The organism is Streptomyces sp. NPDC001220, assembly GCF_053597895.1.
Genome location: NZ_JBSFJE010000007.1, coordinates 173681 through 404366, shown reverse-complemented (window position 1 = coordinate 404366; position 230686 = coordinate 173681). Strand labels below are relative to the sequence as shown.

The 230686-nt window shown below is 70.3% G+C and carries 197 protein-coding genes, 8 tRNA genes and 1 pseudogene (1 of these 206 only partly in view); 112 read left to right on the top strand and 94 right to left on the bottom strand.

Annotated elements, in window-relative coordinates:
- Positions 1–122: 122 nt before the first annotated feature.
- The 5 genes from ACWDGI_RS19755 to ACWDGI_RS19735 form a co-directional block, all read right to left on the bottom strand.
- The gene (locus ACWDGI_RS19755; protein WP_450760645.1) at positions 123–2009 is read right to left on the bottom strand and encodes a copper resistance CopC/CopD family protein; all 1887 of its coding nucleotides are present in this window, start codon (positions 2007–2009) and stop codon (positions 123–125) included.
- 217 nt (positions 2010–2226) lie between these two features.
- Entirely contained in the window at positions 2227–2985 is a 759-nt protein-coding gene (locus tag ACWDGI_RS19750; RefSeq protein ID WP_450760643.1) for an SDR family NAD(P)-dependent oxidoreductase, read from the bottom strand.
- Positions 2982–3455 carry a cupin domain-containing protein gene (locus tag ACWDGI_RS19745; RefSeq protein ID WP_450760745.1) on the bottom strand — a complete coding sequence of 158 codons (474 nt, stop codon included), beginning with the start codon at positions 3453–3455 and terminating at the stop codon, positions 2982–2984. Before ACWDGI_RS19745 ends, ACWDGI_RS19750 begins: the two co-directional genes overlap by 4 nt.
- Complete coding sequence (locus ACWDGI_RS19740; protein WP_450760641.1) at positions 3442–4173, bottom strand: GNAT family N-acetyltransferase; 732 nt, start codon at positions 4171–4173, stop codon at positions 3442–3444. Before ACWDGI_RS19740 ends, ACWDGI_RS19745 begins: the two co-directional genes overlap by 14 nt.
- A complete protein-coding gene (locus tag ACWDGI_RS19735; protein WP_450760639.1) occupies positions 4166–6508 on the bottom strand; it encodes a penicillin acylase family protein in 2343 nt (780 codons plus the stop codon). The genes ACWDGI_RS19740 and ACWDGI_RS19735 overlap by 8 nt, the downstream gene beginning before the upstream one ends.
- Positions 6509–6672: 164 nt before the next feature.
- Here ACWDGI_RS19735 and ACWDGI_RS19730 point away from each other — a divergent pair, with 164 nt between their 5' ends.
- The 4 genes from ACWDGI_RS19730 (at position 6673) to ACWDGI_RS19715 (ending at position 8852) form a co-directional block, all read left to right on the top strand.
- On the top strand, positions 6673–7305 hold the full coding sequence (locus ACWDGI_RS19730; protein ID WP_450760637.1) for an HhH-GPD-type base excision DNA repair protein: 633 nt from the start codon (positions 6673–6675) through the stop codon (positions 7303–7305).
- Positions 7306–7509: 204 nt separating this feature from the next.
- Positions 7510–8229 (top strand): HdeD family acid-resistance protein, encoded by a 720-nt coding sequence (locus ACWDGI_RS19725; RefSeq protein ID WP_450760635.1) that lies wholly within the window; start codon positions 7510–7512, stop codon positions 8227–8229.
- Between the two features lie 94 nt (positions 8230–8323).
- Entirely contained in the window at positions 8324–8665 is a 342-nt protein-coding gene (locus ACWDGI_RS19720; RefSeq protein ID WP_450760633.1) for a hypothetical protein, read from the top strand.
- 58 nt (positions 8666–8723) lie between these two features.
- Positions 8724–8852, top strand: a complete 129-nt coding sequence (locus ACWDGI_RS19715; protein WP_450760631.1) for a hypothetical protein — start codon at positions 8724–8726, stop codon at positions 8850–8852.
- Between the two features lie 251 nt (positions 8853–9103).
- Here the strand turns inward: ACWDGI_RS19715 and ACWDGI_RS19710 are convergent, their stop codons facing one another.
- Positions 9104–10663 carry a helicase HerA-like domain-containing protein gene (locus ACWDGI_RS19710; RefSeq protein ID WP_450760743.1) on the bottom strand — a complete coding sequence of 520 codons (1560 nt, stop codon included), beginning with the start codon at positions 10661–10663 and terminating at the stop codon, positions 9104–9106.
- A gap of 115 nt (positions 10664–10778) precedes the next feature.
- On the opposite strand from ACWDGI_RS19710, the gene ACWDGI_RS19705 reads away from it, so the two are divergent.
- Entirely contained in the window at positions 10779–11075 is a 297-nt protein-coding gene (locus tag ACWDGI_RS19705) for a type II toxin-antitoxin system VapB family antitoxin (protein ID WP_003955420.1), read from the top strand.
- 143 nt (positions 11076–11218) lie between these two features.
- On the top strand, positions 11219–11884 hold the full coding sequence (locus ACWDGI_RS19700) for a LytR C-terminal domain-containing protein (RefSeq protein ID WP_450760628.1): 666 nt from the start codon (positions 11219–11221) through the stop codon (positions 11882–11884).
- Positions 11885–12066: 182 nt separating this feature from the next.
- On the opposite strand, the gene upp is transcribed toward ACWDGI_RS19700, so the two are convergent.
- On the bottom strand, positions 12067–12702 hold the full coding sequence (gene upp / locus ACWDGI_RS19695) for a uracil phosphoribosyltransferase (RefSeq protein WP_360481103.1): 636 nt from the start codon (positions 12700–12702) through the stop codon (positions 12067–12069).
- A gap of 116 nt (positions 12703–12818) precedes the next feature.
- Between upp and ACWDGI_RS19690 the strand changes: the two genes are divergently transcribed.
- From ACWDGI_RS19690 to ACWDGI_RS19650, 9 genes are all read left to right on the top strand, one after another.
- Positions 12819–13016, top strand: coding sequence for a hypothetical protein (locus ACWDGI_RS19690; protein WP_450760741.1), 198 nt, complete (start codon positions 12819–12821; stop codon positions 13014–13016).
- A gap of 361 nt (positions 13017–13377) precedes the next feature.
- Entirely contained in the window at positions 13378–13917 is a 540-nt protein-coding gene (locus tag ACWDGI_RS19685; RefSeq protein ID WP_450760626.1) for a tRNA adenosine deaminase-associated protein, read from the top strand.
- A gap of 56 nt (positions 13918–13973) precedes the next feature.
- Positions 13974–14405 (top strand): tRNA adenosine(34) deaminase TadA, encoded by a 432-nt coding sequence (tadA, locus tag ACWDGI_RS19680; RefSeq protein WP_450760624.1) that lies wholly within the window; start codon positions 13974–13976, stop codon positions 14403–14405.
- A 77-nt stretch (positions 14406–14482) separates the two neighbouring features.
- Positions 14483–14567, top strand: a tRNA-Ser gene (locus ACWDGI_RS19675).
- Positions 14568–14785: 218 nt separating this feature from the next.
- Positions 14786–14962, top strand: a complete 177-nt coding sequence (locus ACWDGI_RS19670; RefSeq protein ID WP_450760622.1) for a hypothetical protein — start codon at positions 14786–14788, stop codon at positions 14960–14962.
- A 22-nt stretch (positions 14963–14984) separates the two neighbouring features.
- On the top strand, positions 14985–15278 hold the full coding sequence (locus ACWDGI_RS19665) for a Dabb family protein (RefSeq protein WP_450760620.1): 294 nt from the start codon (positions 14985–14987) through the stop codon (positions 15276–15278).
- Positions 15279–15512: 234 nt separating this feature from the next.
- Positions 15513–16400 (top strand): RNA polymerase sigma factor SigF, encoded by an 888-nt coding sequence (locus ACWDGI_RS19660; RefSeq protein WP_450760618.1) that lies wholly within the window; start codon positions 15513–15515, stop codon positions 16398–16400.
- 442 nt (positions 16401–16842) lie between these two features.
- Positions 16843–17757: an RNA polymerase sigma factor SigF gene (locus tag ACWDGI_RS19655; RefSeq protein WP_450760616.1), complete on the top strand. Its 915-nt coding sequence runs from the start codon at positions 16843–16845 to the stop codon at positions 17755–17757.
- 224 nt (positions 17758–17981) lie between these two features.
- On the top strand, positions 17982–18530 hold the full coding sequence (locus ACWDGI_RS19650) for a hypothetical protein (protein WP_450760614.1): 549 nt from the start codon (positions 17982–17984) through the stop codon (positions 18528–18530).
- A gap of 116 nt (positions 18531–18646) precedes the next feature.
- Here ACWDGI_RS19650 and ACWDGI_RS19645 read toward each other — a convergent pair whose 3' ends face one another.
- Positions 18647–18850 (bottom strand): hypothetical protein, encoded by a 204-nt coding sequence (locus ACWDGI_RS19645; protein WP_351695652.1) that lies wholly within the window; start codon positions 18848–18850, stop codon positions 18647–18649.
- Positions 18851–19044: 194 nt separating this feature from the next.
- Between ACWDGI_RS19645 and ACWDGI_RS19640 the strand changes: the two genes are divergently transcribed.
- The 4 genes from ACWDGI_RS19640 (at position 19045) to ACWDGI_RS19625 (ending at position 23646) form a co-directional block, all read left to right on the top strand.
- Positions 19045–19617, top strand: a complete 573-nt coding sequence (locus ACWDGI_RS19640; protein WP_450760611.1) for a MarR family winged helix-turn-helix transcriptional regulator — start codon at positions 19045–19047, stop codon at positions 19615–19617.
- A 20-nt stretch (positions 19618–19637) separates the two neighbouring features.
- Positions 19638–22181, top strand: coding sequence for an MFS transporter (locus ACWDGI_RS19635; RefSeq protein WP_450760609.1), 2544 nt, complete (start codon positions 19638–19640; stop codon positions 22179–22181).
- Positions 22182–22292: 111 nt separating this feature from the next.
- Positions 22293–23114, top strand: coding sequence for a YceI family protein (locus ACWDGI_RS19630; protein WP_450760607.1), 822 nt, complete (start codon positions 22293–22295; stop codon positions 23112–23114).
- A gap of 58 nt (positions 23115–23172) precedes the next feature.
- Positions 23173–23646 (top strand): PPOX class F420-dependent oxidoreductase, encoded by a 474-nt coding sequence (locus ACWDGI_RS19625; RefSeq protein ID WP_450760605.1) that lies wholly within the window; start codon positions 23173–23175, stop codon positions 23644–23646.
- 103 nt (positions 23647–23749) lie between these two features.
- On the opposite strand, the gene ACWDGI_RS19620 is transcribed toward ACWDGI_RS19625, so the two are convergent.
- The 8 genes from ACWDGI_RS19620 to ACWDGI_RS19585 all read right to left on the bottom strand — a co-directional run bounded on the left by ACWDGI_RS19620 (position 23750) and on the right by ACWDGI_RS19585 (position 33928).
- Positions 23750–24484 (bottom strand): TetR/AcrR family transcriptional regulator, encoded by a 735-nt coding sequence (locus ACWDGI_RS19620; RefSeq protein ID WP_450760739.1) that lies wholly within the window; start codon positions 24482–24484, stop codon positions 23750–23752.
- Between the two features lie 127 nt (positions 24485–24611).
- Complete coding sequence (locus ACWDGI_RS19615; protein ID WP_450760603.1) at positions 24612–25994, bottom strand: MFS transporter; 1383 nt, start codon at positions 25992–25994, stop codon at positions 24612–24614.
- A gap of 107 nt (positions 25995–26101) precedes the next feature.
- A complete protein-coding gene (locus ACWDGI_RS19610; protein ID WP_450760601.1) occupies positions 26102–28360 on the bottom strand; it encodes a glycosyltransferase family 39 protein in 2259 nt (752 codons plus the stop codon).
- The gene (locus tag ACWDGI_RS19605) at positions 28357–29847 is read right to left on the bottom strand and encodes a glycosyltransferase (RefSeq protein WP_450760599.1); all 1491 of its coding nucleotides are present in this window, start codon (positions 29845–29847) and stop codon (positions 28357–28359) included. The genes ACWDGI_RS19610 and ACWDGI_RS19605 overlap by 4 nt, the downstream gene beginning before the upstream one ends.
- A 14-nt stretch (positions 29848–29861) precedes the next feature.
- Positions 29862–31571, bottom strand: coding sequence for a HAMP domain-containing sensor histidine kinase (locus ACWDGI_RS19600; protein WP_450760597.1), 1710 nt, complete (start codon positions 31569–31571; stop codon positions 29862–29864).
- On the bottom strand, positions 31568–32308 hold the full coding sequence (locus ACWDGI_RS19595) for a response regulator transcription factor (protein WP_194078854.1): 741 nt from the start codon (positions 32306–32308) through the stop codon (positions 31568–31570). The genes ACWDGI_RS19600 and ACWDGI_RS19595 overlap by 4 nt, the downstream gene beginning before the upstream one ends.
- A gap of 305 nt (positions 32309–32613) precedes the next feature.
- Positions 32614–33486, bottom strand: coding sequence for a DUF2797 domain-containing protein (locus ACWDGI_RS19590; protein ID WP_450760595.1), 873 nt, complete (start codon positions 33484–33486; stop codon positions 32614–32616).
- A 73-nt stretch (positions 33487–33559) separates the two neighbouring features.
- On the bottom strand, positions 33560–33928 hold the full coding sequence (locus ACWDGI_RS19585; RefSeq protein ID WP_450760593.1) for an HGxxPAAW family protein: 369 nt from the start codon (positions 33926–33928) through the stop codon (positions 33560–33562).
- Between the two features lie 161 nt (positions 33929–34089).
- On the opposite strand from ACWDGI_RS19585, the gene ACWDGI_RS19580 reads away from it, so the two are divergent.
- From ACWDGI_RS19580 to ACWDGI_RS19570, 3 genes are all read left to right on the top strand, one after another.
- Complete coding sequence (locus ACWDGI_RS19580) at positions 34090–34599, top strand: MarR family winged helix-turn-helix transcriptional regulator (protein WP_450760591.1); 510 nt, start codon at positions 34090–34092, stop codon at positions 34597–34599.
- A gap of 99 nt (positions 34600–34698) precedes the next feature.
- Entirely contained in the window at positions 34699–35220 is a 522-nt protein-coding gene (locus ACWDGI_RS19575; protein WP_450760589.1) for a hypothetical protein, read from the top strand.
- 111 nt (positions 35221–35331) lie between these two features.
- Positions 35332–37641 (top strand): hypothetical protein, encoded by a 2310-nt coding sequence (locus ACWDGI_RS19570; RefSeq protein ID WP_450760588.1) that lies wholly within the window; start codon positions 35332–35334, stop codon positions 37639–37641.
- Between the two features lie 348 nt (positions 37642–37989).
- Here the strand turns inward: ACWDGI_RS19570 and ACWDGI_RS19565 are convergent, their stop codons facing one another.
- Both ACWDGI_RS19565 and ACWDGI_RS19560 read right to left on the bottom strand, forming a co-directional pair.
- Positions 37990–38211, bottom strand: a complete 222-nt coding sequence (locus ACWDGI_RS19565; protein WP_360481039.1) for a hypothetical protein — start codon at positions 38209–38211, stop codon at positions 37990–37992.
- Positions 38212–38397: 186 nt separating this feature from the next.
- Positions 38398–39288, bottom strand: coding sequence for a bifunctional helix-turn-helix transcriptional regulator/GNAT family N-acetyltransferase (locus tag ACWDGI_RS19560; protein WP_450760586.1), 891 nt, complete (start codon positions 39286–39288; stop codon positions 38398–38400).
- 216 nt (positions 39289–39504) lie between these two features.
- Between ACWDGI_RS19560 and ACWDGI_RS19555 the strand changes: the two genes are divergently transcribed.
- Positions 39505–42702: an FG-GAP repeat domain-containing protein gene (locus ACWDGI_RS19555; protein ID WP_450760584.1), complete on the top strand. Its 3198-nt coding sequence runs from the start codon at positions 39505–39507 to the stop codon at positions 42700–42702.
- A gap of 325 nt (positions 42703–43027) precedes the next feature.
- Here ACWDGI_RS19555 and ACWDGI_RS19550 read toward each other — a convergent pair whose 3' ends face one another.
- The 3 genes from ACWDGI_RS19550 to ACWDGI_RS19540 form a co-directional block, all read right to left on the bottom strand.
- Complete coding sequence (locus tag ACWDGI_RS19550; protein ID WP_450760583.1) at positions 43028–44287, bottom strand: calcium-binding protein; 1260 nt, start codon at positions 44285–44287, stop codon at positions 43028–43030.
- Between the two features lie 477 nt (positions 44288–44764).
- Positions 44765–44837, bottom strand: a tRNA-Arg gene (locus ACWDGI_RS19545).
- A gap of 281 nt (positions 44838–45118) precedes the next feature.
- A tRNA-Ser gene (locus tag ACWDGI_RS19540) sits at positions 45119–45209 on the bottom strand.
- A gap of 172 nt (positions 45210–45381) precedes the next feature.
- Between ACWDGI_RS19540 and ACWDGI_RS19535 the strand changes: the two genes are divergently transcribed.
- A complete protein-coding gene (locus tag ACWDGI_RS19535; RefSeq protein ID WP_450760581.1) occupies positions 45382–45801 on the top strand; it encodes an SSI family serine proteinase inhibitor in 420 nt (139 codons plus the stop codon).
- A gap of 308 nt (positions 45802–46109) precedes the next feature.
- A complete protein-coding gene (locus ACWDGI_RS19530) occupies positions 46110–50222 on the top strand; it encodes a PAS domain-containing protein (RefSeq protein WP_450760579.1) in 4113 nt (1370 codons plus the stop codon).
- 144 nt (positions 50223–50366) lie between these two features.
- Here the strand turns inward: ACWDGI_RS19530 and ACWDGI_RS19525 are convergent, their stop codons facing one another.
- From ACWDGI_RS19525 to ACWDGI_RS19490, 8 genes are all read right to left on the bottom strand, one after another.
- The gene (locus ACWDGI_RS19525) at positions 50367–52022 is read right to left on the bottom strand and encodes a long-chain fatty acid--CoA ligase (RefSeq protein ID WP_450760577.1); all 1656 of its coding nucleotides are present in this window, start codon (positions 52020–52022) and stop codon (positions 50367–50369) included.
- Between the two features lie 123 nt (positions 52023–52145).
- Positions 52146–52703 carry a SigE family RNA polymerase sigma factor gene (locus ACWDGI_RS19520; RefSeq protein ID WP_450760575.1) on the bottom strand — a complete coding sequence of 186 codons (558 nt, stop codon included), beginning with the start codon at positions 52701–52703 and terminating at the stop codon, positions 52146–52148.
- Positions 52704–52894: 191 nt separating this feature from the next.
- Entirely contained in the window at positions 52895–54061 is a 1167-nt protein-coding gene (locus tag ACWDGI_RS19515; RefSeq protein WP_450760573.1) for a lipid-transfer protein, read from the bottom strand.
- Positions 54058–54507, bottom strand: a complete 450-nt coding sequence (locus ACWDGI_RS19510) for a MaoC/PaaZ C-terminal domain-containing protein (protein WP_450760571.1) — start codon at positions 54505–54507, stop codon at positions 54058–54060. The genes ACWDGI_RS19515 and ACWDGI_RS19510 overlap by 4 nt, the downstream gene beginning before the upstream one ends.
- Entirely contained in the window at positions 54497–55768 is a 1272-nt protein-coding gene (locus tag ACWDGI_RS19505; RefSeq protein ID WP_450760569.1) for an acyl-CoA dehydrogenase family protein, read from the bottom strand. Before ACWDGI_RS19505 ends, ACWDGI_RS19510 begins: the two co-directional genes overlap by 11 nt.
- Before the next feature lies 1 nt (position 55769).
- Positions 55770–56750, bottom strand: a complete 981-nt coding sequence (locus ACWDGI_RS19500; protein ID WP_450760737.1) for a bifunctional MaoC family dehydratase N-terminal/OB-fold nucleic acid binding domain-containing protein — start codon at positions 56748–56750, stop codon at positions 55770–55772.
- 10 nt (positions 56751–56760) lie between these two features.
- Complete coding sequence (locus ACWDGI_RS19495; RefSeq protein WP_450760567.1) at positions 56761–57930, bottom strand: acyl-CoA dehydrogenase family protein; 1170 nt, start codon at positions 57928–57930, stop codon at positions 56761–56763.
- A gap of 185 nt (positions 57931–58115) precedes the next feature.
- The gene (locus ACWDGI_RS19490; RefSeq protein ID WP_450760566.1) at positions 58116–58433 is read right to left on the bottom strand and encodes a hypothetical protein; all 318 of its coding nucleotides are present in this window, start codon (positions 58431–58433) and stop codon (positions 58116–58118) included.
- A gap of 359 nt (positions 58434–58792) precedes the next feature.
- Here ACWDGI_RS19490 and ACWDGI_RS19485 point away from each other — a divergent pair, with 359 nt between their 5' ends.
- Positions 58793–59812, top strand: a complete 1020-nt coding sequence (locus tag ACWDGI_RS19485) for a bifunctional DNA primase/polymerase (protein ID WP_450760564.1) — start codon at positions 58793–58795, stop codon at positions 59810–59812.
- Between the two features lie 214 nt (positions 59813–60026).
- Here the strand turns inward: ACWDGI_RS19485 and ACWDGI_RS19480 are convergent, their stop codons facing one another.
- Positions 60027–60905 (bottom strand): GNAT family N-acetyltransferase, encoded by an 879-nt coding sequence (locus tag ACWDGI_RS19480; protein ID WP_450760562.1) that lies wholly within the window; start codon positions 60903–60905, stop codon positions 60027–60029.
- A gap of 438 nt (positions 60906–61343) precedes the next feature.
- On the opposite strand from ACWDGI_RS19480, the gene ACWDGI_RS19475 reads away from it, so the two are divergent.
- Positions 61344–61514: a hypothetical protein gene (locus ACWDGI_RS19475; RefSeq protein ID WP_450760560.1), complete on the top strand. Its 171-nt coding sequence runs from the start codon at positions 61344–61346 to the stop codon at positions 61512–61514.
- Between the two features lie 256 nt (positions 61515–61770).
- Here ACWDGI_RS19475 and ACWDGI_RS19470 read toward each other — a convergent pair.
- Together ACWDGI_RS19470 and ACWDGI_RS19465 are read right to left on the bottom strand one after the other, a co-directional pair.
- Positions 61771–61857 (bottom strand) — tRNA-Ser (locus ACWDGI_RS19470).
- Positions 61858–61917: 60 nt separating this feature from the next.
- Positions 61918–63402 (bottom strand): S1C family serine protease, encoded by a 1485-nt coding sequence (locus tag ACWDGI_RS19465; protein ID WP_450760558.1) that lies wholly within the window; start codon positions 63400–63402, stop codon positions 61918–61920.
- A 257-nt stretch (positions 63403–63659) separates the two neighbouring features.
- Between ACWDGI_RS19465 and ACWDGI_RS19460 the strand changes: the two genes are divergently transcribed.
- The 3 genes from ACWDGI_RS19460 to ACWDGI_RS19450 all read left to right on the top strand — a co-directional run bounded on the left by ACWDGI_RS19460 (position 63660) and on the right by ACWDGI_RS19450 (position 66458).
- The gene (locus ACWDGI_RS19460; protein WP_450760556.1) at positions 63660–64487 is read left to right on the top strand and encodes a glycerophosphodiester phosphodiesterase; all 828 of its coding nucleotides are present in this window, start codon (positions 63660–63662) and stop codon (positions 64485–64487) included.
- Between the two features lie 217 nt (positions 64488–64704).
- Positions 64705–65343, top strand: a complete 639-nt coding sequence (locus ACWDGI_RS19455; RefSeq protein WP_450760554.1) for an ATP-binding protein — start codon at positions 64705–64707, stop codon at positions 65341–65343.
- A 125-nt stretch (positions 65344–65468) separates the two neighbouring features.
- Positions 65469–66458, top strand: a complete 990-nt coding sequence (locus tag ACWDGI_RS19450) for a DUF5926 family protein (protein ID WP_450760552.1) — start codon at positions 65469–65471, stop codon at positions 66456–66458.
- A 383-nt stretch (positions 66459–66841) separates the two neighbouring features.
- On the opposite strand, the pseudogene ACWDGI_RS19445 reads toward ACWDGI_RS19450, so the two are convergent.
- Both ACWDGI_RS19445 and ACWDGI_RS19440 read right to left on the bottom strand, forming a co-directional pair.
- Positions 66842–67399, bottom strand: a pseudogene (locus tag ACWDGI_RS19445) (hypothetical protein); the annotation flags it as partial.
- A 54-nt stretch (positions 67400–67453) separates the two neighbouring features.
- Entirely contained in the window at positions 67454–68128 is a 675-nt protein-coding gene (locus tag ACWDGI_RS19440) for a bifunctional DNA primase/polymerase (protein WP_450760550.1), read from the bottom strand.
- 613 nt (positions 68129–68741) lie between these two features.
- On the opposite strand from ACWDGI_RS19440, the gene ACWDGI_RS19435 reads away from it, so the two are divergent.
- The 3 genes from ACWDGI_RS19435 (at position 68742) to pdxR (ending at position 73243) form a co-directional block, all read left to right on the top strand.
- Complete coding sequence (locus ACWDGI_RS19435) at positions 68742–70145, top strand: PP2C family protein-serine/threonine phosphatase (RefSeq protein WP_450760548.1); 1404 nt, start codon at positions 68742–68744, stop codon at positions 70143–70145.
- Positions 70146–70256: 111 nt separating this feature from the next.
- Positions 70257–71726, top strand: a complete 1470-nt coding sequence (locus tag ACWDGI_RS19430; protein ID WP_450760546.1) for an aminopeptidase P family protein — start codon at positions 70257–70259, stop codon at positions 71724–71726.
- A gap of 149 nt (positions 71727–71875) precedes the next feature.
- Positions 71876–73243, top strand: coding sequence for a MocR-like pyridoxine biosynthesis transcription factor PdxR (pdxR, locus tag ACWDGI_RS19425; protein ID WP_450760544.1), 1368 nt, complete (start codon positions 71876–71878; stop codon positions 73241–73243).
- A 1-nt stretch (position 73244) separates the two neighbouring features.
- Here pdxR and ACWDGI_RS19420 read toward each other — a convergent pair whose 3' ends face one another.
- The 4 genes from ACWDGI_RS19420 to ACWDGI_RS19405 all read right to left on the bottom strand — a co-directional run bounded on the left by ACWDGI_RS19420 (position 73245) and on the right by ACWDGI_RS19405 (position 76183).
- Positions 73245–74060, bottom strand: coding sequence for a triphosphoribosyl-dephospho-CoA synthase (locus ACWDGI_RS19420; RefSeq protein WP_450760542.1), 816 nt, complete (start codon positions 74058–74060; stop codon positions 73245–73247).
- 10 nt (positions 74061–74070) lie between these two features.
- Positions 74071–74997 carry an intradiol ring-cleavage dioxygenase gene (locus ACWDGI_RS19415; protein WP_450760540.1) on the bottom strand — a complete coding sequence of 309 codons (927 nt, stop codon included), beginning with the start codon at positions 74995–74997 and terminating at the stop codon, positions 74071–74073.
- Positions 74998–75119: 122 nt separating this feature from the next.
- Positions 75120–75695, bottom strand: coding sequence for a GNAT family N-acetyltransferase (locus ACWDGI_RS19410; RefSeq protein ID WP_450760538.1), 576 nt, complete (start codon positions 75693–75695; stop codon positions 75120–75122).
- A 38-nt stretch (positions 75696–75733) separates the two neighbouring features.
- Positions 75734–76183: an ATP-binding protein gene (locus ACWDGI_RS19405; protein ID WP_450760536.1), complete on the bottom strand. Its 450-nt coding sequence runs from the start codon at positions 76181–76183 to the stop codon at positions 75734–75736.
- Between the two features lie 240 nt (positions 76184–76423).
- On the opposite strand from ACWDGI_RS19405, the gene ACWDGI_RS19400 reads away from it, so the two are divergent.
- The 9 genes from ACWDGI_RS19400 to ACWDGI_RS19360 all read left to right on the top strand — a co-directional run bounded on the left by ACWDGI_RS19400 (position 76424) and on the right by ACWDGI_RS19360 (position 86541).
- Complete coding sequence (locus ACWDGI_RS19400) at positions 76424–77299, top strand: hypothetical protein (RefSeq protein ID WP_450760534.1); 876 nt, start codon at positions 76424–76426, stop codon at positions 77297–77299.
- Between the two features lie 162 nt (positions 77300–77461).
- Positions 77462–78196 carry a YcnI family copper-binding membrane protein gene (locus ACWDGI_RS19395; RefSeq protein WP_450760532.1) on the top strand — a complete coding sequence of 245 codons (735 nt, stop codon included), beginning with the start codon at positions 77462–77464 and terminating at the stop codon, positions 78194–78196.
- 128 nt (positions 78197–78324) lie between these two features.
- Positions 78325–78978: an SCO family protein gene (locus ACWDGI_RS19390; RefSeq protein ID WP_450760530.1), complete on the top strand. Its 654-nt coding sequence runs from the start codon at positions 78325–78327 to the stop codon at positions 78976–78978.
- 62 nt (positions 78979–79040) lie between these two features.
- Positions 79041–79502 carry a copper chaperone PCu(A)C gene (locus ACWDGI_RS19385; RefSeq protein ID WP_450760735.1) on the top strand — a complete coding sequence of 154 codons (462 nt, stop codon included), beginning with the start codon at positions 79041–79043 and terminating at the stop codon, positions 79500–79502.
- 14 nt (positions 79503–79516) lie between these two features.
- Entirely contained in the window at positions 79517–81613 is a 2097-nt protein-coding gene (locus ACWDGI_RS19380; protein WP_450760528.1) for a copper resistance CopC/CopD family protein, read from the top strand.
- A gap of 8 nt (positions 81614–81621) precedes the next feature.
- Positions 81622–82905, top strand: a complete 1284-nt coding sequence (gene efeB, locus ACWDGI_RS19375; protein WP_450760526.1) for an iron uptake transporter deferrochelatase/peroxidase subunit — start codon at positions 81622–81624, stop codon at positions 82903–82905.
- Between the two features lie 98 nt (positions 82906–83003).
- Positions 83004–83939: a prephenate dehydratase gene (gene pheA / locus ACWDGI_RS19370; protein ID WP_450760524.1), complete on the top strand. Its 936-nt coding sequence runs from the start codon at positions 83004–83006 to the stop codon at positions 83937–83939.
- 530 nt (positions 83940–84469) lie between these two features.
- Entirely contained in the window at positions 84470–85747 is a 1278-nt protein-coding gene (gene serS / locus ACWDGI_RS19365; protein ID WP_450760522.1) for a serine--tRNA ligase, read from the top strand.
- Positions 85744–86541, top strand: a complete 798-nt coding sequence (locus tag ACWDGI_RS19360; RefSeq protein WP_450760521.1) for an HAD family hydrolase — start codon at positions 85744–85746, stop codon at positions 86539–86541. Before serS ends, ACWDGI_RS19360 begins: the two co-directional genes overlap by 4 nt.
- A gap of 18 nt (positions 86542–86559) precedes the next feature.
- On the opposite strand, the gene ACWDGI_RS19355 is transcribed toward ACWDGI_RS19360, so the two are convergent.
- The 6 genes from ACWDGI_RS19355 to ACWDGI_RS19330 form a co-directional block, all read right to left on the bottom strand.
- Positions 86560–86666: transfer RNA gene (locus ACWDGI_RS19355), tRNA-OTHER, on the bottom strand.
- A gap of 223 nt (positions 86667–86889) precedes the next feature.
- Positions 86890–87102, bottom strand: a complete 213-nt coding sequence (locus ACWDGI_RS19350; RefSeq protein WP_450760519.1) for an SGM_3592 family protein — start codon at positions 87100–87102, stop codon at positions 86890–86892.
- 79 nt (positions 87103–87181) lie between these two features.
- Positions 87182–87901 carry an ABC transporter permease gene (locus ACWDGI_RS19345; RefSeq protein WP_360480941.1) on the bottom strand — a complete coding sequence of 240 codons (720 nt, stop codon included), beginning with the start codon at positions 87899–87901 and terminating at the stop codon, positions 87182–87184.
- Positions 87902–87912: 11 nt separating this feature from the next.
- Positions 87913–88824: an ABC transporter ATP-binding protein gene (locus tag ACWDGI_RS19340; RefSeq protein ID WP_450760516.1), complete on the bottom strand. Its 912-nt coding sequence runs from the start codon at positions 88822–88824 to the stop codon at positions 87913–87915.
- Positions 88821–89729 (bottom strand): ABC transporter permease, encoded by a 909-nt coding sequence (locus ACWDGI_RS19335; RefSeq protein ID WP_450760515.1) that lies wholly within the window; start codon positions 89727–89729, stop codon positions 88821–88823. The genes ACWDGI_RS19340 and ACWDGI_RS19335 overlap by 4 nt, the downstream gene beginning before the upstream one ends.
- On the bottom strand, positions 89719–90684 hold the full coding sequence (locus ACWDGI_RS19330; protein WP_362559838.1) for an ABC transporter ATP-binding protein: 966 nt from the start codon (positions 90682–90684) through the stop codon (positions 89719–89721). The genes ACWDGI_RS19335 and ACWDGI_RS19330 overlap by 11 nt, the downstream gene beginning before the upstream one ends.
- Positions 90685–90909: 225 nt before the next feature.
- On the opposite strand from ACWDGI_RS19330, the gene ACWDGI_RS19325 reads away from it, so the two are divergent.
- The 7 genes from ACWDGI_RS19325 (at position 90910) to ACWDGI_RS19295 (ending at position 97643) form a co-directional block, all read left to right on the top strand.
- A complete protein-coding gene (locus tag ACWDGI_RS19325; protein ID WP_450760513.1) occupies positions 90910–91761 on the top strand; it encodes a M24 family metallopeptidase in 852 nt (283 codons plus the stop codon).
- Positions 91758–93518, top strand: coding sequence for an SDR family oxidoreductase (locus ACWDGI_RS19320; RefSeq protein ID WP_450760511.1), 1761 nt, complete (start codon positions 91758–91760; stop codon positions 93516–93518). Before ACWDGI_RS19325 ends, ACWDGI_RS19320 begins: the two co-directional genes overlap by 4 nt.
- Positions 93515–94465: a MerR family transcriptional regulator gene (locus ACWDGI_RS19315; protein WP_450760509.1), complete on the top strand. Its 951-nt coding sequence runs from the start codon at positions 93515–93517 to the stop codon at positions 94463–94465. The genes ACWDGI_RS19320 and ACWDGI_RS19315 overlap by 4 nt, the downstream gene beginning before the upstream one ends.
- Before the next feature lie 175 nt (positions 94466–94640).
- Positions 94641–95210, top strand: a complete 570-nt coding sequence (locus tag ACWDGI_RS19310; protein ID WP_450760733.1) for an RNA 2'-phosphotransferase — start codon at positions 94641–94643, stop codon at positions 95208–95210.
- A 19-nt stretch (positions 95211–95229) separates the two neighbouring features.
- Complete coding sequence (locus ACWDGI_RS19305) at positions 95230–95694, top strand: hypothetical protein (RefSeq protein ID WP_450760507.1); 465 nt, start codon at positions 95230–95232, stop codon at positions 95692–95694.
- 42 nt (positions 95695–95736) lie between these two features.
- Positions 95737–96639 carry an LLM class flavin-dependent oxidoreductase gene (locus ACWDGI_RS19300; RefSeq protein WP_450760505.1) on the top strand — a complete coding sequence of 301 codons (903 nt, stop codon included), beginning with the start codon at positions 95737–95739 and terminating at the stop codon, positions 96637–96639.
- Between the two features lie 116 nt (positions 96640–96755).
- On the top strand, positions 96756–97643 hold the full coding sequence (locus tag ACWDGI_RS19295) for a Cof-type HAD-IIB family hydrolase (RefSeq protein ID WP_450760503.1): 888 nt from the start codon (positions 96756–96758) through the stop codon (positions 97641–97643).
- 1 nt (position 97644) lies between these two features.
- On the opposite strand, the gene cydD is transcribed toward ACWDGI_RS19295, so the two are convergent.
- The 4 genes from cydD to hisC all read right to left on the bottom strand — a co-directional run bounded on the left by cydD (position 97645) and on the right by hisC (position 105260).
- Positions 97645–101253: a thiol reductant ABC exporter subunit CydD gene (gene cydD / locus ACWDGI_RS19290; protein WP_450760502.1), complete on the bottom strand. Its 3609-nt coding sequence runs from the start codon at positions 101251–101253 to the stop codon at positions 97645–97647.
- A 124-nt stretch (positions 101254–101377) separates the two neighbouring features.
- Positions 101378–102385: a cytochrome d ubiquinol oxidase subunit II gene (gene cydB / locus ACWDGI_RS19285; protein ID WP_450760500.1), complete on the bottom strand. Its 1008-nt coding sequence runs from the start codon at positions 102383–102385 to the stop codon at positions 101378–101380.
- Between the two features lie 18 nt (positions 102386–102403).
- Complete coding sequence (locus ACWDGI_RS19280) at positions 102404–103912, bottom strand: cytochrome ubiquinol oxidase subunit I (protein ID WP_450760498.1); 1509 nt, start codon at positions 103910–103912, stop codon at positions 102404–102406.
- A gap of 268 nt (positions 103913–104180) precedes the next feature.
- Complete coding sequence (gene hisC, locus ACWDGI_RS19275) at positions 104181–105260, bottom strand: histidinol-phosphate transaminase (protein ID WP_450760496.1); 1080 nt, start codon at positions 105258–105260, stop codon at positions 104181–104183.
- A gap of 437 nt (positions 105261–105697) precedes the next feature.
- On the opposite strand from hisC, the gene ACWDGI_RS19270 reads away from it, so the two are divergent.
- The 4 genes from ACWDGI_RS19270 (at position 105698) to ACWDGI_RS19255 (ending at position 110721) form a co-directional block, all read left to right on the top strand.
- Positions 105698–106810, top strand: a complete 1113-nt coding sequence (locus ACWDGI_RS19270) for a LacI family DNA-binding transcriptional regulator (protein ID WP_450760494.1) — start codon at positions 105698–105700, stop codon at positions 106808–106810.
- A 327-nt stretch (positions 106811–107137) separates the two neighbouring features.
- On the top strand, positions 107138–108226 hold the full coding sequence (locus tag ACWDGI_RS19265) for a metallophosphoesterase (protein WP_450760492.1): 1089 nt from the start codon (positions 107138–107140) through the stop codon (positions 108224–108226).
- 180 nt (positions 108227–108406) lie between these two features.
- A complete protein-coding gene (locus tag ACWDGI_RS19260) occupies positions 108407–109273 on the top strand; it encodes a hypothetical protein (protein ID WP_450760490.1) in 867 nt (288 codons plus the stop codon).
- A gap of 218 nt (positions 109274–109491) precedes the next feature.
- Positions 109492–110721, top strand: a complete 1230-nt coding sequence (locus tag ACWDGI_RS19255; RefSeq protein ID WP_450760488.1) for a serine hydrolase domain-containing protein — start codon at positions 109492–109494, stop codon at positions 110719–110721.
- A 109-nt stretch (positions 110722–110830) separates the two neighbouring features.
- On the opposite strand, the gene thiC is transcribed toward ACWDGI_RS19255, so the two are convergent.
- Positions 110831–112651: a phosphomethylpyrimidine synthase ThiC gene (gene thiC, locus ACWDGI_RS19250; protein ID WP_450760486.1), complete on the bottom strand. Its 1821-nt coding sequence runs from the start codon at positions 112649–112651 to the stop codon at positions 110831–110833.
- A gap of 241 nt (positions 112652–112892) precedes the next feature.
- On the opposite strand from thiC, the gene ACWDGI_RS19245 reads away from it, so the two are divergent.
- Positions 112893–114410 (top strand): YibE/F family protein, encoded by a 1518-nt coding sequence (locus tag ACWDGI_RS19245; protein ID WP_450760484.1) that lies wholly within the window; start codon positions 112893–112895, stop codon positions 114408–114410.
- A 132-nt stretch (positions 114411–114542) separates the two neighbouring features.
- On the opposite strand, the gene ACWDGI_RS19240 is transcribed toward ACWDGI_RS19245, so the two are convergent.
- The 4 genes from ACWDGI_RS19240 to ACWDGI_RS19225 all read right to left on the bottom strand — a co-directional run bounded on the left by ACWDGI_RS19240 (position 114543) and on the right by ACWDGI_RS19225 (position 116778).
- Complete coding sequence (locus ACWDGI_RS19240) at positions 114543–114980, bottom strand: SsgA family sporulation/cell division regulator (RefSeq protein ID WP_351748159.1); 438 nt, start codon at positions 114978–114980, stop codon at positions 114543–114545.
- A gap of 99 nt (positions 114981–115079) precedes the next feature.
- Positions 115080–115868 (bottom strand): IclR family transcriptional regulator, encoded by a 789-nt coding sequence (locus ACWDGI_RS19235; RefSeq protein WP_450760731.1) that lies wholly within the window; start codon positions 115866–115868, stop codon positions 115080–115082.
- Positions 115869–116079: 211 nt separating this feature from the next.
- Positions 116080–116292 carry a DUF5326 family protein gene (locus ACWDGI_RS19230; protein WP_351695787.1) on the bottom strand — a complete coding sequence of 71 codons (213 nt, stop codon included), beginning with the start codon at positions 116290–116292 and terminating at the stop codon, positions 116080–116082.
- 168 nt (positions 116293–116460) lie between these two features.
- Positions 116461–116778 carry a cupin domain-containing protein gene (locus ACWDGI_RS19225; protein WP_450760482.1) on the bottom strand — a complete coding sequence of 106 codons (318 nt, stop codon included), beginning with the start codon at positions 116776–116778 and terminating at the stop codon, positions 116461–116463.
- Positions 116779–116838: 60 nt separating this feature from the next.
- On the opposite strand from ACWDGI_RS19225, the gene ACWDGI_RS19220 reads away from it, so the two are divergent.
- The 5 genes from ACWDGI_RS19220 (at position 116839) to ACWDGI_RS19200 (ending at position 120565) form a co-directional block, all read left to right on the top strand.
- Positions 116839–117216 (top strand): phage holin family protein, encoded by a 378-nt coding sequence (locus tag ACWDGI_RS19220; RefSeq protein WP_450760480.1) that lies wholly within the window; start codon positions 116839–116841, stop codon positions 117214–117216.
- Positions 117217–117223: 7 nt separating this feature from the next.
- Positions 117224–117715: a low molecular weight protein-tyrosine-phosphatase gene (locus tag ACWDGI_RS19215; protein ID WP_450760478.1), complete on the top strand. Its 492-nt coding sequence runs from the start codon at positions 117224–117226 to the stop codon at positions 117713–117715.
- A complete protein-coding gene (locus ACWDGI_RS19210) occupies positions 117712–118860 on the top strand; it encodes a cystathionine gamma-lyase (RefSeq protein ID WP_450760476.1) in 1149 nt (382 codons plus the stop codon). The genes ACWDGI_RS19215 and ACWDGI_RS19210 overlap by 4 nt, the downstream gene beginning before the upstream one ends.
- Before the next feature lie 230 nt (positions 118861–119090).
- A complete protein-coding gene (locus ACWDGI_RS19205; protein ID WP_450760474.1) occupies positions 119091–119996 on the top strand; it encodes a LysR family transcriptional regulator in 906 nt (301 codons plus the stop codon).
- Between the two features lie 86 nt (positions 119997–120082).
- Positions 120083–120565 carry an NUDIX domain-containing protein gene (locus ACWDGI_RS19200; protein WP_450760472.1) on the top strand — a complete coding sequence of 161 codons (483 nt, stop codon included), beginning with the start codon at positions 120083–120085 and terminating at the stop codon, positions 120563–120565.
- 4 nt (positions 120566–120569) lie between these two features.
- Here ACWDGI_RS19200 and ACWDGI_RS19195 read toward each other — a convergent pair whose 3' ends face one another.
- Positions 120570–122048, bottom strand: coding sequence for a globin domain-containing protein (locus ACWDGI_RS19195; RefSeq protein ID WP_450760470.1), 1479 nt, complete (start codon positions 122046–122048; stop codon positions 120570–120572).
- A gap of 284 nt (positions 122049–122332) precedes the next feature.
- Complete coding sequence (locus ACWDGI_RS19190; RefSeq protein ID WP_450760468.1) at positions 122333–122965, bottom strand: HAD family hydrolase; 633 nt, start codon at positions 122963–122965, stop codon at positions 122333–122335.
- A gap of 197 nt (positions 122966–123162) precedes the next feature.
- Between ACWDGI_RS19190 and ACWDGI_RS19185 the strand changes: the two genes are divergently transcribed.
- Entirely contained in the window at positions 123163–124029 is an 867-nt protein-coding gene (locus ACWDGI_RS19185; protein WP_450760466.1) for a GNAT family N-acetyltransferase, read from the top strand.
- Between the two features lie 94 nt (positions 124030–124123).
- Here ACWDGI_RS19185 and ACWDGI_RS19180 read toward each other — a convergent pair whose 3' ends face one another.
- Complete coding sequence (locus tag ACWDGI_RS19180; protein WP_450760464.1) at positions 124124–125332, bottom strand: MFS transporter; 1209 nt, start codon at positions 125330–125332, stop codon at positions 124124–124126.
- Between the two features lie 140 nt (positions 125333–125472).
- Between ACWDGI_RS19180 and ACWDGI_RS19175 the strand changes: the two genes are divergently transcribed.
- Together ACWDGI_RS19175 and ACWDGI_RS19170 are read left to right on the top strand one after the other, a co-directional pair.
- Complete coding sequence (locus ACWDGI_RS19175) at positions 125473–125931, top strand: MarR family winged helix-turn-helix transcriptional regulator (RefSeq protein ID WP_450760462.1); 459 nt, start codon at positions 125473–125475, stop codon at positions 125929–125931.
- Positions 125932–125940: 9 nt separating this feature from the next.
- Positions 125941–126393: an N-acetyltransferase family protein gene (locus ACWDGI_RS19170; RefSeq protein ID WP_450760460.1), complete on the top strand. Its 453-nt coding sequence runs from the start codon at positions 125941–125943 to the stop codon at positions 126391–126393.
- Positions 126394–126461: 68 nt separating this feature from the next.
- On the opposite strand, the gene ACWDGI_RS19165 is transcribed toward ACWDGI_RS19170, so the two are convergent.
- Both ACWDGI_RS19165 and dnaB read right to left on the bottom strand, forming a co-directional pair.
- Positions 126462–127847 (bottom strand): serine hydrolase domain-containing protein, encoded by a 1386-nt coding sequence (locus ACWDGI_RS19165; protein ID WP_450760459.1) that lies wholly within the window; start codon positions 127845–127847, stop codon positions 126462–126464.
- A 55-nt stretch (positions 127848–127902) separates the two neighbouring features.
- The gene (dnaB, locus tag ACWDGI_RS19160) at positions 127903–129378 is read right to left on the bottom strand and encodes a replicative DNA helicase (protein WP_450760457.1); all 1476 of its coding nucleotides are present in this window, start codon (positions 129376–129378) and stop codon (positions 127903–127905) included.
- A 460-nt stretch (positions 129379–129838) separates the two neighbouring features.
- Here dnaB and ACWDGI_RS19155 point away from each other — a divergent pair, with 460 nt between their 5' ends.
- Positions 129839–131176, top strand: a complete 1338-nt coding sequence (locus ACWDGI_RS19155) for an MATE family efflux transporter (protein WP_450760455.1) — start codon at positions 129839–129841, stop codon at positions 131174–131176.
- Positions 131177–131336: 160 nt separating this feature from the next.
- Here the strand turns inward: ACWDGI_RS19155 and rplI are convergent, their stop codons facing one another.
- The 4 genes from rplI to rpsF all read right to left on the bottom strand — a co-directional run bounded on the left by rplI (position 131337) and on the right by rpsF (position 133045).
- Positions 131337–131783 carry a 50S ribosomal protein L9 gene (rplI, locus tag ACWDGI_RS19150; protein ID WP_351934107.1) on the bottom strand — a complete coding sequence of 149 codons (447 nt, stop codon included), beginning with the start codon at positions 131781–131783 and terminating at the stop codon, positions 131337–131339.
- 18 nt (positions 131784–131801) lie between these two features.
- Positions 131802–132038 (bottom strand): 30S ribosomal protein S18, encoded by a 237-nt coding sequence (rpsR, locus tag ACWDGI_RS19145; RefSeq protein ID WP_006381652.1) that lies wholly within the window; start codon positions 132036–132038, stop codon positions 131802–131804.
- Between the two features lie 48 nt (positions 132039–132086).
- On the bottom strand, positions 132087–132680 hold the full coding sequence (locus ACWDGI_RS19140; protein ID WP_360480843.1) for a single-stranded DNA-binding protein: 594 nt from the start codon (positions 132678–132680) through the stop codon (positions 132087–132089).
- A gap of 74 nt (positions 132681–132754) precedes the next feature.
- Positions 132755–133045 carry a 30S ribosomal protein S6 gene (gene rpsF / locus ACWDGI_RS19135; protein ID WP_005482942.1) on the bottom strand — a complete coding sequence of 97 codons (291 nt, stop codon included), beginning with the start codon at positions 133043–133045 and terminating at the stop codon, positions 132755–132757.
- A 266-nt stretch (positions 133046–133311) separates the two neighbouring features.
- Between rpsF and ACWDGI_RS19130 the strand changes: the two genes are divergently transcribed.
- From ACWDGI_RS19130 to ACWDGI_RS19120, 3 genes are all read left to right on the top strand, one after another.
- Positions 133312–133614: a hypothetical protein gene (locus ACWDGI_RS19130; RefSeq protein ID WP_450760452.1), complete on the top strand. Its 303-nt coding sequence runs from the start codon at positions 133312–133314 to the stop codon at positions 133612–133614.
- A gap of 165 nt (positions 133615–133779) precedes the next feature.
- On the top strand, positions 133780–134901 hold the full coding sequence (femX, locus tag ACWDGI_RS19125; RefSeq protein WP_450760450.1) for a peptidoglycan bridge formation glycyltransferase FemX: 1122 nt from the start codon (positions 133780–133782) through the stop codon (positions 134899–134901).
- 66 nt (positions 134902–134967) lie between these two features.
- Positions 134968–135999 carry an alanine racemase gene (locus ACWDGI_RS19120; RefSeq protein WP_450760448.1) on the top strand — a complete coding sequence of 344 codons (1032 nt, stop codon included), beginning with the start codon at positions 134968–134970 and terminating at the stop codon, positions 135997–135999.
- A gap of 147 nt (positions 136000–136146) precedes the next feature.
- On the opposite strand, the gene ACWDGI_RS19115 is transcribed toward ACWDGI_RS19120, so the two are convergent.
- Together ACWDGI_RS19115 and ACWDGI_RS19110 are read right to left on the bottom strand one after the other, a co-directional pair.
- Complete coding sequence (locus ACWDGI_RS19115) at positions 136147–137646, bottom strand: glycosyltransferase family 87 protein (protein WP_450760446.1); 1500 nt, start codon at positions 137644–137646, stop codon at positions 136147–136149.
- A gap of 131 nt (positions 137647–137777) precedes the next feature.
- Positions 137778–140426: a transglycosylase domain-containing protein gene (locus ACWDGI_RS19110; RefSeq protein WP_450760444.1), complete on the bottom strand. Its 2649-nt coding sequence runs from the start codon at positions 140424–140426 to the stop codon at positions 137778–137780.
- Positions 140427–140789: 363 nt separating this feature from the next.
- Between ACWDGI_RS19110 and ACWDGI_RS19105 the strand changes: the two genes are divergently transcribed.
- The 3 genes from ACWDGI_RS19105 to ACWDGI_RS19095 all read left to right on the top strand — a co-directional run bounded on the left by ACWDGI_RS19105 (position 140790) and on the right by ACWDGI_RS19095 (position 143957).
- Positions 140790–141473: a PadR family transcriptional regulator gene (locus ACWDGI_RS19105; protein WP_450760442.1), complete on the top strand. Its 684-nt coding sequence runs from the start codon at positions 140790–140792 to the stop codon at positions 141471–141473.
- Between the two features lie 43 nt (positions 141474–141516).
- Positions 141517–142599, top strand: coding sequence for an inositol-3-phosphate synthase (locus ACWDGI_RS19100; protein WP_351695835.1), 1083 nt, complete (start codon positions 141517–141519; stop codon positions 142597–142599).
- Positions 142600–142694: 95 nt separating this feature from the next.
- Entirely contained in the window at positions 142695–143957 is a 1263-nt protein-coding gene (locus tag ACWDGI_RS19095) for an MFS transporter (protein ID WP_450760439.1), read from the top strand.
- Positions 143958–144102: 145 nt separating this feature from the next.
- Here the strand turns inward: ACWDGI_RS19095 and ACWDGI_RS19090 are convergent, their stop codons facing one another.
- Positions 144103–145548: a CCA tRNA nucleotidyltransferase gene (locus tag ACWDGI_RS19090; protein WP_450760437.1), complete on the bottom strand. Its 1446-nt coding sequence runs from the start codon at positions 145546–145548 to the stop codon at positions 144103–144105.
- Between the two features lie 288 nt (positions 145549–145836).
- Between ACWDGI_RS19090 and ACWDGI_RS19085 the strand changes: the two genes are divergently transcribed.
- The 7 genes from ACWDGI_RS19085 to trxA all read left to right on the top strand — a co-directional run bounded on the left by ACWDGI_RS19085 (position 145837) and on the right by trxA (position 155732).
- A complete protein-coding gene (locus ACWDGI_RS19085; RefSeq protein WP_450760435.1) occupies positions 145837–148263 on the top strand; it encodes a DUF6049 family protein in 2427 nt (808 codons plus the stop codon).
- A 46-nt stretch (positions 148264–148309) separates the two neighbouring features.
- A complete protein-coding gene (murJ, locus tag ACWDGI_RS19080) occupies positions 148310–150661 on the top strand; it encodes a murein biosynthesis integral membrane protein MurJ (protein WP_450760434.1) in 2352 nt (783 codons plus the stop codon).
- A gap of 119 nt (positions 150662–150780) precedes the next feature.
- Positions 150781–152502: a serine/threonine protein kinase gene (locus ACWDGI_RS19075; RefSeq protein ID WP_450760432.1), complete on the top strand. Its 1722-nt coding sequence runs from the start codon at positions 150781–150783 to the stop codon at positions 152500–152502.
- A gap of 49 nt (positions 152503–152551) precedes the next feature.
- Complete coding sequence (sigM, locus tag ACWDGI_RS19070; protein WP_450760430.1) at positions 152552–153277, top strand: RNA polymerase sigma factor SigM; 726 nt, start codon at positions 152552–152554, stop codon at positions 153275–153277.
- Positions 153274–154179, top strand: coding sequence for an anti-sigma factor family protein (locus tag ACWDGI_RS19065; protein ID WP_450760428.1), 906 nt, complete (start codon positions 153274–153276; stop codon positions 154177–154179). The genes sigM and ACWDGI_RS19065 overlap by 4 nt, the downstream gene beginning before the upstream one ends.
- A gap of 205 nt (positions 154180–154384) precedes the next feature.
- Entirely contained in the window at positions 154385–155353 is a 969-nt protein-coding gene (gene trxB / locus ACWDGI_RS19060) for a thioredoxin-disulfide reductase (RefSeq protein WP_450760427.1), read from the top strand.
- Between the two features lie 46 nt (positions 155354–155399).
- The gene (trxA, locus tag ACWDGI_RS19055) at positions 155400–155732 is read left to right on the top strand and encodes a thioredoxin (protein WP_351695853.1); all 333 of its coding nucleotides are present in this window, start codon (positions 155400–155402) and stop codon (positions 155730–155732) included.
- Between the two features lie 84 nt (positions 155733–155816).
- Here trxA and ACWDGI_RS19050 read toward each other — a convergent pair whose 3' ends face one another.
- From ACWDGI_RS19050 to rpmH, 9 genes are all read right to left on the bottom strand, one after another.
- The gene (locus ACWDGI_RS19050) at positions 155817–156434 is read right to left on the bottom strand and encodes a GNAT family N-acetyltransferase (protein ID WP_450760425.1); all 618 of its coding nucleotides are present in this window, start codon (positions 156432–156434) and stop codon (positions 155817–155819) included.
- 307 nt (positions 156435–156741) lie between these two features.
- Positions 156742–157857, bottom strand: coding sequence for a ParB/RepB/Spo0J family partition protein (locus ACWDGI_RS19045; RefSeq protein WP_450760423.1), 1116 nt, complete (start codon positions 157855–157857; stop codon positions 156742–156744).
- Positions 157854–158927: a ParA family protein gene (locus tag ACWDGI_RS19040; RefSeq protein WP_450760729.1), complete on the bottom strand. Its 1074-nt coding sequence runs from the start codon at positions 158925–158927 to the stop codon at positions 157854–157856. The genes ACWDGI_RS19045 and ACWDGI_RS19040 overlap by 4 nt, the downstream gene beginning before the upstream one ends.
- A gap of 298 nt (positions 158928–159225) precedes the next feature.
- Positions 159226–159942: a 16S rRNA (guanine(527)-N(7))-methyltransferase RsmG gene (rsmG, locus tag ACWDGI_RS19035; protein ID WP_360480792.1), complete on the bottom strand. Its 717-nt coding sequence runs from the start codon at positions 159940–159942 to the stop codon at positions 159226–159228.
- A gap of 118 nt (positions 159943–160060) precedes the next feature.
- The gene (locus tag ACWDGI_RS19030; protein WP_450760421.1) at positions 160061–160570 is read right to left on the bottom strand and encodes a Jag family protein; all 510 of its coding nucleotides are present in this window, start codon (positions 160568–160570) and stop codon (positions 160061–160063) included.
- A gap of 15 nt (positions 160571–160585) precedes the next feature.
- Positions 160586–161884, bottom strand: a complete 1299-nt coding sequence (gene yidC / locus ACWDGI_RS19025; protein WP_450760419.1) for a membrane protein insertase YidC — start codon at positions 161882–161884, stop codon at positions 160586–160588.
- Positions 161885–161887: 3 nt separating this feature from the next.
- Entirely contained in the window at positions 161888–162253 is a 366-nt protein-coding gene (yidD, locus tag ACWDGI_RS19020) for a membrane protein insertion efficiency factor YidD (protein ID WP_351316546.1), read from the bottom strand.
- Entirely contained in the window at positions 162250–162621 is a 372-nt protein-coding gene (gene rnpA, locus ACWDGI_RS19015) for a ribonuclease P protein component (protein WP_362727684.1), read from the bottom strand. The genes yidD and rnpA overlap by 4 nt, the downstream gene beginning before the upstream one ends.
- A gap of 21 nt (positions 162622–162642) precedes the next feature.
- Positions 162643–162780, bottom strand: coding sequence for a 50S ribosomal protein L34 (rpmH, locus tag ACWDGI_RS19010; RefSeq protein WP_005482975.1), 138 nt, complete (start codon positions 162778–162780; stop codon positions 162643–162645).
- 373 nt (positions 162781–163153) lie between these two features.
- Between rpmH and dnaA the strand changes: the two genes are divergently transcribed.
- The 9 genes from dnaA (at position 163154) to ACWDGI_RS18965 (ending at position 176016) form a co-directional block, all read left to right on the top strand.
- Positions 163154–165115, top strand: coding sequence for a chromosomal replication initiator protein DnaA (gene dnaA / locus ACWDGI_RS19005; protein WP_450760416.1), 1962 nt, complete (start codon positions 163154–163156; stop codon positions 165113–165115).
- A 956-nt stretch (positions 165116–166071) separates the two neighbouring features.
- Positions 166072–167202, top strand: coding sequence for a DNA polymerase III subunit beta (gene dnaN / locus ACWDGI_RS19000; protein WP_123975717.1), 1131 nt, complete (start codon positions 166072–166074; stop codon positions 167200–167202).
- A gap of 176 nt (positions 167203–167378) precedes the next feature.
- Positions 167379–168254, top strand: coding sequence for a phosphogluconate dehydrogenase (NAD(+)-dependent, decarboxylating) (gnd, locus tag ACWDGI_RS18995; protein WP_450760414.1), 876 nt, complete (start codon positions 167379–167381; stop codon positions 168252–168254).
- A 40-nt stretch (positions 168255–168294) separates the two neighbouring features.
- A complete protein-coding gene (gene recF / locus ACWDGI_RS18990) occupies positions 168295–169416 on the top strand; it encodes a DNA replication/repair protein RecF (protein ID WP_450760412.1) in 1122 nt (373 codons plus the stop codon).
- Positions 169413–169940, top strand: coding sequence for a DUF721 domain-containing protein (locus ACWDGI_RS18985; RefSeq protein ID WP_450760410.1), 528 nt, complete (start codon positions 169413–169415; stop codon positions 169938–169940). The genes recF and ACWDGI_RS18985 overlap by 4 nt, the downstream gene beginning before the upstream one ends.
- 374 nt (positions 169941–170314) lie before the next feature.
- Positions 170315–172378: a DNA topoisomerase (ATP-hydrolyzing) subunit B gene (gene gyrB, locus ACWDGI_RS18980; protein ID WP_450760408.1), complete on the top strand. Its 2064-nt coding sequence runs from the start codon at positions 170315–170317 to the stop codon at positions 172376–172378.
- A 42-nt stretch (positions 172379–172420) separates the two neighbouring features.
- Positions 172421–175024 carry a DNA gyrase subunit A gene (gene gyrA, locus ACWDGI_RS18975; protein WP_450760406.1) on the top strand — a complete coding sequence of 868 codons (2604 nt, stop codon included), beginning with the start codon at positions 172421–172423 and terminating at the stop codon, positions 175022–175024.
- Between the two features lie 18 nt (positions 175025–175042).
- Positions 175043–175828, top strand: coding sequence for a DUF3566 domain-containing protein (locus ACWDGI_RS18970; protein WP_450760404.1), 786 nt, complete (start codon positions 175043–175045; stop codon positions 175826–175828).
- A 111-nt stretch (positions 175829–175939) separates the two neighbouring features.
- A tRNA-Ile gene (locus tag ACWDGI_RS18965) sits at positions 175940–176016 on the top strand.
- A 247-nt stretch (positions 176017–176263) separates the two neighbouring features.
- Here ACWDGI_RS18965 and ACWDGI_RS18960 read toward each other — a convergent pair.
- From ACWDGI_RS18960 to ACWDGI_RS18950, 3 genes are all read right to left on the bottom strand, one after another.
- Positions 176264–180301, bottom strand: a complete 4038-nt coding sequence (locus ACWDGI_RS18960; protein ID WP_450760727.1) for an nSTAND1 domain-containing NTPase — start codon at positions 180299–180301, stop codon at positions 176264–176266.
- A gap of 443 nt (positions 180302–180744) precedes the next feature.
- The gene (locus ACWDGI_RS18955) at positions 180745–181221 is read right to left on the bottom strand and encodes a hypothetical protein (RefSeq protein WP_450760402.1); all 477 of its coding nucleotides are present in this window, start codon (positions 181219–181221) and stop codon (positions 180745–180747) included.
- A gap of 173 nt (positions 181222–181394) precedes the next feature.
- Complete coding sequence (locus tag ACWDGI_RS18950; protein WP_450760400.1) at positions 181395–181844, bottom strand: DoxX family protein; 450 nt, start codon at positions 181842–181844, stop codon at positions 181395–181397.
- 183 nt (positions 181845–182027) lie between these two features.
- Here ACWDGI_RS18950 and ACWDGI_RS18945 point away from each other — a divergent pair, with 183 nt between their 5' ends.
- The 3 genes from ACWDGI_RS18945 (at position 182028) to ACWDGI_RS18935 (ending at position 184619) form a co-directional block, all read left to right on the top strand.
- Positions 182028–183239: an amidohydrolase family protein gene (locus tag ACWDGI_RS18945; RefSeq protein WP_450760398.1), complete on the top strand. Its 1212-nt coding sequence runs from the start codon at positions 182028–182030 to the stop codon at positions 183237–183239.
- A gap of 39 nt (positions 183240–183278) precedes the next feature.
- Positions 183279–183482, top strand: coding sequence for a ferredoxin (locus ACWDGI_RS18940; protein ID WP_360480748.1), 204 nt, complete (start codon positions 183279–183281; stop codon positions 183480–183482).
- A gap of 243 nt (positions 183483–183725) precedes the next feature.
- Positions 183726–184619, top strand: coding sequence for an FkbM family methyltransferase (locus ACWDGI_RS18935; protein WP_450760725.1), 894 nt, complete (start codon positions 183726–183728; stop codon positions 184617–184619).
- 98 nt (positions 184620–184717) lie between these two features.
- Here ACWDGI_RS18935 and ACWDGI_RS18930 read toward each other — a convergent pair whose 3' ends face one another.
- The 3 genes from ACWDGI_RS18930 to ACWDGI_RS18920 all read right to left on the bottom strand — a co-directional run bounded on the left by ACWDGI_RS18930 (position 184718) and on the right by ACWDGI_RS18920 (position 187007).
- Positions 184718–185494, bottom strand: a complete 777-nt coding sequence (locus ACWDGI_RS18930; RefSeq protein ID WP_450760395.1) for a glycosyltransferase family 2 protein — start codon at positions 185492–185494, stop codon at positions 184718–184720.
- Entirely contained in the window at positions 185491–186279 is a 789-nt protein-coding gene (locus ACWDGI_RS18925) for a GntR family transcriptional regulator (protein WP_450760394.1), read from the bottom strand. The genes ACWDGI_RS18930 and ACWDGI_RS18925 overlap by 4 nt, the downstream gene beginning before the upstream one ends.
- A 380-nt stretch (positions 186280–186659) precedes the next feature.
- Complete coding sequence (locus ACWDGI_RS18920) at positions 186660–187007, bottom strand: DUF6344 domain-containing protein (RefSeq protein WP_450760392.1); 348 nt, start codon at positions 187005–187007, stop codon at positions 186660–186662.
- A gap of 362 nt (positions 187008–187369) precedes the next feature.
- Between ACWDGI_RS18920 and ACWDGI_RS18915 the strand changes: the two genes are divergently transcribed.
- A complete protein-coding gene (locus tag ACWDGI_RS18915; RefSeq protein WP_003999697.1) occupies positions 187370–187498 on the top strand; it encodes a DLW-39 family protein in 129 nt (42 codons plus the stop codon).
- A 192-nt stretch (positions 187499–187690) separates the two neighbouring features.
- Positions 187691–189013, top strand: a complete 1323-nt coding sequence (locus ACWDGI_RS18910; RefSeq protein WP_450760390.1) for a hypothetical protein — start codon at positions 187691–187693, stop codon at positions 189011–189013.
- On the opposite strand, the gene ACWDGI_RS18905 is transcribed toward ACWDGI_RS18910, so the two are convergent.
- Positions 188977–190848, bottom strand: coding sequence for a protein kinase domain-containing protein (locus tag ACWDGI_RS18905; RefSeq protein ID WP_450760388.1), 1872 nt, complete (start codon positions 190846–190848; stop codon positions 188977–188979). The genes ACWDGI_RS18910 and ACWDGI_RS18905 overlap by 37 nt on opposite strands.
- Before the next feature lie 154 nt (positions 190849–191002).
- Positions 191003–191551 (bottom strand): helix-turn-helix domain-containing protein, encoded by a 549-nt coding sequence (locus ACWDGI_RS18900; RefSeq protein WP_046727633.1) that lies wholly within the window; start codon positions 191549–191551, stop codon positions 191003–191005.
- Positions 191552–191735: 184 nt separating this feature from the next.
- Here ACWDGI_RS18900 and ACWDGI_RS18895 point away from each other — a divergent pair.
- Positions 191736–191808, top strand: a tRNA-Ala gene (locus ACWDGI_RS18895).
- A 237-nt stretch (positions 191809–192045) separates the two neighbouring features.
- Here the strand turns inward: ACWDGI_RS18895 and ACWDGI_RS18890 are convergent.
- Both ACWDGI_RS18890 and ACWDGI_RS18885 read right to left on the bottom strand, forming a co-directional pair.
- Entirely contained in the window at positions 192046–193128 is a 1083-nt protein-coding gene (locus ACWDGI_RS18890; protein WP_450760386.1) for a sensor histidine kinase, read from the bottom strand.
- Complete coding sequence (locus tag ACWDGI_RS18885; RefSeq protein ID WP_450760384.1) at positions 193121–193816, bottom strand: response regulator transcription factor; 696 nt, start codon at positions 193814–193816, stop codon at positions 193121–193123. The genes ACWDGI_RS18890 and ACWDGI_RS18885 overlap by 8 nt, the downstream gene beginning before the upstream one ends.
- 136 nt (positions 193817–193952) lie before the next feature.
- On the opposite strand from ACWDGI_RS18885, the gene ACWDGI_RS18880 reads away from it, so the two are divergent.
- Entirely contained in the window at positions 193953–195179 is a 1227-nt protein-coding gene (locus ACWDGI_RS18880; protein WP_450760382.1) for an endonuclease/exonuclease/phosphatase family protein, read from the top strand.
- A gap of 83 nt (positions 195180–195262) precedes the next feature.
- Here ACWDGI_RS18880 and ACWDGI_RS18875 read toward each other — a convergent pair whose 3' ends face one another.
- Positions 195263–195958: a DUF5324 family protein gene (locus ACWDGI_RS18875; protein WP_450760380.1), complete on the bottom strand. Its 696-nt coding sequence runs from the start codon at positions 195956–195958 to the stop codon at positions 195263–195265.
- Between the two features lie 344 nt (positions 195959–196302).
- On the opposite strand from ACWDGI_RS18875, the gene ACWDGI_RS18870 reads away from it, so the two are divergent.
- On the top strand, positions 196303–196836 hold the full coding sequence (locus ACWDGI_RS18870) for a peptidylprolyl isomerase (RefSeq protein WP_450760378.1): 534 nt from the start codon (positions 196303–196305) through the stop codon (positions 196834–196836).
- Between the two features lie 219 nt (positions 196837–197055).
- Positions 197056–197955, top strand: coding sequence for a rhomboid family intramembrane serine protease (locus ACWDGI_RS18865; RefSeq protein WP_450760376.1), 900 nt, complete (start codon positions 197056–197058; stop codon positions 197953–197955).
- Positions 197956–198257: 302 nt separating this feature from the next.
- On the opposite strand, the gene crgA is transcribed toward ACWDGI_RS18865, so the two are convergent.
- Positions 198258–198512, bottom strand: a complete 255-nt coding sequence (crgA, locus tag ACWDGI_RS18860) for a cell division protein CrgA (protein ID WP_046727637.1) — start codon at positions 198510–198512, stop codon at positions 198258–198260.
- A 152-nt stretch (positions 198513–198664) separates the two neighbouring features.
- Here crgA and ACWDGI_RS18855 point away from each other — a divergent pair, with 152 nt between their 5' ends.
- Genes ACWDGI_RS18855 through ACWDGI_RS18830 form a run of 6 tightly spaced genes read left to right on the top strand, consistent with a single transcriptional unit; the run spans position 198665 to position 202789 of the window.
- Entirely contained in the window at positions 198665–199453 is a 789-nt protein-coding gene (locus tag ACWDGI_RS18855; RefSeq protein WP_450760374.1) for a DUF881 domain-containing protein, read from the top strand.
- A 27-nt stretch (positions 199454–199480) separates the two neighbouring features.
- Positions 199481–200164, top strand: coding sequence for a class E sortase (locus ACWDGI_RS18850; RefSeq protein WP_450760372.1), 684 nt, complete (start codon positions 199481–199483; stop codon positions 200162–200164).
- A 52-nt stretch (positions 200165–200216) separates the two neighbouring features.
- Positions 200217–200378: a hypothetical protein gene (locus ACWDGI_RS18845; RefSeq protein ID WP_360480704.1), complete on the top strand. Its 162-nt coding sequence runs from the start codon at positions 200217–200219 to the stop codon at positions 200376–200378.
- A complete protein-coding gene (locus ACWDGI_RS18840) occupies positions 200375–201013 on the top strand; it encodes an aminodeoxychorismate/anthranilate synthase component II (RefSeq protein WP_450760371.1) in 639 nt (212 codons plus the stop codon). Before ACWDGI_RS18845 ends, ACWDGI_RS18840 begins: the two co-directional genes overlap by 4 nt.
- Complete coding sequence (locus tag ACWDGI_RS18835; protein ID WP_450760369.1) at positions 201010–202020, top strand: class E sortase; 1011 nt, start codon at positions 201010–201012, stop codon at positions 202018–202020. Before ACWDGI_RS18840 ends, ACWDGI_RS18835 begins: the two co-directional genes overlap by 4 nt.
- A gap of 19 nt (positions 202021–202039) precedes the next feature.
- Positions 202040–202789, top strand: coding sequence for a class E sortase (locus ACWDGI_RS18830; RefSeq protein WP_450760367.1), 750 nt, complete (start codon positions 202040–202042; stop codon positions 202787–202789).
- Positions 202790–203094: 305 nt separating this feature from the next.
- Here the strand turns inward: ACWDGI_RS18830 and pknB are convergent, their stop codons facing one another.
- The 6 genes from pknB to ACWDGI_RS18800 form a co-directional block, all read right to left on the bottom strand.
- Positions 203095–205080, bottom strand: a complete 1986-nt coding sequence (pknB, locus tag ACWDGI_RS18825) for a Stk1 family PASTA domain-containing Ser/Thr kinase (RefSeq protein WP_450760365.1) — start codon at positions 205078–205080, stop codon at positions 203095–203097.
- 169 nt (positions 205081–205249) lie between these two features.
- The gene (locus ACWDGI_RS18820) at positions 205250–206734 is read right to left on the bottom strand and encodes a peptidoglycan D,D-transpeptidase FtsI family protein (RefSeq protein ID WP_450760363.1); all 1485 of its coding nucleotides are present in this window, start codon (positions 206732–206734) and stop codon (positions 205250–205252) included.
- Complete coding sequence (locus tag ACWDGI_RS18815) at positions 206731–208173, bottom strand: FtsW/RodA/SpoVE family cell cycle protein (RefSeq protein WP_450760361.1); 1443 nt, start codon at positions 208171–208173, stop codon at positions 206731–206733. The genes ACWDGI_RS18820 and ACWDGI_RS18815 overlap by 4 nt, the downstream gene beginning before the upstream one ends.
- A gap of 27 nt (positions 208174–208200) precedes the next feature.
- The gene (locus ACWDGI_RS18810; protein ID WP_450760723.1) at positions 208201–209766 is read right to left on the bottom strand and encodes a Stp1/IreP family PP2C-type Ser/Thr phosphatase; all 1566 of its coding nucleotides are present in this window, start codon (positions 209764–209766) and stop codon (positions 208201–208203) included.
- 98 nt (positions 209767–209864) lie between these two features.
- Positions 209865–210392, bottom strand: coding sequence for an FHA domain-containing protein FhaB/FipA (locus ACWDGI_RS18805; protein WP_360480687.1), 528 nt, complete (start codon positions 210390–210392; stop codon positions 209865–209867).
- A 10-nt stretch (positions 210393–210402) separates the two neighbouring features.
- The gene (locus ACWDGI_RS18800) at positions 210403–211287 is read right to left on the bottom strand and encodes an FhaA domain-containing protein (RefSeq protein ID WP_450760359.1); all 885 of its coding nucleotides are present in this window, start codon (positions 211285–211287) and stop codon (positions 210403–210405) included.
- A 409-nt stretch (positions 211288–211696) separates the two neighbouring features.
- Between ACWDGI_RS18800 and ACWDGI_RS18795 the strand changes: the two genes are divergently transcribed.
- Both ACWDGI_RS18795 and ACWDGI_RS18790 read left to right on the top strand, forming a co-directional pair.
- Positions 211697–211780 (top strand) — tRNA-Leu (locus ACWDGI_RS18795).
- Between the two features lie 215 nt (positions 211781–211995).
- Entirely contained in the window at positions 211996–212445 is a 450-nt protein-coding gene (locus ACWDGI_RS18790) for a hypothetical protein (protein ID WP_450760357.1), read from the top strand.
- A gap of 48 nt (positions 212446–212493) precedes the next feature.
- Here ACWDGI_RS18790 and ACWDGI_RS18785 read toward each other — a convergent pair whose 3' ends face one another.
- Positions 212494–213567 (bottom strand): TIR domain-containing protein, encoded by a 1074-nt coding sequence (locus ACWDGI_RS18785; RefSeq protein ID WP_450760355.1) that lies wholly within the window; start codon positions 213565–213567, stop codon positions 212494–212496.
- Positions 213568–213901: 334 nt separating this feature from the next.
- Here ACWDGI_RS18785 and ACWDGI_RS18780 point away from each other — a divergent pair, with 334 nt between their 5' ends.
- The 7 genes from ACWDGI_RS18780 (at position 213902) to ACWDGI_RS18750 (ending at position 224570) form a co-directional block, all read left to right on the top strand.
- The gene (locus ACWDGI_RS18780) at positions 213902–215014 is read left to right on the top strand and encodes an FxsB family cyclophane-forming radical SAM/SPASM peptide maturase (RefSeq protein WP_450760353.1); all 1113 of its coding nucleotides are present in this window, start codon (positions 213902–213904) and stop codon (positions 215012–215014) included.
- A 470-nt stretch (positions 215015–215484) separates the two neighbouring features.
- A complete protein-coding gene (fsxC, locus tag ACWDGI_RS18775) occupies positions 215485–216591 on the top strand; it encodes an FxsC protein (protein ID WP_450760351.1) in 1107 nt (368 codons plus the stop codon).
- Between the two features lie 16 nt (positions 216592–216607).
- Positions 216608–220606 carry an FxSxx-COOH system tetratricopeptide repeat protein gene (fxsT, locus tag ACWDGI_RS18770; RefSeq protein WP_450760349.1) on the top strand — a complete coding sequence of 1333 codons (3999 nt, stop codon included), beginning with the start codon at positions 216608–216610 and terminating at the stop codon, positions 220604–220606.
- A gap of 46 nt (positions 220607–220652) precedes the next feature.
- Positions 220653–221621, top strand: coding sequence for a hypothetical protein (locus ACWDGI_RS18765; protein ID WP_450760347.1), 969 nt, complete (start codon positions 220653–220655; stop codon positions 221619–221621).
- Positions 221622–221708: 87 nt separating this feature from the next.
- Positions 221709–223166 carry a DUF2252 domain-containing protein gene (locus tag ACWDGI_RS18760; RefSeq protein ID WP_450760345.1) on the top strand — a complete coding sequence of 486 codons (1458 nt, stop codon included), beginning with the start codon at positions 221709–221711 and terminating at the stop codon, positions 223164–223166.
- A 222-nt stretch (positions 223167–223388) separates the two neighbouring features.
- Positions 223389–224201 carry a hypothetical protein gene (locus ACWDGI_RS18755; RefSeq protein WP_450760343.1) on the top strand — a complete coding sequence of 271 codons (813 nt, stop codon included), beginning with the start codon at positions 223389–223391 and terminating at the stop codon, positions 224199–224201.
- A gap of 39 nt (positions 224202–224240) precedes the next feature.
- On the top strand, positions 224241–224570 hold the full coding sequence (locus ACWDGI_RS18750; RefSeq protein ID WP_450760721.1) for a rhodanese-like domain-containing protein: 330 nt from the start codon (positions 224241–224243) through the stop codon (positions 224568–224570).
- 352 nt (positions 224571–224922) lie between these two features.
- Here the strand turns inward: ACWDGI_RS18750 and ACWDGI_RS18745 are convergent, their stop codons facing one another.
- Positions 224923–226056, bottom strand: a complete 1134-nt coding sequence (locus ACWDGI_RS18745) for an acyl-CoA dehydrogenase family protein (RefSeq protein WP_450760341.1) — start codon at positions 226054–226056, stop codon at positions 224923–224925.
- 157 nt (positions 226057–226213) lie between these two features.
- Here ACWDGI_RS18745 and pepN point away from each other — a divergent pair, with 157 nt between their 5' ends.
- The 3 genes from pepN to ACWDGI_RS18730 form a co-directional block, all read left to right on the top strand.
- Positions 226214–228649 carry an aminopeptidase N gene (gene pepN / locus ACWDGI_RS18740; protein ID WP_450760339.1) on the top strand — a complete coding sequence of 812 codons (2436 nt, stop codon included), beginning with the start codon at positions 226214–226216 and terminating at the stop codon, positions 228647–228649.
- Positions 228650–229020: 371 nt separating this feature from the next.
- Positions 229021–229842 carry a DUF5819 family protein gene (locus ACWDGI_RS18735; RefSeq protein ID WP_450760337.1) on the top strand — a complete coding sequence of 274 codons (822 nt, stop codon included), beginning with the start codon at positions 229021–229023 and terminating at the stop codon, positions 229840–229842.
- Positions 229839–230686: the 5' portion of an HTTM domain-containing protein gene (locus ACWDGI_RS18730; RefSeq protein WP_450760335.1), read on the top strand. It continues 352 nt past the right edge of the window; only the first 848 of its 1200 coding nucleotides appear in the window; the start codon lies at positions 229839–229841; its stop codon lies off the right edge, out of view. Before ACWDGI_RS18735 ends, ACWDGI_RS18730 begins: the two co-directional genes overlap by 4 nt.

Here is a 230686-nt window from a genome sequence, read left to right as displayed (position 1 = left end):
AGGCGAGACCCGAAGCCGTCCCCGCACCGGCGGCCAGCCGTCCATGAACGCAGGTGAACGCCCCCGCACACGGCCCGGCACCCCACCACCACCGTGGGAAAGCGTGTTGGGGGGCAGGGCCGTCACCCGGTGATTCGGATCTTCTTCGCCACCGTCACCTGGTCCAGGTCCGATACCCGGACCGTCAGGTTCATCGTCCACTCGCCCGCGATGGGGAGGTTGACGGAGTTGGTGGCCCAGTAGCCGCCCCGGTCGGTGAGGTCGGCGGGGAGGGGGCCGATCTTCTGGGCGGCGAGGGTGAAGGAGAGTCGGAGTTCGGGGACGGCGGAGATGCCGTCGTCGGGGCCGAAGACGACCGCCTGTACGGAGTTGCCGCCGACCCGGCCGGGGTCCAGGGTGATCTGCACCTTGCCGTGGCCGTTCGGGGTGCCGACGTCGAAGGGGACCATCGCGACGGAGGTCGCCGGGATGCCGCCGGCCGCGGCCGTTTCCGTGCCCGACCCGGCCGCCTCGGCGGCCGCGCGGCCGGGCAGCGTGCCCGTCAGGATCGTGGTGACGACCAGGACGGCGACGCCGATGGCGACTTCGGCGAGGACCGAGCGGCGCAGGGCCCGGTGGTCCGGCCCGGGGACCGGCTCCGCCGCGGCCGGCGGGGTCTCCTGGGGCGGTGCGCCGACCGTCTGCGGGACGCGGTCGCGGGTGGTCGCCGCGGTCGCGGCCGGGACGCCCGCCAGCTTCGCCGTCCAGCGGCGGGACTGGGAGGCCGCCGCCAGCAGCAGGGTGACGGCGGCGAGTTTCACGAGCAGGAGACGGCCGTACGTCGTGTCGGTGAGCGCCTGCCAGGAGCCCAGGCCACGCCAGGACTGGTACACGCCGGTGACCACGAGGACCGTCACCGAGGCGAAGGCCACCCGGGAGAAGCGGGTGAGGACAGCGGCCGGGAGGGGGGTGGCGGTGGCCCGGTAGAGGGTGGTGAGGAGGGCCGTGAGGCCGCCCAGCCAGAGCGACATCGCCAGGAGGTGCAGCACCGAGGACGTCATCGCCAGGGGCACCTGGAGGCCGGCCGAGGCGTGTTCGGCCGTCGCCCAGGTCAGCGCCAGGGCGACGGCGAGGACGGCGGCCGTGACCAGGAAGGGACGGGACGACGGGCGGAGCCGGTCCGCCCGCCCGCGGCGGAAGAAGGCGTACAGGCCTGCCATGACCGCCAGGAGGGCGACCCTGGCCAGCAGGACCAGGCCCGGACGGCCCGTCGCGGTCCTGGCGAGTGCGGAGAGGTCGAAGGCCGCCGCCGGGGAGGTGCCCTCCTCGTACGGGGAGCGGAGGACGAAGAGGAAGAGGGTGGCGGCCAGCAGGGCCCACCAGGCCGTCCGGATCGGTTTGCGCAGCGGGGCCGCGTCCGGCGGGCGGCAGACGGCTATGAAGGCGACGGTGCCTATCAGCAGCGCCACGGCGAGGTACGCGGCGTAGCGGCCGATGTCGTAGAGGCTGCCGGTGGCGGGGTTCTCGACCGGGCCGGTGGGGACGGCCGCCGTGGTCGCCGACGGTTTGCCCACGGAGAAGGTGAGGGCACCGGAGACGGGGTGGCTGTCCGCCGACACGACCCGCCAGGCCACGGTGAACGTGCCGGTGCCGAGTTTCTTCGGGAAGGTGATCCGGGCGGTGTCCGAGCCGGCGGGACCGTGTTCGGGGTCGCCGGTGGTCACCCGGTGGTTGGTGGGGTCGTACACCCGGAACGAGTCGTCGAGCAGGCCGACGGACTCGGTGAAGGTCAGGGTGACCGACCTGGGCGACGACTTCAGTACGGCGCCGTCGGCGGGGTCGCTGCCGCGCAGGGCCGCGTGCGCGGAGGCGGGGGCGGCCGACGCGAGGAAGAGCGCGGTGAGGAGGGTGCCGAGGAGGGCGAGGGTGCGCAACGTTCCGCGTGGGGCTGCCCTGTGGGGGGTGGATATGCACCGCCGGCCGTGTTCTTCGCTCACGTCACCGTCCTGAGTTCGGAAGCAGGCGTTCATGGGTCATACGGATGAGGGGCGGGTAGCGCTCATTGTGCCTGCGGCCGGTTGGGGGCTTGCCGCGGCCTGCTCGGCGGTAGCCGCACGTCGGACACGGCGCCGCGGCCCTCAGAGGCCGTCACGGACACGGCCCCGCGTCCCTCAGAGGCCGTCACGTACACAGCCCCGCGTCCCTCAGAGGCCGTCACGGACACGGCCCCGCGTCCCTCAAGGGCCGTCACCAGGTCGGACGGGCGGACACGCCGCCGTCCACCACCAGGTCGTGGCCGGTGATCCACGACGCCAGCGAGGAGGCCAGGAAGACCACCGCGTCCGCCACGTCCTCCGGGCGGCCCAGGCGACCCGTGGGCACCGCCTCCTGCCATCTCCGCACCCCCTCCGGCCAGGCGTCCGCCAGGCCCTCCCGGTCGATCAGGCCGGGGGAGACCGTGTTGACGCGGATGCCGAGGCGGCCGTACTCGAGGGCCGCCGCTCTCGCGTGCATCACCACCGCCGCCTTGGCCGCGCTGTAGTGGGCGTGACCGACGGCCGGGTGGGACGCCTCGATGGAGGCGATGTGGGTGATCGTGCCGCCGCCGGGCTGGTCGCGCATGATGTCGGCGGCCGCCTGGGTGCAGGCGAAGACGCTGCCGAGGTCGGTGTCGACGACCGCGCGCCAGTCGGCCGCGGTCATGCCGGGCAGGGGCTGTACGGGTTGTACGGCCGCGTTGTTGACCAGCGCGGTCAGCCGGCCGCCGAACCGGTCCGCGGCCTCCCGGACGATGCGGTGGCAGGTCGCCTCGTCGGTCAGGTCGCCCTGCACGACGACCGCTCGGTCGCCGATGGCCGAGGCGACCTCCCGCGCCGCCGTCACCGCCGTGCGGCAGTGCACGGCAACCGCCGCGCCCTCCTCGGCGAGGCGCAGCGCGATGGCCCGGCCGATGCCGCCGCTCGCGCCCGTGACCAGGGCGACCTGTCCGTCCAGTAGGTGGGTCATGGACGGCAGAGTCCCGTGATGCGGTCGGCTTCGGAGGGGTAACGCGCCGTGAGGTCGGCCGCGTTCCCGTGTTCGTACCCCTCGAAGGTGAATCCGGGGGCCATGGTGCAGCCGAACAGGGTCCAGGAGCCGGGCTGTGCCACCCGGCCGCCCATCCAGGTGCCGGCCGGGACGGTGAGCTGGATCTGCTGGCCGGCGCGGAGGTCCGGGCCGAGGACGGGGGTGCGGACGGTGCCGTCGGGGGCGAGGAGCAGGAGGTTCAGGGGGTCGCCCAGGTAGTGGTGCCAGATCTCGTCGGTGGGGAGGCGGTGCAGGGCCGAGAAGTCGTCGGCGATGAGGAGGCCGACGATCGCGGTGCCCTCGGGGCGGCCGTCGGCACGTTCGGGACCGGCCCAGGTCTGCCGGAACAGGCCGCCTTCACGAGGGATCGGCTCCAGGTCGTAATGGGCGATCAGGTCATCGGGGGTCAGCATCGGGGAGGACATCCGGGAAGGCTACCGGCCGGGTGAGGAAAGCCAGTTGAGCGTGCTTCTCGGGCAGGTGGACGTCGGGGAGGTCGATCTCGGGGAGCACGACGGCCGGGCCTGGCGTGAATCCCTGGCGGATGAAGCGGGTGATCGCCTTCGCGTTGCGGACGTCCGGGTCGACGACGATGCGCCGGCGGTCGAGGGTGCGCAGGGCGAACTCCGTGAAGGCGGAGAAGAGGGCGTCCGTCCAGCCGGGGCGGGGGCCTTCCGGTCCGGCCGGGGCGAGGAGGACGTGGATGCCGATGTCTCCGGGGCGGACGTCGTAGCACTCGCTCACGCGGTCGGCCTCCGGCTCGTACGTCTGGAGGAGCGCGACCGGAGTGCCGTCCCTCTCGGCGAGGTAGGCGTGGTGGGTGTCGAGGGTGGCCATATGGGCGTAGATCTCGCTGACCTCGGCGCGGGTGAGGCCGTTCATGCCCCAGAAGACGGCACGTTCCGCGCTGACCCAGGTGTGGACGACGTCCGCGTCCCGCTCGGGTTCGAGGGGGCGGAGACGGACGGTGCCGAAGTCGCCGACGTCGCCGACGATGTGTTCCGAGCCGGAGGAGGAGACGGAGGAGGAGACGGGGACGGGGGTGGTGACGGGCGTGGTGGCGGGCGTGGTGACGGAGGCGTTCGGCTGCTCGGACGTCGGTCGCTGGGAGATCGGCTGCTCAGGCATCGGTTTCCTCTACGAGTTCCAGTCGGTCCCAGTCGGTGCTGACCGGGGCCAGATCGCCCTTGAGCCACAGGGCGAGTTGGTCGGTGTGGTGCGGTGTGCCGGGGACGCCGTCGGCGCCGAGCGGCACCACCCAGAGGCTGTTGTCGCGGTCCGCCAGGTCCCAGACGTACCGGGCGGCCGGGCCGCGCGCGGAGAGGTCGGTGAGACCGGGCACGGACGAGGTGCACAGCACGCAGTCGTGGTCACCGGACAGGGCCGGTCCGTCGTACGACGGCTCGGGCAGCGCCTGCCAGGGGGCGAGGCGGTGGGTGTCGCCCCAGGTGCCGGTGCCGGTGCCGGTGTCGGTGTCGGTACCGGCGGGTCTGCCGGCGGCGACCTCCTCGACCGCCCCACGGACGACGGCGGGACGGTCGATGCCGTACAACTCCTCCGCCCTCAGGAGGTGTTCCAGGGCGAAGGCGATGCGGGGGGTGAGGGCCAGCCAGGGGAGCAGCACCTCGGGGTAGGCGGGGGGTTCGACGAGGTCGGCGAAGGCGGGGTGGGCGGCGAGGTGTCGTACGACCGCGGAACGTACGGCCGCGTAGGCGGCGGCGCCGGTGCTGTCGGCGTCCATCCGGCGGTCCCAGGCCAGGAGCCGGTCGCGGAGTCCGGCTGCCCCGGGGGTGAGGCCGTCGAGGGCGGCCAGGAGGTCGAGGAGCGGGGCGGCGGACGCGAGGTGGGTGTCGGTGTGGATCGCGGGCAGGTCGGCGGCGGACCAGGTGCGGCGCTCGTCGAGGAGGGCGCGGATGCGGTCGGCGCGGTGGGGCGGGGCGAACTCGACGCCGAGGGGGGCGGCCGGGCCGCGCTGGTTCGCCATCACGGCCACGCCGTCGGTGAGACCGCCGTACGGCATCTCGTGCCAGCCCTGCCAGGCGTGGCCGGGGAGCCAGGCGGGTGCGAGGCGGGTGCGGTTGGTGTGGGAGCGGACCGGGACTCGGCCGGCGACACGGTGCAGGAGGCCTCCGTCGGTGTCGGCGGCGTGCACGACGTTGACGGGCTCGGTCCAGGCGTCGAAGGCACGGTCGACGTCGGCGACGCGGCGGGCCCGGAGGAGGGGGAGGAGGGCGCTGAAGCCGAGGTCGGCGGTGACGCGGGGCGGGTAGCGCAACGCCAACGCCTCGGCTTCGCCATCGGCGTGCTTCTTCCCACCCGCGCATCTCGTGCGGCTTTCGTCGTCGGGTGCGAGTGGCCCCTGCGGGGGCCGACCGCCGTCGGCGGCTGCCGGGGCGGGGGTGGAAACCCCGTGCGGGGGCCGACCGGCGTCAGCGGCTGCCGGGGCGGGGGTGGAAACCCCGTGCGGGGGCCGACCGCCGTCGGCGGCTGCCGGGGCGGGGGTGGAACCCCCGTGCGGGGGCCGACCGCCGTCGGCGGCTGTGGGCGTGTGTGAGGTGATCACCGGGCCGCGTTCGGTTTCGAGCACCTCGATGCGCATCGGTGGCTCTCCCGCCACCTCCACCGTCTCCGTGTGCCGTTCGGCCCGGCGCCAGGTGCCGTCCGGACCCAGGGCCTCCACGCCGGTCTCCGTGAAGCGCAGGCGTTCGCGGTAGACGTCCTGGTAGTCGGCCATCGCGTTGGTGATGGACCAGGCGACCGAGCCCGTGTGGGCGAAGTGGGCGATGCCGGGGACGCCCGGCACGGCCAGGCCGATCACGTCGAACTCCGGGCAGGAGAGTCGGATCTGCTGGTAGACGCCGGGCGCCTCGATGAAGCGGTGCGGGTCGCCGGCGAGCAGTGCCCGGCCGGTGGTCGTGCGGGGGCCCGCGAGCAGCCAGCCGTTGCTGCCGGAGGTGCCCGGCCCGTCCGTGGCGAACAAGGGGACCGCGTCCTCCCCCAGATGCCGTATCGCCTCCTCGCGCCACAGCTTGGCCGGGAAGCCGGCGAACAGGATGTGGGTGGCCAGCCAGACGCCCAGGGGGTGCCAGGGCTCCCAGACGCCGGGGGCGAGGCCGGTGCGGGCGAACTCGGGCGTGCGGACGGCTCCGCCCGCCAGGCCCTCGTTCACCCCCGCCACGTACGCGCGCACCCACGCCGCCGTCTCCGGGTCCTGTCCCTCCAGCGCCTCGAAACAGCGTCGCGCGGTGTCCGCCAGGCGGGCCCGGCGGGCGAACACGTCCCACGCGATGGCCGGGGAACCGAGGAAGGACGCCGACGTGCCCTGGGCCCGGTGCCGTTCGACCTCCAGCTGCCAGGCCCGGTCGTGGGCGGTGACCCGGCCCTGCCCACGGGCGAGTTCACAGGCGTCGGCGGCCCGCAGGTGCGGGATGCCCCAGGGGTCTCGGTACGTCTTGATGGTCACCCTGCGACACCTCTCGTCTAAGGCTAGGCTTGCCTAAGTTGAATCGTGGAGGAATCGTACGTGAGGGGTGCGGGAGCGGCGGAGGCCACCCCGCCGCGGGTGCGGGGAGGGCGGGCGCGCGGGGCGGGCGCGCGGGGCGGGTGCGGGCGCGGGATCATCGACCCATGGACGCCAACGCCAAGGCCGGGCCCGACACCGGCGCCGACGCCACGACTCTGCATCTCGCCCAGGACCCCGAGGCCGACGGACTCCTCAGCCGCAGCAGACTCGCCGCGCTCACCGGTATGCTGCTCGACCAGCAGGTCCCGATGGAGTGGGCGTTCAAGGGGCCGGCGACCATCGCCCAGCGGATGGGGACGGACGACCTGGACGCGCACGAGATCGCCGCCCAGGACCCCGAGGCCTTCGCCGCGTTGCTCTCCGAGAAGCCGGCGGTGCACCGCTACCCCGGCTCCATGGCCAAGAGGATCCAGCAGCTGTGTCAGTACCTCGTCGACCACTACGACGGTGACGCCGAAGGAATCTGGCGCGACGTCGACAGCGGCACGGAACTGCTGAAGCGGCTCCAGGAACTGCCCGGGTTCGGCAGGCAGAAGGCGCAGATCTTCCTCGCCCTGCTGGGCAAACAGCTGGGGGTGCGGCCGAAGGGGTGGCGGGAGGCGGCGGGTGCGTACGGGGAGGCGGAGTCGTTCCGGTCGGTGGCCGACATCACGGGACCCGAGTCACTGGCGAAGGTACGGGCGCACAAGCAGGAGATGAAGGCGGCGGCGAAGGCGGCCAAGGCCGGGGAGAAGTAGGCAGCCGGGGGCGGCCGGGAAGGGGCGCGAGACGGGGAGAAGCAGCCCGCGGAAGTGGCCGGCGGACCGCGGCCGAGGCTGCGCGAGACGGGGAGAAGCAGCCCGGAGAAGCACCGGAGAAAGCGGCTGGGACGGTAAGGGCTCTGTCACCCGATCGGCCCCTCCCTGCTGGCAGGGCCGCTCCCGTCGGTTTCAGCTGGAGGCATGAGCGAGCCTCCCAGCACCGGCCCCGCCGACGACGACCGCACGGCTCACAACGCCCCGGCCCCGACCACCCCGGCCTCGGCCTCGGTCCCGGCGTCCGCGTCCGCCTCAGCCTCCACGCCCGCGCCCGCCTACCGGCATGAGCCAGAACCGCCCTTCGAGGGGCCCCTGCACGCCCTCTCGAAGGCGGCCTGGCAGACCGTACTGGTCACCGGGATCGCCTCCCTGATCCTGGGCATCCTGGTCCTCGTCTGGCCGGGCGCCTCGCTGCTCGCCGCCGGTGTGCTCTTCGGCGTCTACCTGCTGATCAGCGGCGTCTTCCAGCTGGTCGCCGCGTTCGGCACGCACAAGACGACCTCGCTGCGCGTGCTGGCCTTCATCAGCGGCGCACTGTCGATCCTGCTGGGCCTGTTCTGCTTCCGCGGCCCGCTGGAGTCGATCCTGCTGCTCGCCCTGTGGATCGGGATCGGCTGGCTGATCCGCGGGATCACCCAGACGATCGCCGCCGTGCACGACCCCGGGATGCCCGCCCGCGGCTGGATGGTCTTCCTCGGGATCGTCACCTTCATCGCCGGCATCGTGCTGATCGTCTCGCCGTTCCGGTCGGTCGCCGTGCTGACCCTGGTCGCCGGTATCTGGCTGGTGGTCGTCGGCATCGTGGAGATCATCTCCTCGTTCGGCATCCGCAGCCGGGCCAAGCACATCCCGCAGGCCCTGTGAGCGGCGTCAACCTCGCGCCCCGCCGGTACGCCGAGCGAGCGGATCTCGCGCCGGGTGCGATGAACACCGTCCGCCGCGTGGGGAGATGACCGCCATGAGCAGCGGTTCCCCCTCCGGGCGCCCGCAGCCAGGACACGCCTGGCTGCGGGCGCTCGTGCTGCTGCTCGCCCTGCTGCTGCCCGGCGCCCCGACGGCGGCCGAGGCCCTTGCCGCGACCGCCCCGGCCGCCTCGGCGGAGACCGCCGAGTACGACGTCCTCGACACCCCGCTGCGGCTCCCCGCCCGCGCCGTGCACCGCGCCGACGTACCCCAGCGCCTCGCGCCGCTCCCCGACGCGGCGCCCGCCGATCCGGCGGACCGCCACCGCCCGTGCGCGACGGCACCGCGTACGCCGTACGCCACGCCCCTGCTGCGCACCGTGGTCCTGCGCTGCTGACCGACCGACAGGTCCCGCGCTCCCCCAGGTCAGTCAGTACTACGCAAGGAACACAGCCATGTCCTCAGACCCGTACGCGGTCCTGCGCGCCCTGCTGCGCGCGGAGGCCGTCCGCAGCGCGCCGAAGCCGCAGGCGAAGTTGGTGGAGCCGCCGAGGCCGCTGCCTCAGGAACAGAAACGCGGTTGATCGATCGGTCGGCAGCCGGGCGGCCCGCACGGGGCGCCCGGCCCACCTGGTCACCCGGCCCACCTGGCCCACGTGGTCACCCGGCCCACCTGGGCACCCGGCCCACCCGTCTCACCCGGCCCATCTGGTCACCCAGCTCACCCGGCTCACCCGGCTCACCCAGCGCACCCGGGCCACTCGCCTCACCCGGAGATCCAGCTCACCCGGGCCACTCGCCTCACCCGAGGATCCAGCTCACCCGGAGACCCGGCTCACCTGCGCCGGCGCGCCGTGCCGAACAGCGATCGGGTGATCTCGCGGCCGAGCTGTGTGCCGACGGAACGGGCGAGGGACCTGAACATCCCACTGCCGACCACTTGTTCGACAAGGGAGGGTTCCTCTTCGGGCGGGGGTTTCTCGTCGCGGGGCGCGGCCTTCGGCGCGGCGGCCGGGGTCCGCCGCAGCTTCTCGTACGCCGACTCCCGGTCCACAGCCTGTGCATAACGTCCGTGAAGGGCGGACGCCCGCACCGCCTCGTCGAGTTCCGCCGCGTCGACCGGGGCCATCAGGGACTCCGGGGCCCGCAGCCGGGTCGCCGCGACCGGCGTCGGGGCGCCCTTCTCGCTGAGCACGGTGACCACGGCCTCGCCGGTGCCGAGGCCGGTGAGCAGCTCTTCGAGGTCGTACGACGACTTGGGGAAGGTCTGCACGGTCGCCCGCAGCGCCTTCTGGTCCTCGGGGGTGAAGGCACGGAGCGCGTGCTGGACGCGGTTGCCGAGCTGGGCCAGGACGTCGGACGGTACGTCCTTCGGGGTCTGCGTGACGAAGAAGACGCCGACCCCTTTCGAGCGAATCAGGCGCACGGTCTGGGTGATCGATTCCAGGAACGCCTTCGAGGCGTCGTCGAACAGCAGGTGCGCCTCGTCGAAGAAGAAGACCAGCTTCGGCTTGTCGGCGTCGCCGATCTCGGGAAGGTCGTGGAAGAGGTCGGCCAGCAGCCACATCAGGAAGGTGGAGAAGAGAAGCGGCTTGTCCTGAACGGCGGGGAGTTCCAGGACCGAGACGATGCCCCGGCCGTCCGGTGCCGTACGGAGGAAGTCGGCCGTGTCGAACTCCGGTTCGCCGAAGAAGTCCGCCATGCCCTGTGCCTCGAACGCGGTCAGCGAACGCAGGATCACCCCGGCCGTGGCCGTCGACAGCCCTCCGATGTCCTTCAGCTCGGGACGGCCCTCGTCGGAGGTGAGGAAGGCGACCACCGCGCGCAGGTCCTTGAGGTCGATCAGCTCGAGGCCCTTGGTGTCGGCGTAGTGGAAGACCAGGCCGAGGGACTGTTCCTGGGTCCGGTTCAGCTGGAGCACCTTCGAGAGCAGCACCGGGCCGAAGCTGGTGATCGTGGCGCGGACCGGGACGCCGTGGCCGAGGCCGCCGAGTGCGAGGAACTCGGCGGGGAAGCCGGTCGCCGTCCACGCCTGACCCACTTCACCCGCCCGCTCCAGGGCCCTCCCGTCGCGCTGCCCGGGGCGGGCGATGCCGGACAGGTCGCCCTTGACGTCCGCCAGGAACACCGGGACGCCCTGCGCCGAGAGCTGTTCGGCGATCAGCTGGAGCGTCTTGGTCTTGCCGGTGCCGGTGGCGCCGGCGACCAGGCCGTGCCGGTTGAGCATGGGAAGCGGGATGCGGATCGGGGCCTCGGCACGGCACCGGCCGTCCCAGAGGAGGGCACCGAGGTCCAGGGCCTGCCCGGTGAAGGCGTACCCGGCGGCGATCGTGGCGGCGGCCGGGGGCTCAGGCGAGGGCGGGTCGCCGGCCGCGGCGGCTTCACCGGCACTCATCATCGGACCCCCTGTTCCTGTTTTACCTTTTTGCTCGCCTTTACGACGTCTTTTCCAGCGTCGCACTCGGTCGCCATGGCTGCGCCCGGAACGTCAGGACCGGTAGGCTTTCCGTGTGATCTTCAAGCGCATCGGAAACGGCCGGCCGTACCCCGACCACGGCCGGGAGAGCACCCGGCAGTGGGCGGACGTCGCACCGCGCCCGGTCCGCCTCGATCAGCTCGTGACGACCAAGGGGCAGCTCGACCTGGAGACCCTCCTCGCCGAGGACTCGACGTTCTACGGCGACCTCTTCGCGCATGTCGTGAAGTGGCAGGGCGACCTCTACCTGGAGGACGGGCTGCACCGTGCGGTCCGCGCCGCCCTCCAGCAGCGTCAGGTGCTGCACGCGCGCGTGCTCGAACTGGGCTGACCCGGCTCGGCCGATTCGACCGACTCGGCCGACACCCGCTCGCCACCCGCCGTTTGACGCCGGTTGCCCCTTTCGGGTTGGACCGAGCGACGTCGGATGATCATCTATTAGTCAACGCACCCGTGGCGCACTACGCTGCGCTCATGAGCATGCTGACTCCCCCCGGCATGGGCGGCCAGTACCGGATCACTGGGGACAAATACCCTCGCATGCGCCCGCGCCGGCGGCGTGCCCGGCTCGTCCTCTCCATGGTCGCCTCCGTCACCGCGCTCGGCCTCGTCGGCTGGGGCACCCTGCAGCTCATCGACGTCTTCACGGGCGGCGACAAAGAGGCGGCGGCGGCCGGTGGCACGGCGTGCGTGAAGCAGGCCGCGGCGAGCACGGGCCCGGCGGCCGGTGCCTCGGCGGCGGCGCTGCCGAAGCCGGCCCAGATCACGGTGAACGTCTACAACGCCACGACCCGTACGGGCCTGGCCAAGGACACCGCGGACGAACTCAAGAAGCGCGGCTTCAGGATCGGCGACGTCGGCAACGCGCCGGCGAAGTACGACGCGAAGGTCAAGGGCACGGCGATACTGCTCGGACCGGCCTCGGCCCTGCACACGTCCCTGCCGGTGCTGGCCACGCAGGTCACGGCACCGGACCAGCGCACGGAGGCGGGCCGCAAGGGCGCCGCCGTGGACCTGATCCTGGGCAACACGTTCAAGACCCTCACCCCCCAGGCGACGGCGGCGAAGGCCATCACAGCCCTCTCGCACCCCGAGCCGAAGTCATCGACGTCGAAGAAGGGCTGCACACCCGCCTCGTGAGGGGCGCGGGGAACCGCGCGACCAGCCCGCCACGAACCCGCGGCCGCCGACGCACCCGCACCCCTACGGCGCCAAGGCGCCTGCGCCCGCACCCCCTACGGCGCCAAGGCGCCTGCGCCCGCACGGCGCCAGGGCACCCGCGCCCGCACCCCCACGGCGCCAGGGCGCCAGGGCGCCTGCCCCTACTCGGCCGCCCCGTACAGGCGGTCGCCCGCGTCGCCCAGCCCCGGGACGATGTAGCCGTGCTCGTTGAGGTGGTCGTCGACGGCCGCCGTCACGACCGTGACCGGCGTCCCCGCCAGCTCCCGCTCCATGACCTCGACGCCCTCCGGCGCGGCCAGCAGGACCACCGCCGTCACGTCGTCCGCGCCCCTCCTGATGAGCTCACGGATCGCCGCGACCAGCGTGCCGCCCGTGGCCAGCATCGGGTCCAGGACGTACACCTGGCGCCCGGAGAGGTCCTCCGGCATCCGCGAGGCGTACGTGGACGCCTGGAGCGTCTCCTCGTTGCGGATCATGCCCAGGAAGCCCACCTCGGCGGTCGGCAGCAGCCGGACCATGCCGTCCAGCATGCCGAGCCCGGCCCGCAGGATCGGCACCACCAGCGGGCGCGGACGGGCGAGCTTGACGCCGGTCGTGGGCGAGACCGGGGTCTGGACGTCGACGGCCTCGGTCCGCACGTCCCGCGTCGCCTCATAGGCGAGCAGGGTGACCAGTTCGTCGGCGAGCCGCCGGAACGTCGCGGAGTCGGTGCGCTGGTCGCGCAGGGTGGTGAGCTTGTGGGCGACCAGAGGGTGGTCGACGACGTGGAGACGCATGCCCATAACAGTAACCGCGTCCGCGTACACCTCGCGCGGGTCCGCGCTGGCATCAAACCCCCCGTCCGGGGGAAGGTGGGAATGACCGGACCTGGGGTGGTGCAACCGTGTCTGATCTGTCTGAGCTGCCTGAACCGTCCGACCGCGCGTACGGCGCGCCGGAGGGCGAGACCGAGGCCGAGCGGCGCCGCCGCCGGGCCCGGTTCCTGCGCGATCTCGCCGAGGCCAGGGCGCTGCGCGACCGGGTCCAGCCCCGCCGCGTCAAGACCGCCCGGCTGCGACACGCCATGCGTATGCGGACGTTCCGCTGGTAGGAGTCGGCAGAACCGTAAGAACGGTAAGGGTCGTAAAGCCGATCCTTCGGCAAAGATCCACTGCCTGTGGCGCGTTGCGGTCCGTCATGGGCAAGGCCGTGCGTGGGCTGCGGGAAAACCCGCGTACGATCCGCAGGTGGCGGCAACGAGTGCGCTGGTGATTCCGTACACGGGCACCTGGATGCCTCTTTGCATACGTGCGATCAAAACTGCCAGACACAGGGAGCCGAAGACGTCCCCTGAACGCCTTGTTTCTGCCACGATTCCGAGTGGGTGGGGCTCGGAGCCCAGCTCTCCCCGCCCAGAACCTCCGCCGGGGGGACCCCCAACCGGCACGCCTAAGACCAGTGGGAGAGTCACGGTGTACTTCGCCGCACTGCTCGCGCGCACCGAAGACGGGTGGGAAGCGAGCGACACAGAGCTCGACGATGTGGAGACCTTGTCGGACCTGGCCGACCTGGCCCGGGAATCGGCGTCGGACGCCGACGACACGGTGCTCGTCTTCATCGAGCAGGAAGACGCGTGGTTCGGCGTCGTGCGCGTGGACGGCGAGGAGGACCCCCGGGTCTTCGTCTCCAACGCTGCCGCCGCCGCCCGTAGCTCGTACGGCGAGCTCCTGCTCACGGACGAACTGCTCGGAAGGGAGCCCAAGGACGAAGACGACGACCTGGACGCCCTCGACCTCGACGGCACCGAGGACGGTGAGCCGGAGGCCGAGGACGACGAGGACACGGATACGGGCACGGACACGTCCGCCGTACCGTCCGGCCCGGTCGGTGACAGCGGAATCCTCGACGACCTGGGCGTGAGCGCGAAGGAACTGCTGTCGCTCAGCGACGACGCGCTCAGCGAGATCGCCGAGGTGCTGGGCGCCGCCGAGGTCCTGGAGACCGTCCGCTGACCTTCCACGAGGCAGCCGGGTCCGCCGACCCGGTACGCGACCGCTGGCGGGCCGCGATGCGGCTCGCCCTGGACGAGGCCGGTCAGGCCGTCCGGGGCGGGGACGTCCCCGTCGGCGCCGTCGTGCTGTCCCCGGACGGCACGACGGTGCTCGCGACCGGCCACAACGAACGCGAGGCCACCGGCGACCCCACCGCGCACGCCGAGGTCCTCGCGCTGCGCCGGGCCGCCGCTGCGCTCGGGGAGTGGCGGCTCACCGGCTGCACCCTCGTGGTCACGCTGGAGCCCTGCACCATGTGCGCCGGTGCCCTGGTCCAGGCCCGTGTGGACCGGGTCGTCTACGGCGCCCGTGACGAGAAGGCCGGGGCCGCCGGCTCGCTCTGGGACGTCGTGCGCGACCGGCGCCTGAACCACCGTCCCGAGGTCGTCGAGGGCGTCCTCGCCGACGAATCCGCCGGGCTGCTCACGGAATTCTTCCGGGACCGCTGAGGCCCGCTCCCAGCGCCGGTCCCACGCCCCGAATAGCGATTTCGGAGCACGGCCCCCCGTGCTGTAAGGTCTCTCTCGGTAGCGTGTCCGAGCGGCCGAAGGAGCTCGCCTCGAAAGCGAGTGTGGCGCAAGTCACCGAGGGTTCAAATCCCTCCGCTACCGCTGGAAAAGGGCCTCGTCGAAAGACGGGGCCCTTTCTGCGTCCATGGCCGCGCGCATCTCCGTCGCACGCCCCCGTTCGCGCCCCCGGGCCCGGCAACGGGCCTCGACCAGCGGGCCGTTGACCCGCGAGGGGGGCGCGAAGGTTACACTCGCGGCCGGCAGCAGGGTCCACAGGCTACGCAGACACGCCGGCAGAGGCAGGCACAGGGGAGGCCGCGGTGGCGGTGAATGCCAAGAAGATCGCCACGTACGTGCTCGTGGTCTTCGCGCTCTACGTGATCATCACAGACCCGGCCAAAGCGGCCGATTACGTCCAGATAGGCTTCGAGGGTATTTCGGACGCGGCCAAGGCCATCGGAACGTTCATGACCTGGGTCGTCAACGGAGCCAAATAGCGCACCACCCTCGGGAGCAACCATGATCCGCCACCTGGTCCTCTTCAAGCTCAACGAGGGCGTCGGGCGCGACGATCCGCGGGCCGTCGCGGGCGCCGCGGCCTTCTCCGCACTCGGCGGCCAGATCGAGGAACTGCGCTTCTGGGAGTGCGGCTGGAACATCACCGAGCGCCCCATCGCCCACGACTTCGCGATCAACTCGGCGGTCGAGGACAGGGACGCGCTGAAGCGGTACCTGGAGCACCCGGCCCACCAGGCGGCCGCGGCGCAGTGGCGGGAGTTCGCCACGTGGGTGATCGCCGACTACGAGTTCTGAGCCGTACGGCGGCCCCCTGGAGGTCCGTACGAGGCTTTCCGGAGACCGTACGGGACCTTCTGGAGACAGGCCCTCCGCCGGGAACAGCGGGGGGCTTTTCTGCGTCTTATGCCCCAACTTGCCGTCTTTCACTCTCAACACGACGTTATGCGGTGCTTGCGCACGGTGCACATGTCTTGTGATGCTATGACCGCTTTTGACGGATGATTGACCGATGAAGAGGTGGCGTTGACCGTGTCGGCCAGTTCTGCGCCGCCCCAGGAAGAGGCGCCCGCCCCCGCTCCCCCCACTGCCCAGCCCCCCGCCCAAGGACCCGCCCAGCCCCCCGCCCAGGCACCCGCGCCGCCCCCGGAGAAACGGCGGGGCGCCGACACCCGGGCGCTGACCCAGGTGCTCTTCGGGCAGCTGAAGGACCTCAAGCCGGGCACGCCGGAGCACAACCGGGTGCGCGCGGCGCTCATCGAGGCCAACCTCCCGCTCGTGCGCTACGCGGCCGCCCGCTTCCGCTCCCGCAACGAGCCGATGGAGGACGTCGTCCAGGTCGGCACCATCGGGCTGATCAACGCCATCGACCGCTTCGACCCGGAACGGGGCGTGCAGTTCCCGACCTTCGCCATGCCGACCGTCGTCGGCGAGATCAAGCGCTACTTCCGGGACAACGTCCGTACCGTGCACGTCCCGCGCCGGCTGCACGAGCTGTGGGTCCAGGTGAACAGCGCGACCGAGGACCTGACCACCGCCTTCGGACGCTCCCCCTCCACCGCCGAGATCGCCGAACGGCTGCGGATCAGCGAGGAGGAGGTGCTGTCCTGCATCGAGGCCGGCCGGTCGTACCACGCGACCTCCCTGGAGGCCGCCCAGGAGGGCGACGGGCTGCCGGGCCTGCTGGACCGCATCGGCTACGAGGACCCGGCCCTGGACGGCGTGGAACACCGCGACCTGGTCCGCCATCTGCTGGTCCAGCTCCCGGAGCGCGAACAGCGCATCCTCCTGCTGCGCTACTACAGCAACCTCACCCAGTCGCAGATCAGCGCGGAGCTGGGCGTCTCCCAGATGCACGTCTCCCGCCTCCTGGCCCGCAGCTTCCAGCGGCTGCGCTCGGCCAACCGCATCGAGGCCTGACCGCACCCGCCGCCGCGGCTCCCGCCCCGGACCCCGCCCGGAGGCCCGCCCGGAGGCCCGCCGCACGCTACGGCGCACGCGCCGTCGCACGGGCCGCCGCACGCACCGGCGCAGCGCCCGCAGCAGGACCCGTTACCGGTCCGAGACACGCTTCAGGCGACTTGGTGCGGCCGTAACCGCAAGCAGGATCGAGCCATCACCGTCACGAGCGAATCGCTCACCAGCGCACTTCCCGACAGTTGGGGGTCGAAATACCGTCAGACCCCCTGCATCCAGGGCGGATTCACATTTCCCATGTCGACATGTCACTACAGCGTGTTGCCGACATGTGACATTCTGCGGGAAGCGCGTTTGCCGGGGCTTCGGCTCCGGTATTCAGGTGAAGGCGCCGTTCCTCGTGAGGGGCGTCGCCGCGACCGTCCCGCGACCCAAAGGGGGTGGCATGTCCGCAGACCAGGGCAGCTCGAAGGTGCTTACGCTCACGAAGAGCGAGGCAGCGCCCAAGGAGCTCGACGCCATCGACGTGCTCGACAGCATCGACGGCGCCCCGGCGCTGGAGACCCCTCCGCCCCCGGATCTCCCGGTGGCCTCGGGAAACCTCGACACCCGCACCCTGTCCCGCTCCCTGTTCCTGCGCCTCGCCGCGCTCGATGAGGACAGCCCCGAGCGTGCCTACGTCCGGGACACCCTGATCGAACTCAACCTCCCCCTCGTGCGCTACGCGGCGGCCCGCTTCCGCAGCCGCAACGAGCCGATGGAGGACATCGTCCAGGTCGGCACCATCGGCCTGATCAAGGCGATCGACCGCTTCGACTGCGAACGGGGCGTGGAGTTCCCGACGTTCGCGATGCCGACGGTCGTCGGGGAGATCAAGCGGTTCTTCCGCGACACCTCCTGGTCGGTCCGTGTCCCGCGCCGCCTCCAGGAGCTGCGCCTGGCCCTCACCAAGGCCAGCGACGAGCTCTCCCAGAAGCTGGACCGCTCCCCGACGGTCACCGAACTGGCCGCCGTGCTGGGCGTGTCCGAGGAGGACGTGGTCGACGGCCTGGCCGTGGGCAACGCCTACACCGCCTCCTCCCTCGACTCCCCGGCCCCCGAGGACGACGGCGGCGAGGGCTCGCTGGCCGACCGCCTCGGCTACGAGGACACGGCCCTGGAGGGCGTCGAGTACCGCGAGTCGCTGAAGCCGCTGCTGGCCAAGCTGCCGCCCCGCGAGCGCCGGATCATCATGCTCCGCTTCTTCGCGAACATGACCCAGTCCCAGATCGGCGACGAGGTCGGCATCTCCCAGATGCACGTCTCCCGCCTGCTGACCCGCACCCTGGCCCAGCTCCGCGAGGGCCTGATCGCGGACTGAACCGGCTCCGACGGGTTCCTTACTGACGGAGTGTCAGCCACACTGGCGCGATGCTTCTCCGTAGGACACCGAGTGGCCGCCGAGGCGCCGTCACGGCAGCGTCGGCGGCCGCCGTCTGCCTGGCCTCGGCACTCACGGCGTGCGGAGGCGGTGACAGCGGCGGCTATACGGCGGTGGGAGCGGCCGGCATTTCGCCGGGGGCGTCGTCGAGACCCACGGGATCGGTGACGCTGGTCCCGCTGGACGGTTCCCCGGCGGGGGCGGCCGGCGGCACACCGTCGACGGAGGACGGCCGGCCGCCGGCAGCGGGCGGGTCGGCCGGAAACCCGGCGGCCCCGGCCACGACGCCGTCACCCGCCGCCTCCCGCCGCGACGGCACCCGGCCCGGACGGTCCGCTCCGCCGGCGCCGAACCCACCACGGCCGACCGCCGCTTCGCCCACCGGCACCACCCCCGCCGGCGCCTCGCCCGCCGCCCTCACCTGGAGCACGCCCACCCGCGAGCCCACGGACAAGCGGTGGTGCGAGAAGGTGACGGTCGAGTTCCGCAACTCGGGCGGCACGGCGGTCCGTTCCGGCAAGGTCAGCCTCGGCACGCACATCATCGACCTGCTCGGCATCGACTGGGCGACGATCGCATCGACGGAGTCCCTGCCGGCCCCGGTCGCGCCCGGCGCCCGTACGAGCGGGACCTGGACGGTCTGCGTGGACGACTGGCGCGTGCCCCTGGGCATGCACGTCGAGACCCGGGTCGTGACGGTCGACTGGAGCTGAGGCGCGGCGCGTCCGTGCGGGCACGACGAAAGCCCGGGGTAGTGGACCCCGGGTTCTTCGTCGGGCCGCCGCCCCGACCCTCGAACCGTCCGAGGGGCCGAGCGGGCGGCGGGTGACTACTTGAGTGCCAGCCAGGCCACCGCCGCGACCACGACCACCACGGCGACGACGCCGAGGATCAGGCCGATGCGGGGGCCGCCGGAGGCGGAGGGGGACGCCGTCTGCTGGGAGGTCTGCGGGGCCTCGTCGACGAACGCCCGGAACATCTGGGTGCTGCCGGCGGGGTCGTAGTTGCCCTGGGGGCCCTGGGTGTTAGCCATGCCCCGAGACACTAGCGAATCCGGTGGTCCGGCCCAAGTGGGGGGCTGCCCACAAGTGCAACCAGCCTCACCTGGGTGTTTACGTTCGCAATACTTGTCTTTGCCAAGTTTTTATCCCCACCCCCTACCCGTTTATTTGCCTGTGGCAACCAAGCATTCTATGGTTGCCCCAAGCAACGAATACGGGAGGTGTGATGGCGGAGCAGGCGCAGTTCGAAGAGCTGGCGCGTCAGCTCAGCGCCGTCGGAGCTGTGAAGCGGGACCTCGCGCGGATCCTGCCGCACGAATGCCCGGCCGGTTCCGCGGCCGTGCTGACGCTGCTCGGCCGCTTCGGATCCATGCGCATGAGCAAGCTCGCCGAGCTGCTCGCCGTGGACATGTCCGTGACCAGCCGGCACGTGGCGCATGTCGCCGAGCGCGGCTGGATCGACCGGTCCCCCGACCCGGCGGACAAGCGTTCCCGCATCCTGCACCTCACCCCCGCGGGCGAGGCCACGCTGCGGGACCTGTCCCGGCGCAGCACCGAGCTGCTCACCGAGCGGCTGGGCGACTGGAGCGACGAGGAGGTCGACCAGCTGATCCGGCTGATGACCCGGCTCCGGGACAGCTTCGACTGCCGGACCGGCCCGGTGCGGCCGACCGCGACGGGCCCGGCCGAGCCGGTCCCGGGATCCCCGAAGGCCGTCGCCACGGCCACGGTCGCCTCCGCCGCCCGCGCCCCCACCATCGCCCCCGTACTCGAACCGACCACCCGTACACCCGCGTAAGACGTAAGAAAAGGAAGCCCATGGCAACGACCACACCAGCCGGTGTGCGGGCCCATGCAAGGCACGGGGGAGGCTCCGTCGAGCAGGCTGCCCCGATGACGCACCGGCAGATCATGGAAGCGATATCCGGGCTGCTGCTCGGCATGTTCGTGGCGATTCTGTCCTCCACGATCGTCACCAACGCCCTGCCGCACATCATCACCGACCTGGGCGGCGGCCAGTCCGCCTACACCTGGGTCGTCACCGCCTCCCTGCTGGCCATGACCGCGACCACCCCGCTGTGGGGCAAGCTGTCCGACCTGTACAGCAAGAAGGCGCTCGTCCAGATCGCCCTGGTCATCTACGTCCTGGGTTCCGCGGCCGCCGGTCTGTCGCAGAACGCCGGCATGCTGATCGCCTGCCGTGTCGTCCAGGGTGTCGGTGTCGGCGGTCTGTCGGCGCTCGCCCAGATCGTCATGGCCGCGATGATCTCGCCGCGTGAGCGCGGCCGTTACTCCGGCTACCTCGGCGCGACCTTCGCCGTCGCCACCGTCGGCGGCCCGCTGCTCGGCGGTGTCATCACCGACACCTCGTGGCTGGGCTGGCGCTGGTGCTTCTACGTCGGCGTCCCCTTCGCCGTCGTCGCGCTGATCGTGCTGCAGAAGACCCTGCACCTGCCGGTCGTGAAGCGGGACGTCAAGGTCGACTGGTCCGGCGCGTTCTTCGTCGCCGCCGCCGTCTCGCTGCTGCTGGTCTGGGTCACCTTCGCCGGTGACAAGTACGACTGGATCTCCTGGCAGACGTACGCCATGATCGGCGGTTCGATCGTGCTCGGCCTGATCTTCGTGCTCATCGAGTCGAAGGCCAAGGAGCCGATCATCCCGCTGCGGCTGTTCCGCAACCGCACCATCACGCTGGCCTCGCTGGCCTCCCTGTTCGTCGGTGTCGCGATGTTCACCGGCACGGTCTTCTTCAGCCAGTACTTCCAGCTGGCCCGCGACAAGTCCCCGACGATGTCCGGCGTGCTGACGATCCCGATGATCGGCGGTCTGTTCGTCTCCTCCACCGTCTCCGGGCAGTTCATCACCCGCACCGGCCGCTGGAAGGCCTGGCTGGTCAGCGGTGGCGTGCTCGTGACGGCCGGCCTCGGCCTGCTCGGGACCATCCGGTACGACACGGCGTACTGGAAGATGGCGATCTTCATGGCTCTGCTGGGTCTCGGCATCGGCATGATGATGCAGAACCTGGTGCTGTGCACGCAGAACCAGGTCGAGCCCGCCGACCTCGGGTCGGCCAGCTCCACGGTCACCTTCTTCCGTTCCCTCGGTGGTGCGGTCGGCGTCTCCGCGCTGGGCGCGGTGATGGCCCACCGGATCACGCACTACGTGACGGAGGGCGCCGCCGCCCTCCCGCACAAGTACCAGGCCGCCCTGGCCGGCTCCAGCTCGTCCAGCGACAGCCTCCCGGACCTCGGCAAGCTGCCGGTCCCGCTGCGCACCCTCTTCCAGAGCGCCTACGGCCACGGCATCGCCGACGTCTTCCTGATCGCCGGGTGCCTCGCGGCCCTCGCGTTCCTGATCACCCTGTTCATCAAGGAGGTCCCGTTGCGGACCAAGGGCGCGCTCGCCCAGGCCGCCGCCGCGGAGCAGGGCATCGAGGCCGCTCCGGTCGCCGCCGCCGCTGCCGTCCCGGCTCCCGCCGAGGAGACGGTCCCCAGCTGGGCCGCCCCGGTCGTGAGCAGCACCACGGACACCGCCACGGAGGCCGCCGGGCAGTTCACCGCCGTGGCAACCCTCGCCACCCCCGAGCAGTCGGCGGGCTCCGGCGGGACCCCGGTGCACGGCTTCGTGCGCGGCGCCGAGAGCGCCCCGGTCGCCCAGGCCGCGGTCACCCTCATCTCGCTCTCCGGCCGCCAGCTGGGCCGCTCGGTCGCGGGCTTCGACGGCTCCTACCGCCTGGACGCCCCCGGCGCGGGTTCGTACGTGCTGATCGCCTCCGCCGACGGCTACCAGCCGCAGGCCGCCACCGTCCTGGTGGGCGAGGAACCGCTGCCGTACGACATCCTGCTCAGCGGCACCAGCGGGCTGAGCGGTGTGGTGCGGGGCGCGGGCAGCGCGCTGCCGGTCAAGGACGCGATGGTGATCGTCACCGACGTGCGCGGCGACCTGCTGGCCACCGCGGCCACCGGTGAGCAGGGCCAGTTCGTCTTCGGCGACCTGGTGCCGGGTGTGGTGACGGTCGCGGTGAACGCGGCCGGGTACCGCCCCCGCGCCCTGCCGGTCCAGATCGGTACCACCGGGGTCACCCGGATCGAGGTCGACCTGGACGCCGGCGCCCAGCTCCAGGGTGTCGTCAGGGCCCCGCACGGGCCGCTGGCCGACGCCCGCGTCACCCTCGTGGACGCGGCAGGCAACGTGGTCGGCACGTCCACCACCGGCCTGGACGGCGCGTACGCCTTCGCCGACCTGGACGGCGGTGACTACACCGTGATCGCGACGGGCTACCCGCCGGTCGCCACGGCCCTGAACGTCACCGGCGCCGGTGTCGACGGGCACGACATCGAACTCTCCCACCCCGGCGAGTAGTTCACCCCGGCCCGGGGCAGCGATGGTTCATCGGCTGCCCCGGGCCGTCGCAATCTGTGCAATTTATAGGGCTTTTCACGCCTCTAGATCGGTTTTCAGGGAGAATTCGGGATGGGACTCACCGCCAGGATCCGCACCCGGGACGGATGGGCCGTGTCGCACGCGGTCGTCACGGTGACGGACATGACCGGCACGCAGGTGCTGCGCGTCGAGGCGGACGACGAGGGCACGGTACGGGACCCGAACCCGCTCGTGCCCGGGGCGTACACCGTCATCGTCACCGCCGTGGGCTACGCGCCCGCCGCCTCCAGCGCGATCGTCACCGCCAGCGGCCGTGCCGAGATCGGCAAGGTCACGCTCGCCCGGCAGGGCGGCACCGAGCTGCCGCCGCCCGGCCCGTGGACCGCCGACCCGGCGCACTCCACGGTCGCCGCGGTCGCCCAGCACCTGGGCATCTCCAGCGTCCGCGGTCGCTTCACCGACTTCACGGCGGCCATCGAGATCGCCCCCGACGACGTCACCAAGTCCCGCGTCCAGGCCGTCATCCGGGCCGCCTCCATCGACACCGGCAACGGCATGCGCGACACGCATCTGCGCTCGGCCGACTTCCTGGACGTCGAGCGGTACCCCGAGCTGACGTACACCTCGACGGGCCTCACGGCGGCCGGCTCCGACCGCTGGACGGTCCACGGCGAGCTGGCCATGCGCGGTGTCGTACGACCCGTCGACCTCCACCTCGCCTACCTGGGCACCGGCGCCGACCCCTGGGGCGGCACGCGGGCCGCGTTCCGCGCGACGGCCGAGCTGCACCGCGAGGACTTCCATATGAACTACAACCAGGTCGTCCAGGCGGGCATCGCGGCCATCGGCACGACCCTCAAGGTCGAGCTGGAGATCCAGGCGGTGCAGGGCGAATCCCTGCCGCAGGCGTAGGCACAGCAGGGACAGGCAGAGGCAGGCGGGGCGGGTCCCGTCGGCCTAGGCTGGCGGCATGGCACCGAACATCGCGACGAACACCGCCGTCTCCCTCGACGAACTGCTGGACTTCGTACGGCCCCGCCACCGCGCGATCCTGCTCACGCGCCGCGCCGACGGCAGCCCCCAGGGGTCGCCGCTGACCTGCGGGGTCGACGACTCCGGGCGGATCGTGGCCTCCACGTACCCCGAGCGGGCCAAGACCCGGAACGCCAAGCGGGACGAGCGGGTGAGCGTGATCGTCCTGAGCGACGACTGGAACGGGCCGTGGGTCCAGATCGACGGCAGCGCGGAGGTGATCGACTCGCCCGAGTCGGTGGAGCCGCTGGTGGAGTACTACCGGAACATCGCCGGGGAGCACCCGGACTGGGACGAGTACCGGGCGGCGATGCTGAAGCAGGGCAAGTCGATCATCCGGGTGACGCCTGAGAAGTGGGGGCCGGTGGCCACGGGCGGGTTCCCGGCGCGGTTGGCTTCGCCGGACGCCTGAGAGAGTGGGGGTGTTGTGAGTGCGCGGCTGCGGGTCGTGTGTGGCTGGTCGCGCCTCGCGGCGGAGCCGCATGTCGGACACGGTCCCGCGCCCCTGGGTGGGACTAGGTGCCCTTCGCCACCATCGCCTCGATGCCGGCGATCAGCAGGTCCAGCGCGAAGGTGAAGTCCCTGTCCAGCATTTCGGCGACCGTGTCGCCGCCCCTCGCGGCCATCAGGTCCTTGGACTCCTCGATGATCTGGGCCGTCGCCGGGGCCTCGGTCACCGCGGTCATCGCGGTGCTGAAGTACTCGTCCGGGGTCAGGCCGGCCGCTGCCACCCGCTCGGCGAAGTGGCCCTCGATCGTGCCGTAGCCGTAGACGAACTGGAAGACGGCCGAAATCGCGCCGGTCACCCCGTGTGCGGGCAGGCCGGCCCGGCGGACGACCTGCTGGACCACCCGGGAGAAGGCCAGGGAGTGGGGGCCGATGTTGAGGTACCGGCCGGCCAGCGGGGAGAGCCAGGGGTGGCGGACCAGCAGCGCGCGGTACTCCGTGGCCAGCGCCCGCAGTTGGTCCCGCCAGTCGCCGTCGGCCGCGTCCGGCAGGCGCAGTTCGCCGAAGGCCGCGTCGAGGGCGAGTTCCAGCAGGTCGTCCTTGGTGTCGACGTACCAGTACACGGACATGGCGGTCACGTTCAGCTCGGCAGCCAGCCGCCGCATGGAGAACTTGTCGAGCCCATCGGAGTCCAGCAGCCGGACACTGACCGAGGTGATGCGCTCGCGGTCGAGCCCGGAGGGCTGACCGCTACGGCCGCCCTTGCGGGCCTTCTCCTCCAGCCACACACTGGCCCGCGCCATCACGACCTCCTCCTCGACGATCACTTCCCAGAATGCTACGGCTGCAACGCGCCTTTGGGGGCGCGGGGAACTGCGCTCCCGGCCACCCACGACCCGCACCCGCAAACCCACCCATACCCCCTCCCCCCTAGGCGACATTCCTCTCCGCCCGACGAAGAAGCCCCGCCGCCACGAACCCGCCGGCCACCACAGCCACCGCCCCCACCAACTGCCCGGCCCCCAGCCCCGCCGACAGCGATTTCCCGGACGCCACCGACGCGCTCAGCACCGCTCCCAGTACGGCCACCCCCAACCCGTTCCCGAACTCCGCGAGCGTGCCGTTGATCCCGGCCCCCACGCCCGCCTTCTCCGGAGGAATCGCGCCCATGATGGCGTGCGCCATGGCCGGGTTGGCGATCGCGCACCCCGCTCCGATCAGCAGCAGACCGAGCAGCGTGCCGCCGTACCCGCTCGAGTCCAGTACGGCGATGGACACCAGCCCGAGCGACATCAGCAGCATCCCCAGGGCTATCGCCACCGGCGTACCCAGCTTGGCGGCCCACCTGGCCGACAGGCCGGTGAAGTTGAGGGCGACGACCGTGAGCGCGAGCGGTGCCGTGCGCAGGCCGGCCTCCAACGGGCCGTAGCCGAGGACGAACTGCAGGTGCTGGGTGAGCAGGAAGAGCGCGCCGCCCATGCCGAAGGTGATGAGCACCGCACCGGCGACGGCACCCGTGAAGCGGCGGTCCCGGAAGAAGTGGGGGTCGAGCATGGGGTGGGGGATCCGGCTCTCCCAGTACGCGAACAGGGCCAGGACCAGCACCGCCACGGCCCCCGTGACCAGCACCCGGGCCGACGTCCAGCCGTGCTCCGGGCCGGAGATGATCGCGAAGACCAGTGCGGCCATGCCGATGGTGGAGAGCAGCGCGCCGAGCAGGTCGGGGCGGTCGCCCTGCGGGTTTTTCGACTCGGGGACCAGGACGACCACCGCGGCCAGGGCCAGCGCCGCGACCGGGAGGTTGATCAGGAAGATCGCGCCCCACCAGAAGTGGTTGAGCACGAACCCGCCGATCAGCGGCCCGCCGGCGAAGCCCAGCGCGTTGACCGCGCTCCAGATGCCGATGGCCTTGGGGTGTTCGTCGGGGGTGAAGATCTGCATCACCACGGCGAGGGTGGTGGTGAGCAGGAGGGCGCCGCCCACGCCCATCCCGGCGCGCGCGGCGATCAGCTGGGCGGTGGAGCCGGCCAGGCCCGCGGCCAGCGAACCCGCGCCGAACAGGACGAGCCCCGTGATCAGCATCTTCTTGCGGCCGTAGCGGTCGGCCGCGCTGCCGGCGGTGAGCAGCAGGCCGGACTGGACGAGCGAGTACGCGTTGATCATCCACTGGATGTCCGCGGTGGCCGCGTGCAGCTCCCGGGTCAGGGAGGGGATGGCCACGTTCAGAACGGTGTTGTCGAGCAGCACGGTGAGCTGCGCGAGGCAGATCACACCGAGGATCAGCCAGCGCTGGGAGTGGCCCTGAGAAGTCATGTTCTACACCGTAAGGGATTCCTTATACGGCGTACAACGAAGTTTTTCCGGGCGCACACCAGAGGGCGGTGGCCGAAGCCACCGCCCTCTCGCCGGTCAGGCGACCGTCAGCTGCCGCTCGCCTTCTGCGTGAGGTCGTAGAAGGTGGACGAACCGACCGTCACCTTCTTGAAGTTCTTCTCGACCCACGAGGTGATCTGCGAGGACGTGCCGCTGCTGCTGCCGCCCATGCCGCCGCCCGTGCCGGAGGAGATGAAGTAGTGGATCTTTCCGTCCGCCACGTACTCCTTGAACTGGGCCAGCGTCGGGGACGGGTCGGTGCCGTTGAAGCCGCCGATCGCCATCACCGAGTCGTCGGTGGCCAGCTGGTAGCTCGCCGCGTTCTGGGCACCGATGGCCGCCGCGACCCAGGTGTACTTCGAGGCGTCCTGCTCCAGCAGCTTCTTGGCCTCGGAGGTGACGGTCGCGCCGTTCAGCAGGCCGCCGACGCCACCGCCGCCGCCCATGCCGCCGCCTTCGCCCATCTGGCCACCGCCGGGGAAGCCGTTGCCGTTCCGCGTGCTTCCGTTCCCGTTCTGACCCTGACCCTGCTGGTTCTGGCCCGGCATGCCGCCGCCGAAGCCGCCGGTGCCGCCCCCGGGGAAGCCGCCCGTGCCGTTCTGGCCCTGCTGGTTCCGGGTGTTGCCGTTGCCGTTCTGGCCCTGCCGGTTCTGGCCGAAGCCACCACCGCCGCCCATGCCGCCCCGTCCACCGCCGAAGCCCATCATGCTCGCGCCCGCCGGGCCCGCCGTCGGGATGGAGCCGGTGTGCGCGGAACTCACCGTGCTGAGGGTGTACGCCGTCGGACCCGCCAGCGCGGCCACCAGGCCCACCGCGGCCGCTGCGAGGGCGAGCTGACGGCTGATCCGGCCCGCGAAGACCAGGCCGAGCGCGGCGGCCAGACCGCCGATCAGGACCAGCCACTTCAGCCAGGGCAGGTACGTGGAGGTGCGGTTGAGAAGGACGTAGCCCCAGACCGCGGCCGAGACCACGGCGGCGGCGAGGGTGATCGACGCCCACAGCTCGGCGCGCTTCTCCCACAGCAGCCCCGCGCCCATGCCGACCACGGCGGCGATGTAGGGGGCGAGGGCGACCGTGTAGTACTGGTGGAAGATGCCGGCCATGTAGCTGAAGACCACCATGGTGATCAGCAGCGAGCCGCCCCACACCAGGAACGAGGCCCGGGTCACCGAGGTCCGCTTCAGCCTGCGCGTCGCCACCAGGCCCGCGGCCAGCAGGATCAGCGCGGCCGGGATCAGCCAGGAGATCTGGCTGCCGATCTCGGAGTTGAACATCCGGTCCCAGCCGGTGGCACCCCACTGCCCGGAGCCGGTGCCGCCGCCCCCGCCGCCGACGCTGCCGGTCTCGTCGCCGCTGAGACGGCCGAGGCCGTTGTAGCCGAAGGTCAGCGACAGGAAGCTGTTGTCCTGCGAACCGCCGATGTAGGGGCGGGAGGAGGCCGGCCACAGCTCGATGATCGCCACCCACCAGCCCGCCGAGACGATCAGCGCGCCGGTCGCGAGGGCCAGCTGGCCGATCCGCTTCCTCAGCGTGTGCGGACCGACGGCCGCGTACACGAACGCCAGCGCCGGCAGGATCAGGAACGCCTGCAGGGTCTTGGCGAGGAAGGCGAAGCCGATCGCCACGCCCGCCCACACCAGCCACTTCGTCTTGCCGTCCTCGACGGCGCGGACGACGAAGTAGCAGGCCAGCGCCATCAGCAGGGCCAGCATCGCGTCCGGGTTGTTGAACCGGAACATCAGCGCCGCGACGGGGGTGAGCGCGAGCACGGCGCCCGCGATCAGGCCGGCCGCCGGGCTGAACCGGCGGCGCACGGAGGCGTGGACGACCGCGACCGTGCCGACCCCCATGAGGACCTCGGGGCCGAGGATCGTCCAGGAGTTCAGACCGAAGATCCGGGCCGCGATCTCCATCGGCCACAGGAACGCCGAGGGCTTGTCGACGGTGATCGCGTTGCCCGCGTCCAGCGAGCCGAAGAACATCGCCTTCCAGCTCTTGGTACCCGCCTGGACGGCGGCCGAGTAGAAGGAGTTCGAGTAGCCGTTGACGCCCAGGTCGTAGAAGTAGAGCAGCGCGGTCACGAGCAGCAGGCCGAGGAAGGCCGGGCGCGCCCAGCGAGGGTCCTCGGGGCGGCCGCGCCAGAGTCTGCGGGCGAAGGGCTGCCTGGGCTCGCCCGAGCCCGCCTGCGGCGCCGGCGCGGCCGCCACGTCCTGGACATCTGGGCCGTCCGGCGCCTGCCGGGGCGCCGGGGGCGCCTCGGGGGGCGGTCCCCACGGGGCCGGACGGTCGGTGTGGGTGCTGCTCATCGGGGATCCCCCGGATCGGTGTCATGAGGGCGCACCGGCTGCAACTGCATGGTGGCGTCCCTCCAGGTGCCGTCCGCGGCTTCGCCGGCGCGGAGTCGGGTGGTCGTGCCGGCGCCCTGGGCGTAGGGCTGGTGCGCCGGGCGCTGCGGGAGCGGGCCCTGCGGCTGGTGTCCGCCGGAGACCGTGGTGTACGTCGGCGACGACGGGTTGTGCGTGGCCACCACCGTGGAGGAGTCCTGCCGGCTGCCGTCGCGGTCCGGGAAGACCCAGGCGCGGAAGAGCAGGAAGCGCAGGACGGTCGCGGCGAGGTTGGCGGCGACCAGCACCGCCAGCTCGGTGGAGTGCGCGGGGTCGTCGCTCGCCGCGTTCAGGGCGGCGAGCGAACCGCTGGTCAGCGCCAGGCCGATGCCGAAGACGACCAGGCCCTGCGCCTGGTGCCGGACCGCCCCGCCCCGGCCGCGCACCCCGAAGGTCAGGCGCCGGTTGGCGGCGGTGTTGGCCACGGCCGACACCAGCAGCGCGAGCGCGTTGGCGATCTGCGAGCCGGAGAACTGCCGGAAGAGGCTGTACAGGACCAGGTAGAAGAGGGTCGACAGGGCGCCGACCACGCAGAAGCCGACGAGCTGACGGGCCAGGCCCTTCGGCACGTCCTGGATGTCGCGGTCGCGCGGGTCGTCGCCGAACGGGCGGGCGATCCGGTCCAGCGGCAGCGAACCGGTGGCCAGCGCCTTGCCGACCCGCCACACACCCTTGAGGTCGTCGGTGGCCGTCTTCACGATGTGCACGGTCGAGTTCGGGTCGTCGACCCAGTCGACGGGCACCTCGTGGATGCGCAGGCCCGCGCGCTCGGCGATCACCAGCATCTCGGTGTCGAAGAACCAGCCGGTGTCCTCGACCATCGGCAGCAGCACCTGCGCGACATCGCGCCTGATCGCCTTGAAGCCGCACTGCGCGTCCGAGAAGCGGGCCTGCAGCGAGCCGCGCAGGATCAGGTTGTACGAGCGGCTGATGAACTCCCGCTTGGCGCCGCGCACCACGCGCGACGAGCGGGCCAGCCGGGAACCGATCGCCAGGTCGGAGTGGCCGGAGATGAGCGGCGCCACCAGCGGCAGCAGCGCGTTCAGGTCGGTCGACAGGTCCACGTCCATGTACGCGAGGATCGGCGCGTCCGAGGCCGACCAGACGGTCCGCAGCGCACGGCCGCGGCCCTTCTGCTCCAGCCGGAACGACTTGACCTCGGCCAGCTCCGCCTCGAGCCGCTTCGCCACCTGGGGGGTGGTGTCCGTGGACGCGTTGTCCGCGATGGTGATGCGGAACGCGTACGGGAAGGTGCGCTTGAGATGGTCATGCAGTCTGACGACGCATGGGCCGAGGTCCTTCTCCTCGTTGTAGACGGGGATCACTACGTCCAGGACAGGCGTACCGGCGTCTCCGGCCGGGAGGTGCTCCCGCGCCGGCAGGGTGCCGGGAGAAGAGTCGGTTCGCATGCGAACGACTCTGGTCAAGCGCCCTGTTGCACCCATGTGGTGGCACTGTGCTGTGCCTGTGAGTGCGATTGCCAATTCGTTTCGGGGGCCGGCTGGGGAGCCGCCGGGGCAAGCGCGGGGAGGTAGAGGGTGAACACCGTGCAGCCGGGAACGCTGTCCACGGTGACGGCACCGCCGTGCGCGGACGCGACGGCCTGCACGATGGCGAGCCCCAGGCCGGTGGACCCGGTGGACCGCGACCGCGCGGAGTCGCCGCGCGCGAACCGCTCGAAGACGTGCGGCAGCAGGTCCGGCGGAATGCCCTGACCGTTGTCCTCGACGTCCACGCACATCCAGGGCCCGCGCCGCTGGATGCGGGCCGTGACGGTGGTACCCGGCGGGGTGTGCTTGCGGGCGTTGCCCAGCAGGTTGACCAGCACCTGCTGGATACGGGCCGCGTCGGCGGCCACCAGGGCCGGCTCGTCGGGCAGGTCGAGCCGCCAGTTGTGGTCCATGCCGGCCGCGCGCGAGTCGCTGATGGTGTCGACGACGAGCGGGATGAGGTCGGTGTGCTCGAACTGCAGCGGACGGCCCGCGTCCAGCCGGGCGAGCAGCAGCAGGTCCTCCACGAGGAGGGTCATCCGCCCCGCCTCGGACTCGATACGGCCGAGGGCGTGCCGGGTGTCGGGCCCGACCTCCTCCCGGCCGCGCCGGGTCAGTTCGGCGTACCCGCGGATGGAGGCGAGCGGGGTGCGCAGCTCATGGCTGGCGTCGGCGACGAACTGCCGTACCCGCATCTCGCTCTGCTGGCGGGCGTGCAGGGCGCCGTGCACGTGGTTGAGCATGCGGTTGAGCGCGGCGCCGACCTGGCCGACCTCGGTGTGCGGGTCGCACTCCGACTCCGGGACCCGCTCGCTGAGGTTGACCTCGCCGGTGTGCAGGGGGAGTTCGGAGACGCGGGTGGCGGTGTTGGCGACCCGGCGCAGCGGGCGGGTGGCCACGCCGACCATGACGGTGCCGGCGAGGGAGGCGGCGATCAGGCCGGCGGCGGTGACGCTGATCTCCACGAGGATCAGCGTGCTGATCGTGCTGTCGGCGTCGGCGGTCGGGATGGCGACGTAGTAGTCGCCCTTGTTCCCCTCCACGTAGACGACCTGATAGCTGCCCAGACCCGGGAGGTCGACCGTGTGTGTCTTCTTGTCCTGGGCGACCGAGCCGAGGGCCTTCGTCTGGGCCGTCGTCAGCGTCTCCGGGTTCATCTGCGGGACGTTCTGGTCGTCGTTCGTCTTGTCGCCGACCTTGGCGTCGGTGATGGAGCCGTTGACGACCCTGGCTCCGATGGTGCCGCTGGGCTGCGGGCCCCTGGTGACGAACTGTGCGAGATCGGTCGGCGTGGTGTCCTTGCCCTTGTCCTTGACCGCCGAGTCCGTGCCGGAGCTGCCCGTGCCCTGCTGACCGGGCGGCAGGCCGCCGTTCTTGATCGAGCCCGGCGGCTCGCCGAACCCGCCGGCGGCACGCGCGGACACCTCACCGAGCTGCTGGTTGAGCTGGTCGTACAGATGGGAGCGCAATGCGAGGGTCGTGACGGTCCCGATCACCGCGCAGACCACGGCGATCAGGGTCACGGACACGACGACGAGCCGGGTCCGCAGGGTGCGCGGCTGTCCATCCCCCACTCTCGACTTCACTCGAGCGAGGGGACCCCCACGTCGCTGCTGCGCACGCGGCCGTCGTCGCCCGCTCATGACGCGGCGGGCTTGATCAGGTAACCGGCCCCACGCCGGGTGTGGATCATCGGCTCCCGGCCGGCGTCTATCTTCCTGCGCAGGTACGAGATGTAGAGCTCGACCACATTGGCCTGCCCGCCGAAGTCATACGACCACACACGGTCCAGGATCTGGGCCTTGCTGAGCACGCGCCGCGGGTTGCGCATCAGGAAGCGCAGCAGCTCGAACTCGGTGGCGGTGAGGTGGATCGACTCCCCGGCCCGCGAGACCTCGTGGCTGTCCTCGTCCAGGGTGAGGTCGCCGACGACGAGCACCGAGTCCGACCGCCGGTCGGCGGCGCCGGATCGGCGGATCAGCCCGCGCAGCCGGGCCACGACCTCTTCGAGGCTGAAGGGTTTGGTGACGTAGTCGTCGCCGCCCGCGGTGAGACCGGCGATCCGGTCCTCGACCGCGTCCTTCGCGGTGAGGAACAGCACCGGCACGTCGGGCAGTTCGCGCCGCAGGCGGCCGAGAACGGTGAGGCCGTCCATGTCGGGCAGCATCATGTCGAGGACGACGGCGTCGGGCCGGAACTCCCGGGCGGTCTGGATGGCACCCGTGCCGTCACCCGCACTCCGGATCTGCCAGCCCTCGTAACGCAGGGCCATGGACAGGAGTTCGGTGATCGACAGCTCGTCGTCCACCACAAGCACTCGGACGGGGCTCCCGTCCGGCCTCAGCAGTTCGGTGCGCCCCTGGGGCGAGGTCGTGGTCATGGTGGACACCTTGTCGGGGTCCTCTGAGAACACGCTTTCACTAATCTGTGATTTCCCTAAGAAACACACAGGCAGCTCTCAGGGAACGCCTGGGAATCCCACCACGTGCGCACCAACTCGTGACCGCGCCCCGCCTGCGGGCTGTGCGGATCATGTACGTCCGGTGTGTGGCCCGGCCCGCTGATGAGAGCCCGATGAACCGCTGATGAGAGCGTACCGGGGCGGGCGGCGGGACGCCTCTCGGGTGGATTCGGGCGGACCTCGGCCGGCCGTCGCCGGGGTCCGCCCCGGGTGTTCGGCGCGGTTCAGAACAGCCCCTCCTGGGGTGCGGTGAACTCCCGTACGGGTACCCCGAGTTCGCCCTCGCCCCCCGCGCCGACGGCGGTCAGTTCCCACCCGGGCAGCAAGCGCGTGTCGAGGACGACGACCCCGCGCCGGGTGGCGAGATGCAGATCCGGCCCGGCGGCCGCGACGAGCTCGCCGCTCACCGCACCGCCCGGAACCAGCTCGACCACCTCGCCGACGGCGGCGGGCGCCCCGTCAAGGTTGAACACCCGCATGTGGTCGACGACTTGGCAGGGCTCGGGCACGAGCGCCTCGGGCCACGCCCCGAGCGCCAGGGCCCGGGCGTGCAGCGCGACGACCTCGGCGGCCCGCTCGGTGGAACTGCCCGGCAGGGCGGCCCGTACGACGCGCTTGTCGCCGTAGGGAATCCGGTCGGGCACCCTGAGCGCGGCCCGCAACAGCTCCTCGGCCCGCCGCGCGGCCATCAGCGGCCCGGCGCCCAGCCAGCTGAAGCACACCGCCCCCTGCTCCAGCAGCCGCGCCGACCCGCGCTCGACGCCGGTGATCCCGACCTTGACCATCCCGGGCCCGAACCACGCCAGATACACGTGGTACGGCCGAGGATCGTCGGCGATGCCGTCGGCGGCCACGGAGTGCGCCCGGTCCAGCCGGCCGCACTCCTCGCAGCGGGCGCCGGTACTCCGCCCGGAGACGGAGGCGCGTACCGCGCAGGGGTGCCCACGCGCCCCCACGCACTCCCGCCCGCCCGCACCGGCCACCTGGAAGGCGACACGCCTGCCCGGCCCGAGCACACTGCGCCGCCCGCCGCTCCACGCCAGCACGGGCCCGTCGTCCGACCATCGCAGCCCCGAGCATTTCCACACCTGTGCCATCACTCGCGAGCGTAGAGGGCGGCACTGACAACGGGGCGGAGCCGGGTACTTGGCTTCGGGTGCCGGCTCCTGGTCAGCCGCCGGTCCGGGCGGTGGCCGGCCCGGCCTCCCCGGTGGCGGTCACCGGCTCCAGCACGGACCCGGTACGTCGTCCCCGGCCCGCGAGCCGGCACCCCACGCATCCGGGGTGGCCGTCGCGTGCGCCGGTGTCCCGTGTTCCCAGGGCCCACTGCGCCCGGGGCCGGGGGCCGGGCGGCTTGCCCCAGCCGGCGAGGTGCAGATACCAGGTGACCAGGATGCTCACGGCACCCACCGCACCCCCTCCGACCAGGGCGGGGACCGAGACGGCACACACCCCCCACCCCAGCAGACCGCTTCCCACGGTCGCGATCGCGGTACCCGTCCACCCGGCGACCGTGTGACCTTCATCGTGCAGACTCACGTACCCGCCTCCCCTTCATCGGCAGCGGAAACTTCAATGGCAGCAGGAACACGACGTCCGACGCGAGGACGACTAGAATCCCTCACTGTCTAAGGAATTTAACCCCTACATCTCTCACGCGCTAAGGGAATCGGCGAATCTCCAAGGAATCGGGGACGACCATGCACGGCAAGCCGCGACCGCCCGCGGACCCGGCCCGCGCCCTGTCCGCGATGGACCACCTCATCGCGGCCCATGTGATCGGCCAGCAGGAGCTGGCCCGGCGGCTCGGGGTCAACGTCACGGACCTCACCTGCTTCGGCTTCGTCCTGGAGGCGGGCGAGGACCTGCTGACGGCGGGCGACCTGGCCGCCCGTGCCCACGTGACGACGGGCGCGGTGACAGGCATCCTCAACCGCCTGGAACGGGCGGGCTACGTGACCCGGCGCCCCGACCCCGACGACCGCCGCCGGGTCCGGGTGGCCGCGGTCCCGGACGCCGTCAGCCGCGTCGAAGCGGTGTACGCCGGCCACTACAGACGCCTCACGGACCTGTTCGCCGACTACGCCCCCGACGAACTGGCCACCCTCACCGACTGGTTCACCCGCGCGACGAATCTGGCCCACGAATACCTGGAACGGCTGAACCACAACGAGTCCGAGGCGTCCGGCGGCTCCCTGGGGCCGTGCTGAGTCCTCCCCCGGGTAGAGCGGCCGCATCCACCCGTTTTCCACCCTGCTTCCACCCATGGGTCCAAGTGCCGGACGGGTCCGGAACCGGATAGTCGGGGCATGACGATTTCCGACTGGATCATCGATGTGGCGCTCATCCTCGTGGTCATCAGGCAGCTGCGGGAGGAGAGGCTGACGGCCTTCAGGCTGCTGCTGCCGCTGGGACTGATCACCTGGGTGGCGACCAGCTACCTGCACGACATCCCGACCGCGGGCAACGACCTCTCCCTCATAGCGGCGTTCGCCGGGATCGGCATCGCCTGCGGCGTGGCCGGCGGCCTGCTCACCCGGGTCCGCTTCGCGGACGGGCACGTCCGGGTCAAGGCGACCCTGGGCGCGGCGGCCCTGTGGGTACTCAGCATGGGCTTCCGCCTCGGCTTCGCGATCTGGACCTCCCACCCCTCCGGCGAGACCCGCACAGCCCACTTCTCCGCCACCCACGACATCACCGGCGGACAGGCGTGGGTCGCCGCCCTGGTCCTCATGGCCGTCAGCGAGGTCGTCATCCGCCTGGGCGTCATCGTCGTACGCGGCCAGGCCCTCCGCGGCCGCGAGCGCACCCGCGTCCTCACCACGGCCTGAGCCGCGCCCACCGGTCCCTCGCGGGCCGTCCGACCCGCCCCGCCCGCTGTCAAATCCCTGTGTTAGGTTGCGCCCCTTGATCGATCGTGAGGGTTATGTGGGGGGCCTTTCATGAAGTCGGCACGACTCTCGGTGCCAACCGCCGCGGCACTGCTCCTGGGACTGACGACCGTCATGGGTCCCGGCGCGGCCGGCTCGTACGCGGCGTCGTCGGACATACCGCTGCCCATCGCGCACTTCGCGCACCTGGTGGTGGACGCTCCGCACGGGCACCTGTTCATCAGCGGCGGCGCCGGCACCGACGGCATTCTCGTCACCGACCTCGACGGCGGGAACCCGACGCTGATCGGCGACGAGCCGGGCGCCACCGGCCTCGCCGTCTCCGCGGACGGGTCCGCGCTGTACGCGGCTCTCCCGGGCCAGGACGCGATATCGGTGATCAGCACGGAGGCGCTGACCGAGTCGGCCCGTTACGCCACGGGCGCGGGCACCCGTCCCGACTCGCTGGCCGTCGCCGGGGGCACCCTCTGGTTCGGATACGGCACGGCGGGCGCCGGCGGCATCGGCTCCGTCGACGGAGCCGGTACGGTCACCCTCCAGCAGGATTCCGGCAGTTGGACGGCGCCGCCGATGCTGGCCACGACACCCACGCCCTCCGGCGTACTCGCGGCCGCCGTGCAGACGGGCGCCACCTCAGCCGTCGTGACCTACCAGGCCGAGGGCGGGACCCTGACCCGGCAGGCCGCGAAGGAACTGCCGATCCCCGACCTGAGCGACCTCGCGCTCACGGCGGACGGGCTGCACGTGGCGGTGCCGTCCTGGCTGGGCGCGACCGCCAACCGGTACCGCACCTCGGACCTGGCGGTGGACGGGCGCTTCCCCGAGGCACTGGCAGGCAAGTCCGTCGCCGTGGCCCCGGACGGCACCGTGGCCGGCTGCGGCTGCAACTACGGGTTTGAGGCCTTCCCGGAAACCGGCACGGGCAGCTACAACCTCTACGAGATCAACGCTCCGCTGCACCTGGCCCCGCACGGCCTGGCCTGGGCCCCGGACGGCAGCCGGCTATACGGCGTGGCCGTGGACGCCTCCGGTGGAACACCGACGCTGCGGACAGCCCGTAACCCGGAGACAGCGTGGGTCAGGCTCGGCGGCAGACCGACCACCACCCCGCTCGCCCCCGGCGAGGCCTACTCGTTCCAGACGTACTTCGATTCGTACCTCTCGCTGAGCGACGGCCAGACCCTGATGCCGGGCACCATACGGATCACCCGCTACGACGATGCCGACCCGGACGGCGTGCTCGTCCCAGACCCGACGACCACCCCGGCGAGCGTCGCCGACTTCTTCGGCTCCTACTACGTCGCCGGCACCGCTCCCCTCACCGGCCCGTTGAGCTTCCACGTCGACTACTCGGGAAGCGGCCACTACGGCCCGGCCGCCCAGACCTTCACCGTCCCGGTCGCCAAGTACGCGCCCGCCATGGCGCTGACCGCCCCCTCCTCCTCCGGCCGGGCCGCGCCGCTGACCGTCACCGGTCACCTCACCTGGCCGCACGCGCATGTGAGGACCGGCGCGGTGCACGTCGTCAAGACCGACCTCGCGCACCCCTCCGGCTACTCGGCGGGCACCGTCTCCGTCGCCGCCGACGGCACCTTCGCCTTCCACGACACCCCACAGGCCGGTGCCACGAACACCTACGCCTTCACCTACGACGGCGGCACGTCCTACCTCCCGGTCACTGCGTCGGCGAAGGTGCAGGTCTCCCGGGCCACTCCCGCCCTGACCGTGAAGACCGACGCGAAGTCGTACCACTCCGGCGCGACCGTCAAGGTCACCGCCCACCTGGGGACCACGTACAACTCCCGCACCGTGACGCTGTACGACCAGCCCGCGGGCAAGCCTCGGGCACAGCTCAAGAGCGGCAAGGTCGACGCGCACGGGAACCTCGTCACGTCGTACAAGGTCACCCGCAACACGGTCTTCAGCGCCGCCTTCGCGGGTGACTACCGCTACGCACCGCGCACGGTGACCACCGGCACGACCCTCACGCCCACGGTCCGCACGGAGCTGCAGTACCCGTGGAAGACCACCCGCGTCGGCTCCACCACCTACCAGGTGTTCTACAAGTCCGAAGTCAACATGGGCTTCAACGTCCAGGTCAGGCCCAGTCAGGCCGGCGGCTGCACCTCGGTGTACATCGAGCACTACTACTCGGGGTCCTGGCACCGGGCGACCTCGAAGAGCTGCGTCCCCCTGTACTCCGACGGCTGGTACGGCTACGTCCGGGGCCTCAAGCTCTTCACGAGCAACGACCACTACCGCGTCCGCGCCCACTACACGCCACCGGCCAAGGGCGCCCAGACCAGCAGTGTCTGGACCGGATGGACCTACCTCACGGTCCGCCCCGGCAGCCCCTCGTAAGCCCGCACCTCGCGGCTGCCCCGCCCCAACGCCAAAGGCCCCGGACGAACCCGGGGCCTTTGCTGTCGGTGGCCGGCGTGGCCGCTCGCGAGGTGGCGGTCGAAGTGGCCGCTAGGCAGCCGCGGGCGTGCCCGGGGCGGACTCCTGCGCATCCTCGGACCAGGAGATCTCGTCTTCTCCGAAGTCCGGGGCCTGGAAGGGCGTGGTCGTCGGAGGCGGCGATACGGCGGTGGAGCGGCGGGGTTGCCCTTCCACGGCGGAGAACAGCGACGTCGAGTCGATGAGAGGTCTGCCTTTCGTTACGGGTCCCTGACGGGACCCGGCGTGCCGTGACCGGGCACGGCGGTCCTACAGCTTGGTCATCTTGGCGTACGGGCTCAGGATCCGCATTTGCGCCGAACCGAAGTCCACAAGCGCCGCGGTTCCTTCTTCGATGCCGATGACCCGGCCGAGTCCGTACACGTCATGGGTGACCTGATCGCCCATGGCGAAGTGCTTGGGAGCCGGTGTGACCGGGGCCTTGAAGGGGCTGGTAGGCAGATGACGCTTCGGCGCCGCAGGCTTAGTCATGGCTCAGTATGAGCCCACGCGGAGCCCGTTTCGCTGTGGCCGTCGGCACAGATCCACACGTGAACAATCGCATCATGCCACTGACCTGGTGTTTCCCGCATTAATCAGGCGTCGGTATCCGGCTGGGCCGGGGCACGAACCTCTGTCCGGGGAAAGGGGGCGCTCCGGTGCGGCCGACGGCTCGTGTCAGCGCGCGAGGTTCCGCTCGAACCAGTGGTGCGCGTACCGCTCCGTGCTGAATGCCTCGACCTCCACGAATCCCGCGGTCTCGTAGAGGCGCCTGGCCTCCGCGAGCGTACGGTTCGTCTCCAGTCGTAGCGTCTCCATCCCACGGATGATCGCTTCGTCCGCGAGACGCTCGAGGATGCGACGGCCCAGGCCGAGGCCGCGGACGTCCGGGGACGCCCACATCCGCTTCACCTCCGCGATCCGCGTCGTGGGGTGAAGCTTGAGCGCCCCGCACCCCAGCGGAGTGCCCTGCGCGCGCGCCACCAGCATCAGTCCGTCCGGCAGGGTCATCTCCTCGTCGCCGGCGGAGAGGCTGTGGGCGGGGTCGAAGCCGGTGTCGAACCGTCGTCCCAGCTCCTCGAAGTAGGAGCGCAGGCAGTACCGAGCGTCGGGGTCGCGCGGGTCCGTGATCTCAATCCGCACCTGTGAGGCCAGCAGCAGCCGCTCGACCTCCGTCATCGCCGCCGCCAAGCGCCCCCGCTGGCTGTCGGTCAGCGGATCGAGGATCGACTCCGCGAGTCCGTCCGACGCGCGGTCCAGCACCGCCCGCTCCGCGATGCCGGTCCGGGTGAGGCGTGCCTTCCGCACCCGTCCGTCGTCCGGGTCCGGGTCCGTGGTGACCAGGCCGTCCGACTCCAGTCGCCGCAGCTGCCGGCTCAGGTACCCGGAGTCCAGGCCCAGCCGCGAGCGGAGAACGCGCACCTCGGATCCGTCGGGCTCGATCTCCCACAGGAGCCGCGACAGGCCGAGTGACCGGTCCCGCGACAGGTACTCGTCGTGCAGGGCACCGACCCGCTGCGTGACCGCACGGTTGAACCTGCGCACCACATCGATCTGCGCTCGCTCCATTCTCTGATGTTAGTCAGAGAAATCCGGAGAGGCGAGAGTACGCAGGACCCCGGATCGTAATCCCCTCAGGCGGACCGGGACTTCGTTGATCGGCTAGCGTCTACCGCACAAGTGGCCGACAGGATCCACCGCGGCCACCGGGGGTGACGCGGCAGCGCGTCCGGCCACGGCGGGGCGCCGCGCGGCGGCAGATCATCACATCAATGAGGGGGAGACGTGAGGGCATTGCCCCGGACGTCGACTGAACCACAGCCCGGAGGTCGCCGCCGCAGAGGTGGCACGGGCCTCGCGGCCGGTGCGGCCGCCACGATTCTGGCGGTCGCGGGAACGGCCGTCCCGCTCGCCGTGGACGCGCCGCCCGCTTGGGCCGCTCAGGCGGCGACCGCGGCCGACTCGTCCCAGGAGGTCGTGATCCCGCCCGCCGAGCGGGCCACACCCCGTGCGGACACCCCGCTGGCGGTGGGCAGCACCGGTTTCCTGCACCAGCAGGAGGGCCGGGACGGCTACACCTGGACCGACTTCACGAGCGGCACCTCGACGCAGGTGCCCGGCCTGGGGACCCTGCCGGCCAACGCGCTCGTACGCCCCGTCGGTGCCGACGGAGACCTGCTCGCCGTCTCACCGAGCCCGGCCCGGGGCACCGCCTGGTACACCCTGCTCGATCCGCACACCGGTGAGCGCCGGGAGGCGCAGCTCCCGGCCGGCTACACGTTCCGGGGGACCGTCGCGGGCAAGGTGCTGGCCCTGGAGTCCGCGACCAGCACTTCCAGCTCCGCCGCCGTGCTCCTCGACACCGGCACCGATCCCGCGCAACCGCTGCAGATCACCGGCCTGCCCGCGGGCGCTCAGCTGAACAGCCTCTCCCTGCAGCAGGGCGCCACGGACGGCCACGGCGCGGTGATCTCCTTCCGGCAGGACGGCACGTACCGCTACGGCCTGCTGGACCCGGCGACCGCCGGGATCACCCCGCTCCCCGAGACGATGAGCGGCCAGGGCCTGCGCATCCTGCTGAGCGCCGACCGCGTCGCCTGGTGGAAGCACGGCTTCACCGGGCTGCGCTGGCTGCCCCGCGGTGACGTCTCCTCCGGGGTGCAGGAGTTCCCGCTCCCCGACGACGCGGCTCCCGTGGCCCTCCTCGGCGGCACCCTCCTGACCTCGGACACCGACACCACCTCGGGCACCACCCTCGGCCGGCGGCTGACGTACCGGCCGCTCGACGGCGGGGAGCCGAGCACCGCACTCGACCACCTCGCGCTCGTGTCGGACGACCCACCGCAGGCGGCGGACGGGAGCGCCCTGCTCGTCGGCGGCTCCGGCACCGGCGACTGGGCGGTGCACCGCTTCACCGCCGGCTCCGGCGGGTCGCCGGCGCACCAGGTGGTCCAGCCGCTGCCCCCGGTGATCGCCAAGGTCCTGGGACTGAACCTGTACCGGGGCAACCTCAGCCGGGTGGACAGCACAGACGGCAAGGTCTCCCTCTACCAGCAGGACGTCGGTACCGGGCCGGTCCCCGTCGCGGGAGCGGCCGAGCCGGTGTCCGCGGGCATGCCCTCTTCCGCCGTGCGCTGCGCGACGGGTGAGGACTGTGTGCGGATCGTGGAGGGCAACTGGTACGGCCTGTCCTTCCTGTCCGAGACGGGAGGGCGGACGTACCTGGAGACCCGCGTGAACGCCTACACGTCGCACATGCACATTCCGTTGCCGGGCAGCGGCGGCACGGTCAGGGACGCGTCCTCCTCGTACGTGGTGGTGGACGGCGGGTCCCCGAGAACCCAGTACCTGGTCTACCCGGGCTACGAAAAGGTGGTACGCAGCCGCCCGGTGCAGGCCGCGGCGCTCTGGTACTCCACCCTGTGGAGCGCGACCCCCGGCAGCCCCGGCACGCTGACCGCGGAGCGGCTGACCGCGGACGCGGCCACTCCCGCCAAGCCCGTCCGCACCGTGCGGACCGGTGCCGCCTGCGTGCCCACCGAACTGCAGGCGACGGCGCGTTGGCTCTACTGGTCCTGCGGCGCCGACAAACAGGCCGGGGTGTACGACCTGACGAACAACCGCGGCTTCGCCGTACCGTCGGGCCCCGCCATGCTCGGTGACGGCTACGTGGTCCGGCACGACCGGGACGCGGGCGAGCTCAAGCTGACGGACTTCCACACCGGCAGCCCGCTCGCGGAGCGCTCCATAGCCGACCTCCCGGCCGGAACGCTCGCGGACGACCGCAGGATCACGTGGACCGTCGACAAGTACGGCGGCCACATCGCCTACGTGGACGCCGATCGCCGCGTGCACGTGAGCGCGGACGGGGTACCGGACTCCGCTCCGGTGACAGGAGAGGCGTACACCTCCGGGAGCGTCGCGCCGAGGACCACTTCGTCCACCTACTCGATCTGGACGGCCTCGGTGCTGCTCAGCCGCCCCGTGGACTCCTGGGAACTGGACATCGTCCAGAAGGCGACCGGGCGCCGGGTGGCCGTGGTGCGCGGTGGGGCCGAACGCGGTCTCAACGGCGTCTCGGCCTCGTGGAACGGCCGGGAGTCGAACGGTGCTCCCGCCCCGAGCGGTCTCTACACCTGGCAGCTGACCGCGAGGTTCAACGGTGGAACCGTGCCGGTGCGGGTGGGAAGCGGCGGCCTGGACGTGATGTGCGGCGCCTTGCCGACCCATGTCTACGACTGCGACGGGTTCCCGGACATGGTGGCCGTCCGCAAGGACGGCCGGACCGACTCATGGGAGGGGCATCCCAAGGGGTACTTCTACAACCGCAGCTACACCGCGGACTGGCCGACCTCCTCCACCCTGGTGCCGGCCGGTGACCTCAACGGCGACGGGTACGCCGACATGCTGGTCCGCAACTCCACCGGCGAACTGCGCGCCTACTGGGGCTTCGGGCAGGTGTACTTCGCCCGGGGAACCAACAGGTCCACCGTCATCGGCAAGGGCTGGAACACGTACAACCTGCTGACGTCGTCCGGGGACCTCAACCGTGACGGCCGCTCCGACCTGCTGGCCCGTGACCGGTCCGGAGTCCTGTGGTTCTACGCCGGCACCGGCAAGGGCACGTTCAAGGCCCGGGTGCGCATCGGCACCGGGATGTCCGGTTATACGGCGCTGGTGGGCGCGGGCGACCTCAACGGCGACGGAACCGGAGACCTTCTCGGCCGGGACAGGGCCGGGAACCTCTATCGCTGGTACGGCACCGGAAAGGGCCGCTTCGGGGGTCGGGTGAAGACCGCCTCGGGCTTCAAGGCCTACAACGTCCTGGTCGGTGTCGGCGACCTGACTCAGGACGGGCGCAACGACCTCGTCGCCCGCGATACCGCGGGCAACCTGTACCGCTGGGCGGGCAACGGCAAGGGCGGCTTCGGCGCACGTGTGAAGATCGGCAGCGGCTGGGGCGGCTACAAGGCGCTGTACTGACGGTCCGGAACAGCAACCTCCGGACGAAAGAGGCCCCGGATCTCTCCGGGGCCTCTTGCTCTCTGTGCACTCGGCAGGATTCGAACCTGCGACCTTCTGATCCGTAGGCGCGTGCAGCCCCATCACGAACCGCTCGCCTGCTGGAATCTCTCGGCTCGTCCACCCATCACGGGCGTGCCACGCTGCCCGCGTGTGAGCAGGCTCAATCCCCTCCGATGGACAAAGTGTTGAAACGGGCCTCGTGCGTTGGTCGCCGCTGCGACGAGGGATGTGCCGGGGCCCGTTTCTGATGTTCGTCGATCAGGTCGGAGGCGTGCGGGGTGGGTCAGAAGCAGCCGGGTCCGGTGGAGGGGTTGAAGCAGGCGTTGGAGCCGGGGCCGCCGTCGTTGGTGTTGGTGCCGGGGCCGCCGAAGAGCGCGTCGTTGCCGGGACCGCCGAAGAGGGCGTCGTTGCCGTTGTTGCCGTTCAGGTTGTCGGTGCCGTTGCCACCTTCGACACGGTCGTTGCCGTCGTCGCCGGACAGCACGTCGTTGCCGTCGCCGCCGCAGATCAGGTCGTTGCCACCGCGGCCGACGACCACATCGTCGCCACCGAGAGCGAAGATCACGTCATTGCCGGGAGTGCCGATCAGGATGTCGTTGCGGTTGGTGCCGGTGATCGTGGGCGTGGCGGTCGCGCAGGTGGGGGGCGCGGGGGGCGCCGGCTCGTAGGTGATGGTCACCTGGGCCGGCCCCGCGGCGGGAGCGGAGGTACCACCCGTGGGGACGCGGTTCGACGCACCGCCGCCGCCACCGGGACCGTCAGCGGGAATGGGGAGAGACGAGATGAGGTCGCAGCCTCCGCCGCCGCCTCCGCCGAACCAGCCGCCCCCGCCTCCGCCGGCCCCGAAGTCGCCTCCGCCGGTGCCGCCCGCACCGCCCGTGCCCGGAGTGCCGGCTGTACCGCCGTCGGGGCATGCGGCTCCGGCCGCGCCGCCGGCTGTCTGGGTTCCGCCGCCGCCGCCCTGGCCGCTGTTCGTTCTGCTGCCGCCGGTACCCCCGGTGTTTCCGGCGTCTCCGCCGGTGGCCTCCGGGACGAGGAATCCGGCGAAGCCGCTTCCGCCGCCGCCTCCGCCGCCCGCGACGATGAGACGCGGGTCGGTGCTGGGGACGCCGGTCAGGGTGCAGCCGGGGTTGGCCGAGCTGCAGGTACGGACATCGCTGGAACCCCCGCCGGCACCGCCCGTACTCGTCGGTCCGCCGCCGGCGCCCCCGCCCGTGCCGACGTTGACATAGAGGGTGGTGGTGCCCGGTGGCACCGTGACGGTGCCGGTGACGGTGGCGCCTTTGCCGCCTGCGCCGCCGCCAGGCCCGTTCTGACCCGCGGCGCCCGTGGCGGTGACGGTCAGTTGGGTGACGCCGGACGGGACGGTGAAGGGCTGGTCGGCGCCCGCGTTGAAGGTGACCGTCACCGGCGCCGCCGCGGCGGGCGTGGCCGTGGGCACCACCAGTGCCGCCGGCAGCGCCACCGTGGCGAGCAGGACGGCAGCACGCCTGGCCGGGCGCCGCCGCTCACCCGCGGCTCCGGCGCCACGTCGATGGAACATGGCATTTTGCAGGGTCGGTCTCACGACGGGGGCTCCTCGACAAAGATCGCGGCACTCAGCACGTGCCACGGACGTCGGTTTGGTGTTCAGGCCCCTGCCGGGACCGCCCGACGATCAAGCCACACGCACCCTGTGCGGCCGTACAGACACACCGCCATACCGCCCGCGATCCACCGACCAGACGCTGCCCGACCCCGAACTCGGTCCTGTGATCAGTTGGCGTGTTCACCTCGAACAAGCACACCGTCCGCGCGGCTGCCCGGGGGCGTTCGCTGGGGTTCGCGGGGCAGGTCGCACGGAGTGCACGTACGTCCATGAACGGTGGTGGCCGGGGGTGCGCTGGACAAAGACCAGGACAACGAGGCGACCGCCACCCGCTTTGGGAGCGAGGCTGGTCGGGAACCGGGCAGCCGCGTTGATGTCAGCCGTTGATGTCAAAGGCCCCCTGGGATAATCCCAGGGGGCCTTTGAGCTGTGTGCACTCGGCAGGATTCGAACCTGCAACCTTCTGATCCGTAGTCAGATGCTCTATCCGTTAAGCTACGAGTGCTTGTTCTCTTGCTTTTTCGTCTTCGCTTCCGGCCCTTGCGGCCCGCTCGCGGCGACAGGAAGAACATTACATGACTGCCGCCGCCATGTGAAATCCGTTAGGTGTACCCATTGCGACCTGCGGAAACGTCAAATATCGGGGGTCCTGCACGCTCCGGCTGACCGGCCGTCGCGGCGGCGCGCCCGGCGCTCCGGGCCACCGAGGGCCGACGGAAGTGGCGGTGATCACGAAACAACTCAGGGAGCCCAGACCGAAAATGGTCGAGCTCCCTGAGTCAGGTGCGGAGGCGGAGGGATTTGAACCCTCGATGGGCTTTAAGGCCCAAACCGCATTAGCAGTGCGGCGCCATAGACCGGACTAGGCGACGCCTCCCGCACAGCCGCCCGCGCGAGCGCGAGTGGTGCGTGCAGATGATGACACAGTCGAGCGTGCTGTCACCAATCGGCTCCCACGGTACTAGGCAGCCGGGCCGCAGGGCAAAGCCCTTCCGGCGGCCGTCCGGAGCGTGGCGCAACGTCCGGGCCGCCGGCGCGTTGGGCAGGGCATGTCTCACTTCGCCGTGCGGGGCGCCCTCGGAGCCGTCGCCGCCGTTCTCGGATCCCTCCCCGCCCTGCCCGCCTCCGCCGCCGCCGGCCAGGGCGACCACCTCACCGTCACCGTCCTGCACGCCGGGGACGGGCGGGACGGGACGTACGAGCTGTCCTGTCATCCCGGCGCCGGCAGTCACCCGGACGTGGGCGGGGCCTGCGAGGCACTCGACCGGAACACCCGCTGGGGACGCGACACCTTCGCGCCGGTCGCCCCCGGCGCCGCCTGCACCATGCTCTACGGCGGCCCGGCCACCGCCCATGTCACCGGTACCTGGGCCGGCCGCCCGGTCGACGCCGCCTACGACCGCAGCAACGGCTGCGAGATCGGCCGCTGGAACCGGATGGTGCCCCTGCTGCCCGACCTGGGTCCATGAGCGCCGGGCTCGTCGGGCCCCCGCAATCCGGTACAGCGCCTGCCCGCCGGTCAGGCGGTTCGGGCCGTCAGGACGGCACAGCCGTTTCAACGGCGGAGGCCCCGCTCGCGTAAAAGTCCCGGGGAGGTACGGCGGAGGTGAGGCATGTCGGGCACATGTTCGCCGTCACTTCGTCGTGCGACCTCCCTCTCATCCGGCGCCGTGAGCGCAACCGGTGCCTTTAGACTCCCTCGCGTGACACGCCGCGGGCCGGTTGGCAAGATGGCCCGAGCGGTCGGCAAGGTGCGGTAACAGGGAGGAAGCGTCTCGTGAGCAGCAGGCCATCCCGAGGCGCTGCTCGCCTCGCAGCCATACTCGATGCGCTGCCGGACGCGTTGGTGCTGGTCAACGCCAACGGGACCGTCGTCAACGCGAACACGATCGCTCTGGAGGCGTTCGAGGCACCGGGTACCGCGCTGGTCGGGCGAGGGCTGCTGGATCTGCTGCCGCAGTTCGACTCCCGGCTCATCCCGGGGTCCATGCGGCGGCCCGATCACATGGATCCGCGCGGGCGGACCAAGCCGACCCGGATGGTGGCGCGGCGGACCGACGGCTCGGAGTTCCCGGTCGAGGTCACCAGCGCCAACCTGGAGAACGGGCAGCAGGCGTACGACGGTTACGGCTACGGCGCCGACGAGCTGCTGATGCTCGTCGTGCGCGACCTGACCGGCACCGTGGACACCGAGGCCGAGCTGGCCCGCTCGCAGCGGCAGACCGAGATGATCCTGCGGGCCGCGAGCGAGGGCGTCGTGGGCACGGACACCGACGGGCGGATCGTGCTCGTCAATCCGGCCGCCGCTCAGATACTGGGATACCGGGCCGGTGAGCTGGGCGGCAAGGAGCTGCACAACCTGGTGCTGCACGCACGCGCGGACGGCTCGCCCTTCCCGTACGCCGAGTCCCCGCTCGCCGACACCCTGCGCTCCGGACGCAAGCACCGGGTGCGCGGCCAGGTGCTGTGGGCCAAGGGCGACAAGAAGGTGCCGGTCGATCTGACGACCGCGCCGGTTCGCGACGGCGACCAGCTCGTCGGCGCCGTGATGACCTTCACCGACCGGCGGCCGTACGACGCCCTGTCCGAGGAGAAGGACACCCAGGAGAAGACGCACGCCGAAGAGCTGGAGCGGCTCTCCGAGGAGCACGCCTCCGACCTGACCGCACTGCGCCAGAAGCACGTCACCGAGGTCGAGGAGCTGCGCGAGCGGCACGCCGAGGAGCTGGCGTCCGGCGAGGAGCGGTACGCGGCCCTCGGCGAGCGCGAGAAGGACCGGTACGAGGCCCTCCACGGTCGCCACGAGCAGCTGCTGACCCTGCTCGCGCAGTCGCTGCGCGGCCCGCTCGACGAGCTGCGCCGGGAACTGGCCGCGCTCGCCGCCGACGACGCCGGGCAGCTGTGGCCCGAGGCCAACCAGGTGCTCCACCACCTCTCGGCCGGTTACTCGCGCATCACCCAGCTCATCGACAACGTGCTCGGCTACCAGGCACTGGACGCCGGGACCGAGAACATCAACCGCACGAAAGTGATGCTGGACGCCGTCGTCGCCGCCGGTGTGGACGGGGCGGTGGAGCTGATCGGGCCCGGCCGGGTGCAGTTCGCGGTGCACGCGCCGCCCATCGAGGCCGAGGTGGACCCGCAGCGGCTCGCCGTCGCCCTCGCCCATCTCGTCGCGGACGTCGCGGGTGTCGACGCGACCGGCAACGCGCCCGTCTCCGCCGGCGGCTACATGGACAACACCGTGGTGGTCGCGGCGGCGCAGCGCGGTGAGGTCGTCCGTATCGAGGTGCGCGGGCCGTACCCCGGGGGCGACCCGGTGCACGAGCCGATCGTGCGCGGGATCGTGCGCGCGCACGGCGGTGTGCTGCAGACGCACGAGGTGCCCGGCATGAGCGGCAGCGCGTTCGTCCTGGAGGTGCCGATCGGAGGCGGCGCCGGGGCCGTGCCCCCGCCGCCCGGTACGGCGGTGGCCATGATCCCGGCCGCCGACGACAACGGTGCCGGTGGCCGGCGGCGGGCCCGGCGGTCCTCCGTGGACGCCTTCCTGGAGAGCGACGGGCCCGGCGGCGAGGCCGCCGACGGCGAGGCCCCGGCCGTGCCGCCCACCGGGCGGCGGCGCCGGCGTGCCGCCGAGGCGGCGGCCCTGGAGAGCGGGCCCGCCGCGATCGAGAGCGCCGCGAGCATCGAGAGCGCGGAGCCGGCGTCCGGCGGTACCGGGCGGCGGCGCGGGCGCCCGGCCGACGCGGGCGCAGGCGATGACGCGGGGGCCGCCGGGATCGCCGGGGTCTCCGAGGGTGCCGTGGTGACGGCGGCCGAGCAGGGCGCCGGTACGGCCGCCGCGGGGACGGGGCTCGGTGGCACCGTTCCGCCGCAGGGCGTGCCCGCGCCGGCGGCGGGGCGACGCGCCCGGCGTGAGCCCGACGAGCGGCAGGCGCTGCCGCCGGCGCTGCCCGCGGTCGCACCCGCACCCGCTGCCGCTGCCGCTGCCGCTGCCGCGCAGGACGACGAGGCACAGCCGAGCGGGCGCCGGCGCCGGGCGCTGGCCGCGGCGGCCGAGCGGGCGGAGCAGGCCGAGCAGCAGCAGGCGGGGCCCCGCCCGGTCTTCGCGCTGCCGCCCGCCGAGGCCGACCGCGCCCCCGAGCCGGCCGCGGTGGCGGGCGAGGACGGGCGGCACGACGCCGTGGCGCACGACCAGGCCGAGGACCACACCCCGCCGCAGCCGCACCCCACCAACGCGCCGACGGGCCGCCGTCGACGGGCCGTGGGCCAGCCCGAGGAGGGTGCGCCGGCCGTGGTGCCGACGGTGCCCGCGCAGGCGAGCGCACCCGGCCAGCCGGTCCCGCCGGGGCAGCTTCCGCCCGGGCAGCCCGGGCAGGGCATCCCGGCCCAGGTCGGGCCCGCGGCCCAGGTCGCCGCGCCGGCCGGCATCCCCGGCGCCCCGGCGGCCGCCGGTCAGCAGCCCGTGCCGGCCGGTCAGCCCGGCCGGCCGGTTCCGCAGGCGCTGCCGGGCGCGGCCGCCGTTCCGGCGCAGGCACAGCAGCCACAGCCGCAGAGCCCCGCTCCGGTGCCCCCGGGTCAGCCGGTGCCCGCGCAGCCCGCCCCGGCCGGCGCCCAGCCGCTGCCGGCGGAGGCCGCGCCCGTGGCCCCCGTGCCGCAGCAGTGGCCGGGCGGCGCCGACGAGGCGCCCGCGGCCACCGGTCAACCCGCCCGTGCCGCGCAGCCGTTGCCCGCCGAGGCGGCGGCGACGCCCGCGCCGCCCGACCCGGACTCCACGCAGGGCCGGGCGTTCAGCGTGCGGACGCTGGGGCAGGGGGTGCCGTTCTCACGGCAGGCCGCACAGGTGCAGCAGCCGACGGCGACCCCGCCCCCGCACCAGCCGGGCGGCAACGGACGGCGCCGCAAGCTGGGCACGCGCAACGAGCAGCAGCAGCCCGAGCAGGCCGCCCGGCCGCATCCGTCGGCCGAGCAGCCGGCGGCCCAGCCGCTGCCCCAGCCGTCGCTGGCCGGGCAGTCCCGGCTCGCGGGTACCACCGAGGGCGCCGGACGGTCGTACGCGATAGGCGCCCCGGACGTGAACGCCGCCGAGGGCCCGGAGCCGCTGGACGGTCCGGGCGGGGCGGTCGAGGTCGCGGATCCGCCGCGCCCGCAGCCGCTGGACGACGAGCTGCCCCCGGAGCCGCTGGACAACCCGCGCCGGCTGCTGGTGTGGCCCGCGCCGGACGTCACCACCCAGCAGGCGCTGAGCGACCGCGGCTACCGGCCGGTGATCGTGCACTCCCGTGAGGAGGTCGACGCGCAGATCGCCGCGTTCCCGGCGGCGCTGTTCGTGGACCCGCTGACCGGGCCGATCACGCGGACCGCGCTGCAGTCGCTGCGGCAGGCGGCGGTGGCGGCCGAGGTGCCGGTGATGGTCACGGCCGGACTGGGACAGGCGACGCGCGAGGCGGCGTACGGCGCCGATCCCGCCGTACTGCTGAAGGCGCTCGCGCCCCGGGACACCGAGCAGCATCCGCCGCGGGTGCTGCTCATCGAGGAGCACGCGGAGATCGCCCTCGCCCTGACCGCGACGCTGGAGCGGCGCGGGATGCAGGTCGCGCGGGCGGCGAGCGACGCGGACGCGGTGACGCTGGCCGGGCAGTTGCGGCCGAACCTGGTGGTGATGGACCTGATGCAGGTGCACCGCGGCCAGGCCGGCATCATCGACTGGCTCCGTACGAACGGGCAGCTCAACCGGACGCCGTTGGTCGTCTACACGGCGGCCGTCGACCAGGCGGACCTGCCTCGGCTGGCGTCCGGTGAGACGGTGCTGTTCCTGGCGGAGCGGTCGACGAGTGCCGAGGTGCAGGGCCGGATCGTTGACTTGCTGGCGCGGATCGGGACGAACTGAGAGCGCGCCGTTCGGGGAACTGCCGTCCGTCGGCCGCGGGTTGGTCGTGGCTGGTCGCGCCCACTCGGCGGTAGGCGCATACCGAACACAGCCCCGCGCCCTTGCGGGGCGCTCCGGTGCGGAGCGCTCCCGCGCAGGGTGTCTTCAGAGGCTGGTGATGTCCAGTTCGCCCTCTGCGTAGCGCCTCCGCAGTACCTTCTTGTCGAACTTGCCGACGCTCGTCTTCGGTACCGCCTCCACCACCGTCCAGCGCTCCGGCAGCTGCCACTTCGCGATCTTGCCCTCCTCGGCGAGGAAGGTGCGCAGGGTCTCGAAGGTCGCGTCGGCGCCCTCCCGCAGCACGACCGTGGCCAGCGGGCGCTCGCCCCACTTCTCGTCGGGTACGGCGACCACGGCGGCCTCGGCGACGTCCGGGTGGGACATCAGCGCGTTCTCGAGTTCGACCGAGGAGATCCACTCGCCGCCGGACTTGATGACGTCCTTCGCACGGTCGGTGAGGGTGAGGAAGCCGTCGGGGGAGATGGTGCCGACGTCACCGGTCTTCAGCCAGCCGTCCTCGCTGAACTTGTCGGCGGGGCGCAGCGGATCGGCGTCGGGACCGTTGTAGTAGGCGCCCGCGATCCAGGGGCCGCGCACCTCCAGCTCGCCGGCCGACTCGCCGTCCCAGGGAAGGCGTTCGCCGCCGGGGCCGCTGAGCCGGGCCTCGACACCCGCCGGGAAACGGCCCTGGGTGAGCCGGTAGGCGAACTCCTGCTCGGTGCCGACGGCATGGGCCGGCGGCCGGGAGACCGTGCCGAGCGGGGAGGTCTCGGTCATGCCCCAGGCGTGGCAGACCCGCATGCCCAGCTTGTCGAACGCGGCCATGAGGGAGGGCGGGCAGGCCGAGCCGCCGATGGTGACCTGGGTGAGCGAGGCGACGTCCCGGGGCCGGGCGGTGAGTTCGCCGAGCAGGCCCTGCCAGATGGTGGGGACCGCGGCCGCGTGCGTGGGCCGCTCCGTTTCGATCATCTCGGCGAGCGGGGCGGGCTGCAGGAAGCGGTCCGGCATGAGCAGGTTGACGCCGGTCATGAAGGTGGCGTGCGGCAGGCCCCAGGCGTTGACGTGGAACTGGGGCACGACGACCAGGGAGGTGTCCTGGTCGGTGAGGCCCATCGACTGGGTCATGTTGACCTGCATGGAGTGCAGGTAGATCGAACGGTGGCTGTACACCACGCCCTTGGGGTCGCCGGTGGTGCCGGAGGTGTAGCACATGGCGGCGGCCTGGCGTTCGTCCAGCTCCGGCCAGTCGTACGCGGTCGGCTTGCCGGCGATCAGGTCCTCGTACTCGTGGACGGCCACGGTCGCGCCGTCCAGCAGCGAACGGTCGCCGGGGCCGGAGACCACGATGTGCCGAAGCGGCTTGAGGTGCGGCAGCAGCGGGGCGAGCAGCGGCAGCAGCGAACCGTTGACGATCACGACCCGGTCGGCCGCGTGGTTCACGATCCAGACCAGTTGTTCGGCGGGCAGCCGCAGGTTGAGCGTGTGCAGGACCGCGCCCATGGAGGGAATCGCGAAGTACGCCTCGGTGTGTTCCGCGTTGTTCCACATGAGGGTGGCCACCCGGTCGTCGTCCTGGACACCCAGGTCGTCACGCAGGGCGTGGGCCAACTGGGCGGCGCGGGCGCCGACATCTGCGAAGCTGCGGCGGTGCGGCTCGGCTTCGCCCGTCCAGGTGGTCACCTGTGACTCGCCGTGAACCCGCGAACCATGCGTCAGGATCGTGGAGATCAGCAGCGGTACGTCCTGCATGGTGCTCAGCACGGCGTCCTCCCGGGGGCGACATTGCCTACTCGGCGGTAAAGGGGCTGCGCTGATTCTGCTCACATACCAGTCGGTATGTCACTAGGGGAGAGACAACAAACACCCGTCGGCGGGGCTCGTCCGTTATCGGGCGACGTCCAGTTCGGGGTCCTCACGCAGCTTGCCGAGCGCTCGCGACACGGCGGACTTCACCGTGCCCACCGACACCCCGAGCACCTCGGCCGTCTGCACCTCGCTGAGGTCCTCGTAGTACCGCAGCACGACCATCGCCCGCTGCCGCGCGGGCAGCTTCATGATCGCCCGCCACATCGCGTCGCGCAGCGCCTGCCGTTCGGCCGGGTCGTCCCCGCCGCCCGCCGGCTCCGGCTCGGGCAGTTCGTCGCAGACGAACTCGTCGACCCGGCGCTTGCGCCACTGCGAGGTCCGGGTGTTCAGCAGGGCCCGGCGCACATAGCCGTCGAGCGCCCGGTGGTCCTCGATCCGCTCCCAGGCCACGTACGTCTTGGCGAGCGCGGTCTGGAGCAGGTCCTCCGCGTCGTTCGGGTTCGCGGTCAACGACCGGGCGGTGCGCAGCAGGACCGGCTGGCGGGCCCTGACGTACGACGCGAAGGACGGGTACGGCCGGGTCTGCCTCGCCGAGACAGCGGCGTCCGAAGCGCTGGTGCAGACGGGTGTGGTCATGGCTCCACGCTATGAGCGAACGGCGTGACGGCGGATCGGCCGCAGGTCCCGAAGGAGACTCCGCCTCAGGTTGTAGGGGTAGGGCTGACTACACCTCCTGAAGGTGGAGTACGGGGGCAGTACTCCTGCGGGTTTACCCCTGAGGGGGTAGTACGGCCGAGGCGGCGGGCCGCGCCCCGGCAGCCGCCGGTTCACCCGTCCGAGGTCAGGACCAGCCCCGACGTCGGCACCCCGGTGCCGGCGGTCACCAGGACCCGGCCCGCGCCCGGTATCTGGTTCACGCCCGTGCCCCGCAGCTGGCGTACCCCTTCCGCGATCCCGTTCATCCCATGGAGGTACGCCTCCCCGAGCTGTCCTCCGTGTGTGTTCAACGGCAGCCGCTCCTCGGCCACGTAGCCCGACGCCTCCCCGCGTCCGCAGAACCCGAACTCCTCCAGCTGCATCAGCACGAACGGGGTGAAGTGGTCGTACAGGATCCCCACGTCGATGTCGGCCGGGGCGAGCCCGGAGGTCCGCCACAGCTGCCGGGCCACCACGCCCATCTCCGGGAGCCCGGTCAGGTCGTCCCGGTAGAAGCTGGTCATCTGCTCCTGGGCCCGGCCGGCGCCTTGCGCGGCCGCCGCGATCACGACCGGCGGACGCGGCAGATCACGCGCCCGCTCCACCGAGGTGACGACGAGCGCCTGGCCGCCGTCCGTCTCCTGGCAGCAGTCGAGGAGCCGGAGCGGTTCGACGATCCAGCGGGATGCCGCGTGGTCGGCGAGGGTGATCGGACGACCGTGGAAGTAGGCGGCGGGATTGGTCGCCGCGTATTTCCGGTCCACCACCGCCACCTGCCCGAACGCCTCCGGGGTGAGCCCGTACGCGTGCAGGTAGCGCTGCGCCGCCATCGCCACCCAGGACGCCGGGGTGAGCAGCCCGAACGGCAGCGCCCAGCCGAGCGCCGCGCCCTCCGCCGACGGCTCCCGGTGCCGCACGCCCGAGCCGAACCGGCGCCCCGATCTCTCGTTGAACGCCCGGTAGCAGACGACGACCTCGGCCACCCCCGTCGCCACCGCCAGCGCCGCCTGCTGGACCGTCGCGCAGGCCGCGCCGCCGCCGTAGTGGACCCGGGAGAAGAAGGACAGCTCGCCGATCCCGCAGGCCTGGGCCACGGTGATCTCCGGGCTGGTGTCCATCGTGAACGTCACCATCCCGTCCACGTCCGCCGGGGTCAGCCCCGCGTCGGCCAGCGCGGCCCGCACCGCCTCCGCCGCCAGCCGCAGCTCGCTGCGGCCCGAGTCCTTGGAGAACTCGGTGGCCCCGATCCCCACGATCGCCGCCCGCCCGCCGAGCGAGTCCCGGCCCCGCACGCTCATGAGTCCCCCTCGTCGGTGAGGGTGACGGTCACCGTGGCCTCGGTCAGGACGACGGTCACCGTGCCGGTCACGTGGTTGCCGATGCCGTTGGCGCCGACCACCCGGATCGTCGCCGTTCCCGTCACCTCGTCCAGCTCCTCGATGCGGCCGGTCAACACCATCGTGTCCCCCGGATAGTTGGGCGCGCCCAGCCGGATGGCGACCTTGCGGAGCTCCGCCGTCGGACCGAAGTAGTCGGTGATGTACCGGCCGACAAGCCCGTTGGTCGTCAGGATGTTCATGAAGATGTCGGGAGAGCCCTTCAGCCGGGCCAGTTCGGCGTCGTGGTGCACGTCCTGGTAGTCCCGGGACGCGACCGCGCCGGCCACGATCAGCGTCCGCGTGATCGGGATCTCCAGCGGCGGCAGCACGGTGCCCACCCCCGGCCGTGTCGTCTCAACTCCCACTCGCGATCAACTCCCCCATTTCCTGGAGCACTTCGCTCCCGCTGCCCAGATACGCGTCCAGCTGGCGCCCCCACAGGAAGTGCCGGTGCACCGGATGCTCGACGTCGGCGCCCGCGCCGCCGTGCAGATGCTGGCCCGTGTGCACGACCCGCTGCCCCGCCTCGGACGCCCACCAGGCGGCGGTCAGCGCGTGCGTGGCGTACGACAGCCCGGCGTCCCGCCGCCAGGCCGCCTCGTACGCCGTCACCCGTATCGCCTCGGTGTCCATATGGGCGTCGGCGGCCCGGAGCTGCACGGCCTGCCGGGTGGCGAGCGGACGCCCGAATTGCTCGCGGGTGTTGGTGTGCGCGACGGCCCGGGCCAGGGAGCCCGCACAGACCCCGGCCTGGAGCCCGGCGAAGGCGGTACGGGCGACGGCCAGGACGTCGGCGTAGGGGGTGAGGGCGGGGGTGCCGGAGTCGAGGGCACGGACGCCGGAGTAGGTGCCTCCGGGGCCGGGGCGGAGGTCGGGGTCGGGCCCGGTGCCGATGTCGGTGCCGGCGTCGGCGTCGGCGTTGGTGCCGGTGCCGGCGTCGGCGTTGGTGCCGGTGCCGGTATCGGTATCGGTATCGGTGTCGGTGCCGGTATCGGTGCCGGTGTCGGTGCCGGTGCCGGTGCCGGTGCCGGTGCCGGTGCCGGTGCCAGTGTCGGTGCCGAGGGGCTCGGCGAGGGCCTCGTGGAGGGTGAGCCGGCCTGCCGACCAGGGCGCGGTGAGCTCGGTCTCCTCGATGCCGGTGCCCTCCCCGAGCGGCACCAGCCAGAGCCGCCGGGCGGCGTCCGCGACCAGTACGTGGGTGGCGTCCCGCAGCCACGGGACGACGGGGACGGTGCCGTTCAACCCGCCCCGTGCGGAGGGTCGTACCCCCCGCTGGGCCGGAAACGCCCCGGCGACGACCACCGACCCGTCCCCGATCCCCGGCAGCAGCCGCTCCCGCTGTTCACTCGTGCCATGGGCCGCGATCGCCAGCTGCCCGTACACGCAGCTCGCCGCGTACGGCACCTGGGCCGTGGTGCGCCCCTGTTCCTCCAGGAGCAGCACCAGCCCCAGCAGACCCAGCTCCTCCACCGCGGCCACCAGTCCGGCCGCGGTGAGGGCCTTCCACAGCTCCGGGTCACTGCCGGTGCCGGCGGCCCGCAGCCGCTCCGGGGTGGCCAGGTCCGCGAAGATCCTGGCGGCAAGGTCACGGGCCCCGGCCTGCGCCTCGGTGGGCGTGAAGTCCATGTCAGGCCTCCCCGCCGAGACCGCCGAGGGCGTCGAGGGCGTCGAGGGCGTCGAGGCCGTCGAGGCCGTCGACGGCGTCGACGCCCCGGAAGACGGGCAGGGTCAGCGCCCCCTCCTCGTCCTCGTACCGGCGGAACTCCACCCGCACCGGCAGCCCGATCCGTACCTTGTCGTACGGCACCCCCACCACGTTGCTCACCATCCGTACGCCCTCGGCGAGTTCGATCAGGCCCACCGCGTACGGACCCGCCGCGTCGGCGGCGTGCTCGGATTCCGTGAAGGCCGGGAAGGGCGGGTGGTGCATCACGACGTACGAATAGACCGTGCCCGCACCGGCCGACTCGACCGTGTCCCAGTCCGAGCAGCCGCAGGCGTTGCAACCCGGCAACCAGGGGTGGCGCAGGGTGCCGCAGCCGGCGCAGCGCTGGATGAGGAGGCGGCCCTCGGCCACGCCCTCCCAGAAGCCGGCGTTGTCCCGGTTGATCACGGGGCGGGGCCGCGGCGGAGCCTTGACCGGCTTCCCCGCGGGCGCGTACTTGAGGACGCGGAGGCGGTGGACGCCCGCCAGTTCCTCGCCGACCCGGATGTCCGTACGCGTGGTGACGAAGTAGCCCGTGCCCAGTTTCGTCTTCTTCCGGCCGGACACCGACTCGATCACCGTGTCGAAGACCAGCTCGTCGCCCGGCCGCAGCGGGCGCAGATACTCCTGCTCGCAGTCGGTGGCGACGATCGAGACACAGCCCGCCTCGTCGAGCAGGGCGGACAGCTCGTCGTACGCGCCGGTGCGTGCGGTGTTCCCGGAGAGGCCGCCCATCGTCCACGCCTGGAGCATGGTGGGCGGGGCGATGGCATCGGCTCCCCGGTACGCCGGATTCGTGTCGCCCATCGCCTCGCACCAGTGCCGGATCATGGGCAGGTTGACCGGGTCCTTGCCGGTGCCCGCCCGGGAGGCCGGCAGCCCCTCGTACGCCTTGAGCCGCATGCCCAGCTCGTCAGTCCCCCCGGCCACGGCCACCCCTCCTCATCCCGAGCCGCATCGTCGCGACGATCTCCCGCTGCACCTCGCTCACCCCGCCCCCGAACGTGTTGATCTGCGCCGCCCTGTTGAGCCGCTCCAGCTCGCCGTCCCCGAACGCCCCCGGCGATCCGGACCGGACCAATGCCGTCTCGCCGACGATCTCCTGACACATGCGATACGTCGCGACTGCCGATTCCGTTCCCGCGAACTTCACGCCGCTGGCCTCCGCGGGGGCCACCCGGCCCGCCCCCGCGTCCCCCACCAGACGCCAGCTGAGCAGGCGGTTCGCCGCCAGCCGGGCATGCGCTTCGGCCAGCCGGAAACGCACCCAGGGCTCGTCAACACGACGTCGACCCGTCACCGGATCGGGGGTACGGGCGGCGGTGAGCGCGGCCTCGTAGAAGTCCTCGGCCTGCATGGCGGTCGCGGCGAGGGCGACCCGCTCGTGGTTGAGCTGGTTGGTGATGAGCGACCAGCCGTCGTGTTCGGCGCCGACCAGGTGGCCGGCCGGGACGCGGACGCCGTCGTAGTAGGTCGCCGTGGTGATCTGGCCGCCCACCGTCTCGATCGGGGTCCAGGAGAACCCGGGGGCGTCGGTGGGGACCAGCAGGATCGAGATGCCGCGGTGCCTGGGCGCCTCGGGGTCGGTTCGGCAGGCCAGCCAGATCCAGTCGGCGTGCTGGGCGCCCGAGGTGAAGATCTTCTGCCCGTCGATCCGCCATCCGTCGCCGTCCCGCACCGCCCGGGTGCGCAGCGAGGCGAGGTCGGTCCCGGCGGCCGGTTCGCTGTAGCCGATGGCGAAGACCAGGTCGCCGCTGAGGATGCCGGGCAGGAAGCGGGCCTTCTGCTGGTCGCTGCCGTACTTCATGAGCGTGGGCCCGACCGTGTTGAGCGTGACCATCGAGACCGGGGCACCGGCCCGGTACGCCTCGTCGAAGAAGACGAACTGCTCGTCGGCGCCGCGCCCTTGGCCGCCGTACTCGACGGGCCAGCCGAGGCCGAGCAGGCCGTCCGCGCCGATGCGGCGCAGCAGCGCACGGCGTTCCTCGGGCGCCTCGGGGGCCGGATCGGGGATCAAGGACCGGAAGTAGGCGCGGAGTTCGGCGCGCAGCCGCTGCTGGCGTTCGGTGGGGGCCAGATGCATGGTTTCTGACTGTCCGTCAGATGACGTTCCCTGTCAAGGTCGAACAGGCCGCGCGCGGAGCCGGAAGGCGGAGCGTCGTCGAACGGCCACAGGCCGGGAAAACGCCTGCGCGGCGGTACCGGAGTACCGCCGCGCAGACGTGCTGCATCCCCACAGAGCACACCCCACCAGGGCTCAGTCGGGGACTACCACAGCTGGGTGAAGTGGACGGCAACGTTGTCGTTGCCCTGCTGGATGGCCGTCCACACGGAGCCGTTGACCTGCGCGGTGTTGCTCTGGTTCGAGGCACCGTTGCCCACCGCGTTCTGCTGCGTGGTGGAGGAGTTGCCGTTGTTGTCGTGGCCGACACCGCTGCCGATAATGCCCGCCACACCGGCGTTGGCGCTCGATCCGTTGCCCGCGAGCGCACCGTTGTCCGCGGCGGCGACACCGGCGAAGAGAGCGGCGGCGAGCGGGAGGGCGGAGACGGCGGCGAGAACGCGGGCGGTACGGATGCTTGCCATGTTGTTTCCTCTCAGAGCCCGGCTTTGCCGGAAACTACGTCAAGTAAGGCTGTTTCCGAGGTAGTTGGCCGACCGCCTCGGTGGTTGTCATCGACGTCGCGAGATCAGAATTGCCCACCGAATCCCCGGCGAACCAGCCCTCACGGGATCATTCGCCCTCAAGCGTGATGACAAGTCGATAAACCCCTTTCGCCATCTTTGGTCGACTCCAGTCCCAGTCATGACCAGTACGGACATCTCCCCTTCAAGCACCCCAAGGGGAGAACCGATCCAGCACCTTTTCCGGCCAAGCCGCCGCCCCCGGCGTGTCACACCGGGCCCCTCTTCCCTTTTTCGAACGTACGTACGAACATAGATGCATGGCCACCACCGACCGGCAGGCCACGACGCTGGCCCTCGCACACGCCCTGTCAGCCGCCGAGCGCGGCCTGGCCGTCATCCCCCTGTCCCGGACCAAACTCCCGGCCCTGCGCTCCCCGCACCGATCCCTGTCCCGGGACCGGTCCTCGGACCGACCTCTGTCTCCGGACCGATCTCTTTCGCCGGACCGGCCTCTGCCGCCGGACCGGCCTCTTACGCCGGACCGATCTCTGTCTCCGGACCGGACACCGGACCGTTCCCTGGATTCCGGCGAGCCGGAACCGCCGCTGCCGCCCTGCCACGGCGAGTGCGGCCGCCCCGGACACGGGGTGTACGACGCCACCACCGACCCGGCCCGCATCCGCGAGCTGTTCGCCGCGGCGCCCTGGGCGACCGGCTACGGCATCGCCTGCGGGCTGCCCCCGTACCGCCTCATAGGCGTCGACCTGGACGTGAAGTCCGGAACGGACGCCACCGGATCCCTGCGCGAACTGGCGCTGCGGCACCTGTTCACCATCCCGCCCACCGTCGTCGTGCTCACGCCCAGCGGCGGCCGCCACCTCTGGCTGACCGGACCACCGGACGCCGTGATCCCCAACTCGGCCGGCCGACTCGCCCCCGGCATCGACATCCGTGGCGCGGGCGGCTACCTGGTCGGCCCCGGCTCCCGCACCGACCACGGCGTCTACGCCACCGCCCCCGGCACCGAACACCTGGTGCCGGCCCCCTGCCCGCCGTCCCTGCTCCGCCTCCTGCTCCCGCCTCCACGGGCACCCCACCCCGCGACCCACCCCTCGGTCGGCAACCGCGGGCAGGGCCTGGTCCAGTTCGTCCTCGCCGCCCACGAGGGCCAGCGCAACACCCGCCTGTTCTGGGCGGCCTGCCGCGCCTACGAGAACGGCATCGGCCGCGCCCTGCGGGCCCCGCTGACCGACGCGGCGGTCCACACCGGCCTGACCGAGAACGAGGCCCGCGCGACGATCGCGTCGGCGGCCCGCATGACCGGTCACCGCCCCTGAAAACCGAACACCGCCCACCGCCAGCCCCTCTGACCCGCCGCGCATGCCCCTGACCCGTGTCGTCCTCGCCTCCGCATCAACCGCCGCGAGATCATGGAGACGACGGACGACGGACGACGGACGACGGACAACGGACGACAGGGAGCGGGAGCGGCGCGTCGACAACCGGCGCACCGGCTGACCCGCGGGCCCTGCCGAGGCCTTGGGGCCTGTCCTAGCCGGCTTCCGGCGCGGCGCCCGAGAAGTCGTACACGGCCCAGTCCGTGAGCGTGCGGTAGCCGAGGCGCTGGTAGAGGGCGTTGCTGGTGGGGTTGGCCGCGTTCGTGTACAGCACGACCTCTCGGGCGCCTGCGGCGAGTGCGGCCCGGCTCACCTCGACGGTCACGGCGCCCGCGTAGCCGCGACCGCGCAGGTGGGCCGGGGTGTAGACGGGGTCCACCCGGACCATGCCGGCGACCATCGGGTTCACCCCCGCCATGGAGACGGGAGTGCCGTCCGGGGTCTCCCACAGGGTGTAGCGCTTCTCGGCGAAGCGGGTGCCGGCCCAGGAGTCCGCGTCGATGACGACGTCCTCCCCGACATCCGCGGCGAACTCTCGGCACCAGCGCATGAGGTGCTCATGGTCCGCCTCGCCCATGAGCCGGCCCCTGCCCGAGGGGAACGGATCCGGCGGAGTGAGCGTACCGAGCCGGTACAGGTGCATCCGGACGCGGACCGTCGGCGTCGCGCCGGTGTGCCGCTGCCAGGCCTCGGCGAAGGCGGTGGCGGTGTCGTGGTCCGCGCTGACAGAGGGCAGGGAGTGCCCGAGGGCGGCCAGGTGGGCGGCGAGGTCGTCGGCCTGCTCGGGTGCCAGGGAGGAGATGGTCAGGCCCCCGGGCAGAAAGCGGTAGAAGAAGGCGCTGACCTCACCCGCTCGCTCCAGCCGGCCGAGCACGGGAACCCGGCCGCCCACCCCAGGCCTCCCGAGGGTGCGTAGCTTTTCCATCACCGACAGCGCGGAGGTGTGCAGGACGGGACGCGAACGCAGGAAGTCCCCGGCCCGGGCCAGGAAGTCGTCGACGTCTTCGGTCGAGTGCCAGTCAGCTGAGCGCATCCCCGAAGCCTTCCCATCCCGGAGGCTCACGTCCAGACCGCACACGTAAGGGGCGCCCCTCCCTAGGAGCACCCCTTACACAGCTGCGGTGGGTGTGGGATTTGAACCTACGGTGACTCGCGCCACGACGGTTTTCAAGATCTCTCGTCGATCATGTCGGCGTGTTGCTCCGACGCAGGTCAGACGGGTGCGGACGCTCCAGCGGAGCCGTCGTCAACGTCGTCGTGGCGGTCATGACGCCGTACCGGTCGGCGCCCCACTGGCTTGCGTCAGCGATTGAGGCTCCACCGACCTTGCTGGATGCAACACAAGCCACATGCCAGGGCGATCAAGGTTCGCCCCATGGTTGTGCAGGTGCGGAGCTTCCCCCTAGGAGATCCCGTGACCTACGATCACGCCCCTAGATCATCAGGAAGTCATCGGAGCCAGGGGGGCATCATGGACTTCTTTATCGGCATCCTTCTGATCATTTTTGTGGCACCGCTGGTCGGGATCATCGGCCGGTGGATCGAGAGCGCTGGTCGCGAAGGCTTGGGCAAAACGGTCTCTATCGGTGGATACCTGCTGGTGCTCGGAATCGCCGGATCGTTGATCATCCGTAGCTTCTGATTCCACGTGACAACCTCCTGGCGCGGATGCACGCGGTACAGCACGGAAGCAACCACAGCCCTCGTACGAGTTCCTGGCCGACGGCCGACCCGTCCAGCTCTCAGGTCATGATCCGAGGCCCTCAGGCTGTGTCCCAGCCGTGCCCCTTCCGTGCCCGACAGAGCGGGAAACCAGGGGGAACAGCGGTCTCCAAGGAGGGCCGCACACACCAACGGCCCCCGACCATCTCACCTGGTCAGGGGCCGTAAACAGCACGCGGTGGGTGTGGGATTTGAACCCACGGTGACATCGCTGCCACGACGGTTTTCAAGACCGTTCCCTTAGGCCGCTCGGGCAACCCACCCCGCGTCGACCGAGATCGGCGCGGGGAACAGAGTAACCGGTCGGCACGCGCGTGTGCGGGTCAGTTGTCGCCCACGCGGGAGCCGAGGGTCATTTCGACCGTGTGTTCCGAGCCGCCCCGCTTGTAGGTGACCTGGACCTTGTCGCCGGGCTTGTGCGTCCAGATCTCGCCGATCAGGGTGGGGCCGCTGTCGATCACCGAGTCGTCGAGCTTGACGATGACGTCGCCGGGCTTGAGGCCGGCCTTGTCGGCGGGGCCGCCCGACTCGACCGCGGCCGAGCCGCCCGAGCCGGAGTCGGTGATCTGTGCGCCGGCGCTGCTGTCCTCCAGGGACACCGACGCGCCGATCTTCGCGTAGACCGGCTTGCCGGTCTTGATCAGCTGCTGGGCCACGTACTTGGCCTGGTTGATCGGGATCGCGAAGCCCAGGCCGATCGAGCCCGACTGCCCGGTGCTGCCCAGGCCGCCGCTGGAGGCGGACTGGATCGCGGAGTTGATGCCGATCACCGCGCCGGAGGCGTCCATCAGCGGGCCGCCGGAGTTGCCCGGGTTGATGGAGGCGTCGGTCTGCAGGGCGCTCATGTAGGACGCCTTGCTGGTGGAGCTGCCGTCGCTGGAGGCCACCGGGCGGTTCTTGGCGCTGATGATGCCCGTGGTGACCGTGTTGGACAGGCCGAAGGGGGCGCCGATCGCGATCGTCTCGTCGCCGACGGCCACGTTGTCGGAGTTGCCGAGGGCCAGCGGCTTGAGGTCCGACGGCGGGTTCTTGAGCTTGATGACCGCGACGTCGTAGCCCTGCGCGTGGCCGACGACCTCGGCGTCGTACTTCTTGCCGTCCGGGAAGGTCGCGGTCAGCTTGCCGCCGTCGAGGGCGTCCGCGACCACGTGGTTGTTGGTGATGATGTGGCCCTGGGTGTCGAAGACGAACCCGGTGCCGGTGCCGCCCTCGCCGCTGGTCGACTCGGCCTCGATGGTGACCGTGCTGGGCAGCGCCTTGCCGGCGACCGCCGCGATGGTGCCGGCCGCGCGCTTGACCTGGGTGGCGCCGCCGTCGGTGGAGGCGGAGACGGTCGTGGAGCCCATGTCGTCGTTGTTCTTGGCCAGCGTGTAGCCGAGGCCGCCGCCGAGGCCGCCCGCGACCAGCGCGGCCACCAGGACGGCGGCGATCAGACCGCCACGCCCGCTGCCCTTCTTCGGCGCGTGCTGCGGCTGCTGGAACGGCTGGTGTTGCTGGTACTGCTGGTGCTGCTGGTCGTACGGAGCGCCCCAGCCGACGCCGGCGGCCGACCCGGTGGCCGCACCCGCGCCCGCGTTCGCGTAGGAAGGGGTCGCGGGGGGCGGGGGCGGCCAGGAGCCCTCGGGGGCCTGCGGAGCGGCGTAAGGGTCACCCGCGGGCGCGCCCTGGGGCGCCGACGGGATCGGGGTGGTCGGCGCCTCCCCGCCGTCGGACGCGGCTGCCTGCGGCGAGGCAGCGGGAGACGTCGGCGGCACGGGAGGTGCGGACGGGGCCGGAGGTACCGGGTTGCCCTCGTTCTCGGTGCTCACAGCTTCTCTCCTCGGTCCACGGCTTTTCTTCTCGGTCGCACTCGGTCACGCTCTTTCACGCTTGCTGTCGGTCCGGCGCGATTCAGCTGTGCACGTGCTTTTGTATGCCGTCAGCTTTTCCCACAGGCCGTCAGAGCACCATAAGCGGTGGCTGTGGGTATACCGACAACCTTTATATAGGGCTTGTCCGACAAAAGTTCCCTTTGCTGGCATCGGGGGTGCCCCCACGTACGCCCGCACGGTGGCACCATGTCGCGGTGACCCACGCACCACAGCATCGCATCCAGGTCGTCGCCCACCGCGGGGCCTCCGAGGACGCCCCCGAGCACACGCTCGCCGCCTACAAGAAGGCCATCGAGGACGGCGCCGACGCCCTGGAGTGCGACGTACGGCTGACCGCGGACGGCCATCTGGTCTGCGTCCACGACCGCCGCGTCAACCGGACGTCCAACGGTCGCGGAGCGGTGTCGGCCCTGGAGCTCGCGGAGCTGGCCGCCCTGGACTTCGGTTCCTGGAAGAAGGGCCCGGCCTGGCGGGGGCGGGACGAGGAGCCCGAATGGGAGTTCCGGCCGGAGGACCGCGCGGACACCGCCGTACTCACCCTTGAACGGTTGCTGGAGCTGGTCGCGGATGCCGGGCGGCGGGTGGAGCTGGCGATCGAGACCAAGCACCCCACGCGGTGGGCGGGGCAGGTCGAGGAGCGGCTGATGCACCTGCTGAAGCGGTTCGGCCTGGACGCCCCGGCCACGGCGGCCGAGTCGCAGGTGCGGGTCATGAGCTTCTCCGCGCGCTCGCTGCACCGGGTGCGGGCGGCCTCGCCGACGCTGCCGACGGTCTATCTGCTGCAGTTCCTCTCGCCCCGGCTGCGCGACGGCCGGCTGCCGGCCGGGGTGCGGATCGCGGGACCCTCGATCCGGATCGTGCGCAACCACCCCACCTACATCGAGCGGCTGAAGCGGAACGGCCACCAGGTGCACGTCTGGACGGTGAACGAGCCGGAGGACGTGGATCTGTGCCTGGAGCTCGGTGTCGACGCGGTCATCACCAACCGGCCGGCGGCGGTGCTGCGACGGCTCGGACGATGAGCCCGACGGGCCGGGTCCCGTCCTGCTGATCGAGGCTCAGATAAAGAGTCACGTAAGTAATCGCCGCACCCCTTGACCCCACAGCCCACCCACACCATCCTCACGTATCGGCCACACCATCGAAATCAAGCCACACGAAGCCATATCCGGGGGGTATGGCGACGAGCCCGTCACAGGGTGTGCTCCGGCGCGTTCGGTCCGTATTCGTTCGTTGCGAGTGCGTCACCGGACATTCATTGGCCGGTTTCCGGTTCAGGCCGATGGGGCATCCACACCGTGGCGTGGGGCAAAGGAGGTCTCGGGGGTGGCGTTGGTGGTGGCACAGGAGGTGCCCACGTCGTCGAGCATGGCCGTACCCCATGGCCCTGCGGGCGTGGGCAAGGCGAGGCACCGCATGCGCGATCAGTTGCGCACCGGTGGCGTATCGGAATCGGTCATCGACGATGCCGTACTTATCCTTTCCGAACTTTTGAGCAATGCGTGCAAGCACGGCCGCCCCTTGGGGGACGCGCTGGCCGGGGACGGCGACGTCCGGGCCGCCTGGCGGGTGGACTCGCGCGGCCGGCTGGTCGTCGAGGTGACGGACGGCGGCGGACCGACCCGCCCGGCTCCCATGACCCCGTCGGTCACGGCGCACGGCGGCCGCGGGCTGAACATCATCACGGCCCTGGCGGACGACTGGGGGGTCCGGGACGACGCCCGGGGCGAGGTGACGGTCTGGGTCGTGGTCCACAAGGGCGTGAGCGATCCGGACGTCAGGACCCGACGGGACACGTTCGCTACGCGCGTCATGGCGCCCGCTGCCCCGGAGATGGCCGGTCTGGACTTCGCCGACGCGTTCGAGGACCTGGACTGACCGGCCGTACCGACCCGTCCGGCGGTGCCCGGCGCCGCGGCTCCGTCCACAGGTACCCGTGGCTCAGGGTGTGAACGGCTAGGCTCCCGCCAGTACGAGACGAGCCGTAACCGGGAGACACCCAGATGGCCAAGAAGCGACCCCAGACAAAGGCCACGCGGCCGCAGCTCAGCGATGCGGCCCGGGCCGGAAGCGCTGATGGAGACTTTCCGGTTGTCGGTGCCCGGGAACCCTGCCCGTGCGGCAGCGGCCGGCGCTACAAGGCGTGCCACGGCCGGGCGGCCGCACACGCGGCGACCGAGCTGGTGCACCGCCCGTTCGAGGGGCTGGCCGGCGAGGGCGACTGGGTGGCACTGCGCGAGCTGGTCCCCGCCGCCACGGTCGAGCTGACCCTGAAGGACGGCCTGCCCGAGGGCGTCCCCTCGGTCACGCTCGCGACGGTGCTGCCGATGGCCTGGCCGGCGCTGCGCCGCGAGGACGGCACCGTCCTCCTCGGCCTGCAGAACGACACGGCGTCCGGCGACATCAGCCGCGACCTCGCGGACACCCTCCAGCGCGCCCTCGCCGCCGAGCCGGGCACCCCGGTGCAGGGCCGCCGCGCCCCCGCCGACAGCCCTCGGCTGCAGGATCTGCTCGACCCCGAGGGCCCGTTCGCGCCGGTCGTGCACGAGGGCTTCGAGTTCTGGGTGCAGGACGCGGAGAACGCCACCGCCGAGGTGACCGCCTCCCTGGAGCGGGCCAACGCGGCCGCCATCCCGACGGTGAAGCTGACCGGTGTCGACTCCGCCTACTGGTGCGAGACGCCGGACAAGAACCATCTGCGGTGGGTCATGCCGTATCCCGAGGAGCAGCTTCTGGACGCTCTCGCGCGGCTGCACGCGGCGGGCGGGTCCAGCCTCGGCGAGGGGACCCGGCTGGTCGGTTCCTTCCGCGCCCACGGTCTCACCGTGCCGGTCTGGGACCTGCCGAGCGGGGTCGGCGCCGAGGACGTGGAGAAGCCCGCCGCCGAGTTCGCGGAGCGGCTCGCGACCGCTCTGGCCTCGGAGGCACCGCTCACGGCGGACGAGCGCCGGGCCCGCGGCGGGCTGACCAACCGGCAGGTCACGCTCAGCTGACGATCAAGGCGGGCGGAGGGACGCGGCTGACCGACCGGTCAGCCGCTCCGGACCCGTTGACTCGGGTGACTCCGGTCACAACTTCCCTACGTGGCAAGCAAATACGTGTCCGAATAGCCGAGATCGAATTTGCGAACCGCCGATCTCTTGTTACCGTCTCAGTAGCCCGGTTGCTGGTGCATCCCCCGTCGCCAGCAACCGGGTCTTTTCATGACCCCGCTCAGGCCGGCGTCCGGTGTACGGACCGTAGCGATACGTCAACTCCGGTTTGACGTACCGGAGTTGCTGCCGGGCGAGCCCGCGGCCTCCCGCCCGGCGTCACCCGCGGCCCGGCTCCCAAAGCCGTCCCCGGCATCGCTCCCGGCCTCATTCCCCGAGCCGTCTCCGGAGTCGCCCGCGGAGTTGCTGGCACTGCGCAGCAGCAGCGGTCCGTCGTCGTCGCGCGCCGCGAACTCCGAGACGGCCGTGTAGGCGTCCAGTGCGCCCCGCGTGTGCTCCCGGGGCGTCTCACAGGTGGCGGGCTCGTCGCCGGCGTCCGCGGCACAGTGCGTCTGCACGGTGCGGCCGTGCGGCCCCATCAGGCTCAGCACGGACTCCAGGTCCGCCCCGGTGGCGTTGCGGTAGTAGGTGCGCGCCCAGGTGTCCGCGCCCTGGGTCATCACGCAGGTCTGCGCCTCCACTCCGCCCGGGGAGGTGAGTTCGGGACCGCAGCGGGCGGCCGTGGCCAGGCCCAGGCCGAGCACCATGGGGGACCGGACGGGGGCCGGCAGCTTCTCGTCGTCGCTCCCGGCGGGGTGTCCGGCGGGGTGTCCGGCGGCGTCGCCCACCTGACCCGCGGACGCCACGGTCAACGGCAGCGCGACCGCGCACACCATGACGCCCGCGAGGGCGAGCAGACGGAGTCGGGGGTCCGGGGGTTGCCCCCCAGAATTACGCAGCATGTGCGGAAGATAACCAGCGAGACACGAGAAGCCGTGTTCTCGCGCCCGACACCCTTACAACTCGGGTGCGCTCACACCCGTACGGGTGAGGGCGTCGACCACGGCGTCCACCACGGCCTCCACATCGGGCACCCAGGGCTTGGCCGAGCCGGGCAGCGGGGCGCGCTCCCAGCGGATCGCGCCCTGGCCGGTCTCGGAGGGGGGCAGGGCGAGATAGCCGCCCTCCCCGTGGAAGCGGAGCGAGCCCGGGACGAAGTCCTTGGCGTACAGCAGCTCGCCCAGCTGCTCCATGGAGTACGGCTTGACGAGCAGCGCCCAGCGGGTGGGCGCCGCGACCACCGGACCGAGGCGCATGCCGCGGCGGTCGAGAAGAGTGAGGGCATGGGAGGCCGCGAGGGCGGGCAGACTGACCGCGCAGGGTGCCGTGCCGCCGGCGGCTCCGGTGGCCAGGATGATCGGCGCGGCCGGCCGGTTGCCCCACCACCAGCGCACCATGCGCTCGTCGGTGGTGGCGGCGAGCAGACCGGGGTCGAAGGGGTGCGCACCCGGCACCGTGCACTCGGGATCGGGACAGGCACAGCGGGCCCGGCCCTGTGGGTCCGGAGCCACGCCCGGGAGTACGGGCCACTGCCATTCCGTCGCGAACGTCAGGGCCGCGCCGAGAAACTCAGGCCCCTTGTCTTTCCGCCTGGACAGGAGCCTGCGTCGCCTTCCGAGGATCTCGCGCATGAGCGCTCGTTCCTTTCCGTTGCACCGCTGGCAACACCGTGGACCACATCACATCATGTGTCGATCACTTCACTGTGCGTACCTGTTGGCGCATCACACCCCTGCACTGGCAAGGGGAACCCCAGGGGGTCGAGCCGGGGGCCGCGCCCGCATCCAATACTGCGTCTATCAAAAGCACGGCCACGGCGTGGGGGTGGCGAAGTCTGGCGTTTTGCCGTTCCGAGTGTTTCTCTCCGCCGCCGCCACGGGAGGATGGGGCACGGTCGTCGGTGGTTAAGACGCCCGGGTCCGTCGCCAGGTTCCGGGTGATCCCCAACCACCCCTGGCCTTCTCCGAGTACGTACCCATCACGACCGCTGTGACGCTCCGTGGAGCAAGGCCAGTCGACCGCAATGAACCGTTACCCGAGTCAGTTTTAAGCCAACTTTGCTTTTGTGCAAGCCGTCCGGGAGAAGTCACCGGAAGACCCATGGACACCAGGAATCCCAGCAGGACAATGCTGGACATCCCCTCACGAGTGCGTGTACATGTGGAGACACTGCTAGCGGCGCAGAAGGACATGGGGGTTTGCGATGCTTTTGAGCAATACGCACAGGTCTGAAAGCCGGACACGATGAGCGCCCCGCACCCTCCGAAAGTGGCTGGAATCGATTCAACGGTCCCCACGCCCGCACACACTGTCGCACCGGTTCCCCCCGCCCCGGGCGCACCTTCCGTCCCGAAGGCCCCCGCCGCACCGGCGCCCGGCACCGTCCTCCAGGACCGGCTGGCCGGCTGGGTCTCCGACCTCACCACCCTCCATGAACTGACCGAACGGCTCGCCCGCACCGGCGGACTGGAGCCCGCCCTCCAGGAACTGCTGCGCGCCGGTGCCGCCCTCGTGGGGGCCCGGCGCGGACTCGTAGCGCTGGAGCCCGCCGACGGTCTCGGCCCGCACACCACGCTCGGCCTCGGACTCGGCCGCGCGGACCTCGGCCACCTGGAGACGATCCCGGCCTACGCGCTGCCCTACGACACCGGCACCGGCACCGGCACCGGCACCGGCACCGAGATCGTCCACCCCGATCTGTTCGCCGAGGACGGCCTGGACCCCCGGCACCGCGAGGTCGCCGCCCGCCTCGGCTACGCCGCCAGCTACGCGCTCCCCCTGACCACCGACGCCGCCGCCCGCCTGGGCGCGGTCCTGTGGCTGTACGACGGGCCGGCCGAGCCGAACGAGCGCCAGCGCCACCTCGTCGGCCTGTACGTCCGGTTCGCCGCCGAGCATCTGGCCCGGCTGCTGGAAGTCGAGCGCACGCGCGCGTGCATGGCGACCATCGCCGAGGAGCTGCTCCCCTCCCGGCTGCCCCGGGTGGCCGGTGTGCAGCTCGCCGCCCGGCACCGCACCGGCCCGCGCGGCGGCGGCGACTGGTACGACGCACTGCCGCTGCCCGACGCCGCCCTCGGCCTCTCGGTCGGCTCGGTCACCGGCTCCGGGCCCAGCGCGGTGGCCGCCATGGGCCGGCTGCGGGCCTCCCTGCGGGCGTACGCCGTGATGGAGGGCGAGGACCCGGTCGCGGTCCTCTCCGACCTCGAACTGCTGCTGCGGCTGACCGAACCGGCCCGCGCCGCCACCGCCCTGTTCGCCTACTGCGAGCCCGCGCTGCGCAAGGTCACCCTGGCCGGGGCCGGACACAGCCCGCCGCTGCTGATCGGGGAGCGCCGCACCGAGTTCGCCGAGACGTCGGTCTCCGCGCCGCTCGGGATGCTGGCCTGCTGGGAGGCGCCCAGCGTGGAGATCGAGGCCGAGGCCGGGGAAACCGTGCTCTTCTACACGGACGGGCTGCTGCACCGCACCGGCGACCCCATGGACCGCGCCTTCGCCCGGCTGCACACGGCCGCCGCGAGCATCCCGCGCGCGCTGCGCCACGACCCCGGGGCGATCGCCGACCATGTGCTGCGCACGGTGCTGCCCGACGGGCTGGACTCGGCCGGCAGTGCAGAGGACGTGGTGCTGCTCGCGGCCCGTTTTGACTGATCGGTCAGTCAAAAAGGCAGGTCACCCGGTCAAGAGTCGTCCGGCCCTGGGGCACCGTTCGGTACGACCGTACGATGGACGGGATCCAGTGCAGTGTCTAGGAGGATGACCGTGGCCGACGAGCTCAACCCGGAAACTCCGGAGACCCCGGAGACCGAGTCGGAAGAGCCGATCAAGCAGCGTAAGAACGGCCTGTACCCGGGCGTGTCCGACGAGCTCGCCGAGAACATGAAGTCCGGCTGGGCCGACACGGAGCTGCGCGACCTGACCCCCGTCGAGCAGGCCGAGCACACCGCCCGCCGCCGCGCCGAGCTGTCCGCCCGTTTCCCGGGCGACCGCCTGGTGATCCCGGCCGGCAACCTGAAGACCCGATCGAACGACACGGACTACCCGTTCCGGGCGTCGGTCGAATACGTCTATCTCACCGGCGACCAGACGGAGGACGGCGTACTCGTCCTGGAGCCGAAGGACGACGGCCACGTGGCCACCGTCTACCTGCTGCCCCGCTCCGACCGCGAGAACGGCGAGTTCTGGCTCTCCGGGCAGGGCGAGCTGTGGGTGGGCCGCCGCCACTCCCTGTCCGAGTCCGAGGCGCTCTACGGCATCCCCGCCGCCGACGTCCGCGAACTCGCCGACACGCTGCGCGAGGCCACCGGCCCGGTGCGGGTCGTGCGCGGGTACGACGCCGGCATCGAGGCCGCGCTGACCGACAAGGTCACCGCCGAGCGTGACGAGGAGCTGCGCGTCTTCCTCTCCGAGGCACGGCTGGTCAAGGACGACTGGGAGGTCGGCGAGCTGCAGAAGGCCGTCGACTCCACGGTCCGCGGCTTCGAGGACGTGGTGAAGGTCCTCGACAAGGCCGAGGCCACGTCCGAGCGCTACATCGAGGGCACGTTCTTCCTTCGCGCGCGCGTGGAGGGCAACGACATCGGCTACGGCTCGATCTGCGCCGCCGGCCCGCACGCCTGCACCCTGCACTGGGTCCGCAACGACGGCCCGGTGCGCTCGGGCGACCTGCTCCTCCTCGACGCCGGCGTGGAGACGCACAGCCTCTACACCGCCGACGTCACGCGCACGCTGCCGGTCAACGGCACGTACAGCGAGCTGCAGAAGAGGGTCTACGACGCGGTGTACGACGCCCAGGAGGCCGGCATCGCGGCGGTGCAGCCGGGCGCCAAGTACCGCGACTTCCACGATGCCGCGCAGCGGGTGCTGGCCGAGCGGCTCGTCGAGTGGGGCCTCGTCGAGGGTCCGGTGGAGCGGGTGCTGGAGCTCGGCCTGCAGCGCCGGTGGACGCTGCACGGGACGGGGCACATGCTCGGCCTCGACGTCCACGACTGCGCCGCCGCGCGGACCGAGACGTACGTGGAGGGCGTCCTGGAGCCGGGGATGGTGCTGACCGTCGAGCCGGGGCTGTACTTCCAGGCCGACGACCTGACCGTTCCCGAGGGGTACCGGGGGATCGGGGTGCGGATCGAGGACGACATCCTCGTGACGGCCGACGGGAACCGGAACCTCTCCGCGGGGCTGCCCCGGCGGTCGGACGAGGTCGAGGCGTGGATGAGTTCGCTCAAGAGCTGACGTGTGATGTGAATGGCCGGGTACCTGGGTGGGTGCCCGGCCATTGTTGTGTTCCGCGGGTTCGTGGGGGCTGGTCGCGCCTGCGCGGCGGTGGCCGCACATCGGGACAGCCCCGCGCCCTGGGCAGGTCCAGTCAACGGGGGTTACAGGTGGACGACTTCTGGAGTGGTATCGAACTGCGTCCGGAAGGCGATACCGGCGACGGACGACGGGCTGGGCTGGAGCGTGCCCTGCGGGACGCCGTTCGCGTCGGGCGGCTGGTGCCAGGGGCCCGGTTGCCCGCCACCCGGCGGCTCGCCGCCGAGTTGGGCATCTCCCGGGGTACCGCCAAGGCCGCCTACGACCAGCTGGTCGCCGAGGGGTATCTGACCGCTCGGCAGGGGTCCGGGACCCGGGTAGCCACCCTTCCCTCCGCCGCCTCCGACGCTCCCGAAGCGGCCGCACGCGCGCGTGCGCCGCTTTTCGATCTGCGGCCCGGCGGGCCGGACGCCGCGGCGTTCCCGGCGGCCGCCTGGTCGCGGGCGCTGCGGCGGGCCATCGCCGGCGCGCCCTCCCTGGCGTACGACTACGGCGATCCGCGCGGGCGGATCGAGCTGCGGACCGCGCTGTCGGGGTATCTCGTGCGGGCCCGTGGGCTGGTGGCGCCGCCGGAGCGGATCGTGGTCACCTCGGGGTACGTGCAGGGGCTCGCACTGCTCACGCGGGTGCTGGGCGGCGGCGCCGCCGTGGCCATGGAGGACCCAGGGATGCCGTTCCACCGGGAGGTGGTGCGGAGGAACGGGGGGACCGTGGTGCCGGTGCGGGTGGACGAACGGGGGGCGCGGGCGGCGGAGCTGGGCGACGCGGCGGCGGTCGTCCTCACCCCGGCCCATCAGTATCCGACCGGGGTCACGCTGCATCCGGAGCGGCGGCGGGCCGTGGTGGACTGGGCACGCGCGCGTGGCGGGGTGATCGTCGAGGACGACTACGACGGGGAGTTCCGCTACGACCGGCAGCCCGTGGGTGCCCTGCAGGGGGTGGCGCCGGGGCAGGTCGTCTATCTGGGGACCGCTTCCAAGACGCTGGGCCCCGCGCTGCGGCTCGGGTGGATGGTGCTGCCGCCGCATCTCGTCGACGCCGTCGCCGACGCCAAACTGCACAGCGACCATCACACCGAGTCCATCGGACAGCTGGCGCTCGCCGAGCTGATCGAGAGCCACGCCTACGACCGGCACGTGCGCGCCTGCCGGTTGCGCTACCGACGGCGCCGGGACCAGTTGCTGGGGCGGCTGGGCGCCGGCCGGAAGAACGTGCGGGGGATCGCCGCCGGGCTGCACGCGCTCGTCTCGGTGGCCGACGAACGGGAGACGCTGGCCCGCGCGGCGGCCGCGGGGCTGGCGGTGGGCGGCCTCGGGGAGCACTGGCACACCGGTGGTGCCGCGGGGCTGCCGCAGGGCCTGGTCGTCGGGTACGGGACGCCCCGGGAGCGGCTCTATCCGGAGGCCCTGGAGGTACTCGCCAAGGTGCTCGAGGGCTGACTCACCGTGTCGGCAGGGCGTCCAGGAACAGGGCACCGGCCAGCAGGCCCGCACTGCCCCGCGGGCTCCAGCCGCGCTCGTACAGGTCGGCGTCCAGGGCCGTCAGCGCCTCGGCGCCGGCCGCCGTCGCCGTACCGCCCGCCTCCAGGACACCGCGGGCGCCCGCCTGGACGTGGCGCAGGCCCAGGGGGCCCGCGGTGTAGAGGAGTTCGGTGTCCTGGAGGGTGGACATCACGGTGAGCAGGGCGTCCAGACGGGCCTGGTTCTCGGTGGCGCCCGCCGTGCGGGCCGTCGTGAGTGCTTCCAACGCCCGTCGTACGTGCGGGAATCCGGCCCTGGCCTCGCCCCGGGCGCCGGCCGCGCCGTACTTGACTGAGATCGACGAACCCCGGGAGGGGCGCCTGGGGGCGCCCTTGTCGTTGAAGGCGGCGATCCTGCGGGCCGTGACGGCGATCTCGCGGGCCCTGGCCCGAGGGTCCAGGGCGGCCGCGGCGACCAGGAGGCCCAGGGCCCACAGGGCGCCCTTGTGGCCGCCGCCGGCCAGCCCGACCGAGTGCTCGGTGGACCGGCCGATCGCGCCCAGCTCCGCCCGCAGCACCGGCGAGGCCTCACCGGTACGGCGGGCGGAGGCGGCCATCGCCGCGAGGCCGGGCGCCAGCGCCCTTGCCGACCAGCGCAGACTGTCGTGCTCCCGGCGCCTGCTGCGGGCGTCCAGGTCACGCGGGTCGGGCAGCCCCGGTTTCGGGGCCAGCGCCAGCTGACCGGTGAGCGCGGCCACGGCGGCCTGCGCCAGCGCGTCGTCCTCGCGGCTTGTCATGTCCCTTACCTTATGAGGAGGCGGAGGCCGAGGGGGAGGCGCTGTCGCTCGGCGGAGTACCGGTCGGAGCGCCGCTGGGCGGGGTGCCTGCGCCGCCGCTGCCGGCGCCCGTGTTCTCGGCGTTCGGGTCGATGCCCAGGGTCAGGGAACCCCGGTAGCCCTTCGAAGGGTCCTTCTTGTGCACGGCCTTCAGGGTCAGCAGACCGCTGGAGGCGCCCCCGCCGTCGTAGACCATGTCGTCGGCGAGGACGGTGTAGCTGCCGGTGTGCTTCGCGTAGGGGTCGAGGGTGAAGATCTCCTCGGCGATGTCGTCGGCGAAGAACAGCTGGCCGGTGTAGTTGACGATGCCGCCCTCGTAGGTGCCGTCCTCCATCTCGCCGCCCGTGTGCACCTTCACGTGGATGTGACAGGTGCGCGGGGTGTACCAGCCGGGGAAGATCGTCTCGAACTTGACGACCCCGTTGGCGTTGGCGATCTGGTAGCCGCGCAGATAGGTGTTGTCGTCGGCGGAGTCGCCCTCCTCGCTCTCCGCGGGGGCGGAGCCGCCCGGGTTGGCGGTGGTGTAACCGGAGTAGTAGCCCCAGGCGTCGCAGTGCCAGATCTCGACCGCGGCACCCTTGACCGGGGTGCAGCCGTCGGTGGCGTCCACGACGGTCAGGCGAAGGGTCAGCGGGACGCCGGCCTTGCCCTCGGTGATGTCCTTGCGCACCAAGGCACCATCGAGGTAGTACGGGCCCTCCGTGACGCTGCTCATCAGCGTCATGCACTCACTGCTGGTGGAACTCGCGGAGGCCGCGGCGTCCGCGTCGGTGTCGGCGGCATCGGCGAAGGCCGACTGGAAGCCGGCGACCGCGAGGCCGCCGGCCGCCACCGTGCCGCCGGACACCACGAGGGCGCGGCGGCGGGTGATCGACGTGTCTTTGTGGTTTCCCGTCATGGCCGACGAAGCTAGGAAGGCCGCTTGTCAGAGGCATGGGCCGGGGCTGGCAACCGGCTGTGAACGCCCAGGAAGCTGAACTCGGCGGAAAAACACTGGTCACAGCGGTGGGGCCGGCGTCGTCACAGGGCCGGGTCGCGATCGTGCAGAACCCGCTGGAACAGCCGGCTGTCCCGCCATTCTCCATTGATGTGGAGATACTGCGGCGCATCTCCGATGGTCTCGAATCCGCATTTCTTCAGTACGCGTTGCGACGTCGTGTTGTCGATCAGGGTGGACGCCTCGATCCGGTGGAGCCCCAGCACCTCCCGGGCGATCTCGCAGACCCGCTCCAGGGCGGCGCTGGCCAGACCGCGGCCCTGTTGATCACCGGCCACCCAATAGCCGACGTACGAACTGCAGAAAGGGCCCAGGGAAATTCCGGAAAGAGTGATCGCGCCGACGATCCGGCGGTCCTCGGCCGCCTCCATGACCCAGGGGACCATGATCCCGTCCGCGGCCTGTCGCAGCAGGCCATCGATGCGCTCGGTCTGACCCTCGACGGTGAAGAAGGACTCGGGTCTGAGCGGTTCCCAGGGTTCGAGATGCTTTCGGTTGCCGACGTACGCGGCGGACAGCGGTTTCGCGTCGCCCACGGCAATGGGACGCAATATCACGCCGGGCCGGATTGCTTTTTCTTTAATCTTTTCGAGAATCATGCGCGCACCCTAGCGCGCGGGTTATGCGGGAGGGAGAGTCATGCCGAAAGCAGGGAAGGATCTTTGGTCCACTTGAGGATCTTGTCGAAGCTGACCACTGTGCCGCCACGACCCGGCTTGTTGCCGATGTGGACGTGATCGGCGAGTTCTCTGATCAGACAGAGCCCTCTGCCGTGCTCGGCGTCGAGGCGAGCGGGTCTGATCTCCTGGGTGCGGGCGAACCCCGGACCCACCCCCGGGCCGGAATCGGCCACTTCGATACGGCACTTCTCGCCGTCCAGGTAGGCGGTGACCCGGTACGCCTCCGAAGGGCGGCCCGCCCCGCCGTGTTCCACGGCGTTCGCGCAGGCCTCACTGAGGGCGACGGAGAGGTCGTAGGAGATCTCGGGGTCGACGCCCGCCGTCTCCATCGTGCCGATCAGCAGTCGCCGGGCGAGCGGGACGCTCGCGGCCTCACGCCGCAGATGGAGTGACCACCAGATGCTCATGCTCCAGCCTCCTGGCCGCGGCTCGACATACCGATACCTATTGCCACCCGTGCCCGGGTGTAAGCACTCCGTCCATGTGAGAACGCCCATCCGGGGGATGCGCCTTGGGAGGTTTCGGTGTATGAGTGGGCGGTTCACGGCAAGGACGATCTTCCGGTTCTTTCACTCCTTTCACCTGTAACCGAATCTGTTGGACCTGCCGTATGGCGGGTGCGGGCCCAGTGCGATGATGAGCGCGCCATGAACGCCCCCCACCCGCGCGCGGCGCGCACCGGAAGCGGACTGCGGCTCCTGCGGGCCGCGGTGTTCGCCGCGCTCTGTGTCGTGCTGGCCGCGGCGGGGCACACCCTGGCATCCTGCGCGACCGTTCCGCTGTGGACGCTCGGCGCGGGCTTCCTGGGCACCCTGGCACTCGTCGCCCCGCTCACCGGGCGGGCCCGCACGCTGCCGGGGATCGTGGCACTGCTCGCGGTCGTGCAGACCACGCTGCACACGCTGTTCGGGCTCGGTCAGCACGGCGGCGCGGCGATGTCGGCCGGCTCGATGTCCATGTCGTCGATGCCGGGCATGTCGTCCACGGCTTCCCTGACCTCCCTGTCGGCGAGTGACGCCTCGCTGGTCGAGCGGGCCGCGCGGCTGGTGTGCGGGGCCGGGGCGGCGCAGCTCACCCCCGCCCACGCGTACAAGATCCTCTCCGACGCGCATCTCACCACCGCCACCTCCGGGTCGGCCGCGGGCCTGAGCGGGACGGCCCATGCGGCGGACGCCACCGGGGCCTCCGGCTCGCTGCTGCCCTCCGTGCCCATGCTCCTCGGACACCTCCTCGCGGCCGTCGTCGCCGGATGGCTGCTGCGCCGCGGCGACCTGGCGTTGCTGCGGCTGATCGAGCTGTCGGCGCACGGGGTCGCCGAGGGGGCGCTCGTCCGTTCGCTGCGCGGGGCGCTCGCGCTGGCGTGCGCTCTGTGCGCCGGGCTCGTGGCCGTACCCGAGGCGCCCGCGCACGGCCGTCGCAACACCTGGGACGAGCCGCCCGCGCCGCACACCGTCGCGCTCCAGCACTCCGTGATCCGGCGTGGGCCGCCCATGGCCGCCGCCGTACTCGTTCTCGCCGCCTGACGCGACGCGACCAGAGCACTTGCCGGGATCTGTCCGGATCCGGAGGGGCCTGCCGCCGTCGCGCGGCACGCGCGCGTGCGCGCTTCCCGCCGCCCGCGCGCCCCCTCAACGACAGAACTCACTCAGAGTGGAGTGCTCCCTGCCATGAAGGCTTTCCGTGCCATGAAGGCTTCCCGTGTCGCCGCCGTCACCGCCGTCGCGGGCGCGGCCGTCCTGGCCGTCTCCTCGCCCGCGTTCGCACACGTCAGCGTGCAGCCCGAGGGCACCGCCGCCAAGGGCGGTTACGCGGTCATCGACTTCAAGGTCCCCAACGAGCGCGACAACGCCTCGACCACCAAGCTCGAGGTCAACTTCCCCGCCGACCACCCGCTGGCCTCCGTGATGCCGCAGCCGATGGCCGGCTGGAAGGTCGAGGTCACCAAGTCCAAGCTGGCCAAGCCGATGGAGATGCACGGCGAGACGATCTCCGAGGCGGTCACCAAGGTCACCTGGACCGCCGAGGACAAGGGGATCGAACCCGGCTACTTCCAGAAGTTCCCGCTCTCCGTGGGCGCCCTGCCCGAGGACACCGACCAACTGGTCTTCAAGGCGATCCAGACGTACTCCGACAACGAGGTCGTCCGCTGGATCGAGGTCCAGCAGAAGGGCCAGGAGGAGCCCGAGAACCCGGCCCCGGCCCTCGCGCTGTCCGCCGCCACCGACGACCACCACGGGACCACCACCGCCGAGGACACCGCGGCCAAGACCGAGACCACGGCCTCCGACGACTCCGGCTCCTCGGGCGGCAGTGACACCACCGCCCGCGTCCTCGGCGTCGTCGGCATCGTGGTCGGCGCGGCCGGCGTCGCCTACGGCGTCCTCGCCGGCCGCCGCCGGTCCACCGGCTCCGAGGCCTGAGCTCCACGTCCGTAGCGCGCACAGGGGGCCGTGCGAGGCTGTCGAGGCTCCGACAGCTCTCGTACGCCCCGGTAGCTCTCGTACGCCCCCGGTGCGCGCCGGATCTCTCACATCTGGGACATTTTCCTATGCGCAAGAAGACGTTCGCCGCGGCCGCGCTGCTCGCCGCCGCCACTCTGACCCTTTCCGCCTGCGGCAGCGGCGACGACAGCAAGTCACCCGTGACCGTGGTCGCCGGAGACACCTCGAACAAGGCCGCGACCGTCCTGGACCAGCCGTTCCAGAAGCCTGATCTGGTGCTCACCGACACCCACGGCAAGAAGTACGACCTGCGCGCCGAGACCAAGGGCAGGCCGACGCTGATCTACTTCGGCTACACCCACTGCCCCGACGTCTGCCCGCTGACCATGAACAACCTCGCGGTCGCCAAGAAGGCGCTGTCCAAGGCCGACCAGGCCAAGCTGCGGGTCGTGTTCGTCACCACCGACCCCGCCCGGGACACCCCGGCCGAGCTCGGCAAGTGGCTCAAGGGCATCGACTCCCAGTTCATCGGCCTGACCGGCGACTTCTCCACCATCCAGGCCGGCGCCCACACCATCGGCATCTCCATCGAGCCGACCCACAAGGACAAGAAGACCGGCAAGACCGTCTCGGTGCACGGCACCCAGGTCATGGCGTTCTCGCCGAAGACCAACGGCGGTTACGTCCTCTACGGCGAGAACGCCACCGTCGACGACTACACCAAGGACCTCCCCAAGCTGATCAAGGGGGAGAACCCGTGAGGCGTCCGGCCCTGCACCTCCCGGCACTGCCCCGACCGGCGCTGACCGGGCGGCGGCTCGCCCTGACCGGCGTGGCCACGACCGGCATAGCCCTGGCCGGCGCGCTGGTCCTGGCGGGCTGCGGCGGCTCGGATTCCTCGGGCTCCTCGGGAACCGGGCTCTCCGTCGGCGCCTCTTACATGCCCCAGCCGGTCTCCGCCGACATGGCCGCCGGCTTCCTGACGATCACCAACAAGGGCGCCACCGACGACGAGCTGACATCCGTCACCAGCGACTCCGCCGGTCAGGTCACCATGCACGAGACCAACGGCGGGGCGATGGAGGAGGTCAGCTCCTTCGAGGTGCCCGCCCACGGTCAACTCGTGTTCAAAAGCGGTGGCAACCATCTGATGTTCGAGAAGCTGAAGCACCGCCCGAAACAGGGCGACACGATCACCCTGAAGCTGAAGTTCGCCGAATCCGGTCCGCTCACCGTCGAGATGCCGGTGAAGTCCGCCACGTACAACCCGTCGACCGGACACTGAGGGAGGGACCGACCTTGACGCGGACCATCACCCCCCGCCTGCGCACGCTGGTGCTGCTGTTCCTCGCCGTCACCGGCGCGCTGCTGGCCGGCGCCGGGCCGGCCTCCGCGCACGCCGCGCTGACCGGCAGCGACCCCGCCCAGGGGGTGGTGGTCCCGAAGGCACCCGACCAGGTCTCGCTCACGTTCTCCGAGAACGTGTCGCTGAACAGCAACTCGATCCGGGTCCTCGACCCCGCGGGCAAACGGGTCGACGTGGCCAAGCCGAACAACCTGACCGGGACGACCTACGGCGTCCAGCTCAAGAGCGGGCTCGGCAAGGGCACGTACACCGTCGCCTGGCAGGTCGTCTCGGCGGACAGCCACCCCGTCGCCGGTGCCTACACCTTCTCCGTCGGCGCGCCCTCCAGGACCGTCGCCTCGGTCGGGGACCAGGACGCGGGCGGCGGGGTCGTCGGCTGGCTCTACGGCTTCGGGCGGTACATGTCGTACGCCGGATACATCGTGCTCGTCGGCGGCGCCGCCTTCGTGCTCGCCTGCTGGCAGCGCGGCGCCGGCGTACAGGCCCTGCAGCGGCTGGTCGTCGGCGGCTGGCTGACGCTCACCGCGGCCACCCTCTGGCTGCTCCTGCTGCGCGGCTCGTACACCACCTCCGGCAGCTTCGGCGACATCTTCGACCTGAACCTGCTCGGCCAGGTCCTCCAGACCAAACCCGGCGCCGCCCTGATCTCCCGGCTGCTGCTGCTCGCGGCCGCCGCGCTGTTCATCGCCGTCCTCTTCGGGGCCTACGACAAGCGTGAGGACGGCGCGGAGAAGCGGGACCTGACCTTCGGGCTCGCCATCGGCGGCACCGTCGTGGCCGCCGGGCTCGCGGCCAGCTGGGCCATGGCCGAGCACGCCTCCACCGGGCTCCAGCCGGGCATCGCGATGCCGGTCGACGTCATCCATCTGCTCGCCGTCGCCACCTGGCTGGGCGGCCTGACCGCCCTGCTGTTCGCCCTCTACCGGGCGCCGGCCGACAACCCCGTCGACTCCACCGCCGTACACCGCTTCTCGCAGGTGGCCTTCGGAAGCGTGGTGGCACTGGTCGCCACCGGCATCTACCAGTCCTGGCGCCAGCTCGGCTCCTGGTCGGCGTTCACCGACACGGCCTACGGGCAGTTGCTGCTGGTCAAGATCGCGCTGGTGGCGCTCCTGGTCGGCATCGCGTCCATCTCACGGCGGTGGACGGGACGGCTCGCGGACACGGCGGTGACGGAGACGGGGACGGAGACGGCGGACTCGGTCGGGGAAGTCACCAATGCGGAGGAAGCGAAGGAGACCGTCAAGGCGTCCGCCGCCACGAAGGAGGCGTCGGTCAAGTCCGGCGCGGCCGGCGCGGCCGCCGTTTCCGGTACCTCCGGCGCGTCCGCCGTTTCCGCCGCTTCCGGCACCCTCGGCGCGTCCAGCGCGTCCGCCGCTTCCGGCACGTCCGGCGCGTCCGGCAGCGGCGGCTCCGCCGGTGACGACTCCGCGGACCCCGGCCGCGCCGCCCAACTGGCCAGGCAGCAGGCCGCCAAGGACGCCGCCCGGCAGAAGCGCGTCCGCGACGCCGACCCCAACCGCTTCGGCCTGCGCCGCTCGGTGCTCGCCGAGGCCGGCGTCGCCGTCGCCCTGCTCGCGGTCACGACCGTGCTGACGCAGACCGAACCGGGCCGCACCGAGCAGGACGCCAAGGCCACCGCCGCGGCGGCGTCCTCCTCCTCGTCCGCCGCCGCGAACTCGTCCTCGGGCGCGCTGACCCTCGACATGTCCTTCGACACCGGCGGCAAGGACGGCAAGGGCGTCGTCCGCGTCGACCTCGACCCCGCGGCCGTGGGCAGCAACGAGATGCACGTCTACGTCCAGCGCCCCAACGGCCGGGCCTTCGACGTCCCCGAGGTGAAGGTCGCCTTCACACTCGCCGCCAAGAAGATCGGGCCGCTTCCCGTCGCCCCCGACCACGTCACCACCGGCCACTGGGCCGCCAACGGAGTACAGATCCCCATGGCCGGCGACTGGCAGATCTCCGTGACCGTGCGGACCTCCGACATCGACCAGGTGACCGTCTCCAAGAACGCGCAGATCGGCTGAACCGCACCATGGCTGAACCCTCCCAGTCCCTTCGTCCGCAGGTCGCCGAGGAGAGCCCGTCCGCTCCCCCGGCCCGAGGCGTCAGCCGGCGCGCGCTGCTCGGCACCGCCGGAGCCACCGGACTCGTACTCGGCGCGGCGGGCGCGGGCGTCGGCTACGCGGCCGCGCCCGCCCCGGCCACCCCGCTCAGCACCGTGGGCACCGACCGGGCGATGTTTCACGGGAAACATCAGCCCGGCATCACCGAGGGCCTCCAGGCGCGCGGCCATCTCATCGCCTTCGACCTCGCGGCGGGCGCGGGACGCAAGGAGGCGGCCGCGCTGCTGCGTCGCTGGTCGACGACGGCCGAGCGGTTGATGGCGGGCGAGGCGACGACCCAGGACGACACGGACGTGGCCCGTGACGCCGGTCCCTCCTCGCTGACCGTCACCTTCGGCTTCGGCAACAGCTTCTTCGCCCGCACCGGCCTGGAGAAGCAGCGCCCCGCCGCCCTGGACCCGCTGCCCGACTTCTCCTCCGACCACCTCGACAGGACGCGCAGCAACGGCGACCTGTGGGTGCAGATCGGCGCCGACGACGCCCTGGTCGCCTTCCACGCGCTGCGTGCCGTCCAGAAGGACGCGGGCAGCGCGGCCAGGGTCCGCTGGCAGATGAACGGCTTCAACCGCACCCCGGGCGCCACCAGCCACCCCATGACGGCCCGCAACCTCATGGGCCAGCTGGACGGCACGCGCAATCCGAAGCCGACGGACTCCGACTTCGACAAACGGATCTTCGTACCGGCCTCCGGTTCGAGCGACCCTGCCTGGATGGCGAACGGCTCCTACGCCGTCGTACGCCGGATCCGCATGCTCCTCGACGACTGGGAGAAGCTGTCGCTCGCGGCCCAGGAGAACGTCATCGGGCGCAAGAAGGCGAACGGAGCACCCCTGTCCGGGGGCTCCGAGACGACGGCGATGGACCTGGAGAAGGCCAGGGCCGACGGCGAGTACGTCGTCCCGATCAACGCCCATGCCCGGATCACCCGGCCCGACCAGAACGGGGGCGCGGCCATCCTGCGGCGCCCGTTCTCGTACCACGACGGCATCGACGCCGACGGAACGCCGGACGCGGGGCTGCTCTTCGTCTGCTGGCAGGCGGATCCGCTGCGCGGGTTCGTGCCGGTGCAGCGGAAGCTGGACCGCGGAGACGCGCTCTCGCAGTACATCCGGCACGAGGCGAGCGGACTGTTCGCCGTGCCGGGCGGGGCGGCCGACGGGGAGTACGTGGGGCAGCGGCTGCTGGAGGGCTGAGGCCGGACAGTTGTGCTTCCGGGTTTCAAACCACCCGGTCGAGTGGTTCCGATGGGACAAGCGAGCCGCGCTCCCCTGCGCCCATTAGGGTGAGGGACATGCCAGCGAGCTATGCGTATCTCGGTCCCGAAGGCACCTTCACCGAAGTCGCCCTGCGCACTCTCCCGGAGGCGGCCACCCGGGAGCTGATCCCCTACGTCTCCGTGCAGTCAGCGCTGGACGCGGTGCGGGGCGGCGAGGCCGAGGCCGCCTTCGTGCCGATCGAGAACTCCGTCGAGGGCGGGGTCACCACGACCCTCGACGAGCTGGTCGCCGGCGAGCCGCTGACGATCTACCGCGAGGTGCTGCTGTCGATCACCTTCGCGCTGCTGGTCCGCCCGGGCACCAAGCTCTCCGAGATCAAGACGGTGACCGCGCACCCGGTCGCCCAGCCGCAGGTCCGCAACTGGCTCCGGGCCCACCTCCCCGACGCCCTCTGGGAGTCCGCCGCCTCGAACGCGGACGGCGCCCGGCTGGTGCAGGAGGGCCGCTACGACGCGGCGTTCGCCGGTGAGTTCGCGGCCGAGCGGTACGGCCTGGAGGCCCTGGAGACCGAGATCCACGACGCGAAGAACGCGCAGACCCGGTTCGTCCTGGTCGGCCGTCCGGCCCGGCCCGCGGCCCCGACCGGCGCGGACAAGACCTCGGTCGTGCTCTGGCAGAACGACGACCACCCCGGCGGGCTGCGTGATCTGCTCGGCGAGTTCGCCACCCGGGGCATCAACCTGATGCTGCTGCAGTCCCGGCCCACCGGCGCCGGCATCGGCAACTACTGCTTCTGCATCGACGCCGAGGGACACATCTCCGACCGCCGGGTGGCGGAGGCCCTGATGGGGCTGAAGCGGATCTGCCGGCAGGTCCGGTTCCTCGGCTCGTACCCGCGGGCGGACATCAAGCCGGGCGAGACCGTGGCACCGACGCGGCCGGGGACGTCGGACGCGGAGTTCATGGCGGCCTCGGACTGGGTGGCGCGCTGCCAGGACGGCCGTTTCTAACCGGCCATACGTTCATATCTACGTTATCCACAGGGGTTATCCACAGGTCCCCAACTCGACCTGGGGACAAGTCGACAGCAACACCCGACTCTGTCGACAAATCGGCCTACAACCCCCCGGCGGCCCGGCGATCACCCACATCACCCTTCGTCCACTCGTTTCCCATGGTTCATCTTTTGGAGCGACGCCTTTCCACTCGAAAGTGGGTGTTGCCCGGGTTTGGGCGGGGAATTCCTCTCTTCACACGCCGGGGCCGGAGTGATCGATTCCGAAGTCCACACCTCATCCACACAGCCTGTGGATAACTCTGGCGAGGGCACGGATCCCTGTGGACAACCCCGCCCCCAAGTCCCTCTCTCCACAAGGGAATCGAGTCAACCGCGGGCCGCACGGCTGCCCCGTCTCGGGGAGTGAGACACTTTTTATTGACACGCTCGGCAATTCCCCCATAACGGAACGTAAGCCGCGATTCGGAACACGGGTCAATAGTGATTAGTGGGGGGCAACCCCACACCGGTAGCCTTGGCTCCGTGATTGACCTACGCCTGCTCCGTGAGGACCCCGACCGTGTGCGCGCGTCCCAGCGCGCCCGTGGAGAGGACGTCGCGCTCGTCGACGCCCTCCTCTCCGCCGACGAGCGGCGCAGGTCCTCCGGCGTCCGCTTCGACGAGCTGCGCAACGAGCAGAAGCAGCTCGGCAAGCTCATCCCCAAGGCCGCCGGGGACGAGAAGGCCGAGCTGCTGAAGAAGGCCGGCCAGCTCGCCGCCGATGTCAAGACCGCCGACGCCGAGCGCGACGCGGCCGACGCCGAGACCCAGGAGCTGCTGCTCAGGCTCGGCAACCTCGTCCACCCCGACGTGCCCGTCGGCGGCGAGGAGGACTTCGTCACGCTCGAGGAGCACGGCACGATCCGTGACTTCGGTGCCGAGGGCTTCGAGCCCAAGGACCACCTGGAGCTGGGCCAGCTGCTCGGCGCGATCGACGTCGAGCGCGGCGCCAAGGTCTCCGGCTCCCGCTTCTACTTCCTGACCGGTGTCGGCGCCCTCCTGGAGCTGGCGCTGGTCAACGCGGCGATCGCGCAGGCCACCGAGGCCGGCTTCACGCCGATGCTGACCCCGGCGCTGGTCCGGCCGCAGTCCATGGCGGGCACCGGCTTCCTCGGCCAGGCGGCCCAGGACGTCTACCACCTGGACAAGGACGACCTCTACCTGGTCGGCACGTCCGAGGTGGCGCTCGCCGCGTACCACATGGACGAGATCATCGACGCCGAGCGGCTCCCGCTGCGCTACGCCGGCTTCTCGCCCTGCTTCCGCCGCGAGGCCGGTTCGCACGGCAAGGACACCAAGGGCATCTTCCGCGTCCACCAGTTCGACAAGGTCGAGATGTTCTCCTACGTCGCCCCCGAGGACTCGGAGGCGGAGCACCAGCGTCTGCTGGCCTGGGAGAAGCAGTGGCTGACCTCGCTGGAGCTGCCGTTCCGCGTGATCGACGTCGCCACCGGTGACCTCGGCTCCTCCGCGGCCCGCAAGTTCGACTGCGAGGCGTGGATCCCGACGCAGGGCAAGTACCGCGAGCTGACGTCGACGTCGGACTGCACCGAGTTCCAGTCCCGCCGGCTGTCGATCCGGGTCCGTGACGGCAAGCAGGTCAAGCCGCTGGCCACGCTGAACGGCACACTGTGCGCCGTACCGCGCACGATCGTGGCCATCCTGGAGAACCACCAGCTGGCCGACGGATCGGTCCGGGTCCCCGAGGTGCTGCGCCCCTACCTGGGCGGCCGGGAGGTCCTGGAGCCGGTGTCCCGGTGAGCTTCCCCTACGGACTCATCGCCACCGACCTCGACGGAACGCTCCTCGGCCCCGACGAGTCGATCTCGCAGCGCACCCGTGACGCGCTCGCCGCGGCCACCGCGGCGGGCGCCGCGCACATCGTCGTCACCGGCCGCGCCGTCCCCTGGACCCGGCCCATCCTCGACGGCCTCGGCTACCACGGCCTCGCCGTGTGCGGTCAGGGGGCGCAGGTGTACGACGCCGGGTCGCACCGGCTGCTGACGTCCGTGACGCTGGACCGTCAGCTGGCCGGGGTCGCCCTGGCGAAGATCGAGGCGGAGGTCGGCCCGCTGTACCTCGCCGCGAGCCGCGACGGCCTCGACGGCGACGTGCTGGTGGGGCCGGGGTACGCGGTGCGGGGCCAGCTCCCGTCGGTCCCCTTCGCCGACGCGGCCGACCTCTGGTCGGCCCCGCTGAACAAGATCTACATACAGCACCCGGAACTGTCCGACGACGAACTGGCCCAGGCCGCGCGGCAGGCGGCCGGGGGCTTTGTCACGGTGGCCATGGCGGGCGAGGGAATCGTGGAGCTGCTCCCCCTCGGTCTCTCGAAGGCGACGGGCCTGTCCCTGGCCGCGCGCCGGCTGGGCCTCAAGTCCGCCGACACGATCGCCTTCGGTGACATGCCGAACGACATCCCGATGTTCGCCTGGGCGGCCCGGGGCGTGGCCATGGCCAACGCTCATGAGGAGCTGAAGGCTGTGGCGGACGAGGTGACGTCCTCCAACGAGGAGGACGGCATCGCGGTGGTGCTGGAGCGTCTGCTCGGCTGAGGTGCCGTCAAAGCGGTGCGGAGGATGCACGGATCGAACGTGCGCGGGCTTTCCCGGGCCCGACCAGGGCTTGCTCTGAATCAAGCACAGCGCAAGCCAGTGCCTTACCACTCGGCCAATCCTCCGGGTGGGCGGCCCACGCGAGAGCGACCATCGCGTGCTCGAAGCGGCCGCCCCGGGCAGCTACATGGCGATCCGCCGCAGGCTGCCCTGACGGGAGCGGGACGTACTGTCGTGCATGGACATCGTCCGGCTCCTCTCCCAGATGGTGGGGTGACACAACAACTGTGCCTTCGAGCCGAGTCGGGCGCTACTGATTTTGCGGGCGCCCGCGGCCGCCCCACCACCTCACCGGCGCCACCACCTGCGCCGCCCCTTGCTGAAGAACCACCCCGCCGGCGGCTCGTCCGACCGCCACGGCTGCGGCTCCGGCCCCTCGGCCTTCCACCTCGCGGCCAGCATCCGCGCCCGCGCGGACGGCTCCGAAGTCCCCGCGGACCGTATGAAGTCCTCGTCCAGGACGACCCCGTCCCAGTCCCCGTCTCCGAACCCCTCAGCCATCCCGCGCCTCCTACGCAGTGCACCCGCTTTGTCCAGTGTGCCCGGACAGAGGTGAAGCCCCCGTCAATAAAGCGGGCGTCTACTCCTCGCCGGCCAGCGTCAGCGAGCGCAGCTTCTGGCCGGCGTACCAGGTGGCCAGGACCGTCACCGCGATCAGCAGCACCGTGGCCGTCACCAGGGACACGTCGGACGTGACCAGTTCGCCGCCCGTCACCTTGTGGGCGACCGCCAGGGACCACTGCTGGACGCTCAGCGTGCGCGCGCCCGGGACGAGGGAGCCGAACAGCGCCTCCCAGACCAGCGCGTAGACGAGCCCGAAGACGACCGCGTGCCGGGACACCGTGCCCAGCAGCAGGAAGAGCGCCGCGTAGGCGATCGACGCGACCAGCGCGGCGACCGTGTAGGCGACGGCGATCTGCTGGCCGTTGCCGTTGAGGATGAAGCCCGCGATCAGCGTCGGCAGGGCCGAGAACACCATCGTCACGGCGATCGCCACGATCAGCTTGGTGAGGATGATCGTCGGCCGTTTGATCGGCTTGGACAGCAGGTACACCACCGAGCCGTCGTCGATCTCCGGGCCGATGGCCCCCGTGCCGGCGATGACGCCGATGATCGGCACCATGGTCGCGAGCGCGAGGCCGCCGAGCAGGTCGGAGGCGGTCTGGTCGTCGGCGCCGGCAAGGCCCCGGACGACGACCGAGATCGCGATGAGCAGCAGGGGCAGCGCCCCCAGGATGAGGGCCCGGCGGCGGCCGAGCAGGGCTCGATAAGTGAGCCGGGCGACTGTGGGGTCGTACATCTTTCGGCCTCCTACGCCGCGACCAGATACGAGAACACGGATTCGAGGGACTCGTCGGACGGCGAGACCGTGAGCAGCCGGATGCCGTGGTCGCGGGCGACCCTCGGCAGCAGGGCGGTGAAGCGGCCGAAGTCGACGGCCTGGATACGCAACGCGCCCTCGGTGAGGTCTACTTCGATGCCCGAGGTCGACGGGTCGGCGATCAGCGCGGCCGCGAGGGTGCGGTCGTCGCTGGAGCGGACCAGGTAACGGTGCGGGCGGTCGGTCATCAGACGGCGGATCTTGCGGAAGTCGCCGCTGGCCGCGTGCCGGCCGGCGACCACCACCTCGATGTGCCAGGCGAGTTGCTCGACCTCTTCGAGGATGTGCGAGGAGAACAGCACCGTACGGCCCTCGTCGCCCATCTTCCGCAGCAGGTCCATCAGCTGCATGCGCTGGCGCGGGTCCATGCCGTTGAAGGGCTCGTCGAGCAGGAGCAGCGAGGGGTCGTGGACCAGGGCGGACGCCATCTTCACGCGCTGGCGCATGCCCTTGGAGTACGTCGAGATCTTGCGGTCCTGCGCGTACTCCATCTCCACCGTGGCCAGCGCCTTCTGGGCGGCCTTGGCACCGAGGCCGTGCAACTCGGCGTTGGCGACGACGAATTCGCGGCCGGTGAGGAAGTCGTACATCGCCTCGCGCTCGGGGACGATGCCGATGTGCTTGTAGATGGCCTCGTTGCGCCAGGTGGGCTGTCCGTCGAGGGTGACCGTGCCGGTGGAGGGGGCGAGGAAGCCGCCCATCATGTTGATGAGGGTGGACTTTCCGGCGCCGTTGGGGCCGAGCAGGCCGGTGACGCCCGGGCCGATGGTCATGGTGATGTCGTTGACGGCGACCACGTTGCCGAACCAGCGGGAGACGTGGTCGATGGAGAGCGTGGTCACAGTCCCACCTTCTTGTAGCGGCGCAGCAGAAGGCCGTAGCAGGCGGCGATGAGGCCGAGGACGACGAGCAGGTACACCGCGCCCTGGGCGTGGGAGGGTCCGTCTCCGCCCGGGAAGGTGTTGGTGCCACCGAGGAGGGCGGTGCTCAGGCCGCCGATCAGGGTGACGGGCGAGAACAGGCCGATCCACGGGATGGCGCCGGTGCTGCCCTGGGAGTCCGCGATGGCCTGGAGGGTGGAGACCGCGCCGTAGGAGATGGTCAGTACGGCGATCACGGCGGCGATGCCGAAGCCGCGGCGGGGCGTGATCGAGGCGATGACCAGGCCGATGCCGGCGAAGAGCAGGGACAGCAGGGCCACCGATACCAGTCCCTGGCCGAATCCCTTGCTCTGGTGGGCGAAGTCCATCTTGGAGAGCAGGGCGCCCGCGTACAGCACGACCAGCGGGGCGCCGGTGAGGATGAACAGCGCCGAGGCCAGGGCCGCGAACTTGGCCCGGACGTAGTCGGCGGTCTCGATGGGCCGCGAGAAGTACAGCGGGATGGTCTTGAAGCGCAGGTCGCGGGAGACCGCCTGGGGTGCCTGCGAGGCGACGTACAGGCTGATGACGGCCTGCATGATGATCGCGTACCGGGTGTAGGACACCGGCAGGTCGTGCGCCTTCGTGGCGACGGCGACGGCGACCATGATGGCCGCCGGCACGCACATCACCGCGAACAGCAGCATCGGCAGCACCTTGGACTTCACCGAGCGGCCGAGGCCGTAGGAGCCGCGCAGGGTCTGCGAGTAGAGGGACAGGCGGGCGTAGGCGCGGCCCAGGCGCGGGCCGTCGTAGCCGCGGTAGCCGATGTCGTGGATACGGGACTGGTCACCCGCGGGGGTGGCCAGAGGCTGCTCAACCGCCATGGACGGCCGCCTCCTTCCGCTGCTCGTCGCTGCTGGTGAAGACCTCGGAGATGTGGTGTCTGCGCTGCTCCATGCGCACCAGGCCGAGCCCGAGGTCGGCGACGACGTCACGCACCAGGTCGTACGTCTCCTCGCCCTGGGCGGTGAGCAGCAGGATGTGGCCGGCGCCGGGCAGGCCGCCGCCCTCGTGGTCCGTCTCCACCCCGCGCGCGTGCAGCGCGTCGCGCACCGCGCGGGTGCCGTCGGGGTGCTCGTCGCTGTCGGTGACCTCGATCGCGAGGGTGGTCGTGGACTGCGTGAAGTCCGTGGTGGAGCTCGAGCGCAGCAGCTTGCCGCCGTCGACGACGACCACGTGGTCGCAGGTGCGCTCCAGTTCACCGAGCAGGTGCGAGGTGACCAGGACCGAGATGCCGAAGTCGGTGTGGATCCGGCGGATCAGGCCGAGCATCTCGTCGCGGCCGACCGGGTCGAGGCCGTTGGTCGGCTCGTCCAGGAAGACCAGCTGGGGGTCGTGCACCAGCGCCTGGGCGAGCTTGACGCGCTGCTTCATGCCGGTCGAGTAACCGCCGATGGGGCGGTACCGCTCCTCGTAGAGCCCGACATGGCGCAGGGTGTCGGCGGTGCGCTCGCGCGCGGCGGCGGGCGGCAGGCCGGACATGCGGGCCATGTGCACGACGAACTCGGTGGCCGAGACGTCGGGCGGCAGGCAGTCGTGCTCCGGCATGTAGCCCACCCGCTCGCGGATGGCGGCACCCTTGGTCGCCACGTCGAGGCCGAGCACCTCGGCTCGGCCCTCGCTGGCGGGGGACAGACCCAGCAGGATCTTGATCAGGGTGGACTTGCCGGCGCCGTTGGCTCCGACGAGTCCGGTCACACCGGGTCCGATGTCCACGGACAGCCGGTCGAGCGCGGTCACCCGGGGGAACCGCTTGCTCAGGCTTTCGGTCGCGATCACAGTCACGACATCGAAGGTAGTGATGTGGACCACGGAGGTCGTCAGACCCGAGAGCCGTCTTCGCATCACTCTCGAGTATTACGGGACCCTAGGGGATCCCCTGCCTGAGAGCTACACAGAGTTGTCCACAGGCTTTGCACCTCCTGTTGACGTCGCCTCTAACAACTGTCACATTCACCAGTGTCAGGTTACGGACGCGTACCGCAGTCGATGGGGACGGGGCGGATGACGACGACAGTGCAGGACGTACTCTCCGAACGCGCCACGGAGCTGAAGGGTTTCCGGCGGGTGCAGCGACTCGCGTACGAATGCGCGGAGGCGGTCGCGGCCCGGCTCGAGCCCGGGATCACCGAGCGCGAGGCGGCCCGGATGCAGCGCGAGTGGCTGCGCGCCCGTGGCGTACGGGACTGGTTCCACCTCCCCTTCGCCTGGTTCGGCGACCGCACCGCGTTCACGGACTTCCGCATACCGCTGCAGTTCTTCCCGACCGACCGCCGGCTGGCCCCCGGGATGCCGTTCATCCTGGACCTGGCCCCGGTCTACGACGGCTTCACGGCCGACATCGGCTACTCGGGCTCCCTCGGCATCAACCCCGTGCAGGACCGGCTGATGGCCGACCTGGAGGCACACCGGGAGCTGATCCTGCGCGAGGTGCGCGAACGGCGCCCGCTGCGCGAGATCTACGAGGACGTGGACCGCCTGATGGTCCGCCAGGGCTACGCCAACCGGCACCGCGCGTACCCGTTCGGCGTGATCGCCCACAAGGTGGACCGGGTACGGCAGCGCCGCTGGTCACCGCATCTCTTCGGGTTCGGCACCCAGTCCCTGAAGGGCCTCGCCGCCGACGCCCTGCACGGCCACCGCGAGGGCTGGTCGCCGCTGTGGTCGCCGTACCGCTTCTCCGACCACCCGCCCCGGCCGGGCCTGTGGGCGGTCGAACCACACCTCGGCTTCCGGGGCACCGGAGCCAAGTTCGAGGAGATCCTCGTGGTCACCGACTCCCGGGACCCCGAGCAGAGCGCCTTCTGGCTGGACGACGATCTGCCGCACGTGCGGCGCTGGGCGGAGGACAAATGACGGCACTGCAGGGCGCACGCGAGCGCCGGGTACGCACCGGCGGCATCGAACTGTGCGTGGCGGAACTGGGCGACCCGGCACAGCCGACGGTCGTCCTCGTCCACGGCTACCCGGACAGCAAGGAGGTCTGGTCCGAGGTCGCGCCCCGCCTGGCCGAGCGCTTCCACGTGGTGCTGTACGACGTCCGGGGCCACGGCCGCTCGACCGCACCGCAACCGCTGCGCGGCGGCTTCACGCTGGCCAAGCTGACCGACGACTTCCTGGCGGTGATCGACGCGGTGAGCCCGGACCGCCCGGTGCACCTGGTCGGCCACGACTGGGGCTCGGTGCAGTCCTGGGAGTTCGTCACCGTGGGACGCACGGAGGGTCGCGTCGCCTCCTTCACCTCGATGTCCGGGCCGTCCCTCGACCACTTCGGACACTGGATCGACGCGCGCGTGAAGCGCCCCACGCCCCGCCGGGTGGGGCAGCTCCTCGGCCAGGGCGCCAAGTCCTGGTACGTGTATCTGCTGCACACCCCCGCCGTCCCCGAACTGGCCTGGCGGGGCCCGCTGGGCAAGGCCTGGCCGGGCATCCTCCGCCGGGCCGAGAGGCTCCCCGCCGGGGACTACCCGACCGGTTCCCTCCGCTCCGACGCGGCGCACGGTGCCTGGCTGTACCGCGACAACGTACGACCGCGGCTGCGCCGCCCGCGCGAGGACGCCTACGCGCACGCGCCCGTGCAGCTCATCACGCCCCTGGGCGACGCCTTCCTCTCCGAGCGGCTGTACGACGACCTGGAGCGCTGGGCACCGCAGCTGACCCGCCGCACCCTGCCCGACAAGCACTGGATCCCGCGCACCCGCCCGGACCAGGTGGCGGCCTGGATCGAGGAGTTCGTGATCTCCGTCGAGGACGGCCGGGGCAGCGAGCCGAAGCGCGCGGACCGCCATGCCCAGCGGTTCGGCGGCCAGCTGGTCCTGGTCACCGGCGCGGGCAGCGGTATCGGCCGGGCCACGGCGTTCGCCTTCGCGGAGGCGGGCGCGCGCGTGGTGGCCGTGGACCGAGACGCGGAGGCCGCCGCCCGCACCGCCGAGCTGTCCCGGCTGATCGGAGCGGCGGACGCATGGCCCGAGACGGCCGACGTCTCCGACGAACAGGCCATGGAGAAGCTCGCCGAGCGGGTGCACCGCGAGTACGGGGTCCTGGACGTACTGGTCAACAACGCGGGCATCGGCCTGTCCGGCTCGTTCCTCACGACGACCACGGAGGACTGGCGCAAGGTCCTGGACGTCAATCTCTGGGGCGTGATCCACGGCTGCCGCCTGTTCGGCGCGCGGATGGCGGACCGCGGCCAGGGCGGCCACATCGTGAACGTCGCCTCGGCGGCCGCCTTCCAGCCCTCGCGGGTACTGCCGGCCTACAGCACCTCCAAGGCGGCGGTCCTGATGCTGTCCGAGTGCCTGCGCGCCGAACTCGCCGCTCAGCGCATCGGCGTGACCGCGATCTGCCCCGGCATCGTCAACACCAACATCACCTCGACGGCCCGCTTCACCGGGGTCGACGAGGCGGAGCAGCGACGCAGGCAGCAGCGCTCGGCCCGCCTGTACGGGATGCGCAACTACCCTCCGGAGAAGGTCGCTTCGGCGATCCTGGAGGCGGTGGAGCACAACAGGGCGGTGGTACCGGTGACCCCGGAGGCGCGGGGGGCGCGGATGCTGTCGCGGGTGGCACCGGGGGTGCTGCGGAGGCTCGCGAGGATGGAGCCGAGGCTGTGACGGCCGATCCCCCGCCCCACAGGACCTACCGCATCGAGGACTTGGCCCACCGGTCCCGGACCACCGTCCGAACCATCCGCGCCTACCAGGACAAGGGTCTCCTCCCGCGCCCGGAACGCCAGGGGCGGGCCAACCTCTACTCCGACGTCCACCTCACCCGCCTCCACCAGATCGCCGATCTCCTCGCCCGCGGCTACACCCTGGCCTCCATCAAGGAGCTCCTCGACGCCTGGGACACCGGCCGCGGCCTGGCCGGCGTCCTGGGCCTCGTCACCGAGGCCGAGGGCCCCTGGACCGACGAGGAACCGGCCCGGCTGTCCCGCGCCGACCTGGACGCCCGCTTCGGCGGCACCCCCGACGACACCGCCGTGGCCGAGGCCGTGGCACTCGGAGTCCTGGAACCGGTACCGGACGACCCGGACTCCTTCCTCGTCCCGAGCCCCCAAGAGCTGGCCGTGGCGGCCGAGTTGTACGCAGCGGGTGTACCGCTCACCGCGATCTCCGACCATCTGCGGGAGTTGCGGGTCCAGGTCGAGCACATAGCCGCCCGTTTCCTGGAGTTCACCACCGAGCACGTCTTCGCCCGCTACCTCGACGACCCGCACCACCGCACCGACGCGAAAGCGGCCGAGGCGGCCTCCCTGGTACGGCGTCTGCGCCCGCTCGCCCAGCAGACCGTGGACGCCGAACTGGCCCGGGCCATGCGCCTGTTCGCGACCCGCGAGGTGCGCCGGCGACTTGGTGCGGGGGAGCAGCCGAAGTCCCGGGAGGAGACACGTACCGTGTCTCTACCCGCCGACACGATTCAGGCCGTAGGACGTCTCGTTGGCCCGGACCACATCGCCGAGTTCATCACCCTGGCCGCCGAACGAGAGGCCAGGGCACGCCACTTGGACGCGCTCACCACAGATCACAGACCCGTTAATGATCTTGACGAAACACCGTGAACCGCCCAGCGGTTGTCCACAGCACGGCCAATTGCCCTGTGGATAACCACACTTGGTTGTGGATCAAACCTCGGGCGAAAAATAACTGCGTGATCCGCGTCTCTCCCGGCACGCTGGTGGCGTGAACGACGAGAAGAGCCACAGACCGCAACACGAAACGAACGACAAGCCGACCATCGGACAGAATGACAGGACGTGGGACGAGCGACGCACCGTGAAGGTGTCGAAGTACCTCTCGAAACACCTGCGCCACCAGCCCGAGCGCATCGGCCTCACGCTCGACGAGGCCGGCTGGGTGGAGATCGACACGCTGCTCGCGGCGGCAGCGGCGCACGGCTTCCCGGTCACCCGCGAGGAACTCGACCACGTCGTCGCCGCCAACGACAAGCAGCGTTTCGCGATCGAAGGCGCCCGGATCCGCGCCAGCCAGGGCCACAGCGTCGACGTCGAGCTCGGACTGCCCCCGGCGACCCCGCCGCCGTACCTCTACCACGGGACGGTGGCCCGGTACCTGGACGCGATCCGGACCGCGGGTCTTCGCCCGATGAGCAGGCACGACGTGCATCTGTCGGCCGACCGCGAGACCGCGACCCGGGTCGGTGCCCGGCGCGGGCGCCCGGTCGTGCTGTCGGTGGACGCGGGCGCGATGCACCGGGCCGGCCATGTCTTCCACGTCAGCGCGAACGGGGTGTGGCTGACGAAAGCCGTACCGCCGCAATACCTGCGCTTCCCCGACCCGCACTGACCGCTGCATGATGGCTGGTATGGACCAGAGTGACCGCAGGGACCAACTCCCCACCACCGAGGCGGCCGTGACCGCCCTGCACGCGATCGCCGCCGAGTTCGGCCGCGAGATCGAGGTGACCCACGACATCGGCGCCGACCAGACCTCCCGGCGCGGCGCGGCGGGCTTCGGGGTCACCACGGACCCGGACGGTTCGCTGCCGCACGAGGCGTACGCCGAGTTCGGCGGAGCGCCCCAGGTGAGCGTGCGGGTCTACCCGGACGACGACGCGCTGATCACGGTGGAGGGCGTCGCGTTCCACGACCTCCCGCGCGACGACGTGCCCGCGTTCCTCCGCTCCGTCTTCGGCGGGCTGGCCCACGTCCGCTCCCGCCGCTTCCCGCCCATGGCCTGGCTGGTCGTACCGCTGCCCGGGGACCGCACGTACAAGGAGTGCCTCACCGTCAGCCTCCTCACGCCGTGGCTGGGCGGCCGCATACGGTGACCGTTTCGTCCGTCGTCGGTCCAGGCCCTTAGTCTCGGACGCATGAGTCTGCGTCTGAGCACCGTGATCCTTCCCCACCGCCGCTGGAGCGAGGGCGGCCGTACCGCCTGGACGCGGGCCGAGGAACTGGGCTTCCACACCGCGTACACCTACGACCACCTGTCCTGGCGCAGTTTCCGGGACGGCCCGTGGTTCGGTGCGATTCCGACGCTGACCGCCGCCGCGTCCGTCACCGACCGGCTGCGCCTGGGCACGCTCGTCACTTCGCCGAACTTCCGGCATCCCGTGACGCTCGCCAAGGAACTGATCTCCCTCGACGACATCTCCGGCGGCCGGGTGACGCTCGGCATCGGCGCCGGCGGCACCGGCTTCGACGCCACCGCGCTGGGCCAGGAGCCGTGGACCGCGCGCGAGCGCGCCGACCGGTTCGCCGAGTTCGTGCCGCTGCTCGACCGGCTGCTCACCGAGGACTCCGTGACACAGGAGGGCGAGTTCTACTCGGCCCACGAGGCGCGCGACATCCCGGGCTGCGTGCAGCGGCCCCGACTGCCCTTCGCGGTCGCGGCCACCGGCCCGCGCGGGCTGAAGCTGGCCGCGCGGCACGGACAGGCGTGGGTGACCACCGGCGATCCGAAGCTGTACGAGAACGGCACGCCCGAGCAGTCCGTCGAGGCGCTGCGCGGTCAGACGGCGAAGCTCGGCGAGGCCTGCGCGGCGATCGGCCGGGACGCGTCGGAGCTGGACAGGATCCTGCTCACCGGATTCACCCCGGACCGGGCCCGTCCGCTGGCGTCCCTTGACGCCTTCGTGGACTTCGCCGGCCGCCACCAGGAACTGGGCTTCACCGAGCTGGTGATCCACTGGCCCATCCCGGACTCGGACTTCGCGGCCGACGAGAAGGTCTTCGAGCAGATCGCCATGGAGGCCCCGGCCCAGCTGGCCTGAGGCCGACGGGCGGGGCCGCCGGACAGGGGTCGAGGGGCACCGGGCCGAGCCCGGAGCATGCTCGGGGAGTCATCTGTGTCTCATCTGTGCGCAGCACCGCACTGGCGTGCGGGCATATGCGCGAGAATGGGCCGGTGACCTCAGCGACCCGACAGCCCGAGACCCCCGCCTTCGCCACCCCGCCCCGGCTGATCGCCACCGATCTCGACGGCACCCTGCTGCGCGACGACAAGTCGGTCTCCCCGAGGACGGTCGCCGCGCTGGCCGCCGCCGAGGAGGCGGGTATCGAGGTCTTCTTCGTCACCGGCCGCCCGGCCCGCTGGATGGACGTCGTCAGCGACCACGTCCACGGCCACGGCCTGGCGATCTGCGGCAACGGCGCCGCCGTGGTCGACCTGCACGGCGGCCCCGGTGCCCACCGCTTCGTGAAGGTACGCGAGCTGGCCAGGGAGAACGCGCTGGACGCGATACGGCTGCTGCGCGACGCCGCACCCGGCACGGTGTACGCGGTCGAGCAGACGTTCGGCTTCCACCAGGAGCCTGCCTATCCCAAGCTGCACCTGGAGACGCCGGACCATCTGCTGCCCGCCGAGGAGATCCTCGCGGCCGACGGCCGGGGCGCCGGCGAGCCCGTGCTCAAGATCCTCGCCTACCACCCCGATCTCGACCCCGACGCGTTCCTCACCCTCGCCCGCCTCGCCGTCGGCGACCGCGCCAACGTCACCCGGTCCAGCCCCAGCGCCCTGCTGGAGATCAGCGGTCCGGGGGTCTCCAAGGCCAGCACGCTGGCCCTGGAGTGCGCCGAGCGCGGCATCTCGCACGAGGAGGTCGTGGCCTTCGGCGACATGCCCAACGACGTCGAGATGCTGACCTGGGCCGGACAGTCGTACGCGATGGGCAACGCCCACCCCGACGTGATCGCCGCCGCCTCCGGCCGCACGGTCGCCAACAACGAGGACGGTGTCGCGGTCGTGATCGAACAGCTGCTGGCCACTCGTAGCTGATTCAGGCCGCGCCCACCAGGCCCTCAGGCGCTTCCGCCGGCGACTCCGTCGCCGCCTCCCGCTCCGCCATCCCGCGCAACGGCCCGGCCACGGCGGCCAGCTCCGCGTACGGTCCGCGCTGCACCACCCGGCCCCCGTCGAGCACGACCACCTCGTCCACGGCCTCCAGTCCCGCCAGCCGATGGGTGATGAGCACGGTCGTACGGCCCTCGGTGGCGGCCAGCAGATCCGCGGTGAGCGCGTCCGCCGTGGGCAGGTCGAGGTGCTCGGCGGGCTCGTCCAGGACGAGCACCGGGAAGTCCGCGAGCAGTGCCCGGGCGAGCGCCAGCCGCTGCCGCTGCCCGCCGGACAGCCGGGCCCCGTGCTCGCCGACGAGGGTGTCGAGCCCGTCGGGCAGCCCGTCCACCCAGTCCAGCAGCCGGGCCCGGCCGAGCGCGTCCCGCAGGTCCTCCTCGGCGGCGTCCTTGCGGGCGAGCAGCAGGTTCTCGCGTACGGAACTGTCGAAGAGGTGCGCGTCCTGCGCGCACAGCCCGACGAGCCTGCGTACGTCGTCGCCGTCCATGCCCTGCGCGTCCACGCCGGCCAGGGTGTAGGAGCCCGCCCCCGGGTCGAGGAACCGCAGCAGGACCTGGGCGAGGGTCGTCTTGCCGGAGCCGGAGGGGCCGACCACGGCGATCCGGTGCCCCTCGTGGAGGGTGAGGTCGAGCCCCGCGAGCGCGTCCCGACGCCGGCCCTCGTGACGGGCGGACAGGCCCGTCAGTACGACGGGGAAGGGCGTGGCGGGCGCCTGGCGCGGCCGCTCGGGCTCCCGTACGGGCTCGGGCGCGTCCAGCACCTCGTAGATACGCTCGGCGCTCCTGCGCACCCGCTGCCGGTGCCGCACGGCGAGCGGGAGCCCCAGTACGGCCTCGAAGGCGGCCAGCGGAGTGAGCACGACCACGGCCATCGCCACCCCGCTCAGCCGGCCGTCGGCGACCCCCTGGGCGCCCAGCAGTGCCGTGGCGGCGACGGTCAGACCCGTCAGCAGAGCGGTCAGTCCGTCACCGAGCGCGGTGGCGGTGGCGGCCCGCGAGGCGATCCGGGTGAGCGTGCGGTCGGCTTGCCGGGCCGCGGAGGTACGGGCGGGCAGCGCGCCGGCGACGGTCAGTTCGGCGGTGCCGGTGAGCAGGTCGGTGACCCGGGTCGCGAGCAGGCCGCGGGCGGGCGCCAGCCGCTGCTCGGCGCGACGGGCCACGGCGGAGGTCACCAGCGGGACCCCGACGCCGGCCGCCAGCAGCCCCACGGCCAGGGCGGCGCCCGCCTCGGGCAGCAGCCAGGCGGTGAACCCCACGGCCCCGGCGGACACGGCCACCGCGGCCCCGGCGGGCAGCAGCCACCGCAGCCAGTAGTCCTGCAACGTGTCCACGTCGGCGACCAGCCGGCTGAGCAGATCCCCGCGCCGGGTCGCCCGGAGCCCGGCAGGCGCGAGCCGTTCAAGGCGCCGGTACACGGCGACCCGGGTGTCGGCGAGCATCCGCAGCACGGCGTCGTGCGACACGAGCCGCTCGCTGTACCGGAACACGGCCCGCCCGATCCCGAAGGCCCGCGTCGCCGTCACGGCGACCATCAGATACAGCACCGGCGGCTGCTGCGAGGCCCGCGAGATCAGCCACCCGGAGGTCGCCATCAACCCCACGGCGCTGCCGAGCGCGAGAGCCCCCAGCAGAAGGGCGAGCAGCAGCCGCCCCTGCCGAGCCCCGGAGTCCCCCCGAACCCGCTTCAGAACGCCCCGCCGATCCCCAGCCACCGACTTCCCCGAGCCACGTCCGAAAAGCCCGAGCCGCCCAGCCGAGCCCCCCGCCGACCGCCCCAGCCCCTCCACCGTGACGTTTTCCGGTCGACCGAGCTGCTCGGTCTCCTCGTCTTCCCATCCACCGAGTCGGGTGGTGGGTTGCCGAAGCGGCTGGGGGCCCAGGGGACGGAGCCCCCCGGGGGCCTCGCTGCCGGAGAGCCGCACCACCCGGTCCGCCGCCGAGAGCAGCGCCGGCCGGTGCACCACCAGCAACACCGTCCGCCCCGCGGCAAGCCGTCGTACCGCCGCCACGACCTCCGCCTCCGTCGCCCCGTCCAGCGCGGCCGTCGGCTCGTCCAGCAACAGCACGGGCCGGTCCGCCAGGAACGCCCGCGCCAGCGCCAGCCGCTGCCGCTGCCCGGCGGACAGTCCGGCCCCGTCCTCGCCGAGCACGGTCCCGGCGCCCTCCGGCAACGCCTCCACGAACTCCAGCGCCCCCGCGTCCCGCAACGCCCGCCGTACCGCCTCGTCGTCCGCGTCGGGACGCGCGAGCCGTACGTTCTCGGCGATCGTCCCGGCGTACAGATGCGGCCGCTGCGGCACCCACGCGATCCGCGACCGCCACGCCGCCAGGTCCACCTCGCCGAGCTCGGCTCCCCCGATCCGCACCCGGCCCGCCGCCGGCCGCACGAACCCCAGCAGCACGTTCAGCAGCGTCGACTTACCCACTCCACTGGGGCCGACCAGTGCGACGGTCTCGCCGGGTTCCACGGTGAACGACACCTCGGTCACCGCGTCCGCCGAGCGGCCCGGGTAGCGGACCGTCACTCCTTCGAAGGCCAGGGAGGCCGCGGAGGGAATATCGCCCGTACCGGACACCGGCACCGGCGTCTCCAGCACCGCGAAGATCTCCTCCGCCGCCGCGAGCCCCTCCGCCGCCGCGTGGAACTGGGCACCCACCTGCCGCAGCGGGAGGTATGCCTCGGGCGCCAGCACCAGGATGACCAGCCCGATGTACAGGTCCATGTCGCCGTGCACCAGCCGCATACCGATGGTCACGGCTACCAGTGCCACCGACAGCGTGGCGAGCAGTTCCAGCGCGAAGGAGGAGAGAAAGGCGATCCGCAGGGTCCGCATGGTCGCCTGCCGGTACTCGGCGGTGATCCGCCGGATGGACTCGGCCTGCGCCTTGGCCCGCCCGAACACCTTCAGCGTGGGGAGCCCGGCAACCACATCCAGGAAGTGGCCGGACAGCCGGGACAGCAGCCGCCACTGACGGTCCGTACGGGACTGGGTGGCCCAGCCGATCAGCACCATGAAGAGCGGGATGAGCGGCAGAGTGCCGACGATGATCGCCGCGGACACCCAGTCCTCGGTGACGATCCGGGCGAGCACCGCGACCGGTACGACCACGGCGAGCCCCAACTGGGGCAGGTAGCGCGAGAAGTAGTCGTCGAGGGCGTCGACGCCGCGCGTGGCGAGGGTGACTAGCGACCCGGTCCGCTGACCGCTCAGCCAGCCGGGACCGAGCGCCACAGCCCGGTCGAGAAGCCGCCCCCGCAGTTCGGACTTGACCGCCGCACTCGCCCGGTGCGCGGCAAGCTCGGTCAGCCAGGAGACCAGCGCCCGACCGATGGCAACGGCCACCAACAGCAGCAGAGGGGTGCGGAGTTCGGATTCCGAGTGGCCGTGCTGGAAGGCGCCGACCACCACTTCGGCGATGAGCATCGCCTGGGCGATGACCAGCCCGGCCCCGGCCACACCGAGGCCGACGACCGCGATCAAGAAGAGACGAGTGGCTCGGGCGTAGCGCAGCAGACGCGGATCGATTGGTTTCACGTGAAACATGCCCTTCGGCCCGGAGTGGGTGTTTCACGTGAAACACCCACTCCCTGGAGTCATGCGGATTCAGCGAGCAGTCAGTGCGGAGCCGGTACGGACTCCGTGCCGACCCGGCGCCGACTCAGTGGGCGGCTTCGGCTGCGATGTGCTGCGTGCCGATCCGCTTGCGGAACACCCAGTACGTCCACCCCTGGTAGAGCATGACGAGCGGCGTGGCGATCGCCGCCAGCCACGTCATGATCTTCAGGGTGTAGGGGCTCGACGAGGCGTTGGTGACCGTGAGGTTCCAGTCCGCGTTGAGCGACGACGGCATGACGTTCGGGAAGAGCGACAGGAAGAGCATCGCCACGGCGGCCACGATGGTGATGCCGGACAGGGCGAACGCCCATCCCTCACGGCCCCGCAGGTTGGCTCCCAGAGCGGCCACCAGCGCGGCGACCGCCACGACCAGCGCCACCAGGCTCTTGCCGTCCCCACTGTCGGCCTGCGTCCACACCAGGAAGGCCAGCGCCAGCACGGCGGCGAGCAGACCGACCTTGGTCGCCAGCTTTCGCGCCCTCACCCGAATGTCACCGACGGTCTTGAGGGCGGTGAACACCGTTCCGTGGAAGGTGAACAGGGTCAGCGTCACCAGTCCGCCGAGCAGGGCGTGCGGGTTGAGCAGGTCCCAGACCGTGCCGACGTACTCGAAGTGCTGGTCGATCTTCACGCCCCGCACGATGTTCGCGAAGGCCACGCCCCACAGGAACGCCGGGATCAGCGAGGTCCAGAAGATCGCGGTCTCCCAGTTGCGCTGCCAGTTCTCCTCGGGCCGCTTCGCCCGGTACTCGAAGGCGACACCCCGGACGATCAGGCAGACCAGGATGACCAGCAGCGGCAGGTAGAAGCCGGAGAAGAGCGTGGCGTACCACTCGGGGAAGGCGGCGAAGGTCGCACCGCCCGCGGTGAGCAGCCACACCTCGTTGCCGTCCCAGACCGGGCCGATCGTGTTGATCAGCACCCGCTTCTCCGGCCGGTCCCGGGCGAGCAGCTTGGTGAGGATGCCGACCCCGAAGTCGAAGCCCTCCAGGAAGAAGTAGCCGGTCCACAGGACGGCGATCAGGACGAACCAGACGTCGTGAAGTTCCATGACTGCGTCTCCCTCGGCCTAGTACGAGAAGGCCATCGGCTTGTCGGCGTCACGCGCCTCGCCACCGATCTTCGTGGGCGGGTTGAGGTCGTCCTCGGTGAGCTCGGGCGGGCCGGCCTTGATGTACTTCACGAGCAACTTGACCTCGATGACGGCGAGGACGGCGTACAGCGCGGTGAAGGTGATCATCGAGATGAGGATCTCGGCCTGGGAGACACCGGGGGAGACGGCGTCGCGGGTCTGCAGAACGCCGTAGACGACCCAGGGCTGACGGCCCATCTCGGTGAAGATCCAGCCCCAGGAGTTGGCGATCAGCGGGAAGCCCAGCGTCCAGATCGCCACCAGCCAGTACAGCCTGCCGAGCTTCGGGCTGAGGGCCTTGTTCTTGAAGAGGACCAGATGCGGCACCTCGTCCTCACCGACCCGCAGATGCTGGGCCAGCATGAACTTCTTTCGGGTCAGCCAGAGTCCGACCAGGCCGATGGCGAAGGACGCCATGCCGAAGCCGATCATCCAGCGGAACGCCCAGAAGGTGACGGGGATGATCGGGCGGTAGTCGCCCGGACCGTACTTCTGCTGCTCGGCCTTGTTGGTGTCGTTGATACCGGGGACGTACGAGTTGAAGTCGTCGTCGGCGAGGAACGACAGGATGCCGGGGACCGACAGCTCGACGGTGTTGTGGCCCTTGCTCACGTCGCCGTAGGCGAAGACCGAGAACGGCGCGGATTCCTGACCGTCCCACAGGGCCTCGGCGGCGGCCATCTTCATCGGCTGCTGCTTGAACATGACCTTGCCGAGGGTGTCGCCGCTGATCGCGGTGAGCAGGCCGGCGATGACGACGGTCACCAATCCCAGCCGCAGCGAGGTCTTCATCACCGTGATGTGCTTCTTGCGGAACAGGTGGAAGGCGGCGATGCCGACCATGAACGCGCCACCGGTCAGGAAGGACGCGGCCAGCGTGTGGAAGGCCTGGGCCAGCGCGGTGTTCTGCGTCAGGACGGCCCAGAAGTCGGTCAGCTCGGCGCGCCCCTTCGCCTTGTCGATCTTGTAGCCGACGGGGTGCTGCATCCACGAGTTGGCCGCGAGGATGAAGTACGCGGACAGGATCGTGCCGATGGAGACGATCCATATGCAGGCCAGATGGATCTTCTTGGGCAGCTTGTCCCAGCCGAAGATCCACAGCCCGATGAAGGTGGACTCGAAGAAGAACGCGATCAGTGCCTCGAAGGCGAGCGGGGCGCCGAAGATGTCACCGACGAACCGCGAGTAGTCCGACCAGTTCATGCCGAACTGGAACTCCTGCACGATGCCGGTGACCACGCCCATCGCGATGTTGATCAGGAAGAGCTTGCCCCAGAACTTGGTCGCCCTGAGGTACTTCTCCTTCTCCGTGCGCACCCATGCGGTCTGCAGGCCCGCCGTGAGGGCGGCGAGAGAGATCGTCAGCGGGACGAACAGGAAGTGGTAGACGGTGGTGATGCCGAACTGCCAACGCGCCAGTGTCTCCGGCGCCAGAGCCAGGTCCACGTCGTCAGTCTCCTTACGTCGCCGGGGTACAGCGGCACTTTGCCCCCTTTGTCACGCACATCACGGACCAAAGAGGACGAGCTTGTGAATGCATTCACATTCACAAGCCATTATGACGCACTGATTTTCGACGCAGCCATGGGGGGCCTGTCTTCTCCGTCACGTCACCCCGCGGCCCGCGGTTCCACGTGAAACCCCTACGACAACGGGGCCGCCTCACGGCGACCCCGTACACGTGGAACTGGCCGACGGCCAAGGCGCCTTGCGGCTAGAGCTCCTTGCGGAAGTTCTCCGCCGCCTTCAGGAAGATGTCGTTCGCCTCGGTCTCCCCGATCGTCACCCGGGCACCCTCGCCCGCGAACGGGCGGATGACCGCGCCGTGCTCCTCACAGAGCTGAGCGAAGGCCGTCGTACGCTCCCCCAGCCGCAGCCACACGAAGTTGGCCTGGGTCTCCGGAACCGTCCAGCCCTGGGCACGGAGCGCCGCGACCACCCGCTGCCGCTCGCACACCAGCGAGCCGACCCGGCCGAGCAGTTCGTCCTCGGCCCGCAGCGAGGCGATCGCCGCCTCCTGGGCGAGCTGGCTCACGCCGAAGGGCACCGCCGTCTTGCGCAGCGCCGCCGCCACCGGCTCATGGGCGATCGCGAAGCCGACGCGCAGCCCGGCGAGGCCGTATGCCTTGGAGAAGGTCCGCAGGACACAGACGTTCGGTCGCTCGCGGTAGATCTCGACGCCGTCGGGCACCTCGGGGTCGCGGATGAACTCCCGGTAGGCCTCGTCGAGGACCACCAGCACGTCGCTCGGCACCCGGTCCAGGAAGCGCTCCAGTTCGGCTCGCTTCACGACCGTGCCGGTCGGGTTGTTGGGGTTGCAGACGAAGATCAGGCGGGTGCGGTCGGTGATCGCGTCCGCCATCGCGTCGAGGTCGTGCACCTCCCCGGGCGTGAGCGGCACCTGGACCGAGCGTGCGCCACTGATCTGCGTGATGATCGGGTAGGCCTCGAAGGACCGCCAGGCGTAGATCACCTCGTCACCGGGGCCGCTGGTGGCCTGGATCAGCTGCTGGGCGACGCCGACCGAACCGGTGCCGGTGGCCAGATGGCCGAGCGGGACGCCGAAGCGGTCCGAGAGCTCGTTCATCAGAGCCGTGCACCCCATGTCCGGGTAACGGTTGAAGGAGGCAACGGCCGCGGTCACGGACTCCAGCACGCCGGGCAGCGGAGGATACGGGTTCTCGTTGGAGGAGAGCTTGTAGGCGACCGGGCCGTCGGCCGCGGCAGGCTTGCCCGGCTTGTAGGTGGGGATACTCTCCAGCTCGGCGCGCAGCTTGGGGCTCGTCTCGCTCACCGCAGTCCTCCTCGCGACCACCGGCGGACCGTCCGCGCCGCCGGCATCCAATACTGCATACCTTATGAGGATTCGGTTCCGCTGCGTACAGCAGCGGAGCGACCCGGTAGGCGGGGGCCTGACCTCATCCGTCCCACTGGCATCACGGGCATCACCACACGAAGGCGCATTTTTCGGGGGCGCGCCCTACATATATCTACGCGCCGGTGGCTCACGCCGTGGCGCGCATCACCCGTGAAGGTGAGTTGAGACCTCTTCGAGACATCGGGCACTTGGCAGGCCCATGCGTGCCGACAAGTCACGTCTCACCATTGGATCGTTCAACTGACTTTCTTTCTAAGGTAGTTGACCCCCTTTGACCTTGCAGAAACGTGCCTGTCAACGCGTGCATATGCGTCCGCACTACCCCACCGCATGAGCCCTACTATCGGCTCGCCATGACAGCAGCAGGGAAGCACCAGGTGAGCCGCGCGGAAACCTCTCGGCGAGGCAGCCGGCCGGGCCGGGCGGGCATCAGAGACGTGGCCGCCGCCGCCGGAGTCTCCATCACGACCGTCTCCGACGCCCTGAACGGCAAGGGCCGGCTCCCGGATGCCACCCGGCGCCACGTACGCGAGGTCGCCGACCGGCTGGGGTACCGACCCTCGGCCGCCGCCCGCACCCTCCGTACCGGCAAGTCGGGACTGATCGGCCTGACCGTGACGACGTACGGGGATGAACCTTTCACCTTCACCGAGTTCGCGTACTTCGCCGAGATGGCGCGGGCCGCCACCTCGGCCGCGCTCGCCCGCGGCTACGCCCTGGTGATCCTTCCGGCGACCTCACGCCACGACGTGTGGTCGAACGTAGCCCTGGACGGCACGGTCGTCATCGACCCGTCCGACCAGGACCCGGTGGTCAGCGAGCTGGTCCGGCAGGGGCTGCCGGTGGTCTCCGACGGCCGCCCGGCCGGCTCGCTCCCGGTCACCGCCTGGGTGGACAACGACCACGAGGCCGCCGTCCTCGGCATCCTCGACCATCTCGCCGACGCGGGCGCCCGCCGGATCGGCCTGCTCACGGGCACCACGACGGACACGTACACCCATCTGTCCACCACCGCCTACCTGCGCTGGTGCGAACGGGTCGGCCAGGACCCCGTCTACGAGGCCTACCCGGCGCACGACCCCTGTGCGGGCGCGGTCGCCGCCGACCGGCTGCTGGCCCGCCCGGACCGCCCCGACGCCGTCTACGGCCTCTTCGACCCCAACGGCACCGACCTGCTCGCCGCCGCCCGCCGCTACGGGCTGCGCGTCCCCGAGGACCTGCTGCTGGTGTGCTGCAGCGAGTCGACCGTGTACGCCAACACCGAGCCGCCCATCACCACGCTCTCCCTGAAGCCGCGCCGCATCGGCACGGCAGTGGTGCAGCTGCTCATCGACGCGATCGAGGGAGTGGAGTCGGACCAGCCGGTCGAGCAGGTGATACCGACCGAACTGATCGTGCGTACCTCCTCCCAGCGACGCCCGCAGCGCACCACGGTCAGCCCGCCGCGGGCACCGGAGGAGGAGTAGTACGGACGCTCCGCACCCACGCACGGGCGCCCCGCACCCGCACAGGGCCGCCGCCTACGCCCGCCCGGCCGGTCCGTGCGCGCAGGGCGGCGGCCGACGCGCCTGCCGGACGTCGTCGAAAGACGGCCGTCAGGTGAGCGACGGGCGGACGAACCCCTGCCCAACCGGGGCGAAAGCCGCACGGAACTGGAGTCCTGCTCCGATTCACCACCCCTGGGTCATCACACGGCGCGACGCGCATTCCTATGATGGGCCCACGACACCGCGGGCCGCTGCGACCAGGCAGTCCGAAGCGGTGCAGATGCGGCGCGATGGTGGAGGGGTCTGATGACTCAGGGGGCCGGTCAGGGACCCGAAGCGGAACGGACGGCGACGTTGCGCGACTTCCGGGTGCCCGCGTACGTCAACGAGACCGGTCCGTACGTCCAGAGCACCCACCCCGGCGACGTGGCTCCGGCGCTCGACGAGCCGTATCCCGACGGATATCCCGAGGGCTACACGCCCACCCAGCGCGACCTGCCCGTCATCAACCACGGCGACACCCTCCGGCCGCCGGTCGACCCGGCCGCCGATCCCGCCGCACAGACGGCGGCCGGTCCGGGCCCGCTGTACGTCGTCGGTGACGTGCACGGTTACTTCGACGAGCTGATCGACGCGCTGCGGGAACAGGGACTGATCGACACGGACGGGCACTGGTGCGCGGGCACCGCCCGGCTGTGGTTCCTCGGCGACTTCACCGACCGCGGTCCGGACGGCATCGGCGTCATCGACCTGGTGATGCGGCTGTCCGCCGAGGCGGCCGCGGCCGGCGGCTACTGCAAGGCGCTCATGGGCAACCACGAGCTGCTGCTGCTCGGCGCGAAGCGGTTCGGCGACACCCCCGTCAACTCCGGCGCGGGCACCGCCACCTTCCAGGCGGCCTGGCTGCTCAACGGCGGTCAGAAGACCGACATGGACCGGCTCCAGGACCACCACCTCCAGTGGATGGCCCGCCTGGACGCGGTCGAGGAGGTCGACGGCTATCTGCTGGTCCACTCCGACACCACCGCCTACCTCGACTACGGCGACTCGATCGAGGCGGTCAACGACACGGTCCGCGAGACCATCACCCGTAACGACGCGGACGAGGTCTGGGACCTGTTCCGTAAGTTCACCAAGCGGTTCTCCTTCCGCGACGAGGGGGGTGCAGACGCCGTCCGTTCCCTTCTCGATACGTACGGCGGCACCCGCATCGTTCACGGGCACAGCCCGATTCCCTATCTGCTGGGGGAAGTCGGCTCCGAGGAGGGCGAGGAGACCACCGGCCCCCTGGTAGAGGGACCGCACGTCTACGCGGACGGGCTGGCCATCGCCATGGACGGCGGAGTGACCATGGCCGGAAAGCTGCTGGTCAGGCAACTTCCACTGGACAGCTGAACGTTCGGCACGCTGTTCTGTACCCCGATGTCACACGCGGGCCACCCCCAATTTCCGGCAACCCCCTGTCACCGCGTGCCTTAACGGCTCTACCATCGGTTTATCCGTAGCAGGCTCCCCTCCGTTTCTGCCCGACGGCTCGCCGGCGTGCGAGCCCCAAGCCCTACGGAGCATCGGGGGATGCACATGAACAGCGTTCCGCAGCACCTGCACAGCGAGGACCGCCAGGAATACGAGCGGATCCTCGATGAGGCGCTGCGCTCCGCCCCTTACCGTCCCGAACTGGCCGGTACCGGTCGGCATTTGAACACCGAACAGCTGCGCACCATGGCGCTCAACGCCACCGCACTGATAACGGCGGCCGCGGCGACCGAGTACCAGCACTATGTGAAGGTCCGCGAGGAACTGCGCAACCCTGCGCGGTCCACCCCGGCCACCGTCCACGAGTCCGGCTCCATGGAGTCGGCCACGGGCGGTGCGATGGGGCTCGCCACCACCCTCGGCGAGGCCGCCGAGACCACGGGTGCCGGCGGCTTCGCCCTCGCCCTGGTCCTGGCGCCCGTGCTCGCCGGCACCGCCGCCGCGATCTTCCTGCTCGTCGGCTACGTCCTGAAGATGCTGGACCCGGCCCCGGCGTTCGCCCAGACCATGCTCACCGCCGGCTGGGTCTTCGGCGTCGTGACCGCGGCCGCCATCCTCATGGCCGGCGCGGGGCTGCTGCTCACCGCACTGCGCAACAGCCCCTCACTGGAGGCCGGAGCCTACGGCGAACCCGGCGGAGAGGTGGTCAAGGCCCGGGACGCCTGGCGGGACGCCCTGCTGGAGCGCGGCATCCTGCCCTTCCTGCGGGAAGCGCTGGCCACCGAGCCCGGCACGGCCGAACTCCGTGCGACCCAGTCCGGTCCGGGGAGCCGGATGCCGCGCCTGGGCTACGACCGCCCCGGTTTCAGCACCGAGGACGGCGCCGCACCCGCCTCGCGGCCGAGCTTCACCAGCCCGGACTACACCAGCCCGGACTTCGGAGGCCCGGAGCACCAGCCGGAATAGCCCGGCTTGCGCCCCCGGCCGGGGGCGCAGGCCGGACACCCGGTCCCCGCGAATGCGTCGTCCCCGGTGGGTGACGGCGAAGGGAGCCGGTGGGCGACGGCGAAGGGGGGGCTGGGTACACCCCTCGTTCGGAGGGCAGTCCCATTCTCCGGCGCTTGCGGATCCGGTTGGCTGGTGATCGTCACCGACCAGGACGCAGAGCACCGGGGGATTCGAACATGCAGATGCCGTTGTCGAAAAAGGGCAGGACCGCCGTGCTGGCGGCAGCGCTGCTCGCGCTGGGCTCACCCGCGGTCGCGACCGCCGCCACCGCCGGGCCCACGACCGCAAGGCACTCCTACGACCAGGACGCACTCCGGCACGACCTGGCAGCCGTGCGGAAGGCCGGGGGCGGCGACGTGAACGTGCTGGCCAGGGTGGACCGAAGGAACGGCGCGCCGCTCATGGCACGCATCGGCACCCGGACGGCCGGCTCCTCGGCCCCGATCCCGTGGAACTCGCACTTCCGCGTGGCGAGCACGACGAAGACGTTCGTGGCGACCGTGGTCCTGCAACTCGTCGCGGAGCAGCGGCTGTCGCTGGACGACACCGTCGAGCACTGGCTACCGGGCGTCGTCGCGGGCAACGGCAACGACGGCGGCCGGATCACCGTTCGCGACCTGCTCCGCCAGACCAGCGGCCTGTACGACTACATCGACGACCCGGAGATCCAGGACCGGCTGATCAACCACTTCGACGAGAACCGCTACGACGCCACCCCGGCGGCCGACCTGGTCGCGGTGGCGATGAAGCACCGGCCGGTGTTCGTGCCGGAGCCGGGCGGGGCCACCCGCTGGGCGTACTCCAACACCAACTACCTGCTGGCCGGGATGATCGCGGAGAAGGCCGGCGGCGCACCCTGGGACGCGCTGGTCGAGCACCGGGTGATCGCGCGGCTGGGACTGCGGAACACCTCCGTTCCCGGGCTCGACCCCTACCTGCCAGACCCGCACGTGAACGCGTACCTGACGGCCGCCGACGGCAAGCGTCTCGACGTCACCGAGCACAGCTTCCAGCACACCGCGGACTCCGGGGTGGTGAGCACCACCGCCGACCTGAACACCTTCTTCCGGGCGCTGGCCGGCGGGAAGCTGCTGCCGGCCGAGCAGTGGCGCGAGATGCGGCAAACCGTCCAGCGGACCGACGATCCGGAGGACGTGGCGGAGATGCCCGTGGGCACCTACGGTCTCGGGCTGCGCAGGATCCCGCTCTCCTGCGGCGGTTTCTACTACACCCACGAGGGCGACGGGGCAGGCGTCAACACCCGCCCCGCGGTGAGCGCGGACGGCAGACGAGCGGTGACCGTCTCCATCACCACCACCACCGCACCGCCGGACCTGCCCGCCCTCAACCGCGCGACGGGCGCCCTCGTCGACCACGCCCTGTGCGACAGGCCCGCGAAGAGGTAGACCGTCTCGTCCTCTGAGCACGCGAACCGCAGCCGTTCGCCGACCAGAGCGGGGGCGCTGCACCCGGGGCCGTTGCCGGCATTCCGGTGCAGCGCGCCAGCGGTCGACGTCAGTCCGCGATCGGCAGGTACACCCGGTTCCCGCTCGCCGCGAACTCCTTCGACTTCTGCAGCATCCCCTCCACGACCTCGTCGGCAGACGCTCCCTCAGCCGCCGCCCCACCGAACCGCTCCGTGATGCTGTGGCTGATCTTCATCGAGCAGAACTTCGGCCCGCACATCGAGCAGAAGTGGGCCGTCTTCGCCGGCTCCGCCGGAAGCGTCTCGTCGTGGAACTCGCGTGCCGTGTCCGGGTCCAGGGCGAGGTTGAACTGGTCCTCCCACCGGAACTCGAAGCGGGCGTCGGACAGCGCGTCGTCCCACTCCTGCGCACCCGGGTGCCCCTTGGCGAGGTCCGCCGCGTGAGCGGCGATCTTGTAGGTGATCACGCCGGTCTTGACGTCGTCCCGGTTGGGCAGACCCAGGTGCTCCTTGGGCGTGACGTAGCACAGCATCGCCGTGCCCCACCAGGCGATCATCGCGGCACCGATGCCGGAGGTGATGTGGTCGTACGCCGGCGCGACGTCCGTGGTCAGCGGGCCGAGCGTGTAGAACGGAGCTTCGTCGCAGATCTCCTGCTGAAGGTCGATGTTCTCCTTGATCTTGTGCATCGGGACATGGCCCGGGCCCTCGATCATCGTCTGTACGTGGAAACGCCTGGCGATCCGGTTGAGCTCTCCGAGCGTGCGCAACTCCGCGAACTGGGCCTCGTCGTTGGCGTCCGCGATGGAGCCGGGACGCAGGCCGTCGCCCAGCGAGTACGTGACGTCGTAGGCGGCGAGGATCTCGCAGAGTTCCTCGAAGTTCTCGTACAGGAACGACTCCTTGTGGTGCGCGAGGCACCAGGCCGCCATGATCGAGCCGCCGCGCGAGACGATGCCGGTCTTGCGGTTGGCGGTGAGCGGCACGTACGGCAGCCGCACGCCCGCGTGGACGGTCATGTAGTCCACGCCCTGCTCGGCCTGTTCGATCACCGTGTCCTTGTAGATCTCCCAGGTCAGCTCCTCGGCCCTGCCGTCGACCTTCTCCAGAGCCTGGTAGAGCGGCACCGTGCCGATGGGGACGGGGGAGTTGCGCAGCACCCATTCGCGGGTGGTGTGGATGTTGCGCCCGGTGGACAGATCCATGACCGTGTCGGCGCCCCAACGGGTCGCCCAGGTCATCTTCTCGACCTCCTCCTCGATCGAGGAGGTCACCGCCGAGTTGCCGATGTTGGCGTTGACCTTCACCAGGAACCGCTTGCCGATGATCATCGGCTCGATCTCCGGGTGGTTGACGTTGGCCGGCAACACGGCCCGTCCCGCCGCGATCTCCTCACGGACGACCTCGGGGGAGACGTTCTCGCGGATGGCCACGTACTCCATCTCCGGGGTGACCTCACCCCGGCGGGCATAGGCCAGTTGTGTGACCGCCTCGCCGTCCCGGCTGCGACGCGGCTGGCGCGGGCGGCCCGGGAACACCGCGTCCAGGTTGCGCAGCCCCCCACGCGGCGAGGTGTGCTTGACCCCGTCGTCCTCGGGACGGACGGGGCGGCCCGCGTACTCGGCGGTGTCCCCACGGGTGATGATCCAGTTCTCCCGCAGCGGCGGCAGACCCCTGCGGACGTCGGTCTCGACGAGCGGATCGGTGTACGGGCCGGAGGTGTCGTAGAGCGTGACCGACTGCCCGTTGGTGAGATGCACCTGACGGACCGGCACCCGAAGGTCGGGGCGCGAACCCTCGACATACCCCTTGTGCCAGCCGATGGACTTCCCGGCCTCCGTGGACGGTTCACCCGCAATGGGCTGTTCGTCCTGGCTGAAGGCAGGCGTGCGTGCGTCCTTGTTGGTCATGAGACCTACTCCCTACGCCGGCATTACCCGGTAACAGGTTCGGCGGTCGACGCAGCGGCTTCCGTCGGGCGGCGTTTCCTGTGAAACATCACTCGTTCCACGTGAAACATCGCGAATACGGAGGTCAGCGCCCTCTCAGCCCGGTGCTCCGAGCTCCCGCGTGTGCAAAGGTGCCTCCACGCTAGCGTCAATTCGGGCGCGGTGAACAGAGGGCCCCTGCCGTTCTTGCGATGATCGGGCGGTGACCACGACACAGCAGCACCCCTACCCGCCCCCCGACCCGAGGCGCGGCAACGGTGCCGCACAGGGCGGCGGAACCGGCCACGGGGGCCATGGTGCCGGTGACGCACACGACCACGGGCAGGGCCGGCACGACCAGGGGCACGCCCACAGTCACGACGACGGCCATGGCCACGGCCACCCGCCCGGTCAGGGACCCGGCCAGGGCGGCTCCGGGGCAGGCGGCGGGCACGGTCACTCGCACAGCCATGGCCCCGCCGCGCCGGTCTCCAAGCATCTGCGCAAGGTCATCGCGGCGATCCTCATCCCCTTCACCGCCGCGGTCGTGGTCGGCCTCGTGGTGCTGTGGCCCGGCGGCGCCCCGGCGCACGAGCGCACCGGCGTCGGCTTCGACCGCCAGACACAGCAGGCCACGGTCACCAAGGTCGTATCGGTCAGCTGCAAGTCGGTCAACGCCTCCGGGGGCAGCTCGACCGGCGACACCTCCACCGCCGAGGGAAGCTCCGCCAAGCAGGAGGAGGACGGCACCTGCAAGAAGGCCACGGTCCGGATCGACACCGGCAAGGACAAGGGCCGTACGTTCACCGAGATCGTGCAGCCCGACCAGTCACGTCAGCTGGACCAGGGCGAGAAGGTCGTGGTCGCCTACGAGCCCTCGGCGCCCAAGGACCTGCAGTACTCGGTCACCGATGTGAACCGGAAGCTCCCGATGGCGCTGCTGGCCGGGATCTTCGCGCTCGCCGTCGTGGTGGTGGGCCGGCTGCGCGGCGTGATGGCGCTGGTCGCGCTCGCCGTCAGCTTCCTGGTGCTGACCCTGTTCATCCTGCCGGGGATCCTGCAGGGATCGAATCCGCTGCTGATGGCGGTGGTCGGGTCGAGCGCCATCATGCTGATCGCCCTGTACATCTGCCACGGGCTGTCGGCCCGGACCTCGGTGGCGGTGCTCGGCACGCTGGTCTCGCTGTGCCTGATCGGCGTCCTCGGCTCGGAGTTCATCGACTGGGCCGCGCTCACCGGCAACACCGACGACAACACCGGTCTGATCCACGGCCTGTACCCGTCGATCGACATGAGTGGTCTGCTGCTGGCCGGCGTCATCATCGGTTCGCTCGGTGTCCTGGACGATGTGACGGTGACCCAGACCTCGGCCGTCTGGGAACTGCACGAGGCCAACCCGACGATGGGCTGGCGCGGGCTGTACCGGGCCGGTATCCGCATCGGCCGCGACCACATCGCGTCCGTGGTCAACACCCTCGTCCTGGCCTACGCGGGCGCCGCGCTGCCGCTGCTGCTGCTCTTCTCCATCGCGCAGAGCAGCGTGGCGACGGTCGCCAACAGTGAGCTGGTGGCCGAGGAGATCGTGCGTACGCTGGTCGGCTCGATCGGCCTGGTCGCCTCGGTGCCCGTCACCACGCTGCTCGCTGCCCTGGTGGTGTCGGCCGACCGGCCGGGCACGGCGACGGCCGCGTCCGCGGAGGCCCCGGCGCGCGGCGGGCGAGGGCGGCGCCGGAAGCGGTGAGGGCGCGGCGGGCGGCACCTGACGGTCCGCACGAGGAGGAGCGTGCCACCGCCCGCCCAGGGACGCGCAGAAGCGTTCCTGCGCATCCTCACGCGGCTCGGCGGAGCGGCTCGTGCCCCGTGCCGTAACGCTTCAGCCCGCGCTCTGCTCCTCGGCCAGGATGCGGTCCAGAGCCTCGTCGAGATGGGCGTCGAAGTCGGCGAGCGCACCTTCCTGGCCCAGCGGCACCAGCTTGTCGGTACGGTCGAGAAAAGCCACCAGCGGTGGTGCCGAGGACCGGAACACCGCCTGGTCGCCGCCGACCTGAAGCCTGATCAGGACCTCGCCCAGCACCTCGGAATCGGCTGGGGCGATATGCACGTCGCCCTCCCCGCACGGCCGGCCCACCCCGTCGATCAGCAGCTCACGGCCGAAGGCCCAGGTAACCGGCGCGTCCCCGGGCAGATGGAAGGTGAGCCGTACGGCATACGGATCACAGGTCTCGTAGCGCAACTCCACGGGGATGCGGAAGGAGAGCTCCTCCGAGACGAGAAAGCTCATCATGACTTCTGCTTGTACGGACTCGCGCATCGCCTACCCCGTCATATGACACCGACTGGCCGGGATTTATCCCTTTGATGGTGGTCAAATCTTGCTGAACGTACACAGCAGATCACAAGGAGTGAGTTTTCAGATACTGATAGCGATCGCCAGGGATCCCAGGTGCCGACCCACCTCCGCCTGCAACTGGCGTGCGGCGGGCAGTAGCCGGTCGGCCTGGTGGAGGGGCAGGGAGATGGCCACCGTGGCCGCCGTGGTGCCGACGGTGATGGGGATCGCCGCGCACACCGTGCCCAGTGCGTATTCCTGGCGCTCCACCACCGGCTCCATTCGCCGCGTCCGCTCCAGCCGCCGCAGCAGGGCATGGCTGTCGCGGACCGTGTACGGGGTGAGGGCCTGCAGGGGGTAGCGGTCGAGATGGTCACGGCGGCCGTTCTCGTCCAGCTGGAAGAGCAGACACTGGCCGATGGCGTGCGCGTGCGCGGTCTCGCGGAAGTCGGCCCACTCCTCGACCGCCGGAGTGCCCGGGGAGTCGGAGACGCACACGACCTCGATCTCGCCGTCCCGGTACATGGCGTAGTACACCGGCGCACCGATCGAATCCCGCCAGTGGGCGAGGGTGTCGACCACCACGCTGCGACGTTTCTGCTGCGCCCCGCTGCTGCTCAGCCGCTCCGCGGCCTCACCGAGGAAGAACAGCCCCTTGTCACGGCGCAGATAGCCCTCGTGGACCAGGGTGCGCAGCAGGTGGTAGGCGGTGGGCAGCGCGAGGCCGGTCTCGCGGGCCAGTTGTTTGGCGGGGGCGCCGTGTTCGTGTCCGGCGACGCACTCCAGCAGGCGCATCGCACGCTGCACTGAGCCGATGAGGGTGGCCGAGTGCGGCTGTGCGGGATCGGACGGGGTGGCCGGCCGTTGCACGGGGGGTGTGCCGGACCGGCGCTGGGTGGGGGGTGGTGGAAGTTCCGTGGGTGCGGAGGTGGCGTCAAGCGTGGCCAAGGGTCACTCCCGGAGCGCGAGGGGGTCAGCGACTCTAACCGTCCGCCACCGCTCCTGGTCGGCCCGTGCGGGAAACTTCCCTCCCCCGAGGGAACAGGCGATTCCTGTTACCGGTCGCCGATTCCCACGGTCCTCACCAGTCGCTCTTCGACGAGGAGTTCGACATGAACTTCCGCACGATGTAGATCAGTCCGCCGACCAGCGCCACGAAGATCAGCAACTTGAACAGCAGGTAGGCCAGGAAACCGACGATGGAGCCGATCAGGCCACCGAACACCACCAGCGCGATGACCGGCACCGCGATCCACTTCACCCACCACGGCAGACCCGTGAAGATCTCTCGCATTGCCCTGCCCTCTGCTTTCCCGTGCGCTTCGGCACGTACGGTCGGTCTCGTGCGCGCCGCACGATGCGATGTCCTGCACTCGATGCTAGAGCCGCGAGGGGGCCGTCCGGGGGCCCCTGATCCCTTGTCCTCCCCTGACCCTTCCCCTAGGGAACCCCGAGGGGGAGGTCAGGCCTCGGGGGGAGAGAAGACGACCAGAACCCTCAGATCCTCGCTGATGTGATGGAACTTGTGGGCCACTCCGGCCGGCACGTACACCACACTGCCCCGGGCCACCTGCGTGGTCTCCAGGCCGACGGTGATCGCGGCGCGGCCGCTGACGACGAAGTAGACCTCGTCCTGGTTGTGCGGCTTCTGCGGGTCCCGCTCGCCCGCGTCCAGGGCGTAGAGGCCGACCGACATGTTCCGCTCCCGCAGAAACTGCAGGTAGGCCCCGTCGTTGGCGGCGCGTTCCGCCTCCAGTTCGTCCAGCCGGAATGCCTTCATCGCCGTTGTCCGCCCTCGCCCCACTGCTCGTATCTGATCTCGTCTGCCACGATCAGACACATGAAGAATTTCGTAGTCAAGACGATCGTTAACGCGGGCGCCCTGGCCGTCGCCGTGTGGCTGCTCGACAAGATCACCCTGACCGGTGACAGCACCACCAAGAAGGTCTGGACGCTGATCCTGGTCGCCCTGGTCTTCGGCGTGGTGAACTTCCTGGTCAAGCCGATCGTGAAGATCCTGACCTTCCCGTTGTTCATCCTCACGCTCGGCCTGATCACCCTGGTGGTCAACGCGCTGATGCTGCTGCTGACGTCGTGGGTGTGCGACAAGCTCGACCTGAGTTTCCACGTGCAGGGGTTCTGGACGGCCGTCCTGGGCGGTCTGATCATCTCGATCGTGTCGTGGGCCCTGAACATGATCCTTCCCGACACGGACTGAGCACCCGATGGCCTACCGCGTCTGCTTCGTCTGCACCGGCAACATCTGCCGGTCCCCGATGGCCGAATCCGTCTTCCGTGCCCGCATAGCCGAGGCCGGGCTCGACGACCGTGTCGAGGTCGACAGCGCCGGCACCGGCGGCTGGCACGAGGGCGACGGCGCCGACCCGCGCACCGTCCGCGTCCTCCGAGAACACGGCTACGACGGCGACCACACCGCCCGCCAATTCCAGGCGTCCTGGTTCGACCGCCTCGACCTGGTGATCGCCCTCGACTCCGGCCACCTCAAGGCCCTGCGCCGCCTCGCCCCCACCACGGAGGACGCCCACAAGGTGCACCTGCTGCGCTCCTACGACCCCGATGCCGCCGACGACCTCGACGTACCGGACCCCTACTACGGCGGTCCGGACGGCTTCGAGGAGTGTCTTGAGATGGTGGAGGCGGCGAGCCAGGGCCTGCTCGCCGCGGTACGCGACGAAGTGGAAGGAACGGCGGCATGACCGATTCCAGCTCCGACTCCGGCCTCGTGACGGGCGAGGGCACGCGCGCGGTGCGCGCGGGACTGCCCGAGCCGGTCAAGAACGAACCGACCCTGCCCGGACCGGTGTTCGCCGCCCATTTCCATCTGCCGGGCGAGGTCAGCGGGCCGTACGCCTACGGCCGTGACGAGAACCCGACCTGGACCCATCTGGAGCGCGCCATCGGCGAGCTGGAGGCGCCCGGCGAGGACGTCGAGACGCTGGTGTTCGCCTCCGGCTTGGCGGCCGTCTCGGCCGTGCTCTTCTCCCAGCTGCGCGCCGGCGACGCGGTCGTGCTGCCGTCCGACGGCTACCAGGTACTGCCCCTGGTCCGCGCCCAGCTGGAGGCCTACGGCATCGAGGTGCGCACCGCGCCGACCGCCGACGACGCCCAGCTCGACGTTCTGGACGGGGCGAAGCTGCTGCTGATCGAGTCACCGTGCAACCCCGGGCTCGACGTGTGCGACATCCGGCGGCTCGCCGAGGCGGCACACGCGCGTGGCGCCCTCGTCGCCGTCGACAACACGCTCGCCACCCCGCTCGGCCAGCGGCCGCTGGCACTGGGCGCCGACTTCTCCGTGGCCAGCGGCACCAAGCAGCTCACCGGACACGGGGACGTCCTGCTGGGGTACGTCGCCGGGCGCGACACGGAGGACATGGCCGCCGTACGCCGGTGGCGCAAGATCATCGGTGCGATCGCCGGGCCCATGGAGGCCTGGCTGGCCCATCGCTCGCTGGCCACCCTCCAGTTGCGGGTGGACCGGCAGAACGCCACCGCCCTGGTGGTCGCGGAGGCGCTCCGGCGTCGGCCGGACGTGACCGGGCTGCGCTACCCGGGACTGCCCGACGACCCCGCGCACAAGACCGCCTCGCAGCAGATGAGGCGCTACGGCTCGGTGATCTCCTTCACGCTGCCCACGCGCGCGCGTGCCGAGCGTTTTCTGGCATCCCTGCGGCTGGTCGACGACGCGACGAGTTTCGGCGGGGTGCGCTCCACGGCCGAGCGGCGGCGACGCTGGGGCGGGGACGACGTCCCGGAGGGCTTCATTCGGCTGTCGGTCGGGGCCGAGGACCCCGAAGATCTGGTGGCCGATGTGCTCCGCGCGCTCGACGAGTCGGATCGGTGACCGGATTACGGACGCCCGCGCCGACCCGACTACGCATAACGGACGGTCCGAGCCTCCCCCCTCGTGGCTCGGACCGTCCCGGCTCTCGCGCGCCAAGAACCGCGCGACCAAGGCTAGTTGACTCTGCGTCAGTGTCCAATCACTGTAGGGACAGAGACCTATCGACTTATTTATAGTTGGGGACCTGCCCCGAGGGCCGGCGAGGGGCAGGGCGAAAAGAAGGGTGAACGATGGACCTGGCCTTGCTACGGACCTTCGTGACCGTGCACCGGGCCGGCTCCTTCACCCGCGCCGCGGCCCTGCTCGGGCTCTCGCAGCCGGCCGTGACCTCCCAGATCCGCACTCTGGAAAGACAGCTGGGTCGTCCGCTCTTCCTGCGGCAGGCCCGTGGGGTGACCCCGACGACCATCGGCGACGAACTCGCCCACAAGGCCGCCCCGCACCTCGACGCGCTCGTGGAGATAGCGGAACGCGGCCTCGACGACGACTCCTCGGTACGTACCCTGCATCTCGCCGGCCCGCCCGAGTTCACCGCCGAGCGAGCGCTGCCCGCCCTTTCGGAGCTCGCCGGCGACGACGGCCAGGGATTCGCGCTGCGCGCCTCCTTCGGCAACGCCGAGGAGACCCTGGAGGGGCTGTCCGCCGGGCACCACGACCTGGCGATCAGTACGGCCCGGCCGCGTGGCGCCCTGCTCACCGCCACCGCTCTCTGCGACGAGGAGCACGTACTGGTCGCCGCTCCCCGCTGGGCCGAGGAGATCGGCACCGGGACGGTACGCGACAAGGGTGCTCCGGTCCTGGAGAACCTGCCCGTCGTCGAGGTCCACGAGTCGCTGCCCTTCGTCTCGCGCTACTGGGGCTCCGTCTTCGACGCCCTGCCGGCCGCCTCCGGCACGGTCGTCGTGCCCGACCTACGTGCCGTCCTCGCCTGCGCGGTCGCGGGCGCGGGCCTCGCCGTACTGCCCCGCTATCTGTGTACGGCCGCCCTGGACCGCGGCGAGGTCATGGCGCTGCACGAGCCCGCGGTACCCCCGCTGCGGACCTACTTCCTGGTGGTACGGACCGGCACACTCGCCATGCCGCACGTGGCACGGGCACACGAGTGGCTCCACCACGCGGCTGTGGACTGGGGCTGAGCTCATCAGGCGGGGTTGACGGGATACAGCCGTACGGCGGGGCTTCGCGATGTTTCACGTGGAACCAGCTGGGCCACATTTCTCCCATGACCGTCCGACCCGTGGTCAAGCGCACCGCACGCGCCGTTCTCCTGGACGGCGACGACCTGATCCTGATCAAACGCACCAAGCCAGGTGTCGATCCCTACTGGGTCACTCCCGGTGGCGGGGTCGAACCAGAGGACACCACTGTCGTCGACGCCCTGCACCGCGAGGTGCACGAGGAGCTCGGCGCCAAGATCACCGATGTGGTGCCCTGCTTCGTGGACACCGTGGAACACATCGGCGAGAGCGGCAGCACCACCGGTGTGAAGGTGCAGCACTTCTTCGTCTGCCGGCTGGAGTCCATGGACCCCGCCCTGCGGCACGGCCCCGAAGTCGAGGAGCCGGCCGGCGAGTACGAGATCGTTCGCGTTCCCTTCACCCGTGTCGGGATCGCCTCCGTACACCTCGTGCCGCTCTCCCTTCGGCACTACCTGGACGGGAACATCGAGGGCGTGCGGGCCATGCACGCCCCCGACCTGGGGTGACGGATCAGTCACCGACCACGACCAGCTCCTCGACCGAGTCGTGCCTGATGCGGCGCGCCGGGATGCCGACGTCCCGCAGGGCGTGCACACCGTTGCGGATCATGCCGGGCGGTCCCGAGAGATAGGCGTCGTACTCGCTCCAGGGACCGTAGGCGCGGATGGCGTCGGGGAGCTGGAGATGCGCCTGCTGGTCGACGACCGCGCGGACCGAGAGCCAGGGATGGCTCTGCTGGAGCCGGAGCAGGGTGTCGATGTCGTACAGGTCGTGGTCGGTACGGGCGCCGTAGAACACCTCGACCGGGCGGCGTGCGCCGCGCTCGGCGATGTCCTCCACCAGCGCCCTGATGGGGGCGATGCCGGTGCCGCCGCCCAGACAGAGCAGCCCGTTGTCCTTGGAGTGGTCGACGGTCATCGAGCCGACCGCAGGACCGAGACGGACGACGTCGCCGGGGCGGGCACGGTGCACCAGCGCGTTGGAGACCCAGCCCGCCGGAACGGCCTTCACATGGAACGTCAGCAGCCCGTCCGAGCGAGGGGCGGAGGCGAAGGAGTAGTGCCGCCAGACCCGCGGCCACCAAGGCGTCTCCATGCTCGCGTACTGCCCCGCGAGGAAGGGGTACGGCTGGTCCGGGCGGACCGTGAGCACCGCGACGTCCGCGGTCCTGAGGTCGTGGGCGACGACCTGCGCATGCCACCAGGCCGGTGCGCGCAGTTCGTCCACCGACGCCGCGTCGATCATCACCTGGGACATCGTCGTGTACGCCCGCACCCAGGCCGCCTCCGTCTCCGGGTCCCAGATGCCCGAGGCGTACTTGCTCAACGCGCCGATGAGGCACTCGCCGACCGCCGGGTAGTGCTCCGGGCGGGTGCCGTACTTGCGGTGGCCGCGGCCCAGGTTCTGGAGGTACTCGACCAGGACGGGCGTGTTGTCGATGTGCTCGGCCGCGGTGAGCAGTGCCTTCAGCAGCCGGTCCCGCTGGGTGTCCATGGCGGCCGGGAACAGTGATCGCAGTTCGGGATGGCGCACGAAGAGCAGGGCGTAGAAGTACGAGGTGACCTTGTCGGCTATCGGACCGACCTCGGCCATGGTGCCGCGGATGCGCATCGCGTCCGGGGAGGCGTCCGTACTCGGCTGTGCGGCGCGCTGTGGCGGGACGCGCTGTTCGAACGCGGGGGGCACCGGCTGTCCGGCCGTGGGGGTGTGGGGCCGGGAGGCCGCGTGCTGCCCGGCGGGGGGAGCCTGGGCGGGGTTCTGGAGGCGGGCGGGCTCCTCCGGCGGCCGTATTCGCTCCCGGGCCTCTCCGGACGCGGGAGGGCGGCTCTGGGGCGTTTCCCGCCCTTCACCCGGCGCCGCGACCGGATGTTCCGCGGCGGGCTCGACCGGGGTGTTGCTGGGGGACGTGAACCAGCTGCTTCCGCCGGCCCCGTCGTTGCCCGCCGACGTGGTGGTCGGAGCATCCATGGTGTGCCTCGCCTCGAACATCTTTCGGTCGGTCTGCGCACTTCACTCGGAAGGTGCTTGTGTTCCCCCGTTGACGGCTGGCTTTTCCCGGTCCGGCCTGTGGCCGACACGGCCACATTGAACCCGCGCTTCCTCCGCGTACGGACAAGTAAGGCGAAAGTGTGACACGGACCGCAGTCACTCCCGGCGGGGCGTCTCATCCCGGACGGGAACCGGAGTCGACCCTACCGGCCGTCGCTCTGCACACAAGTCCCCCCTGTCTCCCCCACCAATCCAACAACGGGCGAACCACAAGGTCCCTTCAACTACCTGACGCCACGAGCCAATTCATAGGCATCCCATAGATCCCGGCCCGTGTAGGAGTACGTCGCGAGACCGGCGAGATGTCCGTCCGCGTTGACCGCCACGGACACCGGAACCACGGCGAACAACTCCCTGTCCGACACCGAATCCCCGTAGGCGACACAGTCCGCCCGGCCGACCCCGAACTCCTCGCACAGGCGGTCCGCGATGGTCACCTTGGCCGCCGGATCAAGGATGCCCGCCGGATCCACCGGCTCGACGAAGGGCACCGCCGGGAAGCGCGAGCCGAAGGCAGCATGGGCTCCCCAGTCCAGTAGGCGCTCCACGAAGAACGAGGGCGAGAGCGAGACCACGGCGCAATACTCGCCGGCTGCCCTGATCTCGGCCCAGACATCCCGGATACGAGCCAGCCAAGGTGCTGCGTCGAATGCCGCGGTCACATGCGCGTCGGTCAGCTCGGCCCAGAGGGAGTACACGCGCGCCGCGTACTCCGACGGGGCTATCCGCCCTGCTGAAATCGCCCGGTCAAGCTCCACCGTCTGCGCTTCCAAGCCGAGTTGACGGGAGATCTCGACGGGGGCGGAGGTGCCGTGCAGCAATGTGCCGTCGAGATCGAAGAGATGAAGTCGCGCCATGGCTCCGAGGCTAGTGGGAAGGGATCACCGCTCGCCGGGGAGGTCTCGGGCAGCGGCGAGCGAAGGGGCGATGTTTCACGTGAAACGTCCCCCGTCTGTCCGGGGGCTGTGATCGGGGCTACGGCATGGCCAAAAGAGCGTGCGTCTACCTGGAAACAGGTGGACGCCACGGGTGCCGGTCGGAAAGCCTGACCTGCGTGCCCACGCCTTCCGTCGCCTCACTGCCCATTCGCCGACTGACGCCACGCGATCTCACCGCCTGCGCCGACTTGTCCGAGGATCGGGGGTGGCCGCGCGAGGAACACAAGTGGCGCCTGCTCCTCACAGCCGGAAAGGGATACGGCATCGACGACCCCGGCGGAGGCCTGGTCGCCGCCTGCGTCATCACGGAGTACGGCTCGGGGGAACGCCCGGATCTCGGCGCGATCGGCATGGTCCTGGTCGCCGCACGACATGCCCGTCAGGGTGTCGGGCGCCGGCTGATGCGCCACCTGGTCTCAGCGATGGGGACGACTCCCCTGACGCTGTACGCGACGCCGTACGGCCGTCCGCTCTACGAGGAACTGGGGTTCAAGACAACGGGGCGCTCGGAGATGCTGACCGGACCCTTCACTCCGGGCGGCCCCGAGCTTCGGGTGGCGACACGGGCGGCCGCGGCCGAGGACCTCGGTTCCATCCTGCGGCTGGACGAGGAGGCGTTCGGTACCGACCGCACGCCTCTCATCGCCCGCCTGCCCGCGTTCTCGGACCAGCTGCGGGTGGCCGTGGACGGCGGCCAGGTCGTCGGCTATGCGGCCGCGTGGCCCAACATGGACACCCATGTAGTCGGGCCGCTGATCGCCCGCGACACGGAGACGGCGAAGTCCCTCATCGCCTCGCTCGCCGCCCACACCGACCGCCCGCTCCGCACCGACATCGACGTCCGGCACGAGGAACTGCTGGCATGGGCGAAGGAGCGCGGGCTGGCCTCCGTCGCCATGAACTCCGTGATGACCTACGGCATCACGGAGCTGCCGGGAGACTGGACGCGGCGGTTCGCGCCACTGACGGTGGCGGCGGGCTGAGGATCCACCGGTACGGCGAACGCCGGCCACCGGGCTGGACGGCGTCGACGAGGTCGGTCGGTGTCGGACCCGCGACCGCGGCCTTGCGGCCGTCTCAGTGGTGGACCGACTCCCGCTGCGCTACGGGCATACCGCCGGCGGCCCCGGCACTCGGGGCGCTGTCACGGCGCTCCAGCGCGGCCGAGAGGAAGGCGAGGAGCAGGGCGGCCGCGGCGAGGGCGGCGCCGACCCAGTTGGGGGAGGTATAGCCGAAGCCCGCGGCGATCACGATGCCGCCGAGCCAGGCGGACAGGGCATTGCCGAGATTGAAGGCGCCGATGTTCACGGCCGAGGCCAGAGTGGGGGCGCCGTGCGCCTGGTCGAGGACGCGCTTCTGCAGCGGTGGGACGGTCGCGAAGCCCAGGGCGCCGATCAGGGCGACGGTCACGGCGGCCGCGATCTTGTGGTGCGCGGTGACCGTGAAGAGGGCGAGGACGACGGCCAGGGCGCCCAGCGACACGTACAGCATGGGCATCAGGGCGCGGTCGGCGAACTTGCCGCCGACCAGGTTGCCGCCGACCATGCCGAGGCCGAACAGGACCAGCAGCCAGGTGACGGAGCCGTCGGCGAAGCCGGCGACATGGGTCATCATCGGTGCGATGTAGGTGATGGCCGCGAAGACCCCGCCGAAACCGAGCACGGTCATCGCCATGGCGAGCAGGACCTGGGTGTTCTTGAACGCGGCCAGCTCGTGCCGCAGGCGCACCCCTTCCGGCTTGGGCAGCTCGGGTACCAGCTTGGCAATGCCGGCCAGGCCGACGACGCCGAGGGCGGCGACGATGCCGAAGGTGACACGCCAGCCGACGTGCTGTCCCACCAGGGTGCCGAGCGGGACGCCGACGACGTTGGCGACGGTGAGGCCGGTGAACATCATCGCGATGGCGCCGGCCTTCTTGCTCGGGGCGACCAGCTCGGCCGCCACGACCGAGCCGATGCCGAAGAAAGCGCCATGGGCGAGGGAGGCGACCACACGGCCGATCAGCATGACGGCGAAGGAAGGGGCGACGGCGGACAGCAGATTGCCCGCGATGAACAAGCCCATCAGCAGCATCAGCATCCGTTTGCGCGGGACCTTGGTGCCCAGGACGGTCATCAGCGGGGCGCCCGTCACCACACCGAGCGCGTAGCCGGTCACCAGCAGGCCTGCGGTGGGGATGGAGACCCCGAAATCACCCGCGACCTCGGGCAGCAAGCCCATGATCACGAACTCGGTCGTTCCGATTCCGAAGGCCCCGATCGCGAGGGCCAGAAGCGCGAGAGGCATGGGGGACACCTTCCCAGACGATTGCAGGTGCGCTTAGCGTGCGTTCACATTAATTGCATACGCGGGCTATTTGCAACCGCTGGATATTGCGAACCTGCTCTATCCTGGTGTCAGCCGCTCCGGGACGGAGGATCACGCCAATGACAGCGACAGACCCCGCGCTCACCGCCCTTGCCCAGGGCTGGTGCGCTCTCTCCCTGCTCCACGGGAGGATCGAGGCGCACATCGAGCGCGCCCTCCAGGGGAAGCACGACCTGAGCGTGCGCGAATACTCCCTGCTGGATGTCCTCAGCCGACAGCACGACGACGAAGGGGGCCACCTGCAGATGAAGCAGGTCGCCGACGCCGTCGTCCTCAGCCAGAGCGCCACCACCCGGCTGGTGACCCGCCTCGAAGACCGGGGCCTCCTGGAGCGCTACCTCTGCCCGACCGACCGACGCGGCATCTACACGAACGTCACCGAGGCGGGGCTGCGGCTGCTCGAAGAGGCTCGCCCCACCAATGACACCGCACTGCGCGAGGCACTGGACGAGGCGGCCAGGAACCCGGAGCTGGCTCCCCTGGTGCGGGTCGTGGAATCGCTGAACGCGCCCGCATAGGCTGCGGGCATGGGAGATCTTGACATACGTGCCGCGGTCGCCGACGACATCCCGGCCATCGTCGGCATGCTCGCCGACGACCCGCTGGGCGCCCGGCGGGAATCGCCGGACGACCTGACGCCCTATCTCGGCGCCCTGGAGCGGCTCAGCGCCGACCCCAACCAGCAGCTGGTGGTCGCCGTACGTGAGGGCCGGGTCGTCGGCACGCTCCAGTTGACGATCATCCCCGGGCTGTCGAGGCGCGGCGCCACCCGGTCGATCATCGAGGCCGTACGCATCCACGCGGACGAGCGTGGCAGCGGGCTGGGCACCCGGTTCATCGAGTGGGCGATCGAGGAATCCCGCCGTCAGGGCTGCCAGTTGGTCCAGCTGACCTCGGACGCGTCACGCACCGACGCCCACCGCTTCTATGAGCGGCTCGGTTTCACCGGCTCGCACGTCGGCTTCAAGCTCGAGATCTGACCATCAGGCGCTGATGCTGCACCCGTTCCGGGGGTGGTGTTTCACGTGAAACACCACCCCCGGCTCGTCTAGCCGATCCCCCGCCACCCCTCGGGGTCCACTCCACCGGGGACAGGAGCCGTCTCCTCGTACGGCTGACGCGTGAAGACGAACGAACCGAGGTCCAGGTGGCTCACAGCGCCGTCCGGCCGCCGTACGGGCCGTAGAAGCTCTCCGGCGTAGTAGCCCTCAAGGCCGGTCCAGGTGCCGTCACCGTTGGCCCGGAAGCGCGCACGGCGGCCGGTACCCGACAGCGGCCCCAGCGAGACCAGTCCGTCGGCCGTCACCCGCAGCGCGAAGGGGTGCGTACCCCAGTACCACTGGCCCGCCAACTCCAGAACGGACGGCTCGACCCGAGCCAGGGGCCGCCATGGCTCGGGAATGCGCGGCTCGGCGTCCGCGACGATGCGGACGAGGTCGGCGCCGACGGCGGACAGCAGCGGGCCCGAGGTGCAGTTCGCGAGCACCACGGCCGCCACGTCCTCGTCCACGCTGAGGGTGAGACTGGCCAGAAAACCGGGCAGCGAGCCGGAGTGCCCGATCAGCAGCCGGCCGTCGCGGCGCTGGACCTGAAGACCGAGTCCGTAGGTGGCGCCGTCCAGCACATCGGCGGGCTCGGCAGGAGCCGCCGGAATGCGCATCTCCCGTACGGACTCCGTGCTCAGGACCCGGTCGTCGCCGGCCGCCAGGAACACGGCGAAGCGGGCCAGGTCATCGGTCGTCGACCAGAGCTGTCCTGCCGGCGCCATTCGGCCGAGATCCTCCAGCGGCTCCGGGAGCATCGCGTCGGCCCAGGGATGCACCGCCCAGCCGCCCGCGTGCGGCGCCCGCGGTTGGGCGCTCGTGCGGTCGAGGCCCAGCGGTTCGAGCACCTCCCGCCGGAGCACCTCCTCCCAGGGGGCACCGCGGAGTTCCTCGACCAGGGCGCCGAGCAGGGTGTAGCCGGGGTTGGAGTAGTGGTGCCGACGGCCGACGGGGTGCAGGAGGGGCTGTTCGCCGAGGACATCACTGAGCTCCGGGCGCAGCGAGCCCGGAGTGCGCTCCCACCAGGGTGCGGGCGACTCGGCCGCCAACCCGCCCGTGTGCGCGAGGAGTTCGGCGATCGTCGCCTCCCCCGCGCCGGTACCCGGCAGATGCTTCTCCAGTGGATCGCCGAGATCGAGCAGCCCTTCGTCGCGCAGCCGGAGCACCAGAACGGCCGTGAACGTCTTGGTGATCGAGCCGATCCGGTACTGCACGTTCTCGTCAGGCCCGTGCCCGTCCACCGAGGTCCGTGCCCCGTGCCAGACGGCGCGCCCGCCGCGCACGACGGCAGCCACCAGCGACGGCGCCCGCCCCTCGGACTGGGCGACCGCGATCCGGTGCAGCAGCGCCCGCCGGGTGGCGGGCAGCAGCTCTTCCTGAAATGTCGTCATGCGCCCAGTCCACCCGGTGGACGGACCTGCGTCGAGTTCATTTGCGTGGTGTGGATCAGGTCTGCGCCATGTCCACGAAGCGGGAGTAGTGACCCTGGAAGGCCACGGTGATCGTCGCGGTCGGGCCGTTTCGGTGCTTGCCGACGATGATGTCCGCCTCGCCCGCGCGCGGTGACTCCTTCTCGTAGGCGTCCTCGCGGTGGAGCAGGATGACCATGTCGGCGTCCTGCTCGATGGAGCCGGACTCACGAAGGTCGGAGACCATCGGCTTCTTGTCCGTGCGCTGCTCGGGACCACGGTTCAGCTGCGAGAGGGCGATCACCGGGACCTCCAGCTCCTTGGCCAGCAGCTTGAGGTTTCGGGACATGTCCGAGACCTCCTGCTGACGGCTCTCGGAGCGCTTGGACCCGGACTGCATCAGCTGCAGATAGTCGATGATCACGAGCTTGATGTCGTTGCGCTGCTTGAGCCGTCGGCACTTGGCGCGGATCTCCATCATCGACAGGTTCGGGGAGTCGTCGATGTAGAGCGGGGCGGCCGAGACGTCCGGCATCCTCCGGGCGAGCCGGGTCCAGTCCTCGTCGGTCATCGTGCCGGAGCGCATGTGGTGCAGGGCGACCCGGGCCTCGGCGGACAGCAGACGCATCGCGATCTCGTTGCGGCCCATTTCGAGGGAGAAGATGACGCTGGGCAGGTTGTTCTTGATCGACGCGGCCCGGGCGAAGTCCAGCGCGAGGGTGGACTTACCCATGGCGGGTCGGGCGGCGATGACGATCATCTGGCCCGGGTGCAGGCCGTTGGTGAGCGAGTCCAGGTCCGTGAAGCCGGTGGGCACACCGGTCATCTCCCCGGTGCGGGAGCCGATCGCCTCGATCTCGTCGAGGGCGCCCTCCATGATGTCGCCGAGCGGCAGGTAGTCCTCGCTGGTCCGCTGCTCGGTGACCGCGTAGATCTCCGCCTGGGCGCTGTTGACGATCTCGTCGACGTCGCCGTCGGCCGCGTATCCCATCTGGGTGATGCGTGTCCCGGCCTCGACAAGACGGCGCAGCACGGCCCGCTCGTGGACGATCTCCGCGTAGTACTCGGCGTTCGCCGCCGTCGGCACCGTCTGGACGAGGGTGTGCAGATAGGCGGCCCCGCCGACCTTGTTGATCTCGCCGCGCTTGGTGAGCTCGGCGGCGATGGTGATGGGGTCGGCCGGCTCGCCCTTGGCATAGATGTCGAGGATCGCCTGGTAGATCGTCTCGTGGGCGGGCTTGTAGAAGTCGTGGCCCTTGAGGATCTCGACGACATCGGCGATGGCGTCCTTGGACAGCAGCATGCCGCCGAGCACGGACTGCTCGGCGTCGAGGTCCTGCGGGGGGACCCGCTCGAAGGTGGTACCTCCGCCGTCCCACTCGCCGCTGTCCCGGCCCCGGTCGTGCCGGTCGTCCCGGCCTCGGCCGCCCTCGCCGCGTCCACGGGAGGCGGGCAGACGATCACTGGGACCGGCCTCGGCCCACGGATCGTCCAAAGGCTCGGAAATGCTCACCGAGCCACCTCCTCCCGTCCGCCCGGCGGACCTCGCCGTGGCCTCATTTCTACGGCACGGCACTGACAAACCAAGGCGCCCCATTCCGGTTCTGGGCACGTCGGTTTTGTGAGGTTTCCGAGGCCATAAGGAGGAGTGCGCGCCGGACCACGGTAGGCCCGCGGGCACCGTCAGCCAATCTGGTTATCCACAGGCCATGTGGACGACGGCCCGTATGCTGTGGAGAACCCACCAAAACCTGTGCACGACGCGGTGGACAGCCCTGTGAACAAGCCCTCGATCTCTCTCTGCAGTCGCCTCTGACCTGCATCTTTGCCGTCCACCGGCTGTGCAGAAGAAAAACTTTCCCAGTCGGATCAAGATCGCTTCGAACGATGCGCGAAAGCATGGCCCGCACAGGCTTCGGTAAGGGTCAGCGAGCAATTGCATCTCTTACCTGTGGACGATTACATTAGCGCCCATGTCACAGGCTCCCGCGATCCCCGAGGCCACCCGACGGCGGCACGACCGAGAGATCCTCGCACTGGCAGTCCCGGCCTTCGGCGCACTCGTCGCCGAGCCGCTTTTCGTCATGGCCGACAGCGCGATCGTCGGCCATCTCGGCACCGCACAGCTCGCCGGTCTCGGCGTCGCCTCGGCGCTCCTCACCACCGCCGTGAGCGTCTTCGTCTTTCTCGCCTACGCCACCACGGCGGCCGTCGCCCGCAGGGTCGGAGCCGGCGATCTCCAGGAAGCCATCCGCCAGGGCATGGACGGTATCTGGCTGGCGCTGCTGCTCGGTGCCGGCGTCATCGCCGTCACTCTGCCGCTGGCACCCGGCATCGTGGACCTCTTCGGAGCCTCGGCCACCGCGGCACCCTACGCGACGACCTACCTCAGGATCTCCTCACTGGGTATCCCGGCCATGCTGATGGTGCTCGCCGCCACCGGCGTCCTGCGCGGCCTCCAGGACACCCGAACCCCGTTGTACGTCGCCGTCGCGGGCTTCGTCGCCAACGCCGGCCTGAACGCCGGACTCGTCTACGGCGCCGGACTGGGTATCGCAGGCTCTGCCTGGGGCACCGTCATCGCCCAGTGCGGGATGGCGGCCGTCTATCTGACCGTCGTCGTACGGGGAGCCCGGAGGCACGGAGCGTCCCTTCGCCCTGACGCCGCCGGGATACGAGCCTCGGCACAGGCCGGCGCGCCTCTGCTCGTCCGGACGCTCTCGCTGCGAGCCATCCTCATGATCGCCACGGCCGTGGCCGCCCGGCTGGGCGATGCCGACATCGCCGCCCACCAGATCGTGCTGTCGCTGTGGAGCCTGCTGGCCTTCGCCCTGGACGCGATAGCGATCGCCGGGCAGGCCATCATCGGCCGCTATCTCGGGGCGGGGGACACCGCCGGCGCTCGTGAGGCCTGCCGACGCATGGTCCAGTGGGGCATCGCCACCGGGGTCATCCTGGGCCTGCTGGTGGTGGCTGCCCGACCGCTCTTCCTGCCGGTGTTCACCAGCGACCCCACCGTGAAGGACATCGCACTGCCCGCGCTGCTCATCGTGGCGGTCTCCCAGCCGATCTCCGGTGTGGTCTTCGTCCTCGACGGCGTTCTGATGGGCGCAGGAGACGGGCCGTATCTCGCCGGGGCCATGGTCGTGACCCTCGGAGTCTTCACCCCGGTGGCGCTCCTGGTCCCCGCCCTCGGCGGCGGGCTCACGGCGCTCTGGGGAGCCATGACCCTGATGATGGCCACGCGGATGCTGACCCTCTGGCTGCGTACCCGCTCGGGCCGCTGGATCGTGACCGGCGCAACGCGCTGACCGTCACCGACCCCCGGCTGTTTCACGTGAAACGTGAAACAGCGCGAGCCGCCACGTTTCACGTGAAACACCCGTCGCACCGCCGCGTCGTCGGCAGACCAAAGGGGCCGCACCCTCACGGGTACGGCCCCTTCAGCTACTGCTCAGTCCGAGCGTGGCCTCAGGCCGCGACGACCTCGATGTTGACCTTGGCGGCAACCTCGGGGTGCAGACGCACGAACGTCTCGTGGGCGCCCAGCGTCTTGATCGGCGAGCCCAGCTCGATGCGGCGCTTGTCGACCTCGGGGCCACCGGAAGCCTTGATCGCCGAGGCGACGTCGGCCGGGGTGACGGAACCGAAGAGACGACCGGCGTCGCCGGAGCGGACGGCCAGACGGACCTTGACGCCCTCGAGCTGGGCCTTCACGGAGTTGGCCTGCTCGATGGTCTGGATCTCGTGGATCTTGCGAGCACGACGGATCTGCTCGACGTCCTTCTCGCCACCCTTGGTCCAGCGGATAGCGAACTTCCGCGGGATCAGGTAGTTGCGAGCGTAGCCGTCCTTGACGTCGACGACGTCGCCGGCGGCACCGAGGCCAGAGACCTCGTGGGTGAGGATGATCTTCATGTGTCGGTCACCCTTCCCTTATCGCGCGGTGGACGTGTAGGGCAGCAGCGCCATCTCACGGCTGTTCTTGACTGCCGTGGCGACGTCACGCTGGTGCTGCGTGCAGTTGCCGGTCACGCGGCGGGCACGGATCTTGCCGCGGTCGGAAATGAACTTCCGCAGCATGTTCGTGTCCTTGTAGTCCACGTACTGGACCTTGTCCTTGCAGAACGCGCAGACCTTCTTCTTAGGCTTGCGCACAGGCGGCTTCGCCATGGTGTTTCTCCTGTGTGATCAAGAAGTGGGGATGCGAGCCCGTTGCCCTTAGAAGGGGGGCTCGTCCGAGTAGCCGCCGCCACCGCCGCTGCCGCCGGAGCCGCCGCCCCAACCGCCGCCACCCTGGTTGCCGCCACCGGCGGGAGCGCCGGAGGCCCAGGGGTCGTCGTTGGGAGCGCCGCCCTGCTGGCCGCCGCCGGAGCCGCCGCCCCAGCTGCCGCCACCCTGGCCGCCACCGCCGCCGAAACCGCCACCCTGGCCACCGCGGCCGCCACCACCGGCGGTCTTGGTGACCTTGGCCGTGGCGCTCCGCAGGCTGGCGCCGACTTCCTCGACGTCCAGCTCGTAGACCGTGCGCTTGACACCCTCACGGTCCTCGTAGGACCGCTGCTTCAGCCGGCCCTGCACGATGACGCGCATGCCTCGCTGGAGCGACTCGGCGACGTTCTCCGCCGCCTGACGCCAGACCGAGCAGGTCAGAAAGAGGCTTTCGCCGTCCTTCCACTCGTTCGTCTGGCGGTCGAAGGTGCGGGGAGTGGACGCGACGCGGAACTTCGCGACCGCCGCACCGGACGGGGTGAAGCGCAGCTCGGGGTCATCGACAAGATTGCCGACGACCGTGATGACGGTCTCGCCTGCCATGGGGGAACCTCTCGGCGGGTTTGCTGCTGGCTGCTTGCTGCTACTCGAAACCCGAGATCAGCTGAGCTGGGAGCTCAGTGGGTCTCGGGACGGAGGACCTTGGTCCGGAGGACCGACTCGTTCAGGTTCATCTGGCGGTCGAGCTCCTTCACGACCGCAGGCTCGGCCTGCAGGTCGATGACCGAGTAGATGCCCTCGGGCTTCTTCTTGATCTCGTACGAGAGACGACGACGGCCCCAGGTGTCGACCTTCTCCACCTTGCCGTTGCCCTCGCGGACGACGGAGAGGAAGTTCTCGATCAGGGGGGCGACAGCGCGCTCCTCCAGATCGGGGTCGAGGATGACCATCACCTCGTAGTGACGCATGTGGAACCCACCTCCTTTGGACTCAGCGGCCACGGTCGTTCCGTGGCAGGAGGGTTGTGATGCGTACGCAACGGTATCGGCCGCCACTGACATGCGGGGGGCTTCCCTCGGGAACCCCAGCCGCGGGCCTGGGCAGACACCGGTGCAGACGGTACAGACTACCCGCACACCTGCTTCCGGTTGAAATCCGACCGCCGGGCCCCTCAATCTGTACCCATCGGGTGTGTACGGCGCTACGATGCGCCGCCTTCCGCAGGAGGTGCCCTATGGCACAGGCATTGCGACCCAACACCGCCGGTTCCCTGTTCGCCACCGACGGCAAGACCCATCCGCTCCAGGACTCCCTGATGGCCGTGACGCTGGCGCTCGGACTGATCGCCTTCATCACGTCGTTCTTCCACAGCCTGCACCTGCTCAGCTCCTGGACCGGTCTGATCGGCATCTGCACCGGCCTGTTCGGGCAGTGGGTCTCGATCACCACGCGCGAGCGCTTCGGTCTGATCCTGGGTCTCGGTGCCGCGGGCATCGGCTTCTTCATCGGTATGGCACACGGCGGCCTGTTCGGATAGGCCTCCGAACCCCTCCGTACCACCGCGCGACGCCCCGGCCGCACCGGAGCCGGGGCGTAGGTGGTGTACGCCCAGTCAGGCCGCGAGCAAGGCGCAGTAGGCTTCGGCGCGAGAGCCGGAGCCCCTGTACCCATGGGGACACACCAGCCCGAGGAGCGCCCCGACATGAGCCTGACCCTGCGGACCATCAGCCGCGAACAGCATCTGGCATACATCCAGAGCCTGCCGGCGGCCAGCCACATGCAGGTCCCGGCCTGGGCAGATGTCAAGGCGGAGTGGCGTTCGGAGAACCTCGGCTGGTTCGACGACCGCACCGGCGAGATGGTCGGCGCGGGCCTGGTGCTGTACCGCCAGCTGCCCAAGATCAAGCGCTACCTCGCGTACCTCCCCGAGGGCCCGGTCATCAACTGGTTCGCGCCGAATCTCGACGAGTGGATCCAGCCGATGCTGGCCCACCTCAAGCAGCAGGGCGCGTTCTCCGTGAAGATGGGCCCGCCGGTGATCATCCGGCGCTGGGAAGCCAACTCCATCAAGGCCGGCATCCAGAACCCGGACGTGAAGCGCCTGCGCGACATCGAGGCCGACTTCATCGAACCGCGCGCCTTCGAGGTGGCCGACAAGCTGCGCCGCATGGGCTGGCAGCAGGGCGAGGACGGCGGCGCCGGCTTCGGTGACGTGCAGCCGCGCTACGTCTACCAGGTGCCGCTGGCGAACCGTTCCCTGGAAGAGGTCCACAAGAACTTCAACCAGCTGTGGCGGCGCAACATCAAGAAGGCCGAGAAGGCCGGCGTCGAGGTCGTCCAGGGCGGCTACCAGGACCTCGAGGAGTGGCAGCGGCTGTACGAGATCACGGCCGTGCGCGACCACTTCCGGCCGCGCCCGCTGTCGTACTTCCAGCGCATGTGGACGGCCCTCAACACCGAGGACCCCAACCGGATGCGGCTCTACTTCGCCCAGCACAACGGGGTGAACCTGTCCGCGGCGACCATGCTGATCGTCGGCGGACACGTCTGGTACTCCTACGGTGCCTCCGACAACATCGGCCGCGAGGTGCGCCCGTCCAACGCCATGCAGTGGCGGATGCTGCGCGACGCCTACGCGCTCGGCGCCACCGTCTACGACCTGCGTGGCATCTCGGACTCGCTGGACGAGACGGATCACCTCTTCGGCCTCATCCAGTTCAAGGTGGGCACCGGCGGCCAGGCCGCCGAATACCTCGGCGAATGGGACTTCCCGCTGAACAAGCTGCTCCACAAGGCGCTCGACATCTACATGTCGCGCCGCTGACGTCACGCTCCGTGCTTCTATAGCCCTGACACACCCCAGCCATCCAGAAAGGTCCCAGGTCCGGCCATGGCGCTCACGCTCTACGTCGACACCGCGCGCTGGCGGGCGCACCACAAGCACGTGCAGGAGCAGTTCCCGGGCCTCGTCCCGGTCTGCAAGGGCAACGGCTACGGCTTCGGGCACGAACGCCTGGCGGAAGAGGCCACGCGTCTGGGCTCGGACGTCCTCGCCGTCGGTACGACGTACGAGGCCGCGCGCATCAAGGACTGGTTCGGCGGCGACCTGCTGGTGCTGACGCCGTACCGGCGCGGCGAGGAGCCCGTTCCGCTGCCCGACCGGGTCATCCGCTCGGTCTCGTCGATCGACGGCGTGTACGGGCTGGTGGGCGCGCGCGTGGTCATCGAGGTGATGTCCACGATGAAGCGGCACGGCATCAGCGAGCAGGACCTGCCGCAGCTGCACTCGGCCATAGAGAACGTCCGGCTGGAGGGCTTCGCCATCCATCTGCCGCTGGACCGCACCGACGGATCGGACGCCGTCGAGGAGGTCATCGGCTGGATGGACCGGCTGCGCGCAGCCAGGCTGCCGCTGCACACGATGTTCGTCAGCCACCTCAAGGCCGACGAACTCGCCCGGCTCCAGCAGCAGTTCCCGCAGACCCGGTTCAGGGCCCGGATCGGCACCCGGCTGTGGCTGGGGGACCACGACGCCACCGAGTACCGCGGGGCGGTCCTGGACGTCACCCGCGTCGCCAAGGGCGACCGGTTCGGCTACCGGCAGCAGAAGGCGGCCTCGGACGGCTATCTGGTGGTCGTGGCGGGCGGTACGTCGCACGGGGTGGGCCTGGAGGCCCCGAAGGCCCTGCACGGCGTCATGCCGCGCGCCAAGGGCGTCGCACGGGCCGGCCTGGCCACGGTGAACCGGAACCTTTCGCCGTTCGTCTGGGGCGGCAAGCAGCGCTGGTTCGCAGAGCCGCCGCACATGCAGGTGTCGATCCTGTTCGTGCCGACGGACGCTCCGGAGCCGAAGGTGGGCGAGGAGCTGGTGGCCCATCTGCGGCACACCACCACTCAGTTCGACCGCATCGTGGACCGCTGACGGGTTCTCAGGACGCCGAAAGGGCCGTACACGGGGTTCCGTGTACGGCCCTTTCCTTCTGCCTGGGCGGTTCGCTCACCCCTGGCTGTTCGCTCTACCAGGGCTGTTCGCTCTACCAGGGCTGTTCGCTCTACCAGGGCTGTTCGCTCAGAGCGAACTGTCTTCGGAGGCTCGGATTCCCCACTCCACCTGCGGCCCTTCGAACTGTGCTGCGTGACGCGGGGGACGGGCGGCCGCGCCGAGCACGAAGACGTCCTCCGCACCGTCCAGCACCCCGCCCGAAGGGTCGTCGTCGCCGGAGCGCCGCACCACGTCCCGCTCGGGCATGAGGATGTCGCGAACGACCATCGCGCAGAGGTAGAGCGTGCCGAGCAGGTGCACGGCGATGGCCCAGTGGTAGCCGTGGGTCGGCAGACCCTTGTGGGCGTCACCGCTGGTCGTGTACGCGAGGTACATCCAGATCCCCAGGAAGTACGCCACCTCGCACGCCTGCCAGATCAGGAAGTCCCGCCACTTGGGCCGGGCGAGCACGGCCAGCGGCACCAGCCACAGGACGTACTGCGGGGAGTAGACCTTGTTGGTGAGGATGAAGGCCGCCACCACCAGGAAGGCCAGCTGGGCGAAGCGGGGCCGGCGCGGAGCGGTGAGGGCCAGGGCGGCGATGCCCAGGAAGCAGAGCAGCACCAGGACCATCGCCGCGTTGTTCACGAAGCCCGTACTGGGCGGACTGGTCGTGTTCTGCGCCCAGATCAGCCAGAAGGAGCCGAAGTCGACGCCTCGTTCCTGGCTGAACGTGTAGAACTTCGACCAGCCGTCGAAGGCGAAGATCATCACCGGAAGGTTCACGACGAGCCAGGCGACGACGGCGCCTCCCGCTGCGGTGAAGAAGTCCCGCCATTTGCCCGCGCGCCAGCACAGCAGAAACAGCGGCCCCAGGAGGAACACGGGATACAGCTTGGCGGCCGTGGCAAGCCCCAGGAGGACACCGAAGGCAACGGGACGACTCCGGGACCACATCAGCGTCGCCGCGGCCGTCAGAGCGACCGCCAGGAGGTCCCAGTTGATGGTGGCGGTCAGTGCGAAGGCGGGCGCCAGGGCGACCAGCAGGCCGTCCCAGGGACGGCGGCGGTGCGTACGGACCACGCACACCGCGATGACCGCGGCGCAGATCATCAGCATCCCGGCGTTGACGAACCAGTACACCTGCTCCTGGAGCTGGATGCTGCCGCTGCCCGGCGTGAGCCATGCGGCCACCTCCATGAACACACCGGTCAGCACCGGGTATTCGAGGTAGTCCATGTCACCGGGGAGCTTGTCGAAGTACGGCACCAGACCGTCGGCGAAGCCCCGCCCCTGGTAGAGGTGCGGGATGTCCGAATAGCAGGCGTGGGTGTACTGGGAACTCGCGCCGAAGAACCAGCCGCCGTTGTAGCACGGCGCCTTCTGGATCAGGCCCAGGGCGAACATGCCGATCGCCACGAGGACCACGACCCGTAGCGGTGTCCACCAGGACGTCCCGAGCAGCGCACGCCGCCCGATGGGGCCACCGATCAGCTCGCTACCGGCCGCGGCGACCGGGTCTTCCCTGGTCGGCCGCACCGGCTCCGGCTCGCGCACGCCCGCGGGCGTCGTCTCTGCACTGGGCATGGGGCCCATCCTGCCGTACCTCTCTAGGAATACGCCGAGGGCCGCCGCACCTCGTCGGATGCGGCGGCCCATGTTTCACGTGAAACAGACTTCGGCGGGCGAAATGGTCACCTACCGGTCAGACCTCGCGGCTAGCCGGTCGTCCCGCCGAAGAGGTTCCCGTTCCCTCCGCCGTTGGCGTTGCCTCTGGTGTCGCCTTCGCCGGTCGACTCCGTAGCCGACGGCGAGGACGTGGTACCCGAGGTGCTGCCACCGGTGTTACCACCGTCGGTCGAGCAGTTCCAGGCGAACCGGCAGCTCTCGCTCACGGTCGGCGAAGGCGAGGTGGCCGTCTCGCTGGGCGTGGCGCTGGGCGTCTCGCTCGGCGTCTCGCTCGGCGTGATGCTCGGGGACGGCGTCGGGGACGGAGCTCCCGCCTCGTCGGCGACCTCACCGATCTTGGTGGCGTCCGGGAAGCCCGGGTCGTTCTTGCCCTTCAGCGCGGACTCCATGTACTCGGTCCACACCGAGGTCGGAATGTCACCACCGTGGATGGATGCCACGCCGGCGGTGCCGTTCATGGAGAGCAGCTCGGCGTCCTTCGGGTTCTCCCGGAACATCGCCACCGAGGTCGCCAGCTGCTGGGTGTAGCCGACGAACCAGGCCGACTTGTTGCTGTCGGTGGTACCGGTCTTGCCCGCCGCCGTACGGCCGAGGGCCTTGGCGTTCTTACCCGTACCGTTCTGGATCACGTTCTGCAGGGTGTTCGTGACGTTGTTCGCGATATCCGCGGACATAGCCGAGGTCACCTTCGGCTTTCCGAAGCCCTGCAAGGGGTTTCCGTCCTGCTTGACCTCGGTCACCGAGTACGGGTCCGTGTGCTTGCCGGACGCGGCGAAGGTCGCGTAGGCGTCCGCCATGCGGATCGCGCTGGGGGTGGACGTACCGATGGCAAACGACGGGTTGAGGTCCTGCGACATGCTGTCCGGCAGGATCCCGGACGCCTGGGCCACGTCCCGGACCTTCGTCATACCGACGTCCACGCCGAGCTGCACGAACGGCGTGTTGATCGACTGTTCCATCGCCTTGCGCAGACTGATGTAGCCCCAGGGGTATCCGCTCTCGTTCCTCTGCCGGAAGATCGAGTTGTCCTTGTTCAGGTAGTACGTCCCGTCCGGCCGCCGCACCTTGAGATTGTCGTCACCGTTGTACTTGCTCAGCGGTGAGACCCCGACGCCGTCGGTCTTGTACGTCCCGTATTCCATGGCCGCGGCCAGGACGAACGGCTTCCACGTCGAACCGACGGGGACACCCGAGGTGTCGGCGTTGTTGGTGAAGTGGTTGTTCTCGTAGCCGGCACCGCCGTACAGGGCGACGATCGCGCCGTCCTTGGGCACCACCGACGCCGCACCGAACTGGACGTACTTGTCCTTCTCCTTCTTCGGATCCAGGCGCTCTTTCTGGACTTTCTGCACGGCCGCGCTCAGCGCGTTGACCTTGTCCTTCTGGAAGGTCGTGTAGATCTGGAAGCCGCCCTGGTCGAATCGCGCCTCGGTGATGTTGGAGTGCGCAAGGACGTACTTCTTGGCCGTGTCGGCGAGGTAGCTGATCTGGCCGGTCATCCCCTTGGTCGCCTTGCGGCCCTGGGGCATCGGGTACTTCTTGACCGCTTCCTGGTACTCGGCGTCGGTGAGGTGCTGGTCCTTGTGCATCTCCTCGAGGATCCAGCCCCAGCGGTCGTGCGAACGCTTGTAGTTGGCGTCCCTGGAGGCCGCGACGTCGATGTCCGGGTTGCCCGCGGGGTCGTAGTACGTCGCACCCTTCAGCAGGGCGGCCAGGACAGCGCACTGGCTCGGACTGAGCTTATTCGCGTCCACGCCGTAGTAGGTCTGGGCGGCGGCCTGGATGCCGTACGCGCCACGGCCGAAGTACGAGGTGTTCAGGTAGCCCTGGAGGATCTCCGGCTTGGTGAGCTTGGTGCCCACCTTGACGGAGATGAACATCTCCTTGAACTTGCGCGAGAACGTCTGGTCCTGGCTGAGGTAGGTGTTCTTGACGAACTGCTGGGTGATCGTCGAACCACCCTGCGTCTGACCGCCCTGGGCCATGTTGACGAGCGCGCGGGCGATTCCCTTGAAGTCGACGCCCGGGTCCGTGTAGAAGCTCTTGTTCTCCGCCGAGATCACCGCGTACTGCATCGCCTTGGGGATCTGGTCGATGGTGACGTTCTGCCGGTTGATGCCGGTGCCCGTCGCGACCATCTGCTTGCCGTCGGCCCAGTAATAGACGTTGTTCTGGGACTTGGCCGCGGTGTTCTCGTCCGGGACGCCCACCATGGCGTATCCGACACCGACCAGCGCCACCAGGCTTCCGAAGAAGGTGATGCACAGGCCGGAGACGAGCTTCCAGGAGGGGACCCAGCGGCGCCATCCGAACCTGTTCGCCCTGGGGTAGTCGACAATGCGCTTCTTGCCGGGCGGCGTCGACGCCCGGCCTCTGCCACGTCCCGGCCCGGCAGGACCACCCGGACCGCGACTTCCGTTGTCGGCCGTTCTGCGGCGGCCTCCGGTGTTTCTCTGCGCCGCCCGGCGTGCCTCGGCTCGGCCGCTGTAGGGGCGCTCTTCACCCCCCGAGTCCTGGGAGTCCGACCCGTAGGAACGGGACCCATAGGAGTCGGAAGGAGACCCGGTGGCGCCTCGCGGGGCCGCACGGCGGCCGGCGGACGGGTCGGACTGGCCGCGTCGGGCCGCGGCACGTCCGCCTCCCTGCGGCTGCGGCGGTTTGCGACGGTGCTCGCTCATCGAACGATTACTCCTCGGGCAGGCGCACCCGTGCGCGCCTGGAAACGGCGGCTGGTTTCCGGTCCCCCCGAAGTACGGATGTGGTCGGTCCTGCATTCACCCGTACTGCACCGGGGACAGGGACGCCCCCCAGGCGTCACTTGGTTCCCGGTGGTGTGCATGCCGCACAGACTACGCACCACCAAAACCCGTCGAGCCCCGAAGTTCACCCCAAATCAGGCAAGTTGCCTCCTACGAATCGGTGATGTGATCCCGTTCACCGTCGTTCCTCTTGTCGCACCGGGATCGCCGATCTATCGTCAGGATGTATCGAGCCGATACATCAGAGCGAGATAAGCGCATCAGAGACGAGAGGGGGCGACCTTGAGCCGACGGTCCGGCATCCTTGAGTTCGCCGTACTCGGCCTGCTCCGCGAATCCCCGATGCACGGCTATGAGCTGCGGAAACGGCTCAACACGTCACTGGGCGTCTTCCGGGCGTTCAGCTACGGGACGCTCTACCCCTGCCTCAAGACGCTGCTCGCCAACGGCTGGTTGATCGAGGAACCGGGAAACACCACCGAGGACGCCCTCGCCGCGCCGCTCGCCGGCCGCCGCGCCAAGATCGTCTACCGGTTGACGGCCGAAGGTAAGGAGCATTTCGAGGAGCTCCTTTCCCAGACCGGCCCCGACGCCTACGAGGACGAGCACTTCGCGGCACGGTTCGCCTTCTTCGGGCAGACCTCGCGTGATGTGCGGATGCGCGTGCTGGAGGGCCGGCGCAGCCGGCTGGAGGAGCGCCTGGAGAAGATGCGCGCCTCGCTGGCACGCACCAGGGAGCGCCTCGACGACTACACGCTTGAGCTCCAGCGCCACGGAATGGAGTCCGTGGAGCGCGAAGTGCGCTGGCTGAACGAGCTCATCGAGAGCGAGCGGGCCGGACGGGACCTGAAGGGTCCCGCTTCCGGAGAGTCCGCTCAGAAGAACACCACCAATGGAGCGCCGGGCGTCCTGCCCCGGTCCGGGGACATCCCCCGGCCGGATTCGCCCGACGACACCGCCACGTGAGACCCGTTCAGGGCCTCACTCGTACACACAGGGAGCAACCGGAATGGGTTCGGTTCGCGTAGCCGTCGTCGGTGTGGGCAACTGCGCCGCGTCGCTGGTGCAGGGAGTCGAGTACTACAAGGACGCCGACCCGGCGTCGAAGGTCCCCGGGCTGATGCACGTCCAGTTCGGCGACTACCACGTCAAGGACATCGAGTTCGTCGCCGCGTTCGACGTGGACGCCAAGAAGGTCGGCCTCGACCTGGCGGACGCCATCGGCGCCTCCGAGAACAACACCATCAAGATCTGCGACGTGCCCAACACCGGTGTCACCGTCCAGCGCGGCCACACCCTCGACGGTCTCGGTAAGTACTACCGCGAGACCATCGAGGAGTCCGAGGCCGAGCCGGTCGACGTCGTCCAGATCCTCAAGGACAAGCAGGTCGACGTTCTCGTCTGCTACCTGCCCGTCGGTTCCGAGAGCGCGGCGAAGTTCTACGCCCAGTGCGCCATCGACGCCAAGGTCGCCTTCGTCAACGCCCTCCCGGTCTTCATCGCCGGCACCAAGGAGTGGGCGGACAAGTTCACCGAGGCGGGCGTCCCGATCGTCGGCGACGACATCAAGTCGCAGGTCGGCGCCACCATCACGCACCGCGTGATGGCCAAGCTGTTCGAGGACCGGGGTGTCGTCCTGGACCGCACGATGCAGCTGAACGTCGGCGGCAACATGGACTTCAAGAACATGCTCGAGCGCGAGCGCCTGGAGTCCAAGAAGATCTCCAAGACGCAGGCCGTGACCTCCCAGATCCCCGACCGGGACCTCGGCGAGAAGAACGTCCACATCGGCCCGTCCGACTACGTCGCCTGGCTCGACGACCGCAAGTGGGCCTACGTCCGCCTCGAGGGCCGTGCCTTCGGTGACGTCCCGCTGAACCTGGAGTACAAGCTCGAGGTCTGGGACTCCCCGAACTCCGCGGGTGTCATCATCGACGCCCTGCGCGCCGCGAAGATCGCCAAGGACCGCGGTATCGGTGGCCCGATCCTCTCCGCGTCGAGCTACTTCATGAAGTCCCCGCCGGTCCAGTACTTCGACGACCAGGCCCGCGAGAACGTCGAGAAGTTCATCCGCGGCGACGTCGAGCGCTGACGTCCGTCGCTCGCAAAAAAACGCTCCTGCCAGGGCTGTGAGAGTCCCCGGGTCCCCCGACCCGGGGACTCTCCCCGTGTGTGAGGCTGTGCCCCATGCCCGTCGTCCGCGACCTGCGTGTCCTGCTGCGCCTGCGGAACTTCCGCCGTCTGCTCGCCGTCCGTCTGCTCTCCCAGGGCGCGGACGGCGTCTACCAGGTCGCGCTCGCCGCCTATGTCGTCTTCTCCCCGGAGAAACAGACCTCACCGGCCGCGATCGCCTCGGCCATGGCCGTCCTGCTCCTCCCGTACTCCCTCGTGGGCCCCTTCGCCGGGGTCCTGCTGGACCGCTGGCGCCGCCGCCAGGTCTTCCTCTACGGCAATCTGCTGCGAGCGCTACTGGCCGCGGTCACCGCCGTCCTGATGGCCACCCATGTCCCCGACTGGCTCTTCTACGTCTCCGCCCTGTGCGTCACGGCCGTCAACCGCTTCGTCCTTTCGGGACTGTCCGCCGCCCTCCCGCGCGTCGTCGACACCGAACGTCTGGTGCTGGCCAATTCCCTGTCCCCGACCGCGGGAACCCTGGCCGCGACGGCTGGCGGCGGCCTCACCTTCGCCGTACGGCTGCTGGCCTCGGACTCCGATGCCGCAGTGGTGCTGCTGGGCGCAACGCTGTACCTGTCCGCGGCCCTCACCTCGCTGACCATGGCCCCCGGTCTCCTCGGCCCCGACCGGCATCAGGCACAGCCGAGCCTGGGAACAGCCGTGGTCACCACCGCACGCGACCTCATGGAGGCGATACGGCACCTCGCCGCACCCCGGCGTCGCGAGGCGGCCTGGGCGCTGCTCTCCATGACGGTGATGCGCTTCTGCTACGGCGCCCTGCTCGTCCTGGTGCTGATGCTGTGCCGCTACGCGCTCTCCTCCGACCCGGACGACGGGCTCGGGCTACTGGGGCTGGCGTTGGGGATCTCCGGCGCGGGTTTCTTCGCGGCAGCCGTGGTGACGCCGTGGGCCGCGGGGCGGTTCGGCCCCGGGCGCTGGATCGTGGTGTGCGCCGCGTCCGCCGCCGTACTGGAGCCCGCCCTGGGCCTTCCGTTCACGACCGTCCCCATGCTCGTCGCCGCCTTCGTCCTGGGACTGATCACCCAGGGCGCGAAGATCGCCACCGACACCATCGTCCAGTCCTCCGTCGACGACGGCTTCCGCGGCCGGATCTTCTCCGTGTACGACGTGCTCTTCAACGTGGCTTTCGTGGGCGCCGCAGGCGTAGCCGCCCTGATGCTCCCGCCGGACGGGCGCTCCGCCACCCTCGTCGTCACCGTCGCCCTTGTCTACGCGGGGGTCGCGGTGGCCATGGCCCGCTTTGAGCGCCACTGAGGGTCCCAGCAGAGCCAGGGAACCCCTCCAGTTTTTGCGGCAAAGACGCCGACGCCGCGAGGGGCGATGTTTCACGTGAAACATCGCCCCTCTTCACATCGCGGCCGGGTCATGTTTCACGTGAAACATGACCCGTTCCCTGCGCTCAGCCCTGATCGGCCCACCACTCCTTGAGCGCGGCCACCGCAGCGTCGCGCTCCATCGGCCCGTTCTCGAGCCGCAGCTCCAGCATGTGCTTGTAGGCCTTGCCGACCTCCGGCCCCGGACGGATTCCCAGGATCTCCATGATCTGGTTGCCATCGAGGTCCGGGCGGATGGCATCGAGCTCCTCCCGCTCCTGAAGGTCGGCGATGCGCTCCTCCAGGCCGTCGTAGGCACGGGAGAGCGCCACTGCCTTCCGCTTGTTACGGGTGGTGCAGTCGGAACGGGTCAGCTTGTGGAGACGGTCGAGCAGGGGACCCGCGTCACGGACATAGCGACGCACCGCCGAATCCGTCCACTCCCCAGCGCCATAGCCATGGAAGCGCAGATGAAGTTCGACCAGGTGTGAGACGTCCTTCACCAGTTCGTTGGAGTACTTCAAGGCCGTCATGCGCTTCTTCGTCATCTTCGCGCCGACCACCTCGTGGTGATGGAACGAGACGCGGCCGTCGTTCTCGAAACGGCGGGTGCGTGGCTTGCCGATGTCGTGCAGCAGCGCGGCGAGGCGGAGGGTCAGATCGGGACCGTTCTCCTCCAGCGCCATGGCCTGCTCGAGGACGATCAGCGTGTGGTCGTAGACGTCCTTGTGCCGGTGATGCTCATCGCTCTCCAGGCGCAGGGCGGGGAGCTCGGGCAGGACATGGTCGGCGAGGCCGGTGTCGACGAGCAACGTCAGCCCCTTGCGGGGATGAGCCGAGAGGATCAGTTTGTTCAGCTCGTCCCGGACCCGCTCGGCCGAGACGATCTCCAGACGCCCCGCCATGTCCTTCATCGCGGCAACGACCTCGGGTGCCACCTCGAAGTCGAGCTGGGCCGCGAAGCGGGCGGCACGCATCATCCGCAGCGGGTCGTCCGAGAAGGAGTCCTCGGGCGTCCCCGGAGTCCGCAGCATCCGAGCCGCCAGGTCCACCAGGCCGCCGTGCGGGTCGATGAACTCCTTCTCCGGCAGCGCCACCGCCATGGCGTTGACCGTGAAGTCGCGTCGGACGAGGTCCTCCTCGATGGAGTCGCCGTACGACACCTCGGGCTTGCGCGAGGTGCGGTCGTACGCCTCGGAGCGGTAGGTGGTCACCTCGATCTGGTAGCCGTCCTTCTGCGCGCCGACCGTGCCGAAGGCGATACCGACCTCCCAGAGGGCGTCCGCCCAGGGCCGGACGATCTTCAGTACGTCCTCGGGGCGGGCGTCGGTGGTGAAGTCCAGGTCGTTGCCGAGCCGTCCCAGCAGTGCGTCCCGGACCGAGCCGCCGACCAGGGCAAGCGAGAACCCGGCCTCCTGAAATCGGCGTGCGAGGTCGTCGGCGACGGGCGCCACCCGCAGCAGCTCGCTCACCGCGCGCTGCTGCGCCTGGCTCAGGGCAGAGGAAGGAGTGTCTTCATTGGCGTTCGGCACAACAGAACAGGGTACGTGGCCCGGGCGGCCCGAAGCGCCTCCATATTCCGGCAGCGCCCCACACAGAGCCGCCATACACGGGGCGTGGGACAGCTCACTCCATACCCTCACAAGGGCAGCGCTCCGCGCTTACATGAGTCTCCCGACGATACTGGACATAGGGGACGGGCCGGCCTCCTCCCCCGATCTTGTGGAGCAGACCGCGGCACTTCCGCTCAGCGCGCCTCGTTACCATGCGTGGACGCACATTCCGACGACCACTGACGATGACGAGGGACGGACGAGCGCGTGGCCGAGGCGGCAGACTTCCAGGGGACGCCCTCACCTGCCCGTCGCTGGCTGCGGCGCACCGGGGCACTGCTCGCGGGTGCGCCCCTGCTGGCCGCACTGGTGCAGTTGCCCGCCGCGGTGCCGGCGCAGGCGGCCGACTCCGACACGGTGTCCGTCGCCCTGGACTCGCTCAGTCCCAGCGCCCCCAGCGACGGGGACACGCTGACGGTCTCCGGCACGGTGACCAACAACGGCAAGCAGGCCGTCACGGACGCCCAGGTGGACCTGCGCGTGGGTTCTCGGCTCAGCGCACGCTCCGCGATCGACTCCGCGGCCCGGCACCCCGACGACCTCCAGTCGAGCCTCGGCACCGCGATCGGCGGCAAGTACACCGAGGACTTCGACTCGCTCGCCCCGGGCGTCGCGGAGCACTTCAGCATCTCGGTGCCGGTCGACAAGCTCGACCTCGGCCCGGACGGCGTCTACCCGTTCGGTGTCTCGCTTTCCGGCCAGACGTCCGCACAGCCGTGGGACCAGGTACTCGGCATCCAGCGGACGTTTCTGCCCTGGCAGTCCTCAGAGGCCGACACACAGACCAGGACCACGTTCCTGTGGCCGTTGATCTCCACCGTCCATGTGACGGCGAAGACGGGCGCGGGCGAGCTGCAGACGCCGGTCTTCCTCAATGACGACCTCGCCAAGGAGATCTCGCCCGGCGGCCGGCTGGCGCAGATGCTGGCGCTCGGCAAGGACCTGGACGTCACCTGGGTGATCGACCCGGATCTGCTGGCCTCCGTGGACGCGATGACCCGCAGCTACCGGGTCCAGGGCGCCGGGGACACCACCACGGCAGGCACCCACCAGGCGGTGGCCAAGCAGTTCCTGGCCGACCTCCAGGACGCGGTGGCGGACAAGGAGGTCGTGGCCCTGCCCTTCGCCGACCCGGACCTGGCCTCCCTCGCCCACAACGGCACCAGCGTCACCGGATCGCTGAGTCACCTCAAGGACGCCACCGACGTCGCCGCCACCACCGTGGAGACTGTGCTCCATGTCACACCGAGCACGGACTTCGCATGGCCCGTGAACGGTGCCGTCGACCCGTCGATCATCAAAGTCGCCACCTCGGCGGGCGCCGACAAGGTGATCGCCCGCAGTGACAGCCTCCAGGAGACGGGCGGGCTGCCGTACACGCCCTCGGCGGCGCGTCCGATCGGTGGCGGGACGACGGCGGTGGTCGCGGACGCACGACTGTCCACGGCCTTCCAGGGCGATCTGACGACGGCCGACTCCGCCACCCTCGCGGTGCAGCGGTTCCTGGCCCAGAGCCTGGCGCTGAACACCCAGACGGACAAACAGCGCAGCATCGTCATCGCCCCGCAGCGAATGCCGTCGGCGAGCCAGGTCCAGGCGATGGCGACGGCGATCACCACATTGCAGGCCAGTAACTGGTCAAGGTCCCAGGACCTCGCGACGGCGGCCAAGGACAAGCCCGACCCCGGCGCGACCACGAAGATCCCCTCGTCGTCCGCCTACCCCTCCTCGCTGCGCAAGCGGGAGCTGCCCCGGACGGCCTTCGAGCAGATCGCCCGCACCCAGGACAAGCTCGACAACTTCCAGGTGGTCCTCACCAACCAGTCCCGGGTGGTGACCCCCTTCGGGCGGGCCATAAACCGTGAGATGTCCACGTCGTGGCGGGGCCGCGGCAGCGAGGCCGACAGTTTCCGCACCAGCGTGGAGTCCTGGCTCGACAGCCTCACCGGTCAGGTCAAGCTGATCGACAAATCCGAGACCAAGCTCTCCGGCCGCAGCGCCACCATCCCGGTGACCGTCCAGAACAACCTGGTCCAGGGCGTCGGCCACCTCGTCCTGCGACTCACCTCGACGATGCCGACCCGACTGGAGATCGGCGGCAAGGCCTACTACGAACAGCCGGTCGAGGTCTCCGGCGGCCACACCCAGTCCGTGAAGTTCTCCACGTCGGCCAACGCCAACGGCCGGGTGGAGGTCATCGCCCAGCTCTACACCGAGGACGGCCAGGAGTACGGCGCCCCGGTCCAGTTCGACGTGAAGGTCACCGAGGTCACGCCCACCGTGATGCTCGTCATCGGCGGCGGCGTGCTGCTGCTGGTGCTGGCCGGGTTCCGGATGTACACCCAGCGCAAGCGGGCGGCCGCCCGCCGTGCCGAGGAAGGCGACGGCCCCGAGGACGCGGGCGAGGACACCCCCGACGCCCCGCAGGCCCCGGAGAGCCCCGAAGCCCTGGACGCCAAGGGCTCCGAGGACACCGGCCGGCCGGGGAACCCCGACACTCGTGAGGATCGTCTCCAGGAAGAGTCCGGGCCCCGCTCCGGGGCAGACGACCCTGAGCAGCCGAGTGACCCGACACCGGACACCGCACCGGAAAGCGCCGACCCGTCCGGAACGGGTGAGAGAGTGGACCGTTGAGCGATGTCGTGGCTGGTGTGGCCCGGGACGATGAGGTGGGGTAACCATGAACGCGCCGTACGACGGTGAACGCGGCCAGGGCGCGGCCGGTTCGGGCTACCCCGAGCCGCCGCCGGAGGCCGGCCAGGTTCCGCCGCAGCACGCGGCTGACATGTACCTCCAGGACGCCTACGACCAGGACCCCTACCGGTCGCAGGACCTCTCCGCCCAGGACCCGGTCGCCGAGGCGCTCTACGACCGCGCCGCGCACCCCCCGCCGCCCCCCGGCATGTACCCGCAGCAGCCGCTGTACGGCCAGCCCGCCCAGTCGCCGTACGCCCCCGACCCGCATGTGTGGGCCCAGACCCCGGCGCCGGAGCCGGAGGGCCCGAACCAGTACCTGCCCTATGGGGACAACCCGCGTACCACCCAGTTCGTGGGCGTGGACGATCTGGTCACGCACTCCGGTGAGGAACGCCACGAGCCGGACGCCTTCGCGCATCTGTTCCGGGACCAGCAGCAGGGCGGCGGCAACCCGCAGACGGACCCCCGCCCCGTCCCGGGTCCCGCGGGCCAGTACCCGCCCCCCGCCGGCCAGTACCCACCGCCCTCGGGCCAGTACCCGTCGGCGCCGCAGGCCTCCGCAGCCCGGAACCAGCACGCGGCTCCTCACTACGCGGCGTCCCAGTTCCCGCAGGCCCCGACCACACCCGAGGCCCCTGTCGCCGAGCCGGTACCCGCCGCTCCGGCGTCTCCCGCGGCGCCCTCGGCCCCCGCGGCCAGGAAGGGCGGGCGGGCCTCCGGCCTGCTGAAGTCCAGTGCCGTGATGGCCGCGGGCACGATGGTCTCCCGCCTCACGGGTTTCGTCCGCTCCGCGCTGATCGTCTCCGCGCTCGGAGTGGGTCTGCTCGGTGACACGTTCCAGGTCGCCTACCAGCTGCCGACGATGATCTACATCCTGACCGTCGGCGGCGGCCTCAACTCCGTCTTCGTGCCGCAGCTGGTGCGGGCCATGAAAGAGGACGAGGACGGCGGTGAGGCGTTCGCCAACCGTCTGCTGACCCTCGTGATGGTGGCGCTGGGCCTGCTCACCGCCGCCACGATCGCGGCCGCGCCCTTCCTGATCCGCCTGCTGTCCGACTCGGTCGCCAGCGACCCGGCGGCCAACGACGTCGGTATCACCTTCGTCCGCTACTTCCTGCCCTCGATCTTCTTCATGGGCATTCACGTGGTGATGGGTCAGGTCCTCAACGCGCGGGGCAAGTTCGGCGCGATGATGTGGACCCCGGTCCTCAACAACATCGTCATCATCGTCACCCTCGGCCTGTTCATCTGGGTGTACGGCACCGCCGCGCACTCCGGTATGAAGGTCACCAACATCCCGCCCGAGGGCCAGCGGCTGCTCGGCCTCGGCGTGCTGCTCGGGCTGGCGGTCCAGGCCCTGGCGATGATCCCCTACCTGCGCGAGACCGGCTTCCGGATGCGGCTGCGCTTCGACTGGAAGGGCCACGGCCTCGGCAAGGCCGCCACGCTCGCCAAGTGGACCGTACTGTTCGTCCTCGCCAACCAGGCGGGCGCGCTGGTCGTCTCCCAGCTGTCCACCTCGGCCGGCAAGAAGTCCCCGGTCGACGGCACCGGCTTCGCCGCCTACGCCAACGCCCAGCTGATCTGGGGCCTGCCGCAGGCCATCATCACGGTCTCCCTGATGGCGGCCCTGCTGCCACGGATCTCCCGCTCGGCCGCCGAGGACGACGCCGGCGCCGTCCGTGACGACATCTCCCAGGGTCTGCGGACGACGGCCGTGGCGATCGTGCCCATCGCCTTCGGTTTCTTGGCGCTCGGCATCCCGATGTGCACCCTGATCTTCGGTTCCTCTGGCACCAGCGAAGCCACCAACATGGGGTTCATGCTGATGGCCTTCGGCCTCGGCCTGATCCCGTACTCGGTGCAGTACGTCGTCCTGCGCGCGTTCTACGCCTACGAGGACACCCGTACCCCCTTCTACAACACCGTCATCGTCGCCGCGGTCAACGCGGGCGCCTCGGTCACCTGTTACGTCCTGCTGCCGGCCCGCTGGGCGGTGGCCGGCATGGCCGCCTCCTACGGCCTCGCCTACGCGATCGGCGTAGGGGTCGCCTGGAAGCGGCTGCGCAAGCGGCTCGGCGGCGACCTGGACGGCACCCGCGTCACCCGTACCTACGCGCGACTGTGCATCGCGTCCGTACCGGCCGCTCTGCTCAGTGGTGCGGCTTGTTTCGGCATCGGCCACACTCTGGGTCAGGGCGTGATCGGTTCCTTCGCCGCGCTGGTGGCCGGCGGAGTCGTACTTCTCGGCGTCTTCTACATCGCAGCGCGCCGCATGCGAATCGAGGAGCTCAACTCCCTCGTGGGTATGGTGCGCGGGCGTCTGGGGCGCTGAGGTAGGGGTACGCGCACAACCATCGTCCGCCGCCGCGTGTCGTGCATAGCGGCAGACTGTGGGCACAATTGGTTTCGGCGTCGGACAGCGTGCAACGGATGGGGAGGCAGGGAACGACGGTGGCGGAACGGAGCACGGCTGCCGTCGACGTGGCAGACAACAGCGGTGACAAGCCGCTGACCGCCAAGGCGGAGCAGTCCACGGCCGACGGGGTGGCCCAGAACCCGGAGCGGGACACGGACAGCGAAGAGGCACAGGGGAGCGGCACGGCTGCAAGCCAGGGGAAGAAGGCCTCACCTCCCGAACTGCACAGCGGTCACAAACTCGCCAGACGCTACCGTCTCGAGGAGTGCGTCACCCGTCTGGACGGATTCAGCAGTTGGCGTGCGGTCGACGAGAAACTGCGACGTGCCGTCGGCGTGCACATCCTGCCGGCCGACCACGCGCGCACCCGCGCCGTGCTGGCCGCCGCCCGCTCCGCCGCGCTGCTCGGGGATCCCCGGTTCGTCCAGGTCCTGGACGCGGTCGAGGAGAACGACCTCGTCTACGTGGTGCACGAGTGGCTGCCTGACGCCACCGAGCTGACCGCGCTGCTCGCGGCCGGCCCGCTGGAGCCGCACGACGCCTACCAGATGGTCAGTCAGATCGCGTCCGCGATGGCGGCCGCGCACCGTGAGGGGCTGGCCCATCTCCGGCTCAACCCCAACGCCGTGCTGCGCACCTCCTCGGGTCAGTGGCGTATCCGCGGCCTGGCGGTGAACGCGGCGCTGCGCGGTATCAGTTCGGACACCCCGCAGCGCACCGACACCGAGGCGATCGGCGCCCTGCTGTATGCGGCGCTCACCCAGCGCTGGCCGTACCAGAGCGACGCCTACGGTCTGCCGGGGCTGCCCAAGGACGTCGGTCTGATCGCACCCGACCAGGTGCGGGCCGGTGTCCACCGCGGCCTGTCGGAACTCGCCATGCGGGCCCTGGTCAACGACGGTGCCACCGCCTCCCGCCACGAGTCCGCGTGCACCACGCCGGAGGAGCTGGTGAAGGCGATCGGCGAGATGCCCCGCATCCGCCCGCCGGAGCCGTCGTTCACGGCGCCGCCCGAGTACCAGCGCACCACCTACCAGCAGGGCACCTACGGCCGCCCCACGCCTCCCGGAGTGACGCAGGTCCTCCAGGCCCCGCCGCCCCCGCTCCAGAGCCGTACCGGCAAGGCGCTGAAGTGGGCCGTCTCGGCCCTCCTCATCGCCGCCCTGGGCCTGGGCAGCTGGCAGCTCGCGGATGCCCTGATGCACCAGGGCGACAAGTCCGGCGACACCACCAACAACCAGACGTCGGACGACGGCGACAAGAACGGCGCCAACCCGGCACCCGCCGCCGCGATAAAGATCCAGCACGCCCAGGAGTACGTCGCCGAGGGCGAGGCCCAGCATCCGAACGACGTCCAGAAGACGTACGACGGTAGCGCCTCGACGTTCTGGAGGACGAACACCTTCGTGTCCGGCCCGAAGCTGGCCCCGTACAAGCCGGGTGTGGGAATCGTCTACGACCTCGGCTCCGCCAAGGAACTCGCCACGGGGACGGTCTCCCTTCGCTACCCTGGCGATCACACGACGGTCGAGTTGTACGCGGCGGACTCGTTGGCCCCGGGGTCGATCGACTCGATGACGAAGATCGGCAGTGTCACCACCACCGGGAACACCGCCACGGTGAAGGTCAGCAAGAAGGTGAAGAGCCAGTACGTGCTCGTGTGGATGACCGCCGTACCGAAGTCTGGTGCGGACCCCGCCGCGTACGCGCAGGCCGGCTTCAAGCAGGCCATCACCGAAGTGAAGTTCACAGGCTGACGTATCACCGCAGGCACCGAAGGCGGAGGCACCGAAGGCGGAGGGGCAGATGGCGGAGGGGGCCGGATACGACGGAGTGAGCGATCAGGATCTGCTCGCCCGCCATGTCGAAGGTGACCCCGATGCCTTCGGTGAGATCGTGCGGCGGCACCGGGACCGGCTCTGGGCGGTCGCGCTGCGGACCCTGGGGGACCGTGAGGAGGCCGCTGACGCCGTCCAGGACGCCCTGGTGTCCGCCTACCGGGCCGCCCACACCTTCCGGGGGCAGTCGGCTGTCACAACCTGGCTGCACCGGATCACGGTCAACGCCTGTCTCGACCGGGCCCGCAAGGCGGCCTCCCGGAAGACCGCCCCCGTCGACGACACCGAGCGGCTGGAGCAGCTGCTGGAGCCGCATGAATCGGCCTCCGCTCCGGCCGAGCGCAACGATCTGCACCGCCAGCTCCTCGAAGCCCTCGGCACGCTTCCGCGCGATCAGCGCGCCGCCCTTGTCCTAGTCGACATGCAGGGCTATCCGGTCGCCGAGGCGGCCCAGATCCTCGACGTGCCCACGGGGACGGTGAAGAGCCGCTGCGCCCGCGGCAGAGCGAGACTCCTGCCACTGCTCACCCATCTACGGCCGCAAAACACCGGCGACGAGAACGAGCCGGACCCGGCACGGAACCGGGCGGAGGGGACATCCGTCCCACCGGCAGCGGGGCCTCAGGACGGGGGCTCACGGAAGACCGGGCCGAGTGATTCAGCCGCAGTGAAGGGCGGAGGTGGGCGAGCGTGACTTCCACGACAGACACGACCGGGCACCCGGACGTCGCGGAGATCTCCGACCTCACCGAAGGCCTGCTCCCGGATGCCCGGACCGCGGAAGTACGACAGCACCTGGACGAGTGCGACCTCTGCGCCGACGTCCACGCTTCGCTGGAGGAGATCCGGGGCCTGCTGGGCGCACTGCCGGAACCGCCGCCTATGCCTGCGGACGTCGCGGGCCGGATCGACGCGGCCCTCGCCGCCGAGGCACTTCTGAACGCCACGGCACCCGAGACGCATGTTTCACGTGAAACATCGACCTTCCCATCGCCCCCGGTGGCGCGTCCCGCCGGTCGGTCGAGCGCGCCGACCGGTCCCGGCCGCAAGGACCGCGGGCCAGGGCGCGGGCAGGGACACGGTCGGCGCCGACGGTCCGTCGTCCTCGGAGCCGTCCTCACCGCAGCCGTCCTGGGCGCTGGTTCGTTCTTCCTCCACTCGCTCGGCGGCAATGGACCGACGACCGCACAGGGCAAGCCGACAAACTCCGCCGAGGGCTTCTCCAAGGCCACCCTCCAGACCGAGGTGGAGAACCTCCTCGGTACGAAGACGGGCCTGCGTGGCTCCAAGAAGCCGGATCTGGGAATCCAGGGCGAATCCACTTCGCCCGGCTCGACTGACTCGCCCTACACCACCCGGATCCAGCCCTCGGTGTCCGTGCCGCAGTGTGTCCGTCAGGGCATCAGCCAGACCGGCGACGACGTCCTCGGTGCGAAGAGGGGAACGTACGCGGGAAAGGACGCCTTCCTCGTCGTGCTCCCCGATGCCTCCGACAGCAGCCGGGTGACGGTCTTCATCATCGACGCCACGTGCGAGAGCCGGCCGTCGGCCTCGCCTGGTGAGGTTCTGCTGACGGAGTCTCTGGCACGCCCCTGAGCGGCCCTGGAGCGCCCGCGGGGCGATCCTTCGCGGCGGAGGACGCATCGTCCGTCCTGGCGTGGAAATCCGTACGGTGTGGGGTGCCCGTGTGCCCGGACACACCGGGAATGCGCGCCCCGTAGGATCCGTTGGGTGGGGTGAGAGCTTCTGACGGAAACTCCCACCGGTCGATTGACGTAGACCAGAGACGAGGAATCAAGTCGTGAGCGACGTCCGTAACGTGATCATCATCGGCTCCGGGCCCGCCGGCTACACGGCGGCGCTCTACACCGCGCGCGCGTCGCTGAAGCCCCTCGTGTTCGAGGGCGCCGTCACCGCGGGCGGTGCCCTGATGAACACCACCGAGGTGGAGAACTTCCCGGGCTTCCGCGACGGCATCATGGGTCCCGACCTCATGGACAACATGCGTGCCCAGGCCGAGCGCTTCGGTGCCGAGCTGATTCCGGACGACGTCGTCTCCGTCGACCTGACCGGTGAGATCAAGACCGTCACCGACACCGCCGGCACGGTCCACAAGGCGAAGGCCGTCATCGTCACCACCGGCTCCCAGCACCGCAAGCTGGGCCTGCCGAACGAGGACGCCCTCTCCGGCCGCGGTGTCTCCTGGTGTGCCACCTGTGACGGGTTCTTCTTCAAGGAGCAGGACATCGCCGTGATCGGTGGCGGCGACACCGCGATGGAGGAGGCCACCTTCCTCTCCCGGTTCGCCAAGTCCGTGACGATCGTCCACCGCCGGGACACCCTGCGCGCCTCCAAGGCGATGCAGGAGCGCGCCTTCGCCGACCCGAAGATCAAGTTTGCCTGGGACAGCGAGATCGCCGAGGTCCAGGGCGAGCAGAAGCTGGCCGGTCTGAAGCTGCGCAACGTCAAGACCGGTGAGCTCTCGGACCTGCCGGTGACCGGCCTGTTCATCGCGATCGGCCATGACCCGCGTACGGAGCTCTTCAAGGGCCAGCTGGACCTGGACGAGGAGGGCTACCTGAAGGTCGCCTCGCCCTCGACCCACACCAACCTGACGGGTGTGTTCGCCGCCGGTGACGTGGTGGACCACACCTACCGCCAGGCGATCACCGCGGCCGGTACCGGCTGCTCCGCCGCTCTCGACGCCGAGCGCTTCCTCGCCGCCCTCGCGGACGAGGAGAAGGCAGAGCCCGAGAAGACCACCGTCTGATCATCCCCTTTCCGCCCCACCGCACGAACGAGTAAAGGAGCCCGCCGTGGCCGGCACCCTGAAGCATGTGACCGACGCCGACTTCGAGGAGGTCGTCCTCAAGAGCGACAAGCCCGTCCTGGTGGACTTCTGGGCCGAGTGGTGCGGCCCGTGCCGCCAGATCGCCCCGTCTCTTGAGGCCATCGCCGCCGAGCACGGCGAGAAGATCGAGATCGTCAAGCTGAACATCGACGAGAACCCGACGACGGCCGCCAAGTACGGCGTCATGTCGATCCCCACCCTGAACGTGTACCAGGGCGGCGAGGTCGCCAAGACGATCGTCGGTGCCAAGCCGAAGGCCGCACTCCTGCGCGACCTCGACGACTACATCGCCGAGTGACGTTTCACGTGAAACACGAATGGGCCAACCCCTCGGGGTTGGCCCATTCGCTTTGAGGACTGGCTTCGATCAAGCGGGGGACTCTCAGAGCGGCCGCAGCGCTGGTTCCTTCTGTACGGCCCCCAGGAGCCGGTCGAGCGCCAGCTCCACGTCTTCCTTCCAGGAGAGCGTCGTCCGCAGCTCCAGCCGCATCCGTGGCCGCGTGGGGTGCTGCCGGACCGTCTTGAAGCCCACGGCCAGCAGATGGTCGGCGGGCAGCAGACAGGCCGGCTCCTTGTAGCGGGCGTCACCGAACGCCTCGATCGCCTTGAAGCCCCGGCGCAGCAGATCTTTGGCGACCGTCTGGACCATCACGCGTCCGAGCCCCTGCCCCTGATAGCCGGGCATGATGTAGCCGGTCATGAGCTGGACGGCGTCCGGTGAGACCGGGCTCGTGGGGAAGGCCGTGGAACGCGGAACGTAGGCGGGCGGTGCGTAGAGCACAAAGCCCACGGGCACATCGTCGACATAGACCACCCGGCCGCAGGATCCCCAGTCGAGCAGGACGGCGGAGATCCAGGCCTCCTTCTCAACCGCGGGTGTACCCGCCTTTACCGCTGCTTCGCCGCTGACGGGATCCAGCTCCCAGAAGACACACGAGCGACAGCGCTTGGGAAGGTCCTGGAGGTTGTCCAGCGTGAGCGGTACGAGCCGACGCCCCATGAAGGCTGTTCCTCGCTTCCTTCGCCCGCAGCGTCGCGGGCGGCTGTCAGAGCGCTGCGTTCTCTGAGCAGACTGCCGACGAATCCGGCGGTCGCGCCCAGTCCCAGGACCGCGCTCACCAGTCCGGTGCGGCTCATCGATCGCATGGCTCCCGCCTCCCATTTAGAGGTGCTGCCAGCTGCCAGGTGGATCCGCCGTACCCGAACGCATGGTATCCACACAGCGATTCCATCGATACCGCCTGAAAGCAAAGAGCGGATCGTGTCCCGGTACACACCGGACACGATCCGCTCTCTGAGCGACAGGGTCAGTCCTCGGACTCCTCAGGCCCCGCGGTGTCGCCGTCGTGGATCCCCTGGTGGAGGACCGGCCCCTCACCCGGGGCGAGCGTGCCGAGGATCCGCTCAAGGTCTTCCATCGAGGCGAACTCGACGGTGATCTTGCCCTTCTTCTGGCCCAGGTCGACCTTCACCCGCGTCTCGAACCGGTCCGAGAGCCGGGTGGCGAGGTCGGTCAGTGCCGGGGAGACCCGGGTGCCCGCACGCGGCCCCTTGGCACGGGTCGCCGCCTGCGGCCGCGAGCCCATGAGGGTCACGATCTCCTCGACAGCCCGCACCGAGAGTCCCTCGGCGACGATCCGGTGGGCCAGCCGGTCCTGCTCCTCCGAGTCATCGACGGAGAGCAGGGCCCGGGCGTGTCCGGCCGACAGCACTCCGGCGGCGACCCTGCGCTGCACGGCCGGCGAGAGCTTCAGCAGCCGCAGGGTGTTGGAGACCTGCGGGCGGGAGCGCCCGATGCGGTCGGCCAGCTGGTCGTGCGTGCAGTTGAAGTCCTTCAGCAGCTGGTCGTAGGCGGCAGCCTCTTCCAGCGGGTTCAGCTGGGCGCGGTGGAGGTTCTCCAGCAGCGCGTCCAAGAGAAGCTTCTCGTCGTCCGTCGCCCGGACGATCGCCGGGATCGCCTCCAGACCCGCCTCACGGCAGGCCCGCCAGCGGCGCTCGCCCATGATCAGCTCGTAGCGCGAGGGACCCAGCTGGCGTACGACGACGGGCTGGAGGAGGCCGACTTCCTGGATGGAGGTGACCAGCTCCTGCAGAGCGTCCTCGTCGAAGACCTCACGGGGCTGGCGCGGGTTCGGCGTGATGTCGTCGAGGGGGATCTCCGCGAAGTGGGCGCCCACCGGGGATGCCGGCGTCTCCGCCGGAGCCACGCCGAAGACCGACGGCTCCTCGGTTTCATGTGAAACAGCCGGGAGTGTCGTCACCTTGGCGGCGGCGACCCCACGGTCGGTCGTCAGCACCGGGCCCGCTGCGGAGGACGGAGATCCCGTGCCGCCCACCGCCGCCTGGGCCGGGTTCTTCTCGGTCGGGGCAGCTGGGATCAGTGCGCCGAGACCACGACCCAGCCCCCTCCGTCGCTCGCTCACTGGATGCCCTCCACCATGCTCGGATTGCTCTGGGCGCCGATGTGGGCCTGCGTCGGGTCGTAGCTGACACCGAGGCCCCTCAGCGCGATTTCACGGGCCGCCTCAAGGTAGGAGAGGGCACCGCTCGATCCAGGATCGTAGGTCAGTACCGTCTGCCCGTAGCTCGGCGCCTCGGAGATACGGACCGAGCGGGGAATGCTCGTCCGCAGCACCTCGTCGCCGAAGTGGCTGCGCACCTCGTCCGCGACCTGGGAAGCGAGACGCGTCCGGCCGTCGTACATGGTGAGCAGGATGGTCGACACATGCAGGTCGGGGTTGAGGTGCCCCCGCACCAGGTCGACATTGCGCAGCAGCTGGCCGAGGCCCTCCAGGGCGTAGTACTCACACTGGATCGGGATGAGTACCTCGGCGCCTGCGACCAGCGCGTTGACCGTCAGCAGGCCGAGCGAGGGCGGGCAGTCGATGAGGATGTAGTCCAGTGGCTGCTCGTACGCCTGGATCGCCCGCTGGAGCCGGCTCTCCCGTGCCACCAGGGACACCAGCTCGATCTCCGCACCGGCGAGATCGATCGTGGCGGGGGCACAGAAAAGGCCTTCGACGTCCACCACCGGCTGGACAACCTCGGCCAGTGGCTTGCTCTCGACCAACACGTCGTAGATGGATGGAACTTCGGCGTGATGGTCAATACCCAGCGCGGTGGAGGCATTGCCCTGTGGGTCGAGGTCGATCACCAGAACGCGGGCACCGTGCAGGGCCAGCGATGCGGCAAGGTTGACGGTCGTCGTCGTCTTGCCCACACCGCCCTTCTGGTTGGCTACCACCATGACTCGGGTCTGCTCCGGACGCGGCAGACCTTCGCCGGCGCGGCCCAGAGCCTCCACCGCGAGTTGGGCAGCACGACCGATGGGAGTGTCGTCCATAGGAGGCGGTGTTTCACGTGAAACATCCGCCCCCATCGACTCGGTACGGGGACCGGGGACCGGATCGGTCATCGGTCCCGCGATGTTGGCGTCGGACCGCAAGGATTCACTCTCCTCGACTTCAGGCTCGCAATGAACAGAGCCTCCCATGTCTTCGGGGTCGTGAACCAGTGAGGCCTGGTCTTCTGTGGAGAAATCCACCTCTGTGGACAACTCCGTGCCCCGCAGGGAGGACGGAGTGTCACCGGAGGCCCCCTCTCTGAGGGAACCGAGAGGCTTTCGGTCGCGCGGTTCGGCCGCAGCGCGGCCCCGGCTGATGATGCCGTGCAACAGGGAGCGACGTTTCACGTGAAACACGATGCACAGCCAGCAGTACCGAAAAGCCGCGACACTCCGTCATGCGTAGGTTTGGCAGCTTGTGTGGAGTACGTCTGGTCGTCAGGACGGATCAGCGGCGCCTACGCGTCCGACCGGTACGAGCGGCCTTCGCTCGCTTCGCGGCGAAGCGCACACCGCCCGGGCTCTCCCCGACCTCTACCCGCACGACCGTGGACAGCGGATCCACCACGCCCTCACCCACATGCAGGATGGACGTGGACACCGCACCGAGCTTGGTCAGGGCCGTGGCCGCTGCCTTCAGCTCCTCCTCCGCCGTGTCCCCCTTGAGGGCCAGCATCTCCCCGTAGGGACGCAGCAGCGGAATGCCCCAGGTGGCCAGCCGATCCAGCGGGGCCACGGCACGCGCCGTCACCACATGCACCGGAGACAGCTTGCCCATGACCTCCTCGGCGCGGCCACGCACGACGGTCACATGGTTCAGGCCGAGCAGTTCCACGACCTCGGTGAGGAAGTTGGTGCGCCGAAGCAACGGCTCCAGCAGTGTGATGTTGAGGTCTTCCCGGACCAGCGCCAGCGGAATGCCCGGCAGACCGGCACCGGAGCCGACATCGCACACCGTCACCCCTTCGGGAACGGCCTCGGAGAGCACCGCGCAGTTCAGAAGGTGCCGCTCCCACAGTCGAGGCACCTCCCGTGGGCCGATCAGACCACGCTGCACGCCTGCCTCGGCAAGCAGCTCCGCATAGCGGACCGCATCGGCAAAGCGCTCGCCGAACACTTCCCGCGCCTGCTCAGGCGCCGGGGGGAGCTCCGCAGCCTCCGTCACGGGGACCGTCCTTCCGTACAGCGCCGGCGCTCCACGCACCGGCCACCAAGAACTACCAGGCTGACAAAGTTCGGCCCCGCCTGCTCAACAGACGGGGCCGGTGAAACGAGGGGACCGATCAGGCGGGCAGCACGACGACGAACCGCTGCGGCTCCTCGCCCTCCGACTCGCTGCGCAGCCCGGCGGACTTGACCGCGTCGTGCACGACCTTGCGCTCGAACGGGCTCATCGGCTTGAGCTTGACGGGCTCGCCCGTGCTCTTCACCTCAGCCGCGGCCTTGGCACCCAGCTCGGAGAGCTCGGCACGCTTCTGGGCGCGGTAGCCCGCGATGTCGAGCATCAGCCGACTGCGGTCACCGGTCTCCCGGTGCACGGCCAGGCGGGTCAGCTCCTGGAGCGCCTCCAGCACCTCGCCGTCACGGCCGACCAGCTTCTGCAGGTCGCGGCCGCTCGCGTCGCTGATGATCGACACGGAGGCGCGGTCGGCCTCGACATCCATGTCGATGTCGCCGTCGAGGTCGGCGATGTCCAGCAGACCCTCGAGGTAGTCCGCCGCGATCTCGCCCTCCTGCTCCAGGCGGGTCAGGGTGTCTGCACCCTCGGCAGCGGAGGTGGTGCCTTCCGTCACGGGATGGGCTCCTTCTTACTTCTTGGACGGGGACTTGGGGCGCTGCGGACCGCCCTTGCGCTGACCGGACTGGGCCCTGCTGCGGCCGTTGGAACCGCCCTTCGGGGGCTGCTGGGCAGCCGGCTTGGCATCCTGCGGCTCGTCGGACTTCTCCAGCGAGGTCGTCGGCTCGGAGGAGTCCTCCTTCTCGGCAGCGGCCGTCGGCTCGCCGGCCGCCTTCGTGCTGCCGGACTGGCGCTGGGCCTTGGTCTGGCGCTTGGGCTGCTGGCGCTTGGCGGCAGCGGTGATCGCGACGCCGTCCTCGGTCTGCGCGGCGGCCTGAGCCTCGCCCTTCACCACGGCGCCGTCGGTCTGGGCCACGAGGCCCGCCTTGGTCAGCGCGTTGATGAACTTGCGCTCGAACTCGTTACGGTCCCGGCCCTTGGCGACGATCGCCTTGATGATGGTGCGCTCGCTGCGCTTGCGGGCCTTGCCGTGGTGCGTGACGTGCTTGGTCAGGCGCTCCAGGTAGGCGGCCTGGGCCTTGGAGCCCGGGGTCGGGTTGTTGCGGATGACGTACATCTGCTGGCCCATGGTCCACACGTTGGTGGTCAGCCAGTAGACGAGGACACCGACCGGGAAGTTGATACCGAAGACGGCGAACATGACCGGGAAGACATACATCAGCATCTTCTGCTGCTGCATGAACGGCGTCTTCACCGTGGTGTCGACGTTCTTCGTCATCAGCTGGCGCTGCGTGTAGAACTGCGACGCGGACATCAGGACGATCATGATCGCGGTGACGACCCGGACGTCGGTCAGGGAGGCACCGAGCGCCTCCACCTTCGACGAACCGTCCGTGAACTTCGCGGCGAGCGGGGCACCGAAGATGTGCGCCTTACGGGCGCTGGCGAGCAGCGAGTCGTTGATGACGCCGATCGTCGAGCCCGTCGCGATGCCGTTGAGCACGTGGTACAGGGCGAAGAAGAACGGCGACTGCGCGAGGATGGGAAGGCACGAGGAGAGCGGGTTGGTACCCGACTCCTTGTACAGCTTCATCATCTCTTCGGACTGACGCTGCTTGTCGTTCTTGTAGCGCTCCTGGATCTTCTTCATCTCGGGCTGCAGCGTCTGCATGGCCCGGGTCGCCTTGATCTGCTTCACGAAGAGCGGGATCAGGCAGATGCGGATCAGGATCACCAGAGACACGATGGACAAGCCCCAGGCCCACCCCGTGTCGGGACCGAAGATCTTCCCGTACACCGAGTGGAACTGGACGATGACCCATGAAACGGGTGTCGTGATGAAGCTGAAGAGGCTGGCAATCGTGTCCACTAATCATGCTCCTTGGGCATGGGACGAAGTCTCTGCGGCCGGGCTCGAAGGAAGCTCGGGAGCAAGCTTCTCCTCGGTGGCCGGTTCGGCGGCGGAGGGCCCGCCCTTGCGTGCACGCCAGGCGTCACGCAGCATTTCGTGCCACCGCGGTCGCTTCCGCGGAGGAACATGATCCACACCGCCGAGCGACCACGGATTGCACCGCAGGATGCGCCAGGCAGTGAGTGCCGTCCCCTTGATCGCACCGTGCCGGTCAATGGCTGTGTAGCCGTAGTGGGAGCACGACGGGTAGTACTTGCACACCGGCCCCAGCAGTGGACTGATCGTCCACTGGTACAGCTTGATCAGAGCCAGCAGTGGGTACTTCATCGCGCGCCCCCTCCCAGTAGCCGCTCGATGGCGGCGTCCAGGTCTCGGGCCAGCTGTCCATGGTCGGCGTCGCCCGCTCCGGGCAGCGCTCGTACGACTACCAGGCTACCGGGGGGAAACAGGGCGACTCGGTCACGCATCAGGTGACGCAGTCTGCGCTTGACTTTGTTGCGCACGACCGCGCCACCCACTGCTTTGCTCACGACGAAACCCGCACGCGTCGAGGGAGCGCTCTCCCCAGGCGCGTGCGGGTCCGTGGCACCGCTACGAAGATGGACGACGAGGGACGGGCGGCCGGCCCGGCGACCTCGTCGTACCGCGGTCGCGAAGTCCTCGCGCCGCCTCAGCCGATGCTCGGTAGGCAGCACGACGTCATGACCTGATCAGGATCAGGCGGACAGGCTGGCGCGACCCTTGCTGCGGCGGTTCGCCAGAATCGCGCGACCGGCACGGGTGCGCATCCGCAGGCGGAAGCCGTGGGTCTTGGCGCGACGACGGTTGTTCGGCTGGAAGGTGCGCTTGCTCACTCGGGGGCTCCAGAAATCAAATCGGTGTGGCGGGTGCCGTCCTGGCTGTCACCGTGCGCCCACGAGTAGCTCGCATCACGCCCGAGTGCACCGCTTCCCGATCACCTTCAGCGATCTGTGCCCATCGGAGGCAGGCGGCAGCAGCCATCGACAACTCGACCTGGTTACGGTACGCGGGGCTACGCCATTCGGTCAAACCAGCAGTGACCGAGAGACACTATCCACAGGCTGGGGACAACAACTTGAACCGCACCCGCCACGCTGACTACCGTGGCTGAACTCCGATTCGTTCCTTTATCCCCGCCCGACCCGATATTCATCCCAACCCGTCCTCGAACCACACGTTCGTGGGACCTGTGAGAGAGCGTGCCCTGTGGCTGACGTACCTGCCGATCTTGCCGCAGTGTGGCCACGAGTACTGGAGCAGCTCCTCGGTGAGGGCCGCGGTCAGGGTGTGGAGGGCAAGGACGAACACTGGATCCGGCGCTGCCAGCCGCTCGCGCTGGTCGCGGACACCGCCCTGCTCGCCGTACCGAACGAATTCGCGAAGAACGTACTGGAGGGCCGTCTCGCACCCATCGTCAGCGAGACGCTGAGCCGTGAGTGCGGGCGCCCGATCCGGATCGCGATCACCGTGGACGAGTCCGCGGGCGAACCCCCGACCCCGCCGGCGCCCCCCGTGCAGCCCCAGCGCTACGAGGAGCCCGAGCTCCCCTCGCCGCAGTACGAAAGCGGATACGGCCGGCATCGCGCCGACCACCCGCCCGAGCAGGGCGGCCGCGACCAGCTGCCCCCCTCGCGCGCCGATCAGCTTCCCACCGCCCGTCCGGCCTACCCGTCCGAGTACCAGCGCCCCGAACCCGGCGCCTGGCCACGCCCGGGGCAGGACGACTACAGCTGGCAGCAGCAGCGGCTCGGCTTCCCCGAGCGCGACCCCTACGCCTCGCCGTCGCAGGACTCCTACCGCTCGGACGGGTACGGCGACTCCTACTCCCAGGAGTACCGGCCCCAGCAGCCGATGGACCGGCCGTCGTACGAGCAGCAGCGCACGGAGTACGAACCGCAGCGCACGGAGTACGAACCGCAACGGCCCGAGTACGACCGGCCCGAGTACGACCGTTCCGACTACGACCGTTCCGACTACGACCAGCGGGACGCCGGGCGCCGCGAGCGGTCCGAACCCCCGGGCGGGCCCGGGCAGGGCCGCCGGGGCGGCCCGGGACGCCCGGACCTGCCGGCCGCGCCCAACGCGCCCGGACCGCTGGGCGCCAAGCCCGCACCGGCGACGGGACCCGGCGAACCGACCGCCCGTCTCAACCCCAAGTACCTCTTCGACACCTTCGTCATCGGCGCGTCCAACCGCTTCGCGCACGCGGCCGCGGTCGCCGTCGCCGAAGCGCCCGCGAAGGCCTACAACCCCCTCTTCATCTACGGGGAGTCGGGGCTCGGCAAGACGCACCTGCTGCATGCGATCGGGCACTACGCGCGGAGCCTCTACCCCGGCACCCGCGTGCGCTACGTGAGCTCGGAGGAGTTCACCAACGAGTTCATCAACTCGATCCGCGACGGCAAGGGCGACAGCTTCCGCAAGCGGTACCGCGAGATGGACATCCTGCTCGTCGACGACATCCAGTTCCTCGCGGACAAGGAGTCGACGCAGGAGGAGTTCTTCCACACCTTCAACACGCTCCACAATGCGAACAAGCAGATCGTGCTCTCCAGCGACCGGCCGCCCAAGCAGCTGGTCACCCTCGAGGACCGGCTGCGGAACCGTTTCGAGTGGGGCTTGATCACCGACGTCCAGCCGCCGGAACTGGAGACGCGCATCGCGATCCTCCGCAAGAAGGCGGTGCAGGAGCAGCTCAACGCACCGCCGGAGGTACTGGAGTTCATCGCCTCCCGCATCTCGCGCAACATCCGTGAGCTGGAGGGCGCGCTGATCCGGGTGACGGCGTTCGCGTCGCTGAACCGGCAGCCGGTGGACCTGGGGCTGACGGAGATCGTCCTCAAGGACCTGATCCCCGGGGGCCAGGACTCCACGCCGGAGATCAGTGCGACGGCGATCATGGCGGCGACCGCGGACTACTTCGGGCTGACCGTCGAGGACCTGTGCGGGAGCTCGCGCGGCCGCCAGCTGGTCACGGCGCGGCAGATCGCCATGTACCTGTGCCGTGAGCTCACGGACCTGTCGCTGCCGAAGATCGGGGCGCAGTTCGGCAACCGGGACCACACGACCGTGATGCACGCCGACCGGAAGATCCGGGCGCTGATGGCGGAGCGGCGGTCGATCTACAACCAGGTGACGGAGCTGACGAACCGGATCAAGAACGGGTAGCGGTTCGGCCGACGGTTCCACGGCGTTCAGGGCGCCCTTGGGAGAGATCCCGGGGGCGCCCTTCTGGCGTCCTGGGGTGGTTCGGCAGGGGGTCCACTGCGGCTCCGTGGGGGCTGGTCGCGCCCACGGAGCCGCATATCGGCACAGCCCCGTGCCCCTTCGAGGCGCAGGCTGTTCGATTACCTGCCTGGTTACGGGCGTCCTCCACAGATTTGCCGACTTTCTTGCGTCCACACCCTGGGGACTGTGAAGTTGTCCCGAACGTCGTCCACAGGCCGGCCGATGAAAGAGCATCAGGCCAGCTCAGGTGGCTGTGGAATCGTGGACAACGCATCTCCACAGACTGTGGACGAGCAAGTGATCCACAGGCTGTGCATGAAGTTGTCCACCGCTACCCCACAGGCTGAGGGGTGGTTGTCCCCAGCGATCCCCAGCTTCTCCACATGGCTGTCCACTGTTCGGCAACGTGACGCGCCTGCTCACCGTGTCGAGTGAAAGGCGTCACACGAAGCTGCCAGGTTGGCCTGTGGGAAAGGTGGGTAAAGCTGGGGACGGCGCTGGGGAGAAGTCCCCTCAGGCTGTGCACGGTGTGTGCAGAACTTTCTGTTCTCCACAGATACACCTGGTTGTCCACCGGCTTAACCCACAGGGGCAGTGGACAAAATCTGGCCTCTGAGCTGGGAAAACGGGGTTATCCACGGTATCCACAGCCCCTACTACTACTGCCAACTAGAGAGAGCTGGGAATCCGTTTCGAAGAGGGCCCTGTGCACAACTCGCTCTTCGGCCTCTGACCGCGCCTCGTCACGACTTGACCTCGAGAGGCACCAGCTGTCAGTGCGGTGCGTCAGACTGGTCCCCGGTGTTCTTCCCCTCCCAGGGACCGACGACACCGAGTCAGACGACGAAGACGCAGCAGGGCGAGAAGCCCCGGCAACAGCAGGAGGCGGGCTTACGGTGAAGATCCGGGTGGAACGCGACGTACTCGCGGAGGCAGTGGCCTGGGCGGCACGCAGCCTCCCGGCCCGTCCGCCGGCGCCGGTCCTCGCCGGCCTGCTGCTGAAGGCCGAGGACGGCCAGCTGAGCCTGTCCAGCTTCGACTACGAGGTCTCCGCGCGGGTCAGCGTCGAGACCGAGGTCGAGGAGGAGGGCACGGTCCTGGTCTCCGGCCGGCTGCTCGCCGACATCTGCCGCGCCCTGCCCAACCGTCCGGTGGAGATTTCCACAGACGGTGTACGGGCGACGGTGGTCTGTGGATCGTCCCGGTTCACGCTGCACACGCTGCCGGTGGAGGAGTACCCGTCCCTGCCGCAGATGCCGAACGCGACGGGCACGGTCCCCGGCGAGGTCTTCGCCTCCGCCGTCTCCCAGGTGGCCATCGCCGCCGGGCGCGACGACACGCTGCCGGTGCTGACCGGTGTGCGCATCGAGATCGAGGGCGACACGGTCACCCTGGCCTCCACCGACCGCTACCGCTTCGCGGTCCGTGAGTTCCTGTGGAAGCCGGAGAACCCCGAGGCGTCCGCGGTGGCCCTGGTGCCCGCCAAGACGCTCCTGGACACCGCCAAGGCCCTCACGAGCGGCGACAGCGTGATCCTGGCGCTGTCCGGTTCGGGCGCGGGCGAGGGGCTCATCGGTTTCGAGGGCGCGGGCCGGCGGACGACCACGCGGCTGCTCGAAGGCGACCTGCCCAAGTACCGCACCCTGTTCCCGACCGAGTTCAACTCCGTCGCGGTGATCGAGACCGCCCCCTTCGTGGAGGCCGTCAAGCGTGTCGCCCTGGTCGCCGAGCGGAACACCCCGGTGCGGCTCAGCTTCGAGCAGGGCGTGCTGATCCTGGAGGCCGGTTCCAGCGACGACGCACAGGCTGTGGAGAGGGTCGACGCGCAGCTGGAGGGCGACGACATCTCGATCGCCTTCAACCCGACCTTCCTGCTCGACGGCCTGAGCGCGATCGACTCCCCGGTGGCCCAGCTGTCGTTCACGACGTCCACCAAGCCCGCGCTGCTCAGCGGCAAGCCGGCGCTGGACGCGGAGGCGGACGAGGCCTACAAGTACCTGATCATGCCGGTGCGCCTCAGCGGCTGAGTTGTCCACAGCTGTGCACGGTGCCGGGCGTCCCCTGTGGGTACCCGGCACCGAGGTCCGGTGGGTTTCCCCAGGTGAGCGGCTATGCCCACAACTGTGCGCAAAGGGCCGGGATTAGGCTCGGCAGGGGTACGAACGTGCCTCTCCTGCCACACCGCAACCTAAGGAACCAACTGATGGAGCTCGGTCTCGTCGGCCTCGGCAAGATGGGCGGCAACATGCGCGAGCGGATCCGCCGCGCGGGCCACACCGTCGTCGGATACGACCGCAACCCGGACCTCGCCGACGTCCACAGCCTGGAAGAGCTTGTGGGCAAGCTCAGCGGGCCCCGTGTGGTGTGGGTGATGGTCCCGGCCGGGGCGCCGACCCAGTCCACGATCGACGAGCTGGCCGAGCTGCTCGAACCCGGTGACGTGGTCGTCGACGGCGGCAACTCCCGCTGGACGGACGACGAGAGGCACGCCGAGGAGCTGGCCGCCAAGGGCATCGGCTTCGTGGACTGCGGGGTCTCCGGCGGCGTCTGGGGCCTGGAGAACGGCTACGCGCTGATGTACGGCGGCGCCGTCGAGCACGTCGAGAAGGTCCGGCCGGTCTTCGACGCGCTCAAGCCGGAGGGCGACTTCGGTGCGGTGCACGCCGGCAAGGTGGGCGCGGGCCACTTCGCGAAGATGGTCCACAACGGCATCGAGTACGCGATGATGCAGGCCTACGCTGAAGGCTGGGAGCTCCTGGAGAAGGTCGACTCCGTCACGGACGTGCGCGAGGTCTTCCGCTCCTGGCAGGAAGGGACGGTCATCCGTTCCTGGCTGCTCGACCTCGCGGTGAACGCCCTCGACGGGGACGAGCACCTGGACCGGCTGAAGGGTTGTGCACAGGACTCCGGCGAGGGCCGGTGGACTGTGGAGGCCGCGATAGACAACGCGGTGCCGCTGCCCGCGATCACCGCCTCGCTGTTCGCGCGGTTCGCCTCCCGTCAGGAGGACTCGCCGCAGATGAAGATGATCGCCGCGCTGCGCAATCAGTTCGGCGGCCACGCCGTAGAGGCGAAGTAGAGACGAAGTAGCAGGTCACGGGGAGGTCGGCGAAACACCTATGCACGTCACGCATCTGTCGCTGGCCGACTTCCGCTCCTATGCCCGGGTCGAGGTCCCGCTCGACCCGGGCGTCACCGCCTTCGTCGGCCCGAACGGCCAGGGCAAGACCAACCTCGTCGAGGCCGTCGGCTACCTCGCCACTCTCGGCAGCCACCGGGTCGCCTCCGACGCGCCCCTGGTCCGGATGGGTGCCGAGCGGGCGGTCATCCGGGCGCAGGTGCGGCAGGGCGACCGGCAGCAGCTGGTCGAGCTGGAGCTCAACCCCGGCAGGTCCAACCGCGCCCGCATCAACAGGTCCTCGCAGGTCAAGCCGCGTGACGTCCTGGGGATCGTACGGACCGTGCTGTTCGCGCCGGAGGACCTCGCGCTGGTGAAGGGCGATCCGGGCGAGCGGCGCCGCTTCCTGGACGAGCTGATCACCGCGCGGTCGCCGCGGATGGCCGGTGTGCGCTCCGACTACGAGCGCGTCCTCAAGCAGCGGAACACCCTGTTGAAGTCCGCGGCCCTGGCCCGGCGGCACGGCGGCCGCTCGATGGACCTGTCCACACTGGACGTGTGGGACCAGCACCTCGCCCGCGCGGGCGCCGAGCTGCTCGCCCAGCGGCTCGACCTGGTCGCCGCGATCCAGCCCCTTGCGGACAAGGCGTACGAGCAGCTGGCGCCGGGCGGTGGCCCGGTCGCGCTGGAGTACAAGCCGTCGGCGCCCGGCGAGGCCCACACCCGCGAGGACCTGTACACCCAGCTGATGGCGGCCCTGGCGGACGCCCGCAAGCAGGAGATCGAGCGGGGTGTGACGCTGGTCGGCCCGCACCGCGACGATCTCGTCCTCAAGCTGGGGCAGCTGCCCGCCAAGGGGTACGCCTCGCACGGCGAGTCCTGGTCGTACGCGCTGGCGCTGCGCCTGGCGTCGTACGACCTGCTGCGCGCCGAGGGCAATGAGCCGGTGCTGGTGCTGGACGACGTGTTCGCGGAGCTGGACGCGCGGCGCCGGGAGCGGCTGGCGGAGCTGGTCGTGCCCGGGGAGCAGGTGCTGGTCACCGCCGCTGTGGACGACGACGTGCCGCATCTCCTCACCGGTGCGCGGTACGCGGTGGCGGACGGGGCGGTGGAGCGCGCATGAGCACCGACGGACCCGTCCCCGAGAAGGAACCCTCCGGGGTCGACCTGGCGCGGGTGGCGCTCAGGGCGGCGAAAGAGGCGGCACGCGCGCGTGGCGACGCGGCGCAGCAGCGGAAGCAGGCGCGGCGTGGCGGGCTGCGCTCCGGCGCGCGCGCCGACGGCCGTGACCCCATGGCGCTGGGCTCCGCGATCAATCGGTTGATCACCGAGCGCGGCTGGGAGACGCCGGCCGCGGTGGGCGGGGTGATGGGCCGCTGGCCGCAGATCGTGGGCGAGGATCTCGCCAAGCACTGTGTGCCCGAGCGGTATGACGAGGACGAGCGGGTGCTGGTCGTGCAGTGCGACTCCACGGCCTGGGCGACCCAGCTGCGTCATCTGTCTCCCGCGCTGGTCGCGCGGCTGAACGAGGACCTGGGGCATGGCAGCGTACGGATGATCAAGGTGCTCAATCCCGGCGGTCCGCCCCGGCGCTACGGCCCGCTGCGCGCCCCTGGAAGCACCGGTCCCGGCGATACCTACGGGTGACTTACGTCACGCGATGAGCCGAGCGTGGAGCCGTGGTACGGCCCCCTCGGCTGGTCGTCGTACAACCGCACGCGGTTGCGAATCGCGACCTGGCCCCGGAGTAGCCAAGGGTTGACAGCCGGAAGCGCTGAGTGCCTCCGTGAGCCTCTTGGAGCCCCCATCCGCATATCGGGAGTCGGCGGAGGCCGGTTCAGGGCGGCACATGCGGACTCAGGTACCGGCAAACCCCCATCACTGTCGGCGCTACCGGTAGACTGGGAGACAATCCCGCCCCGAACGTGGGGACCGTCCGGGAAAAGCTGAGCAACGCTGATCAAGGCTTACCAACGCAACATGCCGCAGCCGCTCCGGCAACCCGCCGACGAGCCTGGCTCGTGCTGTGCCAGAAAGGGCGCTTCGTGGCCGATTCCGGCAACCCCAACGAGAACATCCCGTCCACCGACGCCGGCGCGAACGGTGAGGTCACCGCCTCGTACGACGCCAGCGCCATCACCGTGCTCGAAGGGCTGGACGCGGTCCGCAAGCGACCCGGTATGTACATCGGCTCGACCGGTGAGCGCGGTCTGCACCACCTGGTGTACGAGGTCGTGGACAACTCCGTCGACGAGGCTCTGGCGGGCCACGCGGACACCATCGACGTGACGATCCTGGCCGACGGCGGCGTGCGTGTCGTGGACAACGGCCGCGGTATCCCCGTCGGCATCGTGGCGTCCGAGGGCAAGCCGGCCGTCGAGGTCGTGCTGACCGTGCTGCACGCGGGCGGCAAGTTCGGCGGCGGCGGTTACGCCGTCTCCGGCGGTCTGCACGGTGTGGGTGTCTCCGTCGTGAACGCCCTGTCGTCCAAGGTGTCGGTCGAGATCAGGACCGACGGTCACCGCTGGACGCAGGAGTACAAGCTGGGCGTCCCGACGGCTCCGCTGGCGCAGCACGAGGAGACGGCCGAGACCGGCACCTCGGTCACGTTCTGGGCGGACCCGGACATCTTCGAGACCACCGAGTACTCCTTCGAGACGCTGTCGCGGCGCTTCCAGGAGATGGCCTTCCTCAACAAGGGTCTGACGATCCGGCTGACCGACGAGCGCGAGTCGGCGAAGGCCGTCGCGGGCGCCGACGAGGCGGGCGCGGACGAGAAGGCCGAGGACAAGACCGTCACGTACCACTACGAGGGCGGCATCGTCGACTTCGTGAAGTACCTCAACTCCCGCAAGGGCGACGTGGTGCACCCGACGGTGATCGACCTGGAGGCCGAGGACAAGGACAAGAGCCTGTCCCTCGAAGTCGCCATGCAGTGGAACAGCGGCTACAGCGAGGGCGTGTACTCGTTCGCCAACATCATCCACACGCATGAGGGCGGCACCCACGAGGAGGGCTTCCGCGCAGCCCTCACGAGCCTGATCAACAAGTACGCGCGCGACAAGAAGCTGCTCCGGGAGAAGGACGACAACCTCACCGGTGACGACATCCGCGAGGGTCTGACCGCGATCATCTCGGTCAAGCTGAGCGAGCCGCAGTTCGAGGGTCAGACGAAGACCAAGCTGGGCAACACGGAGGCCAAGACCTTCGTGCAGAAGGCGGTCTACGAGCACCTGAACGACTGGCTGGACCGCAACCCGGTCGAGGCGGCGGACATCATCCGCAAGGGCATCCAGGCGGCCACCGCGCGCGTGGCGGCCCGCAAGGCCCGTGACCTGACCCGTCGCAAGGGCCTGCTCGAGTCGGCGTCGCTGCCGGGCAAGCTGTCCGACTGCCAGTCGAACGACCCGACCAAGTGCGAGATCTTCATCGTCGAGGGTGACTCCGCCGGCGGTTCGGCCAAGTCCGGCCGCAACCCGCAGTACCAGGCGATCCTCCCGATCCGGGGCAAGATCCTCAACGTCGAGAAGGCGCGGATCGACAAGATCCTGCAGAACCAGGAGATCCAGGCGCTGATCTCCGCGTTCGGCACGGGTGTGCACGAGGACTTCGACATCGAGAAGCTCCGCTATCACAAGATCATCCTGATGGCGGACGCCGACGTCGACGGCCAGCACATCTCCACCCTGCTGCTGACCTTCCTGTTCCGCTTCATGCGGCCGCTGGTCGAGGCCGGGCACGTGTACCTCTCCCGTCCCCCGCTGTACAAGATCAAGTGGGGCCGGGACGACGTCGAGTACGCGTACTCGGACCGCGAGCGGGACGCGCTCCTGGAGATGGGGCGGCAGCGCGGCAAGCGGGTCCGCGAGGACTCGATCCAGCGCTTCAAGGGTCTCGGCGAGATGAACGCCGAAGAGCTGCGGGTGACCACCATGGACCAGGAGCACCGGGTCCTCGGCCAGGTCACGCTCGACGACGCCGCCCAGGCCGACGACCTGTTCTCGGTCCTGATGGGCGAGGACGTCGAGGCCCGCCGCGCGTTCATCCAGCGCAACGCCAAGGACGTCCGCTTCCTCGACATCTGAGTCGGTCTCAGCTGACCGCACCAGGAAGGATCTTCACCGGCTATGACCGACGAGAACACTCCCGTCACCCCTGAAGAGGGCGGCGAGGTCGCGATGCGTGTCGAGCCCGTCGGGCTCGAGACGGAGATGCAGCGCTCGTACCTGGACTACGCGATGTCCGTCATCGTGTCCCGTGCGCTGCCCGACGTCCGTGACGGCCTCAAGCCCGTGCACCGCCGCGTCCTGTACGCGATGTACGACGGCGGCTACCGCCCCGAGCGCGGCTTCTACAAGTGCGCGCGCGTGGTCGGCGACGTCATGGGCAACTACCACCCCCACGGTGACAGTTCGATCTACGACGCCCTGGTCCGCCTCGCCCAGCCCTGGTCGATGCGCATGCCGCTCGTCGACTCCAACGGCAACTTCGGTTCCCCGGGCAACGACCCGGCGGCCGCGATGCGGTACACCGAGTGCAAGCTCGCCCCGCTGTCGATGGAGATGGTCCGCGACATCGACGAGGAGACCGTCGACTTCACGGACAACTACGACGGCCGCTCCCAGGAGCCGACCGTCCTGCCGGCCCGCTTCCCCAACCTGCTGATCAACGGCTCCGCCGGCATCGCGGTCGGCATGGCGACCAACATCCCGCCGCACAACCTGCGCGAGGTCGCGGCCGGCGCCCAGTGGTACCTGGAGAACCCGGACGCCTCGCACGAGGAGCTCCTGGACGCGCTGATCGAGCGGATCAAGGGCCCCGACTTCCCGACCGGCGCGCTGGTCGTCGGCCGCAAGGGCATCGAGGAGGCCTACCGCACGGGCCGCGGCTCGATCACCATGCGGGCGGTCGTCGAGGTCGAGGAGATCCAGAACCGCCAGTGCCTGGTGGTCACGGAGCTGCCCTACCAGACCAACCCCGACAACCTCGCGCAGAAGATCGCCGACCTGGTGAAGGACGGCAAGGTCGGGGGCATCGCCGACGTCCGCGACGAGACCTCCTCGCGCACCGGCCAGCGTCTGGTCATCGTGCTGAAGCGGGACGCGGTCGCCAAGGTCGTCCTGAACAACCTCTACAAGCACACCGATCTGCAGTCGAACTTCGGCGCCAACATGCTGGCGCTGGTCGACGGCGTGCCGCGCACGCTTTCCCTGGACGCGTTCATCCGGCACTGGGTGACGCACCAGATCGAGGTCATCGTCCGCCGTACGCGCTTCCGGCTGCGCAAGGCCGAGGAGCGGGCGCACATCCTGCGCGGTCTGCTGAAGGCGCTGGACGCGATCGACGAGGTCATCGCGCTGATCCGGGCCAGTGAGACGGTCGAGATCGCGCGTACGGGCCTGATGGGGCTCCTGGAGATCGACGAGATCCAGGCCAACGCCATCCTGGAGATGCAGCTGCGCCGGCTGGCCGCCCTGGAGCGCCAGAAGATCATCCAGGAGCACGACGAGCTCCAGGCGAAGATCACCGAGTACAACGCGATCCTGGCCTCGCCGGTCCGCCAGCGGGGCATCGTCAGCGCCGAGCTGGCCGCGATCGTGGAGAAGTTCGGCGACGACCGCAAGACCATGCTGGTGCCCTACGACGGTGACATGTCCATCGAGGACCTGATCGCCGAGGAGGACATCGTCGTCACGGTCTCGCGCGGCGGGTACGTCAAGCGCACCAAGACCGTCGACTACCGGGCGCAGAAGCGCGGCGGCAAGGGCGTACGCGGTACGAAGCTGAAGGAAGACGACATCGTCGACCACTTCTTCGTCTCGACCACGCACCACTGGCTGCTGTTCTTCACCAACAAGGGCCGGGTGTACCGGGCCAAGGCGTACGAGCTGCCGGACGCGGGGCGGGACGCGCGCGGCCAGCACGTGGCGAACCTGCTGGCCTTCCAGCCGGACGAGGCGATCGCCGAGATCCTCGCCATCCGCGACTACGACGCGGCGCCGTACCTGGTGCTCGCCACCAAGGCCGGTCTGGTCAAGAAGACGCCTCTGAAGGATTACGATTCGCCCCGTTCCGGCGGTGTCATCGCGATCAACCTGCGGGAGCGGGAGGACGGTTCCGACGACGAACTGATCGGAGCCGAACTGGTCTCGGCGGACGACGATCTGCTTCTGATCAGCAGGAAGGCACAGTCGATCAGGTTCACCGCCTCCGACGACACTCTGCGCCCCATGGGCCGGGCCACCTCCGGTGTCAAGGGCATGAGTTTCCGTGAGAGCGATGAACTTCTGTCGATGAATGTTGTTCGACCCGGTACGTTCGTGTTCACTGCCACCGACGGGGGGTACGCGAAGCGGACCCGTGTCGACGAGTACCGCGTCCAGGGCCGTGGCGGCCTCGGCATCAAGGCCGCCAAGATCGTGGAGGACCGTGGTTCGCTCGTCGGCGCGCTGATCGTCGAGGAGAACGACGAGATCCTCGCCATCACCCTGTCCGGCGGTGTGATTCGTACGCGAGTCAGCGGGGTCAGGGAGACGGGCCGTGACACCATGGGCGTCCAACTGATCAACCTGGGCAAGCGCGATGCCGTGGTCGGCATCGCACGTAACGCCGAGGCCGGCAGCGAGGCGGAGGAAGTCGACGGTGAGGACGCCGTGGACGAGACCGCCGAGACCGTCGAGGGTGTCGAGACCAGCGGTACGGACGAGGGTGAGGCGCCCTCGGCCGAGTAGCACGAGGAGAGAGTCATCGTGAGCGGAGCCACGGGCGCCGGGTCGGCCGGTACCTCCACGGGTACGGATGCGGACGGCGGCGGCCGTGGCTCCGCCGCGTCCGGCGGGGCCACCGAGGGCGGTGCGCAGCCGATGGACACGCACACCACCCAGCTGAAGGCGGTCAAGGCGCCCGCGAAGGCGTCCACGCCGGACGCGCAGGGAACCCAGGGGGGAACCGTGACCGACACCCGAGGCCAGGCCGCGGCGGGCGGCGCCCAGCCGGCGTCCGCGCAGCAGCCGAGCCCCTCCCCGCTGCCCGGGGAGCGGCGTCCGGAGCAGCCCGCCGGGCCCTACCACCCGCCGCAGGCCTACCCGGCGGCGCCGGCCGCCCAGGCGCCCGCAGGGGCGGTACGACGGCCGCGTACCGGCGCCGGTACGCGCACCGCCCCGCGCACCCGCAAGGCCCGGCTGCGGGTCGCCAAGGCCGATCCGTGGTCGGTGATGAAGGTCAGCTTCCTGCTCTCCATCGCGCTCGGCATCTGCTCGATCGTGGCGTCGGCGGTGCTGTGGATGGTCCTGGACGCGATGGGCGTGTTCTCCACGGTCGGCGGCACGATCTCGGAGGCCACCGGTTCGAACGAGTCGAACGGCTTCGACCTCCAGTCGTTCCTGTCCCTTCCGCACGTCCTGATGTTCACGGCGATCATCGCGGTCATCGACGTGGTCCTCGCGACGGCGCTGGCGACCCTCGGAGCGTTCATCTACAACCTCTCCGCGGGCTTCGTCGGCGGCATCGAGCTGACCTTGGCCGAGGACGAGTAACCGGAGTTCAAACCTCTCCTGAAGGTCCCCCGACAACCGATTTTGGGACTGCCCCGGTCGTGCGCTAATCTTCAGGAGTCAGCGCGCGGGACACACACCGCAGAGCGCGGCGGGGCTATAGCTCAGTTGGTTAGAGCGCATCCCTGATAAGGATGAGGCCACAGGTTCAAATCCTGTTAGCCCCACCAGCACGAAGACCCCCGGTCCGGATGGATCGGGGGTCTTCGGCGTGTACGGGGGTGTGTGGGGGCGGGGCGGTCCGTGGTGTGGCTGCCGGTGGGCATGAAAAGGCCCGGTCGCTGGCGACGGGGGATGCACCAGCGACCGGGTTGCGGCCAGCCTAACAAGGTGGCCTGCGTGACGGGAGTCAACTTCTCGGCCGTCGTGAGCAGTTGTGATCAGGATCACTCAAAGGCCGTCAGGTGGCGAGCCGGTTCAGTCGTCGCAGGGCGGGTCGTAGGCGAGGCGGGGGAGGTACTCCTGCCACTTCGCCGCGGTCAGTACGTTCCGGGTGACCGAGCAGATGCGGCTGACCGCCCGGTCGACGTCCAGGCTCCAGAGCCGGACCGTGTCCGCGCCGCTGGAGACGCCCAGCATGTTGCTCTTCGGGCTGAAGGAGAGGAAGTTGCCCGTCTTGGCGTTGGGGCTCATGGACTGGCCGATGGGGTGGGTGGAGGACGGGGACGAGACGTTCCAGAGGCGGACCGTGTTGTCGTTGCCGCCGCTCGCCAGGGTCCTGCCGTCGCGGCTGAAGGTCAGGGACACCACCGCCTCGGTGTGGCCGGTGAGGGCCGCGCCCAGCCTGGTCGCGCGGGCCGGATCGGAGACGTTCCAGAGGCGGACTGTGTCGTCGTCGCTGCCGCTGGCCAGGGTCGCCCCGTCGGGGCTGTAGGCGAGGGTGTTGATGGGGCCCAGATGGCCCCTGAGGGGGCCGCCCAGGGCCTTGGCGCGGGACCGGTCCGAGACGTCCCAGAGGCGGACCGTGCCGTCCGCGCTGCCGCTCGCCAGGGTCCTGCCGTCCGGGCTGAAGACCAGCGCGTTGACATAGCCGGTGTGGCCCTTGAGGGGCTCGCCGAGCTGCTTGGGGCGGGCCGGGTCCGTGATGTCCAGGAGCTGGATCGTGCGGTCGTCGTAGTCGGCGGCCACGGTGCGCCCGTCGGGGCTCAGTGCCAGTGCCTCGGCGCCCGCGTACCGGGTGTCCAGCCGGACGGGCGCACCGTACTGGCTGGGGTGGGCCGGGTCGGCGATGTTCCACAGCTGCACCCAGTTGATGTTGTTCTCGCCGGTCATGATGACGAGGGTGTGGCCGTCGCGGGTGAACACCATGGAGCGCAGGTCCCGCCACCCGGTCCGGAAGGGCTCGCCGAGCGCCGTGGGCCGGGCCGGATCCGTGATGTTCCACAGCCGCATCCGGCTGTCGCCGCCGCCGGTGGCCAGGACGCGGCCGTCCGGACTGAACGCCCCAGCCTCGCCGATCATGTCCGACCCGGGGATCGACCACAGCCGCACTTTCCCGTCACCGCTGCCGGTGGCGAGGGTGTGCCCGTCGGGGCTCCAGCCGACGGCGTACATCTCCCCGCTGCTGCCCGCGAGCGGCTCGCCCACCTGGGAGGGGAAGGCCGGGTTGCCGACGTTCCACACACTGGCCGTGGAGTCCGCGCTGCCCGCGGCGAGCATCGAGCCGTCGGGGCTGAAGGCCACCGACCAGACGGGCCCGGTGTGCCCGGTCAGCGGCGCGCCGAGGGCCCTGGCGCGCGCCGGGTCGGTGACGTCCCACAGCCGTACGGTGTCGTCCTTGCTGCCGCTCGCCAGGGTGTGGCCGTCCGGGCTGAAGGCCACGGAGTGCACGGTCCCGGAGTGCCCGGTCAGCGGTGCCCCGGCGCGCTCGGGTCGCCTGGGGTCGGAGACGTCGTACAGGAGGATCGAGTTGTCGTCGCTGCCGGTCGCGAGCGTGCGGCCGTCGGGGCTGAACGCGAGGGAGCGTACGGCTTCGCTGTGGCCGGTCAGGGTGCCGATCGATGTGGGGTGGCGCGGGTTGTGCATGTCCCAGAGGCGGACGGTGTGGTCCTCGTCGGCGGCGGCCAGGGTTTTGCCGTCGGGGCTGAAGGCGACCAGGTAGATCGTGCCGTCGTGACCGCTGAGCGGGGTGCCCAGGGGCGCCGGACGCTTCGGGTCGGAGACGTTCCACAGGCGTACGGTGCCGTCGTCGCCGGCGCTGGCCAGGGTTTTGCCGTCCGGGCTGAAGACCGCGCTGGAGACCCAGCTCGTGTGGCCGTACAGCGGCTTGCCCAGCGCCTTGGGGCGGGTCGGGTCGCTGACGTCCCAGAGGCGGACCGTGCGGTCGTAGGCGGCGGTGGCCAGCGTCTTGCCGTCGGGGCTGAAGGTGGTGAGGTAGACGGCTCCGGTGTGACCGAGCAGCGGGGTGGCCAGCGGCGCGTTGACGATCGACACCAGACGGTTGTTGGCGCCCTCGTCGTCCGGGCGCAGACCGTGTGCGACCAGGTCCAGCTGGGCGGAGAGCGCCGGGTCCGAGTACTGGAACCGGTCGGCCTCCGTGACCACCTGCTCGAACATCGCGTCGTCCCGCTGCTGCCGGGCGATCACGGCGGCGCCCGCGGCCAGCACCGCCAGCACGACCAGCGCCGACACGGCGGCCCTGCTGATCCACACCGTGCGCCGGCGCAGCCGTACCGAGGCCGCCAGGAACCCCACCGCGCTGCGGGTCAGGAAGGTGTCGCCGGCCGACTTCGCCCAGGTGTGGGCCTGCTCCAGCCGCGAGCCCCGGTACAGCAGCGCGGAGTCGTGGCCGGACTCGTCCCAGGACCGGCCGTCCTCCTCCAGCCGCTGGCGCAGCAGATTGCCGTTGCGGTCCTCGTCGAGCCACTCACGCAGCCGGGGCCAGGCGTGCAGCAGCGCTTCGTGGGTGATCTCCACGGTGTCCGCGTCCAGCGTCACAAGGCGGGCCCGGACCAGCGCTTCGAGTGACTCCTCCGTCTTGTTCGGGTCGGTGGACTCGGCGGCCAGCTGGCGCCGGGTGCCACGCCTGCGGGTCGCCTGGGTGTCCTCCCCAAGGCGGACCAGACGGAGCAGCAGCAGCCGGGCGGCGGTGCGGGCGGCCGGGTCCAGGCTGGACCAGGCACGTTCGGCGCTCGCGGCGACAGCACCCTGGATACCGCCGGCCGCCCGGTAGCCGGCCAGCGTCAGACGGCCCCCCTTGCGGCGCTGCCAGGTGGCGAGCAGGGCGTGCGAGAGCAGCGGCAGGACACCGGCGTCATGGGCGCCCCGCGGGCCGTCGGCGCTCACCTCACGGACGATCAGCTCGGCGAGGCCGGGCTCCAGTTCCAGCCCCACCGCCTTGGCGGGGGCGGTCACGGCCTCGCGCAGCTCGGCGGTGGTCAGCGGGCCGAGCACCATGTGCCGGTGCTGGAGCGCGTCGGCCAGCTCGGGGTAGCCCAGGCACTGCTCGTAGAAGTCGGCGCGGATACCGAGGACGACCAGGGCAGGGGCTGGTCCGTCGGGGTCGGCGGAGGTACTGGCCGTGTGCAGGACCTGGACGAAGGTGCGCCGCTCCGCCTCGTCGGTGCAGAGAGTGAAGGTCTCCTCGAACTGGTCCACGATCACGACCGGACGCGCCGGTTCGGGTCCGGAGGGCCATGTTTCACGTGAAACATCCTCGGCCTCGCGCCGGGCCCAGGCAGTGACCGCTTCCCGTACGGCCCCTGGATCGTCCAGGTCCGCCAGACCGGCCAGCTCGGGTATGCGGCGGGTCAGTTCCTTGACGGGGTCCGCTCCCGGCACGAGCTGCAGGACCTCGTGCGGGCGGTCCTCCTCCTCGGCCAGGGCGCCGTTCTGCAGTGCGGTGGCCACGCCGGCGTTCAGCAGCGAGGACTTTCCCGCCCCCGAGGCGCCGACGAGCATGACCAGACCGCCGCCCGCCTTTGCCGACCGGAGCTGGGCGAGAAGGGCGTCGGTGCTGCGCTCGCGGCCGAAGAACCAGCGGGCGTCCTCACGACGGTAGGAAGCCAGGCCCCGGTACGGGCAGACACTGTCGACCGGCGGTGGTGCGTCCGACTCCTCCGCCGCCTCCGGCACGGCCAGTTCGCCGACCGGATCGGCCACGGCCCGCTCCCACAGCTTCTGCCACTGGGGCAGGTCGTACAGACCGGAGGAGACCGGCGTCGGCTGGGAGCGCCGGGCCTGGGGGATGAGGACCTGGAGTACGGCGGAGAGGGCGACGAACTGCGCGGGTACGTTCTTCGCCCGCCGCCAGTCGCTGATCCGCTGGGCGGAGACCCGCACGGGCCGGCCCCGCTCGTCGACCCGATGGAGCCGGTCGACCGCCTCGGCGACGCGTTTGAGCGGAGGATTGCCGGCCTCCTTGTACAGCAACGCGAGACGTTCCGCGAAGGCTGTGCGTGCCCCTGCGTCGGGACCCAAGGCTCTCCACCCCTTACTTCCCCCGCTGCTGGACATCCGGACCGGAAAACTCACTTTATATGGCTGACCTGCGGCGAAGCCCTGGACCGGACGCCCTGGCCTCCTCAGATGTGCACCTCGACTGGCAGGATTTCGCTGCAGCAAGACGGTGGTCGGGCGGCGCCCGACGGGCCGACCAGCTCAGCGTCCGCAGAGACAGTGCACGGCACCGCATGTTCTCGGTCAGGTTCCACCGGCGATTACCCGCCGGAGTGGCGCGACGACGGCAGCTGCTCTCTCCGACTGAGCGGGCCCTGCGGGGCCCGAGGCCACTCGTGCCGTTCGGCACCGGTCCCCACGTGGGGAGGGACCGGAGCCGAACGGCACGGGGGCACCGTTCTTCGAGGGGGTCCGTGACACCTGGAGTGAGACGCCCTGCTCCCTTCCGCGCCGTGTCGCTGTGGGCCGCCGCGCCCCTGAGACGAGGACTCCGCGCGTCCTCAGTGCCGTAGCCAGCCCGCCGTACGTGCCGCCTCGACCGCCTGTTCCTCCGCGTCGTCGGCCGCCGTGTTCAGCGCCATGTCCTGGCCCGCCGCGGTACCGCCGGCCGCCGCGGCTGCCGCCCGGGACGCGGTCAGGGCGGCGCTGAGGGCCGCGGCCGCCTCGGGGCGGTCGTCCATTGTCCCGGCCACCTGTGCGGCCAGTGCCGCGGTGGCGGCGGCGTTGCGGGCGCAGCGGGCGTCCGCCGCCGGGTCGGGTGCGGTGTCCGCGAGGGCGGCGAGGGACTGGGCCGACAGCCGGAGCGCGTTCGCGGCCCGGCCCACCGGGCTCGTCGGTACGGTCTGTGCCGCGTCGGGGGCGACGCCCGCGTGGCGGCAGACGGCCCGTGCACGCGCGTACGCACGGTGCGCACGCGCGGAGTGCAGCTCTCTGAGCAACTCCGCCGAGGGACGCGACTCCGCCGAGGGACCGGTCATCTTCGCCTCCTGGCTGCCGGGCGCGGGCAGGGTGCCATGCCGGCCGTGAAGAGGCCATAGACGTGTGGCGAGGGCTTCGCCGGGCGGCCCGTGTGTGTCGGTTGGCTGCGGCCTCGTCGTGGCCGGGTGTGCAGTCCCGCGCGCTCCCTTGGGGGCGCTCACGCACCGTCGGGTCAGGTGAACAGTCCCAGTGCCGTGTCCAGGGACCAGGTCTGCCAGCACATGGCGAAGAGGCCGACCCCGGAGACCAGGGCCATCATCAGGTTCTGTCCCTGTTCCGCCCAGTCGTGGATCATGAGGGTCAGGTAGACGATGTTGAGCAGGAACCCGGCCACCAGGGCGATCGGGGTGAGGAAGCCGAAGGCCAGGCCGAGGCCGAGGGCCAGCTCCGCGTACGCCACCACGTAGGCCATCAGCCGGGGGCGGGGCGCGACGACGACGTCGAAGCCCCGCCGGACCACCGGCCAGCGGTGCTTCTCCGCGACACCGGCCGCCCACCGGATGCCCCCGCCGCCGAACCACTGCTTCTTGTCCTTGTGCCGCCAGCTCTCCAGCCACCACAGACCGAGTCCGATGCGGAGCACCGCGAACCACTCGGCACCGCTCAGCAAGGCTGATCGCATCCCGCACCCTCCCCGGACCCGTCACTCGTCTGACGATCCGTCAGTTCAGCGGAAGGCGGCGCGCGCCGCAAGAGGTCCGGCGGCTCTTGCTGGCACCGGCTCCTGGGCCTAGCCTGAAGGCCGAAGCCAAATCTGATGGACCGTCAGTTAAGCGGGCATCCAAGCAGGCAGCAGGGGGTAGGCATGGCAGAGAACGCGACCGGCACCCAGGATCTGCCCAGGGTCGTCAGCGTGGACGACCACGTGATCGAGCCCGCGCACCTCTTCGAGAGGTGGCTGCCGGGCAAGTACCGCGACAAGGGCCCCAAGCCCTTCACCGCCGGCATCGGCGAACTCGCCTACGTCGGCGGCAAGTACCGCTTCACCACCGACCCGGAAGGCCAGATCACCGACTGGTGGGAGTACGAGGGCCTGCTCTTCCCGTACAAGCGGATCATCGCGGCCGTCGGCTTCTCCCGGGACGAGATGACGCTCGACGGCATCACCCGGGAACAGATGCGGCGCGGCTGCTGGGACCCCAAGGCCCGCCTGGACGACATGGACATCAACCATGTGGAGGCCTCCCTCTGCTTCCCCACCTTCCCCCGTTTCTGCGGGCAGACCTTCGCCGAGGCCGACGACAAGGAGGTCGCACTGGCCTGTGTCCGCGCCTACAACGACTGGATGGTCGAGGAGTGGTGCGGCGACAGCGGCGGCCGGCTGATCCCGCTCTGCCTGATCCCGCTGTGGGACATCGACCTGGCCGTCGCCGAGATCCGGCGCAACGCCGAGCGGGGCGTCCGCGCGGTCACCTTCAGCGAGATCCCCACGTATCTGGGCCTGCCGTCCATCCACTCCGGCTACTGGGACCCGTTCTTCGCGGTCTGCGAGGAGACCGGCACGGTCGTCAACATGCACATCGGCAGCAGCTCCCAGATGCCCGCCGCCTCGCCCGACGCCCCGCCCGCCGTACAGGCCTCGCTGAGCTTCAACAACGCCATGGCCTCGATGATGGACTTCCTCTTCTCCGGGGTCCTGGTGCGGTTCCCCCGGCTGAAACTCGCGTACAGCGAGGGCCAGATGGGCTGGATCCCGTACGCCCTGGAACGCGCCGACGACGTCTGGGAGGAGCACCGCGCCTGGGGCGGGGTCAAGGACCTGATCCCGGAGCCCCCGTCGACGTACTACTACCGGCAGATCTTCTGCTGCTTCTTCCGCGACAAGCACGGCATCGAGGCGATCGAGAGGGTCGGTGTGGACAACGCGACCTTCGAGACGGACTACCCGCACGTCGACTCGACCTGGCCGGAGACCAAGCGGGTCGCCCAGGAACACGTGGGCGGGCTGGCGCCGGAGGTGGCCTACAAGCTGCTGCGCGGGAACGCGATCCGGATGCTGGAGCTGCCTTTCACGTAGGCCGGTTCGGCGGGGCGTCCGGTGGGCAGGGGACTTCCCATGAAAGTCTCCGTCGACGCCGATGTCTGTTATGGGTCGGGTGAGTGTGCCTTCCGGGCACCCGCCGTGTTCGGCTTCGAGGACGGGTACGGTTTCGTCCTGCCCGGACGGGAGGAGTCCGGGGACGACGAACTGATCCGGGACATCGCCGAACGCTGCCCCTCCCAGGCGATCCGGATCAACGGGAAAAGGGTCACTGACTAACGGATGAGCACCCCCGGCACGGAACCCAGCGGAGCCACGGAACCCAGCGGAGCCACGGAACCCAGTGGAGCCACGGAACCCAGTGGAGCCACGGAACCCAGTGGAGCCAGCGGACCCACGGAACCCAGCGGACCCTCCGGACTTGGCGGACCCGGCGGACCCGGCGGACCCTCCAGACCCTCCGGACTCGGCGGACCCACCCGGTCCACAGGACTCGGCGGACCCGGCGGGTTCACTGAACTCCTGGCCACCCTCGGCCGCGGCTACGTCCGCGACTTCCCGGGGCCCTGGGGCAAGGCCCTCGCCGCCCGCGCGCTCAACCCCTACCTGCGGGACCACCCGCGCCGACGGGTCGTCGAGACGCGTTCCGGCGCCCGGTTCGCGGTCGACACGCAGGACCTCATCCAGCGCTACCTCTACCTCTTCGGGGTGTGGGAACCGCACATGACCCACTGGCTGCGCGGCAGACTGGCGCCGGGGGACTGCTTCGTCGACGTCGGCGCCAACATCGGTGTCTTCAGCGTCCTCGCCTCCCAACTGGTCGGGGAACAGGGCCGGGTGGTCGCCGTCGAGGCCTCCCCCGCCTTCCACCGCCGCCTCGAACAGCAGGGCGCGCTCAACGGCTGCCGGAACATCCGGGCGGTGAACGCCGCCGTCTCCGACGCCCACCGCACCCTGACCTTCGTGCTCGCCAGCTCCCGCAACATGGGTGCCAACAGCATCGTTCCGTGGGACGGTCCGGCCGAGTCGAGCTTCGACATCGAGGCAGTGCCGCTGCCCGAGCTGCTGCGGCCGGAGGAGATCGAGACCGCCCGGGTCATCAAGATCGACGTGGAGGGCGCCGAGGGCGCGGTGGTGCGGGGGCTGGCGCCGCTGCTGGAGAAACTGCGCCCGGACGCCGAGATCACCGTCGAGGTCACCCCCGACCGCATGGCCCAGCTGGGCGACTCGGCGGACGACCTGCTGCGCACCATGACCGACGCCGGCTACCACGTCTACCGGCTCGCCAACAGCTACGCGGCCGACAGCTACCCCAGGGCGCTGTACGGCGAGCCGGTGGCCCCGGTCCGCTGGGACCGACCGCTGACCGAGGAGAGCGACCTGGTGTTCTCACGGATCGACGCGGCGACGCTTTAGCCGGGCGCAGGTGTTCTCCGGTCGGCCGCGCGCGTGGGCCTTCCGGCCGGCGGTGGCGCACGTGTGCTTTCCCGTCGGCGGCCGGACGCAGGGGCTCTCTAGTCGGCCGCTGTCGTCGGGTACCGCCAGTCGGACTCAGCCAGCGCCCGTGCCCGGGCCGCCACGACCGCCATCCTGGCCTGCCGTTCGGCCGGGTCGGTATGGGCCGGCTGGCCGGTGACCTGGCCCGGCCACTTGCGGTAGAGCAGCCCGGTCTGCGCCGTGAACCAGCCCCGGCTCACCGCGTTCAGTGCGAGCAGCAGTCCGGTGTCCTCGGAGGCGGGCAGCGCCATCCAGCCGCCCAGGGCGAGCAGCAGTTCACGGCGGACGAAGAGGCTGGCCGGGTGGACCGGGGCGCGGAAGTCGTTCGCCGTCCAGAAGCCGAGCACCGCGCCGCGCTCGATCGGCCCCTCCGCCGGGTCGCCGGGGAAGCCGGCCGTGGTGCCGTCGGGCAGCAGGTCGAGGACGCGTGAGGTGGCCCAGCCGACCGCCGGGTGGGCCTCCAGGACGGCCAGATCGCGGTCCAGCGTGCCCGGCGTGAGCTGGTCGTCGGCGTCGAGGGTCTTGACGTACGACCCCTCGGCCCGGGCCAGCGCGAGGGTACGGGCGACACCGGGACCGCCGGTGCGGCCCTGCCGGAACGACACCCGGGCGTCGTCCGGGACGTACGGGCGGACCTCGTCGCCGTAGCCGTCCTCCTGGACCAGCCACTGCCACTCCCAGCCGTCCGGCAGCCGCTGCTCGCACAGCGACTTGTACGCGTCCGGCAGGAAACGGGCCGACGGCGCGTGGACCGCGGTGACGACGGTGACGCACCGGCTCACGGCGGCGCTCACCACCTTTCCAGGTGTGTGGTGAAGAGCAGTTCCGTACGGTCGCCCGGAAGCGTGACGACGGAGATGTCCACAATGCGGTCGCGGATGTCGTACGACGTCTTGCGCAGCAGGATCACCGAGGTGCCGGCCGACAGGTCCAGCTCCCGGGCCTCCTCGGGCGTCGGCGGCCGGGCGGTGAAGCGTTCCTGGACACGGGCGACCTCGATGCCGACGGTGTGCAGCTGGTTCTGGGTGCCGCCCGGCCAGGGCTCCCTGGTCTCGTCGAGGAGCGCGGGGTTCGCCGCGATCATGTCCCGGACGAGATAGGAGCTCACCAGGCTGAAGGGCGCGGACTCGGCCGAGTACCGGGTCCGGTAGGTGCGTTCCAGGAGCACCGTGCCCTCGGGCACCCCGAACGCGTCGGCGAGGTCGCTGGGCGCGATCAGCTCGCGGTACCGGGCGAAGAAGACCAGGTCGTCGAGGACCAGCCCGGTCTCGTGCTCGGTGGCGCCGGTCGCGGCCCGGGTGGCCTCCGGCATCCTGGCGCGGTCCTTCTCCCACTGGTGCCGGGTGTTGTCGCGGATCGCACGGGTGCGGGGCCTGCGCACGAAGGTGCCGGTGCCGTGCCGCTTGTCGATCAGACCCTCCGCGCTCAGCAGCCGCAGCGCGTTCTGGAGCGTGGGCATGCTCCGGCCGTAGTGCCGGGCCAGCTCAGCCTCCGAGGGCAGCCGCGCACCGGGCTTGAGCTCGCCGTCCCTGATGGAGCGGCGGAGGTCGTCGGCGATTTCCTCGTACGCCTTGGGCACGGCTTCAGCCTACGACTCATCAAGAGGAGTTGAAGACTCGAGCGCCCCGTCGACGAGGCCGGACACGCTCCGCCCGGGGGCGGGCACGTGTCGATGGGCGCCGGGCACGTGTCGATGGGACCCGGACACGCTCCGGCCGGGAGCGGGCACGTGTCGATGGGGCCGGACACACTTCGGCCCCGGGGGCGGACACGTGTCGATGGGACCCGGACACGCTCCGGCCGGGGGCGGGCACGTGTCGATGGGATCGGACACGTCCGACCGGGGCCGGACGTGCGAAGACCCGCGGCCGGGTTCCGGTCGCGGGTCTGTGTCGCAGTAGGCGCTGGTACGTACGCAAGTCGCCCTTGCGCCGTTGCGTCTGAGCCGTCTGGGGAGGATCAGCAGTCGAGGTTCGCCGCGGGGGGTTCGGCCGGGTCGTCCGATTCGGTCGTGTCCAGGGGCCGCTGGCGGCAGCCGGGGGTCTTTCCGTGGGCCTCGGCCCGGATGCGCTGCTTCATCGTGGGGGGCAGGGACCTGGCTTGGGACCAGAGCCAGTGGGTCTGTGCCGGGATCATCACCCGGCCGGCCGGGCTGCTGTGGTCGTCGCCGCTGCTGTTGCGCGGGGTCTCGGCCTGCGGTACCGCGGTGGCGGTGGCGGCGGAGACGAGTCCGAGCGCCGTGCACAGCGCGAGGAAGGCGGTGACGAAGGCGGTCCACAACTTCATGACCTTGGCGTGCCGAGCCATGGCCCCTCACTTTCGGGTTGGGCGATTTGCGTACTTTCCTCATGATGTGTATGGGGATCGCGAAGTGGGGGACGTCGACCTGTGGCGCGGCGATGTTCCGATGAACACCACCCGGACGGACGCAAGAGGGCCGATAAATCAGAAGAAAGGCTCCCGAAGGCGGACGAGTGGGAGCAAAGTAACCGTCCGTGGGGGTGTGATCACCCTCCGATCGGAACGGGCCGGCCTCGTGCGACGCGCCGTGCAACACCTTGTGCCGAGCCGGAGTTGGGGCCGGATGCCAGGTCACCGATCGATATCGGTCGGTGTGTATAGTCGGGCGCCAGAGGTCCCCTACGTCAAGGAAGAGACGAGGTCGCGCGGTGAAGAAGCTTCTCCTGGTCGCACTGGCCGCCATCGGCGGGCTCCTCGTGTACCGCCAGATCCAGGCGGATCGCGCCGAGCAGGATCTGTGGACGGAGGCGACTGACTCCGTGCCCACGGGTTCGTGAGTACCGACAACCAACGACACTGAGACCCCGACCGCCTCGCGGTCGGGGTTTTGCGTTGTCAGGGGCTTTGGGGGTGCGAGGGGGGGGCGTTTCGGACGGTCATACGAATCGCCGGGTGGCGCGGGGGCGTGCGCGGCAGTATGGGGCCGGTCCGGGACTTGGACGGCTGACGAGCGACGGCTGGGGGCGCGCGTGATACGGCGGTGGCGTACGGCGGCGGGACGGCGGGGCATCGGCAGGACGGCCGCCCTCGCACTGACGGCCCTGCTGACGGCAGTGCTGCCGGCCTCTCCGGTTGCGGCGGACGACGGCAGCGGTTATGCCTTCGCCCCGGACGCCCGCACGATCACCGGAGCGACGGGTACCGCGGCCGCCGTACCGCTGGAGCCCGGCACGACCTACCGCAGCACCCTGCCCGAGAAGGGCGAGCTGTACTTCCGTCTGGAACTCGCCGCCGGCAGCACGGCCTACGTCCCGGTGACCGCCGTGCCGCCGGCCGACGCCACCGTCTCCGCGAGCGACGGCATCGGGGTCTCCATCGAGGACGCCAACGGTGTCTCCTGCGGCTACGACGGCGCCCGCTTCGGCGCCGGACTGAGCCCCCGGCCGGTCACGGCGCTGGGGCGGCGGGAGACGGGCAAGGCGCTCTGCCAGGACGCGGGCACCTACTACGTGATCGTCGAGCGGCTCGCGTCCGGCTCGCGGACCACGACCCCGGGCAGCTGGGACCTGGAGATCGCCCCCGTCACCGAACCGGGCCTGGCCGAGGCCGGCGCCACCACCGCCCCCGGGACCTGGAACTCCGCCTCCCCCGAGCCGCTCACCGACGCCCCCCACCGCCGCACCGCGGGCGCCGGCTTCGCCACGGCCCGCACCCTGGGCACGGGCGTCTGGCAGACCGGCATCACCCCGGGCCAGACCCTCTACTACGCGGTCCCGGTCGACTGGGGACAGCAACTGCACGCCACCGTCGAACTGGGCAGCACCAGCGGCGACACCCACGGCTACGTCAGCGCCGCGCTCAACCTCTCCCTCTACAACCCGGTCCGCGGCTACGTCGACGACCTCTCGCTCGGCTACGACGGCACCCAGAAGGCGTCTTCGCTCGCCCCCCTGCCACCCGTGGCCTACGCCAACCGGTACGCCGTCTCCGGCGAGGAGAACTCCGTCCGCTTCGCTGGCGCCTACTACCTCGTCGTCCACCTCACCGGGCAGACGGCGGACACGTTCGGGCAGGGGCCGTACGACGTGACACTCCGGGTCCGCGTCGACGGCACCCCGAACTCTGGTCCCGGATACGCCGGTTCACCCGTCCCGAAGGACGTCTTCGACCCGCCGTCGGTCCAGGGCGGCGGCCTGGTGGCCGCGGTCGGTGACCACGACACGACGGCGATGCGGGTGCTCGCGGCCGGCGGGATCGGCACGGGCACGGCCCTGTTGCTCGTCCTGGTCGTGTGGACGCTGACCGCCCGCCGCGCTCAGAACCGGGTCAACGCCCAGAAACCCACGGCGTAACAGGCCAGCGCCAGCAGCAGGATGGGCACGGCGGCCTTCGCGGGCGGCCCGGGCCGACGCACCCGCCGCCGGCGCCGGCCGTGGGTACGCACCGACAACTGCGAGACCTGCGACGCAGGTTGCGGGTCGCGGGCGGTGTAGGTGGCCGTGTCGGTGGTGTCGTTGGGGTCGGTATGCGGCCGGGCCGGGGGGAGGGGTTGCGCGGGGGGCCAGGGGGTGTGGGGCTGTGGAAGGGGGGAGGCCGGGAGCTGTTGCGGCTGCGGCTCCGGTCGTGGCCACGGTTCCGATTCCGTTCGTGGCCGCGACCGCGGCTGCTGGTGGGCGGTGTACGGCGGGTACGGCGGCGTGGGCTGCGGCGGTTCCGCGTACGGGGCGGGAGGTCCCGGCGCCTGGGGCGGTGGGAGCCGGAAGCTGCCGGTGTCGGACATGCCGGCGGGGGCCGAGGGAGAGCCGATGGGATCGGCGGGGGTGGCCGGGGGTGCGTCCGCGCTTCCTGCCCGGGCTCCGGTTGCCGAGCCGGGGTAGGCGGAGTCGGAGGTGGGGGTGGCTGGGGGTGCGTCCGCGCTTCCTGCCTGGGCTCCGGCCGCCGAGTCGGCGTCCGCGCCGGTCGGTATGCCCGACGCGGCCTCCGGTGCCGTGCCGAAGGCGGTCTCCGGTGCCGTGCCGGACGCGGATTGCGGTGTCGTGCCGTAACCCGTCGGGGTGGACGCCTCTGACGCCCTCCCCTTTTCCGCCGTCGTGCCCGAACTCGCGCTCGTTCCTGTCACCGCGGCCGGTTCCGCGGCGGCCTCCGCCCCCGCGGCCGTACCGGGGGCAGCCCCCGAACCCGCGGCGGCCTCCGTCGTACTCCCGGCGGCCCGCGTTCCCGTCCCCGCCGTCCCTGTCGTGCCTGTCGTGCCTGTCGTGCCTGTCGTGCCTGTCGTATTCCGTGTCGTATCGACCCCCGACGCCACACGTAGTGGCCCCTTGGGCCCGAACCCCGGCGGAAGTGGCCCCAGTTGGTCGAAGATCTCGATCAACTCGTCGTCGATGCCCGGTTCCGGGAGGAGCTCCATGGCCTGGGCGAGGGCCTTGCGGGCGCCGGTGGCCGTGCGGAAGCGGGACTGGGGGTTGGGCTGGAGGAGGGTGGCGACGACCTGCCAGAGGGGGTCGGGGATGCCCTTGGGCGCTCCAGGCGTGCCGTGTTCGGCGAAGTGCTGGACGAGCGCCTTGGCGTCGGGCTTGGCGCCTTCCAGGAGGAACAGGGCGACCAGGCCGACGGCGAACAGGTCGGCCGCGAAGTCGGGTTCCGCGCCGAGGAGTTGCTCGGGGGCGATGTAACCCGGCGTGCCGACCACGAGGTTGGTCTCGGTCAGCCGGGCCTCGCCGAACCGCATGGCGATGCCGAAGTCGGACAGCCGCAGGCGCGGGCGGGCGGTACCGCTGGCCTCCAGCAGGATGTTCGCGGGCTTGATGTCCCGGTGGACCACGCCCTCGGCGTGCACCGCGGCGAGGCCGGAGAGGAGCTGGTCGAGGAGCGTGCAGACGAAGGCCGGGGGCAGGGGACCGTAGTCCCCCACGAGGTGGACCAGCGAGCCGCCGGCGACCAGGTCCATCGTGAACAGGACCTTGTCGTCGTCGGCGGCCCAGCTGGCCGGAGCCAGGACATGGGGGTGGTCGATGCGCAGCGCCTGCTCCCGCACGAAGCGCAACAGCGCGTGGGCGTCGCTCTGCTGGAGCACCTTGGCGGCCACATAGCGCTTGCGCCGGTGGTCCCAGGCGCGCCACACGGCGCCCACACCGCCATGACCGATCGGGTCGGCCAGTTCGTACCGGCCTGCGAAGACCTCACCCATGACTGCCCGTAGCCCTCCCCCTCTGGTCCCCCCTGCCCCGCACCCCCCTTGCCTTCCCCCGGATGAGCGATACGACCCCTCTCGCGTGACCCCCTCGGCCAGGGCCGGGCCCCGCCCGGTTCACCGGACCCCCTCCGGTGTACCGGGCCGTGGCTCAGCTCTGGTGCGACTGGTAGTGCGTGACCGCGTCCGAGGTGCGGCCGGCGCCGTAGACCCGGAGGAACTCCGCAAGCTCCGGATGGGTCGGAGCCAGCGTGTCCGCCGCGTCGATGATGTCACCGGCGGCGGCCACCGAGCGCAGCAGCGACTGGATCTCGCGGACCACCCGCTTGACCGTGGGCGCACCCGAACCGCTCGTCGTCTGCGTGGTGTTGCTGAGCACCGAGCCCCCCTGGGACTTCTTGATCTCGTCCATCCGCTCGGTCGCCTCGGCCGCGCTCACGCTGCCGTCCGCGACCTGCGCCGCCAGGTCCTGGAGCAGCTGCACCCGCTGGACCACGGCCGGGTTGCCGATCTTCGCCCGCTGTCCGCTCATCAGCTGCGACAGCATGGGCGCGGACAGTCCGAGGACCGCCGCGAGACGTGCCTGGTTGAGCCCCAGGTCGTCGATGAGCTTACGGAAGAGCGCCCCCAACGGCTCTCCGTACCAGTTCCGCTGCAGCTCCCGCGCTCTGGCGGTGGCTTCCTGCTGTGCGGCGTCCATTGCGTCTCCCCATCGCTTCCCCAAAAAATCCACGGTTCGCTACAGCGAACCCCGTCGAGCATCTTACGGAGCGTGGTCATCCGGGGGGACCCCCAATCTTTTTGTGAGGTACGGGGGGTGACCCGGTACTCTGGTCTGCGGCACCGACCAGCGGACCTTTCGCTGGGGCGGTGGCTTCCCGTACGGGGCCTTAGCTCAGTTGGTAGAGCGCCGTCTTTGCATGGCGGATGTCAGGGGTTCGACTCCCCTAGGCTCCACACTGTGAGACCCCTCTGACCTGCCGAAACGCGGTCGGAGGGGTCTTTTTTGTCCCGGTTTCCCGTCAGGGTCTCGGTGCGGAGCGCACGCCCGAGGTGACGGCTCGGAGGTCGGCGCCGGGACGGAGATCCATGTGCACCGTGCGTGCGGCGGTGGTCACGTCATGTGAGCGGTCGAGTTCGATGTCCTCCGGCTCGATTCCCTGGCTCGATGTCCTGGCTCGATTCCCTGGCTCGTCATCCGTCGGTGTTCGGGGAGATCGCGGGGAGTTCGACAGTGATGCGGATTCCGCCGGCGGCGCGCGGGGTGAGGGTGAGTGTCCCGTCGTGTGCGCGGGTGATGGTCCTGACGATGGCCAGGCCGAGGCCGACGCCCGCGTGGCCGGTGCGTATGCGTTCGGTGCCGCGCTGGAACGGTTCGGTGAGCGTCGAGGCCAGCTGCGGGGTGATGTGCCGGCCGGTGTTCTCGACGGTGAGTACCACGGTCCCGGCGCGGACGCCGGTACGGACCCACACGGTGCCCTGTTCGGGCAGGTTGTGGACGATCGCGTTGTGCACGAGGTTCGTGGTCAGCTGCAGCAGGAGGGCCGGTGAACCGAGCGCGGGGGTGATGTCGCCGGAGGTCTCGATGGTGACGCCGTGCTCTTCCGCGAGGGGGAGGAGGGTTTCGGTGGCTTCCTCCGCCATGAGGGACAGATCGACGTGTTCCCGGGTGAAGGACCGTTGGCCGGCGCGGCTGAGCAGCAGCAGTGCCTCGGTGAGGTCGATCGCTCTGGTGTTGACGGTGTTGAGCCGGTCGATGATCTCGCCGGCCTGGTGGTGTGGATCGCTGCGGGCCACGTCGAGAAGCGCCTTCGACACGGCGAGCGGGGTACGCAGTTCGTGAGAGGCGTTGGCCGCGAACCTCTGCTGCTCGGCGACGTGTGCCTCGAGCCGCGCGAGCATCGTGTCGAAGGTGTCGGCGAGTTCGCGGAACTCGTCCATGCGGCCGGGCAACCGGATCCGGTGGGCCAGCGATCCTTCCGTGGCCAGGCGGGTGGCATCCGTGATGCGGGTCAGGGGGGCCAGCATCCGGCCGGCCAGGATCCACCCTCCCACGAGGCCGAACACGAGCAGGAACGTCAGTACGGCGACGGCCGTCGGGGCGAAGGTGCGCACGACCGCCAGGCGGTAGTCGGGCTCGATGATCAGCCCGGGGTGCGGCACCCGGTTCAGGAACACCCACACCGCCGCCAGCAGCAGGGCGCCGGCCAGCATGACGAACCCGGCATAGCTGAGGGTGAGTTGGAGGCGGACACTCGGACCAGGGGCCCTAGCCACGGTCTCCGCCCCCGTGCCCCGCCTCCGGCTGGGTGGCGATGCGGTAGCCGACGCCCGGCACGGTGGCGATGACCCAGGGTTCGCCAAGACGCTTGCGCAGCGCCGAGACGGTGATGCGCACGGCGTTGGTGAACGGGTCGGCGTTCTCGTCCCAGGCACGTTCCAGGAGTTCCTCGGCGCTGACGACACCGCCCTCGGCAACGACGAGGACTTCGAGCACCGCGAACTGCTTCCTGGTCAACGCGACGTAGCGGCCGTCCCGGTAGACCTCTCTGCGGAACGGGTCAAGGCGCAGACCCGCGATGTCCCGAACGGGAGGCCTGTGGTGGGCCCGCCTGCGGTCGAGCGCCCTGAGCCTGAGCGCGAGTTCCTGGAGTTCGAACGGTTTCGTGAGGTAGTCGTCGGCGCCGAGTTCGAAACCGGAGGCCTTGTCGTCGAGCCGGTCGGCCGCGGTGAGCATGAGGATCGGCATGCCGCTGCCGGAGGCGACGATGCGTTTGGCGATCTCGTCGCCGGAAGGCCCAGGGACGTCGCGGTCGAGGACGGCGATGTCGTACGTGTTGATGCCCAGCAGCTCCAGAGCCGTGTCGCCGTCGCCCGCGATGTCGGCCGCGATCGCCTCCAGGCGCAGGCCGTCGCGGATGGCCTCCGCCAGATAGGGCTCGTCCTCGACGATCAGCACACGCATGTCATTGATGCTACGAGTCGGCACATATCGTCCGTGTATCGAAAACGGCATACGCGTCGGCAACACCGCACCGCCTTGACTGGCGGCCATGACGTCAGGAACGCCCGGCTTTCGCCGCAGTGACCGAGGACAGACGATGACGCAGAGGGATACGGCGGACAGGGCCGACACGGCGGACACGGCGTATGCGGCGGACGTGACGGGGCAAGCGGACACGGCGCACACGGCGGACACGGCGGACGTGACGGGGCAAGCGGACACGGCGGACACGGCGCACACGGCGGACACGGCGGACTTCGTGACGGGGCAAGCGGACGTGGCGGAAACGGCGGGGAGCGGGCAGGACGGCGCCGGCCGCCGGGGCATCCGCCAGGGCACCCGCAGCAGCGCCCCGCCCGGGCCCTGGAAACGTGGCCCCGTGCTCGCGGCGCTGGCGCTGCTGCTCGGCCTGCTCCTGCTCGGGCACGCCGAGATCCCGAACCGGATCGGCCACCTCGGCAGCCTGGTCGAGAGCCTCCTGCCCTGGTTCGGCCTGTTCGTCCCGGTCCTGCTGGCCGGGGCGCTGTGGCGCCGCTCAGCCTCCGCGGTGGTCGCGCTGCTGCTGCCCGTAGTGGTGTGGCTGAACCTCTTCGGCGGACTGCTCGGCGACAAGTCCCACCCCGGCGGAGACCTCACCGTGGCCAGCCACAACGTCGACGCCGACAACCCCGACCCCGCCGGCACCGCCCGCGCCCTGGCCGCCTCCGGCGTCGACGTGCTGGCCCTGGAGGAGCTGACCCAGCAGGCCACAGGCACGTACGAGAAGGCGCTGGCGAAGGCCTACCCCTACCACGCCGTACGGGGCACGGTCGGGCTGTGGAGCAGGCTGCCGCTGTCGGACACCCGGACGGTCGACGTCAAGACGGACCAGGGGCCGCTGGCGGACGCCATCCCGGCCGCCGCCAAGATGGAGTACAACCGGGCGCTGCGCACCACCGTGGCCACCGACCACGGGCCGCTGGCCGTGTACGTGGCCCACCTGGGATCCGTACGGGTGCTCCCCAGGACGGGCTTCTGGACGTCCCAGCGGGACGCCGGCGCGCAGGCCCTCGCCGAGGCCGTCGCCGCCGAGCGGAACGAGCGCGTGGTACTGCTCGGCGATCTGAACGGCACCATGGACGACCGCGCGTTCGCCGACCTCACCGAGCAGGTGCACTCCGCCCAGGCAGCGGCCGGCGACGGCTTCGGATTCAGCTGGCCGGCGAAGTTCCCGGTGGCACGGATCGACCAGGTCCTCGTCCGCGGCGTGCGGCCGCGGAGCTCGTGGGTGCTGCCGGCCACCGGCAGCGACCACCTGCCGGTGGCCGCCGGAATCAGCTGGTGAACACGCTTGCCGACACCGCACCGGCGAACCCCCCCGATCCACGTGGATCGGGGGGGTTCGGTGGTTTCACGTGAAACGCCGGCTCAGCGGTTCTTGTCGTCCCGGGACGACTGCTCCTCCGCCTCCTTGGCCTGGACCTCGGGGTGCAGGGGAGAACTGCCGTCCACCGAACCGAGACGGCCCGAATCCGGCACCTCCGTGGCAGCGGGCGGCTCGACCAGCCAGTCCGGGTTGGCCTGCTTGTCCCACCACTTCCACGCGGCGAAGGCCGCACCGGCCAGCACGCCGAACACGGCGAACGCCTTGAACGCACGGCCGTACGACGAACGCCGCTCGTTCCTGCGCGCCAGCTTCTCGATCTCCTCGGCGGAGACATTGCCCCGCAGCGCGGCCAGCGCGGCAGCACCCCGCGCCGTGGCCTCGTCACGGACCGGGCCGGCCGCCGCCACGGCCTGCTCGAACCTCGGACGTGAGTAGTCAGCGGCCTGCCGGGCCGCCTTACGGGTCAGATCAGCGGCATCGTGCGCAGCCTGATCCACCATCGGTGGCACATGCGTCCGCGCCTGCTCCAGACGCGGCACGAGACGGGCGTCGTACTGGACGCGGGCCTGTTCAGCGGCCTGCGACACCACGGGCGCGAGCCGTACGCGTGCCTCCTGTGCGTAGTACGCGGCACGCTCCTTGGCCGTGTCGGCGTAGGGCGCCACCACTTCCGCGGCGTGCCGCACGCTGTCCTTCGCCGAGCTGGTCGCGGTGCGCACGCTCTCTTTGCGGGTCACGAGTTTCCTCCTCCTCGGTGGCGTACGGTAATTCGACTTTCCACCCTTTTAGGGATCATGCCTGCCGACGAGCCGAGCGGCGCGCGAGGACGGGCATACGGGTGCAACCAGAGCTAAGAGGGGCTTGTCGACGACAATGCCACGGATCGGCGCCCAGCGCTCCCGCCCGGAACGGCTCGAAGAGGATCGGGGGGACCCCGCCGGGTTTCCGCAAGCGATTCGTGAGGATCTGAGCAGGGACGCGCCAGGCGGGCCACCGGGCCGCCGTACCGTGCGAGGATCGTGAGGGCGAACCCAGCACCGGGTCACACCCGAGCACACGAGAGCACAACGGAAGGCGGACCGTGGCCGAGCAGCTCTACGCCACCTTGAAGACCAGCCTCGGCGACATCGAGGTCCGGCTCTTCCCGAACCACGCGCCGAAGACGGTCAAGAACTTCGTCGAACTGGCGCAGGGCGAGCGTGAGTGGACCCACCCGGCCACCGGCACGGTCTCCACCGACCCGCTGTACGACGGCACGGTCTTCCACCGGGTGATCGGCGGATTCATGATCCAGGGCGGCGACCCGCTCGGCACCGGCATCGGCGGCCCCGGCTACAAGTTCGAGGACGAGTTCCACCCCGACCTCCGCTTCGACCGCCCCTACCTGCTGGCCATGGCGAATGCCGGCCCCCGCACCAACGGCTCGCAGTTCTTCATCACGGTCAACCCCGCGCCCCACCTCAACCGCAAGCACACCATCTTCGGCGAGGTCGTCGACGCGGACAGCCAGAAGATCGTGGACAAGATCGCCTCCGTCACCGTCAGCGGGCCGAACAAGCGTCCCGAGAACGACGTCGTCGTCGAGACGGTCGTCGTCGAGAAGCGCGAGAGCTGACCCACCAGAAGAAGGCGCCAGAAGATTGCGCCAAGAAAGTGGCGCCCAGACGATGGCGCCCAGCAGGAAACGCCCAGCAGGAACGCTCAGCAGGAATGCTCAGCAGGAAGCGCCCAGAAGGAAGCGACCGAAAGGAAGCATCCGGAGGGAACCAAACGCCCCGCTCGTCCGTAAGGATGTGCGGGGCAGAGTATTGCCCACGACGAGCAAGGGGACCCCATGGAGGATCAGGCGACAGGCAGCGCGCGCGACGCCCACAGCCTGCCCATGTGCTACCGGCACCCGGACCGGGAGACGGGCGTGCGCTGCACCCGCTGCGAGCGCCCCATCTGCCCCGAGTGCATGGTCAGCGCCTCCGTGGGCTTCCAGTGCCCCGAATGCGTACGCGGCACCACCCCCGGCCAGAGCGGCCCACCCCCGGCCGACACCCGCCCGCGCACCCTCGCCGGCGGCACCGTCACCGCCGACCCCCGGCTGCTCACCAAGATCCTGATCGGCGTCAACATCGCCGTCTTCCTGGTCCAGCTCTCCGTCGGAGACAGCTTCACCAACCACTTCGACCTGATCGGCCAGGCCTGGTTCCCGCAGTACGGCGACGTCGAAGGCGTCGCACAGGGCCAGTACTACCGGCTGCTGACCGCGATGTTCCTGCACGACAGCTCGAACCCCATGCACATCGCGTTCAACATGCTCAGCCTGTGGTGGATCGGCGGCCCCCTGGAGGCCGCCCTCGGCCGCGCGCGGTACATCACGCTCTACTTCGTCTCCGGGCTGGCCGGCAGCGCCTTCACCTATCTGCTGGCCGCCCAGAACCAGCCCTCGCTCGGCGCCTCCGGGGCGATCTTCGGCCTCTTCGGCGCGACCGCGGTGCTCATCCGCCGGCTCAACTACGACATGCGGCCGATCATCGCCCTGCTGGTGATCAACCTCATCTTCACCTTCAGCGGCGGCATCGCCTGGCAGGCCCATATCGGCGGCCTGGTCGCCGGTGTCGTCACCGGCTACGCGATGGTGCACGCCCCGCGCGAGCGGCGGAACCTCGTCCAGTACGGCACCTGCGCGCTGGTCCTGCTGGTGGCGCTCGTCCTGACGGTCATCAGGACCGCACAGCTCACCTGATCGGACGCGCCCGGATCGTGCGGCCCCGCGCCCGGTTCAGCCGCTCACGGCGGCTCGCCGCACCGATACCGAACCGTTGTCCACAGTCGGTGGCGGATCTTGTGCACAGGGTGCGCGCACAACTGTGCCCCCTGACCCTCACTTGCGTTTCCGCAGGTCAGGGAGGGGGCGAACAGTTACACGAAGGGCGTTGTGGTAGTCGTACCGGCGTCAACGCCCTACGGGTTATCCACAGATCGTCTTCTTTTCCCCAGGTCCATGCACAGGCCTGTGGATAACTCAGCGAACAGCCCTGGGTAGAGCTACTTCCACTGCGTGGAGACGCCGAAGCCGGCGGCGATGAAGCCGAAGCCCACGACGATGTTCCAGTTGTCGAGGCTGTCGATGGGCAGCGAACCGTCGGTCACGTAGAAGACGACGATCCAGGCCAGTCCGATGAGGAACATGGCCAGCATCACCGGCGCGACCCAGGCACGGCTGTTCAGTTTGATGGCGGTCGCCTGCTTCGCCGGGGGCGGCGTGTAGTCGGCCTTCTTGCGGATACGTGACTTCGGCACGAGGGTCTCTCCTGTCGATGCGCTGCGTGGCCGCGCAGGTAACTGGGTCGGGCTCGGAGCAGCGTACAAGGGGACAGTAAGGGCGCACTGACCGCTCCCCCGGGCGTCCGTTAGCGTAGTGCTTCCGCGGCGCCGAAGGAGATAAGGGTACGTTGAGCAATTCTGCCGACTCCAACGCCACCGGATCAACGGGTACGGACCCTGTCCGCAAGGGTGGCTTCCGGCCGGTTCGGATTCTCACCGTCGCCGTCTTCGCCCTGGCCGGTCTTCTCTTCTTCACCAGCTTCAACACGGCCAAGGGCACCGACATCCGCTCGGATGACAATCTGCTGAAGCTGTCCGACCTGATCCAGGAGCGCAGCCGCAAGAACAAGGAGCTGGACGAGTCCAACGCGGGTTCCCGGAACCGGAACGAGAAGCTCGCCGAGCGTGACGACGGCTCCAGCAAGGCCCAGGACGACAAGCTCTCCGGTCTGGAGAAGGACGCGGGGACCCGGAAGCTCACCGGCGACGCGATCACCGTCACGCTGAACGACGCTCCTCCGAACGCCACGGCCAAGCTCCCCGGCTATCCCGAGCCGCAGCCCGACTACCTGGTGATCCACCAGCAGGACCTGCAGGCCGTGGTGAACGCTCTGTGGCAGGGCGGGGCCCGGGGCATCAAGGTGATGGACCAGCGGTTGATCTCCACCAGCGCGGTGCGGTGTGTGGGCAACACCCTGATCCTCCAGGGCCGTGTGTACTCGCCGCCGTACAAGATCCAGGCGGTGGGGGATCCGGCGAAGATGCAGCAGGCGCTGGCGGACTCCGAGGCGATTCAGAACTACATGGTGTACGTCAACGTGTACGGGCTCGGCTGGAAAGTCACCGAGGACGGGGCGGTGACTCTGCCGGGCTACTCGGGCACAGTGGATCTGCACTACGCGAAGCCTGTGGGGTAAGCAGCCCGTCGTCTTCTGGAGCCGCCGGTGCGCGTGATCGTCAGGACCGTCAGCGAGCTCTGCATCACCGTCGGTACGCTCATAGTCCTCTTCGTCGTGTATGTGCTGTTCTGGACCGGTGTGAAGGCCGACAGTGTCATGCATGACCAGATCGACCGGTTACAGCGCCAGTGGTCGGACAGTGCCGCGGTGCACCCGACGGCCGGGGCGACCGCCGCTCCCGCCGAGCCGGCCGCGTACCACTACGGCAGGCCCTTCGCGATCATGTACATCCCCCGGTTCGGTTTCACGTGGAACAAGCCGGTCCTGGAGGGCACCGGCACCGATGTGCTGAAGAAGGGCCTCGCTCATTACGCCCGTACCGCCCGGCTGGGCCAGGAGGGCAACTTCGCGGTCGCCGGCCATCGGCGCACGTACGGCGACCCGTTCCTGCAGTTCCCGAAGCTGCGCAGGGGCGATGCGATCGTGCTGACGGACGGTACGACCTGGTTCACGTATCGGATCGACAAAGGCCCTTACAAAACAGTTCCGACGGACGTTGAAGTGATCGACCCTGTGCCACGTAAGTCGGGGTACAGGGGTCCAGGCCGCTATCTCACGCTGACCACGTGCGATCCGGAATGGGGGCACAGTCATCGGCTGATCGTCTGGGCGCATCTGGACTCCACACAGCCTGTGGAGGCAGGCAAACCCAAGGCGCTGCGCCGTTAGTCTGGTGCAGTACGGCGGGATTCTGGTGCCGTGGTGGAACGGAAGGGACGGCATGTACGGCTGGATCTGGCGGCATCTGCCGGGCAACGCGTGGGTGAGGGCGTTGATCTCATTCGTGCTGGTCCTGGCCGTGATCTATGTCCTCTTCCAGTACGTCTTCCCCTGGGCCGAACCGCTGCTGCCCTTCAACGATGTGACGGTGGACAACCAGTGAGCGCGCGGATTCTCGTCGTCGACAACTACGACAGCTTCGTCTTCAACCTGGTCCAGTACCTGTACCAGCTGGGCGCCGAGTGTGAGGTGCTGCGCAACGACGAGGTGTCGACGGCGCACGCCCAGGACGGCTTCGACGGCGTCCTGCTGTCGCCGGGTCCCGGCACGCCGGAGGAGGCGGGCGTCTGCGTGGAGATGGTCCGCCACTGCGCGGCCACCGGCGTCCCCGTCTTCGGCGTCTGTCTCGGTATGCAGTCGATGCAGGTGGCGTACGGCGGTGTGGTGGACCGGGCGCCGGAGCTGCTGCATGGCAAGACCTCGTTGGTGGAGCACGAGGGCCAGGGGGTCTTCGCCGGGCTGCCGACCCCGTTCACCGCGACCCGCTACCACTCCCTCGCCGCGGAGCCGGCCACCGTGCCGGCCGAGCTGGAGGTCACGGCCCGCACTCACGACGGGATCATCATGGGCCTGAGGCACCGTGAACTCCCGGTCGAGGGCGTGCAGTTCCATCCGGAGTCGGTGTTGACCGAGCACGGGCACCGGATGCTGGCGAACTGGCTGGTGGAGTGCGGTGACCAGGGGGCCGTGGCGAGGTCGGCGGGGCTTGCCCCGGTGGTGGGCAGGGCCACGGCGTGACCGCGCTGCGCCCCGAGCGCGAGACCGACACCTCGTACGGGCGTCAGCCGTACGGGGGGTCGGGTGCGTTCGGGGACACGGCGTATCTCCCGCCGACGGACGACGAGACCGTGGCGCTGAGGATCCCCGATCCGCCGCCCATATCGGCTTCTGCGGGCACGGCAGCCTCATCTGCCCCTGGACTCCCAGGGGGTGGCCGAGCGGCCCGCAGAAAGGCCGCCAAGCGGCGTGGTGGCCGTCATGGCGGCGTACCGGAGACCGCGCCGGCGGATAACAGTCCGTCGGGACGGCCGCTCTCCCGGGTCGAGGCCCGTCGGCAGGCGCGGTTGCGCAAGCCGAGTCCGGCGGTCATGGCGAGCCGGGCGATAGGCGAGATGTTCATCACCACCGGCGTGCTGATGCTGCTGTTCGTCACCTATCAGCTGTGGTGGACCAACGTCCGGGCCCATGCCCAGGCGGGCAGCGAGACCAGCAGCCTCCAGAAGGACTGGGCGAGCGGCAAGCGGGCGCCCGGTGTCTTCGCGCCGGGGCAGGGCTTCGCCATCCTGCACATCCCCAAGCTGGATGTGGTGGCGCCGATCGCCGAGGGCGTCAGCAACAAGAAGGTGCTCGACAAGGGCATGGTCGGGCACTACGGCGAGGGTGTGCTGAAGACCGCTATGCCGCAGGACAAGACCGGCAACTTCGGTCTCGCCGCGCACCGCAACACGCATGGTGAGCCGTTCCGGTACATCAACAGGCTGGCGGCCGGTGACGCGGTCGTGGTGGAGACGCAGGACGAGTACTTCGTGTACAAGGTGACGTCGATGCTGCCGGTGACGTCGCCGAGCAACGTGAGTGTGCTGGACCCGGTCCCGAAGGGTTCGGGTTTCACCGCGCCGGGCCGGTACATCACCCTGACCACCTGCACGCCGGAGTTCACCAGCAAGTACCGGTTGATCGTGTGGGGCAAGATGGTCGAGGAACGCCCGCGCAGCAAGGGCAAGCCAGACGCGCTCGTCGAGTAAGGGCAGAGGCAGAGGAACAGTGGCAGCGACCGCCGACGACACCGAAGAGCAGACCGACGTGCCGGACGAGGTGCCTGTGCCGGGCCGCCGGCCGATCGGCCCGATCGCGATGGCGGTCAGTGTCTTCGGTGAACTCCTCATCACGGCGGGCCTGGTGCTCGGCCTGTTCGTCGTCTACTCGCTGTGGTGGACGAACGTGATAGCGGACCGCAAGGCCGACCGTGAGGGGGACAGGGTCCGTGACACCTGGGCCCAGCAGGACACCGGTCCGGGCGCGCTGAACACGAAGAACGGCATCGGGTTCCTGCATGTGCCGTCCATGAGGAACGGTGAGGTGCTGGTCGAGAAGGGCACGTCGACGGACGTCCTGAACGACGGGGTCGCCGGCTACTACACGGACCCGGCCAAGGCGATGCTCCCCACCACCGGCAAGACCGGCAACTTCACCCTCGCCGCCCACCGCGACGGCCACGGCGCGAAGTTCCACAACATCGACAAGGTGAAGGTCGGCGACCCGATCGTCTTCGAGACGCGGGACGACTGGTACGTCTACAAGGCGTACTCGATCCTCCCCGAGACCTCGAAGTACAACGTCAAGGTCCTCTCCCAGGTCCCCAAGGAGTCCGGCAAGACCAAGCCGGGCCACTACATCACCCTGACGACCTGCACACCGGTGTACACGAGCCGGTACCGGTACGTGGTGTGGGGCGAGTTGGTGCGGGTGCAGAAGGTGGACAGCGAGCGGACTCCGCCGAAGGAACTGAGCTGACCGAGGTCCCTGCAGGACCTCCGTCGCCTAGCATGGCGAAGGCCCGAAGCCGCAACTATCTCTTGCGACTTCGGGCCTTGTCGTCTCAGGGGTCACCTCAGTCCCTTGAAGTACGTCGCCACCATCGCCGTCGTCACATGCATCCCGTCCGGCAGCAGTGACAGTGCCTTCACCCGGTCAACGAGTCGGCATGAGGGAAAGGTACGAGCGAGTGGAGAACTCACGTGCGGCTGGCGTGGCAAGCCAGAGCCCCGGTGTCCCTCCGGGAGGAGGGGCGCCGGGGCTCTGTTGAACGGGTGCGGGGGTCAGCCGCCGGTACCGCCGAAGAAGTTGGTACCGCCGTTGTTGTTCCCGCCGTTGTTGCCGTTGCCGCCGACCGTGGTGAGAGTGATCGTCGTGTTGCCCGGGTCGCTTTCGGGGGTGTTGGGCTGCGGGTCCTCGCCGGTGACGATCGCGTCGTCGCTGGAGTTGCCGTTGAACTGGATCTTGGTGAATCCGGCCGCCTGCAGGGTCTGCTTGGCCTGCTGCACGGTCTGGCCCCGTACCTCCGGCACGGGCGTCTGCTGCTTGGCCTTGCCGATCTGGATGTTCACCGTGGAGTTCTTGTCGACCGGTTGCCCCTTCTGCGGGTCGGTCGAGATGACCCTGCCGACCAGGTTGGGGTCGTCGGTGTCCACCTCGGTGCAGTTGCCGGTGAGGTTGTTGGCCGTCATCTGCGCCTTGGCCGCGTCACAGGTCTGACCGGTGACGTCGGGGACCGTGGCCTTCTCCTCGGCCTTGGCGACGGTGAGGGTGATCGTGGAGCCCTTCTGGACCTCCGCGCCAAGGGACGGGTTCTGCTCCAGGACGGTGCCGGGGTCCTCCCCGGAAGTCCGCTGCTTCGTCTTGACGCGGAACTTGTACTTGTCGCCCTCAAGCGTCGACGTGGCGTCGTCGATGTTCTGGCCGACGACGCTGGGTACGACCACCTTCGGCGCGCCCGTCGACACCACCAGGTTGATCGTGTCGCCCTTGTTGACGTCCGAGCCCTCGGTGGGGTCCTGGGAGCAGACGCTGCCCTTGGGCGCGTTGCTGCAGGGCTTCCGGGTGGGGGTCCCCAGTTTCAGGCCCGAGTTGTCGGCCATCTTCTGCGCATCCGCGTAGGTCTGGCCGACGAAGTTCGGGGCGGCGAAGGGCTTGTCCGCGCCGTTGCCGCTGACCACCCATTTCCCGATCAGGATCGAGCCGACCAGCACCAGGATGCCGGCGACCACGAGCAGGATCGTGGAGGTGTTGTTCTTCTTCTGCTGGCGGCGGCGGTCCGGGCGTTCGTCGTAGCCGTAGCCGCCGTCGTCCGGGTTCATCGGCGGCAGCATCGTCGTGGCGCCGGCGTCGGAGCGCAGGGCGGTCGTCTGCTGGTCGTCCGGGTAGCCGTAGCCCACCGAACCCATCGCCGCGGTGGCGGCGACCGGCTGGCCGTCGAGGCAGGCCTCGATGTCGGCGCGCATCTCGTCGGCCGACTGGTAGCGGTAGTTCGGGTCCTTGACCAGGGCCTTCAGGACAATGGCGTCCATCTCGGGCGTGATCTCGGGGTCGAACACCGACGGGGGCTGCGGTTCCTCACGGACGTGCTGGTAGGCGACGGCCACCGGGCTGTCGCCCACGAACGGGGGTCGTACCGTCAGCAGCTCGTAGAGCAGGCAACCCGTCGAGTACAGGTCCGAGCGGGCGTCGACCTGCTCGCCCTTGGCCTGCTCCGGGGAGAGGTACTGGGCGGTGCCGATGACCGCGGCCGTCTGGGTCATGGTCATGCCGGAGTCGCCCATGGCGCGGGCGATGCCGAAGTCCATGACCTTGACCTGGCCGTTGCGCGTGAGCATGACGTTCGCCGGCTTGATGTCACGGTGGACGATGCCGCTGCGGTGCGCGTACTCCAGGCCCTGGAGGATGCCGATGGTCATTTCCATCGCGCGCTCGGGCAGCAGCTTGCGCCCGGAGTGCAGCAGCTCACGGAGCGTCGAGCCGTCTACGTACTCCATGACGATGTACGGGATCGAGACCCCGTCGATGTAGTCCTCGCCCGTGTCGTAGACCGCGACGATCGCGGGATGGTTGAGCGAGGCGGCCGACTGGGCCTCCCGGCGGAACCGGGCCTGGAAGGAAGGGTCGCGCGCGAGGTCCGCGCGCAGCGTCTTCACCGCCACCGTGCGGCCGAGCCGGGTGTCATGGGCGAGGTAGACCTCCGCCATGCCACCGCGACCGAGCACGTGGCCCAGCTCGTACCGGCCGCCTAGGCGACGCGGCTCTTCCATAGTTCCCTACCAGCCCTCTCCGTCGGTCCCGACCGGCACGGGTGTGCGGTCGGAGGCTGCCGTCCGGGCCTACCGTACCCGGCTGTGTTTGTGTGACCTGGCCAAGCCCGTAACCCGATACAGGACCGGTATGTCAACGTGCACCGATGTGAAGGGGACGTGAGCGGGGTCACTTCTTGGAGTTGATGACCGCCTCCATCACGCTCTTCGCGATCGGGGCCGCGAGGCCGCCGCCGGAGATGTCGTCACGGTTGGCCTGGTCGTCCTCGATCACCACGGCCACGGCGACGGGCTTGCTGCCGTCGGGGAGCTTGGCGTAGGAGATGAACCAGGCGTAGGGGTTCTCGCTGTTCTCCACGCCGTGCTGGGCGGTACCGGTCTTGCCGCCCACGGTGACGCCGTTGATCTGGGCGTTCGTACCGGTGCCCTGCTTGACGACCGTCTCCATCATCGACTGGAGGACCTGGGCGTTGGCGGAGGACAGCGGCTGGCTCAGTTCCTCGGGGTCGCTCTGCGAGATGGTGTCGAGGTTCGACGACTGCAGCTTGTCGATCATGTACGGCTTCATCAGCTTGCCGTCGTTGGCGACCGCGGAGGCGACCATGGCCATCTGCAGCGGGGTGGCGGCGGTGTTGAACTGGCCGATCGAGGACAGCGCGGTCTGCGACTGGTTCATGTTGTCGGAGAAGACCGAGGCGCTGGAGCGGACCGGGGTGAACTGTTCCTGGTCGAAGCCGAACTTCTTCGCCTCGGCGAGCATCTTGTCGTTGCCGAGGTCGGCGCCGATCTTGCCGAAGACGGTGTTGCAGGAGTAGCGCAGCGCGATCCGCATGGTCGCGTTCTTGCAGGGGATGCTGCCCTCGTTCTTCAGCTCGGTGGTGGTGCCCGGCATGACGTAGGGCAGCGGCGACTTCGTGGCCTCGTCGGCGGAGGTGTACAGCCCGTTCTGGAGCGCGGCCGCGGCGGTGACCACCTTGAAGGTGGAGCCCGGCGGGTAGGTCTCGCGCAGCGCCCGGTTCAGCATCGGGTCGTTCGGGTTGTACTTCTTCTGCAGCTTCTTCCACGCCTCGGCGTCGGTGTCCGAGGTGCCGGCGAAGGCCGAGGGGTCGTAGGAGGGGTAGCTCGCCAGGGCCAGGATCTTGCCCGTGGCGGGGTCCAGGGCGACGACGGCGCCCTTGCCGCCCTGCTTCTTCAGCCCGTTGTAGGCGGCGCTCTGGGCGGCCGCGTTGAGGGTGGTGACGACGTTGCCGCCGGACTTCTGCTTGCCCGTGATCATGTCGAGGGTGTTGCGGAAGAAGAGCCGGTCGTCGTCGCCGGTGAGGATGCCGTCCTCCAGGGACTCCAGCTGGTTGGCGCCGAAGGCCTGGGAGGCGTAGCCGGTGACCGGCGCCCACATGGGGCCGTTCTTGTACGTGCGCTTGTACTTCAGGTCGTTGAGACTCGAGGAGCCGGACGCCGTGGAGCCGGTGATCGGGTCGCCGTCGACGATGATGTCGCCACGCGGGGTGGAGTAGCGGGCGATGGTGACGCGGCGGTTCTTCGGGTCGGTCTTGAGGCCGTCGGCCTTGACGTACTGGAGCCAGTTGTCGCGCAGCAGCAGGGTGAGGACCAGCAGGCCACAGAAGATCGCGATCCGGCGCAGGGGCTTGTTCATGACGGGCGGACCACCTGGGTCATCTCGGCGTCGGGGTTGCTGGCGGGGGCGGGCGCCGGGCGGCGCGCGGTGTCGCTGATTCTGATGAGGATGCCGATCAACGCCCAGTTGGCCAGTACGGAGGAGCCTCCGTACGCCATGAACGGCATGGTCATACCGGTCAGCGGGATGAGCCCCATGACACCGCCGGCGACGACGAAGACCTGCAGGGCGAAGGCGCCGGACAGGCCGACCGCGAGCAGTTTGCCGAAGGGGTCGCGGGCGGCGAGGGCGGTGCGCACGCCGCGTTCCACGATCAGACCGTAGATCAGCAGGATCGCCATGATGCCGGCCAGGCCGAGCTCCTCGCCGAAGGTGGCGAGGATGAAGTCCGAGTTGGCAGCGAACCGGATGAGGTCGGAGTGGCCCTGGCCGAGGCCGGTGCCGAGGGTGCCGCCGGAGCCGAAGGCCCACAGCGCCTGCATGGACTGCTCGGAGTGGCCGACGACGCCCTGCTGGCTGAGCGTGTACTCCTTCATCGGGTCCGTCCATGCCTGGACACGCTGCTGGACGTGCGGTTCGAAGCTCGCCACACCGACGGCGCCGGCCGCGGACATCAGCAGACCGAAGAAGATCCAGCTGGTCCGCTCGGTGGCGACGTACAGCATGATGACGAACATGCCGAAGAACAGCAGCGAGGTACCAAGGTCGGTCTCGAAGACCAGGATGAGGATCGAGATCGCCCACACGACGAGGATCGGACCGAGGTCGCGGCCGCGCGGCAGGTACAGGCCCATGAAGCGACGGCTGGCCAGCGCCAGCGCGTCGCGCTTCACCATCAGGTAGCCGGCGAAGAAGATCGCCAGGGCGATCTTCGCGAACTCACCGGGCTGCAGGGAGCCCAGGCCCGGGACCCGGATCCAGATCTTGGCGCCGTAGATGTTGGCGCCCAGGCCGGGCACGAGCGGCAGGATGAGCAGCACCAGCGCGCCGAACATCGAGATGTAGGTGTAGCGCTGCAGGACGCGGTGGTCCTTGAGGAAGATCAGTACGACGACGAACAGACCGATGCCCAGTGCGGTGTACAGCAGCTGGCGGGGTGCGGCCTGGAAGTAGTTGGGCAGCGACTGCAGCAATTTGGACTGGTCGAGTCTCCAGATGACGACCAGCCCGAGGCCGTTGAGCAGCGTGGCCAGCGGCAGCAGCAGCGGGTCCGCGTACGGGGCGAACCTGCGGACGGCGAGGTGGGCGACCGCGGCCAGGAGGCCGAGGCCCAGGCCGTAGCTCAGCAGTCCGGCGGGGACCTTGTCGTCGATGGCCAGGCCCACGTTGGCGTAGGCGAACACCGGGATGGCCACGGCGAACACCAGGAGCGCGAGCTCGGTGTTGCGGCGGCTCGGGGCGCCGATGGAGCCGATGGTGGACGTGTGGTTCGTCGACGTGTTGGTAGTACTGCTCATCGTGTGACAGGGCCTCTCACGGCTTGCCTACTGCTTACCGCACAGCGAGACGACCTTCTGCTCATCCTCCGAGAGGGTGGGGCCGGGGCTGGGGGTGGCTGAGGTGGACGGGGACGGTGACGCCGTGGAGGACGCCGAGTTCGAGGGGCTTGGCGAGGCCTTGGACGTGAGAGAGGTCTTGGTGGTTCCCGTGGTGCCGCCGGCCTCGCCCTGGCCGGTCTTGGAGTTGGTCTTGGACTCGGACGCGGTGCGCTCCGACTCCTTCTTGCAGGCGGAGGCCTGCACGGCCAGCTCCTGGACCTTCGACTGGGCGTCCGTGAGGCCGCCCTCGGCGATGGTGGCCTTGACCTGCTTCTGCTGGTACGGCGGCAGGTACTTGAGTTCGATCTCGGGGTGGTCCTTCTCCACCTTCGAGAGCGACACCCAGGCCAGGTCCTGGCTGATGCCCTGGTACAGCGCGACGTGCGTGCCGTTGGCGCCGACGTAGTACTGGGTCTGCGTCCAGCGGTAGCCGCCGTACAGGCCCCCGCCGATCACGGCGAGGGCGAGGATGCCGTAGAAGGATCTCTTCAGCCACCTGCGGCCCTTGCGGGGCTTGACGAAGTCGTCGTCGGTGTAGTCGCCGAAGCTGCCGGCCGGGACGTATCCGGTGGTGTCGCCGGAGCCGGGCGGGCCGAACTCGCCGCCTCCGCCCTGGCCGGGCACCTGGCGGCCGAGGTTGGCGGCGCGGCCGGCGGGGGTCTGCATGAAGCCGTTGTCGTGCAGGTGGTGCTGGTTCTCGGCGACGGCGCCGACCACGACCGGGGTGTCGGAGAGCTGCCCGGCGAGGGTGTCTCCGGTGTCCAGGTCGAGGACGTCCGCGATGATGACCGTGATGTTGTCGGGGCCGCCGCCGCGCAGCGCGAGCTGGATCAGCTCCTGCACGGTCTCCTGCGGCCCCTGGTAGCTGGCGAGGGTCTCCTCCAGGGTCTGGTGGGAGACCACCCCGGAGAGCCCGTCGGAGCAGATGAGGTAGCGGTCACCGGCGCGTACCTCGCGGATGGAGAGGTCGGGCTCGACGTGGTCGCCGCTGCCCAGCGCGCGCATCAGCAGCGAGCGCTGCGGGTGGGTGGTGGCCTCTTCCTCGGTGATCCGGCCCTCGTCGACGAGCCGCTGCACCCAGGTGTGGTCCTGGGTGATCTGCGTGAGCAGGCCGTCCCGCAGCAGATAGGCGCGGGAGTCGCCGACGTGTACCAGGCCGAGCCGCTGGCCGGTCCACAGCAGGGCGGTGAGGGTGGTCCCCATGCCCTCCAGCTGCGGGTCCTCCTCGACCATGGCGCGCAGCTGGTCGTTGGCGCGCTGCACGGCGTGGCCGAGGGAGGTGAGGATGTCGGAGCCGGGCACGTCGTCGTCGAGCGTGACCAGGGTGGAGATCACCTCGGAGGAGGCGACCTCACCGGCGGCCTGGCCGCCCATGCCGTCGGCGATGGCGAGCAGGCGGGGACCGGCGTAACCGGAGTCCTCGTTGCCCTCCCGGATCATGCCTTTGTGCGATCCGGCGGCGAAGCGCAGTGACAGACTCATGCGCACCTCGCCTGTCGGCTCCGGGTACATCCGCACGGTGCCCACCCTCCGGTCGGGAGCGCGCCGGGGACCGGCGTCCGGTCCGCCGCCGCGTGCTCGCTCCGCTCGCGCCTATCCATGATGTAGCACTACTTCCGCAGCTCGATGACGGTTTTGCCGATGCGGATCGGCGCGCCCAGCGGGATCGGCGTGGGAGTCGTCAGCCGGGACCGGTCCAGATACGTGCCGTTCGTGGACCCGAGGTCCTCGACGATCCACTGGCCGTCGCGGTCCGGGTAGATCCTGGCATGGCGGCTGGAGGCGTAGTCGTCGTCCAGCACGATCGTGGAGTCGTGGGCGCGGCCCAGGGTGATGGTCTGTCCCTGGAGCGCGACCGTGGTACCCGTGAGCGTGCCCTCGGAGACGACGAGCTTGCTGGGGGCGTTGCGCCGCCGGCCGCCGCCGGCCGCCGGTTGCTGGCCGCGCTGCTGCGGTGGCGCGGCCTGCTGCCGGGCGGCGGCGGGCTGCTGCCGGCGTCCTTCTTCCCTACGCGATCCGCGCTGGGTGACGCGCGTACCGAACAGGTCGCTGCGGATGACCTGCACGGCCACGATCACGAACAGCCACAGTACGGCCAGGAAACCCAGCCGCATGACCGTGAGGGTCAGCTCTGACATTGCCCCCGCTTCACCCTTCGGCTTGCCGGTAAATGATGGTGGTGCTGCCCACGACGATCCGCGAGCCGTCGCGGAGCGTAGCGCGGGTGGTGTGCTGCCCGTCCACCACGATGCCGTTGGTGGATCCGAGATCCTGGATCGTCGAGGGCGTTCCGGTCCGGATCTCGCAGTGCCGGCGGGAGACGCCGGGGTCGTCGATCCGCACGTCGGCCTCGGTGCTGCGGCCCAGCACGAGCGTCGCGCGGGAGATCTGATGGCGGGTGCCGTTGATCTCGATCCAGTAGCGGGTACGGGAGCCGGGCGCCGGGGCGCCGACCGGTCCGGAGGGCCCGGCGGGCCGCTGGGCGGCGGGCTGGGCGGGCTGCGGGTAGCCGTAGCCGCCGGGGCGCTGTGGGGCGCCGGGGGGCGGTGCGCTCGGCATGGGCGGGGCCGCGGCGGGCTGCGGGTAGCCGTAGCCGCCCTGTCGCTGCGGGGTGCCGCCGGCCGCGGGCGTGCGCTCCGGGGCGGCCTGCTGGTTGCTGGAGGAGGCGAGGGTGCGGCTGCGCACCCGGTACAGGCCGGTGTCCAGGTCCTCGGCCTTCTCCAGGTTGACCTTGATCGGCCCCATGAAGGTGTAGCGCTGCTGCTTGGCGTAGTCGCGGACCATCCCGGCGAGCTCGTCGCCGAGCTGTCCGGAGTAGGGGCTGAGCCGCTCGAAGTCGGGAGCGCTCAGCTCGACGATGAAGTCGTTGGGTACGACGGTCCGGTCGCGGTTCCAGATGGTCGCGTTGTTGTCGCACTCGCGCTGCAGCGCACCGGCGATCTCCACGGGCTGGACCTCGGACTTGAACACCTTCGCGAAGGTGCCGTTGACCAGACCTTCGAGACGCTGCTCGAACTTCTTCAGGACTCCCACAGGGCACCTCCTCTGTCGCGTTGCCCGTACGGCTTGCCTTACCGCTACTGCTCACTGATCGTATCTACGCGCCCGGCAATCAGCCGGTTCCCCCAGCGGCCCCCCTTCGAACTCCTCGGCGCGCTTCTTCCTGTCAAGGATCGGCGGTTCCGCTGCCAAGGATCGTAGAGGCGGCTCATGACCAGTGTCCCGCACCTGACTGTGGACCTGATCCGTCTCCTGGACAGATGGGCTGGACCGGTACGAGGTTGATACGTGAACGCCGACTGCTCGGTACGTGAGCTTCGGGTGAGCGCTGCCCGGAGACAAGGGATGTGAACCCACCCCCTCCCACGTGCTAGTGTTCTGCGTGTCGGAAGGCGCCGCCCCGAAGGAAACACAGGGGCCGGGGCCGGAGGACACACCCAATGCGCGGGTGGCGGAATAGGCAGACGCGCTGGATTCAGGTTCCAGTGCCCGCAAGGGCGTGGGGGTTCAACTCCCCCCTCGCGCACAGAGGCAGAAGGCCCATCGTGATCACGATGGGCCTTCTGCTTGTCTCCAGGGGCGATGGATTCTTCTCGCTGCGGTGTGATTTTTCTGCAGGTGTGAGGTCTCTCTCACTGGAGCATGGGGAGGCCGTCCTGGCCCGTCGGCCGGGGTGGCGGTATCGGTGCGCGCCGCCGGCGTACTCCCTAGAATGAGGGGTCCGCGGGTACAGGGGGGCCGATGACCACGCTGGGCGAAGCGAGCTCGGGGGCCGCGCAGGGACCGGCGTCCCTGGGGGATGACCGGCTCAAGCATCTGGAGTTTCTGCAGGCTGTCATCACGCGGCTGTCGAACCACTCCTTCCTGGTCAAGGGCTGGGCGCTGACGCTGGCGGCCGGGTTCTTCGCCGTCTCCTCCAGTCAGCAGAGCTGGCAGGTGGCCGCGAGCGGGCTGGTGCCGCTGGCGTGCTTCTGGTTCCTCGACGGTCTTTTCCTGCGCCAGGAGCGCCTTTTCCGGTACCTGTACGACGATGTGCGGCGCCCTGAGGTCGAGGTGGAGACGCTGTCCATGAACGTGGGTCCGTACCTCGGGCGGATCAGCTGGTTCGAGGCGACGTTCTCCAGGACGCTCCAGCTCTTCTACGGGGCTCTGCTGATCGCCGATGCGGCACTCGTTGCCGTCAATGTGTGATCACCCAACTACGCATCGTTCTCCCGGCGCGGCGGGATATCGCGGCGCTCAGCGCGACTTCCTCTTGATGTAGTCGACGAGGTCGGTCAGGTCCCCCGCCCCGGTCTCGGGGTCGACTGTGTAAAGGGTCACCCCGCGCAAGAAGTCGGGCACATGTGCCATTCCGTGCTCGGGGAAGGACACCAGCAAGATGCGCTGGTACCAGTCGCGGTCGGTCATCCGCTCGGCAAGGATGTAGTCCGCCTCGTACCCCACTCCGTCGCCCTTGCCCCTGGTCTCCTCGTGCTCGGCGCGGCGCTTGTAGGCCGGGGAGACGATCGCGACAACGAAGTCCGCGTCCTTGTACTGCCGGCGCATCCACCGCCCCCAGTGCTGCGGCCCCTCCCGGTGCGCCGCGGTGTCCAGGCGCGCGTCGATCCCTTCGTCGCACAGCCGGTCGTAGAGCTTCTCGACCCTGTCCTTGTGAACCCCACCGTCTTCTTCATGGGCGTATGAGAGAAAAACGCGCGGTCTCTCCGGGTCCTCCCGCGATGTCCGCGGAGGCGGCACCTTGACCCGCGAACCGCTTTCCCGGCGCGGAAACGGCGGCGCCAGCCGGGGCAGTTCGGCGGCGGTCACCCTGGGTGGGCCGCAGTCGTATCCGCGGCAGACCGTGACGGCGATCTCGTCGATGGCATTCCGGTACGCCTCGGAGCGGAAGCCCTCCTCGCGGATGATGCCGTAGAGGCCCTTGCAGGCATAGCTGTCCGTGACCTCGCCGCTCATGATGGGGGCGAGAGGGAGACCGGAGGGCGGGTCGGCCGGCTGCCAGCGCACCAGGACACGGGCGGGAGGGACCGGGGGGCGGAACTGAACCGGCACGAGGTTCAGCCGGTGATCGAACACCGCCCAGTCGGTGCCGCAGCCCAGGTCCTCGTAGTAGGCCCGCGAGCACAGGGCGACGAGAACATGGGCCTCGACGACCAGGGCGAGGTTGGCACCGCCCTGACCGCCACGACACATGGCCGCCTCGACCGCGCGTCCCCTGCGCCGTGCCACTGCGGCGGCCAGGTCCTGATGGAAGCGTGCCGCATAGGCCCGGTTCTCTTCGGCGGCGAAACTCGTGATGAAGTCGTTGGCCATGCGCAGCCCCTTCATTCCCTGGGCCCGGCGGTAGCCGTGCTCAGGCCAAAGGGAGCCTGACGTTGGCCAGTTGGCGGCTCATCGAACACCGGTCGCTCCTCGTACGCTGAGCGGGGGGACACACATCGCCACGCTGTCTGCCACTTCGGCGTGGTATCGGGCCGACCCCCGGGCGACGATCGGGGGGCCGATGCAGGGAGTTTCGACGGGCCTTGACACTACGTCATTGACGGCGGTCAGGAACAGGCGTCAGGGACCTACTTGGGACGACTCGACACCGCCCCAAAATCATTGGCCAGAGCCTCGGACTTCCGTCACCGAGGGCGGTCGGACATTGCTCAGGGCATTCGACCAATTCATTGTCAAGCTGAGCAGTCGGTGCAATCTTTCGTGCGACTACTGCTACGTATACGAATTACGCGACTCGGGGTGGCGGGAACGCCCCCGGATCATGCCCGTGTCGGTCCGGGAACGTCTCGTCGCACGCATCGTGGAACATGTGCGGCTGCACCGTCCGGACCGGGTCCGGGTGCTCCTGCACGGTGGAGAGCCGCTGCTCGCCGGCCCCCAGGTGATCGCCGAGTTCACCACGGCGGTTCGCCGGGCGCTGGACGGGGCCGGAGTCGAGGTGGGCTTCGCTCTCCAAACCAACGGTGTGCTGCTCACCGAGGCCCTCCTGGACCTGCTGCTGGAGCTGGACGTGCGGGTGGGTGTCAGCCTGGACGGCGATGCCGAGGCGCACGACCGGCACCGGCGCGGGCCGGGCCCGCGCCGGGGCAGCCATGCCCGGGTGGTCGCCGCGCTCGGACTGCTGGGCAGCGCGCGCTACCGGCCGCTGTTCGGCGGCCTGCTGTGCACCATCGACCCGGCAAGCGATCCGGTGCGTACCTTCGACGCCATCGCCGCCCACCGTCCGCCCGCAGCGGACTTCCTTCTGCCGCACGGGACTTGGGATCATCCGCCGGTCGGTGCAGGGGGCGCCGGGGCGCCGTACGGCGTGTGGCTGTGCGCGGTTCACGACCGGTGGAGGGAGACCGGACGGCCCATGCGGGTCCGGCTCTTCGAGTCGGTCGACTCTCTGTCCCGGTATGACGGAGGAAGCAGCAGCGAGGTGCTGGGCACCATGCCGGCGGCGGCCGTGGCGATCGAGACCGACGGCGCGATCACATGGACCGAGTCCCTCAACGCGGTCGCGGAGGGAGCGGCCGACACGGGCGGGACGGTATTCAGCCATTCCTTCGACGCCGTGCTGGGTCTTGCCTGTGCGCCGGAGTACGGCATGGGGTCCCTGTGCCACATGTGCCAGGAGTGCACTCTGGTGCGCGTCTGCGGTGGTGGACTGCGCGCCCATCGCTTCGGACGTGGCCAGGACTTCGCCAACCCCTCCGTCTACTGCAAGGACATCTCAGCCCTCATCCGGCACATCGGGCCCTGGCGGGATCAATGACCTTGTTATCCGGAACGCGCGGCCGAAAGGAGGCGGCTACCAGCGCATATGTGCGACGGCCCGCGCCCTTTCGGGCGAGAGAATTGGCGATGTCGAGTTTTCGGGGGCGCCTGGCGGGCAAAACCCCATAGCATGGGGGCAATTGGCGTGGGGGCGGCGCACAACTAAAACCTACCCGTGCACTTCACGTCGATGTGAGTCTATGGGCAAAGGCCAAGTCGTGGTTGCAGCAGGAGGCAGGCCCTTGGGGGGATGCGATGGGGCCGTTGTTCTTTACCAGCTACGCCAGCTCGACCGGTGACAGAGGGCCGGTCCAACGGTTCCATATCGATGTCCAGAATGAGATCTACAGCGTGCTGGGCCGTACTGCTTCCGCCGAGGGTCGGCTGAAGCATCCCGAGCCTGCGCGAGGACCCGATCCGTCGGTTCTGGACTGTCGCGCCCTGTTGGTCCTCTACTCGGCACAGTACGTGGACGACGCACAGTGCGCCACGGAGTGGTCTGTCTTCGCCGAGCGCATGGACCGCCGGATGCGACGCACGGGGGAACGCCCTGACTCGCTGGTCGGCGTCGTGTGGCGGACCGACGAGCTTGCGTTGCCCCGTCCTGTCACCGCCGTCCAGCACATCGTCGACGAGGAGTATCAGGGACCCGGCGTGCTGGGCCTCCAACAGGATCCGCTCAGCCGGGACCGGTACCAGTGGATCGTGCGCCGCGTCGCCGCGCGTCTGATGCGGGCTGCCGAGTCGTCGCTTCCGGTCATGTCCGAGGCGGAGGGACACAGCGTGGCCCCGCGGTTCGGTCCGAGCCGGGCGGTGGCCCCGAGCAGAGCGAGTGCCGCCGAGCCGGGGCTCCCGGAGACGACGACTGAGGTGAAGACGGCCTCCGGCCGCGCCGGGCGGAAGATCACTCTCTTCCTGGTGGTCGGCACCGGCGACCGGATGAGGCACCTGCGCGACCACGTCGATCACTACGGCGAAACGGCTGGAGACTGGCGGCCATTCAGTCCGCACAGCGAGGAGACCGTGACGTCCACGGTCGGGTGGGCGGTGCGGGCCTGCGGAGGCGAGCGACCGACCGTCGTCGTACCCGGTGCGGACGACCTGTTGCCCGACGGCATCGACGAGTCGGCGACGGTCCTCGTCGTGGTCGACCCCTGGCTGACGGGTGATCCGGGGTTCCGCGCGCTGTGGGAGCGCATCGCGCGATCCCGTGCGCGGGTCGTCGCCGTCGTCGTCGTGCTCGCCCGTGGCGACGAGGAGAGCCTGGCCAACGCGGCACGGTTACGTGAGGCTGTCTCCCGGACGCCGGCGCGGATGCTCGGCGCGGCACATCATGAGGTGGGCAGCCGGGACGCGCTCGCCCACATCGTGGTGGCCGTCATGGCCGACACCCTCACGCACCCCGAGGAAGACACAGGAGGTACCCGGGCCAGAACGGGTGAGCTGATGATCGAGAGTCCGGACGACCAGCGCAGCCGCAGACAGCGGGAGCGGGTCGGCTGGCTCCGGCGCGCGGCGAACTCGTGGCCCCCGGTACTGAGCAGAACGCCCGGCGAGTCGCTGGGCCCGAGCTGAGCGCGTGAGGCGGGGGATGAGAACCACAGGTTCTGGAGGGGCAGCGAGTCCGTCGGACTCCGTGGAGTCGACGGGATCGTCGCGCCGCGCGAAGATCATTACCTTTTACTCGTTCAAGGGCGGGGCCGGCCGCACCATGGCCCTGGCGAACGCCGCCTGGATCATCGCCAGTCAGGGGAAGTCGGTGCTGGTCGTCGACTGGGACCTGGAGGCGCCCGACCTGCACCTTTACTACGGCGCCTTTCTCCCGGTCTCCGACCTGAGCCTTTCCGACGGCGTCCTGGACATGTTCTCCGCCTTCGCGGGCGCCGCCGCAGCCATGGGCGACGAGATGCCGTACGACCTGAGGGCGCTGCATCCGCAGCACACCAACTTCGAGCGCTACCAGGTCGACCTCGATCACAGCTTCCCGAACGGCGGCCGGCTCCACTACATGGGCCCCGGGCGGATGGACGAGGACTACGCCAACCGCCTGGCCGACTTCAACTGGACCGGGTTCCACACCAGTGCCGACGGCAATGACTTCCTGGAAGCCCTGCGTGCTCGGCTGCACGACAGCGACTACGACTACATCCTGATCGACAGTCGCACCGGCTTCTCCGACGGCGCCAGGATCTGCACGCTCGCCCTGCCCGACGAGGTCGTCATCGCCCTCACCATGAACCCGCAGGCCATCCAGGGCGCCCGCAAGATCGCTGAGCTCATCCGACGGCACCGCCCGAACACCGGACTGCACTTCGTCCAGATGCGGGTCGACCAGAACGAACGGGATCGGCTGGACCAGCGCTTCATCGAGGCACGCCAGGCCCTCGACCCGTATCTCCGCATCGAGGACGAGAACGAGCTCGCCACCTACTGGGGGCAGATGAGAGTGCCCTACGTGCCCTACTACACGTACGGCGAGGAGCTGGCGGTGATGCGGGAGGACCCGCGCGTCGCCGGCAGCATCGTCGCGGCGTACGTACGGCTCGTAGAGCAGATCACCGACGGTGAGATACGGGATCTCCAGCCGCCGTCGCCCGCCCAGTACCGCTCCTACCGCCGGACCCTGGAGCAGCGCGAGCGGCTCCAGGCCGAGCAGGAGGCCGAGCCCCGCACGGTCACCCTGCTGCACGCGCCCAACGACCAGCTCTGGGCCGACTGGATCGGCGAGCTGCTGCGTCCGGCCAGATTCCAGGTCGTCCCGCCCGGCGAGAAACCGGCCGACTCGTTACCCGACAGCACCTATGTCCTCGCCCTGCTCTCCCCGCACCTGGCAGGTACGCCGGCCGGCGAGACCGTGGCGCGTCTCACCACCGGCGCACCGGTGGGCAGGGGACCCGGCGACCAGCGAGTGATCGGCGTGCGAGTGAGTACCGCACGGCTCGCCCCGCACTTCGAATTCGGCTGGCAGGACACCATCACGCTGGACGGGCAGAGCGAGGACGCGGCCCGCCAGGAGTTGCTCGGCCATTTCGGGCTGCCCGCCAGTACCGAGCCGGAGTCCGTCTGGACCGGGCCCCGCTTCCCCGGACTCCAGCCGGCGGTATGGAATCTGCCCAGGCGCAACGCCGGGTTCATCGGGCGGATCGACCAGCTCGACGCGCTGCGCCAGGGCTTCGACTGTTCCGGCGCGGGCTACTCCCCGCCCCAGGTGCTGTGCGGTCTGACCGGCATGGGCAAGCGGCAGATCGCCTTGGAGTACGCCCATCGGTTCGCCTCGCAGTACGACCTGGTGTGGCGGATACCGGCCGCCACCGCAGAGAGCATCCAGGACTCGTTCGCCAAACTGGCCCAGGCGGTCAATGCCAGGAGCGACGGCCGGCGCACCGGCGAGGACCGGCAGGCGCTGCTGGAGGACCTGCGGGAGGGGCGGTCTCCGGAACTGCGGCGGTGGCTGATCGTCTTCGAGGGCGCGGCGAACCAGCAGGCGGTCGAGCAGTACATCCCGACCGGCGGCACGGGCCACGTCCTGATCACCTCGAACAACATGGAGTGGCCCTCCGGGTACACGAAGTACGCCGTCGACGCCTTCACCGACGACGAGAGCGTGGCCCTGCTCAGCCAGCGGCTGCCCGGCGTCGCCGACGAGGAACTGAGGTTGCTCGCCGAACGGGTGGGGCACCTGCCGATCGCGGAGGAGGCGGCGGCCGCGGTCCTGCAGGCCTGTCCCCAGGACATAGTCCCCTACATCGAACTGCTCGACAGCGGTCAGCCGGCTCCCCAGGAGGCGGTTCTGCCCGCCTATCGAGCCTTCACCCAGGTCTGCCGGCTTGCCTACGACGACCTGCGTGAGAAGTCCCCGGCCGCCGCCAGGCTCCTGGACCTGTGCTCCTTCCTGTCACCGGACGGTGTGGGCATGAACGTCGTCCAGTCGGACCGGATGGTGGAGCTGCTGAAGCCTTTCGACTCAGAACTCGGGAACTCCGTCTTCACCCTGTACCGCCATCTCAACCTCCTCGGTGACCAGGCACTCGCCGTCCAGGACTTCCCCTCCCAGACGCTGAGGGTCCACCGCGTCGTCCAGGACCTGGTGCGCGGCTGGATGTCGGAGGAGGAGCGAGTGGCGACCCGCGCGGAGGTCCTCGGGGTTCTCGCCGCGATGGTGCCGAACGACCTGGAACGGCATTTGCCGAAGCACCACGACACCTTCGTGGAGCTCGACCGCCATGTCATCGTCTCCGGCGCCGTGGACAGCACCGATCCGGAGGTCCACGCCTGGCTGGTCAGCCAGGTGTACCACCGCTGGATGTCCAACGACTGGAACGGCGCCCGAGAGCTGGGCGAACGCGTCCTGGAGTGCTGGCGGCAGACCCTGGGCCAGGAGCACCTCATGGTGCTGCGCATGGAGTCGCAGCTCGGCGCGGCCTGCCGGCTTCTCGGCGACTACCGTACGGCGCTCGTACTCACCACCCACGCCACGACCACCTTGCGCAGGGACGGGCACAGCCAGGCTGACATCCTGCTGGCTCGCCGCGGGTACGCGGCCGATCTACGCGCCGCGGGCAAGTTCAGTGAGGCGTTCGACGAGGACCGGGGGACCTTCTCGGGACTGCAGGAGGCCATCGGGGAGAACGCAAACGGGACGCTGGCCGCCTCCAGCAACCTCGCACTGTCCAAGTTCTACGTCGAGTCGGTCCCGGCCGCCATCCTCCAGGAGCAGCACGCGCACGAACGGCGCGGACAGAGCGCGTCGGGCAAGGACGCCGATCCCAAGCGGTGGGTGTCGTACGCGCACCTCGGCACCTACCACCGGGAGCTGGGCGATCTGGCCGCCTCGGAACGGTATCTGACCGAGGCCCGTAACCAGCTCAACAAGCTGCCGGACTCCGGATCCCACCACGTGCTGGGCGCGGTCGCCAGCCTGAGCATGACCATGGTGCGCCAGGGCGACGGCCAGCATGGCCTGCCGCTCCTCAAGGACGCGTTTGTCGCCTACCGCGACCAGTGGGGCGAGAAGCACCCCCGGACGATGTCCTGCAGGCTGTCCCTCGCCATCGGTCTGCACGCCCAGGGCAGGACCGCCGACGCGGCGGGCTACGCCCGGGACGTTCTGAGGCACTACGTCGAGGTGTACGGCGACGACCATCCCTTCACCGGTATCTGCCGCAGCAACCTCGCGTTGTATCTGCTGGTCTGCGGGGAGGCGGAGGAGGCGGCCGAACACGCGGACAAGGCGGTACTCCAGCTGAAGGACGCCTTCCACCGCAGACATCGCTACACGCTCGTCGCGCGGATGAACCGCAGCAACTGTATGGCCGCGCTCGAAAGCCTGCCCGCCATGGAACTGGCCGGCGAGGACCAGGACATCTACGACGGCTGCAAGGAGCGGTCCGCGTGGGGCGACAGCCATCCGGTCACGCTGACCGCCATGGCGAACCTGCTCTCCTCCCGCCCTCAGACCGACGGCGAACTCGAGGCAAGCCTCGAGCGCAAGGTCGCCGAACACTTTGCGAAGGACCACGGCCTTGCCAGGGCACTGCTGGCCGAGCCGTATCGGAGGACCGGTGCCGATCTGGAGGTGCAGGGTGTCTGACCCTTCCGCGGAACCGACGCACGAACGCGACGGGGGGAAGCAGAAGATGAGCGAATTCGATTTACAGCTCAGGCAGTTGCTGCAGTCATGCGGTCTGGCACATCTCGCCTTCTACGATCGGGACCGGGCGAAAATGTTCGCCGCCGAGACGTCGAAAACACCGGGGGATTCCCCCGCCGAGTCGACATCGCACCGACTCGAACGCGCCGGGCGGCAACTGTTCTACATACTTGAAGAATTGGCGCCGGATTTCGCCGAACTCCGGACCGGCGCGCCCATACGCACGGTGGTGGATGTGCCCACCGGAGCACTTCTCTACCATTCTGTCGCGGGAGGAAGTCATCTGTGCTGTGTCACGCCCACAGACCGGATCGGCGAACTGATTCCCCGGCTGGCCGAGGGCATAGGCGGCCTGCGCCCGGCCACGAGCTACCACCTGGCCGTCCGGCGCTCGTATGCGAGCAGGTACGGCGGGGCCGCAGACCCGTCCTCCGGCGACTCCAGGACACCGTCCACGCAGGGCACGGAGGACGGGCAGCAGGCCGACGAGTCCTTCGAGAACGTCACTGACGCCACCACACACACAGAGGACAACGCCGCCGGCGCGACCGATGTCCCCGACGCCACCGCCGGCCTGCTGCGCGAGGCACTCGGCGTTCGCGGACTGCACTACCTGGCCTACTACGTCGGGGGTGTGCCGACCCTCGCGGTCGACATCTTCGGCCACCCCGCGCTACGGAGCTTCCTCGGGTCCTCCACACCGCAACAGCGCCGGGACAGGTACTCCCTGCTGGGCCAGTTACTGCCGGGCGTCACAGGCCGTATGAACACGTCCTTGTACGCGCTACTCGAAGGGGAGATGCGCCAGATTGTCCTGAACATCGAGCACGGAGCGGTGTACTTCCAGCAGTTGCGGCAACGCCGCTACCTCTTGGGCGTGTCGCTGGACCAGTCGCGCCTGGCGGAGGCGGACCGGCACATCGATCGGCTGGGGAGGGAGCTGGCGAGCGAATAGTGGCCCGGTCGGCCATGGCACGGACGCCGCCCCGAGGCCACGGGTCTGACGGGTTTCGGCCACTCGCTGTACCGTCTCCACGAGTTGATGTTCGTGCGTGTGCGGAGTACGGGGGAGGCGGTCGATGTGACCGGACTGGAAGAGCCGGCGACGGCCGGGGCGCGCAAGCTGCCCTCGCCGAGGGGCTTTGCGCAGTGGCCGGTGCAGGGCTCGCCCAAGGAGGAGGGCAAGGCGCTGCGTTCGGCCGTGCCGCGCAGCAGCCACGCCGCCCTGGATCTGGACGGCTCCCGGCCCGACGCGGTCGGCGCGGTCGAGGAGTCCAACCGCGACCGCATCGCGGAGCTGATCCCGATAAGGGTCGGCAGGATGGCGGCGAGCCCGTTCGCGTTCCTGCGCGGCTCGGCCGGCCTGATGGCGCACGACCTGGCCCGCACCCCGATGACCAGGATCGTCACCCAGATCTGCGGCGACGCCCACGCGGCCAACTTCGGTCTGTACGGCGACCCGCGGGGCGACCTGGTCATCGATCTCAACGACTTCGACGAGACGGTGCCCGGTCCCTGGGAGTGGGACCTCAAGCGGCTCGCCGCCTCCCTGGTGCTGGCCGGCCGGGAAGCGGGCGCCGACGAGGACACGTGCCGCAAGGCGGCGGGTGACGCGGCCGGCGCCTACCGCCGCACCATGCGCCTGCTGGCCAAGCTCCCGGTGCTGGACGCGTGGAACGCCATCGCGGACGAGGAGTTGGTCTCCCACTCCGACGCCCACGACATGCTCGGCACCCTGCGCCGCGTCTCGGAGAAGGCCCGCGCCAACACCAGCGGCCGGTTCGCGGCCCGCTCCACCGAGCCCACCGAGAACGGCGGGCGCCGCTTCGTCGACGCCGCGCCGGTGCTGCGCCGGGTCGCCGACGAGGAGGCGGAAGCGGTCGTGGCGGCCCTGGAGCACTACGTCACCACGCTCTCCGAGGACCGCCACCCGCTGCTCTCCCGGCACGCCCCGCACGACGTCGCCTTCCGGATAGTGGGCACCGGCAGTGTCGGCACCCGGTCGTATGTCGTGCTGCTCCTCGACCATCGCGGTGAGCCGCTGATCCTCCAGGTCAAGGAGGCCCGCCCGTCCGCGCTCGTACCCCACCTGGCGACGGCCGGCTTCGATGCGCCCGCCGTGGACCACGAGGGGCGCCGGGTGGTCCTCGGGCAGAAGCGGATGCAGGTGGTCAGCGACATCCTGCTCGGCTGGACCACGGTGGCCGGCCGCCCCTTCCAGGTCCGCCAGTTCCGCAACCGCAAGGGCAGCGTCGACCCGGCCGCGCTGTCGCCCGACCAGATCGACGACTACGGACGGATGACCGGCGCCCTGCTGGCCCGCGCCCACTCGCACAGCGCCGACCCGCGCCTGATCGCCGGCTACTGCGGCAAGAACGAGGAGCTGGACGAGGCGATCGCCGCGTTCGCGGTGACCTACGCCGACCGCACGGAGGCGGACCACGGGGATCTGGTCACCGCGGTACGGACGGGGCGGATCGCGGCGGAGCTCGGGGTGTGACCTCCGGTGGCGGGCCCCCGAGGTGCTGAATCCTGGGCGCCCGCGACCCGGCATTGCCCGGCGAAGGTGATCCTCGACGAGATCCCCCGTACCGCGACTGCCCCGTCGGCCGCACCCGCGAGCCGGTCTGCCGGCCCCGGAACCCCCGTCGTGGCCTGCGGAGATCCGGTCACCCAGCGGGTGGCGGCCACCCATGAGGACGACAGGCCCTAGTCTGGTCGGGTGACGACCCCGGAAGCTGAGCAGTCTGAGGCACCGCGGCCCGAGGAACGCCTGGAGCGGGCCGTGCGGGCCGCCGAGCAGGCGTTGATCGAGTACGAGATCGCGGTCGAGACCTTCCGTGTCGAGGTCGAGAACTTCTCTCGCCTGCACGAGGAGAAGCTCGGCCCCCTCTACCTCCGCCTCGAAGAGCTGGACGCGCGGATCGCCGAGGCGAAGGCCGCCCGCACCGGCGACCCCGAGGACATCCGCGCCGCGGAGGAGGCCCGGGCCCGGGTCCTGCCCATCCCCGGCGTCGAGGAACTGCTGCACGGCTGGATGGACAGCAAGGGCCTGTTCCCGGAGGCCGTCGCGATGCTCACCGAGCAGGAGGTACGGCCCCCGCAGCGGGTGCGGCCCAGCGAGGAGGCCCGCCGGCTCTACCGCGAGCTGGCCCGCAAGGCCCATCCCGACCTGGTGCAGGAGGGGCCCGAGCAGGAGCGGCGCGAGGAGTTCCTCAGCCGGGTCAACGCGGCCTACGCCCGCGGCGACGAGGCTCTGCTGCGGGAGCTGGCCGAGGAGTGGGCGGCCGGCCCGGTGCCGCCCGAGCGCAAGCCGAGCCGCGCCGAGGAGCTGTACGCGCGCCTCGAATGGCTGGCCGAGCGCAAGGAACTGCTCACCCTGGTCGCCAAGGAGCTGGAGGACGGCCCCATCGCCGGCCTGCTCCGGCTGGCCCCCGAGGACCCCGACAGCCTCCTCGACGAGATCGCCGAGAAGCTCTACAAGGACGTCGCCGAGCGGGAGAGCGAGCTGGCCGCGCTGCTCACCCAGGAGTAGCGGTCGGGTAGCGTCGGAGCCATGAACTTCGCAGCGCGTGTGCCCACGGTCGAGGTCGCGGACCTCAAGGACGGCGACTTCCTGCTGGACGTCCGCGAGGACGACGAGTGGCAGGCGGGCCACGCCACCGGCGCCCTGCACATCCCGATCAGCGAGTTCGTGGCCCGCTACGGCGAGTTCACCGAGGCCGCTCCCCAGGACGGCCGCGTCAACGTCATCTGCCGCTCCGGCGGCCGTTCGGCCCAGGTCACGATGTACCTGGTCCAGCAGGGCATCGACGCGGTCAACGTGGACGGCGGCATGCAGGTATGGCAGGCGGCGGGCCGCGAGGTCGTCACGGACGCGGGAGAACCGGGCTTCGTCATCTGAGCCGACTCGTCGCCCCCTCGCAGCGAGACCCTCTTTGCACCGAGGCCCTCTCACACGGGGTGCCTGCGCGCCGAGGCGCCCCGTATCGAGGCGCCCCGCGCTGGAGCCCCCCGCATTGAGGCGCCCCGTATCGAGGCGCCCCGCGCTGGAGCGCCCCCCGCATCGAGGCGCCCCGTATCGAGGCGCCCCGCGCTGGAGCGCCCCCCGTATTGAGGCGCCCCGTATTGAGGCGCCCCGCGCTGGAGCGCCCCCCGCATCGAGGCGCCCCGTAAGGGGCGCGGGGAACTGCGCGACCAGCCCCCACCGCCCCGCGGATCCCCTCCCGCCGAGCGCCCCCTGATATCTCGCCCCTCTACGCCAGTGGATGCGAAGCCAGCAAATCCCCCAACGCCTCCTCATGGACCCCGGCCCCCCCGAGCGCCAGCTCGATCTGCTTCGCCCAGGCGTGGTACCGGTGCAGCACATACTCCGTGTCGGCCCCGAACCCCCCGTGCAGATGCTGCGCGGTCTGCACCACCCGCCGCACCCCCTCCGCCGCCCAGATCTTCGCCACCGCCACATCCCCGGCCGCCGGCAACGCCCCGGCCGCGCCGGAGGCGATCCGCCACGCCGCCTGCCACAGCGTCGCCTCCATGGCCCGCAGGTCGATGTACCGGTCGGCGGCCTGCACGGCGACCGCCTGGAACGTGGCGACGGGATGCCCGAACTGCTCCCGCCTGCCCGTGTACTCGCTGGTCATCCGCAACACCCGCTCACCCAGCCCGAGCGCCAGCGCACACGTCCCGGTCGCCAGCAGCTCCCGCAGCCACTCCCAGGCCCCCTCCGCCGTCACCACGTCCCGCCCCGCGACCCGCGCCGAGTCGAGGCGCAGCTCGCCGAGCCGTTCCCCGCTGGTCGACACCTGCTCGGCGAGCGTGATCCCGTCGCCCGACGGCGCCACCAGCGCCAGCACGCTCCGGTCGCCGTCGGTGTGCGCCGGTACGGCGACGAGATCGGCGTCGTACACCCACGGCACCGCCGTCTGCACCCCGTCCAGCACCCACCCGTCGCCGTCCCGTCGCGCGGTCACCGCCAGCTCGGCCGGGTCGTGCCCGGTGCGGCCGCTCGCGGCCACGGTCAGCACCAGCTCGCCGCGCCCCGCCCGCGCCAGCAGCCGGCCCCGCAGCTCCTCGTCGCCGTACGCCTGCACGGCCGCCATGACGGCGCTGTTCTCCAGCAGCGGCACCCGGGCCAGCACCTTCGCCGACTCCCGCAGCACCAGGCAGAGCGCGATCGCGTCCAGCCCCGCCCCGCCGTACTCCTCGGCCGGCAACAGGCTCAGCAGGTCCGCGCCGGCCAGGGTGTCCCAGAGTTCCCGGTCGAAGTGCTCGGCCACGGCGCCGGTGGTCAGCGCGGGGCTCGGCACCGCGTCCGGCGCCACTTTGGCGAACACGCCGCGCGCCGCCTCGGCCGCCGCCAGCTGCTCCTCGGTGAAGGTGAAGTCCACGGTCCTGTCCTCCCGGCGGGTCCGCTACCTGACGGTCCGTCAAGATAGAACAGGTTCTAGAAGAAGGGAACCAAAAACCCCTGCGATCACCCGCTCCTTCCGACGTAGGCTGTCGGCCGCTGTCCGCCGACGGGGACGGGCACACGAGGGAGGACACATGGCGATCCGAAGCCTGACCCGCATCGAGGCCGAGCGCAGGTCCGCACTGGTCACGGTCGAGCGGTACGACGTGGACATCGACCTGACCGCCCTGCCCGGCGGACCGGAGATCCGGTGCGTCTCCACGGTGGCCTTCAGCTGCGCCGAGCCGGGCGCCGAGACCTTCGTCGACTGCGCGGCCGAGGTCCGTTCCGCCACCCTCAACGGCATCCCCCTCACCCCGGGCGACGACGGCCGGATCCCGCTGCCCGGCCTGGCCGCCCACAACGTGTTGCGCGTCGAGAGCGTCCAGACCGACACCACGACCAGCCCGGGCGCCCACAAGGCCGTCGACCCCGCCGACGGCGAGGTCTACCTCTGGACCAGCTTCGAACCCGACGAGGCCCGCTTCGTCTGGGCCTGCTTCGACCAGCCCGACCTCAAGGCCCCGCACGCCTTCACCGTCACCGCCCCGGCCGCCTGGACCGTCCTCAGCAACTCCGGCGACCCGCGCGTCGAGGAGCAGGGCGCGGCCCGCCGCTGGAGCTTCCCGGACACCCCGCCGCTGTCCGTGTACAACACCGTCGTCAACGCCGGCCCCTTCCACGAGATCCGCCGCGAGGCCGACGGCCACGACCTCGGCATCTTCGCCCGCCGCTCGCTCGCCGAGGTCCTGGAACGCGACGCCGACGAGATCTTCACCCTCACCCGCCAGGGCCTCGCCTTCTTCGCCGAGGCCTTCGCGATGCCGTTCCCGCAGCGCAAGTACGACCAGGTGTTCATGCCCGAGTTCGGCGGCGCGATGGAGAACTACGGCTGCGTGACCTGGTCGGACATGTTCCTGCGGCGGGCCACGCCGACACACGCGGAGCGCGAGCTGCTCGCGGTCGTGCTGCTGCACGAGATGGCGCACATGTGGTTCGGCAACATCGTCACCATGCGCTGGTGGGACGACCTCTGGCTGAACGAGGCCTTCGCCGAGTTCGCCTGCCACTGGGCCGCCGAGGGCGCCACCCGGTACACCGACGTCTGGGCCGGCCACCTCGCCGGCGGCAAGCTCAAGGCCTACCTCTCCGACCAGGGCCCGGTCTCCCACCCGATCCACCAGCCCATCCACGACGTCGCCCAGGCCGCGTCGATCTTCGACAACATCACCTACCCCAAGGGTGCCTCCGTCCTCCAGCAGCTGATGACCTATGTCGGCGAGGACCGGTTCCGCACCGGCATGGCCGCCTACTTCGCCCGCCACGCCTGGGGCACCACCACCCTCCAGGACCTGATCGACGCCCTCGCCGAGGCCGGCGGCCGGGACCTCGCCACCTGGCGGAAGGCCTGGCTGGAGACGGCCGGCACCGACCGCTTCACGCTGGAGCACGACGGCGACACCGTCACCCTGGTCGCCGACGGCACCCCGCGCCCGCAGGTCCTGGCGGTCGGTGCGTACGACCGCGCGGGCGACGCCCTCGAACGCACCGCCGTGGTCCGCGTCGAGGTGACCGAGCCCCGCACCCCGGTCACCGGCCTTCCCGCCATGTCCGACCTCCTCCTGATCAACGACGACGACCTCACCTTCGCCACCAGCCGCCCGGACCCCGCCACCCGGGACACCCTCTTCCGCACGGCGGCCCAGCTGCCCACGGCCATCTCCCGGGGCGTGGCCGCCGCCACCGTCTGGGACATGCTCACGGCCGGCGAGACCACGGCGGCCGAGGCCGGACGGTGCCTCACCGCGGTCCTCGCCGCCGAGACGTCCGACGCCGTGATCGAGCCCCTCCTGACCCTCGTCACCAACATCGCCGAACTCTGGGCCCCGGACGCCGACCGCCCCGCGCTGACGGAGGCGGTCGCCGGGGCCTGCCGGCAGCTCGCCGACGACCCGGGCCGCCGCCAGGTGGCCCTGCGCGGCCTGGCCCGCACCGCGACCGGCGCCGAGGACCTGGCCTGGCTCCGCGACCAGGCCGGCGACGACGTCGACCTGCGCTGGCGCGCGCTTGTCCGCGAGGCCGAACTCGGCGGCGACGTCACCACCGAGACCGCCGCCCTGCTCGAACGCGACCCCGACCCCGACGCCTGGGTCCGCGCCCTCACCGTCCGCGCCGCCGTCCCCGACCCGGCCGCGAAGGCGGAGGTCTGGCAGCGGCTGGCCGTGGACCGCACGGTGCCCGTCCAGTCGGTCGGCGCGGTGGCGGCCGCCTTCTGGCGCCCCGGCCAGGACGCCCTGCTCGCCCCCTACGCCGAGCACTACCTGGCCGCGATCCCCCAGCTGGACCAGGGCGGAATGATCCCGGCGATGGTCTATACCTCCCAGCTCTTCCCGCTGTACGCCATCGACTCCGCATACGTCGACAAGGCCCAGCAGGCGATCCAGGAAGCGGCCCCCGTGGTCCGCAACACCCTCCTGGAACGCTCCGACACCGTCCTGCGTATGCTCCGCGCCCGGACCGTGAACGCCTGACACATCCGCTACGCCTGGTGCCGGGGCAGATCCACAGTTTCGAGGCCGGGGTCCATGGTTTCAACCGCTGTGGAAAACCGCCGGCGCGGCCTGTGGACAACCCGCCCAGCGGGGCTCCGGGGGCCGCCCTTGTCCGCCGTACCACCTGCGGTGACCTGGTCCTGAGGCTTTGGCGAACCGCCGCGACGACGGCCGCCGGGATCCGCCGGAGTGGCGATGGCCACGCTCTTCGGCCGGTCCCCGGGGCTGCGCCCGGCGGCCGGTGCTGAGTACCGTTCCGTGCGAGTGCCGGGCAGCGGCACACCGGACGGCCCCGGACGGGCCGTCCGGACGACATGGGACGACACGGCGGTATCGGGGAACGGGGCGGCATGGACGCGTACGACGGGGACTCGGACGCCCGGCACGGGCCGGAGGGTCCTGGCGAGCCGCGCCCGGATCCGGGACCTGCCCAACCCGTCGCACCTGTCACATCTGTCGCAGCCGTCACATCTGTCGCGCCTGTCGAAGGCGGCGGCCGGGAGCAGCCCCCGTATGCCCCGCCCCGCACCGGTGTCGCCGCTCTCTCCCCCCGTTACCAGGTCGGCGCGGCCCTCGCGCTGGCCCTGGTCGCGGTCGCCGCCTGTGTGCACCTCGGAATGGTGTTCCTGAGCGTCGCGCCGGCGAACACCGTGACGAAGCAGCACGGCAAGGCGATCGAGGAGTGGGTGTACCCGGAGTTCGAACAGAACTGGAAGCTGTTCGCGCCGAACCCGCTCCAGCAGAACATCGCCGTACAGGTACGCGCCGACGTGCGGATGCAGGACGGCACCACGACCACCACCGGCTGGAACGACCTGTCCGCCCAGGACGGCAAGGCCATCGACGGCAGCCTGCTGCCGAGCCACACCGTGCAGAACGAACTGCGACGGGCCTGGGACTTCTTCGTCACCACCCACGGCACCGACAACCGCCCGATCGGCCTGCGCGGCTCCCTGTCCGAGCGGTACCTGCGCCGGATCGTCGTGATGCGGATGTACGCGGGGGACGCGACCAGCGAGAAGGGCACCGTCGAGCGCGTCCAGGTGCGCTCCAGCACCACCAACGTGCCACCGCCGGACTGGAGCGGTGAGAAGGTCTCCGACACCCCGGTCTACCGGGTGCTGCCCTGGTGGACGGTCACGGCGGACGAGGCCGACGGAGGTGTGCGATGAGCCGCCTCGCCCTGTGCCTGTCCCGTGCCATCGCCCGGGTCACCGGGTCGGCGCTCGGCCCGTACCAGACGGCCGTCGTACGCATCGGCTTCGCCGCCACCTGGCTGCTGTTCCTGCTGCGCGAGTACCCGCACCGTCAGGAGCTGTACGGCCCCGACGGCCCCTGGAGCTTCGACCTCGCCCAGCAGCTGACCGCGGACAACCACGCCTTCACGGCGCTGCTGGTCTCCGACGGCCGGGTCTTCTTCGAGGTCTTCTACTTCCTGGCCGTCCTCTGCAGCGCCCTGCTGCTGGTGGGCTGGCGCACCCGTGCCATGTCCCTGCTGTTCATGGTCGGCGTGCTGTCCCTGCAGAACCGCAGCGTCTTCGTGGGCGACGGCGGTGACAACGTGCTGCACCTGATGTCCTTCTACCTGGTGTTCACCCGCTGCGGCCAGGTGTGGTCGCTGGACGCGCGCCGGGCGGCACGCGCGCGTAACGCCCGGCAGCCGGTCACCGACCGGGTCGGACCGGCGCTGTGGGCGGTGTCCGGTGTCCTGCTGGTCGTGGCGGCCCTCACCGGCCGTACCGGCGGCGGCTGGCTGGTGCCCGCCCTCATGTGGGCGACCTGGGTGGGTGCCGCCCTGTGGTGGGCGGCGGGCCGCTGGGCGCGCACCCCCGAGCCCCGGATCCTGCTGGACGTCATCGCCGACATCCTGCACAACGGCGCCCTGTTCGTGATCATGGCGGAGGCCTGCCTGATCTACGCGACCGCCGGCTGGTACAAGATCCAGGGCTCCCGCTGGCAGGACGGCACCGCCGTCTACTACCCGCTCCACCTGGACTACTTCTCGCCCTGGCCGGC

Excerpts from the sequence above, each read along its gene's own strand:
- ACWDGI_RS19140 (WP_360480843.1), bottom strand. The coding sequence starts at position 132,680 with ATGGCAGGCGAGACCGTCATCACGGTCGTCGGCAATCTTGTCGATGAC.
- ACWDGI_RS19095 (WP_450760439.1), top strand. The coding sequence starts at position 142,695 with ATGCCCGTCGTCCGCGACCTGCGTGTCCTGCTGCGCCTGCGGAACTTC.
- ACWDGI_RS19100 (WP_351695835.1), top strand. The coding sequence starts at position 141,517 with ATGGGTTCGGTTCGCGTAGCCGTCGTCGGTGTGGGCAACTGCGCCGCG.
- fxsT (WP_450760349.1), top strand. The coding sequence starts at position 216,608 with ATGAGAACCACAGGTTCTGGAGGGGCAGCGAGTCCGTCGGACTCCGTG.
- ACWDGI_RS19270 (WP_450760494.1), top strand. The coding sequence starts at position 105,698 with ATGACAGCAGCAGGGAAGCACCAGGTGAGCCGCGCGGAAACCTCTCGG.
- ACWDGI_RS19610 (WP_450760601.1), bottom strand. The coding sequence starts at position 28,360 with ATGAGCAGCACCCACACCGACCGTCCGGCCCCGTGGGGACCGCCCCCC.
- ACWDGI_RS18885 (WP_450760384.1), bottom strand. The coding sequence starts at position 193,816 with ATGCGTGTGCTGATCGTCGAGGACGAGCCCTATCTGGCGGAGGCCATC.
- ACWDGI_RS19440 (WP_450760550.1), bottom strand. The coding sequence starts at position 68,128 with ATGCGCGAGATCCTCGGAAGGCGACGCAGGCTCCTGTCCAGGCGGAAA.
- ACWDGI_RS19575 (WP_450760589.1), top strand. The coding sequence starts at position 34,699 with ATGACGATTTCCGACTGGATCATCGATGTGGCGCTCATCCTCGTGGTC.
- ACWDGI_RS18950 (WP_450760400.1), bottom strand. The coding sequence starts at position 181,844 with ATGCGATCAGCCTTGCTGAGCGGTGCCGAGTGGTTCGCGGTGCTCCGC.
- ACWDGI_RS18940 (WP_360480748.1), top strand. The coding sequence starts at position 183,279 with ATGAAAGTCTCCGTCGACGCCGATGTCTGTTATGGGTCGGGTGAGTGT.
- rpsF (WP_005482942.1), bottom strand. The coding sequence starts at position 133,045 with ATGCGTCACTACGAGGTGATGGTCATCCTCGACCCCGATCTGGAGGAG.
- ACWDGI_RS19640 (WP_450760611.1), top strand. The coding sequence starts at position 19,045 with ATGGCGGAGCAGGCGCAGTTCGAAGAGCTGGCGCGTCAGCTCAGCGCC.
- ACWDGI_RS19630 (WP_450760607.1), top strand. The coding sequence starts at position 22,293 with ATGGGACTCACCGCCAGGATCCGCACCCGGGACGGATGGGCCGTGTCG.
- ACWDGI_RS19295 (WP_450760503.1), top strand. The coding sequence starts at position 96,756 with ATGCGCGAGAATGGGCCGGTGACCTCAGCGACCCGACAGCCCGAGACC.
- ACWDGI_RS19205 (WP_450760474.1), top strand. The coding sequence starts at position 119,091 with ATGGACCTGGCCTTGCTACGGACCTTCGTGACCGTGCACCGGGCCGGC.
- ACWDGI_RS19750 (WP_450760643.1), bottom strand. The coding sequence starts at position 2,985 with ATGACCCACCTACTGGACGGACAGGTCGCCCTGGTCACGGGCGCGAGC.
- pepN (WP_450760339.1), top strand. The coding sequence starts at position 226,214 with ATGGCGATCCGAAGCCTGACCCGCATCGAGGCCGAGCGCAGGTCCGCA.
- ACWDGI_RS18810 (WP_450760723.1), bottom strand. The coding sequence starts at position 209,766 with ATGTACCCGGAGCCGACAGGCGAGGTGCGCATGAGTCTGTCACTGCGC.
- ACWDGI_RS18905 (WP_450760388.1), bottom strand. The coding sequence starts at position 190,848 with ATGGGTGAGGTCTTCGCAGGCCGGTACGAACTGGCCGACCCGATCGGT.
- ACWDGI_RS19155 (WP_450760455.1), top strand. The coding sequence starts at position 129,839 with ATGTCACAGGCTCCCGCGATCCCCGAGGCCACCCGACGGCGGCACGAC.
- ACWDGI_RS19730 (WP_450760637.1), top strand. The coding sequence starts at position 6,673 with ATGGACGCCAACGCCAAGGCCGGGCCCGACACCGGCGCCGACGCCACG.
- ACWDGI_RS19165 (WP_450760459.1), bottom strand. The coding sequence starts at position 127,847 with ATGACGACATTTCAGGAAGAGCTGCTGCCCGCCACCCGGCGGGCGCTG.
- ACWDGI_RS19170 (WP_450760460.1), top strand. The coding sequence starts at position 125,941 with ATGGGAGATCTTGACATACGTGCCGCGGTCGCCGACGACATCCCGGCC.
- ACWDGI_RS19645 (WP_351695652.1), bottom strand. The coding sequence starts at position 18,850 with ATGGCTAACACCCAGGGCCCCCAGGGCAACTACGACCCCGCCGGCAGC.
- ACWDGI_RS19580 (WP_450760591.1), top strand. The coding sequence starts at position 34,090 with ATGCACGGCAAGCCGCGACCGCCCGCGGACCCGGCCCGCGCCCTGTCC.
- gyrA (WP_450760406.1), top strand. The coding sequence starts at position 172,421 with ATGACCGACGAGAACACTCCCGTCACCCCTGAAGAGGGCGGCGAGGTC.
- ACWDGI_RS19305 (WP_450760507.1), top strand. The coding sequence starts at position 95,230 with ATGGACCAGAGTGACCGCAGGGACCAACTCCCCACCACCGAGGCGGCC.
- upp (WP_360481103.1), bottom strand. The coding sequence starts at position 12,702 with ATGCGTCTCCACGTCGTCGACCACCCTCTGGTCGCCCACAAGCTCACC.
- ACWDGI_RS18880 (WP_450760382.1), top strand. The coding sequence starts at position 193,953 with ATGACGCAGAGGGATACGGCGGACAGGGCCGACACGGCGGACACGGCG.
- ACWDGI_RS19405 (WP_450760536.1), bottom strand. The coding sequence starts at position 76,183 with ATGAGCATCTGGTGGTCACTCCATCTGCGGCGTGAGGCCGCGAGCGTC.
- ACWDGI_RS19325 (WP_450760513.1), top strand. The coding sequence starts at position 90,910 with ATGACGACGACAGTGCAGGACGTACTCTCCGAACGCGCCACGGAGCTG.
- ACWDGI_RS19335 (WP_450760515.1), bottom strand. The coding sequence starts at position 89,729 with ATGGCGGTTGAGCAGCCTCTGGCCACCCCCGCGGGTGACCAGTCCCGT.
- ACWDGI_RS19490 (WP_450760566.1), bottom strand. The coding sequence starts at position 58,433 with ATGGCAAGCATCCGTACCGCCCGCGTTCTCGCCGCCGTCTCCGCCCTC.
- ACWDGI_RS19570 (WP_450760588.1), top strand. The coding sequence starts at position 35,332 with ATGAAGTCGGCACGACTCTCGGTGCCAACCGCCGCGGCACTGCTCCTG.
- ACWDGI_RS19755 (WP_450760645.1), bottom strand. The coding sequence starts at position 2,009 with ATGAACGCCTGCTTCCGAACTCAGGACGGTGACGTGAGCGAAGAACAC.
- ACWDGI_RS18845 (WP_360480704.1), top strand. The coding sequence starts at position 200,217 with ATGTACGGCTGGATCTGGCGGCATCTGCCGGGCAACGCGTGGGTGAGG.
- ACWDGI_RS19300 (WP_450760505.1), top strand. The coding sequence starts at position 95,737 with ATGAGTCTGCGTCTGAGCACCGTGATCCTTCCCCACCGCCGCTGGAGC.
- ACWDGI_RS19715 (WP_450760631.1), top strand. The coding sequence starts at position 8,724 with ATGTCCTCAGACCCGTACGCGGTCCTGCGCGCCCTGCTGCGCGCGGAG.
- yidD (WP_351316546.1), bottom strand. The coding sequence starts at position 162,253 with ATGAAGTACCCACTGCTGGCTCTGATCAAGCTGTACCAGTGGACGATC.
- ACWDGI_RS18820 (WP_450760363.1), bottom strand. The coding sequence starts at position 206,734 with ATGAACAAGCCCCTGCGCCGGATCGCGATCTTCTGTGGCCTGCTGGTC.
- ACWDGI_RS19200 (WP_450760472.1), top strand. The coding sequence starts at position 120,083 with ATGACCGTCCGACCCGTGGTCAAGCGCACCGCACGCGCCGTTCTCCTG.
- sigM (WP_450760430.1), top strand. The coding sequence starts at position 152,552 with ATGGCGGAGGGGGCCGGATACGACGGAGTGAGCGATCAGGATCTGCTC.
- efeB (WP_450760526.1), top strand. The coding sequence starts at position 81,622 with ATGGCTGAACCCTCCCAGTCCCTTCGTCCGCAGGTCGCCGAGGAGAGC.
- ACWDGI_RS19655 (WP_450760616.1), top strand. The coding sequence starts at position 16,843 with ATGTCCGCAGACCAGGGCAGCTCGAAGGTGCTTACGCTCACGAAGAGC.
- ACWDGI_RS19740 (WP_450760641.1), bottom strand. The coding sequence starts at position 4,173 with ATGCCTGAGCAGCCGATCTCCCAGCGACCGACGTCCGAGCAGCCGAAC.
- ACWDGI_RS19550 (WP_450760583.1), bottom strand. The coding sequence starts at position 44,287 with ATGTTCCATCGACGTGGCGCCGGAGCCGCGGGTGAGCGGCGGCGCCCG.
- ACWDGI_RS19415 (WP_450760540.1), bottom strand. The coding sequence starts at position 74,997 with ATGACGGGAAACCACAAAGACACGTCGATCACCCGCCGCCGCGCCCTC.
- ACWDGI_RS19590 (WP_450760595.1), bottom strand. The coding sequence starts at position 33,486 with ATGGCACAGGTGTGGAAATGCTCGGGGCTGCGATGGTCGGACGACGGG.
- ACWDGI_RS19350 (WP_450760519.1), bottom strand. The coding sequence starts at position 87,102 with ATGGCTGAGGGGTTCGGAGACGGGGACTGGGACGGGGTCGTCCTGGAC.
- ACWDGI_RS19410 (WP_450760538.1), bottom strand. The coding sequence starts at position 75,695 with ATGATTCTCGAAAAGATTAAAGAAAAAGCAATCCGGCCCGGCGTGATA.
- ACWDGI_RS19620 (WP_450760739.1), bottom strand. The coding sequence starts at position 24,484 with ATGGCGCGGGCCAGTGTGTGGCTGGAGGAGAAGGCCCGCAAGGGCGGC.
- femX (WP_450760450.1), top strand. The coding sequence starts at position 133,780 with ATGAGCCTGACCCTGCGGACCATCAGCCGCGAACAGCATCTGGCATAC.
- ACWDGI_RS19395 (WP_450760532.1), top strand. The coding sequence starts at position 77,462 with ATGAAGGCTTCCCGTGTCGCCGCCGTCACCGCCGTCGCGGGCGCGGCC.
- ACWDGI_RS19115 (WP_450760446.1), bottom strand. The coding sequence starts at position 137,646 with ATGCCCAGTGCAGAGACGACGCCCGCGGGCGTGCGCGAGCCGGAGCCG.
- ACWDGI_RS19215 (WP_450760478.1), top strand. The coding sequence starts at position 117,224 with ATGGCCTACCGCGTCTGCTTCGTCTGCACCGGCAACATCTGCCGGTCC.
- ACWDGI_RS18920 (WP_450760392.1), bottom strand. The coding sequence starts at position 187,007 with ATGGCTCGGCACGCCAAGGTCATGAAGTTGTGGACCGCCTTCGTCACC.
- ACWDGI_RS19390 (WP_450760530.1), top strand. The coding sequence starts at position 78,325 with ATGCGCAAGAAGACGTTCGCCGCGGCCGCGCTGCTCGCCGCCGCCACT.
- ACWDGI_RS19500 (WP_450760737.1), bottom strand. The coding sequence starts at position 56,750 with ATGCGGCTCAAGGCGTACGAGGGGCTGCCGGCCTCCCGGGCGGGCACC.
- recF (WP_450760412.1), top strand. The coding sequence starts at position 168,295 with ATGCACGTCACGCATCTGTCGCTGGCCGACTTCCGCTCCTATGCCCGG.
- ACWDGI_RS18945 (WP_450760398.1), top strand. The coding sequence starts at position 182,028 with ATGGCAGAGAACGCGACCGGCACCCAGGATCTGCCCAGGGTCGTCAGC.
- ACWDGI_RS18815 (WP_450760361.1), bottom strand. The coding sequence starts at position 208,173 with ATGAGCAGTACTACCAACACGTCGACGAACCACACGTCCACCATCGGC.
- ACWDGI_RS19515 (WP_450760573.1), bottom strand. The coding sequence starts at position 54,061 with ATGAGCGTGCGGGGCCGGGACTCGCTCGGCGGGCGGGCGGCGATCGTG.
- ACWDGI_RS18790 (WP_450760357.1), top strand. The coding sequence starts at position 211,996 with ATGACCACGCTGGGCGAAGCGAGCTCGGGGGCCGCGCAGGGACCGGCG.
- ACWDGI_RS19265 (WP_450760492.1), top strand. The coding sequence starts at position 107,138 with ATGACTCAGGGGGCCGGTCAGGGACCCGAAGCGGAACGGACGGCGACG.
- rplI (WP_351934107.1), bottom strand. The coding sequence starts at position 131,783 with ATGAAGATCATCCTCACCCACGAGGTCTCTGGCCTCGGTGCCGCCGGC.
- ACWDGI_RS19255 (WP_450760488.1), top strand. The coding sequence starts at position 109,492 with ATGCAGATGCCGTTGTCGAAAAAGGGCAGGACCGCCGTGCTGGCGGCA.
- gnd (WP_450760414.1), top strand. The coding sequence starts at position 167,379 with ATGGAGCTCGGTCTCGTCGGCCTCGGCAAGATGGGCGGCAACATGCGC.
- ACWDGI_RS18955 (WP_450760402.1), bottom strand. The coding sequence starts at position 181,221 with ATGACCGGTCCCTCGGCGGAGTCGCGTCCCTCGGCGGAGTTGCTCAGA.
- ACWDGI_RS19665 (WP_450760620.1), top strand. The coding sequence starts at position 14,985 with ATGATCCGCCACCTGGTCCTCTTCAAGCTCAACGAGGGCGTCGGGCGC.
- ACWDGI_RS19240 (WP_351748159.1), bottom strand. The coding sequence starts at position 114,980 with ATGCGCGAGTCCGTACAAGCAGAAGTCATGATGAGCTTTCTCGTCTCG.
- ACWDGI_RS18785 (WP_450760355.1), bottom strand. The coding sequence starts at position 213,567 with ATGGCCAACGACTTCATCACGAGTTTCGCCGCCGAAGAGAACCGGGCC.
- ACWDGI_RS19110 (WP_450760444.1), bottom strand. The coding sequence starts at position 140,426 with ATGAGCGAGCACCGTCGCAAACCGCCGCAGCCGCAGGGAGGCGGACGT.
- ACWDGI_RS18865 (WP_450760376.1), top strand. The coding sequence starts at position 197,056 with ATGGAGGATCAGGCGACAGGCAGCGCGCGCGACGCCCACAGCCTGCCC.
- ACWDGI_RS19320 (WP_450760511.1), top strand. The coding sequence starts at position 91,758 with ATGACGGCACTGCAGGGCGCACGCGAGCGCCGGGTACGCACCGGCGGC.
- ACWDGI_RS19625 (WP_450760605.1), top strand. The coding sequence starts at position 23,173 with ATGGCACCGAACATCGCGACGAACACCGCCGTCTCCCTCGACGAACTG.
- ACWDGI_RS18985 (WP_450760410.1), top strand. The coding sequence starts at position 169,413 with ATGAGCACCGACGGACCCGTCCCCGAGAAGGAACCCTCCGGGGTCGAC.
- ACWDGI_RS19220 (WP_450760480.1), top strand. The coding sequence starts at position 116,839 with ATGAAGAATTTCGTAGTCAAGACGATCGTTAACGCGGGCGCCCTGGCC.
- ACWDGI_RS19345 (WP_360480941.1), bottom strand. The coding sequence starts at position 87,901 with ATGTACGACCCCACAGTCGCCCGGCTCACTTATCGAGCCCTGCTCGGC.
- ACWDGI_RS18900 (WP_046727633.1), bottom strand. The coding sequence starts at position 191,551 with ATGGACGCCGCACAGCAGGAAGCCACCGCCAGAGCGCGGGAGCTGCAG.
- ACWDGI_RS19120 (WP_450760448.1), top strand. The coding sequence starts at position 134,968 with ATGGCGCTCACGCTCTACGTCGACACCGCGCGCTGGCGGGCGCACCAC.
- tadA (WP_450760624.1), top strand. The coding sequence starts at position 13,974 with ATGCGGCTCGCCCTGGACGAGGCCGGTCAGGCCGTCCGGGGCGGGGAC.
- ACWDGI_RS19615 (WP_450760603.1), bottom strand. The coding sequence starts at position 25,994 with ATGACTTCTCAGGGCCACTCCCAGCGCTGGCTGATCCTCGGTGTGATC.
- ACWDGI_RS18805 (WP_360480687.1), bottom strand. The coding sequence starts at position 210,392 with ATGTCAGAGCTGACCCTCACGGTCATGCGGCTGGGTTTCCTGGCCGTA.
- rpsR (WP_006381652.1), bottom strand. The coding sequence starts at position 132,038 with ATGGCGAAGCCGCCTGTGCGCAAGCCTAAGAAGAAGGTCTGCGCGTTC.
- ACWDGI_RS19260 (WP_450760490.1), top strand. The coding sequence starts at position 108,407 with ATGCACATGAACAGCGTTCCGCAGCACCTGCACAGCGAGGACCGCCAG.
- ACWDGI_RS19600 (WP_450760597.1), bottom strand. The coding sequence starts at position 31,571 with ATGAGCGGGCGACGACGGCCGCGTGCGCAGCAGCGACGTGGGGGTCCC.
- ACWDGI_RS19130 (WP_450760452.1), top strand. The coding sequence starts at position 133,312 with ATGGCACAGGCATTGCGACCCAACACCGCCGGTTCCCTGTTCGCCACC.
- ACWDGI_RS19700 (WP_450760628.1), top strand. The coding sequence starts at position 11,219 with ATGAGCATGCTGACTCCCCCCGGCATGGGCGGCCAGTACCGGATCACT.
- ACWDGI_RS19420 (WP_450760542.1), bottom strand. The coding sequence starts at position 74,060 with ATGACAAGCCGCGAGGACGACGCGCTGGCGCAGGCCGCCGTGGCCGCG.
- ACWDGI_RS19635 (WP_450760609.1), top strand. The coding sequence starts at position 19,638 with ATGGCAACGACCACACCAGCCGGTGTGCGGGCCCATGCAAGGCACGGG.
- ACWDGI_RS19475 (WP_450760560.1), top strand. The coding sequence starts at position 61,344 with ATGGACTTCTTTATCGGCATCCTTCTGATCATTTTTGTGGCACCGCTG.
- ACWDGI_RS19535 (WP_450760581.1), top strand. The coding sequence starts at position 45,382 with ATGTCTCACTTCGCCGTGCGGGGCGCCCTCGGAGCCGTCGCCGCCGTT.
- pheA (WP_450760524.1), top strand. The coding sequence starts at position 83,004 with ATGCCAGCGAGCTATGCGTATCTCGGTCCCGAAGGCACCTTCACCGAA.
- ACWDGI_RS18760 (WP_450760345.1), top strand. The coding sequence starts at position 221,709 with ATGTTCGTGCGTGTGCGGAGTACGGGGGAGGCGGTCGATGTGACCGGA.
- ACWDGI_RS19565 (WP_360481039.1), bottom strand. The coding sequence starts at position 38,211 with ATGACTAAGCCTGCGGCGCCGAAGCGTCATCTGCCTACCAGCCCCTTC.
- ACWDGI_RS19485 (WP_450760564.1), top strand. The coding sequence starts at position 58,793 with ATGGCCACCACCGACCGGCAGGCCACGACGCTGGCCCTCGCACACGCC.
- ACWDGI_RS19175 (WP_450760462.1), top strand. The coding sequence starts at position 125,473 with ATGACAGCGACAGACCCCGCGCTCACCGCCCTTGCCCAGGGCTGGTGC.
- ACWDGI_RS19710 (WP_450760743.1), bottom strand. The coding sequence starts at position 10,663 with ATGAGTGCCGGTGAAGCCGCCGCGGCCGGCGACCCGCCCTCGCCTGAG.
- ACWDGI_RS19720 (WP_450760633.1), top strand. The coding sequence starts at position 8,324 with ATGAGCAGCGGTTCCCCCTCCGGGCGCCCGCAGCCAGGACACGCCTGG.
- ACWDGI_RS19560 (WP_450760586.1), bottom strand. The coding sequence starts at position 39,288 with ATGGAGCGAGCGCAGATCGATGTGGTGCGCAGGTTCAACCGTGCGGTC.
- ACWDGI_RS19400 (WP_450760534.1), top strand. The coding sequence starts at position 76,424 with ATGAACGCCCCCCACCCGCGCGCGGCGCGCACCGGAAGCGGACTGCGG.
- ACWDGI_RS19505 (WP_450760569.1), bottom strand. The coding sequence starts at position 55,768 with ATGGACTTCACGCCCACCGAGGCGCAGGCCGGGGCCCGTGACCTTGCC.
- ACWDGI_RS19180 (WP_450760464.1), bottom strand. The coding sequence starts at position 125,332 with ATGCCTCTCGCGCTTCTGGCCCTCGCGATCGGGGCCTTCGGAATCGGA.
- ACWDGI_RS19480 (WP_450760562.1), bottom strand. The coding sequence starts at position 60,905 with ATGCGCTCAGCTGACTGGCACTCGACCGAAGACGTCGACGACTTCCTG.
- ACWDGI_RS19210 (WP_450760476.1), top strand. The coding sequence starts at position 117,712 with ATGACCGATTCCAGCTCCGACTCCGGCCTCGTGACGGGCGAGGGCACG.
- ACWDGI_RS19040 (WP_450760729.1), bottom strand. The coding sequence starts at position 158,927 with ATGGGAGGCTCTGTTCATTGCGAGCCTGAAGTCGAGGAGAGTGAATCC.
- murJ (WP_450760434.1), top strand. The coding sequence starts at position 148,310 with ATGAACGCGCCGTACGACGGTGAACGCGGCCAGGGCGCGGCCGGTTCG.
- ACWDGI_RS19230 (WP_351695787.1), bottom strand. The coding sequence starts at position 116,292 with ATGCGAGAGATCTTCACGGGTCTGCCGTGGTGGGTGAAGTGGATCGCG.
- ACWDGI_RS19225 (WP_450760482.1), bottom strand. The coding sequence starts at position 116,778 with ATGAAGGCATTCCGGCTGGACGAACTGGAGGCGGAACGCGCCGCCAAC.
- ACWDGI_RS19605 (WP_450760599.1), bottom strand. The coding sequence starts at position 29,847 with ATGCGAACCGACTCTTCTCCCGGCACCCTGCCGGCGCGGGAGCACCTC.
- ACWDGI_RS19495 (WP_450760567.1), bottom strand. The coding sequence starts at position 57,930 with ATGCATCTGGCCCCCACCGAACGCCAGCAGCGGCTGCGCGCCGAACTC.
- ACWDGI_RS19435 (WP_450760548.1), top strand. The coding sequence starts at position 68,742 with ATGAGCGCCCCGCACCCTCCGAAAGTGGCTGGAATCGATTCAACGGTC.
- pknB (WP_450760365.1), bottom strand. The coding sequence starts at position 205,080 with ATGGAAGAGCCGCGTCGCCTAGGCGGCCGGTACGAGCTGGGCCACGTG.
- ACWDGI_RS19725 (WP_450760635.1), top strand. The coding sequence starts at position 7,510 with ATGAGCGAGCCTCCCAGCACCGGCCCCGCCGACGACGACCGCACGGCT.
- ACWDGI_RS19520 (WP_450760575.1), bottom strand. The coding sequence starts at position 52,703 with ATGACCACACCCGTCTGCACCAGCGCTTCGGACGCCGCTGTCTCGGCG.
- ACWDGI_RS19450 (WP_450760552.1), top strand. The coding sequence starts at position 65,469 with ATGGCCAAGAAGCGACCCCAGACAAAGGCCACGCGGCCGCAGCTCAGC.
- ACWDGI_RS18765 (WP_450760347.1), top strand. The coding sequence starts at position 220,653 with ATGAGCGAATTCGATTTACAGCTCAGGCAGTTGCTGCAGTCATGCGGT.
- ACWDGI_RS18960 (WP_450760727.1), bottom strand. The coding sequence starts at position 180,301 with ATGTCCAGCAGCGGGGGAAGTAAGGGGTGGAGAGCCTTGGGTCCCGAC.
- ACWDGI_RS19195 (WP_450760470.1), bottom strand. The coding sequence starts at position 122,048 with ATGTTCGAGGCGAGGCACACCATGGATGCTCCGACCACCACGTCGGCG.
- ACWDGI_RS18735 (WP_450760337.1), top strand. The coding sequence starts at position 229,021 with ATGGACGCGTACGACGGGGACTCGGACGCCCGGCACGGGCCGGAGGGT.
- ACWDGI_RS19050 (WP_450760425.1), bottom strand. The coding sequence starts at position 156,434 with ATGGGGCGTCGGCTCGTACCGCTCACGCTGGACAACCTCCAGGACCTT.
- cydB (WP_450760500.1), bottom strand. The coding sequence starts at position 102,385 with ATGGAACTTCACGACGTCTGGTTCGTCCTGATCGCCGTCCTGTGGACC.
- ACWDGI_RS19190 (WP_450760468.1), bottom strand. The coding sequence starts at position 122,965 with ATGGCGCGACTTCATCTCTTCGATCTCGACGGCACATTGCTGCACGGC.
- thiC (WP_450760486.1), bottom strand. The coding sequence starts at position 112,651 with ATGACCAACAAGGACGCACGCACGCCTGCCTTCAGCCAGGACGAACAG.
- ACWDGI_RS19595 (WP_194078854.1), bottom strand. The coding sequence starts at position 32,308 with ATGACCACGACCTCGCCCCAGGGGCGCACCGAACTGCTGAGGCCGGAC.